We start from the raw sequence: 230686 nt of genomic DNA, 5'->3' as shown, positions 1-230686 counted from the left end.
CGTCGGTGTCGAGTTCCATCTCACGAAAGCTGGTGGTGCCGCTTGCCTGGATGTCCGAGGCCTTGCGGCCAAGCATGGAGGCCACCAGCTCCAGGCGTGGTGTCTCGCTGAGGGTACGCTGCTCCACCGTGGCGCCGTTGCGCATGATGGTGGCGCAGTCGCACACCGCGTAGAGCTCCTCGAGGAAGTGCGAGACGAACAGCACCGAGGTGCCCTGGGACTTGAGCAGCCGGATGACCTCGAACAGCCGCTGGACCTCGCGTTCGTCCAGCGAGCTGGTCGGCTCGTCCATGATCACCAGCCTGACCTGCTGGGACACCGCTCGGCCGATGGCCACCAGCTGCTGGATGGCGGTGGAGTACTCGCTGAGCGGACGGCGGACGTCGATGTCCAGCCCCAGCTCCTCGAGCACCGTGCGGGCCCGTCGATGGGCCTGGGGCCAGTCGATCCCGCCCCACCAGTGAAGCGGCTCGAAGCCCATCATCATGTTCTCGGTGACCGAGCGCAGCGGCACCAGGTTGAGCTCCTGGTAGATGGTGGCAACGCCAGCCTGCTGCGCCCGGCGCGGGCCGGAGAAGGCCACAGGCTTGCCGTCGAGCAGGATCTGGCCGCTGGTCGGTGTGTAGACCCCGGTCAGAACCTTGATCAGGGTGGACTTGCCCGCCCCGTTCTGGCCGATCAGGGCGTGCACCTCACCCGGCGCGATCGTGAGTGAGGCGCCGTCGAGGGCGACGGTACCTCCAAACCGCTTGTGGATGTCGCGCATGTCGATAAGCGCTGTCATGACGTGGTACCTGGTTGGAATGTCAGGTCGGGATCAACCGGCGTGGCTCAGCTCAATAGGCGTCGTCGATATGCTCGGCGGCGTTGTCTTGGGTGAAGACACGGTCCTCGACGCGCACCCAGGGCTCGATGGTCTCGCCGGCGGCGTAGCGGTTGAGCACGTCGCAGGCCATCGGACCAAAGCGCGGCGACGACTCGACGCTGACCCCGAGCTTGCCGTCGAGGATCGCCTGCAGGGCGTCGCGGGTGCCGTCGATGGAGACCAGCAGCACGTCCTCGCCTGGGGTGCGTCCGGCCAGTTCCAGCGCCTGGATGGCACCGATGATCATCTCGTCGTTGTGGGCGTAGACCACGTTGACCTCAGGATGGGCCTGAAGCAGCGTCTCCATCACCTGGCGGCCGGTATCGCGGGCGAAGTCGCCGGACTGGGAGGCGATGATCTCCATGTTGTCCTGTTCGGCGATGACCGCATCGAAGCCTTCCTTGCGGTCATTGGCCGAGGAGGCGCCGGTGGTGCCCTCGAGCTCGATGATGTGGGCCTGATCGCCTTCGAAGTTATCGACCAGCCACTGGGCGGCGATGCGCCCCTGCTCGATGAAGTCGGAGCCGAGGAAGCTGACATAGTGCTCACCGGCCTTGGCGACCTCGTCATCGACGATACGGTCGACCAGGAACACCGGGATGCCTGCCGCACGGGCCTTCATCACCGCCGGGATCAGCGCCTTTTCCTCGCGCGGGGGCAGGAAGATCGCATCGACGCCCTGGGCGATCATGCTGTCCACGTCGGCGACCTGCTTGGCGGCGGAACCGGCCGCGTCGGTCACTGTCAGCTGCCAGTTGCACTCGGGGGCAATATCCCGAAACGACTGGGTCTCGGCGATGCGCCAGGGGTTGTTGCTTTCCATCTGGGCGAAGCCCACCCGGTAGCTGTCCTTCTGTTCCAGCGGCGGCAACTGCTGGGCCCAGCCGGGCATGGCGGAAAGTCCCAGCAGGGCGGCGGTGGCAAGCCCCGCCAGGCGGCGGGCGCGGGGGTGACGGGCAGTCGGGGAGTGGTGGGTCGAAGGCATCGTGTTCTCCTGGGCTATTGTGCTTGTTGTCAAAAGAGCACCGCGTCGGCAGTGCTCCGTGCTGCAGGGAGGGGGCGTTCAATCGCCCCAGTTGACGTACATCGTCTGCTTCTTGAAGTAGGCGGAAAAACCGTACTTGCCGTCCTCGCCGCCGACGCCGGAGTGGCCCCAGCCCGAGTGATAGGCGTGGACCTGCTCGCCGTTGGCGCGATTGAAGTAGATCTCGCCGAAGCGCAGCTCCGAGGGCAGCCGCATCAGCCGCTTGAGGTCGCGGGTGAAGACATAGGCCGAAAGGCCGTAGGAGGTGTCGTTGGCGAAGGCCAGGGCCTGCTCGAAGTCGTCGACCCGCTGGATCGGCACCACCGGTCCGAACACCTCGTCGTCGATCAGCGGTGAGCGATTGTCCCGGGTCTCGACGATGGTCGGGGCGATCCAGTAGCCCTTGGCGTAGTCGCCTGAGTCGAGCGGGCCGCCTTCGAGCAGCACGCTGTCGCCCTGGGCGATACCGCGCTGGACCATGGCGGCGACCTTGTCGCGTTCGCCACGGCTGACCTTGGGGCCCATGTCGGGGTCATCCAGCGGATTGCCGATGCTCAGTGCGCGCGAGGCGGCGATGAACTTGTCGATGAACTCGTCGGCGATCTGGCGATGCAGGTAGATACGCTCGCTGCAGGTGCAGATCTGGCCGCAGTTGGTATAGCGCGCGGTGACGGCGGCCTTCACCGCGGCGTCGACGTCGGCGTCTTCCATCACGATGAAGGGCGCCTTGCCGCCGAGCTCCAGCCGCACGATCTTGAGTTCCTCGGCGGCGCTGCGAAAGATCTGGCGCCCCGCCCGGGTGCTGCCGGTCATGGTGATCAGGTCGGTGTCGGGGTGCTCCACCAGCGCCTGGCCCACCACCGGTCCCTGGCCGGTCACCACGTTGAAGACGCCGGGCGGAAACCCGGCGCGCTCGGACAGCGCCGCCAGATAAAGTCCGGCGAAGGGGGTGATCTCGTGACCCAGGAGGATAAAGGTGTTGCCCGCCACCAGGGCGGGGCCGGCCTTGCGCGTGGCCAGGGCCGCCGGATAGTTCCAGGCGGCCAGTCCGGCGACCACCCCGAGCGGCAGCGAGCGAATCTGAATTTCCTCGTGGCGATTGTCCGAGGGCAGAATGTCGCCTTCGATGCGTCTGGCCCACTGGGCGCTGTAGCGCAGAAATTCGCTGCAGGCGCCGACCTCGCCGCGAGCCTGGGACAGGGGTTTGCCCTGCTCCAGGGCAATCAGCCGGGCGAAGGGTTCGAGATGGCGATCGATCTCCTCGGCCCAGCGGGTCAGCAGCTTGCCACGCTCGTTGGCCGGTCGCCTGGCCCAGTCGGACTGAGCCCTGGTGGCCGCGGCGACGGCGGCGTCCACGGCGGCGGCGTCACCGGCGGGGACCTGGCCAAGCAGCGCCTCGCTGGCCGGGTTGTCCACCTCGATGGCGTGGGAGCCGGCATGCTCAAACCAGCTACCGTCGACCCACATGCGGCCTTCCAGGGGGGTGGCACCGAACTGTTGGAAATCCATGGGGCGTCCTCTGTTGGGTAAGGCCATAACGATGATTGGGTAACGCCAGAACAACGTTGGGGTGGTCAGAACGTCTGTTGGATAACGCTGAAATGACGTTTGGTACGACCATATACTGTTGATGGTCGAGGTGGCTGGCAAGCGTAAGGTACTACGACCATTGTCTATATTTTCTTCAAGTTTATGAAATATAGAGATTTTACGGGTTGTTATGGCGATATTGGCCATTGGTTGTAGTTGTTGGTCGAGAATTTAATGATTAGTTTGGTACGACGATAAACGAGGTGTTGTATGAGCGGACGCAGTGCGGACTCGATCACTCTGGATATTGAGCGCTCCATCGTTGCCGGCGAGCTGGAGGAAGGACGTCCGCTGCCCGCTGAGCGGGCGCTGATGGAGCAGTACGGCGCCAGTCGCACCGTGATTCGCGAGGCGATCACCGCGCTCACCGCCAAGGGATTCTTGAAGAGTCGTCCGCGCTATCGCCCGATCGTCTGTCGCCCGGATGCGAGTTCGGCGATGCAGGCGGCGGGAGGGGTGATCAAGCACCTGCTCGATAACTCCCGAGGCGTACATGACCTCTACCAGGTGCGGGTGTTGTTCGAGCGGGTGCTGGTGCGGGACGCCGCCACCGGGGCGGGCAAGGACGACCTCAAGCGGCTGAAGGATGCACTGGACGACAACCAGGCGGCGATCTGCGATTCCGAGCGCTTCTACGCCACCGACGTGGCCTTTCACCGGGTGCTCTACACCATCTCGGGCAACCCGGCCTATCCGGCCATTCACGCAGGCTTTGTCGAGTGGCTGGCGCCCCAGTGGAGCCGGATGCCACGCAGCGAGCAGCGCAATCACGACAACTTCCTGGCACACCAGGCGATCTACGAGGCCATCCTGATGCGTGATCCCGACGCGGCGGAGCGCGCCCTGGTCGATCACCTCGAGGCCTCATGGGAGTTTGTGCGCAGCACCTTCTTTGCAGGAGAGAACGAGTGAGCGACGTCGATCATATTGTTGTCGGGGGCGGGGCCGCCGGGTGCGTGGTAGCCGCCCGCCTGGTGCGCGAGCAGGGTGCCAGGGTGCTGCTTTTGGAGGCGGGCTCGTCCCACCACCACCCGCTGCTCGACATGCCCCCGGGCATCTTCAAGATGATCAATGGCTCGAAGTTCATGCGCTATCACCAGACCGAGCCGCAGGCTCATCTGGGGGGACGCGTCCACGACATTCCCCAGGGCCACGTGCTCGGCGGCGGCACCTCGGTCAATGCCCAGGTCTACATGCGCGGGCGGCCCGAGGACTACGACGACTGGGATCGGCGACTCGCCGGCAACGCGGCGAGGGCCGACTGGTCCTGGCAAGGGGTGCTCGAGCACTTTCGCCGGATGGAGGACAACGACCGCCTGGTCAATGATCGCCACGGGCGCGGCGGGCCACTCAAGGTCTCCGACCCCGGTCATGTGGATGTGGCCTCGCGCTGGTTTATCCAGGCCGCCCAGGCGGCGGGGCTGCCCTACAACGGCGACTTCAATGGCGAGCGTCAGACCGGGGTCGGCTTCTATCAGTTCATGAATCGGGCGGGCAAGCGCTGCTCTGCTGCCTACGCCTACGTGGAGCCGCTGCGCGAGCACCCGGGGCTCGAGGTCGCGCTCGACTGCGAGGTCCAGCAGGTACTGGTCGAAGACGGACGCGCCGTGGGCGTCGAGTACCGCGACCGCAAGGGCAAGGTGCACCGGGTGCGCGCGCAGGGCGAGGTGATCCTGGCGGCGGGTGCGCTGGTGACCCCGAAGCTTCTGATGCTCTCGGGTATCGGGCCGGCCGAGCAGTTGGCGCAACACGACATTGCGGTAAAGGCGGACCTGCCGGGGGTGGGGCAGAACCTGATCGACCATCCCGAGGTGCCGATCACCGCCTACGCCAGGACCCCGTGTGGCTACTATCGCCAGGGCGTCGGCTGGCGGATGCTGGCCAACGGGCTCCAGTTCAAGCTGTTCGGCAGTGGCCCGGTGACCTCGGCCGGGGTCGAGGCGGGCGCCTTCGTCAACCCCGTCGATCCTCAGGCGGCACCGACCATCCAGGCCTTCTGCGTACCCATCGTCTACCTGGACCGGGATACCCGGGACGCGCTCAAGGACGACTACGGCCTGACGGTGACCACCGTGGTGGTCAAGCCCAAGGCCAGAGGCAGCGTTCTTCTGCGCTCGGCCGACCCCGGCGACATGCCGCGGGTGTCGCCCAACCTGCTCGGCCATCCCGACGATATGCAGGCGATGGTGGAAGGGCAGAAGTTCTTTCTGCGTGCCTTCGAACAGTCACCGCTCAAGGAAAACCTGCACGGTGTGGCCTTGCCCTTCGCCGGAAGCGGCGCCAGCGACGATGAGCTGCTCGAACACTGCCGACGCTTCGTCAAGACCAACTACCACCCGGCCGGAACTGCGGCCATGGGTGCCGATGACGACCCCATGGCGGTGCTCGACGCACGACTGCAAGTTCGTGGGGTGCGCGGGCTGAGGGTCTGCGACATGTCCGCGGTGCCCGATATACCCGCCGGCAACACCACCGCCCCGGCGATGATGCTGGGCAGCCGCTGCGCCGACTTTATCGGCGAGGATGCGGGCCTGGGGCAGGACGCCCGGCGCGACGCTGCAGCGCCCGAGGCGAAGGCCACCGGGGCGGCGATGCATTGATCTACTGAACGGATTTTCAAGCACCGACAGCAACCGACAGCAACCAATAGCAACAATGAAAAAGGAGCATCCGATGACACGCCTGACTCTTCTGCCGCTGACCCTGAGCGTAGGTCTCGCCGCCGCCGCCAGTGCTGCCCAGGCTGCCGACACCGTCCAGTGGGCCCATGTGTACGAACCCTCCGAGGCCTACCATCACTGGGCCGAGTGGGGCGCCGAGCAGATCGCCGAGCGTACCGACGGTCGCTACGAAGTGGAGGTCTTCCCCGCCTCGACCCTAGGCAAGGAGGTCGAGATCAACCAGGGGCTGGTGCTCGGCACCGTCGACATCATCTACACCGGCCAGAGCTTCGCCGCCCAGACCTACGGGCCGCTGGCGCTGTCCGACGCCCCCTTCGTGTTCCGTGACTACGAACACTGGAAGGCCTACGCCGACAGCGAGCTGTTCGCAGAATTCGCCGACGGCTACCGCGATGCCTCCGGCGGCAACGTGATCCTGGGTGACTGCTACTACGGCCAGCGCCACGTGACCTCCAATACCCCCATCGTCGAACCCGCCGACATGGAAGGCCTCAAGATTCGGGTGCCCAATGCGCCCATCTACAGCCTGTTCCCCCGTGCGGTCGGCGCCCAGCCGACACCGGTGGCCTTCTCCGAGGTCTATCTGGCCCTGCAGCAGGGGGTGGTGGACGCCCAGGAGAACCCCTTGCCGACCATCCGCGCCAAGAAGTTCTACGAGGTCCAGGACTACATCAACCTGACCGGCCACGTGACCGGCTCCAACCTGATCGTTGCCGGCGGTCCCTTCTTCAACGGCCTGTCCGAGGAGGATCAGCAGATCTTCCGCGAGGTGCTCGGCGAGGTGGCCAGGAAGGTCTCCGACGATGTGCGCGAGCAGGAGCTGGCATCCATCGACTGGTTCAAGGAGCAGGGCGTGGAGGTGCTGGAGGTCGAGCGTGAGGCCTTCCGCGAGAAGACGTTGCCGGTGCTCAACGGCGACGAGGCGACCTGGACCCAGGAACAATTCGATCGCTTGCAGGCGCTGTAACGCCTCGGGAATAACGCTATGAACCACACTGACAGCGAGGCTCTGGGCCCCGCACGGGCATCCCGGGAGGATGCCCGTGAGGGGCCGCAAGGCCCGGATATCGACTTTGACGACGACGGCCCGACCTTCGCCTGGCGCGACATCGGGCTTGAGGACGCGCTCACCCTGGTGGTCTTCTGGACCATGGCAGCGGTGGTGTTCGCCCAGTTCTTCAGCCGCTACGTGCTTGGCTCGCCGCTGGGCTGGACCGAGGAGGTCGCCCGCTATCTACTGATCTGCGTCGGCTTTCTGGCGGCGACCGTGGGGGTGCGCAAGCGCAGCCACATCCGCCTCGAACTGCTGTATCGCTACCTTCCCCTGCGTGCCTCGGCGGCGATGATCTGGCTGGTCGACCTGGGCCAGCTCGTCTATTTTGTGCTGCTGGGGTGGGTCACCTGGAAGATCCTGCCGCTGATGAGCGCCCAGAAGATGACCTCGATGGCGGTCGGCATGGACACACTCTACAGCGTGGTGCTGTTGAGCATCGCCATCATGGCGCTGCGTCAGGCCTGGCAGCTGGTGCGGGCGAGCGGTCCGAAACAGTGGCTGGCGGCGCAGCGAGCTGACACCACCGGCGAGGAGGCATCATGACGCTACTGGTCCTGTTCGGAGGCCTGCTGCTGATGCTGGTGATGGGCTTTCCGGTGATGGTGGCGCTTGGCGCCTCGTCGCTGGCGGCGATCCTGGTCGATGGCAGCGTCCCCGACTTTATCGTGCTGCACCGTATGGTCGGTGGCATGGACAGCTTCCCGCTGCTGTCGATTCCCTTCTTTGTCCTGGCCGGTGCGCTGATGAACTCGGCCGGTATCACCAGTCGTATCTTCGATTTCGCCAGGGCCCTGGTGGGCTGGATGCCCGGGGGGCTCGGCCACGTCAACGTCGGCGCCTCGGTCATCTTTGCCGGCATGTCCGGTGCCGCAGTGGCCGACGCCGGTGGGCTCGGCGCGATCGAGATCAAGGCGATGCGCCGGGCGGGCTATGACCCTGGCTTTTCGGTGGGTATCACTGCTGCCTCGTCCACCATCGGGCCGATCATTCCGCCTAGCCTGCCGCTGGTGATCTACGGCGTGATGGCCTCGGCCTCGATCGGTCAGCTGTTCGCCGCCGGCCTGGTGCCGGGACTGTTGATGGCGCTTTCGCTGATGCTGATGGTGGCCTGGTACGCGGTGCGTTATCAGTATCCGCGTGACGTCGGCTTCGCCCTGGGCTGGATCGCCTTGACCTTCCGTCGTGCCTTTCTGTCGCTGCTGACCCCGGTGATCATCGTCGGCGGCATCGTGCTTGGCATCTTCACCGCGACCGAGGCCGCCATCGCCGCGGTGATCTACGCCATGCTGCTGGGGGCGGTGGTCTATCGCACCCTGACCTTCAAGAGACTGCTGGCGGTCACCATGGAGACCATCGAGACCACCGGGATCATCATGATGATCATCGCCGCCTCGTCGATCTTCTCCTGGCTGCTGACCAGTCATCATGTGGCCGAGAACTTCGCCAACTGGATGCTGGCGGTCACCTCCAACCCCACCATCATCCTGCTGTTGATGACGTTGATCCTGTTCGTGGTGGGCTGCTTCATGGAGACCATCGCGGCGATCACCATCCTGGTGCCGATCCTGCTGCCGATCGCGGTCAATCTGGGCGTCGACCCGGTGCAGTTCGGTATCGTCATGGTGCTGAACCTGATGATTGGCCTGCTGACGCCACCGGTGGGACTGGTGCTCTACGTGCTCTCGCAGGTGTCCAAGGTGCCCTTCGAACGCTGCGCCTCGGCGACCCTGCCGTTCCTGATCCCGCTGTTGATCGTGTTGATGCTGGTCACCTTCGTGCCCTCCATCTCGCTGTGGCTGCCGACCTTGATCTATCGCTAGGCGCTGTCCGAAAAGTCGACGAGCGAAGGTTAGACAAGGCAAAAATCGGTGAGAAAGCGCAGTTTACGGGGTGTAAATGAGCATTTTGATCCGATTTTTAACGCCGTATTACCGAGCGCAGGCACTTTTCAGACAAGCCCTAGCATCGAGCAGGCAAGGGGACACGTTGCGCCCCTGACAACCAACGCCCCCGACGTCTTCGTCGGGGGCGTTTGCTTGAGGGGGGCGCGATGGTGCGTCCTCCTGCCTATCGCCCCATCCAGCCGCCGTCCACGGTCATCACGCTGCCGTGCATATAGTCCGAGGCGCTGGAGGCCAGAAACACCACCGGTCCCTTGAAGTCAGCGGCGTCGCCCCAGCGACCGGCGGGGATGCGCGCGAGGATATCGCGAGAACGCTCGGGATCGTCGCGCAGTGCCTGGGTGTTGTCGGTGGCGATGTAGCCAGGAGCGACGGCGTTGACGTTGACCCCGTGGGCGGCCCATTCGTTGGCGAAGGCCTTGGTCAACTGGGCGATGCCGCCCTTGCTGGCGGCGTAGCCGGGCACGGTGATGCCGCCCTGAAACGACAGCAGCGAGGCGGTGAAGATCACCTTGCCGCTGCCTCGCGCGACCATCTGCCTGCCGATCTCTCGGGTCAGCACGAAGGGGGCGCTCAGATTGACGTCGATGACCCTGTCCCACAGCGCATCGGTGTGCTCGGTGGCGGGGGCGCGTTCGATGGTGCCGGCGTTGTTGACCAGGATATCGATACGCCGGTCGGCAAGCTGCTCGACCATCGCCATCAGCGCGCTGCGGTCCGACAGGTCGCAGGCGATCCCTGTGCAGTCTCGCCCCAGGGCGCGAACTCGCTCGCCCAGGTCGCCGCCGTCGGCGGTCATGCTGGTGCTGACGGCGATGATGTCGGCACCGGCTTCGGCCAGGCCCAGCGCCATGGCCGCGCCGATGCCGCGTCTCGCGCCTGTCACCAGGGCGGTCTTGCCGTCGAGTGCAAAGGTCGTCAGTACAGCCATCGAAAATCTCCTGAGTGATCGGACAGGCATGTATAGCAACGGGGGGTATCAGCCTAGTGGGCATCCCGGGCGCGGGAAAGGCCGGGGAGGGGCATCGTGCGGATGGCAGTGCTCCGTCTCGACCACATCTTGTACCTTTTAAAGACAAATTCTTTCTTATTAGACCTATGTCTAAGGAGCAGGCATATTGATCGATCCTGAGTGGAAGTTGTTTTTCAAATAATTGAAATTAAACGTTTAAATGGAATGTTTCGGGTTCTCGGTGTGGTCTCGAGTGCCGTGTTAAGGTCAAGGTGAAAGCCAAGTTGTAAAAAGTTGTTTGAAAAGCCTTCCGGCGCTTCCTATAGTGACTCCGTCAACGAACAACCCAGTTTGCCAGCGATAGGCGGAGCCCATGAGCATCATCAACGATTACCCCCACGCAGAGCTGTCCAACCTGACCCGCGAGCGACTGATGCGGGCTTCGACGGCGTCGCTGCACACCCTGCTGCACAAGCGGGGTCTGAAGAACACCTATATCCAGAACGTCGGTCGCATGAACAAGAGCCAGGTCAAGATGGTGGGGCAGGCCTACACCCTGCGCTATATCCCGGCCCGCGAAGACCTGGACGTGGTGGCTGCCTTCCGTGATCCGGAGCACCCCCAGCGTCTGGCGGTGGAAAGTGTGCCGCCTGGCCGCGTACTGGTGTCCGACTGCCGTCAGGACGCCAGCGCCGCGAGTGCCGGCAGCATCCTGTTGACCCGCCTGCAGGTGCGCGAATGCGCGGGCTTTGTGTCAGACGCCGGTGTGCGTGACTCGGAGTACGCCGAGAGCATGTCGATGCCGGTGTTCTGCACCAAGCCCAGCGCCCCGACCAACCTGACCAAGCACCACGCGGTGGATATCCAGCAGCCCATCGGCTGTGGCGGCGTGCCGGTCTATCCCGGCGACGTGCTGGTCGGCGACGGCGACGGCGTCATGGTGGTGCCGCTCGAGCTGGCCGACGAGATCGCCGAAGAAGCCAGTGGCATGGAGGCCTTCGAAGCCTACGTGCTGGACAAGGTCAACAACGGCGCGGCGGTCATCGGTCTTTATCCGCCGAACGAACAGGCCCAGGAGGAATACCAGGCCTACCTGCGCGAGCAGAAGTCTCGCGGCTGAAGCAGCAGTCGCGCGGCCAGACAAGCGCCGCCTCATCTATCCCCACACAATCACAAAATAATTCCAGGAGTCGCCATGTTTGCTCTCACTCCCCTCAACGCCACCCTCAGCACGACCCTGCGCAAGCGCCTGATCAAGGGGGCGACCGGCGCTACCCTGGCCGGTGTGGCGCTGGCCGCGGTCGTCGCCGTGCCCACGGCCCAGGCCGACTTCCCCCAGCGTGACATCCGCATGATCGTGCCCTGGCCCGCCGGCGGCGGCGCGGATGCGATCTCGCGCAAGATCAGCAATCTGGCCGAGCAGTCGCTGCCGACCTCGATCTACGTCGAGAACATCGGCGGGGCGGTGACCGCCACCGGCCTGATGCAGTTGGCCAAGGCGCGTCCCGACGGCCACACCATCGGTGTGCTGACCTACGACAGCGTCGTCACCCTGCCGCGGGGCAACATGGTGCCCGGCTACTCGCTGGACAAGCTCGAGCCGTTCGCCCGTGTGACCCAGGAAGCCGACGCCATCGTGGTATCCAAGCAGTCGGGCTTCACCTCCTACGAGGAGCTGATCGAGGCGGCCAGGGAAAATCCCGGCACGGTGCGCATCGGTGTGGCGCCCCAGGGCTCTGGTCCCTACCTGGCGGTACGTCGCCTGGAGGCGGCCACCGGGGTCACATTCAACGTGATCTCCTATCCGGGGTCGTCCACCGCCGAGGCCGAGGCGCTGCTGTCCGGCGAGATCGACGCCGCCATCTCGAGCCTGGGGGACTTCTCCGGAATCCTGTCCTCGGGTGATGCGCTTGGCGTGGTCGAGCTGTCCGGTTCGCAGAACCCGGCCTATCCCGAGGTGCCGCCGATCTCCGAATTCGACGTGGATCTCGAGACCGGCAGCTTCATCGTGCTGGCGGCGCCGGCCAATACCCCGGAAGACGCCATCGAGACCCTGGAGTCGACCTACCACGAGGCTTATCAGAGCGATGAGTTCCAGCAGTGGGTCACCAGTATCGGTGTCACCCCGGGCTGGCTCGGCAGCGAGGAAGTCAACGAGTGGATCGGCAGCTACCAGGAGCGGACCTTCGCCGCCATGGATGAGCTGGACCTGTAAGTCCGGGGTGCAAGGTCCGGGGCGGAAAGTCCGGTGAAAAGTCCGGTGAAACATGTCTGAGCTTCACGCAGCGACCTTCCGCTTCCTGCCTCCATCTGGAGCGGGCGGGTAGAGCACCTGCCTCTGCCGGCCCGCTTCACTTCCCTTCCAACGAACACTGTGTTGTCGGTCTCCCGTCATTGGGGGCCGAGAGAGGTTTCGCATGTCTCGTTCATCTTCATCTCTGCTGGCGCGTGCGCTTGGCCTTGGCCCTGGCTCCAGTGCTGGCGCGATCCGTTTCCACGGCGTGCTGGCGCTGCTGGCCCTGGGCTACCTGATCGGTGGCCTGGCGATGGGGCCTCCGCTGGAGGCCGGCAAGCTGACGCCATCCTTCTTTCCGTTGCTGATCGGTGTGCTGGCCACCGTGCTGTGCGTGCTGCAGTGGTGGTCGTCGGTGCGCAGCGCCGGTGCCCTGGATCGGGACAACGCGGCCGATGAAGGCGATAGGCCGAGGGCCCGTCGTCTTTCGCCGGAGCTGACCCTGATGCTGGCGACTCTGGTCTATGTCCTGGTGTTTCAGTCACTCGGCTATGTGCTGCCCACCCTGGTCTATGTACTGGGCGTGATGCTGTTGTTCTCGGGGCTCGACAAGTGGTTGAGCAAGGCCCTGATCGCGCTGGCCATTACCGCGGTGGGCTTCGTGCTGTTCAACCAGGTCTTCAACGTCCGTCTACCGACACTCTGGGGGTGAGCCATGACGACTGATGCAACCCGCTCGGCGCTCGCTGCCGGGCGACACGCCGGGGGTGACCCATGGACTTCCTGACCCAGGTGCTGGCGAGCTTCGGTTTGCTGCTCAATCCCACGGTGCTGTTCTATGTGGTGGCTGGCTTTCTGATCGGCACCGTGTTCTCGGCGATTCCTGGCCTGACCGCGACCCTGGCGCTGGCGCTGCTGCTGCCGCTGACCTACAGCCTGGACGTGACCACGGCGCTGATGGCCTGTGCCAGCATCTATATGGCCGGCATGTGTGGTGGCAGCATCACCGCTACCACCATCAATATTCCCGGTGCTCCCTCGTCGATGATGACGGCGCTGGAGGGCTACCCGATGCAGCAGCGCGGCGAAGGGCCTCTGGCGCTGGGCCATGCCTCCTTCGCCTCGATGATCGGCGGCGTGTTCGGGGCGGTACTGCTGGTGCTGCTGGCGCCCTTGATCGCCGACCTGTCGCTGCTGGTGCAGACCACCGGCAAGTGCGCGCTGATCCTGTTTGCGCTGATCGTCATCGTCATCGCCCAGCGGGGCAATGTCCGCCGTGCGGCTATCGCCGCCTGTCTGGGGCTGATGCTTGCCACCGTGGGGCTCGACGCCATGGTGCCGGTGGCCCGGTTCAGCTTCGGCATGGGTGACCTGGCGGCGGGAATCGACCTGATGCCGGTGATCATCGGTACCTTCGCCATCAGTGAGCTGTTGACCCAGCTTGCCGAGAACGACAAGGCCCAGGCCATTCGCGATAAGCTCAAGGGAGTGGCGAAGATTCGTCGCCGCGACTTCATCCCGTCGCGTTCGGCGATCCGTCGTATCGGCGCGGCCTGCTATCTGAAGTCTTCCACCATCGGCTATCTGGTAGGCACGCTGCCCGGAGCCGGGGGCTCCATGGGTGGCTTTCTGGCCTACGTGGAAGCGGTGCGTACCTCGCGCGAGCCGGACAGCTTCGGCAAGGGCAATCCCCAGGGGATCGCGGCGGCGGAAAGCGCCAACAACGCGGTCTGCGGCGGCGCCCTGGTGCCCATGTTGACCTTCGGTATCCCGGGCGACCCGATCACCGCCATCGTGCTCGGTGTGCTGGTCATCAACGGCATCCAGCCGGGGCCGCAGCTGATGGAATCCCAGGCCGGGCTGATCGCGCCCATGCTGGCGGCACTGATCTTCAGCGCGCTGATCCTGATTCCGCTGACCATGTACCTGCTCGGGCCTTACTTTATCCGCATCGTGCGCATTCGCCGTGATGTGCTGTTTGGCTCGATCGCCATGCTGGCGGTGGTGGGCAGCTACGTGGCCACCTACTCGACCTTCCAGATGATGATGACGCTGGTCATGGGGGTACTGGCCTTCTACCTGAGAAAGCACGGCTATCCGGTGGTAACGCTGCTGCTCGGCTTTATCCTCGGCCCGGGCCTCGAGGAGTACCTGCGCCGTTCCCTGACCCTGTCCAACGGTGACCTGACGGTCTTCGTGACCCAGCCAGACAGCCTGTTCTTCATCGTGCTGACCGGGGTTTTCGTGTACTTCCTGGCGATCCGCAAGCCGGTGCAGTTGAAGGGTAGCCAGAACACGACCTGAGGCCCGTACAGATTCCAGAGCAGGAAACTTCAGCGCCTGTCCGACGGCACATCGCCCGGGTCAGGCGCTTTTTTTGGTTCATGACGCCGAGCGGAAGGGGCGGGCGAGTGGCCTGGTTGCCCACGATCCTCCATGAAGTCTTCGCTCGCTCCCTCCGCGTCAAACCAGTCGTCCCAGGTCTTGTCGGCAGGAGTGCGAGCGCCTCTTTGAGCTGTGGAGACGAAAACAGCCCTGTTTACGTCCTCGGCAAGAGCGGCTGCCTCTGGTAGGCGTACCGCCTGGGAACGGTTGGATGGAAAGACGTAGCCTTTACTCATCGTGGCGAGCCTCTTGTATGTAAAGGATGTGCCTAGCCTAGGCGAGCTTGGTCCTTGAAGGGCATCTCCGGGGTGTCTCAGGGGCATCTTGGGGGCATTTCTGGGCAGACGCGACAAGTCGGGGCCCGCTGGAGCTCAGATCGACACCATCAAAAAAGGCCCTCGCCGGTGGCGAGGGCCTCGTTGATGGTGCGCCAGGGACGCCGGTGGGCTGGCGTCGCCTGTTGTAGAGAAGCAGAGAAGGAGAAAAAGAAAGAACGCTGAGTTAGCGCTTGCCGTTCACCTGGCGGGTCAGCCCCAGAGGGTTGTCGGCCTTGAGGCTGTCCGGGGCCAGGGCCTCGGGCATCGCCTGGTAGCACACCGGGCGCAGGAAGCGCTGGATCGCAGCGCTGCCCACCGAGGTGGTGCGCGAGTCGGAGGTCGAGGGCCAGGGGCCGCCATGGACCATGGAGTGGCACACCTCGACGCCGGTGGGCCAGCCGTTGAACAGGATGCGACCGGCGCGACGCTCAAGCAGCGGCAGCAACTGGTCGGCCAGCGCGTAGTCGGCTTCCTCGAGGTGGACCGTGGCGGTCAACTGGCCTTCCAGCGCGGTCAGCACCTGCTGCATCTGTGCTACCGAGTCGCACTCGACGATCAGCGCGCAGGCTCCAAAGACCTCGTCATGCAGAGCGGCGTTGCCGATGAAGTCACTGGCGCTGGTGCGCAGCAGGTGCGGCTGGCAGGGGCAGGCAAGATGGCCGGTGGCCTTGCCCTTGGCGACCAGGCTGACGCCCGGCTGGTCGACGAGTTGGGCGACTCCCTGCTCGTAGGCGGCGTGGATGCCGGGGGTCAGCATCAGCTGTGGGGCGGCTTCGCGTACCGCGGCACCGGCCTGCTCGACGAAGCGCTCAAGCGCGGCGCCGGACAGTGCCAAAATCAGCCCCGGGTTGGTGCAGAACTGACCGGCGCCCATGGTCAGCGACGCGACGAAGGCGTCGCCCAGGGCCTCGGCGTTGGCTTCCAGGTGTTGCGGCAGCAGCAGCACCGGATTGATGCTGCTCATCTCGGCGTAGACCGGGATCGGCTGGGGGCGCGCCTGGGCGGTGCGCAGCAAGGCGGTGCCGCCGTTACGCGAGCCAGTGAAGCCTACCGCCTGGATGCGTGGGTCCTTGACCAGGGCCTGGCCGAGCTCGCTGCCGCTGCCGTAGAGCAGCGAGAACACGCCCTCGGGCATGTTGCTGCTCTTGGCGGCCTGTTGCAAAGCGCGCCCGACCAGCTCCGAGGTGCCGGGGTGGGCGGAGTGGGCCTTGACGATCACCGGGCAGCCCGCGGCCAGCGCGGCGGCGGTATCGCCGCCGGCCACCGAGAACGCCAGCGGGAAGTTGCTGGCGCCAAACACCGCCACAGGACCCAGCGGCACCTGCTGCTGGGCGAGGGAGGGACGCGGCATGGGCGCGCGCTCGGGCAGGGCGTCCTCGATGCGCACGTCGAGATAGTCACCGCTGCGCAGGACCTCGGCGAACAGTCTGAGCTGTCCGCAGGTGCGGCCACGCTCGCCTTCAAGGCGTGCCCTGGGCAGGCCGGTCTCGGCCATGGCGCGCTCGGTCAGGGTGTCGCCGAGGGCATCGATATTGTCGGCTGCCGCCTCGAGAAAGGCCGCACGGTCGCCAAGCGGCAGGCGGCGGTAGGCCAGGAAGGCGTCCTCGGCCAGCTGACAGGCGCGCTCCACCTCGGCCCGGCCCGCCAGGGGGTAGGCCGGGGCAAGGGTCTCGCCGGAGGCGGGGTTGACCGCCGAGATGGTGCGTCCGTCGGTGGAACCGGCCACCGAGGAAAAGCCGATCAGATGATGACCTTCGATTGTCATGGGGACTCCTGTTATTGCGCAGTGAAGATGATGAAAGGTGGCAAGGGGCGGCCGCTGCCAAACCGGGGTCGACACGCACGAAACCTGCGATCGCAGTACGCACGAACGCCGAGTAGGGGAGTGGATAGCGAAGCGGCCGGAAGCATGTCCGGCCGCTCGGGGCTCAAGGGGTAGACGTCGACAGCGCCGCCACGCCGGTGGCCCGGGATGCTGCGATATGCCTCAGGGGCACATCTGGCCGCCGTTGACGTCGATCACCTGGCCGGTGATGTAGCCGCTGGCAGCGTGGGAGGCCAGGAACAGGAAGGACGGTGCAACCTCCTCGGAGGTGCCAAGGCGGCCCATGGCGATGGTGGAGGCGATCTTCTCTTTCACCTCAGCGCTCTTGTCGGCGTGGAAGGCGGTGTCGATGGTGCCCGGAGCGACGATGTTAAAGCGCACGTTGTCCTTGGTGAATTCCTTCACCCAGTTGCGATGCAGGTTGTGCAGCATGGCCTTGGAGCCGCCGTACAGAGAGGCGCCGAGGCCACCGCCTTCGCGACCGGCGATGGAACCGGTGCTGATGACGCTGGCGGTCTCACCGCGCTTCTCGGCGGAGGCCTTAAGGTGCGGCATGGCGAAGCGGGTGGTCATGATCACCGAGCGCAGGTTCAGGTCCATCACAAGGTTGAAGTCGTCGTCCTCGAGCGACTCGAGGCCCTTGCGAACGCCGAGGCCGCCGGCGTTGTTCACCAGCACGTCAAGGCTGCCGAACTGCTCGACAAATTCGTTGACCAGGGTCTCGCATTCGCCGCTCTTGGTCAGGTCGCGCTCATAGTAGGCGAAGCGCGCACCCTCGGACTCCAGCTGGGCAATCAACTCCTCGGCGGCGCTGTCCTTCTGGCTGCTGTTGATGCCGACGATGGCACCCTGGCGGGCGAAGGCCACCGCGGCGGCACGACCGATGCCCTTGGTGGAGCCGGTGATAAGGACGGTCTTGTCGTTGAGATCGGCGAACATGAAGTGCTCCTGAACGAATCGGGCCTGCAACAGGCCGCATCATGGATGTTGATAGGAGAAAGGAGGGCGCAGCGCGACCAGCCTGGGATTGTGGGATAAACCTTAGCCTAGCGCCTGATGGACTTCAAACAAATACTAACAAGTGGGCATGGTACTTTGGTCTTGTGGGCAGGGAGCTGCTGTCAAAGAGAACTTTGGAAAGCCCGGTGCTTACGACTGGTAAATTGTTTAGAGTGTTGTAATTACAAGGTTTTAATGAGATGCCGGCGATCGATTTTTCCTCTCGTCAGGTGGCGGTGACGGTTCGCCTACGGGGCCCGTTAGCATAAAGTATAAGTTGTAATAACTTGTCTAGTTGGCGTCGCGGCGGCACTCTTGCAAGCGTTCTTTCCGGTGGCGGGTCGCCACGACCTTGACCGGATCCCCAGACGCTCGACGACAAGAGAGATAACTCATGCGAACGCTCCCACGCCTGCTTTGCGCCTCCCTGCTGGTGGCCACCTCCACGGTTGCCGTCGGTGACGACTATCCCTCCAAGCCGATCACCCTGATCGTGCCCTGGTCCGCCGGTGGCGGCACCGACGCTGTCGGTCGTCAGTTTGCCGCCGGTCTGCAGGAAGAGCTGGGGCAGCCGGTCAACGTGGTCAACCGTACCGGTGGCTCCGGTGTGGTCGGCCACATGGCGATGAAGATGGCGCGTCCCGATGGCTATACCCTGGGCCTGGGCACCGCCGAGATCGCGACCTATCGCCATATCGGCACCGCCGACCTGTCCTACGAGGACTTTACCCCGATCGCGCTGCTCAACCTCGATTATGCGGCCTTCACTGTCAACGCCGAGTCGCCCTGGCAGAACCTGGAAGACGCCCTGTCCGACCTGGCCGAGTCACCCAACGAGTACACCGTATCGGGTTCTGCGCCAGGTGCTGCCTACCACCTGTCGTTCGCCGGCTTCCTCGATCAGCAGGGCATCGATCCGAATACCGTCAATCTGGTACCCAGCGAAGGCGCCGCGCCGGGCCTGCAGGAGCTGGCGGCGGGCGGTGTCGACATCGTCTTCTCGTCGCTGCCGGAGACCGAGTCCATGCGCGAATCCGACCGCGTCCGCACTCTGGCGGTGCTGTCCAGTGAACGCGAAGAAGCCTTCCCGGATATCCCGGCGGCCGGCGAGGTGACCGGTGATGACTGGTCTCACGGTTCCTGGCGTGGCCTGGTCGGCCCCGAGGGTCTGCCTGAAGACGTCTCCGAGCGCCTGTTGAGCGCCGCCGAGACGGTGTGGAACTCCGAGGACTTCCAGTCGTTCATGGACGGTCGTGGCTTCGGCGCCGTGTGGGAAGGCCCGGAAGGTTTCGAGGCATTCATGGCCGAACAGGATGCCAACAACGCCTCCATCATCGACAAGCTTGGCCTGGCCCAGTAACCGAGAGTCCAGAAACTGAACGCCCAGTAACTGAAGGCCCAGTAACCGAGGGCCCAGTGACAGATCGCTCGGTGACAGAAAGCTCACCGAGCGGTCGGCTGGCACAGTCTGCAATACACCCGATTGAGCGCCGCATCGGCGGCGCACTGACAAAGGTGCGGTAACGCCCGGGAGATCGTCATCATGCGTACCAGTGACGCGGTATCGGGAACCATGGCGGCGGCCCTCGGGGCCGCCCTCATCGTCGCTTCCGCGGACTTGAGTCCGCTGCCGCGCCAGGTCTATGGCGCCGGCACCTTCCCCAAGGTGGTGGGGGCCCTGCTGCTGTTGATGGGAGGGCTATTGGTGCTCAAGGGCCTGCGCCAACGCCAGCCCTGGGCGCGCTGGACCTCTAAGGTATCCGGCCGAGCGTTTGTGCTGGCGCTGGCGGCGGTGGTCGCCAGTGTCATCGCCTACGTGGTGCTCACGCCGCTGCTGGGTTTTCCGATCGTTGCGGTGGCGCTTCTGACGCTGTTGTTTCGCGCCTATCACCGTCGTGGTTGGGGGCGTGCGCTGTTGATCGCGGTGATTGCCACGACCGTGATCTGGATGCTGTTCGCACAGCTTCTGCACGTGCCGCTGGAGGCAGGACTGCTTGAACGGGTGCTCTACTGATGAATGAATTGATGCAAGCCGCTGCCATGGTGCTCGACGGCGAGGTGCTTTTGGTGATTGTCGCCGCCTCGTTGTTCGGACTCTTCATGGGGGCTATCCCTGGTCTCACCGCCACCATGGCAACCGCCTTGCTGGTGCCGGTGACCTTTTTCATGGAGCCGCTGCCGGCCATCGCCGCCATCGTCTCCGCCACCGCCATGGCGATCGTCGCCGGTGACATTCCCGGTGCCTTGCTGCGCATGCCGGGGACGCCCGCGTCGGCGGTCTACGCCGACGAAGCCTACCTGATGGGCAAGAAGGGCAAGCTTGGCCTGGCGCTTGGTATCAACGTCACCTGCTCGATGCTCGGTGGCATCATCGGGGTCGCGGTGCTGGCGCTGTTTGCCCCGCGGATCGCCGAATTTGCGCTGCAGTTCACCAGCGACGAGTACTTCTGGCTGGCGCTGCTGGGGCTGTCCTGCGCGATCCTGGTCGCCGGCGGTGATCCGCTCAAGGGCGCCATCTCGATGCTGATCGGCTTGTCGCTGGCGATGATCGGCATGGACAGTGTGTCCGGCCAGATGCGCTTCACCATGGGCAGCTATGACCTGCTCGCGGGGATCTCGTTGCTGCCGGTGCTGATCGGCCTGTTCGCCATTACCGAGCTGCTGCGCAGCCTGCCCAACGCCGGGCAGCGCGCCTCCAGGGTGGAAACGCCCAAGGGCAAGCTGCTCGACGGCGTGGCCCGTACCACCTGGCGCTACAAGGGCGGCGTCGCCCGTGGCGGGCTGCTCGGCACCATGATCGGTGCACTGCCGGGCGCCGGCGCCGACATCGCCTCCTGGATCAGCTACGCCATCAGTCGCAAGCTGTCGCGGGAGCCGCAGAAGTACGGCACCGGCCATCCGGAAGGGCTGGTCTCGGCCAGCGCCGCCAACAACGCGGCCCTGTCCGGCGCCTATATCCCGGCCCTGGTGTTCGGCATTCCGGGTGATACCGTCACCGCCATCATCATCGGTGTGCTGACCACCAAGGGCATCACCCCGGGCCCCGACGTCTTCACCGAGCAGGGGGCTCTGGTCAACGCCATCTTCATGGTGTTCGTGCTGGCCAACCTGTTGCTGCTGCCGCTGGGGCTGATGGCGATCAAGGGCGCCGGCAGGCTGCTGGCCGTGCCCACTGGCGTTCTCTACCCATTGATCCTGATGTTTTGTATCGTGGGGGCCTTCTCCGCCAACAACAGCATGTTCGATGTCTGGGTGATGCTCGGCCTGGGGCTGGTCGGCGTATTCCTGATGGAGAACGATTTCCCGCTGGGTCCGCTGATTCTGGCCTTTATTCTCGGCCCGATCATCGAGAGCAATTTCATGCGCTCGATCCTCAAGTCAGACGGCGACCTGATGGCCTTCGTCGACCGGCCCATCGCCATGGTGCTGGCGGGGCTGGCGATCCTGACCTGGACCCTGATCATCGCCAACGGCGTGTGGAAGGGCCGCAAGGCCGGCAAGGGCGGCGGAGTCACCACCGAGGCATCCTGACCAGCGAGTAGTGGTGATCCGCCCGGACAGGGCAGGAAGAGGTGAGAGGCGCCCTGTGTGGCCTAAAGGCCCAATGCGGGGCGCCTTTTGCAGTGGTAAAAGGGAGGTGGCGCCTGATGGTACAAGCCAGGCGGCTTCCAGGGAACAGAGAACCGGAGCAGGGCAAGATGGCACAAGACGAAAAATTTTCACTGGCTTCGGCGGTCTACGAGAAGATTCTGGAAGCGATCATCGAGGGCCAGTATCCGGTCAACAAGAAGCTGCCGACCGAAGCGCAACTGTGCCAGCGCTACGAAGTGTCCCGGCCGGTGCTGCGTGATGCCCTGGCGCGCCTCAAGGAAGACGAACTGGTGGTGTCCCGGCGGGGCTCCGGCAGTTTCGTGATCCGTCAGCCCGACAGTGCGGTGCTCAAGTTCGCCCCGATCTCGAGCATCGCCGATATCCAGCGCTGCTTCGAGTTTCGTACCAACGTCGAGGCGCGGGCGGCGCACCTGGCGGCGTTGCGACGCACCCAGGACCAGCTCGACCAGATCCGTCGCTGCTACGACATCATCGATGAGGCCAACGCCCGCCACGATCTGGCCACCGACGAGGACTATCGCTTCCACCTGGCGATCACCGAGGCGGCCAGCAACCACTACTACATCACCGTGCTGAAGTCGCTCAACGAGAGCATCAAGGAAGGCATGAACCTGACCCGGGGGCTGTCACTGATGGCCTCTCAGGAGCGCTTGAAGCTGGTCCAGGATGAGCACCTGGCGATCGTCGAGGCGATCAGCGACAAGGATGGCGAGCGCGCCGAAGCCGCCATGCGGGCTCATATCGACAACGCCCGGCATCGCATGTTCGAGGGGAGCCAATAAGGGCGCGGGGGACTGCTGACGTGCCTGAGCGCGGCCCTCCAGGATATTTTTCAAGTGGATCGCTGAGTGGCTCGGGACTCGGAAGAATGGAAGGTATTCCCGAGCGAGTGTTCTTTATCTGCGCTTGGACAGTCCAGCTGTCTGGCCTGGTGGCGTGCTTAGCTGTGTGTGCCCTGTTCTTCGCTTGCCTCTCCATGTGGCACGTCAGTACGCTGGCTTTTGGCATAGACAAACTCTGGGTCAAGATCGATTCCTGATTCCCATTCGATGGTGTCAAATGATACCCGAACGCGATCAAATGCCTTGCGATCCTTTAGCTTCTGAAACACTCCAAAATCCAGGTAGGGTTTCATATCCAGGACGCCATTCTCTCCGTTGTCAAAATGGATCGAGAGGCGATAGTCGTCAATCGGTGTAACCTTTTTCACAGATGGGTACATGATTTCCCCCTCACTGTAATGGCTGGATCTTGAAGGGTTCTTCGCCGTTCATGACCAGTCGCCAGTCTGCCATCAATTCGTCCTGATGAAGCTCGGCCCATGCCAGGACAAGCTTGGTTTGCTTCCTTGGCAGATCTCCTTGAATAATCTCACATGTACGGATATTGATCGTTCCCTTGTGTTCGCCGTAGTAGACATGAAAGTGCGGCGGCGGGTGCTCTTTTGGAGCATAGTACATCCGAATGATGATGCCATAAAACATTGAAATTGTAGGCATTCAACCTCTCCTGCCCGAGCATGCTGGTGCTGCTCTCGTGGCAATGGCGTGCAAGAGGCCTGACAGGAAGTAGTGTGAATAGCAGTTCCGAGCTCAGGCGACCTATTGTGAAGCTAGCCGGGGCGCGGTGGTCATGTCCAGATGGCACGCCCGACTCCAATCGTATCCACCAGGCGGCTGACAGTCAGTCGTTTTCCTAAGGCTCGTTGCCGCCAGAGGGGATCTTGCCGACGCTGGTGAATCTCGAGGTGGCTCAGGCCAAGTTCGTGGCACTCGCTGTGATCGGTCACCCGGCCAGCGAGCGACCCCCGTCGACGATGCTCGTCGACCTCGATGGTGTTCCCCTCACGCACGTCTTTACAGGATAAGCCCCGCCGAGGCGGGGCTTATCTCTTTACAACGGTGTACAGCGGTGGCTTTCGTACTCGCAGGGCTGCTGCGGGTCGCTGCGGGGGTCAGTAGAACAGCAGCGGGTCGAGGATGCCCTGGGGATAGGTCAGGGTCAGAAACTCTGCCATGGCCAGCAGGAATGCCAGTACCCCCAGCGCCATCAGCACCGCGACCCAGGGCTTGAGCTTGGCGATGGCCAGCAGGAACACCAGGGTGAACAGAGTGGCCGTGGTGATGAAGCCCAGCGTCAGCATGGCGGCGACGAGGGCAAAGAAGCCGACCAGCCAGATGGCTTCTCGGGCGAAGGTCTGACGCTCCCAGCGGGGGCGACGTACCACGCTGCGGACGATCTCGGCCAGGCAGGCGAGGGCCATGATGGCAATCGCGAGCCGTGGCATGATGCCGCCGATCAGTGACAACTCCGAGACGTTGACCCAGGCGCTGGCCGCCAGCGCCAGCAGGGCTCCCAGCAGCACGATATCGATGATCCCCAGACGATGGGATTCAGCGTCGGGCTTTGGCTCGGTGGCCGCGGCGCCCACCGACATCGGCTGACGCCGCTTCTTGATCTGCTTGCCGATCACCGGAATGAACATGGCGGCAAGAATCATGGCGCCGATGATCAGCACGCCGGGGCGCAGGAAGGCGTCGGTGCCCTGGAACTGGACCGCCTGGTAGAAGTAGGCCTCGGCGCCCGGTGCCAGCACAAAACCGATCAGGAAGGCCGGACGTGACCAGTTGGCCTGCTTGAACAGCACGCCCAGCACGCCGATGGCACCCAGTGCGAGCAGATCGCCGGTGGCGCGGGTGGCCTGGAAGGCGGCGAACATGATCAGCACCGTGATCAGTGGCGCCAGGGTGGCAAAGGGCACCCGGGTCAGGTTGGCCACGGGCCGGGCCAGGATCAGGCATAGCGCGGCGCCGAGGATATTGGCGAGGGCCAGCGACCAGATGATGGTGTAGGTCAGGTCCAGATGGGTCTCGATCATGCCGACCCCCGGCTGCAGGCCGAGCAGCAGCAGGCCGCCCAGGAACACCGCCGCAGTGCCTGAACCGGGCACCCCGAACAGCAAGGTCGGCACCATCGCGCCACAGGCGCAGGCGTTGTTGGCCGACTCCGGGGCGATGACGCCGCGAATATCCCCCTTGCCGAACTCGGAGCTGTCCTTGGCCGATTGCACCGCATGGCCGTAGGTCAGCCAGTCCACCACCGAGCCAGCGAGCCCCGGAATGGTGCCGACCAGGCTGCCGATGGCGGCGCAGCGTGCGACCAGCCCGCGCTGCTGGCCGACGTCCTGGATACCGCGACGCCAGCCTTCGCCCAGGCGGCAGGGCTTCTCGGCGATGGCGCCTCGCTTGACCAGCAGATCGATGATCTCCGGCAGGGCGAAGATGCCGAGGCCGACGACCACCAGCGGCAGGCCATCGAACAGGTAGTCGATGTCGAGGTTCAGACGAAATTCTCCGGTGGCCGGTGCCATGCCGATACCCCCCACCAGCAGACCCAGGCCACAGGCGGCCAGACCCTTGAACAGGTCGGCTCCCGACAGCACCGCCACCATGGAAAGCCCGAGCAGGGTCAGCATGAACAGTTCCGATGACGAGAACGACAGCACCAGCGGTCTTGCGATCAGGATAAAGCCGGTCAGTACCACGGCACCGATCAGGCCGCCGATCATCGATGACAGAAAGGCGCTGGACAGGGCCCGTGCGGCCTGGCCTTTCTTGGCCAGGGAGAAACCGTCGATGACGGTGGCCTGTGACGCGCTGGAGCCGGGAATGCCCAGCAGCACGGAGGCGAAGGTGTCGCCGGTGGGGATGACCGCCACCAGGCCCATCAGCATGCCGAGTGCGACCGTGGGCTCCATGCCGTAGAGAAAGGGCAGCAGCAGCGACATGCCGGCGATGCCGCCGAGGCCTGGAATGATGCCGACGACCAGGCCGACCAGCACCCCCAGCGTCATGAACAGCAGATGGGACAGGGTAAACAGCTGTCCCAGGCTGGAAAGAAGGATATCAAGCATGGCGTGTGGCTCTCGAGTTGTTGGTGACGCCCGAGGGCGTCTTGTTGAAGTCGTTGAGCCAGGAAGCGCCGGCCGTCGCGGCCGGCGCTTCCCGAACGGTGTCAGATCCTGGCGTTGTGCTTCTCCTCGAGCCACTTGGCCAGCCACTCACGGGTCGCCTCATCGATCGACATGGCGTCTTCCAGGTGGCGCTGGATGACGTCACCGATGACCGGGGTATAGGGACCGAGCTGGGCCTCTGCGTCCTGCTTGAACTCATCGGTGGCGACGAACTCGCGGGCTGCGTCACGGTAGGCGTCGACCAGCTCCTGAGGGGTGTCCCTGGGCACCATGATCAGCTTCTGCAGGGCGAAGCCAGAGGCGAAGAACTTACGAAACGCCTCATAGGCAGGCCCGGAGGGTGCCTCGCCGTGACGCGCCTGGTAGACCTCGTTGAAGGTCGGCAGGTCGGGGAAGGCCGGGTCGCGAACAATCTTGCCGTCGTCGTCGAGCAGGCCCAGCGAGAACAACGGCACTGCCTTGCCGGACTCGACCAGCGGGGTGACGTTGCTCAGGTAGGCCGAGCTGGTCTGGAAATCGATGTCCGCTTCGCCGCGTTCGAAGGCCAGTCGTCCCTCGCCGCGGCTGCGCATGCCGAACACCGCCTGGACGTCCGCTCCGAGCAGGTCGAGGGCGATCAGCACGGGCAGCTCGAGACCGGTGGGGTTCTGGGCGGCCAGCTTGACCGGCTGGCTGAGCAGGGCATCGATCGCCGCGTCGGCGGTGTCGCCAAGGCTCGGCTGGCCATAGACCACCCCGCCGGTGGGGGTTGCCAGGATCGGCGTCCATTCGCTGTAGTCATAGCGTACGCGGCGATCATCCAGCATCGCCGGGTACTGGGTGGAGGCCGAGGTGCCGAGCCAGTTTGAACCGTCGGCCTTGGCGCGCATGGCGAACAGGTTGGCGCCATTGATCGAGCCGCCTCCCGGGACGTTGTCGATCATGATGGTCGGCTCGCCGGGGATATAGTCGCTGAGCCAGGGCGAAAAGAAGCGCGCCCACACATCGGTGCCGCCGCCGACGCCGAACGGCACGGTCCACTTGATATTGGCGGGTACCTCGACATCTGCGGCCTGGGCATTGCCGGCGAGGCTGGCGCCTGCGATGGCGATGCCGAGTGCCGCGGCCCTGGTAACGCGGGACAAGGCGAGGCGTGATGCGGTGAACGAGGAAGGTTTACGGGTCATCATGGCGTGTCTCCTGACGGTCGTTGTGACGATTATTATGTCGGTTGGGGAGGTGGTGATTGTTATGGCGGTTGTGGTTGTCGGGCGCGGCGGCGCTCGGCGCAGCCGGCAGCGTCCTTGTCGGTGCAGATCAGTCCGGGCCGGGGCGGCTGGAAGGCGTGCCGGGCAGAGTAGGGTCGGGCAGGGCATAGAACAGGGTGCCGCTCATGATCTTTCTGGCGGTGCGGATCAATGAGGCCCGGGCGATATCGCCGGGGTCGCCGTCGCGGTGCTCCACCTGGAGGTCGATGAACCCTGACGGGTGCTCCAGGCTGACGGCCGCCTTGAGGTCACCGGCCTTGAGCTGCCCTGCATCGATGGCGATGCGATTGGCGACGGTGCCAGGGACGCTGACGGCGCTCGCCACAGCGATGGCACCGGTGACAGCGATCGCCTTGTGACAGCGATGGGGGACAAAGTAGCGGGTGCACAGGGTGCGCTCGGCATCCTCGGCGGGCGAGGCCAGTACGGGCTTCGGTAGCACGCTGTCGCTGACGTCACCAAGCCCCATCAGCTCTCCTGCATGACGACGGATCCTCTCCAGACGCTTGAGCAGGTCGCTGTCGGCGTCCAGCTCGAGCGGCGTCTCGCGGCCACTCAGTCCAAGCTCTCGCGCGTCGATCATGATGATCGGGGTGGCCGCATCCAGGCAGGATACGGTGACACCGTCGATGGTGTCGGCGGCCTGGCCGGTCGGGAGTAGTCCCGACGTCTTGGTTCCGACGATGTCGAGAAAGCTCAGTTGAATGGCGGCGGAACTGCCGGGGACACCGCTGATGCGAGTGTCGCCGTCGTAGCGGACCTGGCCGGCGTCGGTGGGTACGTGGCACTCGATCAGTCGCTGGGTGTTGAGGTTGCGTACCCGCACCAGGGTGTAGTCCGGTTGCGGCTCCACCAGGCCGGACTCGATGGCGTAGGGGCCGACGGCAGACAGCATGTTGCCGCAGTTGGGGTTGAAGTCGACACGGCGGTTGAGCACGTCCACCTGGGCGAACAGGTAGTCCACGTCGGCGTCCGGGTGGCTGGAGCGCTCGACGATGGCCACCTTGCTGGTCAGCGGGTCGCCGCCGCCGATCCCGTCGATCTGCAGGGCGTGGCCGGAGCCCATCAGGCTGATCAGGATTTCCGCCCTGGCGGGCTCGTCGTCGGGGAGGTCGCTCATGCGCAGGAAGGGCCCGCGGGAGGTGCCGCCGCGCATGATCATGCAGGGGATGCTGTTCATCATCGTGATGCCACGCCGTTGTTGGAGGTCGTGGTATCAGCTTGTCAGGCGTCTATTGATGCTTCAAATGCAAAGTTTGGCGTCTATCAATGCGAAATGAGGATTAATGCGCTATGGTTATTAGTCCAAAAGCCTTCATGCAAGAGTGACCCGATGCAGCACCGTCTTGAATTTCTCGATCTGCAGGCCTTCATCCAGGTCGCGGAGCTGGGCTCCTTCCATGAGGCGGCTCAGCGCCTGCACCTGTCGCAGCCTGCGCTGTCACGGCGAATCCAGAAGCTCGAAGAGTTGCTGGAGGTGGGCCTGCTCGAGCGCACCACCCGGCGTACCCGGCTGACGCCGATAGGCGCCGACTTTCTGCCTCGGGCGCGACGGATGATCGAAGAGTACGAGTCCTCGATCCTCGGTATCCGCGAGCTGGCCACCCACCAGACCGGCACCGTGACCATCGCCTGCCTGCCGACCGCTGCCTTCTACTTTCTGCCAAGCGTGATCAGGGGGTTCAGCGAGGCCTGGCCGGGCATCCGTATTCGTATTCTGGATGTCAGCGCCAACGAGGGTCTCGAGAAGGTCATCAGCGGCGAGGCCGACTTCGGCATCAACATGTTCAGCGCCCAGCGGCCCGAGGTGTCTTTCACCCAGTTGATGAGAGACCCCTTCGTCTTGGCGCTGCGCTCCGATCACCCGCTGGCGGCCAGGGAGCAGATCGAGTGGTCAGACCTCGAGCAGGTGCGGCTGATCACCGTCAGTCGCGACAGCGGCAATCGCACCCTGCTGGACAATGCGCTGTCCGCCGAGGGCATCCACCTCAACAGCTTCTACGAAGTACAGCATCTGTCGACCTCGCTGGGGCTGGTGGAGTCGGGCCTGGGAGTGGCGATTCTGCCGCGCATGACCATGCCGGGCCCGGATCACGAGATCCTGTGTTCGCGGGAGCTGCCGGAGCCACGCATCCAGCGCACCATCGGCCTGGTACGCAGCAACGTGCACAGTATCTCGGGCACCGCCCAGCTGTTTATCGATCTGCTGCTGGAACAGTGGAAGCATTCGTAGGCGCAGCGAACCGCATAGCCATCTATCGCCGATTCAGTATGGATTCAGGTTCTTGCGCTACAAACAGAGGGACACACCCAAAACGGAAGGATGACGTCATGCGCAGCACACTGATGGTGGTCGCTCTTGGCCTATTGTCGACCCAGGCATTGGCAGGTCCCGGCCACGCTCAATCGGACGCCATGGACCCCGATCAGGCGGATCGCACCATCGCCGTCGAGGCCGGCGATATCTGGTTCGGCCCGGAAAGCTTGAGCGTTGCCCCCGGGGAGGTGGTGGCCTTCGAGGTCACCAACAGCGGTCAGCTCGAGCATGAGTTCGTGATCGGCTCCGCCGAGGCTCAGAACGAACACCGCAAGATGATGCGTGAGATGGCCTCGGGAGGAGGGCATGGCATGCAAGGTGACGGCCACGACATGAGTCAGATGCAAGGCGCCATGGACATGCCGGCGGTGACTCTGGCGCCGGGAGAGACCAGGACGCTTGTCTGGCAGGCGCCGGAGCAGGGGGCATCGCTGACCTTCGCCTGCAATGTACCCGGACATTTTGAAGCGGGCATGCATGGCACCCTGAGTGTGGGAGAATAGGCGGCAAGCCTGGGACGGGGCCACCCCGTCCGGCTCGAGTGAGGCGTGGCATGCCTGGGCCCGCTGGCAGGGAGATGATGGTGATGAAGCTGTTGCTGGTCGAGGACGATGACCTGCTCTGCGAGAGTCTGAAGGATACGCTGGATGATCATGGCTATCGCGTCGACGTTGCCGAGCGACTGAGCGTGGCAAAGGCGCTGTTGCACAGCGAAGAGTATGCACTGATGATCCTGGATATCGGCCTGCCCGATGGTTCGGGGCTCGACTGGCTCGAATTCCAGCGTGAACACGGCCTAGGCCTCCCGGTGCTGATCCTGACGGCTCGCGATGCCTGGCAGGACAAGGTGGACGGCCTTCGTCGGGGGGCTGATGACTACCTCACCAAGCCCTTTCACGAACAGGAACTGCTGGCGCGGATACAGGCGTTGCTGCGGCGGCGTACCGAATTGACGGCGCGGCTGATCGTCAATGGCATCCGCCTTGACGAGGAGCAGCGCCAGGTCAGTTGCGCGGGAGGCCCATGGCAGACGCTTACCGCCACCGAGTTCTGCCTGCTGCGCTACCTGATGCACCACCCTGACCGGGTGCACTCCAAGACGAAGCTGCTCGATCAGCTCTACGCCCTGGAGCAGGATGCCCCGGCGCCCAACCTGGTGGAGGTCTATATCGCGCGCCTGAGGCGTCTGCTGGGCAAGCATGTCATCCAGACCCGCCGAGGCCAGGGGTACGTGCTTGTTTCGCATTAGACGCAATAGTCTCCGTCTGCGCCTGCTGGTCAGCCTCGGGGCGGTGTCCCTGCTGGTCATGGGATTGACCTGGTTCATGCATGGCCTGCTGCTGCGCGAGACCGCGCGGGACTTTCTGGGTGACCGACTGCGTCAGGAGGCGGAGTATCGCCTGGCGCAACTGCGTCAAGCCGCAGACCCGGTACCGGCCCCCACCTTGCCCTCGAGCCTGTCGGCCGAGGTCTTTCATCATCTTTACGTGCTCAAGCGCGGCGAGATCGTCACCACCTCCCATCCGACCTGGTTGTCGGCGCTGACGCCCCATCTGGATGGGCCTGACAGGTCGCTGCTGGATGTGCACCTGGAGGGGCGTCACCTGCTGGTGTTGAGGCGAACCTTTACGGTGGACGGCAGGCCTGGGGTGCTGCTCATCGGAGAATCCTTCGACAGCGTCGAGGAAGGCCTTGCGGCACTGCACTGGTGGATTGGCGCCATCGCAGGTCTGGTGCTGCTGGCTCTTTCGCTGCTTAACGGGTTGGCGGTCAATGCCGCCCTGCGGCCACTGGATCTGTTGCAGCGCCAGCTGGCCGAGCTGCGAAGTGGTCAGCGACAGCGTCTCAGAATGAAGGTGCCGCAGGAGTTCCGCCCTCTGGTCTCGCAGCTTAATCGTCTGATGGACAGCCAGGAGCGCCGATTGGTGCGTTCGCGTAACGCCGTTGCAGACCTGTCCCATGCGCTCAAGACCCCTCTGACCGCGGTGATGCAGGCGCTGCGCAGCAAGCGTGAGCTTGATCAATCCCGCCGTGAGCGTCTGCTGGAGCGGTTGACGCTGATGCAGGAGTTGATGGAGTCCCACCTGCGTCAGGCGCGTCTGGCGGGCCCCGGTGGCGGCCAGCACACCCGGGTCAAGCGGGAACTCGACCAGCTTTTCGACATGTTTCGAAGCCTCTACCCCGACAAGCGCTTCGTCATGGCCCTCGGGGACGCCGAGGATGCCTGCATCGAGATGGAGCGACAGGACTTCCTGGAAATGATCGGCATCGTGCTCGACAACGCGGGCAAGTGGGCCAACCAGTCGGTGTGGCTCGCGCTGACGTTGGGGCGATGTCTAGAGCTGAAGATCCAGGATGATGGCCCCGGAGTGGCGGCGGAGTTGCTGCCGTTGTTGGGCCGGCGAGGGCAGAGGCTGGATGAAGGGCGGCCAGGCAACGGCATTGGCCTGTCGATTCTGCTTGAACTGGTCGAGCAGTACCGGGGAGAGGTCGGCTTTCGGGCGGCGCCCAGCGGTGGACTCGAGGTGACCATCCGCTTGCCGTTGGCGCTGGCGTCAACCTCCGAGAGAGAGGCCGTGCGTTAAGGATTCAGCTGGCTTTCAGCTTGGCGATGGAAGATGGCAGAAGTTCATCGCACAGGAAGACAGCACCCATGTCGACGACACTTCTGCCGCCACATCGGCTATCACGACGAGGATTCATCAAGGGAAGCGCGGCCCTGGGAATCGGCACCGCCGCCCTCGGTCTGGCGCCTGCCTGGGCCAACCCCTGGGGGCAGACCTCGAGTTACCCCAAGGGAGTGGAAAGCGGTCCGGATATCTCGCTGGCCATTCGTCGCCAGAGCGTGCCCATCGCTGGCCAGTCTGCACGGCCGATTACCCTCAACGGCACCAGCCCTGGCCCCCTGATCCGGCTCAAGGAAGGGCAGGACGTGACGCTGCGGGTGACCAATCTGCTGGACGAGCCCACCTCGATTCACTGGCACGGCATTCTCCTGCCGCCTGAGATGGATGGCGTCCCCGGCGTGAGCTTTGCCGGCATCATGCCGGGCGAAACCTTTACCTACCGCTTTCCCCTCCGTCAAAGCGGCACCTACTGGTACCACAGCCACTCAGGACTGCAGGAGCAGATTGGCCATGTGGGCCCCCTGGTCATCGACGCCGAACAGCGCGAACCCTTTCGCTATGACCGCGAGCACGTGCTGCTGCTGACCGACTGGAGTTTCGAGGACCCCTCGACCATCTTCCACAACCTGAAGACCGGGGAGGGGTACTACAACTTCCAGGAGCGCACCCTGGGAGACTTCATCGCCGATGTGGACCGTCAGGGGCTCGCCTCCACCTGGGAAGCGCGTGCCATGTGGGGCCGGATGCGCATGAGCTCCCGTGATATCGCCGATGTTACCGGCGCCACCTACACCTATCTGCTCAACGGTCATTCACCCGATGACAATTGGACTGCCCTGTTTCGCCCCGGCGAGACGCAGCGGCTACGTGTCATCAATGGCTCCGCCATGAGCTACTTCGACGTGCGGATTCCGGGGCTCGAAATGACGGTGGTGGCGGCCGACGGCCAGCCGGTTCGGCCCGTGCCCGTCGAGGAGTTCCGCATCGGGGTGGCGGAAACCTATGACGTTCTGGTGACGCCGAAAGACGATGTGGCCTACACCATCTTTGCCGAGTCCATGGACCGAAGCGGCTTTGCCAGGGGGACCCTGGCGCCGCGTATGGGGATGGTGGCGCCGCTGCCGGAACGCCGACGTATTGCCGATCGAGGAATGGAGGCCATGGGAGCCCACGAGGGCATGGATCACGGCTCGATGGCCGGTATGGATCACTCGAGCATGGCGGGCATGGATCACGGCTCGATGGCCGGTATGGATCACTCGAGCATGACGGGCATGGATCATGGCTCGATGGCCGGTATGGATCACTCGAACATGGGCGGCATGGATCATGGCTCGATGACCGGTATGGACCACTCGAGCATGGCGGGAATGGATCACGCTCAGATGGACAGTACGGAGAGCGCCACTGGTACAGCCATGCTACCGGTGGGCGTGGCGCAGCCTGGCTCCCGCCTCGATCAGCCTGGAATCGGCCTGGATGCCCGCGAGCGTCGTGTGCTGGTGTATCAGGACTTGAAGGCCATCGCGCCATGGCCTGACCGTCGTCCTCCTGGTCGCGAACTCGAGCTTCATCTGACCGGTAACATGGAACGCTACATGTGGTCCTTCGACGGCAAGAAATTCAGTGAGGTCTCGGGGCCGATCCACTTCGACAAGGGCGAGCGTCTGCGCCTCATCCTGGTCAATCGCACCATGATGGAGCACCCGATCCACCTGCACGGCATGTGGATGGAGCTGGAGAATGGTGCCGGCGAGCTGATTCCGCGCAAGCACACCCTGAACGTCAAGCCTGGCGAGCGCCTTTCTGCACTGATCACGGCGGATGCCGAGGGCAGCTGGGCGTTCCACTGCCACCTTCTTTATCACATGGACGCCGGCATGTTCCGCGTCGTCAAGGTTGCCTGAGGAGAGATGACGCATGGAAATTCGTGTGGGCCGTATTTGCCTGGCAGCGCTATCGGGCCTTGGGTTGTCGTCGCTGGCGCTGGCTGAGGATGGCTACGACGCGCCAGATCACTGGCCGTCGCCGATGCAGGAACATCTGCGTGGCTCGGTGCTGGTCGACCGTCTGGAATACGTCTGGCCGTCTGAAGACAGCGAGGCAGTAACCTGGGATTTTCAGGCCTGGTACGGAGGCGACGTTCATCGCGTCTACCTGAAGGGGGAAGGGGATAACACCCAAGGGGATGGCGAAGATGCGGAATTTGAATCACTGGATCTGCTGTATAGCCGACTGATCGCCGACTTCTGGGAGCTACAGGGAGGGCTTGGCTACCAGGGCGGGCTTGGCAGCGATGACCATCCCGAGCGCTATTTCGGCGTGATCAGTCTGCAGGGGCTGGCGCCCTACCGGTTGGAAACCGAGCTGGATCTTCGTGTCAGTGACGATGGTGACACCTCCTTGAGTCTGGAGCAGGAATATGATCTGCGACTGACCCAGCGGCTTTATCTGCAGCCTCGCCTGGAAATGGAAGTGGCGTTCGATGATGCCGAGGAGTTCGGTGTAGGGGAGGGATTCAATTCCTTGCGCACCGGCCTGCGCCTTCGCTATGAGCTACATCGCAAGTTCGCGCCCTATATCGGCGCCTATTGGCAGAAACTTTATGGTGATACTGCCGATATGGCGCGTGATGAAGGCGATCAAGTGGAGGACACCGCAGTGGTTGCCGGGCTGCGCGTCTGGTTTTGATGCCTCTGCGCCTACGGTTGCCATTCAGGCCGCTGGCGGGATCTGCTTCACTACGCCGTTTTTCAATGTTTCAGCGTAGATTAAGCCAGATGACACATCATGAAGGTGCCAACATTCAAAGGAGGTAATCGTTATGAAATTGTGGCAACACATGATGGGTGTAGCTGTCCTCGTGGGCGTTTCTCTACCGGTATGGGCTGCGCAGGGCCATTCGCAGGAAGCCGAAATCTTGCGGCAAGGTGTGTCTGCCACCCAACAGCTTCGTGGTGCACCCGTGCGTTACCGGTTGCCGATCGAAGAGGAAGGAATGATCGTCGTCAGCAGTGAACATCTTGCCAGCGACTCGAGTCAGTCGATGAGTATCGAGGGAAGGCTGTATTCCCCCGCGGGGCAGCTGGTGGCCAGCGACGCGGACAACAACGGCCACTTCCTGCTGGAGGAGCCTGTCACTCCCGGAAACTATGAGCTTGAAGTGCGAGGCAGTGTGCTTGGCAGCGCCAATGAAAACAGTGGTCGCTACAGTCTGCATGTCGGCTTCGAATAAACGTTGCATCGTGCCAGAGAAAACCCGCCAGGCAATACCTGGCGGGTTTTTGCTACGCGTCTGGAACGGCCAGATCAGGCGCGCTCTACATCAGAAGTGCCTTGGCCGGCATCCACAGGCCCATCAGCAGCATGATCAGGTTCTCGCTCAGGGAAACGAAGCCCAGGGGAACGTTGCTGTTGCCGCCGACGCAGGCGCACTTGAGTTCGCGCTTGTCGATGTAGACCGCCTTGAACACCGAAATGGCCCCCACGGTACCGATGAACAGGGCCACAGGCGCGGCGATCCAGATCAGGCTGCCTGCCAGCATCAGTATGCCGGCCAGTGTTTCGGCGTAGGGGTAGATGTAGCCGTAGCGTACATCGCGTTGGGCCAGCAGGTCGTAGTTCAGGAACATGGTGCTGAAGCTTTCCACGTCCTGCAGTTTCTGCAGGCCCAGCAGAACCATGGCCGAGGCGACGGCGAACTCGATGGTGCGCACTGAGACCAGCGACTGGCCGGACACCCAGCCCACCGCCAGGCCGATCAGCAGGGCCGTGGCGAAGATGGCGATGACAGGACGGTAGCTGACTTCCTTGTCGCCGGGCACGCTCATGCCGAGGTAGCGGCGCAGTTCCTCGTAGCCGCCGATGCGCTCGTCGCCGATGTACACCTGGGGTGTGGTGTCCACGTCGGCTTCCTGCTTGAAGCGGTCGATGGCTTCACGTGATGTCAGGGTGTGGTCGTCGACCTGGTAGCCCTTGCGCTTGAGCAGCGACAAGGTCTTGAGGCCGAAGGGGCAGAGGTGCTCCGCGGTCTTCATACGATAGAGGCGGGCAGTGCTGGATGAGGCCCGCTGCGCCGGGCTTGCTGTGTTCGTGCTCATTTCCTCTCCCTGTGGTGGTTGAGAAAAGCCCAGACAGGCCAGGGTGGTGGCCCCTGAAGCTTCCGTCACTACTATGCAAGTTCGAGCATCTTCACCACAGACTAAAACCCTTGTGCAGCACAAGGGTCAAGGCGATAAGGACGTCTGCTGGTCAGTCCTGGACAACCTGCGCAGGGGGATCCAGTTGGCGGGATATATCGGCTCGGGACCGGGCGATAGCGCGATCGACGAGCGTGGGGGTGATGGCGTTGATCAGCGCGAACAGGCGCTCCTTGCCGCCGAGGACGGCGCGACGCTGGCCTCTTGTCAGCTGCTTGATGATGGCATCTGCCACGCGCTCGGGGCTGTCCACGGTATTGCCCAGGGCCTCGTTCATGGCCTCGGCGTCGGGGCCGTTCATGGCGGTCCGGGTGGCGCGGGGGGCCAGGTACTGCACCTGGACCGAGGTGTCTTCGAGTTCCCGGGACAGCGCTTCGGCGAAGCCCTTGAGGCCGGCCTTGCTGGCGCAGTAGGCGACATAGCCCGGGTGGCCGATATGCCCCAGCAGTGAGCCCACGAACAGCAGGTTAGCGCTGGGTTGGCCGAGAAACAAAGGCAGCAGGGCCTGGGTCAGCAGCAGGGTCGAGCTCAGATTGGTATCGAGCACCCGGATGACGTCGTCTGGCGAGGTTTCGCGAAACCAGCCGAGATGATTGATGCCGGCCAGGTGGACCAGCGTCGAAGGGCGCTGCTCGGGTGCTGCCTGACTTAGCTGGTCGAGTAGCCGCTGGCGGCCCATCGCGGTGGTCAGATCGACGCCAGCGACGAGGGTGTGTCTCGAGGCAGCCTTGCCAAGCTCGCCCGCCAGGGCGCTGAGCTTGCCCTCATCACGCCCTGCCAGCCACAGGCTGGCGCCTTCGGCGTCAAGCCGCTTCACCAGCGCCGAGCCGATGCCGCCAGTGGCGCCGGTCACCAGAATCCTGCGCTCGCTCAGTGATGGCATGAGTTTGCCTCCAGCGCTTCGTCCGTCCAGTGCTCGGCGTCTCGCAGGGCGGCGTCATGGACCGCGCCATAGAGGCGATAGAAGGCGCGGGCCGAATGGACGATCTGGGCCTGCTCCTCGGTGTCGGTGATGGTGTCCATCAGTTCGGCGAAGAAGGCCATATGGGAGATGTCCAGTTCGCCGTGGGAAAACAGGTAGTGGAAGGCGTCATCGGTCAGGCCCAGACTATCGCGGATGGCCCTGCCGGCGGCGCTGGCCGCCGAGGTGCTGGTACCCTCGAGCACCAGTACCATGCCGAACATGGCCAGCGGATGGCGCCGTCTGATGCTGTCGTAGGCGTAGGACACCATCCATTCCGTCTCGAACAGCGGTGGGCGTGAACGCGCGTGGTGCCGATCGACGCCGGTGGACTCGAGGTCATCGAGTATCCAATGTTCGTGGCCCTTTTCCTCGTCGATGTACTCGGCGATGGCCATGCGCAGGTTGTCGCGCAGCACGAAGTTCGGAGCGGACAACTCGGCGCCGCAGGCCATCATCAGTGAGACGGTGTGACGCACATGGTGATAGGCCTGGGCGAGAAAGGCGCGATATTCGGGCAGCGTGATCTTGCCGCCCTGGGCGCGCCCGATCAGTTCCCCTCCCATCAAGGCTTGGCGTTCGTCTTCGGTGGCAGCGAGCAGGTGGCGGTAGAAACCGTCGGGCTTGCCGTTGTCGACAGGTGGCGAGGTGACGATCGGGGTATCGGTCAGCGTGTTCATGGGGGTGGGGGTTCCTGTGGGTATGAAGGGAGGCCGTCGGCGGCGGAGGAAAGCGCTGCTGACACCTGCTCATGGCCGGGGAAGGTTCTGGCGACAAGCCGCTCGATGTCGCAGCGACGGCGGAGCTGAATGCTGGCCCGGCGCAGGCGTCCGTTGGCGGTCAGTTCGTTGCTGGCGATCGAAAGCGGCTCGGCGACGCCTGGCAGTTGCCGCATCAACGACTGCCAGCCGCGGACCCTGGCGTAGTCGGGCAGGCGCTGATTGAGCGCGGTGATGTGGGCTTCCAGGCGGGGGGGCTGGATAGCGGCTGAAGGACTAAGGAGCGCCAGCACCCCCGGCAAGCCTTCGCCGAAGACGAAGGCACGATCGATACCGTCGATGAGCTCGAGCTCCGCCTCGAGCCACTCGGGACAGAGATTGCGTCCGTTCGACAGGATGATGACGTTGCGCTGACGCCCGTCCAGGCGCCAATGACCGTCCGCCAGGCGGTGACCGAGATCTCCGCTGGGCCAGGGCATCTCGGGTGACGGAACCTGATGATCGGACGCCAGATAGCCCAGCATGCGACGACCGTGGACCAGCAGTTGCCCCTGCTCATCGGTGCTTAGGCGCAATCCCTTGAGGGGGCACCCGACACGGCCATCCTGGGGCTCGTCCGGGCGGCTTAGACAGACCACCGAGCCCATCTCGGACATGCCGTAGCCTTGGGCGACAGGGAGTCCCAACTGGGTTGCCTGTTCGAGCAGGCGGCGGGGCACCTGGCCCCCGCCCACGGCGACTAGCGACAACACCTGTTGCCAACCGTTTGCCGCAGAATGATGTGAGGCCAGGTGAGTTAGCGCCTTGAGCAGCGCCGGTACCAGAATCAGGCTGTCGGGTCGGCGCTTGGCCAGCCAGCGTTGCCACTGGTCGGGGTCTAGCGTACCGCTGCCATGGAGCCCGGCAAGATCGGGCGTATCGATAACGATCGCGGCTCCCCGCCAGAGCGCGAAGAGTGCGCCGGCCAGATGTTCGAGCAGCACCGCCATGGGCAGCACCACGCCGTGACGATGGAGGGGAACACCTGCAAGGCGCTGTTCCAGCCCTTCGATGACCGACTCGAGATGAGGCCCGGACAGGCAGACCCCCTTGGGGGTGCCGGTGGTACCGGAGGTAAAGGTGATCAGTCGCGTTCCGTCCGGCAGTGGTGCGGGTGTCGAGGGGCGCCGGAACAAGGCGATGGACAGGCCGGCCGGAGCGTCGAGTGGCTGGCGCTTGAAGTCGTTTGCGCAGTCGGAGGGCAGCCAGGCGTCCAGCGGGCTGTCCTGCGCGATCAGAAGCCCGTCCAGCCCGGTGGTATCGAGCAGGTGGTTGAGCTGTTGTTCGCTGAAAAATGCAGGTATCGGGGTGATCGGCAGGCCAGCCCGCCAGGCAGCGAGCTGGGCGACCAGCCAGCCAGGAGAGTTGTGACCCAGCAGGCCCAGGTGGGAAACGCCCGACTGCTCGAGTTGGTGCGCGACAGCGTCGGTGGCGGCCTCCAGTTGCCGGGCGGTAAGTCGGATGTCGGCGCCATCCGGGGATTGCCCGATCAGGCTCTCCGCATCCGGCGACAGCCTCGCCCTTTGGCGCAGGCGCTGGTGTAGCCTATCCATGGGGCATGTCCCCGGCCGCGGAGCAGGCGTGGACATGGGGTAGCCCCGGTACGGGATCTGCCGCCTCCGGGGCAAGCTGTGCTGCGCCGGCGAGAAGCAAAGCGCCGAGCGGGGTGGCGCGCATGCTGTTGGACACCTCGAGGGGGCGAATCACCACGACCCTGGGGTCCCGCTCGTAATACCGTCCCCAGTCCACAGGGTTGTCCAGGCAGTGGCGATGGGCGCGATCGATCGTGTGCATCTCGATGCCGAGCCGGGCGAGGCCGTTGCGCACGTCCCTGGACGCGGTCACCACCAGCCAGTCGATACCCAGTCGCTCGAGCACCACCACCAGCGACAGCATCAGCCGTCGGCCGGCGCCTGGCGATGCGCTGGCCAGGGCGCCGACCTCCATGACCTGGTGGCGCGGCGGCGCAAGGTCGCAGAGGCCACGAGTGGCGAGCACCATCTCGACAGGTGCCTCGAGGTAGTGTTCCACCATGAGAGGGCCTTCATCGGCACGCCTGAGCCCCGTGGTGGCGACCAGCGCGCCATGGGGGTCTCGCAGTGTCAGCAAGCGCTGGTAGGGGTTGCTGATGGAGGCATTGTGATGGAGACGATAGACGTCGGAGATGAAGGCGTTTGCCTCACCCAGCCGCTCCGGGGACGCCCAGCACAGGCCGGAGGGCATGTTCGGCTCGGGAGCATCCGTGTGGGCTGTCGTCTTCGAGGCCGATGCTGCGATTGCCGGGGCCATGTCATCGCGTCCTTGAAAGAGGAGTTGATGGCAAGGCTAGGCTGCCTAGCTTAGCGAAAACTTAACGTTCGCAGATGACTAACCTGTAGCGCGCACAGGTGGCCTGAGTGGACGCAAGAGATGGTGCTAGGCTGATCCTGCAGGGTCCGGTAAAGGAGGTATCCATGTGCGGCCGTTTCGCCTGTTACACACCTTTTGCTCAGCTGGCGGCGCTGATGCGCTTGCCGGTGGCGCCGCGCCTGCCCGAGCAGGAGCCGCCACCTCGCTACAATGTCGCGCCGGGCACCTGGATCACCTCGCTCGCCATGGACGGGGAGGGCGTACCTTCCTTTACCTCGATGTGGTGGGGCTATCGACCCCACTGGGCCCAGGCCGGGGCGCCGGAGCCGATCAACGCCACCGTGGAGAAGGTCGCCACCTCGCGCTATTTTCGTGGGGCCTTTGCTCGCCATCGCTGCCTGGTGCCGGCGGACGGCTGGTACGAGTGGCTGCCGGGCGAGGCCGGCAAGCAGCCCTATTTTTTATGTCGTGAAGATCGCGCGCCGCTGTGGCTGGCGGCAATCTTCAGTGAAAGGGCCGACGGCAGGCCGGGCCTTGCCATCCTTACCGAACCCGCCCGGGGCTGCGCGAGTCAGGTGCACGCTCGGATGCCGCTGGCGCTGGACGACGGCAGCCTTGAACCCTGGCTCGATCCTGCCCTGAGTGATCGCGACGTCATGCGCCAGACGGTGCGGCATCTACCCGCTGGCGCCTTCGAGGCATGGCCGGTCTCGACCAGGGTCAATCGGGCGGGAGAGGAAGGAAGTGACTTGATGCAAGCCGTCCAGGCACCGGGCTGACCGTCGGATCTGAAGCGCCCATCTGCATGCCCTGGCTGCGGTGATGTTCCAGGTGCTGCGCGGCTTGTCCGCCCCGCGCCGATGGGCTAAGGTCGAAGGCGCATGGCACGGGGTGTCCCGCACGATAGCGGGGCTGAGAAACACCCGTCGAACCTGATCCAGTTCATACCGGCGAAGGGATGTCAGCGCAGTCGTCAGTCCAGGGGTCGGCGTGCGTTCCTCGCCTCGACCAAGGACCCGCCAGATGACCCTTTCCGACGCCTCACGCGCTACCTCCGCAAGCCCGCCCGCGCTTCCTATTTCCCGCCAGCTGGTCGTCGTCACCGGCGCCGGACGTGGCCTCGGTGTCAGCCTGGCGCGCAGCTTCCTCGAGCAGGGCGCGCGGGTGGTGGTCAACTATCGACGCAGCGAAGAGGGCGCCAACGCGCTGGTAGCCGACTATCCCGAGCAAGCCTTGGCAGTGGCCGCCGACGTCTGTGATCGCAGCGCCGTCGATGCCATGTTCGCGCGTGCCCGCGAGCACTTCGGTGCGCCGGTCACCACCTTGATCAACAATGCGCTGCCGGACTTCGCCTTCAACGGCGACGCCCGCCCCGGTCCCGACGAGCTGACCTGGGAGCACCTCGATCATCAGCTTCAGGGCGTCGCCCGGGGGGCGCTGAACACGGTGCAGGCGGCGCTTGCCGGCATGCGTGAGGCCGGCTTTGGTCGCATCGTCAATATCGGTACCAACCTGTTCCAGAACCCGGTTGTGCCCTACCACGACTACACCGCCGCCAAGGCGGCGCTGCTGTCGCTGACGCGCACCCTGGCCCACGATCTGGGCCCGGACAGCATCACCGTGAACATGATCTCCGGGGGCCTGTTGCGCACCACCGATGCCTCCCGCGCCACGCCGGAGGCGGTGTTCGACCTGATCGCCGCCAGCACACCGCTGCGACGGGTGACCACGCCGCAAGAGTTTGCCGACGCTGCGCTACTGTTCGCCTCGCCCTGGTCGCGAGCGGTCACCGGCCAGAACCTGGTGGTCGACGGCGGACTGGTGAAGGACTGATGGCCAGCATGCACCTCAATCTGTTCATCATGGGCTGTGGCCACCACAAGGCGGCCTGGCGTCATCCCCGTTCCAGCGTCGAGCGCCTGGCCGATATCCGCTACTACGAGGAACTGGCGCGGCTCGCCGAGCGGGGTCGCTTCGATGCGGTGTTCTTCGCCGATGGTCACGCCGCGGGCAACGTCGCCGACGGTCCGCTGTGGACCCTGGAGCCCCTGACCATGCTGGCGGCCATGGCGCGGGCCACCGAACACATCGGGCTGATCTCGACCGTCTCCAGCACCTTCTATACGCCGTTTCACGCTGCGCGCATGCTGGCCTCGCTGGACCATATCTCCGGCGGACGCCTGGGCTGGAACCTGGTGACCTCGATGTTCGACAGCGAGGCGCGCAATCATGGGCTCGAGGCCATGCCGAGCCACGCCGAGCGCTATGCCCGGGCGGAGGAATTCGCCAATACCGTGCTGGCGCTGTGGGACTCCTGGTGTGACGACGCCCTGGTGAGGGATCGCCAGGGCGATTACGTCGACGCCAGCCGGGTCAGACCCGTTCACCATCACGGCGAGCACTTTCTGGTGGATGGCCCGCTGACGGTGCCGCGTCCGCCCCAGGGCCACCCGGTGCTGTTCCAGGCCGGCGCCTCGGATCAGGGCCGTGACCTGGCCGCGCGCTACGCCGAGGCCATCTACGCGGTGGCCTACGATCTGCCCTCCGCCCAGGCCTACTACAGCGATCTTCAGGCCAGGGTAAAGGCCGCCGGCAGACCGAAGGTCGCGATCATGCCGGGGCTCGTCACCTACGTCGGCTCCACCGAAGAGGAGGCCAGACGCAAGCAGAGGGAGCTCGACGAACTGTTGCCGGTGGACAGCTCCCGGCGCCAGTTGAGTCAGTTCATCGGTCAGGACGTGGGCGACTGGGAATTGGATGCCCCAGTACCCGAGCTGCCGCCACTGGAGGCCTTCAGCGGGCCCAAGGGGCGCTACGCCACGATTCTCCGGATCATCGAGAGCGAACGACCGACGCTGCGCCAGTTGCTGGGACGGCTCGCCGCCGGTGGCGGCCACTGCACCATGGTCGGCACCCCGGAGCGTATCGCCGACGAGATGCAGCGCTGGGTCGAGCAGGGCGGGGCGGACGGCTTCAACCTGATGCCGCCGTCGCTGCCGGACAGCATCGAGGACGTGGTCGAACAAGTGGTACCGGAACTGCAGCGCCGCGGGCTGTTTCGACGCGAGTACCAGGGCCGCACCCTGCGCGACCACCTGGGGCTGGCGCGTCCCGGGCGCTGATGAGCCGGAACTGCCAGGGCCCTTGATCGCCAGGCCTGGAAACGACAACAGCGGGACGCGTCAGCACGTCCCGCTGTTTTTTATCCCACCTTGCCAGGCTGTCAGCGTGGCGGTGTCAGCTCTGGAAACGCCGCACCAGACTGCCCATGCGGGTGAAGTCATAGTCCTGGCGGGATGGCAGCAGCTTCATCAGCACCAGCGAGACCAGCACCGGCACGAAGGCCGCCAGCAGGAAGGATTCCAGCAGGGTGGCGGTACCGCCGCTGGGAGACGGGAACATCGCCAGGCCGGCGACCAGGCCCGCAGCGGTGCTGAGGACCGCGTTGCGCCCGTCGTAGCGGCGATTGAATAGACCGAAGAACACCGGGAAGGCCGCCGCCGAGCACAGCAGGTCCGCCAGCAGGAACAGATAGAGCACGCTGTAGCCCTGGGCTGCCACCCAGGTCACCGGCACCGCTGCGGCGACGATCAGCCAGCGTGCCAGGCGCATCAGGGTGGCTTCGCTGGCCTGGGGCAGCAGCCGATGCATGTCGACGGCGATGATGCTGGAGGTGGCGTTGACGGTGGTATCGGCGCTGCTCATCACCAGGGCCAGACCCAGCGGAATCAAGGCCAGGGCGAACCACAGAGGCACCTCGGACAGCAGCACGCTGAACAGCGCCACCGAACCGTCTCCCTCGAGCCCGAGGCCGACGAAGGCCAGGCCGAACAGGCCCATCAGCACGATCACCGGAAAGTTGAACAGCCCTGCGATCCAGAAGCCCCGCCGCAGCACCTTGCTGTCCCGGGCGGCGTAGATGCGTTGCCAGGTACCCTGGTAGAACAGGCCGGTCAGCATCACTGCGATAAAGAACGTCAGACCGGCACGCAGGCCACCGGCATCGGTGACATCCAGCAACTGGGGCGCACGTTCCTGCAGGCCCTCGAGCGTCGGCGCGACGCCGCCGGCGGCCTGCCAGCCGAACACCAGCAGCAGCGCCAGCAACGGCAGGATCACCAGCATCTGTACCTTGTCGGTGAAGATGGTGGTGCGCAGGCCGCCATAGAAGGTGTAGAGCAGGGTCGCGATCATCACTACGCAGGCGGTCAGCCACAGCGGGATCGGCGCCAGCAGGGTGACCATATGGGCGATTGCGGTGAGGCCTGCCGCCAGCGAGATGAACAGATAGAACAGCATGATCGTCAGGGTGAAGGCGTACATGGTGCGCCCGTAGCGATGGATCACGAACTCGGTGAGGCCGTGGCCTTCGGGGATCAGCTCACGCATGCGTCGTCCCAGCGGGATCATCACCAGGCGCGGGACCATGGAACCCAGCGCATAGCCCAGTACCGCGCCGATGCCGCCCCAGGTGGCCGCCTGGGCGGGGCCGAACAGGATCCAGGTGCCCAGGGTGGTGGCCACCAGGGTCAACACCGTGGCGCGGGTGTTCTGGCTGTTGCGAGCCGAGATGTAGTCATCCAGGCCGCCCTGACGACGTCGGGCATAGATCAGGCCGGGGATGGCAAAGATGGCGGCGCACAGCAGAAGCCACAGCGCCGTCCAGGTGGGATCGAGCATCATCGAAAGAAGACCTCTTTCTTGTCGTTGTCCGCAGGGACCGGTGGACAGGCGGGACGAGCGGCGGACAGGAAGAAAGAGGAGATAACGCAACCATCCTTCCCTTCGCCGGCATGACCCGGATCAGGTTCAAAGGGTTACCGCGTGATGCGGAATCTCAGCCGTCAGGCTCCCCCAGGAATGCGCACAGCGTAGGACCGCCTCCGATGGCTGTCAATTGGCGCTTTGGCCGCAGCGACGGGGCGTCAGACGGTGGGCGAGGTGCGCAGGCTGTGCCAGCCATCGTAAAGCCAGTTCGCCGCCCGGCGTGGATCGATGTCAGCCATCGCCAGATAGCCATGACAGCAGGCCTCGCTGCTCGCTCGCGCAATGGTCGAGGCGTCGGTGGCGTCCATCACCAGGGTGCGTCGGTGCCCGCCGCCGCCGCGCAGGAAGGGAGCTGCGGGCGCGCGCTGGAACTCGACGCCTGCCGGCAGGGGCGCTGTCGAGTGATGCGTGTCGGGGTAGTCCGGGGCGCACAGGATGACTTCGAAGCCGAGCCGTTGTCCCTGGCGCGCCAGGTCGGCATTGACCGGGGAGTGGCCGGTCAGCACCAGACGCAAGGCCGGCTGGATCAGCACCTCGACGACGTCGTCGCCGATCTGGACCAGCGGACTGGTTGGCGTGGGTCGCTGCAGGTTCATGGACGTACTGCCCAGGCTGACGCGGCGAATCAGCGATGGCTGGCCGGCGAGCGTTGCATGGATGACCTCCAGGTGCACCAGGGTCTCGCTGCTCGGTGACAGGCGCTCGACCAGGCAGGGGGTGCCATCGTTGGCGTTGTTGTCGATATTGACCAGGCAGGCGCCGCCGTCCCGGGCCTGGGTCAGCAAGATGGGCTGTCCGGCGTACCTGGGGCCATCGGCATCGCTGGTGACGCTCAGGTGGGGGAAGGCGGGAGCAGGGGTGTCCAGGCGCGTGCACAGCCAGCTGGTATCCCCGCGATTGGCCAGCGTCAGGGCGTGTTCGATGGCGACAAGGTCCTGGTGGTTCATGGGCAGCTCCCGCGGCGGTGTCGGCGACGCCAGCATAACGTGGAAGCGGGCAAGCGAAATAATCCGGCATCTATAAGCATCTTTTCATAGGCTAGAGAAGACGGTATGCGAGCCGCCAGGGTATTGACCTGCTGCCGGTCCAGGGCAGGGCTTACGCAAGGAGATGTCCTCATGGAGCGTTTTGCCTGGGTGGAAGAGGCATTGGTGTCGTCCGGAACGGTGCTGGTACGCCTGACGCCGGAGTTGCAGGTGCACGACGTGGTCGGTGATGCCGTGCGCGTGCTGGGCGAGCCTGGAGACGTCTGGATCGGGCGGGGGCTGGCAGAACTGCCTGGCGAGGCTGCGGCGGTAGCTGAAGCCTGGGTCTCCCGGGGTGCCGCTCACGCTGCCAAGCCTTCGATGCCGCTGGAACTGGGCGATGGTAGCTGCTGTCGCCTGGCCGATGGTGGGCTGGTGCTGCGACTGTCGGCTCGGCAGAAGGCAAGCCGCGGTGTCATCGCGCGGATGGCCGACCACCTGCCGGTGATGGTGGCCTACGTCGACCGCGACTTCTGCTTCCGTTTCAACAATCGTGCCTACCTCGACTTCATCGGCCTGCCTGCCGAGGCGCTGATGGGGCAGCCGGTGTCTTCGGTGCTCGATGCAGACTCCTACGCCAAGATCCGGCCACGTTTCGATCTGGCGCTGGCGGGGCAGGAGGTCAGCTACGAGGATTCCCTGGTGCTCCAGGATGGTCGCCAGATCTACTTCAAGGTCCACTATCTGCCGGACCTGGTGGAAGATGAGGTGATGGGCTTCTACGCCATCATCCAGGACGTCTCCGAGTATCGCTCGATGATCAAGTTGTTACGGGATGTCCATACCGGGGTAAATCGCACCGATATCGGTGTATCAGAGATCGTCGACATGCTGCTGCGTGACGCCTTGAGCTACCTGAGGCTGGATATCGCGCTGGTCAGTCAGGTCGAGGGGGAGCGTTACACGGTGCGCTGGGCGGCCTCGGATACTGCGCCAGTAGGGGCCGGCGACAGCTTTGCACTGGGTGACACCTACTGTCGGCTGACCCTCGACGCCGATGACGTCTTCCATGCCCACCGCGCCGGTCAGGACGAGCGAGTCAAGGGCCACCCCTGCTACGAGAACTTTCAGCTGGAGACCTATATCGGTGCACCGCTGCGGATCCAGGGCAAGGTCTGGGGGACGCTGAACTTCTCCAGTCCGTCGGCGCGGCGGCACGCCTTCAGCGAGGTCGACATCGAGTTGGTCCGACTACTGGTCGGGGCCGTCGAACGTGTCATTTCCAACGAGATGGAGGTCGAGCGTATTCGCCTCGAACGTGATCAGCTGGAAGACCAGGCGATGACCGATGCCTTGACCGGACTCCCCAATCGAAGCCAGCTGGATCGCCACGTCACCCGCCTGATCGAGGAATGCGACAGTGGCGGGATGGTGTTCTCGCTGGCCGCGGTCGATATCGACTTCTTCAAGCAGGTCAATGATGGTTTCGGTCACGCGGCCGGTGACCAGGTGCTCACCTGGCTGGCGCAAACAGTAGCCAACTGCCTGCGTGATGGCGATCTGGTGGCGCGCACCGGCGGCGAAGAATTCGTGGTGGTCATGCGGCGCACCGCCTTGCCCGAGGCGATCAAGGCGGCCGAGCGGGTGCGTCGCGCGGTGGAAGGGGGGGAAATCACCCTGTCGGATGGACAGACGATTCGCATCACCATCAGCATAGGCGTCAGCCAGTATCGCAAGGGGGAGGGGTTTGCACCGCTGTTCGAGCGCGCCGACCGGCGCCTGTACAGCGCCAAGCGTAGTGGTCGCAACCGCATTGCCAGCCTGGATGAATAGCGCCCAGGTGTCGCCAGGTGCGGCGTTGTCATCGCTGACGTAGGACTTTGCTCGTTCTTTCGGTCTAGTCTTAAAGGATCAGTGTGGGTGGTTGGGTAATCTCAGGTGGCTGGGCTGAGGTGGCAGCGGCTGCCAGGCCTTGAAGCAACCTGCTTGGCGCATGACTGCCGCCGCTCCCGTGTACCTGAAGATGGTCTCTTGTCCCGCGTAATTTCGGAACTTTCCAGGTTTCAATGTGTTACCCGATTCCCTTCGGTGGCGGAATGCGATAGCGAGTATGAACTTTCTCATCTTTTGCGATGTGGTTTCCTACTGCGTCGATACTGCGTTGATCATGTTGCCTGCAAAAGAGTAGATAGGAGCTGTGTTCCTACAAAAGATGTGGGTAATATCGTACATCCGTTGTTAATAAAATATTACAAAGCAGTTGCGCAATGCCGGTGTTTGTCCCACCGGTGCGCAGGGGAAAAATCATCATGCATCTCAACAAGCTTGCGTTCGGCCTGGCGTTGGGCGGGTGGGCGTGCCTGCTTGCTCCGTCCGTGCTGGCAGAAAGTCTGCTGGAACTTCACGAGCTCGCGGTGGACAGCGATCCTCAGTTTCAGGCCGACTTTCATGGTAAGCAGGCCACCGATGAGCGTTACTATCAGGCGCGCTCAGCGCTGCTGCCGCAGATCAATGTCAATGTCGAGCGCAGCGAGATCTCCCAGGACATCGTCAGTACCGACAACGAGGTCTACGGCAGCGGCAGCACGTCCTACCCGACCACCGTCTACGGTGTCTCGCTCGAGCAGTCGATCTATGACTATTCGCGCTGGGCGGCCTTTGGCCAGGCCAAGCTGGAGATCCAGCAGGCCGCGTCCGAGCTCGAGGTCTCGCGCCAGGATCTCTACCTGCGGGTGGCCGAACGCTACTTTGCGGTACTCGCCCTGTCGGAAAACCTGAGTTTCCTGCAGGCCGAAAAGAAGCAGGTCCAGACCAATCTCGAGCAGGTCAGGGCGCGTTTCGAGGACGGTTTGATTCGCGAGATCGATCTGCTCGACGCCCAGGCGCGCTTTCTGCAGGTCGAGGCGCGCGAGCTGGACGTGGCCAACCGTCTGCGCGATGCCCTCAATGCCCTGGCCGAGGTCAGCGGCGTGCGTCCGGTGGAGCTTAGCCTGGTCGATGAGGACCTGACCCTGGCAAGCCCGGAACCGTCGTCAGTCGAGGCCTGGATCGAGCTGGCGATGCAGCGTAATCCTCGTCTATCAGCCGCACGGCTGGCGGTGAAAGTGGCCAATCAGCAGGTCAAGGTGAGTCGTGGTGGTCACTATCCGACCCTCGATCTGAGTCTCGACTACGACAACGACGAGACCGAGGGCTCATTGTTCGGCGGCGGCAGCGAGGTCGAGACCCAGACCATTCGGGTCGGCCTCGATGTGCCGGTCTACAGCGGTGGGCGAGTGTCGTCGGAGGTGCGCGAAGGAACCCGTCTGATCGAGGCAGGGCAGGCTCGACTCGAACAGGTGCGGCGCGAACTCGACCGCGAGATACGTGCGGCCTTCGAGGGTATCGTCACCGCCATGTCCCGGGTCAGGGCGCTCAGCGAGTCCTTGACCGCCAACCAGCGCATCGTCGAATACCGCCAGGTGGCCTATGAATCCGGTGTCATGCCGGTGCTCGAACTGCTCGACGCCGAGCGCGATCTGTTCTTCGCCCGCAGCGAACTTGCCAGTGCGCGCTACGACTACCTGATCAGCGTGCTGCGGCTGAAGCATGCCGCCGGCGTCATCAATGGCGAAGACCTGGCGGAGATCGACGCCCATATGAATGACCGGATGGACCTCCTTGCCTTCCAGCACTGAACCCCGGCCCTTCGCCGAGCGTCTGGCGTTGATCGAGTCCTGGCTCGATAGCCTCGCGCGTCCCTACAGTGCCGAGCGCTCGGTCAAGTGCTCTCCCGCCCGATGGGCGCATCAGCGCAGGCTCTACAGTGTGCCGCTTGAGGGCGTTGACGCCGACGATCTTGCGGTGCGCCTCGAGGGGTTGCTGGAGTCGCTGGCGCTGGCGCCTGGCGACCGGAGGGCCTTCGTCGCCGGACTGTCGACGCAGACGATGGCGCACTATCTGCATCTCGGGCTGGAGGCCGCGACCACCAAGGTGTACTGGGAAGCGCCGCTGCCGGACAAGGCCCTGCCGGGGCGTCGCTTCCCGCTGTACCAGGCGTGGAAGTGGCGCCCTGGCGTCGACGCCAGTGTCTCCGACTATGTCCTGCTCGAGAGCGCCGAGGCGGTGCGCCATGCATTGGCGAGCACGCTTGCGGCGATGCCCCCGCTCGTCGGTGACGTGATCGAACAGCTCGAGGTCAGCCACGCGCTGGCACGAAAGCCCTGGCCACCGTTGACCGTGAGGATCGAGGAACGGCGCCAGGGTCGCGATACCGGTCGTGATTCCCTCAATCTGCATCTACATCCGGCCGAGATACGTCTGGGCGAACTGGCGGGCCTTTTGTTGTCGCTGGCTCGCGAGTGGCGCTGTACGTCGCGCGCACAGGCGATCGAGTGGATCGCCGCCCACGGCGATAAGCCGCTGAGCAACCTTTCTCTGGGGTTCGATGCGAAAGGCGAACCCTTCGTGACCTTCTACCACGGGGTGACACTGGTCTCCCCGACTTCCACCGGCGCGCTGGCCGCGCAACGACGCTGACGTCCAGGCCCAGGGACGACACTCAAGTACAAGAGGACTCTTTCATGGCGACTCAACTTCTGATCTATCGCAACGTTCAGCCGATCACCCGCGACAAGCATGGCGAGCTGTCGCTCAAGGTCGGCAAGGACTTCGGCTTTGCCAGCGGGGTGAACTCGGTGCCGTTGATGGCGGCCGAATTTCCGACCGCCGCCACCGACCTGCCGATCGTCTTCACCAAGGCCGACGACGGGGTGCTGCCGGTCGCCGTGCTGGGACTCGAGCAGGACCAGAATCTGCTGGTGGACCGTGAAGGCCAGTGGCGCGGTGAGTACGTACCGGCCTTCTTCCGCCGCTATCCCTTCGTGTTTGCCTCCGCCGACAACGACAAGACTTTCACCCTGTGCATCGATGATGACTACGAAGGGCTCAACCGTGACGGTCGCGGCGAGCGCTTCTTCGACGCCGACGGTGAGCAGACCCAGTACCTGGGCAAGGTGCTGGACTTCCTGCAGGACTATCAGGCGCACTTCCAGCGCACCCGCGCCTTCTGCGCCCGCCTGGTCGAGCTCGACCTGCTCGAGTCGGTCGAGGCCCAGATTCGCTTGCCGGAAGGTGGTCAGCGCACCCTGACCGGCTTCCAGGCGGTCAACCGTCAGAAGCTCAAGGCGCTGCCCGAGGACAGCCTCAAGGCGCTGCTGGACAGTGACGAACTGGAGCTGCTCTACGTCCACCTGCAGTCGCTGCGCAATCTCAATCGACTGAGCCGTCAGGCGCAGGGTGGTTCGCGGCTGGGTGCTCTGGCCAAGGGCGACCCCGCCGAGGAGGCGGTCGCGTCCGACGCCGAACAGGACACTCCCGTTCACTGATCGACCGAGATCAGGGGGCGTATCGTCGCCGCGATGCGCCTCTTGACGTTTTTCGCCACCGGAGTCCCCCCATGAGTCGCCACCAGCGCAAGCCTCTGTCCGAATTGATCGCTCGTCTTCTCCGCCAGCCCAGGCGTGCTCGTCGTGCCCAGGCAGAGCCGTCCCGGTTCGTGTTCGAGGGACTCGAGCCACGCATGCTGATGTCGGCGGACCCGCTGACTGCCAGCGTGGCCGGTGGCGCCGAGATGACGTTGCGGGTGGTCGAGGAGAACCAGCAGCAGGTGCTGCAGGTGGTCGAACTCGACGAGCAAGGCGTCAGTCAGGTGGTGGCCTCACGCGGTCTCGATGAGGCCAAGGCCAGTGGCGGCGTGGTCATCCAGGGCAGCGACGCCCAGGACATCCTGCGCGTGGACCAGAGCCTGCTGGGCCAGGCGGATGGTCTGCTGGTGAGCTTCCAGGGCGGCGACGGCGACGACGTCCTGGCACTCGAGCATAGCCAGGGGCTGACCATCACCTTCGCGGGGGGCGAGGGCGATGATCGCATCGAGGGCATCCAGGGCAACACCGAGTGGCAGGTGAGCGCCGATGGGGCGGGCAGCGTGGACTGGTCGAGCACCACCACAGCGGCGCGCAACGATAGCTGGCTCAGCTTCACGGGCATCGAGACGGTGAACGCCGCCTCCTATCGCCAGGGCGACGACGGCGTGCTGTCAGCCACGGACGATGCCGCTCGGCACCGGCTCTCGAGCAGCCAGGACGGGGCGCGTTGGTCGCTTTACGACGAGGGCAGTCTGGGGCTTGGCAATATCGCGTTCAACGGCATCGACCGACTCGATGGTCGGGCCGGCCAGATCCTCGACTTCAGCGACTTCTCCACCTCGGTAGAGGTCGATCTGGGGACCGGCAAGGCCACCGGCTTCGTCGGTATCGACGGCTTCAATCACATCATTGGGACCGGCGGCGACGACCGCCTGATCGGTGATGTCACCTCGCAGATCGACACTATCCTCGACGGGGGTAATGGCAACAACCTGATCGTCGGGGGCGGCGGCGACGATACTCTGAAGGCCGGCGCCGGTCGCAGTACCCTGGTGTCGGTGAGCGGCAGCGATCGCTTCGAACAGAGCGAGCTGGGCAGTGAGTTCACCCCCGAGGAGGCCGAGCTGACCTATGTGGTGCAGCGCGCATCCGGGGACATCAACCTGACCAGCGCTGGCGCCACCGCGACGGTCACCACCGGCGACGGCAGCCTGAGCTTCCAGCGCCAGCCGGTGGAACTGGTGCTGTCCGCCGCGGGGACCGGCCAGACGCTGAACGCCAGCGGCTACTCGCTTTCTGGCGTGACCTTCCAGAGCCTGGATGGCGCCAGCAATAGCCAACTTGTCGGCGGCGCGCAGGATGACCGATTCGTGCTCAGCGCCGGGGGCGGCAGTGTCCAGGCCGGTGGCGGCAACGACCGCATCGAGGCCAGCGCCGACGCCGACATGACCCTGACCGATACCGCGCTGAGCGTGACCGGCTGGACCAACTGGGTATTGGGCGACGTCGAACTCGCCACCCTGGTGGGCGGTGCTTCTGCCAATATGCTGGACGCCTCTGCGTTCAGCGGTTCGGTTCAGCTGGAAGGCGTCGCCGGTGACAACACCCTCAAGGCCGGCGCCGGCGACGCGGTACTCCTGGGCGGCAGTGGCAACGACACCCTGGTCGGGGGTGTCGGCGACGACGTGCTGTTCGGCAATCGCGGCAGCAACAGCCTCGATGGTGGCAGCGGCAGCGACTCGGTGCTGGGCAGTACTTCCCACAGCTTGCGTCTGTTCGGCGGCAGCGGCAGCGCCACCCTGGTGCGCGGTGACGTCGCCGAGGAGCGCGAGCTGGTGTGGTCGCGCAGCGCCGGCGAGACGGTGGTCTTTCACTTCGCCGGCGAGCAGACAGACGCGTTGGCCTGGGACGCCGACGCCCTGGCGGTACAGCAGGCGCTCGAGGCGCTGTCTGCGGTGGGCGAAGGCAACCTGCAGGTGGCCCGCGAGCTGTTCGAGTCTGCTGGTGAGCAGCAGGTACGCTGGCGCATCAGCTTTATCGGCGACTTCATGGCCGTGGCCGACGATGGTGCCTTCGCCAAGGCGCTGGTCGGCAGTGGTCTGGCGCTGGGAGCTTCCGGGGCCAGCGCCACGGTGACCTCGACCCAGGTGCGCGCTCGGGAAGCGGGGCGTGACAGCCTGGCCGGCATCGAGCACGGCATGCTGCGTGCCGAGTTTGGCGACACCGTGCTCGACGCCAGCGGCTTTGCCGGCAGTGTCTATCTCCAGGGGGGCAGCGGCAACGACCTGATGATCGGTGGCGAGGCCACGACCCAGTTCGTGGCGGTAGCCGGGGATAACGTCATTCGTGCCGGGGCTGGGCAGAACGAGATCCGCGGCGGCGTCGGCCAGGATCGTCTGGAAATCGTCCTGGCCGATGGCCAGAACGCCGTCAATGTGAGTGGGGACAGCTTCAGCATCGATGGCGGGACCGCGTCGAGCTATCGCGATATCGAGGCGCTGACGCTGGTCGGCAACGCCGGCGCCAACACCCTCGATGCCAGCGGCTGGCACGGGGTCGGCGAACAGACCCGGGTCACTGCGCTGATGGCCGCTGGCGGCGCCTCCAACGCCGAGATCGAGACCTTCCTCTCGGCGCTGGGCGATGCGATTCCCGGTGCAGAAGACTTTGCCAGCCAGGCGGAGTACGAGTCCTACCTGGCGCGTTACGTCACCGGTAGCGAACTCGAGAACTCCGGCGCGCACCTGAGCTTCACCCTGCAGAATGGCGTGACGCGGGCGCTCAATGTGGCCGACGCCCGCACCCTCGGCGACCTGCTGGTGCTGCTCGGCAGTGTCGAGGGCCTGACCGCGAGCTTCGATGGTGCCAGCGGGCGTCTTGTGGTCACCGACACCACCACGGGAAGCGCGAGCTTCGCCGTCAGCGCCGACGCCACCGCGAAGATCCTGACCGATGCACTCGGCATGGGCGTCAGTGGCGACAAATGGCAGAGCACCGCCTTGAGCGGGGCCGGCGTGGTGCTGGACGCCAGTGCCGGCGGCAGCGATGCCCTGATCGGTAGCCGTGGCGATGACCGTATCGTCGTCGTGTCCGGCGCCGCCAGTGTCGACGGCGGCGCCGGCACCGACAGCCTGCTGGCGGCGGCGGGCGACTCCATGACGCTGACCGATGGCGGGTTGGTCGTTGGTTCGGCCACAACCACGCTGTCCGGGATCGAGGCGGCGCGCCTGAGCCTGACCGGAGGCGCCGACAAGACCCTGACGGCCACTGCCTTTACCGGCGCTTTGGCCATCGATATCGCCGAGGCGGCGACCGGAACAACCATCGTGAACGCCAAGCCTGGCGATCAGGTCGAGGTGGAACTGGCGGCGGGGAGCCTCGCCCGGCTCGACGACGTGACCGTCAGTGAGGGCGCCAGCCTGGTGGGCTACTGGGATGGCGACGCCTCCCTGTCCAACGTGACCAGAACGTTCTCCAGCAGTGTCGAGTTACGTGCCGACGGTGCCTTGACCCTGGACAACGTCGATCTGAGCATGAGTGATCCGACGCTGGGACACGATCTGTCGATCCTGGCGCGTGAGCTGACGATCGGTGGCGATAGTGTGATCGATGCCGGTAGCGGCGAGTTGCACCTTGGCGCGCAGTTGTTTCAACCCCTGCTGGCGCCTGCCAATGGCCTGGTCGACGTGGGCCTGTTCGACCTGTCGGTGGATATCGACAAGGCCACGCTCAAGGGCGGGGACGTAACCATCGATGCGCGTCTGGTGGATCCCGATCGCGACTGGTTCAACCTGCGCACCGGCGTGGCCTTCCTCGACCAGGGCATCGATACGGCGCTGGACTTCCTTCAGGGACTGTCGCTGTTTGGCAGTGTCTCGGTGATGGTGGCCGAGGTCGCCATCGATATCGGCTCCGACGCGGTCATCACCGCCACCAGCGGGGACATCACCGTCGCCTCCGAGCTCGACATCAGTACCGAGGTGGGCGCCAGCAAGGCCTGGGGCCTGGGTGTGTCGGTCAGCACCCTGATCACCCGCTCAAGTGTGCACGTCCACGGTACCCTGAGCGCCGCCAATGACATCAACCTGAGCAGCAGTGTCAGCACCGCCCAGAGCGTCTCTGCTGAACCGGATGGCCTCAAGGGCGTGGCCGGCGCGGTGGCGGTCAGCGTGCTGGTCAGCGATTCCCGGGTGATGGTGTGGGAAGACGCCAGCCTGAGTGCAGGCAATGATCTGGTGGTTGCGGCGACCAGCGTGGAGGAAAACGAGACCTCCGCCAGTTCCGCCCCTGACAAGGGCAAGGTCGGCATCGCCCTGGCGATCAACGTCGAGACCAGCAACACCGAGGCGCAACTGGCCGGTGACGTCAGTGTGGGCGGCGATCTGACACTGAGCGCCGAGACCTCCCAGGGCGAAGACCACGGCGGTACCAGCGCCAGCGCCGGTACCGCCCCCGGTGGTGGCCCCGATAGCCTTGTCGACGGGGCCACGGCCAGCGCCGAGGACCTGTCGCCGACATCGGTGATCGGCAACTTTCAGGAGGCGCTCAGCGGCGTCATCGGTGACAAGATCAAGGAAGGCATCGCCGACCGCGGGCCTGCCTCCATCGGCGAGCACTTCAAGGAATCCCAGGGCCAGCAGAAGAACGCCCTGGACGTGGCCGCCGCCCTGGCGGTCTCGGTGGACATCAATCGTGCCGAGGCCCGCCTTGGCACCAGCGTGACGCGACTGGGCGCCATCGCCTCCCAGCGCAGCGACATCGAGGTGGCCGGCGCGGTCAGTGTCAGCGCCACCAGCGCCCACCGCCCGGCGGTCAGTGCAGAGGGCTCCGCTACCGGCGTCGACCCCAACAAGAAGGAAAAGGAAGAGAGCTTCACCGACAAGGTGCTGGGCAACACCCTGATCGGCAAGCTGCGAGACGCCGCGGCGGAGTCCGAGGTCCAGGGCACCGACAGCGCCAAGGATCAGAAGGAAGACAGCCAGGTAGCCGATGTCGGTGTCGCCGGCGGCTTCGTCTTTGCGCTGCAGAACAACCATGCCGATGCGGTGGTCGAGGGCCTGGTGGACCTGGACGCCGGCGATGCCATCAGCGTCACCGCCGAGAGCCTCAACAGCGTCGATATGGATAGCCTGTGGGGGCGTCACCTGTATGTGGCGGGCAAGGCCCTGGGTGAACTCGATGGCACCTACGACCATGCAAGCGCGGAAGGTACGGCAGACCTGGCCAACGGCGACAAGGTGCTGGTGGCCGATGACCACCAGCGCGGGGGCGAGGCCGGCCTGATCTATCAGTTCGAGGGGGCCGACGTCAGCGGTGTGGATCTCGCCAGTGAAGACTTCAGCGACGACAGCCGCTGGACTGCCCTGAGCTCGCCGTTGCAGACCCGTATCGAGGAATTCGTCGAGGCGCTCAACGCCTTCACTACCGGCAATCTGGGGATCAGCGGCAGCTTCGACAGCTGGACCGTGGCCACCGCCGAGGGGGGCAAGCTGGCCATCGCCGGTGCCGCCAATGTCTTCCTGGTCAATCAGGACAGCGAGGCCCGCATCCGCGAGGGTGCCCGGATCAATCTGGGGGGCGCCACCGATGTGGCCAGCGTCACACCCAGCGACGAGCAGCAGGTCGAGGTCATCGCTCGCAGCGACAACCACCTGCTGTCGCTGGTCGGCAATCTCAGCTTGCCGACCTTTGCCGGCGCCGACGAGGCCAGCGCCGAGGCCTGGCGTGACGCCTTCAAGAGCGATATCGATACCATCAAGTCCGGGTTCGCCGGCATCCAGTCCGACGGCAGCGCCATCGGTGCTTCCATCGGCGTGCATCTGCTCGGCGCGGATACCCGTGCGGTCATCGAGACAGGTGTGGCGCTGGTCGCCAGCAGTCTGGACGTGCGCGCCGACAGCGACACCCTGCTGATCGGGGCGGCGGTGTCCGGTGGCAAGGCCGACAAGGTCGCCTTCAACGCCACCTCAGTGGCCAATATCGTCGACAACACCACCCTGGCGCAGATTCAGGACGGGGTATCGCTGAACATTGGTGCCGTCTCGGTGGACGGGGCCAGTGGGCCGGCGCTCAGGGTCGGCGCCAACGACGACACCTACGCCTTTGGTATCGGCGGCAGCGTCGCCTCCGGCAAAAGCGCTGGCGTCGGTGTGTCGGCGGTGGTCTCGGTGATGGAGCGCGACACCCGAGCGGTGATCGGTGGTGTGACCACGCCAGCCAGCGCCAGCGGCAACATCACCGTAGGAGGTGATCTGCTGGTCGAGGCCAATAACGGCGGGGTGGTAGCCAACCTCGCCCTGGCCGGAGCCAAGGCGGGCAGCAGCGGTACCAGCGGGCTGGATTCGGCCGGTGACGCCAGCGGCTCGGGCGCTGGTGGTGGTTCGGCTGGGGGCAGCGCCACCAAGGACGACCCCAACAAGTGGCCCAACAACCAGAGCAACTATGACAGCGTGCTCAAGGAGTTGAGTGGCAAGCTCGGCGGTGCCGCCAAGGCGTCTTCCGGCGGCAGCGGCGGCACGTCTTCCACCTCGTCCGGCGGTGACCAGAAGGGTAGCTTCGGCCTCGGTGTCTCGGGTTCGGTGGTGGTGAATATCGCCGACTATCGTACCGAAGCCCTGATCCAGGGGATCGAGACGCTGAAGATCACCGGCAAGACGTCGGTGGCCGCCAAGGACAGCAGCCATCTTGGCATGCTGGCCGGTGGCGCGGCGCTGTCGCTGGGCAGCAGTGGCACCCAGGTGGCGGTGGCCGGGGCCGCCGCCCTGGCCTTCGACAGCGGCATCACCCGGGCGCGGATCGATCGCGTCACCTCCTTTGATACGGGCGGTCTGGCACTCAGCGCGGCGCGTGAGGGCTGGACGGTGGTCGCTGCCGCCGGTGTCGCCGTCGCTTCGGGCGCCAAGGGCTTTGGTGTGGCCGGGGCGGCCAGTGTGCTGACCTCCGCTCGCACCGTCGATGCGGGGCTGTTGAACATCCAGTCCGGTGATCTCGGGGACGTCAGCGTGGTGGCGCGTGACGCCGCCAACGCGGTACTGATCGCCGGTGCGGTGGCCGGCGCCGGCAAGGCCGGTGTCGGCGGGGCGGCGGCCTTCGCCGATATCAGCCACGACGTCGACGCCCACGTCGAAGCGCTGGGCAGTGCCAGCGAGTCGCTGGTGATCGGCAGACTCTCGGTTCAGGCGCTCAGCGATTCCCTGATCATTAGCCTGGCCGGTTCGGCCGGCATCGGTACCGGACCCAAGGGGGTCGGCCTTGCGGGGACCGCCGCGGTCAACCTGATCGACAATGCCACCCAGGCGCGTGTGGTCGACAGTTTCTTGGCCAAGGGCACCGATACCCTTGCACCGACGCCGAACGTGTCGGTCAACGCCGAGGACAACAGCAGCGTCTGGACCCTGGCCGGCGCCGTCGGTGTCGGTGGCACCGCCGGCTTTGGTGCCGGGGTGTCGGTCAACAGTCTGTCCAATGAAACGCTGGCCCTGATCAGTGGCGGTCCCATCGCCAACGCCGGCGCGGTGTCGGTGGTAGCGGCCAACACCGGCCTGGTGCGATCGCTGACCCTGGGGGTCGGCGCCAGCACCAAGTTCGCTGGTTCCGGCAGCGTCTCGGTCAACCAGATCGCCAATACCCTGCGCAGCTCAATCAGCAACGCCAACGTCTCGACGGTCGGCCAGGTGCTGGTGGCCACCCGCGATCGCGCCGAGCTGGTGGCGATCAGCGGCGCAGGAGCCGGTGCAGGCAAGGTGGCCCTGGCCGGCAGTGTCTCGGTCAACCTGATCGACAACGACAGCCAGGCGCTGATCCAGAACGCTACCGTCTCGGCCGGCGGTGATGTGGTGGTGGACGCCGAGGCCAGCAGCCTGGTGGTCTCGGTCGCTCTTGGCGGTGCCGGGGCCGGCAAGGTGGGCCTCGCCGGTGCCGTCAGCGTCAATCTGATCAAGGGCAAGGTGGAGGCCCTGATCGACGGCGGTCGGGTCGAAAGTGGTAGCGGTGATATTCGTGTCCAGGCCACCGACAGTGCCCAGGTGGTAGTCGTGGCCATCGGCGCCGCGGGCGCCGGCACCGTGGCCGGCGGGGTCAGCAGCGGCACCGTTCAGGTCGACAACGCCATTGTGGCCCGGGTGACGGGGGCCACCTTGATCGCCGGTGGTGACGTAGCCGTCTGGGCGGGCCTGGCCGAGCGCAGCGGTCGCGCCGCGCTGGAATTGTCGGCACTGGGACTTGAGGTGGACCCGGCGACCCAGGGCACCGAGACCAATCCGAGCACGGGATCATCGGATATTGCCGCCCGGGACATGTCCAACATGGACTGGACCGCCGGGGTGATCAACCTGACCATTGCCGGTGCGGGCGCCGGCAGCGTGGCCGGCTCCGCTGCGGTGGGGCTCAACTGGCTGCGCTCCAGCGTGCTGGCCGAAGTCTCGGGCGGCGCCAGTATCACCGCCGCCGATAGTGTCAGCGTGCTGGCCCAGGACAAGAAGGGCCTGGTCAACTTCTCCTTCGGCGCCGCTGGTGCCGGCAATGCGGCGGGGGGCGCGGCGATCGCCTTCAACTATCTGGGAGGCGACCCCAGCGATCCCTCGCGCACCGTCGACAACACCAGCGACCAGAATGTCGACGCCAGCGAAGACGCCTTCATTCTCCAGGGCGAGCGCAGCGACCACGGCTACAGCGTGGGCCAGATCGCCGCCTTGATCGATGCCTCCAGTGTGACCGCCACCAGTGGCGACGTGCTGGTGGACGCCCGTTCCGAAGCCAGCATGCTCAACATTACCGCCGGCGGTGCGGGCGCCGGGGCGGTGGCCCTGGCCGGCTCCATCGGCATCAACTTCATGCAGAATGATGTACTGGCATCGATTGGCAATGGTGCCGTGGTCAGGGCCAGCGCCGGTGACGTCAGCGTGCATGCCTCGGTGGCGCCGATCATGATCAACGTGGCCGGCGCGGCGGCTGGTGCCGGCTCCGTCGGTCTTGCCGGCGCCTCGGCAACCAACGACATGGCGTCGGCGCTGAGCGCGAGCATCCTCGGGGCGAGCACCGAGGTAACGGCGGGTGGGCGCGTCGACGTCAAGGCCGAGCTGATTCGGATCACCGATGTGCCTTCGGTCAAGGTCGATGACAGCCTGATACCGCCAGAAGACTCAGACGAGAATCGCCCGGCGACGCCTGGGCAGGGCGACCAGGTCTGGAGCTTCGCGCTGGCCGGTGCCGGTGCCGGCAAGGTGGCGGTGGCCGGGGCGCTGTCGCTCAACTGGCTGCGCGGCAGCGTCACGGCGGTGATCGACCAGGCCACGGTCTCGGCGACGGGAGACATTGCCCTGTCGGCCAGCGATGATCTCGGCCTCAATGCCTTTACCGTGGCGGGGTCCGGTGCCGGGGCCTTCGCCCTGGCCGGTTACCTGGCCTACAACTATATCGGCGGTGATCCGGACGACCCCACCAGCGACAGCGCCAACCGTATCCACGCGCTGATCAAGGGCGGCGCCAGCGTGGCGTCCAGCGCCGGCAAGGTCAGCCTTTCAGCGGTCTCATCCTCGAGCATCAGCGCCTACTCCCTGGGTGGTGCCGTGGCCGGTTTCGCCGCACTCAGCGGTACCACCTCGCTCAATTTCACCCGCAAGGAGGTGGTTGCTGATATTCGCGACAGCGCCACCGAGGTGAGTGGCGCCGGCGGCATCGCGGTAAGCGCCAGCGACACCAGCGCGATCTCGGCGGCCAGTGCCCAGGTCAACGTGGCGGTCAAGGGTGGTGCGGCCGGTCTTTCGGTGGCCTACCTGGATATCGACAACAGCATCCTGGCCGGTAGCCAGGGCGCCACGCTCGACTCGAGCGGCGGCGATATCGCCATTGATGCCCGCTCGCGCTCCACCAACCTGATCGTGATAGCCGGTGTCAGCTATGGCACCTTCGGCGCAGGTGCCGGCAACGCCGGCAGCTCGTTGATCAACAACACCAGCGTCGCGCGCATCGACGGCGGCAGCGTCGATGCCGCCGGCAACGTCAGCGTGGTCAGCGACAGCAAGGACGTCAGCACTATTACCCTGGGCACCGTCAGTGTGGGTGCGGTGGCGCTGGGCGGTGGTGTCGGGGTCGACCTGCTGGGCAGCACCTCCGAAGCCTGGATCGGTGGTGGAGCGCGCGTCAGCGCCGGCGCCGGCGGTGCGGCCTTATCGGTGCGCGATGACTGGAACAATGGCTGGACGACAGACAGCCACAAGGGTGTGGTGGTGCTGGCCACCAGCGAGGTGTCCTTCACCAGCGTGGCGGTGACCGCGGCGGGAGCCGCCGGCAATGCCCTGGCGGCCAATGTGGTGGTGGATGGTGTCACCGGCGCGACCCGCGCCTACATCGACAAGGCGCGCATCGACAGCACCGCCGACGTGGTGGTGCGGGCCCTGCATCGTGGCGACGCCGACAGTGGCGGTGGCGCGGCGGCGGTCAGTGGCGGCAGCTCCGGCGCCGCTGGTGTCGATGTCACTCTTTTCCAGCACAAGACCGAGGCCTTCATCAGCGGTGACGGCTTCGACCACTCGGCTGAAAGCGACGGCCTGATGGTCAAGGCTGGCGGCGACGTGGCGGTGGAGGCCCGCGCCGACGTGAGCTTCCTGTCCACGGTGATGGGGGCGGCGGTGGGCCTCAACGGCGTCGCCGGAGCGGGATCGGCCAGCGTGGTCGATCTGTCGCTTGAGACCCTGGCCTATCTCAAGGACGTGGAGGTCGCCGGCACCAACGTGGCGGTACGTGCCGACAACGACGTGGACGGCCGCTTTATCGTCGGTGCGGTGGCCGGTGGCTCCGTCGGCTTTGGCGCCTCGCTGGCGCTGGGGTTGCTCAACCCCGAGGCACGAGTGTCGCTGGACAAGGCAATAGTGACTGCCAGCAATGATATCGCGGTGTCGGCAAGCCAGCGCCTGGATCTGGGGATCACCGTAGCCACCGCCGGTGGCGGTGCGGTCGGTGTGGCCGGCGCGGTATCGGTGATGACGGCGGATTCGGTGACGCAGGTGCTGGTGTCCGGCGATAGCGAACTGAACGCCGGCAATGACGTGCTGCTCGAGGCATCCACCACCACCCTGGTCAATGAGCGCAGTGGCCCGGCCGGCTATCTGCAGGGGGTCGGCGCTGCCGCCGTCGGCGCGGCGGGCTTCGGTGCTTCGGTGGACGTCATGGTGCTGCGCGAGCAGACCCGTGTCAGTGTGGCGGATGGTGCGCAGATCATCGCGGGGGGCGATGTGACCGCCGAGGCAAGGCTGTCGCGTACCCTCAACTCCACGGTGATCGCCTTTGCTGGCTCCGGCTCTTTGAGCCTCAGTGGCGCCATCTCGGTGATCAGTCTGGGCAAGGGGCTGAGTGAGGAGAGCTTCGAGCGGGTCGAGGACCTGCAAGACCTGGTGAGCGATACCTTCGCTGGCTTCCAGAGCGGCGAGTTCGCCATGAAGGCCGAGGCCGAAGACTCTGATTCCGGCACCGATACGCCGCTGGACAGCGACGAGCAGGCGGCGTTCGACGGCGACTTCGATCGTCCCGACGATGCCGGAAACCACAACCAGGCCAACCGCACCTCGACCAACAGCACCCTGAGCACCCTGACCGGTGGTCTCTCGGGTGACAAGCTGTTCGACGTCAAGTCGGCCATGAAGGTAGGTGACACCGCCGCGACCCTGGGACGTGGCGTGACAATCACCGCCGGCGGGGACGTCAGCGTCAAGGCCAGCGAAGCCCTCAAGGTGCAGACCCTGACCGGCTCCGGTGCGGTCAGCGGTGTTGCCAGTGTCGGCCTGTCGGTGGGGGTGGTCGAGCTCAACGGGGCGGTGACCGCCCAGGTGGGCCACGGCTCGACCCTGGATGCGGCGGCTGCCATCGAGGTGGCGAGCGACTACGACGGTGACGTGTCGATCGGGGCCTATGGCGGTTCGGCGGCGCCCAGCATCGCAGTGGGTGGCCAGGTGGCCATCCTGCTGGATCGCACCCAGCAGCTTGCCTCGCTGGAAGGCGCCACGAGCGCCGCTGGCGGCACCCTGATCAAGGCGGCGGATCGCGTCGATATTGTGGCCAGCGCCGATCGCGACTATTCACTGAGGGCTGCAGGTGGGGCCATCGGCCTGGTGGCCGCAGGCGTGTCGGTGGGCACCGTGGAGATCAGCGGTGCGACGAGGGCCTGGGTCGGCGAGCATACCAGCGTGGGCGAGAACCAGAGCGTCGGCTTGCTGAACGTCTCGGCCACGAGTATCGATCGGGTCGCGCTGGAGGTGGTGGCGGTGGCCGCCGGGATGGCCGGCGGCAGCGCCAACGTGGCCCTGGTGACCCTGTCCCAGGAGGTGCAGGCGTGGATCGGTGACGGCGCGCGGATCTCGTTGTCTGACGCCCTGAGCATCAATGCCAGCCTGACGCCTGCGGTACAGATCAAGACCCTGGGGGTCTCGGTGGCGGCGGGCGTCGGCATCGGCGTCTCGGTGGTCGAAGGCGAGCTCAAGGCCAAGGTGCTGGCGCGGGTCGGCACGCCTGGCTCCAGCGCGGCCCATGATATCCGCATCACCGCCGGGTCCATGGACGTTGCCGCGTCCCTGAATACCCTGGCGGGCGGCAACAGCCTGAGCGGTGAGGCCCTGGGTTCCGCCGGGGGGGCACTGTTGGGCGTCGATGCGACCCTGGTGACGCTCAAGGACAGCACCGAGGTGGTGGCAGAGATCGCCGACACCTCCCTGGAGGGCGGCAGCGGCAGTCCGCGCGAGAGCACCAATCTTGCCATCGCCGGGCGGCTGGACGTCACCAGCGACCTGATCTCGCGCCTCTCTGGCAAGTCCAGCAGTATCGTCGGCGGGCTGGTGGCGGCCGGTGCCGCCAAGGTTACCATCGAGCAGCGCACCGTCAGTCGCGCACGCCTCGGCAGTGGCAACGGCATCATTGCCGGAGACGCCAGCGTCCGTGCGAACGGGCAGCTGGAAGCGACCCTCGACGCCCTGGCCGGCAGTGGCGGTGTGGCCGCCGGCGCCGGCGCCGCCACCCACGTCACCCAGCATGCCACCACCGAGGCGCTGATCGGCGCCGCCGAACTACTGCTGGTGAAGGCTGCCGGCAACAGCGGCCTGCTGACCGTGCACGCCGATCAGAGCTTCGACGTCGACGCCCGCATCATGAGTGTCTCCGGGGGCGTGTTCGCCGGCAGCGGCGCCGAGTCGCGCTACTGGATTACCGCCCATACCCTGGCCGAGGTCGGTGACGAGGCGCTGGTCAAGGCTGCGGCGATTGACGTATTCAGCGATACCCGACTGGACAAGCAGCGTCTGGCAGGCACCGACGATGGCAATATCCGCGGGGTGGCCGGTGGTGCGGTGGCCGGCGCCGGCGCCTCCAGCGTCGCCCGTCTCGATCTGAATACCCGAGTGGTGGTCGGCGCGGGTGCCGACCTGGACACCAGTGACGGTGATCTGCGCCTGGCGGCGAAGAACCAGGTGGTGTTCAAGGAGAAGGTCAACCTGACCGCCGGCGGCCTGGCCTCCGGCGCCGGTATCACGGTGGACATCCTGACCACCAATCTGGCCGCCAGCGTCGAGATCAAGAGCAACGCCGAGCTGGACAGCCAGGGCGAACTGCTGATGTCGGCCCGTGGCGGCGGCGACCTGGCGGCGACCCTGCTGATGGATACCTATGGCGCGGCCACCGTCGGGGTGGGCAGCGCCAAGGTGGTGGTGACTCCGGACAACAGGGTCACCGTGCGCGGTGGTGCCAAGGTGTCCGCGCTTGGAAATATCGATATCGTGGCCGGTGGTAGTGCCCAGGGCGAGCGTGATCGCTACGCGGTCAGCGCGGTGCTCGACAGCTTCGCCGGCAGCATCATTCCAATCGATGACCTCAACGCCCTGGCCAAGATGGACCAGACCAACCGCATCGAGGTGGCAAGCGGGGCCGAGGTCATCGGTGCGCGGGATATCCTGCTGTTTACCGAGCGCTTTGGCTTCAGCGACATGGAGGCGCGGGCCAAGGGGGTCAACTGGCTGTCGGCGGTGGGCAGCGCCATCGACGCCGCCCTCGGCAGCGGCGGCGCTCAACTGGTGGACGGCGACGTCGAGACCGACGCCGATGCCGACGTGATCATCGACGGCCGGGTGGAAACCGGCCTGGGGCGCCACAAGACGCTGGTGCTCGGGGTGATCGATGTAACGCAGGAGCGGCAAGACATCGCGGATCTCAATTCGCGCATCAATGCCCTCGCAGAAGCGCTCAACAGCACCAGCCTGACCCCTGCCGAGCGCACCCAGAAAGAAGCCGAAATGGCAGCCCTCGAGGACCAGCTAGCGGCCAAGGTGGCCAATAGTGGCAACTATATCGTGGCTGAATCCGGCCATGACGATATTGGTTTCGCGGTGAGCGTCACTCCGGGTCAGAGCGGACTGGTCGACGAGCTTCAACGCATTCGCGAGGCATACAACGTCTATCGCAACTCCGGCAATACCCGGCTGGTCGACTTCTACCAGGGCGAGATCGCGCGCCTCGAGCAGGCCCTGGTCGATGAAGGCTACGGCGAGAAGGTCAACGGCCAGCTGATCGTCAGTCGGGTGGACGAATTGACCATCACCCTGGATGACGTCTGGGCCCAGGCGGGGGCGGTCTACGTCTACGCCGACGACTTGAGCGGCGGCGGCGAAGTCGAGGCGCCCACCGACGCCAGCATCACCATCCTCAACAAGGCGCCCTCGCGCATGGTACTGGGCGATATCGAGATTCCCCAGGTTACCGGGGGGCTCTACCTGAACCTGACCCAGGTGGCTTCCAGCGCCGAGATCGACGCCATCAACGCGAGCGAGAGCGCCGGCTTGAAGGTGGAGGGGGACCCTGGCGCCCAGAATGGCCAGCCGCGCATCACCGTGGTCAACAGCTACGGTGTTGCCTTCGATGAAAACGACGCCAATCAGAAGAAGATCCGCGACGTGCTGATGGGGGCGCTTGACTACAGCGAGGTGAAGTCGCTCTACGACCGACGAATCTTTGACACCGCTCCGCCCTCGAGCCTGGTGTTCGGCGGGCTGACCCGCAATATTTCCGGTGAGCTGATCGGCTACGCCAAGGGATCCATCTCGGTGGAAAACGAGATGCGCGCTGAAAGCATCCTGTTGAGCTCGCCGGGCGAGCTGACGATCAAGGGGCTGTCACAGTTCAACCCTGGGGGTAATGCGGATGCCGCCGCGGTGCGAGCCGATGGCGACGATGGCGCAGGGGCGCTGGACGCCGATGCGCTATCCGCGATCGCCAACAGCGCGAGCGCGAGCCCACAAGTGGAGGCGCGCAGCATCGTCATCGATGCCGAATACGTCAACCTCAACGGCTATATTCGTGCCGGCGTCGACGGCTACGACCTGACCATCGGCGCCGCCGATGCCCAGCGTATCGCCGACCACATCCGCAGCGGCTCCAGCGGTAACCTGACGCTGTCGGCGTCCTCCGGCGACGCCCTGGTGATCTTCAATGGCCATACTCGCCAGATCGAGGTCACCGGCCTTGCTATCAGCGGCGGCAAGCTGGATATCACCGGCCACATCGCCAATACCGGCAACGGCAGGCTTGAGGTGCTGGGGGGCTATGGTGCGATCAATATCACCAACAACACTTCCTACACCCTGGCGGTGGGGGATCTCGACGTCAGCCGTCATGGCGAGGGCTATCTACGGATCGCCGACAAGTACAAGGGCTCCAGTACCAATCCCCTGGTGACCGAGTATCGCTACGACTTCGCCGATCCTAGCAAGACCTACACCTATACGCCGGACAGTGATGTGCGCTACGGCTTCAGCGTGGTCCAGGACAGCTCCAAGCGGCGTTATGCTCAGACCGCCTCCAGCGCCTGGGCGGGAATCGACGCCTTTGCCGCCGACCCGGATACCCTGAACTGGGGCGAATCCGAGATATCGCCCGGACGCCTGCAGGACTCGCTGTCCTACTTCTATACCAGCAGCGAGACCGGTTATCAGTACAACAAGAGCGAGGTCAACGCCAGCGAGTGGACCGATCCGCAGCTCGTCGACAAGTGGTCGACCAGCACCTGGTATGGCAAGAAGACCCACTACGCCAAGTTCGTCCAGGAACAGTCGAGTCAGATCCTGCACACCCACTCGGTGGCCGCCAACAAGTCGGTGGATATCAGCTTCTTCGGCCAGGCTACGGGTTCGATCAATATCGATTCGGTGGGCGACGTGGTGGTGCTCGGGGATCTGGCCAACTACAACGGCGAGACACGCATCGACAGCGATGGCCAGATTCTTCACTACAATGACCCGACCCGTGATGTGCGGGTCTCCGGCGCCAGCGTGGTATTGCGCGCAGCGGACGGTATCGGTGATGGTTCGGCGTTGAAGCTCCTGTCCATCGAGGGCGCTGGCGGCGCTGCGGCGATGACCATGACGGTGGACGCCGTGACCGAGCGTGGTCCGCTGAATCTGGCGCACGAAAACGCTGACCTGATCGTGCTGCGCGCCCACAGCGGCTGGGGCGACGTCAGCCTGTCTGCCGAAGGCTCACTCAAGGCGGGCAGTGCCCTTGGCGGTGTCCACGTCAAGGGCAACAACCTGAGTCTGGCGGCCGACGATGCGATCGGCTCCTTGGCCGCCCCCCTGACCCTGGCCCAGCACGCCGATGGCCATCTCAATGCCGTGGCCGGTGGCGATATTGCCATCGATCAGCTCAGCGGGGACCTGGGGATCGAACGGGTCGAAAGCCGCCTGGGCGACGTCTGGGTGCGTGCCGCGGGGAATCTGCTCGACCGCAATGACGCCGCCACGGTCGATGAACGTACGGTCGAGCAATTGCGTGACGGCGTCTGGTCACAGCTCAATCTGGTCGGCAGCGCCGCCGAGCAGAAGATTCAGGACGCCCAGGACGACCTGGCAACCCGCAAGACCCAGGAGTACAACACCTACTGGAACTACCGCCAGGCAACCTCCGACGACTGGATCGGCGGCTTGGCCGATGGCACCAGCTACAGTGTGCTCAGCGTCGACAGCGGGGCCATCCTGCTCGGTCTTGTGCGTCAGATCAGCGATGGTAGCGGCGGCACCCTGGAAGTACGTGACGAGCTGCGCCTCAGCGCGCCGGACATCGCCGCCGGTGATGCCCGCGTCGAGCATCGTTTCTATCGGGCCGATGGCAGCTACTTCACCATCGACAGTCTGACCGACCTCAGCGCAGAAGGGTTGATCCTGGCCTCCGGGGCTGGCGTGGCCCAGGGCAACACCTTGACCTACCGGCGTGTGGCGTTCTACGCCAGCGATCAGGTGATCAGGCTGTCCCAGGCGGAGCGTGACGCCTATCGTCAGCGTTTCGCCGACCAGGGTCTCGACGACGCCCAGATCGAGGCTCGCCTCACGGGCATCGAGTCCGATCGCACCGATATCTACCACGAGCTGTATGACGTCTACGGCAGTGCGACCGAGTACCAGGACGCAAGCTTCAAGGTCACCCTTAGCGCGGCAGAGAAGGAGCAGGTGCGCGGCAGCATCAAGGTGTGGACCGAGCAGGAGCTGCTGTCGCTGATCGGCGCGGGCCTGTTGCAGGAAACCACCGATACTCGCACCGAGATTCAGGAACCCAACGTGATTGCCGGGGGCGATATCACCCTGATCGCCGGCGACAGTGTCGGTGTGGCCCGCGGACGCGAGCTGCTCGACATGTCAGGTGGGCTGACCGGGCTCTCCGACGAGCAGCGGGTACTGCTGTCCGCCGCCGAACGGGCCGATGTCACCTACCTCAAGCAGGCGCCACAGAGCGCCGTGGTGGACTTCCTTGATATCCAGCGCGACCAGGGCGTGACCACGGTCAAGCTGGTGCGCACCGACGGGCAGAGCTGGGATACCAGCGTGTTCAAGGTGGGCGAGGCCGTCGATCTTGCCGGCAAGTCGCTCAATGTGACCGAGAATGGACGTTACTACACCGTGACCGCGATAAGCGGCGGCACGCTGGAGCTGTCCACCGCGCTGGAGGTGGTCGGCGAGCTTGGTGCCCAGGTGGAGCTGGCAACGGTGTTGCTGGACCCCCAGACCCAGGTCAGTAGCGGTGAGCAGTTGATTCGCTACATCTCGATCAACCTGATCGATGACTTCGCCATCGAAAACGCAGGCGATACCTTTATCACCGCCGCCAACTCGGCCTACGTGGTGTCGGAGACCGATATTCGCCTGGCCAAGCTGGTGGCCGGACAGGACGCCAGGGTCAAGGTGTCCGGATCGATCCTGGCGGCCACGTCCTCCGGTGCCGACCTGGTCATACGCACCTCGGATCTGGTGCTGGAAGCGGCCAGCGGGCAGATCGGTTCCGGCGCCAGTGCACCGCTCAAGCTGGCCCTGACCGATGCCGCCACCCTGACCGCACGCGCTCAGGGCGATATCTCGCTGCACGAGATCGAGGGGGATCTGGCGATCTCGACCCTGTTCACCGAGCGCGGCGACCTGTGGCTGAAGGCCGCGGGCAGCATCATCGACGGGCTGAACCATGACCTGCTCAAGGTGTTGGCCAACAATGTCACCTTGATCGCCGGCGACAGCGTGGGCCAGGCGACCAACGCCATCGAGCTGGCCACGCGCGGCGATGGTGTCGTCACCGTCGATGCCGGCGAAGACGTCTACCTGGCGGCGGTGGATGGCAATCTCAGGGTCGGCCATATCAAGGGGGGGGAGCGGGTCGAACTCAGCGCGCTCAACTCCATCATCGCGACCCATGCCGATGAATTCCGCGGCGACATCGAGGCGAAAACGCTGCAGCTCGAGACCGGCTTCGGCGGAGTCGGCGCCGCCGATCGCCTGCTGGCGCTGGTCACCGATGACACCGCGGGGCGCGTCGATATCGATAGCGCCGATTCCGTGTTCGTGCGTGAGGTGAAGGGTGATCTGCGGCTGGGAACCGTGCAGGCGGGGCCGGCGGGCTCCACCGATGCACTGGCGTTCGTGTTCTCGCAGGGCGCCATCTACAGCGCCCTGGGTGCCAACGAGACGTTCAACCTGTTGACCGCCGGGGTACGTCTGATCGCGGTCAAGGACGTGGGTACCAAGAGCAAGGTGCTGACCTCCCGTATCGGTACCCTGGAAGGCCAGTCCCGCGACGGCAAGGTCTACCTCAACAACACCGGACATCTGACCATCCATGGTCTGGGACTGACGGCCACCGGCGATATCGAGATAACCGCCAACAGTCCGATCACGGTGACCGAGGATATCGTTTCGGCTGATGGCGATATCGTGCTGACGGCCAGGGAAAACACCTCTGACGCCAATGACAACGAAGACTACCTGCACATCGAGGCAGGGGTGACGCTGGATGCCGGTCGCGACATCCTGATGACCGCGGGCGACGATCTGCTATTCAAGGCCAACGACATCATCGTGAAGGCCGCGCGCCATGTGGTGATGAAGGTCGACACGCCAGATGAAGACCAGCCCGCCTTCCGGGACACGCCGGAGGCCAAGGTCGAATTGCGTGGTGACTGGACAGTGGCCGGTGATATCACTCTGGAAGGAGGTGACAAGCGCCAGACGGTACTGATCGCGGCGGGTGCAAGCCTGAAAGCCGACAGCATGAGCGTGGCGCTGGGCGCCGGCAATGATGCGCTGACCCAGCAGGGTAGCCTGGACATCGCCCAGCAACTCAACATTGCCGGCGGCGATGGTGACAATCACGTCATTGTCGAGGGCGACGTCAAGGCGGCGAGCCTGAGAATCGACGGCAACGCAGGCGTCGATACCGTCACCTTTGACGGCACCCATCAGGCGGACTCGCTGAGTCTGTCGCTGGGCGCCGGGAATAACGTGCTGTCCGTTAAAGACAGCCTGACGGTGACCAACGCCTTTGATGTGACGACCGAAGAGGGCGATGACCGCATCACCTTCGACGCCAGCGTCCAGGCCGGCTCGCTCTCCATCGCCATGGGCGATGGCGCCAACACCCTGGACGTGACCAAAGACCTCACCGTCGATGGTCTGGCTGAAGTCACCGCCGGATCGGGTGTGGATACCGTCACCTTCAACGGCACCCACCAGGCGGACTCGCTGAGTCTGGCGTTGGGCGCTGGCAATAACGTCCTGAGCGTCAACAACTCACTGGACGTGACCAATGCCTTTGATGTCACGGCCGAAGAGGGCGATGACCGCATCACCTTCGACGCCAGCATCCAGGCCGGCTCGCTCTCCATTGCCATGGGCGAGGGTGCCAACACCCTGGACGTGACTCGAGACCTTACCGTCACCGCAGCGGCCAGTGTCACCGCCGGCTCCGGCGTCGACACCGTCACCTTCAACGGCACCCATCAGGCCGGCTCGCTGAGCCTGGCGCTGGGCGCCGGGAATAACGTGCTGTCCGTCAAAGACAGCCTGACGGTAACCAACGCCTTCGATGTCGAAACCACGGGTGGCGATGACTCCCTGACCTTCGACGCCAGCATCCAGGCCGGCTCGCTCTCCATCGCCATGGGCGAGGGTGCCAACACCCTGGGCGTGACCGAAGACCTCACCGTCACCGGCCTGGGCAGTGTCACCGCCGGCGCTGGTGTGGACACCGTCACCTTTAACGGCACCCACCAGGCAGGCTCGCTGAGCCTGGCGCTGGGCGCCGGCGATAACGTGCTGTCCGTCAACAACTCACTGGGCGTGACCGACGCCTTTGATGTCGAAACCACGGGTGGTGATGACCGCATCACCTTCGATGGCAGCATCCAGGCAGGTTCTCTCTCCATCGCCATGGGCGATGGCGCCAACACCCTGGACGTGACTCGAGACCTTACCGTCGACGGCCTGGCCGAAGTCACCGCCGGCTCCGGCGTCGACACCGTTACCTTCAACGGCACCCATCAGGCGGGCTCGCTGAGCCTGGCGCTGGGCGCCGGGAATAACGTGCTGAGCGTCAAAGACAGCCTGACGGTAACCAACTCCTTTGATGTGACGACCGGAGAGGGCGATGACTCCCTGACCTTCGACGCCAGCATCCAGGCCGGTTCGCTCTCCATCGCCATGGGCGATGGCGCCAACACCCTGGGCGTGACCCAAGACCTCACCGTCGACGGTCTGGCCGAAGTCACCGCCGGCTCCGGCGTCGACACCGTCACCTTTAACGGCACCCACCAGGCGGGCGCGCTGAGTCTGGCGCTGGGCACCGGTGATAACGTGCTAAGCGTCAAAGACAGCTTGACGGTGACCAACGCCTTCGATGTCACGACCGAAGAGGGCGATGACTCCCTGATCTTCGACGCCAGCATCCAGGCCGGCTCGCTCTCCATCGCCATGGGCGAGGGCGCCAATGCCCTGGGCGTAACCGAAGACCTCACCGTCACCGCAGCGGCCAGTGTCACCGCCGGATCGGGTGTGGACAGCGTCACCTTTAACGGCACCCATCAGGCCGGCTCGCTGAGCCTGGCGCTGGGCGCCGGCGATAACGTCCTGAGCGTCAACAACTCACTGGGCGTGACCGACGCCTTCGATGTCGAAACCATGGGTGGCGATGACCGCATCACCTTCGACGCCAGCATCCAGGCCGGCTCGCTCTCCATCGCCATGGGCGAGGGCGCCAATACCCTGGACGTGACCCAAGCCCTTACCGTCACCGCAGCGGCCAGTGTCACCACCGGCTCCGGCATCGACACCGTTACCTTCAACGGCACCCATCAGGCGGACTCGCTGAGTCTGTCGCTGGGCGCCGGCGATAACGTCCTGAGCGTCAACAACTCACAGGGCGTGACCGACGCCTTTGATGTGACGACCGAAGAGGGCGATGACCGCATCACCTTCGACGCCAGCGTCAAGGCCGGCTCGCTCTCCATCGCCATGGGCGACGGCGCCAATACCCTGGAGGTGACCGAGGACCTCACCGTCACCGCAGCGGCCAGTGTCACCGCCGGCTCCGGCGTCGACACCGTCACCTTCAACGGCACCCACCAGGCGGGCTCGCTGAGTCTGTCGCTGGGCGCCGGGAATAACGTGCTGTCCGTCAACAACTCACTGGGCGTGGCCAACGCCTTCGATGTGACGACCGAAGAGGGCGATGACTCCCTGACCTTCGACGCCAGCGTCCAGGCCGGCTCGCTCTCCCTCGCCATGGGTGAGGGTGCCAACACCCTGGACGTGACTCGAGACCTCACCGTCACCGCAGCGGCCAGTGTCACCGCCGGCTCTGGCGTGGATATCGTCACCTTCAACGGCACCCACCAGGTGGGCTCGCTGAGTCTGTCGCTGGGCGCCGGCGATAACGTGCTGAGCGTCAACAACTCACTGGGCGTGACCAACGCCTTCGATGTGACGACCGAAGAGGGCGATGACTCCCTGACCTTCGACGCCAGCGTCCAGGCCGGCTCGCTCTCCATCGCCATGGGCGACGGCGCCAACACCCTGGACGTGACTCGAGACCTTACCGTCACCGCAGCGGCCAGTGTCACCGCCGGCTCCGACGTCGACACCGTCACCTTTAACGGCACCCACCAGGCCGGCGCGCTGAGTCTGGCGCTGGGCGCCGGCGATAACGTGCTGTCCGTCAAAGACAGCCTGACGGTAACCAACGCCTTCGATGTCACGACCGGAGAGGGCGATGACCGCTTCACCCTCGACGCCAGCGTCCAGGCCGGCTCGCTCTCCATCGCCATGGGCGAGGGCGCCAACACCCTGGGCGTGACCCAAGCCCTTACCGTCACCGCAGCGGCCAGTGTCACCACCGGCTCCGGCATCGACACCGTTACCTTCAACGGCACCCATCAGGCGGACTCGCTGAGTCTGTCGCTGGGCGCCGGCGATAACGTCCTGAGCGTCAACAACTCACTGGGCGTGACCGACGCCTTTGATGTGACGACCAGAGAGGGCGATGACCGCATCACCTTTGACGCCAGCATCCAGGCCGGCTCGCTCTCCCTCGTCATGGGCGAGGGTGCCAATACCCTGGGCGTGACTCGAGACCTCACCGTCACCGCAGCGGCCAGTGTCACCGCCGGCTCCGGCGTCGACACCGTTACCTTCAACGGCACCCATCAGGCGGACTCGCTGAGTCTGTCGCTGGGTGCCGGTGATAACGTGCTGAGCGTAAGCGACACACTCACCGTCACCAATGCCTTCGATGTCGAAACCACGGGTGGCGATGACCGCATCACCTTCGACGCCAGCATCCAGGCCGGCTCGCTCTCCATCGCCATGGGCGAGGGCGCCAACACCCTGGACGTGACTCGAGACCTTACCGTCACCGCAGCGGCCAGTGTCTCCGCCGGCTCCGGCGTCGACACCGTTGCCTTTAACGGCACCCATCAGGCCGGCTCGCTGAGCCTGGCGCTGGGCGCCGGCGATAACGTGCTGAGCGTCAACAACTCACTGGGCGTGACCGACGCCTTCGATGTGACGACCGGAGAGGGCGACGACCGCATCACCTTCGACGCCAGCATCCAGGCCGGCTCGCTTTCCCTCGCCATGGGCGAGGGCGCCAATACCCTGGGCGTGACCGAAGACCTGACCGTCACCGCAGCGGCCAAGGTCACCTCCGGTGCCGGTACCGATACTGTTACCTTCAACGGCGATCACCGAGCCGACACCTTGTCGGTAGACAGCGGGGATGGTGACGATCTGGTGTCCTTCCTGGGTCAATGGCAGTTTGCCGACAGCCTGACGGTGGTGACCCGGGCGGGAGACGATCGTCTGCTCTTCGATGGCCGGCATCGCGCAGGGGAAATCGCCGTCGATCTGGGCGACGACAACGATATTCTGCATGTGCACGGCGATATCGCGGTGACCAACAACATGAGCTTCCGGGGTGGCAGCGGCAACGACGACATGCTGATCCATGCCGATACCCTGGTGGGCGCCATGCTGGTGGCCGGCGACGGCGGCAAGGACCGTCTGACCGTGGTGGAGCTCAATGATCGCCAGGCGCTGTTGACCCTGGATGGTGGATCCGGCAGCGACGAGCACCGGATTGTCACGCGCCAGGCGGATCAGGGCGACTACCGCATTCGCGTTCTCGACAGCGGTGCCAGCAATGCCGGAGCGGACACCCTGTTCATCGAAGGTCGTGGCTACGACAACTATGACGGCAGTATGGTCCGGGCCCAGACGACGGCGTCTACCACGGGCGATCTGTTCCTGGTCCGCGACAACTTCGTTGCGCGCCTGGCCGAGGCTGGCAGCGCCGTGGAGCGTATCGATGTGGGGGCCAGCATCAATGCCCGGGTGACCATCAATGGCCACGACGGCGCCGACCGCTTCGTGGTCGATGGCTCATCGACCGTGATGACGCTGGACGGAGGTCGCGGCGACGATCGCTTCGAGATTGGCCAGCAGTACGGCGAGCATCCGAACCCTGTAGGCACGGCCAGCGCGGGCGTCTACGCCTCGGGCGTCGTCGTGGGCGATGAGATCGCGGTGACCCAGGCCGGCGACGGCTTTGTCAGTCGAGGCAACGGCCAGGCAATGAGCGTGCTGGGGGGCCAGGGCAACGATCAGTATCAGGTCTACGCCACCCAGGCGCCTCTGGCACTTGATGGCGAAGACGGCTACGACAGTCTGAGTGCCTTCGGCAGCAGCGCCGACGACAACTTCGTGATCACCGCGGGTGCCGTGTTTGGCGCTGGGCTCAATCTGTCCCATGACGATCTCGAGCGTGTGCGCGTCGAGGCCGGAGCGGGAGACGATCGGATTCAGGTGCTGAGCACCCGCGAAAGCGTACTGACTGAGGTCATCGGTGGTCTCGGCAGTGACCAGATCCAGGTGGCGGGGGACGTCAGCGGCGAGGTGAAGGCGATTGACGCCAGGGGTGCCAGCAGCCTGGTGGGCCATGGCACGGTGTCCGCTGACGAGGCCTACGCAAATCTTCTGGCCGAGGCGCTGACGGTGCAGGTGGCTAGCCCCGAGCACGGTGCCATCCTGGTCGAGCAGCCCGGTGGGGCGACGCGGGTGGTGGAAGGCGGCGACGCTGCCGCTTACTGGCTGTCGACGAACCTGCCGATCTCCGGTATCGCCGAGGGCAGCAGGGTGACGCTGACACTGTCGGCCAGCATGGCGTCGACTCAGGACCGTCACGCGGCGGGCGCGGCGTCGGCCGAGACGCTGCTTCTGTCATTCGACGCTTTGGGCGAGTTTACCCAGGCGATCACCGTGGACTTCGTGTTCACCGGGGGCAGCTGGTCACCGCGCCAGCAGATCTTCGTCAAGGCGCCGACCGATGGTCTGGTCGAAGGGACTCGACAGGTGGCGATCAGCTATCTGGCCCAGGTCGAGACGCCCTCGTCGTCTCCCTTGCCCCAGGCGTTGGCCTCGCTGCTGGATCAGCCCATCGCCGATACCGAGATCACGGTATTCGATGCGACGCGCGGAGATGTGGTGGTGTCCACGGCCCAGGATCGACTCCAGGTGATCGAAGGCGAGGGTGCGTCGGCTCAGTCCGGCAGCGTCGAAGTGCGCCTGTCGGTGGCGCCCCAGGCCGGTGAGGTGATCACGGTCAGCGTGGATCTGTCGGCCTTCGGCGGTCGTCTGGTGGCAAAGCACGGCGCCACCCTGAGCTTCGATGCCTCCAACTGGGACAAGCCCCAGACGCTGGTGCTGGAGGCGCTCGGCAACACCAGCATCGAAGACCGGATCGACGCCCAGCTGGGCTTCGATATCTCCAGCAATCTGGGGCAGGCCAGCTCGTTTGCCGAGCGCGCCACGAGCAAGGTCGACGTCAGCGTCCACGACGATGACAGCGCTGGGCTGGTGGTGGAGCAGTCGGATGGCGGTACCCGAGTCTCGACCCTGGGCGGCAGCGACAGCTACACCCTGAGGCTGACCAAGGCGCCGAGCGCTGAGGTCAGGGTCCATCTCAACAGCGATGGCCAGACCGAGTTCCCCCTGGGTGGGCGCATCGTGCTGGATACCCTGTTCGACGGTGAGCGCAGCGTGACGGTGCTGGCCGCGCAGGGAGCCGGGGCGATTCTGGTCCTGGAAGGTGGCGACTGGGCATCGCTGGGGGCCCAGACCGGGCGCTACCTGAGCCTGGAAGATGGCTCGGGATCGAGCATTGCCGGGCGTCTGCGGATCAACCACATCGATGCCCAGGGAAGGCTGCACCTGATGTCCGACGATACCCTGGGAAGCTGGGTCGGTGACAGCCTGACGCTGACCTCCGTCACCACACCTGCAGTGGTGTTCGACGCCAGCAATTGGGCCGACAAGGTGGCCGTCGAGGTGGTGGCGGAGACCCGATATCGGGCTCCGGTCGAGGCGGGCATGCAGTTTGTCACCGAACGGCGTCTGTCCGACATTCAGGGACCGCTGATCGTCGAAGGGGGCACTGTCGCCGATACGCCGGTGCCGTCTGTGCCGCTGATGCTGCCTTCTGAAGGTGTCAGCGCGCTGGCCGCCGAGACCTCCGGCACCGCGCATGAGGATAGCGACAGCCTGGTGCTGCACGTGGATGCCAGCGTGGCCGACCTGTCTGGTGTCATCGGTGCCGAGCGGGTCAGTGGGCTCGGCATGGGTGAAGGCGTGCTGTCCCAGGACAATGGTGTGGGCGGTACCATCGATACCGAGCGAGGGGTTCATTTCCACGGTGTCGGGGTCTTCGAGGCGCTGCTGGGGGCAGGCGATGATCAGCTTGCCATCGATGCCGATCCGGTGGCCTACGACGGCGACTGGCAGGCACAGACGGTGGCGGGTGTTTCCCAGCTGAATCGTAGTGCCGGCAGCTGGTACGCCGATGGCTTCCGCGCTGGTGACAGCGTACTGGTCGGCGAACAGCGTCTGTTGATTCGCGACATCACCAGCGCCGGGGCGCTGGTGCTCGACGGAGTGGTGAGTGCCAGCAGTGGCCGTGTCATTCGTGAAATGCCGCTTAGTGTGGTTCACGGTGGCGGCGGTGATGACCACATCCGGGTGAGCGGTGGCTATCAGTGGCAGATGCCGCTGGTGGTGTTCGGCGATACCTCTCGCAGTGGCGAGCGCTACAGCGCCGTCGGCGGCCGGCCGACGCTGCTGGCTCAGCCGTTCCTGGAGGCCGGTGATAATCTGCTGGACGCCAGTCAGGCCATCGGTGGCGTGGTGCTGGTGGGTGGCGCCGGCGCGGATACGCTGATTGGCGGCCTCGGTGATGACCAGCTGTTTGGTGGATCCGGCGATGACCGTCTGAGTGATGAAAAGGGCGGTAACAACCATCTGTACGGCGATGGTGGCATCGACGTGGATGTTTCCCGACGCCTCAGCCAGGCCGATACGGTGATGACGGTGCATGCCAGCGCCGCAGCGATTGCCCATCCGACCGGAGATAGCCTCATAGCCGGTGATGACATGCTGAGTACTGGAGGAGGCAACGACATCCTGCTGGGGGACCACGGCGTGATCCAGCTGGAGGCTCGCCCCGGAGAGGCGGGCCTGCGACTGCTCGATAGTCAGCGGGTGATCGCGGTGGAAGGCGTCGACATGGCGTCGGGCGGCGATGACAGCTTGAGCGTCAGCGGCGGCGACAACCTGTTGATCGGCGGCAGTGGCAACGACGTCCTGAGCGGAGGCGGTGCTTCCGACTGGCTGATCGGTGACAACGCCAAGGTTACCTTTAAGGTGGTGAACGATCTGTCCAGTGGTGCCACGCTGGTGCTCAAGGACAGTATCCACGACGGAGGCGACCGACTGTTCGGCGGCGAGGGCAATGACTTGCTGCTGGGGGGTGGCGGGTCTGACGTGCTTTACGGTGGCAGCTCGACCAGCGGCGGTCGCAGCGGTGATGACCTGCTGGTGGGCGACTACGCCCGGCTGGACGTGGTGGGCACCCAGGTGCGTGAACTGGTCACGCTGCCAAGCGCCAATGGGGCAGTGGATCGTCTTGACGGTGGTGATGGTCGCAACGTCCTGATCGGCGGAGAAGGCAGTGACAGCCTCAGCACCGGTGGCAATGACAGCGTGACTGTCGCCTCGCCTGAGCGCAGTGCCAGCGTGGCGATCGGTGACCATGGTCTGCTTGAGTGGAACGCCGCTGGTGTCCTGGTCAGTGCGACCTCCCGCCTGGCGTCCGATACTGCCGCCAGCGAGACGGCGGCTATGCTGAATACCCGCGGCGGGGACGACAGCATTCGCTTGAGCGGTGGCCACTCCGTGGTCATCGGTGGGGTGGGCAGTGACCTGATCGAGATCGTCAAGGCTGGCGACGGGGCGCGCCATGTGGTGCTGGCGGATCGCGGCACCCTGAGCTGGAGCGACGTCGGCGTTCTGGTCAACGGCGATAGTCTGACGCCCAACGTCGGCGGCGCCGATCGTGTGGCTGTCGAGTCGGGTTCGGTCACCGCTCTGGGCGGCGCCGGTGCGGACACCATCGAGATCAGCGCAGCATCGGTCGACGCTCGTCACCTGCTGTTTGGCGATAACGGTTCTCTGCGCCAGAGTGCCAGCGGAGTGTTGTTGAGCGCCGCCTCCAGTGCGACTGCCATCGGCGGCGACGACACCCTCGAGGTGAATGCCGGTTCGGTCACGGCCATCGGCGGCGCTGGCGATGATCGGCTTTCGATCACCGCCGCCTCGGCCACCAGTCGTCACCAGTTGATCGGTGACAATGGGCGACTCCAGTGGGACGACACCTCGGTGTTGAGGACGATGACCAGTACCGCATCGGCGGTGGCGGGACAGGATCGCATCGGCGTCAATGCCGGTCGCAATGAGATCGTCGGTGGTGCGGGCAGCGATGTCATCACCACGGGTGATCAGACCAGCACGGTGCTTGCCGACCTCGGTCGCCTGGAGTGGAACGCAGCGGGACATCTGGTGAGCGCGCGTTCGTTGGCGCACGGTCACGGCGCGGCGGATAGCGTCAGTGTCGGCAGCGGCGGCAACCTGGTGATCGGCGCCGAAGGCGACGATGTCATCACCTCCGCCGCTGGTGCTGACAAGGTAGCGGGTGATCACGCCGAGGTACTGTTCGACGCCAATGGCGTGGTGACGTCCTTTGCGTCCCTTCATTTCGCCATCGGCGGGGTAGATACCATCACTACCGGCAGAGGAGATGACTGGATCATCGGCGGGTTTGGTGGTGAACGCATCAGTGCCCTTGGCGGCGACAACGTGGTCATTGGGGACAATGGCTCGATCACCGCACAAGATGGTGTTCGCCAGGAGGTGAAGAGCCTCGATCGGCGCCAGGGCACCGGTGGGGATGACGTCATCCTGCTGGGAGTGGGCCGGGATCAGGCGATTGGCGGTGTCGGCGCCGATACCCTGGTCAACGCTGGCGGCGAGACCGTGGCCATCGCCGATGACGGCCGCATTCTCAGTGATACCACCGGCCGTTACCGCCTGGCGGAAACCGGCAATATTGCCCTGCGCAGCGACAATCACCTGATTGGCGGCATCGATCGCGATGTGCTGCTGGGTGGTGGTGGCCAGGACACGCTCGAGGGCGGTGCCGGTAACGATATTCTGATGGGCGATTTCGCTCGGGTGACTCGCGTGCCAGGGCTGATCACCATCGAGACCATCGACAACTTCGAAGGTAGCGACGACGTCATCTTGACCGGACTGGGCCACGATGTGGCGATGGGCGGTGCCGGCTTCGACGGCTTCGGTGGTGACTACGGCTTCGACATCCTGATCGGTGAATATGGCCGAGTACGGTTGAGTGTGGCCTCTGCCGGTTCGACGAGTGTGCCGGAGGTCGAGCGTGTCACCTCCATCGTGACCCTGGCTCAGGGCAAGCTGGATCTGGTGCGCGGTGCGCAGCAGAACCTCTACCGTGAGCAGGAGCCAGGCGGCCGCCTGGCCGCCTGGAGCTGGATGGATCGCACCGCGTTCGCCCTGGGCGAGGCGATGGTCTCGAACAACCGTCCGGCAGCGGTGGCTCCGAGTCAGGGACCCGAGGATCTACGTAGTGTTGTCGCTGGTTGGGCGGCCCACCATGACAGTCGCGGTGGCATGATCAGCGGCTTGCCGCTGTTCGCCGCTCCCCCGGCTGCCGGCAGCGTGCCAACGGCGCCAGACGCTGCGGAGGGTAGTGAGTCGCTCGAGGCGGTACCGTCGGTCGATGACGCAACCCTGGACCAGTCGCCACAGGCGGCAGGCTCACCGGCGTCGACCGAGGTATCGCCCAAGGTGTCGAGCGAAGCAGATGCGTCCGTCCCTGCTGAACAGCAAGGTGCCATGGGCAGTTCGGCCTTGGGTGGCCTGGCAGCGGCGCTGGCCGGCGCTGGCTGGGGTATCGCGCGAGCCATGTCGTCGTCTACCGAGCACACCGATAGACTCAAGACGCTTCGACGTGAACAGGCCGCCGAGCAATGGCGTCGGCTGCGCAAGGATGACGATGAGGAGACGTCTTGATTGACACCTTGATGAGGGGCCTGAACGGGCCAGCGGGAGCGGTATGCTGCTAGACGAGGCAAGGGGCGACGTTGAAGCGTCCATGCGTGAACGGATGCAGCACTGGCTGGCCCGGCACTGTGAGCGCAGCGGCGCTGTCGATGAGGTGCGGCTGGTCGAGGGATTGGTGGCGTGGCGTGGGCCATCCGGCATCGAGCCAGTGGCGCTGTGGCCGGGCTTCAGCGAGGGCGCCGGCGAGGCACTGCTGGCGCTGGCAAGTGAGGTCGCCGAGGTTGCCAGTGGCATGGTCAGCCAACTGGATGAGGCGCACCTGGGCATCGGCTATCCGGTGAGCATGGATGGCGAGGTGGCAGGCGCGGTAGCGCTGAGCCTGGCGATTCCGCCTGGCCTGCGCGACACCTCCGACGACGGTGTGGCGCGGGCACGTCAGTCCCTGGTGCCACTGATGCAGCGACTCGAGGAAGGTGTCGCTGCGCTGGAACGGGACCTGATGAGTGAGCGGCAAGAAGACATGCTGCGACACCAGGCGGTACTCGAGGACCGCCTGTCCCTGCTGGCCGGCGTGCTGTCCGAGGCTACCTTCGCCGCAGCCTCGGCACAGCTGGTGACCCGTCTGGCCGAGCAATTCGGTGCCGAACGCGTAAGCCTCGGCTGGCGCCGCGGTGCCAGTTGTCGCGTGTTGCAGATTTCCCACAGCGCCCAGTTCAATCGCAAGATGAATCGGGTGAAGGCCACGGCGGCGGCCATGGATGAGGCGCTCGACCAGTTGGCCAGCGTGGCCTGTCCTCCCGTGGAAGGTGCGGCAGGGCGGCACGATGGCGGTGTCCAGCTGGCCCATCAGGAGCTGGTCACCCTCGGCGGTGTTCCTTCGGTGGTCAGCGTACCCTGCCTCGACGATGGGGTGGCGCGTGGCGCCGTGACCCTGGAACGCGATCGACCCTTTACCCTCGACGAGATCGAGGCGCTGGAGAGTCTGCTGGCGCTATGCACCCGTGCGCTGGAGGAGAAAAGGCGCAACGACCGGCCGCTGGTGGTCAAGGCGCTGGCATCGGCTGGCGAGCAACTGGGGCGCCTGCTTGGACCGGGACATCTCGGGCTCAAGCTGGCGGTGCTGGCGCTGGTGGCTCTGCTGGTCGCCTCCACCCTGATCACCACGGTGGACGAGGTGGCGGCGGAGGTGACCGTCGAAAGTCGTGTGCAGCGGGTGATCTCGGCGCCGTTCCGGGGGTATCTCGAGGCAACCAGCGTGCGAGCCGGTGATCGTGTCGAGCGCGGGCAGGTGCTGGCGAGCATGGAAACCCGGGAGCTGCTGCTGGAACGGCTGCAATGGCAGAGCGAAATCGCCAAGCTGTCACGTCAGGAGCAGGAGTCCCGCGCGCGTGGTGATCGCGCCGGGCTCAACGTGCTGGCGGCTCAGCGAGAGCAGGCCGAGGCGCGGGTTGCACTGGTCGAGTCCAGGCTCAATCGGGCCACCCTGGTCGCGCCCTTCGATGGGGTGGTGGTCAGTGGCGACCTGACCCAGCGACTGGGCGCGGTGACCGAGCAAGGCGAGGAGCTGTTTCGCGTCTCTCCGCTGGACGGGTTTCGCCTGGACCTGGCCGTGCCCGAGGGCCGTATCGATGATCTGGCGCCGACCCAGCATGGCTCGATGGTGCTGGCCTCGATGACCGGCAAGCGTTGGCCGCTGGTGGTCGAGCGGATCACACCTCGGAGCACCAGCGGTGAAGGTCAGACCCGCTTTATCGTCGAGGCTCGCCTGGAGATGAACGCCGGCGAGGTTGACCCCCGGCAGGTGGAACGCTTGCTGCGCCCTGGGTTGTCGGGTATTGCGCGGGTCGAGGTCGGCGAAGGTCCGCTGATCGAGATCTGGACCCGCGGGCTGCGAGACTGGCTCAAGCTGACGCTGTGGCGCTGGTGGGGGTGAATCATGACCACTGCACTGTTCAGCCAGCACTGGCACCGAGTCGCCGATCTACGCCTGCGCCTGCGCCGGCATGCGCGTTTGTCACGCCACGAGTATCGCGGCGAACCGTGGTACGTGCTGCACGATTCCCTGACTGGACAGGTGCATCGTTTTACGCCGGAGTCCTATCAGATCATCGGGCGACTCGATGGACGACGCACCCTCGACGACATCTGGCATCAGGTCAGCCGGTCTTTGGGCGAAGCCATGCCGACACAGCAGGAACTGGTCACCCTGATCGGTCGCTTGCATCGTGCCAATCTGCTTTCGGGGCACGAAGACATCAATATCGAGGAACTGTCACGGCGTCAGACGCGGCAGCGTCGCAGCAAGTGGCTGCAGCTGATCAAGTCGCCGCTGGGCATCCGCATCCCGCTGCTGGATCCGGAGCGCTTCGTCGCCGCGAGCTACCCGCTGGTAAGGCCGCTGCTGGGCCCGCTGGGCGCGGTGCTGTGGCTGGCGACCGTGGTGCTGGCGCTGGTGGTCGCAGGCATCCACTGGACGCAGCTGAGCGACAACCTGGCCGATCGGGTGCTGGGGGTCGACAATCTGTTGCTGATGGCACTGGTCTACCCGTTGATCAAGACCCTGCACGAACTGGGGCACGCCTGGGCCACCCGCGACGCGGGCGGCGAGGTCCACGAGATCGGGGTGATGCTGCTGGTCTTTTTCCCGGTACCCTACGTCGACGCCAGCGCCGCTGCGGCCTGCCCGGACAAGGGCAAGCGCATGCTGGTCGGGGCCGCCGGGGTGCTGGTCGAACTCTGGCTGGCGGCGGCGGCCATGCTGGTGTGGGTCATGGCCGAGCCTGGCGTTGTTCGCTCGCTGGCCTTCAACGTCATGTTGATCGGCGGTGTCTCGACCCTGATGTTCAACGGCAACCCGCTGCTGCGCTTCGACGCCTACTACGTGCTGGCCGACTACCTGGAAATTCCGAATCTGTTTTCCCGCGCCAACCAGCAGCTCACCTACGTGGTCAAGCGCTACCTGCTGGGACGTCGCGATGTCAGCGGTCAGGCCGGTTCGCTCAAGGAGGCCTGGTGGCTGGTGGCCTATGCAGTGCTGTCCTTCGTCTACCGACTGATCATCATGGTGGTCATCGCCACCTTCGTCGCCACCCAGTACCTGTTCATCGGTATCCTGCTGGCGCTGTGGTCGGTGACCATGACGCTGCTGTTGCCCCTGTTCAAGCTGTTGAAGGCCATGTCCGTGGATAGCCAACTCGAAGGTTCTCGCACTCGCGCCTGGAGCTGGTTGCTCGGCGGCCTGGCGTTGCTGCTGGCGGGCCTGCTGCTGGTGCCCGCGCCTCACGCCACCACCCTAAAGGGGGTGATCGATTCTGCCGAGCCCGCGCGCCTGCGGTCCGGTGTCAGCGGTGAGCTGGTCGAACTGATGGCGATACAAGGGCAGCCACTTCGCACCGGCGACCCGATTGCCCGTATCGCGGCACCGGAACTCGACGCCGAGGTGAGGCTGCTCGAGGCCAGGGCACGGGAGGTTCAGCAGCAGCAGCAGGCCGATATTCGCGACCCGCAAGCGCTGTCGGTGCTGGCGGAGACGCAGCGCCTGGTCGAAGGTCAGCTGGTCGATGCCAGGCGCAGAGCGGCGGCGACATTGCTGACGAGCCCCCACGATGGACGCTGGATGATGCCCGAAGGGGCGCCCCTCCTGGGTAGCCATGTTCGCCGCGGCCAGGCCCTCGGGGTGCTGGTCAAATCTGGTGACCTGCGAGTGCGGACGCTGGTGCCGACCCACCAGGCGGAACTCGTGCGCGACGACCGGCGCAGCGTCAGCGTGCGTAGCGGCGGTGATGCAAAGGCCGCCGCCTCGCACCTGCTGCGGTTGTCCCCTGGCGCCAGTCATGAGGTGCCAAGCCTGAGTCTCACCCAGAAGGGCGGAGGCGATGTCGCCCTGGACCCCTCGGCGGCGTCGGGGGAAGGCGAGCCGCTGAGGGCCTTTCGTCGGCATCATCTGGCGGACTTCAGCGCCACCGGCCTGATCGAGAGCGGTGCAAGGGTGCGCCTGGGTCAAGGTGTCCAGGTGCGTATCGAGCACACACCGGAGCCGATTGGATTCCGCATGTGGCGGCAGGTCCGGCGTTCCTTCCTGCGCCTGTTCGAGCGCTGAGTCGATGCTGACACGAGTTCCCGCAGACGTCATCAGCCGCGCCGAGCGCCCGGTGTCAGCACCTGGTGCACTGGAACGGGCCTGGCACGGGTTGAGGGCAAGCCTCGGCGGGCCCTCCTCGGTCATACGATGGGTCTTGCGTTGCCGTCTTCCCGTCATTCACTGGCATGCGCGGCAGCTGTCACGGCTCGACGACACCGCGCTCGATGCGCAGGCTGGCCTTCTGCGCCAGGCGTTGCGCCGTCGCGGCGTGGTTGGGTGGCTATGGCCACGTGCCTTCGCCCTGGTCAGGGAAGTGGCACGACGTGAACTGGGCATGGCACACCACGACGTGCAGCTGTTGGGGGGCATGGTCCTGCTGAAGGGACAGGTAGCGGAAATGCAGACCGGCGAGGGCAAGACCCTGACGGCCACTTTGCCGGCTGCTACCGCCGCCCTGGCCGGCATCCCTGTGCACATCATCACGGTCAACGACTACCTGGCGTCAAGGGACGCCGACAAGATGGGCCCCGTCTACGCCCGCCTGGGTCTCTCGGTGGCCTCGGTGGTCCACGGCATGACGCCCGCCGAAAGGCGCAGGGCCTACTCGGCGGATGTGGTCTACTGCACCAACAAGGAACTGGTATTCGACTACCTGCGGGACACCCAGGAGCTCGGCACCAGACGTCACCCCTTGAGCGCCCACGCTGCACGACTGCAGGGGCGTCTCACCAGCCACAGGCTGCTGCTCAGAGGGCTGCACTTCGCCATCGTCGACGAGGCCGACAGCGTGCTGATGGACGAGGCGCGGACTCCCTTGATCCTGTCTGGCCCCGCCGGCGAGGGGGCACTGGATATTGCGCTTGTCGATGAGGCCATCGCCATGGCGAAGCGCTTTGTCGAGGACGAGCACTTCGTGCGGGAACAGGGGCAGCTGTTGTTGACCGACAGCGGCAAGCGTTATCTGGAATCGCAGGTCGAACGACTGTCCCGCCAGTCGATGGCCGGGCACTGGCAGGGACGTTCCCGTCAGCAGTGGTTGATCCAGCAGGCTCTGCTGGCGCAGCACCACTTTCAACGTGACGTCCACTACCTGGTACGGGATGGCAAGGTGCTGATCATTGACGAGCACACCGGCCGGGTGATGGAGGATCGGCGCTGGGAAAAGGGGCTGCAGCAGATGATCGAGCGCCGCGAAGGGTGCGAGCCCAGCGATCCCAACATTACCCTGGCGCGTCTGACCTACCAGCGTTTCTTTCGCCGCTATCGCCACCTGTCGGGTATGACCGGTACGGCGAGGGAGGTGCGGCGCGAACTCTGGACTACCTACCGTCAGAGGGTGGTGACGGTGCCCCCCCATCGGCCTGGCCGGCGGCGTCTCGGCAAGGTGATGCGTTGTGACACGAAGGCGGCCAAGTGGGAATGGATCTGCCAACGTCTTCCTTCTCTCGTCGCGCAAGGGCGTGCTGTGCTGGTGACCACCGTCAGCCTCGCTGATGCCGAAGCGCTTTCGGCGAGACTCAAGGCCAACGACATTGCACACCGAATACTGAGCGCTCGCCAGGACGCCGACGAAGCGGCGGTCGTCGCCGCAGCCGGGGCGCCAGGGGCGGTCACCCTTGCCACCAGCATGGCAGGACGCGGGACCGATATTCCGCTTGATCCGGTGACTCGTGGTGCGGGCGGCCTGCACGTGATCCTGGCGGGCCATCACGACGCTGCGCGGATAGATCGTCAGATCATGGGGCGCTGCGCTCGCCAGGGCGATCCGGGCAGCGTCGAGTGGGTGCTGTCCGAAGAGGATGAATTGCTGACGGAACTGGATGGCTGGCAACGCCGTCTTGGAAGGCTTGCCACACGACTGCGCCGCGCGCAGCAGACCAGGGAGCGTCGCCACGCCCGGGAGCGGGCACGTTTGCTCGAAGCCGACTGGCGTGAAGATGACCAACTGGGTTTCAGCGGAAGAGGGGAGTAGCGTGGCGCGAAGGTGGCATGGCGCGGAAAGAGGCGCGTTCATTTCTTTCATTCGCTCTATGGTTTTTCCCACTGGCAGATCTGTATGGCCATGGTCTGCGCTGATAGCCGATCGTTGTTTAACCCTTGTCTCCGTCATGGAAAGGAAGTGCGCATGAAAGCAGCGAGATCACTGATCGTTGCCCTGGGATGCATCGCCGCGCCGGCACTGGCGCAGGACACGGATCTGCAAGAACCGGGATTTGGTGAAATAAGCTGCCTGGTGGAGCCAGGTCGCCAGGCTGCTCTGTCGAGCCAGGTGCCGGGCGTCATCGAGCGAATCGACGTACAAGCGGGCGTGCGGGTGGCGGCTGGCGATCCGCTGTTTTCGCTGATGCGGGATGTCGAATCCGCCAGTGTCGAACTGGAGCGTTCTCGCGCCGCCTATGCGTCACGACGCATGCAGCGAAACCAGCGAATGATCGAGCGCAATATGCTCAGCGAGAGCGAACGTGACGAGATCGATACCGAGCTTCGCCTGGCCCGCCTGCAGGTCAATCTCGCCAATGCACGTCTGCAACAGCTCACGACGCGGGCTCCCTTCGATGGGTGGGTGAGCGAACGCCTGGCGGAGGAGGGTGAATTCGTTGACGCCACGCCGGTGCTTGAACTGGTTCAGCTCGATCCGCTACGCATCGAGGCCGCTTTGCCGCTGGCCGCTTACGGAAGAATCGCTGCAGGAGATGTCATCGAGGTAATGCTATCGAGCCCGGTGGGGCAACGCTATTCAGCGGAGGTCATCCATGTGGACCCGGTGATCGACGCTTCGAGCGGGACCTTCGCCTTGGCCATGCGGCTTGCCAACCCAGATGAGCAGATTCCGGCAGGGATCGCCTGTGAGCTCGGCGGCATCGTGGAAGGCGGCGACGCCTAGGCCGATTCGACACGTCAGTGGATGCTCCATGACGAGCCGGGTAAGCAGAGGCCGGGCAAGCAGAGAAAGCCCCGGCGGTTTGCTGCAATTTCTTGGCGCCTTCCTCGTCGCCTTGTCGGGGATGTCATGCAGATGACGGCGGTGTGAAATTTTTTTACACGAAGTGCTTGCCAAGGCCGGTCCCAATCCGTAGAGTACGCATCCGCTGCCGGCGACGAGCAAACGTCACAGGCGGTAAAGGGTGGTAAAAGTGATTGTTTTGAAAAGGCTTTTTCAAGTCTTCGAGAAATTCCCCACTTGACGGGCAACGAGAAATCGGTAAAATGCTCGCCACTCGATCGGAGTCGCCAGGACGGCATCGCAGAATGCGCGTCAGGCTCGCTTCGCTTTCTCTTGAGTCCTGCAGGCATCGCTTGCACGGCGAAAAAAGAAAGCCTTGACGAAACGCTTCGATTCTGTAGAATACGCCTTCCTCGCAGGGCGCTGCGCCAGCAGGCGCTGCAAAGCGAAAAGCTCTTTAAAAATTGATCAGGTAATTCATGTGGGCGCTTGCCGATGAGTCAGTGACACTGTCACTGAAATATCAAGGCAAGCGACTCGTCAAACGAGACGTTTGAACCTTGAGCCAAGTTTGGTCCGCTTAACGGGCTATCAGACTTTAAACTGAAGAGTTTGATCATGGCTCAGATTGAACGCTGGCGGCAGGCCTAACACATGCAAGTCGAGCGGAAACGATCCTAGCTTGCTAGGAGGCGTCGAGCGGCGGACGGGTGAGTAATGCATAGGAATCTGCCCGGTAGTGGGGGATAACCTGGGGAAACCCAGGCTAATACCGCATACGCCCTACGGGGGAAAGCAGGGGATCTTCGGACCTTGCGCTATCGGATGAGCCTATGTCGGATTAGCTAGTTGGTGAGGTAACGGCTCACCAAGGCTGCGATCCGTAGCTGGTCTGAGAGGATGATCAGCCACATCGGGACTGAGACACGGCCCGAACTCCTACGGGAGGCAGCAGTGGGGAATATTGGACAATGGGCGAAAGCCTGATCCAGCCATGCCGCGTGTGTGAAGAAGGCCTTCGGGTTGTAAAGCACTTTCAGTGAGGAAGAAAGCCTTGAGGTTAATACCCTCGAGGGAGGACATCACTCACAGAAGAAGCACCGGCTAACTCCGTGCCAGCAGCCGCGGTAATACGGAGGGTGCGAGCGTTAATCGGAATTACTGGGCGTAAAGCGCGCGTAGGCGGCTTGATAAGCCGGTTGTGAAAGCCCCGGGCTCAACCTGGGAACGGCATCCGGAACTGTCAGGCTAGAGTGCAGGAGAGGAAGGTAGAATTCCCGGTGTAGCGGTGAAATGCGTAGAGATCGGGAGGAATACCAGTGGCGAAGGCGGCCTTCTGGACTGACACTGACGCTGAGGTGCGAAAGCGTGGGTAGCAAACAGGATTAGATACCCTGGTAGTCCACGCCGTAAACGATGTCGACTAGCCGTTGGGCTCCTTGAGAGCTTTGTGGCGCAGTTAACGCGATAAGTCGACCGCCTGGGGAGTACGGCCGCAAGGTTAAAACTCAAATGAATTGACGGGGGCCCGCACAAGCGGTGGAGCATGTGGTTTAATTCGATGCAACGCGAAGAACCTTACCTACCCTTGACATCGAGAGAACTTTCCAGAGATGGATTGGTGCCTTCGGGAACTCTCAGACAGGTGCTGCATGGCTGTCGTCAGCTCGTGTTGTGAAATGTTGGGTTAAGTCCCGTAACGAGCGCAACCCTTGTCCCTATTTGCCAGCGATTCGGTCGGGAACTCTAGGGAGACTGCCGGTGACAAACCGGAGGAAGGTGGGGACGACGTCAAGTCATCATGGCCCTTACGGGTAGGGCTACACACGTGCTACAATGGCCGGTACAATGGGTTGCGAATCCGCGAGGTGGAGCTAATCCCATAAAGCCGGTCTCAGTCCGGATCGGAGTCTGCAACTCGACTCCGTGAAGTCGGAATCGCTAGTAATCGTGAATCAGAATGTCACGGTGAATACGTTCCCGGGCCTTGTACACACCGCCCGTCACACCATGGGAGTGGACTGCACCAGAAGTGGTTAGCCTAACTTCGGAGGGCGATCACCACGGTGTGGTTCATGACTGGGGTGAAGTCGTAACAAGGTAGCCGTAGGGGAACCTGCGGCTGGATCACCTCCTTAAACGACACGTCATCTGACTGTCGGTAAGTGCTCACAATGAATTACCTGATCGATAGAGCGGTTAACGGAACTTTAAGTTGGACGTTTGTGCTTCATTAGCAAGCCACAAGCCGCCAGCTTAGAGTTTTGTGCTCTAATGCTCTTTAACAATGTATATCATGCTGACAAAGTAAGATGCGTTTCAAGCGTATCCGGCAATTGTCGTGACATCATCGATTGACAGACCCTTTGGGGTTATATGGTCAAGCGATGAAGCGCATACGGTGGATGCCTAGGCAGTCAGAGGCGATGAAAGACGTGGAAGCCTGCGATAAGGTTCGGCGAGGTGGCAAACGACCTGCGACCCGGACATCTCTGAATGGGGAAACCCACCCAAGGTAACTTGGGTATCTCATGTTGAATATATAGACATGAGAGGCGAACCGGGGGAACTGAAACATCTAAGTACCCCGAGGAAAAGAAATCAACCGAGATTCCCCTAGTAGCGGCGAGCGAACGGGGACCAGCCCTTAAGCAACACAACTGGTAGGTGAACAGACTGGGAAGTCTGGCCATAGTGGGTGATAGCCCCGTAACCGAAACCTGAGTGTTGTGAAATCGAGTAGGTCGAGGCACGTGAAACCTTGACTGAAGACGGGGGGACCATCCTCCAAGGCTAAATACTCCTGACTGACCGATAGTGAACCAGTACCGTGAGGGAAAGGCGAAAAGAACCCCGGAGAGGGGAGTGAAATAGATCCTGAAACCGTATGCGTACAAGCAGTGGGAGCCAACTTGTTTGGTGACCGCGTACCTTTTGTATAATGGGTCAGCGACTTATTTTCAGTGGCGAGCTTAACCGTATAGGGGAGGCGTAGAGAAATCGAGTCTTAACTGGGCGACCAGTCGCTGGAAATAGACCCGAAACCGGGCGATCTATCCATGAGCAGGTTGAAGGTTGAGTAACATCAACTGGAGGACCGAACCAGGATCTGTTGAAAAAGATTTGGATGACTTGTGGATCGGAGTGAAAGGCTAATCAAGCCCGGAGATAGCTGGTTCTCCTCGAAAGCTATTTAGGTAGCGCCTCACGTATCACCGCCGGGGGTAGAGCACTGTTTCGGCTAGGGGGTCATCCCGACTTACCAACCCGAGGCAAACTCCGAATACCGGTGAGTGCAAGCGTGGGAGACACACAGCGGGTGCTAACGTCCGTTGTGAAAAGGGAAACAACCCAGACCGTCAGCTAAGGTCCCGAAATCCTGGTTAAGTGGGAAACGATGTGGGAAGGCTTAGACAGCTAGGAGGTTGGCTTAGAAGCAGCCATCCTTTAAAGAAAGCGTAATAGCTCACTAGTCGAGTCGGCCTGCGCGGAAGATGTAACGGGGCTCAAACCAGGTACCGAAGCTACGGGTTCGTCGAATGACGAGCGGTAGAGGAGCGTCGTGTAAGCCGATGAAGGTGTGTTGAGAAGCATGCTGGAGGTATCACGAGTGCGAATGCTGACATGAGTAACGACAAGGGGAGTGAAAAACTCCCCCGCCGGAAGACCAAGGGTTTCTGTTCGACGCTAATCGGAGCAGAGTGAGTCGGCCCCTAAGGCGAGGCCGAAAGGCGTAGTCGATGGGAAACGGGTCAATATTCCCGTACCTCACAGTATTGCGATGGGGGGACGAAGAAGGCTAGGTGAGCCAGGCGTTGGTTGTCCTGGTGAAAGCCGGTAGGCTGAGGATTCAGGTAAATCCGGATCCTCAAGGCCGAGAGGCGAGACGAACTGACTACGGTCAGGAAGTCATCGATGCCACGCTTCCAGGAAAAGCCTCTAAGCTTCAGATACTGTGAGACCGTACCCCAAACCGACACAGGTGGTCAGGTAGAGAATACCAAGGCGCTTGAGAGAACTCGGGTGAAGGAACTAGGCAAAATGGTGCCGTAACTTCGGGAGAAGGCACGCCGCATTAGGGTGAAGGTCCTCGCGACCGGAGCCTGACGCGGTCGAAGATACCAGGTGGCTGCAACTGTTTATTAAAAACACAGCACTCTGCAAACGCGCAAGCGGACGTATAGGGTGTGACGCCTGCCCGGTGCCGGAAGGTTAAGTGATGGTGTTAGCTCACGCGAAGCTCCTGATCGAAGCCCCGGTAAACGGCGGCCGTAACTATAACGGTCCTAAGGTAGCGAAATTCCTTGTCGGGTAAGTTCCGACCTGCACGAATGGCGTAATGATGGCCACGCTGTCTCCACCCGAGACTCAGTGAAATTGAAATCGCAGTGAAGATGCTGTGTACCCGCGGCTAGACGGAAAGACCCCGTGAACCTTTACTACAGCTTCACACTGGACGCTGATGTTGCTTGTGTAGGATAGCTGGGAGGCTTTGAAACCCTGTCGCCAGATGGGGTGGAGCCAACCTTGAAATACCAGCCTGGCATCATTGGCGTTCTAACTCAGGACCGTAATCCGGTTCGAGGACCGTGTGTGGTGGGTAGTTTGACTGGGGCGGTCTCCTCCCAAAGAGTAACGGAGGAGCACGAAGGTACCCTCAGCACGGTTGGAAATCGTGCAGTGAGTGCAAGAGCATAAGGGTGCTTAACTGCGAGACAGACACGTCGAGCAGATACGAAAGTAGGTTCTAGTGATCCGGTGGTTCTGTATGGAAGGGCCATCGCTCAACGGATAAAAGGTACTCCGGGGATAACAGGCTGATACCGCCCAAGAGTTCACATCGACGGCGGTGTTTGGCACCTCGATGTCGGCTCATCACATCCTGGGGCTGAAGTCGGTCCCAAGGGTATGGCTGTTCGCCATTTAAAGTGGTACGCGAGCTGGGTTTAGAACGTCGTGAGACAGTTCGGTCCCTATCTGCCGTGGGCGTTGGAGATTTGAGAAGCGCTGCTCCTAGTACGAGAGGACCGGAGTGGACGTACCTCTGGTGTTCCGGTTGTCACGCCAGTGGCATTGCCGGGTAGCTATGTACGGACGGGATAACCGCTGAAAGCATCTAAGCGGGAAGCCCCCTTCAAGATGAGATCTCCCTGAGGCCTTGAGCCTCCTAAAGGACCCAGCAAGACCAGCTGGTTGATAGGCCGGGTGTGGAAGCGCTGCAAGGCGTTGAGCTAACCGGTACTAATGGTCCGTGAGGCTTGACCATATAACACCCAAAGGGTTTTGGTCGATGATGTCTCGAATCAATTGACGGATACGATGAAGCGTATCGTCAGCATGATATACATTGCCTTTTTCCGCCTGACGACCATAGCGAGTGGGAACCACCTGATCCCTTGCCGAACTCAGAAGTGAAACCGCTCAGCGCCGATGGTAGTGTGGGGTCTCCCCATGCGAGAGTAGGTCATCGTCAGGCATTTATTCAGAAGAAGCCCGGTTATCGAGAGATAACCGGGCTTCTTCGCATGCATGGGAAGACCCCGCTTTTTATTTGTGGGGCCGCACTGCGTGCGGTCCGGCCGCTCGCAGGCTCGCGTCGTTCGTCCCCCCTTGCAGCTTCGCTGCAAACCTTGGGGTGACTCACCCCCATGCGAGCGACCTTGCTGTCTAAGCGTCATCGTCAGGCATTTATTCAGAAGTAGGCCCGATTATCGAGAGATAGTCGGGCCTTCTTTTTGTAAAGAGCGCATGCATGGGCTCTCTACAAGTTCAGTCGAATAAGGCGAGGCGACTCCCCCATGAGACTACCCCGTCGGGAACAGGGGAGAACCGCCGCAGGCGGGCCCTGAGGAACGAAGGGCGAGTCTCAGGGGTGAGACGAGTAGAGTAGCCGGCAGGCCGGCCCGTCCGTCAGGCATTTATTTAGAAGAAGCCCAATTCCAGGAGGAGTTGGGCTTCTTTCGTTTCTGCTTCCCATGCGGAATGCTGCTCTGGATGGAACAAAGGTGCTAAAGAAAGATCGAAATGGCATATTCATCGTACACAGAGCGAAGGAGGTGCCAGATGCAACGAATTCGTCATTCCGAGGGACGGCCACAGGTGACGGGGTTCTTCGATACCGCGACATCGAGCGTCCAGTACGTGGTCACGGACCCCGATACCAGACGGTGTGCCATCATCGATCCGGTGCTTGATTTCGATGCGGCCTCCGGTGCGACGTCTACTGCCAGCGCGGATGAACTGCTTGGCTACGTGAAGGAACACGGCCTCGAAGTGGAGTGGGTGCTGGATACCCATCCCCATGCCGATCATCTGTCGGCGGCGCAGTATCTCAAGCAGCAGACGGGGGCGCCGACGGCAATTGGGCAAAAGATTACCGAGGTACAGGCGCTGTGGAAGGATATCTATCATTGGCCGGAGCTCGCCTGCGACGGTAGTCAGTGGGACAGGCTGTGGGCCGAGGGGGATCGCTTCTCCATCGGTAGTCTCGAGGTCGAGGTGATGTTCTCTCCCGGGCATACCCTGGCGTCGGTGACCTACCGCGTCGGTGATGCTGCCTTCGTCCACGACACCCTGTTTCAGCCCGACTTCGGCACGGCCCGGGCAGACTTTCCCGGTGGCGACGCTCAGGCGTTGTGGCAGTCGATACAGGATCTGCTTGCCTTGCCGGAAGATACCCGCATATTTACCGGACACGACTATCGCCCCGGAGGCCGGGAGCCCCGGTGGGAGAGCACGGTGGCTGAGCAGCGCCGTGACAACATCCATCTCCAGGGTCAGCACGAGGCCGGTTACATCGCCATGCGCAATGGACGCGACCAGGACTTGCCGATGCCTGCGCTGATGCTGCCGTCACTCCAGGTGAATATTCTGGGAGGGCGTTTGCCCAAGGCAGAGTCCAACGGTCGTCGCTACCTCAAGATCCCGCTCAACGCCTTCTAAGCGCCGTGACGCCTGCTGAGAGCGGCCTCCGAGAGCGGAGTCCATGAATATTTCTGCGGCGGGCGCTTGCCGATAGGGTCCGGTGGATATCATCCAGTGATGGTTCCTCGGGCCTTGCCCTTTCGATAGCGACTTCGATATCGACGTCGTTAGCGAGCGCAGGCGCTTGGGCATGCGTTTCTGGTGAAGTGTCTGCTTTCACGCTAGGTTGGTCAGGCGGTTGTCGGCTCAGGTGGCATGAATGGCGCCTCTGCTTGATGGATAGTATTTCCACTTGGCCTGCGCGCGTCGGTGGTGACGCCGATCGTGTGACGGGCGCTTATGCCTTCGGCTCCAGGGCGGTTGATGGAGTCCAGTGTCAGGAGAAAGGGATGTTCGATACGCTTGGTCTTGCCCTGGTGATCGGTGTCGGGGGGACTGCCCTGCTGGATCTGTGGAATTGGCTGTTGAACAAGTCGATAGGGCAACCACTGCCACCCTGGCATCTGGTCGGCCGCTGGTTTTCGGGCTTGCCCAAGGGGAGACTGGTCCATCGGCAGGGGATCGCTTCCTCGCCTGCGATCGGCGGGGAGCTCGCCATCGGCTGGATCATGCACTACGTCGTGGGCGTGAGCTTTGCCTTGGCGCTGTTGTTGGTGTGGGGAGATGGCTGGGCGTTGGCACCGACCTTTGGCCCGGCCTTGATCGTGGGCCTGGTGACGGTAGGCGCGGGCTGGTTCATCCTGCAGCCTGGCATGGGAGTGGGGGTTGCCTGCTCGGGCGCTCCCAACCCGAGCCTCGCCCGCATGAACAACGTGGTGGGCCATATTGTCTTTGCCCTGGGCATGTATCTGACGGCGCGTCTGATCACGGCGGGCTGAGCAGATACCTCGGGGTGAAGCGAGGTTCCAGATAGACAGTCTGGGCCGTCAGAGCAATGCTCTCGAGTGCCTTGTTCAATCGCTCCGGTGTCAGATCGGCCCCTGCTGCAGCCAGGGCTTCTCCGAGCAGGGCGCCAAGGGCGTAGCCGCGCAGGGCTTCGGGCCCCTGATCGTGGAGGGCGGCCCAGCTCAGGGCATCCTGGTGCGGTATGGCGAGGATAACCTCATGGCCGGCTTCTGCCAGGGCAGCGGCGTGTTCGCCGAGATGATCCAGACAACCGACCAGGGTTCTGGGGGTGTCCAGCAGTTCACCATTTTCCAGTTCGTCGACAATATTGTCGCTGGCGACCAGGGTCACATCGGCTGCCGCCGAGAGCGGAAGACTCATGGTCATCAGCCGAAAGCGAAATTCATCGCCATGGCGGCCGAGCAGGCCCACGCGCTGTGCGCTGGTATTGCGCACTTCCTCGACGGCGGCCACCAGGCAGGCGGTCTGCAGGCGCTCTTCCAGCCGGTCATCGATCTCGGCCAGGGTCGTCAACACGTCAGGCCGCGTCGTCACCTCGATACGTCGACCAAAAGCGCCGCCCTGGCTATTGAAGGCAGCAATGGCCGCGCTGAAGCCGATATCCAGGTCCGAATTGCCTGAGATGCCCACCAGCACACGTGTGGGTTCGATGCCGGTGTCCGTCGCCGCCGAGAGCTGTTGCAAGTGGTCGATCAGCGAGTCCAGAACGTCGTCGTCCAGCACGTAACGTGGCATCTGCGCAGACAGTCGGCGTTGATCGGGAGCGATGCCCTGACTCAGTGCCTTCAGCAGACTCGTTCGATCATAGCCAGGCTGGTGGTCTTCGCTGGTCAATGCCGTCCAATGGACAGCAGGTGCAGTGCCATCGATCCCCAGGCCATCGACACCGTGGCAGCTTGCACAGGAGGTATGAGGCGACTCGCCGTGACTTCCCTGCTGGTAGAGGGTCTGTCCTGACGTCAGAGGAGGGGAGTCGGCGGCTCGGGCGGAAAGCACGATGCATGAGGCCATGACGGCAAGTCGAATGCTGGCTCTCAAGGCAGGGTGTCCTCCCGCTATTGCGTGTCCATGTACAGTAACGCAGCTTCCGAGTGGCTGGGCAAGCTACCATCGTCCATCCCCCCGGCTCCTTGCTGCCCACACACTGTAGCCGGGATTGCCGCCTCAGGGCGGCTGACGTCCGAGTTTGTAGTCAGTCGACGCAGCCTCTGTCGGATGCTAACCGACAACCTGTCGGTGCGACTCGAGGTGTTCCCGAAGCCGCACGATTTGGCACGTACCGAGCAAGAATTTGCCAATTGGGTCCGCCCGAAAATGACGTTCGTCCCATTGCTGGCGGTCGTTACCTGGCGCCTCCCGGACGAATCCGACCGGCTAGCGTCCTCAAGCGTTCGCAAAGCGCTCCCGCGGGTTCGCTGAGCAAGCTTTCTTCCCGTAGCCGTCTGGCCTGGGAGTAAAGGCCAGCAGGAGTGGAGAAGAATTGGGCAAAAGACTCGGTAGACTTAGGCGATCGTAGGCTTCGGGTTGCGGATCTTGAACAATAAAACCATCCTTGTATAAGTTTGGTATATGGAAGAGCCGTGACATCGCCATGGAACAGACGCCGTCGACGGCGCGATCCTGGCACCGCTTCTACAAGGAGGAAGAGATCCGTGACCATCTTTGAAGCCCTGCGTGAGAGCCACGACAAGCAGCGCCGCCTGCTGGAACTGCTGGTGGAGACCGAAGGCGACAGTGACGGGCGCGATGAGCTGTTCAAGCGCGTCAAGGAGGAGCTCGAGAACCACGCTGGCGCAGAAGAGCGGGCCCTGTACATGCCGATGATGGAGCATGACATGACCCAGGAGAAGGCGCGGCACAGCGTGGCCGAGCACCACGAGATCGATGAGCTGATCGAGGCGCTCGAGACGACCGACTACAGTTCACCGGGCTGGCTTGCCAGCGCCAAGAAGCTGCAGCATCTGGTCACTCACCACCTCGACGAGGAAGAGCAGGAGGTGTTTCAGCTCGCCGGACGCGCCTTTGACGATGCCACCAAGGCCAACCTCGCTGAAGAGTATCTGCAGGACATGCAGGATCGGGAAGCCGGCTGAAGGCAGACGTTTTTCAAGCCGCTTGCACAAAAGGCGCTGGAGGAAACTCCAGCGCCTTTTTCATGGAGAGCCATCAGACAGCCATATGGTCGCAGAATGGTCAGCTGTCTTGCTGCTCGTCGAGCAGGTGGCTCAGGGCGTCCTTGCGGTTCTCGTAGATGTGCGGTGCATCGGCACGGCGCTCCAGCGCGTCGCCGAGCTTGAGGCGCAGGAAGGCACTGGTGGTGTAGCGAGTGACGCGCTCGTAGAAGCGCTCGGACAGGCCGCAGATCATTTCGGTGTAGCGCTCGACAAGGTGCGGCGCGATGGTGAAGTTGTCGTAGTTGACGATGGCATAGACGGGACGGCCCACGGGCTCAAGCAGGCGTTCGACCTCCCTCTCGATGGTGGCGATGGTGTCATCGTCGTTGACCGCCAGTCCCTCGAAGTTGATGAAGAACTGGTAAGTGTCGAGATCGACGCTCAAGCGCTCGGCGATCGGCCGCTCCAGCAGGGTCTCGAGCAGGTCCATGGAGGCGCTGTCGAACAGGCGGGGATCCATGGTGGCAAGGGGCGCGTCGATGTGGGGCCGAAAGTCCATCAGCGCCAGGATGTCGCGCTCAAGTTCCATCCCCGGGGCGATCTCGATCAGCGTCAGCCCTTGCGCGCGCAGTTCGAACACGCAGCGCTCGGTGACGTAGAGCACCGGCTGGCCGCGCTTCGCCGCCAGGGGGCCACTGAAGGTGCGGTGCTCGACGCGCTCGACAAACTTGCGCTGGCTGCCGTCGGCGTCGATCTTTAGTCTTCCCGAGTCGATGGACAGCTGGGCACCGGCGGTGAAGGTACCGACGAACACTAACCGTTTGGCGTTCTGGCTGATGTTGATAAAGCCGCCGGCGCCGGCAAGCCTGGGGCCGAAGCGGCTGACGTTGACGCTGCCCTCCTGGTCGACCTGGGCGAGACCGAGAAAGGCGATGTCCAGGCCGCCGCCATCGTAGAAGTCGAACTGGCTTGGCTGGTCGATGATCGCCTGGGTATTGATGGCGGCGCCGAAGTCGAGCCCGCCCGCCGGCAGGCCGCCGATGACGCCGGGCTCGGCGGTCAGCGTCAGGTACTCGAGCAGCCCTTCCTCATTGGCTACGTTGGCGATGCCCTCGGGCATGCCGATGCCCAGGTTGACGATGCTGTTGGGCCGAAGCTCGAAGGCGGCGCGGCGGGCGATGACCTTGCGCTCGGTCAGCGAGAGGCTGGCGATGTCATTCATCGGCGCCTTCAGTTCGCCGGCGAAGGCGCGACTGAACTGGGTGGCGAAGGTCTGCCAGTGATACTCGGGCTGTGCCAGCACCACGGCGTCGACCAGCACGCCGGGGATCTTCACGTCCTTGGCCTTGAGGGTGCCTCGTTCGGCCAGACTCTCGACCTGGACGATGACGATGCCCCCGGAATTGTGCACCGCCATGGCAATGGCCTGCATCTCCAGAAATAGCGCCTCACGCTCCATCGTCACGTTGCCGTCGGCGTCGGCGGTGGTCCCGCGCAATAGCGCGACCTGAATCGGCTGAGCCTGGTAGAACAGGTACTCCTCGCCATCGATGGGCATCAGCCGCACGCGATCCTCGGTGGTGCGCTCGTTGATCTTGCCGCCCCCCTGACGTGGGTCGACAAAGGTATCGAGCCCCACCTTGGTCAGGGTGCCCGGCTTGCCGGCGGCGGTGTCGCGAAACAGATGGGAGATCACGCCCTGTGGCAGGTTGTAGGCCTCGATCTGGTTGTCGATGGCCAGCTTCTGCAAGCGCGGTACCAGCCCCCAGTGGCCTCCGATGACGCGCTTTAGTAGTCCAGGGCGACCGAAGTGATCGACGCCACGGCCCTTGCCGTCGCCCTGGCCAGCGGCGTAGATCAGCGTCAGATCACGAGGATGGCCGGACTCCACGAAGCGTTGCTCCAGCGCTACCGCCAGTGCCTCGGGAAAGGCCACCCCGACGAAGCCGCCGGTGGCAAGGCTGTCGCCGTCACGGATCAGCTGTACCGACTCCTCGGCACTGACCACCTTGTTGCGTTGGCGACTGACGCTGGGAGGAGTGCGATGGGGCATGGGTGTTCCTTTTCAAGCCATGGGGATAGGAGGCACGTCGGCACGCAGAGCCTATTGACCAGTGTGAGCGACATGAAGGCGGCGAGAGGTCGAGATGCTTGACGGTGCAAAGTCGTTGCTTGCCCCTTGAAGTCAGTCGCTGACTGTCCCACTCTGTACAAAAGTGGTACACAACCTTCACGTCACGTGCAGAAAAGGGCTTCTGCCGCAGACGCCTGTTGCGTACCGCCGGCCCCCAGGGATGCCCGTGGTGGCGGGGGCCATGACGTTCGCCATGTCGATGAGCCGAAGGAGTGGATCCATGTCTACACAGCAACCCCCTCAGCAACAGCATCGTCAGCCCGGCAGCGAGTCGGCCATGCAGCCCGAGCCGGAGGTGATCCGTGACAGCTACCGTGGCAGCGACAAGCTGGACGGCAAGGTGGCGCTGATCAGCGGCGGCGACAGCGGTATCGGTCGCTCCGTGGCGGTGCACTATGCCCGTGAGGGCGCGCACTGCGCCATCGTGCATCTGGAAGAAGATCAGGATGCCGAGACCACCCGCCAGATGGTCGAGAAGGAAGGCGGTGAGTGCCTGGTGCTCAAGGGGGACGTCGGTGATGCCGACTTCTGTCGTCAGGCCGTGGCCAGCACCATCGAGCGCTTTGGACGGCTCAATATCCTGGTCAACAACGCCGCCGAACAGTATGACTGGTCCGATATTACCGAGGTGGATGATGCGCAGCTGGAGCGGACCTTCCGCACCAATGTCTACAGCCACTTCTATCTGTCCAAGGCGGCGGTGCCCCATCTCGACGCCGGCGATACCATCATCGCTACCTCCTCGATCAATGCCTTCAAGGGCAATGACACCCTGCTCGACTACACCGCGACCAAGGGGGCGGTGCAGGCACTGGTACGTTCGCTGGCGGCGACCCTGATGGATCGCGAGATTCGCGTCAACGCAGTGGCCCCGGGGCCGGTATGGACGCCGTTGATCCCGGCGAGCTTCGACGAACAAAAGGTCGCCGAGTTCGGTGGTCAGGTGCCGATGAATCGGGCAGGCCAGCCCAGCGAGATGGGGCCCGCCTATGTCTATCTGGCCAGCGAAGAGTCGTCCTACATGAGTGGCCAGACGCTGCACCTCAACGGTGGCGTGGTGCTCAATACCTGAGATGCCGCAGGAGGCTGCGCGACTCGCCTCTCCAGCGGCAGCGATGAAAGGCGGGATCGAAATGACAGGCGAGCCGGCACGGGCCGGCTCGCCTGTTGACCGTCTGGGCGACGTTACTGGTTGAGTTCCTGCTCGGTGAACAGGTCGGCGAACAGCGCCGAGCTCAAATAGCGCTCAGCGCTGTCTGGCAGTACCACCACGATATTCTTGCCGGCGAACTCGGGCAGCTTGCTGACACGCACCGCAGCCTCGACCGCTGCCCCGCAGGAAATGCCGCAGAGGATGCCTTCTTCACGCATCAGTCGATGGGCCATGGCCATGGCGTCCTCGTTGGTGACCGTCTCGACGCGATCGACCAGATCCATGTCCAGATTGTCCGGCACGAAGCCGGCACCGATGCCCTGGATCTTGTGGGGAGCGGGCTTGAGTTCCTTGCCTTCCCTGGCCTGGGTCAGGATAGGGGAGTCGGTGGGCTCCACCGCCACGGTGGTGATCGCCTTGCCCTGGGTCTTCTTGATGTAGCGCGAGACCCCGGTCAGGGTGCCCCCGGTGCCGACGCCGGCTACGAAGACATCGACCTCGCCGTCGGTATCGTTCCAGATCTCGGGGCCGGTGGTGGTCTCGTGGATGCGCGGGTTGGCCGGGTTGGAGAACTGCTGGGGCAGGAAGTAGGTCGACGGATCGGACTTGGCCATCTCTTCGGCCTTGGCGATGGCGCCGGGCATGCCCTTGGCCGGTTCGGTCAGCACCAGTTCGGCGCCCAGGGCCTTCAGTACCTTGCGCCGCTCCAGGCTCATGGAGGCCGGCATGGTCAGGGTCAGCGGGTAGCCCTTGGCGGCGGCAACGAAGGCGAGGGCGATGCCGGTATTGCCGCTGGTTGGCTCGATGATGGTCATGCCCGGCTTGAGCACGCCGCGTTCCTCGGCATCCCAGATCATCGCCGCACCGATCCGGCACTTGACGCTGTAGGCCGGATTGCGCCCCTCGATCTTGGCCCAGATCGTGGCGCCTTCATTGACCCGGTTCAGCCGCACCAGCGGGGTGTTGCCGATTGCCTGGGCATTGTCGTCGTGGATGCGAACCATGTCTGACCTCCGTTGCAGGGCCCCGGGTAGCCAGTACAGGCGAGTCGACCAGGGGCAAATGATGGATGCGAAAGAAATCTATCGAGCGTCCACTATGCCTCAGGTTGGCGCCCGCCACGAGAGAGCGAGGGCTCGCTTACCGCCAGGGGAATTAAAGCGGCTGGCGAAACAGCACGCGCCCGCATCAAGCGGGCGCGTGATCGGCATGGTGAACGCCGTCGCCGTTCAGGACCCAAGGTCGGGTCTCCCGGCGAGCAGCGCTGACAAGGGCGGAACCTCCTACTGCTGGTCCCACGCAACGAAGGCGTCGACCACCTCCTGGGGGCGCTCCAGCGGATAGAAGTGGCTGGCGTCCAGATATTCCCAGGTGGCGTGGGGCATGATGCGGGCCAGTGCCACGCCGGAGACGTAGGGCGGCTGGAAGGGGTCATGCACGCCCCACAGCAGCATCGCAGGCTTGTTCCACATCACCATCCGAGGTGAGGCCTCAAGGGTAAGGCGGTTATCCATGGCCTTGAGGTACTCGATGAAATGGTTGCGGGTCGACTCGTTCTCGGCATAGTTGCCGTAGAGGTCCTCGAGGATCTCGTCGGTCAGGGTCTCCTCCGGCTGCATGAGACCTGCCGAGGCGAAGTTCTTGACGATCTCGCGGACGTTGTCGGCACTGAAGATCTGGCTGGCCTCGGCGGACTTGGCCTTGGCGATGGCGGCGTTGGCCTCAGGGACCGGCCACATGTCGAGCACGGCGGAGTTGCCGATCACGATCTTGCGGACCTGGTTCTGCTCCTTGAGCTCGGGATCGGTCACCATGATCTGGGCGATGCCGCCCCCCAGGTCGTGGCCGAACAGGATGTAGGGGCCGGGCATGACCTGATTGGCGAAGTCGGTCATGATTTCGGCCTGGCCCTTGAGCGAGTGGTCGGCGTCCATGGGGCCGTCGGTGTAGCTGAGCCCGAGTTGGCCGGGCGCGAAGACGTGATAGCCCTGTTCCGCCAGCAGCGGGCCCACCCGGGAGAACAGCACGCTGTTGAGCGGAATGCCATGGATCAGCATGACCGCCGGGTCACCAGGCTCGCCCCATTCGCGATAGGCGACGCGAAAGTCTCCTACATCAGCAAACTGACGGCCGGGCATCTCGTCGGCAAAGGCCGCAAGTGGTGTGACGGCAAGCGGCGCGATGGCAAGGGCGAGCGACAGGGCAAGGGCGTTGATCGTGCGGATGGGCATGGCGGCTCCTGGGACGGTTATCGATAGCGCTGGCGCCGATGAACACGGTCGTGATGGCGGTGGTACAGGCACGAGTGTCAACGGCGGTGCTTACATGGGAGACGGTGGCCGGCCGAGGGCCGAGGCCAGTCGCTTCAAAGGCACTTCATACTCTAGATCAGCGTTACCCGATAAGAAGCCCCCCTGGATTGTCCAAGCATGTTTGAGCATAACGTGATGAAAGCTCGAGTCTGTGCCTTCTCTCCGAGGCCTGTGCCTCTTCACCATGGTCGGGGCTAAAAGAGCACAAGATCGAGCACCTACCTCGAAAGGTGAGTGCCATCTTCGAATTCAAACGCGCTAGCGTGGTAACCGAATCCATGAAATTGGGAGCTTGGCCGTTGAACCATCAAGGGACTGAAAGGTGCGTGCTGGTGACAGGGGCGTCGTCAGGGATCGGCGAGGCGATCGTCACCGCGCTGCTCGAGCAGGGGTTTATCGTCTACGCAGGCGCTCGGCGGGTCGAGCGCATGAGCCACCTGGCTGATAAGGGCGCCCGGGTGCTGGCGCTGGATATCACCGACGCCGACAGCATTGCCGCGGTGCTGACACGTATCGAGCGCGACGGCGTCGAGCTCGATGGGTTGGTCAACAACGCCGGCTACGGCAGCTATGGCGTGCTGGAGGAAGTCCCGATCGAGGAGGCCAGGCGTCAGTTCGAGGTCAACGTGTTCGGGCTGATGGCGTTGACTCGGGAGGTCTTGCCCGGCATGCGACGTCGACGGCGCGGTCGCATCGTCAATATTGGCTCCATGGCCGGCCGTATCTGGTTTCCGGTGGGTGGCTGGTACCACGCCACCAAGTACGCGTTGGAAGCGCTGAGTGATGCCCTGAGGGTCGAGATGCGCCCCTTTGGCCTGTCCGTCAGCCTGATCCAGCCCGGGGTGATTCGCAGCGAATGGGCGGCGATTGCCCGCAAGCCCTTGTGCGAGAACCCTCCCGAGGCGCCCTATGCGCGGATCAAGCGCGGCATGGCCGCCATCCTTGCCGATCACTCCCGGGCCGGCACCCCCGAGATGATCGCCGAGGCGGTGGTCCATGCCCTGACCGCCAGTCGCCCACGTCGACGCTACGCGCGGCCTCGGGACGCCAGGATATTGATCTTCCTGCACTGGCTTTTACCCACCTGGGCGTGGGAGAGAGGCGTCAGGTGGTTGCTGGCACGCTATGCCCGCAGAGCGAGTGACGACAACGGCGGCGGTGCTAGTGTCGACGGAGACGAGGCCGGCCCTGACAGCGGCCCGGAAAACAGCAACGAAAGCGGTAATAAAAGCGACGGCGAAAAGCGGGGTGAGGCGGAAAGCTGAGCCGACGCCGGTCAGAACAACGTGGGATGCATCGAGGGAAGCATCAAGGGAAGCTACAGGGGAAACCACGAAGGAAACGACAAGGGCCCGCTATGCTCAGGCGGGCCCTTGTGCTTGCCATGCTGGTTACAGGCGGCTGGCGGGGCGCAGATCGTAGTCGAAGTACTGCTCCATCAGGCGCTGGAAGGTGCCGTCGGCGTAGACCTCGTTTAGAGCCTGGTTGAAGGTCTCGGCCAGGGCCTCGTCCCGGGGGCGCACGGCGATGGCGTTGCCGCGCCCGAAGATCGATTCTGGCGAATTGATACGCTCCCCGACCTGGGTGAAGTCGCCATCCTCGGCCTTGATATCCAGCGCCTCGATGGCCACCGGGTAGTTGATGAAGGCCAGGTCCAGACGCCCGCTTTCCATGTCGAGGGCGACCTCGTCGGCGGTGGCGTAGCGACGGATATCGAGGGTGTCGCGATAGCGCCCGGTGATGTAGGTGTCCTGGGTGGTGCCGCGCTGGACGCCGACGGTCATGCCCTCGAGGCTTGCCAGGTCTTCCGGGTCGACGGCCTCGCCGCGACGGGCCACCCAGACCTTGGGCGACATGGCGTAGGGCTCGCTGAAGCGAACCTGGCGTTCACGCGCTTCGGTGATGCGCATCGACGACAGGATGGCGTCGTACTTGCGTGCCAACAGGCCGGGGATGATGCCGTCCCAGCCCTGGACGATCCACTCGCAGTCCAGTTCGGCGCGTTTGCACAACTCGTTGCCCAGATCGATCTCGAAGCCCGCGAGTTCGCCGTTGGCGTCGCGGTATTCGAACGGTGGATAAGGCACATCGACGGCGATACGCACCTGGCGAGCCTCGTCGGCGAAGGCGGCGGGCATCGTCAGCATCGTCGCGCAGGCGATGGCCAGGGGGGACAGCAGACGCTGGGAGAAAGAGCGCATGGGGAACCTTATCGTCAGGGAAGAAGGGGGAGGGGCTATCGTTATGGTGACCCTCGACGGGGCCAGCCGGGCCCCGCCGAGGGTCTGTCGGGTGAGTTGCACCCAGGCCGTCAGGCCGCCTGCAGGCGCTTGGCGCGACGGTGGTGGCGTACCGCCAGCACGATCGACAGTGCCGCCAGCAACAGCAGGCCCAGCGATATCGGACGGGTGAAGAACAGCATCCAGTTCTCGTCGGACATCAGCGCGCGGCGCAGGTTGGTCTCGGCGATGGGGCCGAGAATCACGCCCAGTACCAGCGGTGCCAGCGGGTAGTCCAGCTTGCTGAGCACATAGCCGAAGACGCCGACACCGAGCAGCAGGTAGACGTCGGTGACCCGGTTGTTCAGCGCGAAGGCACCGATCACGCAGCACACCAGGACCACCGGCACGATGATCGACTTGGGCACCTCGGTGACACGCAGAAACCAGCGCATGCTGAACAGACACACCACCAGTACCATCAAGGCGGCCACCAGCATCGCCATGAACATGCCGTAGACCAGATCACCGTGATCCATGATCAGGCGCGGACCGACGCCGATGCCGTGGACCATCAGCGAGGCCATCAACACCGCGTCCACCGCGCTGCCGGGGATACCGAGGGCGATCATCGGAATCAGGCCGCCACCGGAGGTGGCCGAGTTGCCGGACTCCGAGGCGATCACCCCTTCCGGCGTCCCGGTGCCGAAGGCCTCCGGGGTCTTCGAGGCGCGCTTGGCCTGGTCATAGGCCAGCAGGTTGGCAATGCTGCCGCCGGCGCCGGGCACCGCACCGATGAACACCCCGACCAGTGAAGAGCGCACCAGGTTGACCGGATAGCTTAAGGTTTCCTTCAGCGCCGCCATGGGGTTGAAGTTGACGTCGTCGGGCATCAGCGCCTTGCCGTGCTTGACGCCCTCGGCGTCTTCCACCTCGGACAGCAGCTGGCTGACGGCGAAGATACCGATCAGCACCACCAGAAAGGGGAAACCGTTGGCGAGCAGGTCCGAGTCGAAGGTGAAGCGTGCCACTCCCATCATCGGGTCGGAGCCGACGGTGGCAATGAACAGTCCCAGCAGGCCGGTCATCAGGCCCTTGAGCATGGACTTGCCGACCAGGCTTGCGACCACCGTCATGGCGAAGATGATCAGCGAGAAGTACTCCCAGGCGCCCAGCTTGACGGCGATCAGCGCCAGTGGTGGGGCGGCGATGATCAACACCACCACGCTGACCAGGGCGCCGAAAAAGGAAGCCCAGATACCCAGCGCCAGGGCGCGGCCAGGCTCGCCCTTGCGCGCCATCGGGAAGGCGTCGAAGGTGGTCGCCACCGACGACGGCGTGCCGGGGATGCCGAGCAGCGCGGCGGAGATCAGGCCGCCGGTATAACCGCCGACATAGACCGCCAGCATGGTGGCCACGCCCTGCAGCGGGTCCATGGTGAAGGTCAGCGGCAGGGTCAGCACGATGGCCATGGTGATGGTGAAGCCAGGAATCGCCGAGGCGATGACTCCGGCGATCACACCCAGCAGCATGGCGAACATGGTCGAGAGCGTAAACAGTTGGTCCATGCCGGACAGCAGCGCATCCATCATGAGCAATTTCCTCGAGGAGTCGTTGCCGCCTCAGCTGAACAGGCCGCGGGGCAGGCTGATGACGAAGACGTCGCGGAACAGGGTGTCGACCCCGAGCGAGAACACCAGGGCGACCACCACAGCGATGGCCAGGGCCTTGAGCGAGCGCGCGCCCAGAAGCCATTGACCCGCCAGCAGGAAGGCCAGTGAGGCCAGGCTGAAACCCAGCCAGGGCAGGGCGATGATGTACACCGCAAACAGCGCCAGCACAGCGAAGGCCAGCCGGTGACGCCAGATCCAGGCGCCGACCTGGCCGCGCTCACCGGGGCTCTGGCGCAGGAAGGCACGCGCCTCCTTGAAGGCGATGGCCAGGTTCAATGCCACCAGCGCCGCCAGCACCAGCCGCGGGAAGCTGCCCGAACCCAGTGGTTCCCACATCGACGATGGCAGCGCCTGGGCCCTGACAAAGAGCGCGGTGAACAGCGCCGCCAGGGCGATGTTCAACAGCACATGGGCCAGGGGACCACCCCGGCCCGGGGCGTGCCGCTCCCCGGAAGGGGAGCGGTCGGTGGTGCTCTGGCTCATCGTGCAAGCTTCCCTGACAGACGCTCGATGGTGGCGTTGCTGGTCTCGAGGTACTCGGCGAACGCCTCGGGGCCTTCGAACACCACACTGGCGCCGGCGTTGTGTACCGACTGGGCGAAGGCCTCGTCCTGGCTCATGGCCTCGAAGGCCTCGGCCAGGGTGTCGATGCGTTCTTCCGGGGTGCCCTTGGGTGCCAGAATGCCGCGAATGATGTTCAGCTTGAGCTCAGGATGGCCGAGCTCGGTGAAGGTCGGTACGTCCGGCGCTTCGGGCTGGCGCTCCTCGCTGCCCACCGCCAGGAATCGCAGGTCACCGTTCTTGACGAACTCGCCGCTGGAAGAAATATCGCCGATGGCGGCGTCGATGTGGCCGCCGACCAGGGCGCGGATGCGCGAGCCGGTGCCCTCGAAGCCGACGTAGCGGAATTGCAGGTCTTCGGCTTCCTCCATCATGGCGGCGTGGATATGCGGCACGCCGCCCAGGGTCACGCCGAAGCGGACCTCACCCGGATTGGCCTTGGCGTACTCGACGAACTCCTCGAAGGTGGTGTAGGGCGCGCCGGCAGGAACCGTCAGGTACTGGGGTGACTGGGTGACACCCGCCACCGGCTCGAAGTCGTCGTAGTTGAGCTGAGTCAGGCCGGTGTGGTGGGCCACCATCAGGCCTTCATGGACCTGACCGATGGTGTAGCCGTCGGCGTCACGCCGGGACAGTTCCTTTAGGCCAGTGGTGCCGCTGACCCCGGGCATGTTGATCACCGGGATCGGCTGACCAAGCTGGGATTCAGCGTGGTTGGCGACCAGGCGCATCAGGGTGTCGCTGCCGCCGCCCGGCGACCAGGGCACGATGAATTCCACCGGCTTGTCAGGGTAGGCGTCCTGGGCCACGGCCACACTGGCGGCGGCCAGGGCGGAGGCAGAGACCATCAGGGCCAGCGCGGTCCGGGTGCAAGAGCGGCGGGAAAGAGCGGTCCTGGAAGGGGTACGGTGCAGGGTCATGGGATTGTCCTGTGCGTTGAGGGCTTTTGTCTGTGATTGTTGGGATGGATGGTCGGGTTGATTGTTATGGGTGGATCGAAGGTCACGCGTAGTTGTTGTGGATGGATCGGTGGTGCTGTGTCGTCTCTCAGCCTAGCAGCAGGGCGCCGTAGCCCAGCCCGAAGCACACCACCAGGGCCGGATGTACGCGGGTCTTGAGCAGCAGCAGTGCCGCCACAGCGGCGATGATCAGGGTGTGCACCAGGCCCGAGGTCGCCATGCCCTCCTTGAAGAAACTGACGGTCAGGTAGGCCATCAGCACCATCACCACCGGACGGACCCACTGGCTCATGGACTTGACCTTGATCGAGTCACGGTAGCGATAGAGGGTGCCCAGGGCCGCCAGCATCAACAGCAGCGAGGGGCCGACGGTTGCCAGCACCGCCACCATGGCACCGCCGGCGCCGGCTACCTCATAGCCGATGTAGCCGGCCATCTTGGTGGCGATGGGGCTCGGCAGGGCATTGCCCAGCGCCAGCGTCTCGGCGAAGCCCTGATGGGTCATCCAGCCATAGGTGCCGACCACCTCGTTCTCGATCAGCGGAATGATCGCGGGCCCACCGCCGTAGCCGACGATATTGGGGATGAAAAAGGCCAGAAACAGCTGCCAGTAGATCATCACAAGCGACCTCCTTCAGGGGCGTTGCGGGGCTTCTCGGGCCTGAGCAGAGCGGCGATCAGAATGGCACCGATGATCAGCCCAGGGTGTACGCCAAGACCATAGATCAGGCCACCGGCGGCCACTCCCATGACCAGGGTGGCGACCACGCCGAGCCCGGCCCGGGACTTCTGGAAGAAGTCGAAGGTCAGCTGGGCCATCATCACCATCACCACCGGCACCACGCCCAGCCCCATGCCCTGCACCCAGCGTTGGTCGCCATAGCGACTGTAAAGGCCGAGCAGCGCGATCATGGCGAAGATTACCGGCACGATCACGGCCACCACCGCATTGATGGCGCCGAACACCCCGCCGACCCGATAGCCGATGTAGCCGGCCATCTTGGTGGCGATGGGCCCCGGCAGGGTATTGCCGATGGCCAGGACATCGGCGAAGGCGTCGTCGTCCATCCAGGCGTGGCGCTTGACCACCTCCTGGTGGACCAGCGGAATCATCGACGGACCGCCGCCGAAGCCGAAGATGCCGATGCGAAAGAAGGCGGCAAATAGCGAAGCTTGTACGCTCATGGGTCAGAGCACCGCGATGGTGGCGTCGGTGCGGGGCTCGGTGCCGCCACAGTAGATGCCGGTCTCGGGGTCACGCAGGATCACCTGGCCACGGCCGTAGCTGCGGCTGTCGGTATCTACTTGCATGCGATGACCACGTGCGGCCATGGCACGTACCAGCGGTGCCGGATAGCCGTGCTCGATACCGATGGTGCGACCGCCCATCCACTGCCAGCGCGGTGCGTCCAGGGCCGACTGGGGGTTGAGGCCGAAGTCGACCAGGTTCATCACCACCTGGACGTGGCCCTGGGGCTGCATGAAGCCGCCCATCACGCCAAAGGGCCCTAACGCCTTGCCGTTTCGGGTCAGGAAGCCCGGGATAATGGTGTGGAAGGTCTTCTTGCCGGGCTTGAGCACATTGTCGTGGCTCTCGTCGAGGCTGAAGTCGTGACCGCGGTTCTGCAAGGCGATGCCGGTTCCCGGCACCACGATGCCGGAGCCGAAGCCGTGATAGTTGCTCTGGATGAAGGACACCATGTTGCCGTCCGCATCAGCAGTGGCCAGATAGACGGTGCCACCGGCCCTGGGCTTGCCCGGCTGCGGGTCGATGGCCGCGTCCTGGATCAGCTCGCGACGGGCCTCGGTGTAGGCGTCGGACAACAGCTCCTCGACCGTGTAGGTCATGGCCTGTGGCTCGCTGATATGGGTCTTGCCGTCGGTGTAGGCGAGCTTCATCGCCTCAAGCTGACGATGCAGCAGTTCCGGGTCGTCGCGGTGGGACGCCGGATAGCCATCGAGCAGGCGCAGCGCCATCAGCGCGACCAGGCCCTGGCCATTGGGCGGGATTTCCCAGACGTCGACGTCGCGGTAGCGGGCCGAGATCGGGGTGACCCACTCGGGCTGATAGGCCGCCAGGTCGTCCTTGCGCAGATAGCCGCCGGTGCGACGCGAGAAGACGTCGATGGCCTCGGCCAGCTCGCCCCGGTAGAAGCTCTCCGCCTGACTCTCGGCGATGGCCTCCAGGGTCCTGGCCTGGTCTTCATTGCGAAACCACTCACCGGCGTCGGGAGCGCGGCCATCGAAGGTAAAGGTGTCGAACCAGGGCTGGGTGGCTTCGCCTTCGAGGTGCTTGTGGAAGGTCGCGGTGTCGCGCTGCCACAGGCTGGCGATGACCGGTGACACCGGAAAACCGTCGCGGGCCAGGCGAATGGCGGGTTCGAGCAGGGTCTTGAAGTCCAGCTTGCCGAAGCGGCGCGACAGTTCGGCCCAGGCGGATGGCGTACCGGGTACCGTCACCGGGGTCCAGCCGTAGAGCGGGACCTTGTCGTGGCCGGCCTCGACCAGCGCTTCCCGGTTCAGCGCCTGGGGCGCCACGCCGCTGGCGTTGAGCCCGTGCAGCTCGCCGTTGCCCTGATCATCGTTGGCGATCCACACCAGCGCGAAGGCGTCGCCGCCGATGCCGCAGCCGGTGGGCTCGACCACCGTCAGCGCGGCGGCGGTGGCGATGGCGGCGTCTACCGCGTTGCCGCCGCGGGCGAGCACGTCACGGCCGATCTGCGAGGCCTGGGGCTGGGACGCCGCCACCATGCCATCGCGAGAATAGGTCGGGCTGCGCCGGGACGGGTAGGGCGTGGCATCGGGGTAGGGAGTGGACAGGGAGCTGGGGTTCGCGCGCTGGGAAGACATGGCGTCTCTCTTCAAGGTGGCTGACTCGAGGTCGCTGATCCAAGCTGGATCGGGTCAATCGTTATTGGTGTTAAAAATCGATTTTATGATCCGACTATGCCGCGCCCTCGAAAGGCCGTCAATCCCCTGAAGAGCGATCCAACGGTTCGGGGCCCGGCAAGGCGGGCCCCGAGAATGATGGCGGGTTTGATGTTCATCGTGGCCGCGATCCAGCGGTGACGCAGGCCCTGGCGGAATATCAGGCCCCGGAGGCGGAGCCGGCCGGCTGGCGCTCGTCGCTGCCATGACCCAGGGTCAGGCCGGTGAGCACATAGAGCAACGAGAAGGCGATGGCGCCGTAGCAGAGGATGGCGTAGACGAAGAAGTCGGCGGTGGCGACCCCCAGGGTGGCGGCGGTGAAGGCGCCGGTGACGCCCCAGGGCACCAGTGGCGACAGGGTCGTGCCGGTGTCCTCGAGGATACGTGACAGGTTCTTGGTCGGGCTGCCACTGCTGGCGACCAGCGGGCGCAGCAGCGGGCCAAGCAGCGAGAAGGTCACGTAGTAGCTGCCGGTCAGCAGAAAGGCCAGGCTATGCAGCGCCATGGAGCCACCGAGCACCTGGCGCCGGCCGGCGTGGCGTCGGGCCAGGTAGGCGATGGCGGCGTCCAGGGTGCCGGCACTCTTGAACGGGGCCCCCAATACGGCGGCGGCGATCAGCACCGCCACGGTGGACATCATGCCCTGCAGGCCACCCCGGGACAGCATCTTGTCGACCATGGCGACCCCGGTATCGGCGACGAAGCCTGCGTTCATGGCAGAACCGATCTCGGAAAGGCTCGCGCCCTGGAGCACCACCGCGATCAGCGCCGCGCTGACGATGCCGAGCATGAAGGCGGGCAGCACCGGCTTCTTGGCCAGGATGCAGCCGAACACCACCAGAGGCGGCAACAGGGTCAGCAGATTGTCGCTGAAGGTGGCGGCCAGGGTGTCGATGATCGCCTGGGTCTGGGTCGACATGCCGTCACCGGCGAGGGTCGCCCCGGAGGTGGCGACGTCGCTGCCGAGCCAGGCGTAGACCACCAGGGCGATCAGGTAGGCCGGCAGGGTCGAATACAGCATATGGCGGATGTGAGTGATGATATTGACCTCGCATACCGCCGAGGCCATCACCGTGGTATCCGACAGCGGCGACAGCTTGTCGCCGAAGAAGGTACCGGTGACGATGGCGCCGGCGGCGTAGGCCGGGGGAATGCCGAGCCCCAGCGCGACCCCCATCAGCGCCACGCCAATGGTGCTGAGGGTGCCCCAGGAGGTCCCGGCCATGACCGACATCAGCGAGCATGACAGGCAGGCCACGACCAGAAAGAGCCCCGGCGTCAGCGACTCGAGGCCCAGGGTGACCATGGCAGGAATGGTGCCGGAGAGCATCCACACCCCCACCATCATGCCGACGCTCATCAGGATCAGGATGGGTACCAGCATGGCCTGGATGCCCTTGAGCAGATCACTTTCCAGACGGGACCAGGCGATACCCCAGGCAAGGCATAGCGTCATGGCGATGGCGCCGGCAACGATCAGCGCCACCGCGGTGGGAATGCCAAGACCCATGATGCCGACCAGCAGGCTGCCGATGGCGGCGATGAGCAGAATCAGATGGCGAGGGCCAGACAGCGAGACAGCGGGCGCTGTCGAAGGGGATGCGTCTTGGGACATGGGCGTGTTCCGAAGCTGTTGTTGTGGTGAAGGGGACAGGCTCCGCCCTGTTGGGTCAGGGCTTTCTGTGTCGGGGCATTCTGTGTCAGGGCCTGTTTTGTGAGAGATATCGACCCTTGTGGAAGAAATATCTCGATCGTTGTAAGAAATATCGTCTACTGTAATTAATATCGATATTTTCTAAAAACTATGGCCCAGCGCTTGGCGAACGTCAATTGCCGACGTACTCTGCAAGCCTGTTATTTGCGAGTGTTGTCATGATCAATTCCCAACCAGCCGAGGTGGCGGCGAGCGGCGAGACGGCGGCGAGCCAGGTATTCAGTGCGCTGAAGCAGGACCTGATCCGTGGGCGTTTTGCGGCGGGGGAGAAGCTCGCCATCAGCGCGCTGAAAGAGCGCTACGAGGTGGGGCTGAGCCCGCTGCGGGAGGCGCTCAACCGGTTGGCCGCCTACGGCCTGCTGGAGCAGCACAATCAGCGCGGCTTCCGGGTGCCGCCGCTGTCGGCGGAAGAACTCGAGGATATCTCTCGGCTACGTATGCAGCTGGAGTGCATGGCGCTGACCCAGGCCTTCCAGGAGGGTGACGCCGAGTGGGAGTCGCAGTTGCTGGCCGCCAGCCATCGTCTGTCGCGGGCCAACAAGGCCCAGGGCGAGATCGAACAGTGGGAGCAGGCCCACCAGCGTTTTCACCGCACCCTGTTGGCGCCCTGTGGTTCGCACTGGCTGTTGCGCTTCATTGAGCAGTTGCACGATCAGTTCGATCGCTATCGTCGTCTGGCACCGGGCAACCCGGAGATTCGTGACCGCCTCGATGCCCAGCACGGCGAGCTGGTCGAGCTGGCGCTGGACCGGCGTATTCACGATGCCCGCTACCTTCTCGAAGATCATATCCGTCAGTCCTGGGAGGTCGCCAAGGGCGCCTGCGAGCAAGGATGAGGTGACGCCGCCGACTTGCCATACCGGCTTGCGGGGCTTTTGCCTGCCCGTCCTGGGAGGTTGCCAAGGGCGCCTGCGATGGATGTCAGCGCCTAGCGATTGGAAGGATGCAGCTCGAGGTAGCGATTCTTGGAGGGCAGCAGGTGCTGACGGCATAGCTCGCGCAGTGCGTGGCGGTCCTGTTGGCGGATCGCCTCGATCATCGCCTGATGCTCGTGGCGCGCGAGGGACAGGCTGTGGCTGTCGGCGATGGCGATAAAACGAATGCCGTGGGCCTTCTGGGCGAACTCGTTGATGGTTTCGTAGAGGTAGGGATTGCCGGTCGCCGCGAACAGGGTGCGGTGAAAGGCGATATTGAGATGGAATACCCGTCGCAGATCATGGGCGTCCACGGCAGCGCTGTAGCGCTGATGGATGTCCTCCAGTTCGCTCAGCCACTGCTCCGGCGCCGGTAGTGGCAGGGCGTCGACACCGGCGAGTTCGAGGATCTCACGCATGGCGTAGAGCTGCTCGACCTCTTCGGGCGTGTAGGCCTTGACGAAGGCGCCGCGGTTTCTGATGCGTTCGACCAGGCCGATGCTCTCGAGCTGGAACAGCGCCTGACGCACCACGTGGCGCTTGCAGTCGAAGCGCTCGATCAGGTCCTCCTCGACCAGCCGCTCCCTGGGGTGCAGACGCCCCAGCACGATGTCCTCCTCGACACTGCCGACGATGTCCTCCGCCACGCTGGTGGCGCTGGGACGACGGGTGCTGTTTGAAGGGTCCTGCACGCTGACCTGGCTCATCTCGCATCCTCTGCGATCACGGTGGTGAAGCGGCGACGAGACGGTCCCGTCGCCGACTCCAGTCTATCAATAGCGCTCACCGCCTTCATCGGCTCGAATGACTTTCCTCACTCCTGGGTCGGCACGCGACAGTGGGACTCGGGGCGGCACACCTTGAAGTCACAGCCCTGGTCGGCCTGCAGGATCTGCTCCATGAACAGCCGACGATAGCCGAGCATCGGTGGCTGCTCACGCGGCGGGGCCGTGGTCTCCTGGCGGCGGCTCTCCAGGGTCTGCTCGTCCACTTCCAGCGAGATACGGTTGGCAGAGACGTCGAGTTCGATGATGTCGCCGTCGCGCACCAGGCCCAGCGTTCCTCCTTCGGCTGCCTCCGGCGATACGTGCAGCACGATGGTGCCGGCGGCGGTGCCGCTCATGCGTCCGTCCGAGATGCGCACCATGTCCTTGACGCCCTGGGTGGCGAGCTTCTTCGGGATCGGAATGTATCCTGCCTCGGGCATGCCCGGGGCGCCCTTGGGGCCGATGTTGGCCAGCACCAGGACGTCGTCGGCGTTGACGTCCAGGTCCGGATCGTCGATGCGCGTCGCCAGATCCTCCAGCGAATGAAAGACCACCGCCCGTCCGCGATGCTGCATCAGCTCCGCAGACGCCGCCGACTGCTTGATGATGGCGCCGGCCGGGGCCAGGTTGCCGCGCAGCACGGCGATACCGCCTTGTGCGTAGACAGGACGGGAGCGTGGGCGCACCACCGGCTGCTCGACCAGATGCACCGCCGCGTCGATGTTCTCGCCCAGGGTGCGACCATTGATCGTCATGGTGTCCAGGTGCAGCAGGGGCTTCAGCTCTCGCAGCAGCGTCGGCAGGCCGCCGGCGCGATGCAGATCCTCCATGTAGCCCTCGCCGGAGGGCTTGAGGTCGACCAGCACCGGCGTCTCGCGGCTCATGCGATCGAAGGCGTCCAGGTCGATGTCGATGCCCAGCCGACCGGCGATGGCGGTCAGGTGGATCAAACCGTTGGTCGACCCACCCAGTGACAGCAGCACCCGCAGGGCATTTTCGAAGGCCTTGGGGGTCAGGATCTGGGAGGGCGTGACCCCGTCACGGGCCAGCCGTACCGCCTCGGTCCCGGACTGCTCGGCGATGCGCTGGCGGTCGGCGTAGACCGCCGGCGCGGTGGCGCTGTTGGGCAGCATGATGCCCAGGGTCTCGGCCAGGCAGGCCATGGTGCTGGCGGTGCCCATCACCGAACAGGTACCCACGGTAGGCACCAGCTTGTCGTTGACCTCGCTGATCTCGGCGTCGTCGATGTCCTGGCCGCGGTAGGCCGCCCAGTAGCGACGGCAGTCGGTACAGGCGCCGACCCGGGTGCCGCGATGGGAGCCCGACAGCATGGGCCCGGTGACCAGCTGGACGGTGGGTATATCGGCGCTGGCCGCCGCCATCAGCTGGGCCGGTACCGTCTTGTCACAGCCGCCGATCACTACCACCGCATCCATCGGCTGGGCGCGGATCATCTCCTCGGTGTCCAGCGCCATCAGGTTTCTCAGGTACATGCTGGTGGGGTGGGCGAAGGACTCGTGCAGGGTGATGGTGGGGAACTCCACCGGCAGCCCGCCGGCCAGCATCACCCCTCGCTTCACGCTCTCGACCAGCCCCGGCACGTTGCCGTGACAGGCGTTGTAGCCGCTGTAGGTGTTGGCGATGCCGATCACCGGCCGCGACAGCGCATCGTCGGTATAGCCCATGCCCTTGATGAACGCCTTGCGCAGAAACAGCGAAAAGTCGGCGTCACCGTAGTTGGTCAGGCGGTTGGACATGCCCCGGGTGGCGTTGTTGTGGTTGTTGTCTGAGTCCTGGCTCATCGATCGGTCCTCGTATCTTTATCGCTGGCGCCGAACAGCCCCTTCGCAGGAGGGCGTTGCGTCGTGGTTCGCTAGCTAGGTTAGGACGAGAAAAGATGGTTAACAAGATTATTGACAATTTTATTGGCGACCGTCTACGTTGAATCTGGCAGTCACGACGTGCCCGGCGCCTTCGCCCCCGACTCAGCGCCCCAAGACAGCGCCCCAGCGTCCTGAGACAGGGCCCAGCGCTCGGAGACAGCGCCTGAGCAGGTGCGCGATGACCGCGCCCGTCGCACGTACCAGTGCAAGACAACGATAAAGACAACGACAACCGCACAAGAGGTGCAGCCATGAAACATCGTGGAGCTTACGCCGCCATCCTTCTGTCGACCCTGCTTTTGCCCGGCGCCGCCATGGCGGAGTACTCCGCCGGCGACGAGATCAAGGTGTTGCAGGGGTTCAAGGCCGGCGGGGGCAGTGACGCCCTGGCCCAGCTGACCCAGCCGTTCCTGCGCGAGTCGCTGGGAGTGGACTTCGTCAACGAGTACCTGCCGGGGGCTACCGGTGCCATCGCCTGGACCCGCCTGGCCAAGCAGACCGAGGCCGACGGCACCACCATCAGCATCACCAATACGCCGATGCTGATGACCAACTACATCATGAACGACACCATCACCTACTCGGTGGACGAGCTGACCCCGATCGCCAATGTGGTGACCGACCCGGGCATCATCGTGGTACCGGCGGAGAGCCCCTACGAGACGGTGGAGGAGTTCCTGGCCGCCGCCGAAGAGAACCCGGGCACCATCACCGTGGGCAACTCCGGCGTGGGCGGTGACGACTTCTTCTCCACCATCCTGATCGAGCAGGCCTCGGGGATCAGCTTCCAGAAGGTGCCGTTCCAGGGTGACGGACCTTCGGCCACCGCCGCCATGGGCGGGCAGATCGACGCCAGCTTCAACAACCTGGGCAACGTCTACGGGCACATTCAGTCCGGCAGCCTGAGGCCGCTGGCGGTGTTTGCCCGCGAGCGCCTGTCGATGCTGCCCGACGTGCCGACCCTGAGCGAGAAGGGCATCGAGGTGGTGGCCGGCTCCTCACGTGGCTACAGCGCACCGGCCGGCATCCCCGATGAGGCGCGCCAGCAGCTGATCGACGCCTTCGAGGCACTCAAGACCAACGAGGAGTTCAAGAAGGTCGCCGAGGAGCGGGCCATGAACCTCGATATCCAGACCGGCGACGACTATCGCCAGATGATCGAGGACATGGAAGGCCAGTTCGAGGAGATCTGGGCCAGCGTGAAGGACGAGATCAACGGTTGATCGGTGCGCTTGCCGACGGGCCTGGCCCGTCGGCAAGTGACCTAGGGAGTCATACTGATGAAACTCAGTCGCCTGCTGTTTGGCCTTTTCGCCCTGGGGGTGGCCACGCTGTTCGGGGTCACCTCGCTGGGCTATCCCGACGCCGCGGCGCGGATGCCGCTGATCTACGCGGTGGTGGTGGGACTGTTCGCCATCGCCATGATCGTGCAGGAGTTGACCGCGCATTCCCGCGCGCGGGCCCAGGCCTCGTCGAGCGCCGCGCCCACCCTCGAGGGCAGTCAGCTGGCCGAGGGCGAACTCACCGAAGGCGATAGCGCGCCCGCGCCGCCCGCCAGGCCGCTCAAGGCGATGGCGGTGTTCGTGTTCGCCGCCGTCTACATCTACAGCATCTCCTGGCTCGGTTATGTGGTCGCCACGGCGGCCTTCATGGGCCTGTCGCTGTGGCTGGTGCGCCATGTGTCGCTGCGCTTCAGTCTGATCGGCATCGCCGGTCTGATCACCGTGGTCTGCCTGGTGTTCATCGGCTTTCTGGGCCTGCCCGTGCCGCTGTTGCCACCGCTGTTTTAAGTCCTGTCGTGCGCTTCGCCACACCGATCGGCTTCGCTGAGGTCGTCATTGCCCCCGCGCGAACCTGGAGCCTGACCCTATGAACGACTCGCTTGTGATGGTGGGGCTGAGCAACGTGCTCACCTTCACCAATATTGCGCTGATCCTCGGCGGCACCCTGCTGGGGCTGTTCGTCGGCGCCATGCCGGGGCTGTCCGCCACCATGGCGCTGGCGTTGCTGTTGCCGCTGACCTTTACCATGGACCCGGCGACGGGGCTCAGCATGCTGGCCTCGCTGTACGTCGGCGCCTCCTACGGCGGCTCCATCGCCGCCATCCTGCTGCGGACCCCAGGCACGCCCTCGGCGGCGGCCACCGTGCTCGACGGCTTTCCGCTGTCCCAGCAGGGGCAGGCGGGCAAGGCGCTGGGGGTGTCGCTGTTCGCCTCCTTCTTTGGCGGCCTGATGAGCGGTATCGCCCTGCTGACCGCCGCACCGTTGCTGGGGGTGCTGGTGTTGAAGTTCGGCCCGGTGGAGCTGTTCGCCATCGCCGTGCTGGGCATCACCATCATCGGCTCGCTGTCCCAGGGCTCCATCGTCAGCGGGTTGCTGTCCGGCATCATGGGTCTGTTGCTCAGCACCGTGGGCATGGACCTTATCACCGGCACACCGCGCATGACCTTCGGCAACATCAACCTGTTTTCCGGCATCGAATTCACGGTGGCGCTGATCGGGCTGTTCTCGATTCCCCAGGCGTTGATCCTGATCGAAAACGCCCACGACAGCGACAAGGTGGCCAGCAAGATCACCGATCGGCTGGTACCGCGGCTGAAAGAGCTGCGCACGTTGATGCCCAACATCCTGCGCTCCGGCGGCATCGGTATCGTCACCGGCCTGATCCCCGGCACCGGCGGCGACACCGCGAGCTGGTTTGCCTACAACGAGGCCAAGCGCTTTGCCAAGGACAAGAGCCGCTTCGGCAAGGGCGACATCGCCGGCGTCGCCGCCCCCGAGGCCGCCAACAACGCGGTGGTCGGCGGCGCGCTGATTCCGACCATCGCCCTCGGTATCCCCGGCAGTTCGTCCACCGCCATCCTGCTGGGGGCGCTGATGGTCCAGGGCATCCTGCCAGGCCCCAACCTGCTCACCGACTATGGAGATGTCACCTACACCCTGATCTGGGCGGTGATCTTCGCCAATGTCGGCCTGCTGGCGGTGGGGCTGATGTTCACCCGGCTGTGCGTCGGGGTGACCAAGGTGCCGGACAGCTTCGTCGCCTGCGCCATCATCACCCTGTGCGTGATCGGCGCCTTCGCCATCAACAACAGTCTGTTCGAGGTGGGGCTGATGCTCGGCTTCGGCCTGTTCGGCTACTGGATGAACAAGGCCGGCATCTCACCGGCGCCGATGGTCATCGGTCTGATCCTGGGGCCGGTGATGGAAACCAGCTTCCAGCAGTCGATGCTGATCGGCCAGAACAGCCCGATGATCTTCGTCGAAAGCCCCATCGCCATGGTGCTGCTCGGCATCGCGGTGCTGTCGATCCTCCAGGCCACGCCGGTCTTCCGCTGGCTGCGAAGCTCGTTGCGGCGCGGGGCACGCACCGGCTGATCGTGGCGCTGTCACCGCTTCGGTAGCGGCGACAGCGCTTCATCAACGCCAGCAACCATGCTAGCGACAACCACAACAATGTCTCGAAAGGAGCCCACCATGACGCGTATCAGCGACGTCCGTGCCCGCACCATCAGTGTTCCGCTGGACCATCCCACCAGCTTCTCCAATCGTCAGGTGTTCAAGCGCGACTACGCCCTGGTGGAGGTCGAAGGCGACGACGGCGTGGTCGGGATCGGCTTCTGCTACGGCGGCAACAATGCCGGTCTGCTGGTATCACAGGCGGTTCGTGAGCTGCTGAGGCCAGTACTGCTGGGGGCCGACGCCCACGCCACCGAAGGCCTGTGGCAGGCCATGTATCAGGAGTCTCTGCTGCATGGTCGCTGCGGCTCGGTGATGCGGGCCATCAGCATTCTCGACACCGCCCTGTGGGATCGCAACGCCCGGGCGGCGGGGCTGCCGCTGTACAAGTACCTGGGGGCGAGTGACAGCGACAGCGTCCCGGCCTACGCCAGCGGCGGCTACTACCTCGACGGCAAGACGCCGGAGATGCTGGGCGAGGAAATGGCCGGCTACGTGGCGCAGGGCTTCAAGGCGGTGAAGCTGAAGGTGGGACGCGAGGATCTGGCCGGGGAAGAGGCGCGACTGGCGGCGGTGCGCGAGGCGGTTGGCCCCCACGTGGCGGTGATGATGGATGCCAACAACGCCTGGCGCGACCTGCCATCTGCGCTTGCGTTCATGCGCATGGCCGAAGCGTACTCGCCGTTCTGGATCGAGGAGCCGTTCAGCCCCGACGACATCGACAACCACCGCCGTCTGGCCGAGCGTACCCCGGTGCCGGTCGCCACCGGCGAGATCGAGGCCGGACGCTGGCGCTTCAAGGAGCTGCTGGACAAGGAGGCGGCGATGATCCTGCAGACCGACGCCGCCGTGTGCGGCGGCATCACCGAGTTTCGCCGCATCACCGCCACGGCGGCGAGCTACGGGGTCGAGGTCTATCCCCACTGGTTCCATGACCTGCACGTGCACCTGGTGGCCTCGGCGCCCAACGCGCGCATGGTGGAGTTCTTCGCCGATGATCAGGTCCTCAACTTCCGCCGGCTGATCGACACCCAGCTTCAGTTCTCCGACGGCAACCTGCTGCTGCCGAGCGCCCCGGGCCTTGGCTTCAACTTCGACAGCGAGGCGCTGGAGCGCTACGCCAGCGAGCCATGGTCGTGACCCGTCGTCATCGGACGCTGGTCGGGCGGGGCCCGACCTCGATCGAGCGCTCCACCCCATTTAAGGAAATCGCACCATGACAGCCACCAACCTGGCCCATGCCGGCGACGCCTGGTCGCCGGTGATCACCCCCTTCACGTCGGATCTCGCCGTCGATACCGAGCGCTTCATTTCCCACTGCCGCTGGCTTGACTCCCACGGGGTCGGACTTGCGGTGTTCGGCACCAACTCCGAGGCCAACTCGCTGACCCTTGGCGAGAAGCGCGAGCTGCTCTCACAACTGGGGCAGGCGGGCATCGATCCCTCCCGGCTGATGCCGGGCACCGGCCACTGCGCCATCGACGATACGGTCACGCTGACCCGCGACGCGGTGGCCATGGGTGCGGCCGGAGTGCTGATGCTGCCGCCGTTCTACTATAAGGGCGTCAGCGACGAGGGGCTCTATCGCTACTATTCCGAGGTCATCGAGCGGGTAGGCGATGCGCGCCTGCGGCTGTATCTCTACCATATTCCGCCGGTGGCCCAGGTGCCGCTGTCGATCGAGCTGATCGCACGGCTGCGCGAGGCCTTCCCCGAGATGGTCGCGGGGATCAAGGACAGCGGTGGCGACTTCGCCAACACCCAGGCACTGATCGACGCCTTCGGCGCCGACGGCTTTGCGGTGTACGCCGGCAGCGAGCGGTTTCTGCTGGATACGCTGCGCGGCGGGGGAGCGGGCTGCATCAGTGCCACCGCCAACGTCAATCCGGCGGCCATCGCCGGGCTCGCCGCCGACTGGCAGACAGCCGAGGCCGATGTACGCCAGGCAGGGCTGAACGCCATGCGTGATCTGTTCGAGCGCTATCCGCTGATACCGGCGATGAAGGTGGCTACCGCACACTTTTCGGGACAGGCGTCCTGGGCGACGCTACGCCCGCCCTTGATTGAACTGGCGTCAGGGCGTCGCCAGGAGCTGATCGCGGCGCTGGAAGAGCGAGACTTCGCCATGCCGGGACTCAAGGAGGAACAACATGGATAAAGCACCCGCTGCCCGCGATCGTGGTAAGGCGCCTCGTATCGTCGCCCTGAGGCGGCTGGGCGAGGAGGAACTCGCGGCCTTGAACGAGGTGGGGCAGGTGGACTATTTCGAGGATCTGAACGAGGGCAATCGCGAGGCCTTCGAGGCAGCGATGGCCAGCGCCCACGGTCTGATCGGCGGCAAGCTCGAACTCGATGAGGCGATGCTCGAGCGCTCGCCTCATCTCGAGGTGGTGTCGACCATCTCGGTAGGCTATGACCAACTGCCGCTCGAGGCGATGAATCGTCGGGGCATCCTGCTGTGCAATACCCCGGACGTGCTCACCGAGACCACCGCAGATACCGCCTTTGCCCTGATCATGGCGACTCAGCGGCGGCTGGTGGAGCTGTCCTGCATGGTGCGGGAAGGACGCTGGACATCCCATGTCGGGCCCGACCAGTTTGGTCACGACGTGCACGGCAAGGCACTGGGCATCGTCGGCGCCGGGCGTATCGGCGCGGCGATCGCCAGGCGCGGCGCGCTGGGCTTCGGCATGTCGGTGCTGTACACCGCGCGGGCACCGAAGCCTGAGCTCGAGCAACACCTCGGCGCCGAACACTGCTCCCTGGACGAGCTGCTCGGGCGTGCCGACATCGTCTGTCTGGCGGTGCCCTACAGCGATGACACCCATCACCTGATCGACGCCGCGGCCCTTGCCCGGATGAAGCCCTCCGCCGCGCTGATCAACATCGCCCGGGGCAAGGTCGTCGACGAGAAGGCACTGATCGAGGCGCTGGAACAGGGCACCATCCGCGCCGCCGGGCTCGACGTCTTCACCCGGGAGCCGCTGGACGCCGACTCGCCGCTCGCGCGCATGGACAATGTGGTGGTGCTGCCGCATATCGGTTCGGCCACCCACGAGACCCGTGCTGCCATGGCACGGCGCGCGGTGGACAACCTGATCGGTGCGCTGGTCGGAGAAGGCCCGGTCAACGCCGTCAACCAGGCGTCCTGGCGAGCAGGGAGGGCATCATGAAGCGACGTCTCGAGCGCATCCTGAGCCTGGACGACTTCGAGCGGGCGGCGCGTCGCCACCTGCCGCGGCCCCTGTTCGGCTATGTCGCCAGCGTGGCCGAGGAGGGCGAGACGGCAAGGGCTGGTCGCGAGGCCTTCAATGAAGTGCACTGGCTGCCCAGGGCGCTGGTCAATGTGTCGTCGATTTCCACCGAGGTGGAGCTGTTGGGGCAGCGATTCTCGCAGCCCTTCGGTATCGCCCCCATGGGTATCAGCGCGCTGACCGCCTACCGGGGTGACATGGTGCTGGCCGAACAGGCCCAGCGTGCCGAGATCCCGATGATCGTCAGCGCCTCCTCGTTGATACCCATGGAGGAACTCGCCGAGGCCACCGGTGCGGACTGGTTCCAGGCCTACCTGCCCGGCACCCTGGAGGGCATCGACGCCCTGCTTGAGCGGGTCATCCAGGCCGGTTACAAGCGTCTGGTCATCACCGTCGACTACCCGGTGCCGCCCAACCCGGAAAACCATCGTCGCTCGGGCTTTTCGAGCCCCTTGAAGCCGAGCGCGCGGCTGGCCTGGGATGGTCTGACACGTCCGCGCTGGCTCACCGGCACCTTCCTGCGCACCCTGCTGCGTCATGGCGTTCCCCACTTCGAGAACAACGCGGCGACGCGCGGGGTGCCGGTGCTGGCGAAGCACGCCGCCCGCGACTTCGCCGGCCGGCGTCATCTTGACTGGTCGACCCTCGAGCACGTGCGCTCGCGCTTTCCCGGCCAGCTGGTGGTCAAGGGGATCCTGCATCCCGACGATGCGCGCCGGGCCTGCCAGGCGGGCGCCGACGGTCTGATCGTGTCCAACCACGGCGGTCGCCAGCTCGACGCTACGGTGGCGCCTATGACTATGCTGCCCGAGGTGGTGAAGGCGGTGGAGGGCAAGGTTCCGGTGATGATCGATGGCGGCTTTCGCCGCGGCGGCCAGGTGCTCAAGGCGCTGGCGCTGGGGGCCGACTTCGTGTTTGTCGGCCGGCCCTTCAACTATGCGGCGAGCGTCGCCGGAGGGGCAGGGGTCGCCCACGCCATTCGTCTGATGAGCGAGGAGATCGAGCGCAACATGGCGCTGCTCGGGGTAACCGCCATCGACCAGCTCGGCCCCCACCTGCTGCGCCGCAGCGATGGTGGCACGGCGGGTGCCACGACAGCCGCCGATACGGGTGTCGGGGCAGGCGTCGAGACCGGCGACAAGGCATCCGACTGAGCCGCTCGCGCCTGATGTGCGTCAGGCCCCGTGGTAGCCCTTTTGCTCGGGCTCTTCATCGGCGTCATCGGTGGCTGCTTCGGGCAGTTCGGCCACCCACTCCATGGCCGCGCTGTGCTCCTTGTGGGAGAAGGTGCGGATCTCGATCTTCCTGACCAGCTTGTCCTCGAGATGGGCGATGTGCTTGATCCACTCCTTGTCGGTGATCACCGCGGCGCGATGGTAGTGGTCAAGCTCGCCGATCTGGGTCAGGCCATAGCCCAGGTCACGTAGCAGCGCGGTCAGGGTCATCCATCGCAGGTTATCGAGTTCCGCCACCAGGCTGACCTTGGGGCAGCGCTTCTTGGTCATTTCGATCAGATCGATGGCTTGCTGGAGTTCCTGCGCGGTCACGGTACCGCCGGCGCGGATGGCGACCACGTGTTCGGCCGGGTGGGGAATCTGCTCGAGCATCTTGAATCTCCTTGTCGGGGACGGCGGGACTCACGTCGCGATGCAGCGTGACGGGATTTTCTCAGCATAGTCGCTGTGGCATCCATGGCGGCCGATCTTCCGTGTTCGACGCCAACGCTTTGCCGTCCTTGCACTCGGTCGTAAGGCCTGACGTAACGATAGCGACAACGACAGGTAGGCCCCGACCTTGCTTCTAACGTAGCGATAGATACAGGTGTGAACACAGCAATGTCGGCGCCATGACCAGACCAGGCATCATCATGCAAAGGAGGGTGGCGAACATGCAAGCGGATGGAGAGAAAGGCCAGACGGTGGGGTGGGCGAGCTGGGCCCTGGCCTTCGGCCTGGTGGGGGCACTGGGCTGGGTCGCGCCGGCCCATTCACAGCAAGCCCAGGCAGCCGACACGTCCTCCGGTCAGGCAACCGTCATCGAGTTGACCCAGGTCGGCTGTCAGTTCCTGGAAAGCGAGAACGGCACCGATCACGGCATTCACCCGCAGAGCAAGGCCGACTGCGAGGCCTTCAACGACGACACCGGTGAGGCGCGGCTGGCAGAGGCCAGGGGGCTGAAAGTGCCCGCCGGAGACTATGTGTTCCGGGTCAAGAACGAGGGCGTGCCCTATGACCTGGGTTTCTGGCTGCGTGGCGACGGCCTGCTCAACCGCGCTCGGCTACCCAGCGTATCCGGCGGTGGCCTCGGCACCGGCCAGACCGGGGATTTCGCCGTCAGCCTGGAGCCCGGTGAATACGTCTACTCCTGCCCGCTGAATCCGACCCTGGACTATAAGCTGGTTGTCGAAGGCCAAGGATAAAGCGGAAGGCTTGCGCGAAAAGTGCCGGTGCTCGCCGACCTTCCGAAGAAAGCCCGAGGCTTGTCTGAAAGGTGACTGCGATTGTCGACGGCGGGTGCGAGGCGAGGCGAGGCCAGGTCAAATCTAGTCAGGCTAGACTAGACCCCGGTCAGTGCGCGCGTGCCTCAGACCCATAGGATCGCGACACCTGACGATCGCCTACGCCGCCGACGAAAAAGCTTAACCACCTTGATACCCGCTGTGTCGTTTCGACACGGCGGGTTTTTTGTATCTCCAGCATCAGAGTTTTCCCGTCTAGGCTCTCAGCAATAGCTGTCGTACGCCAAAGCGTCAGGAGGGCCAGATGGCAAAGGTCGAACCCCGCGCGCCCAAGCCGCGTATCGGAATGATCACCCTCGGTGTTCACTCGCTCGAACGGGCCATCGACTTCTATCAACAGGGGCTTGGCTGGCCACGCCTGGAGGACAGCGCCCCCAGGATCGCCTTCTTTTCGCTGCAGGGTACCTGGCTTGCCTTGTACGGCTGGCACGATCTGGCCGATGACCTGATGGTCAACGCCGGTGGCGAGGGCTTTCGCGGCGTGACCCTGGCCTACATGGCCGAGGACCCCGAAGAAGTGGACGCGGTGCTGATCCAGGCCAGACGAGCGGGCGGGAACCTGCTCAAGCCTGGGCAGAAGGCCTTCTGGGGCGGCTACTCCGGCTACTTTGCCGACCCTGACGGGCACCTCTGGGAGGTGGCCCACAATCCCTTCTTCTGGCCTGGACCGGGCGAACCCCAGGCCAGATCCAGCAACGATAGTTGATCTCGGTCCACATTCTGGCGGATATCCAGGATGCTGTTTTTCCAATAAAAACAAAGCTGTTAAGCAGGGGGTAGGACGTCGAGGAGAGCCTGGTGGCTACGGGTGCTGTGCTTTCAGGAAGGGACCCTCGACGCAAGGCCGTTACCAATAACCTGCCGCAAGGGAGTCGCTCATGAGTGCAGTCATCGTGTTGGTCCTGGGGTTGGCCGCTATGGCCCTCGGGTACTTCATCTACTCGAAGTTTATCGCCGAGAAGGTGTTGAAGCTGTCCAAGGACTTCGTCACCCCCGCCCACGAGTTCGAAGATGGCGTCGACTTCGTGCCGACCAACCGCTACGTGCTGTGGGGCCACCACTTCACCTCGGTGGCCGGAGCGGCACCCATCGTCGGCCCGGCCATCGCGGTCATCTGGGGCTGGGTACCGGCCTTCTTGTGGGTCATCTTCGGCACCATCTTCTTCGCCGGGGTCCATGACGCCGGCGCGATCTGGGCCAGCGTGCGCAACAAGGCCAAGTCGGTGGGCGCGCTCACCGGGGAAGTGGTCGGCACCCGTGCCCGCAGCATCTTCATGATCGTGATCTTCCTGCTGCTGCTGATGGTCAACGCGGTCTTTGCCGTGGTCATCGCCGGCCTGATGATGAAGTTCCCCTCGGCGGTCATCCCGGTGTGGGGCGCCATCCTGGTGGCGCTGGTCATCGGTCAGTTGATCTATCGCCGGATCATCGGCCTTGGCCTGGTATCGGTGATCGGTGTGGTGGCGCTCTACGCCCTGATCGGCATCGGACCGGCGGTGCCGATCCAGATGCCCACCGAGGTCGGCGTGCTGTCCGGCCAGGCGGTGTGGATCCTTTTGCTGTTCGGCTATGCCGCCATCGCCTCGCTGCTGCCGGTGTGGATGCTGCTGCAGCCGCGCGACTACATCAACGGCCTGCAGCTGTTCATCGGCCTGATCATCCTTTACGGCGCCCTGGCGCTGTTGAACCCGGACATTGTTGCGCCTGGCTTCAACAGCGATGTACCCGAGGGCACGCCGTCGCTGTTCCCGCTGTTGTTCGTGACCATCGCCTGCGGCGCGATTTCCGGTTTCCATGGTCTGGTGTCTTCCGGCACCACCTCCAAGCAGCTGGATCGCGAGACCGACGTGCGCTTCGTCGGCTACTTCGGCGCGGTGGGCGAGGGCATGCTGGCGCTGGGGTCGATCCTGGCGGCCACCGCAGGCTTCGCCACCCTCGGCGACTGGCAGGCCATGTACGACGCCTTCGGCAAGGGTGGGGTCAACGCCTTCGTCGAGGGCGGTGCCTTCATCATCCACAACGGCATCGGCCTGCCCCAGGCCACCGCCGCGACCCTGCTCACGGTGATGGCGGCACTGTTCGCCGGCACCACCATGGATACCGGCCTGCGCCTGCAGCGCTACATCTTCCAGGAGTGGGGTGAGATCTACGACCAGCCGTGGATGAAGAAGCCGGCGGTGGCGACCCTGCTGGCGGTGCTGTCGTGCCTGGTGCTGGCCTTCGGCGCCGGGGCAGACGGTTCCGGTGGCCTGATCATCTGGCCGCTGTTCGGCACCACCAACCAGCTGCTGGCCGGCCTGACCCTGCTGGTGGTCACGGTGATGCTGATGCGCAACCATCGCCCGGTCTATTACACCCTGATTCCCCTGGTGTTCCTGCTGATCGTCACGGTGCTGGCGCTGCTGGCCCAGCTCAAGAGCTTCTTCGTCGCAGGCAACTACTTCCTGCTGGCGCTCGATATCGTGGTGCTGATCGCCTCGGTGCTGGTGGCGATGGAGTGCGCCTCGGCGCTCAAGCGGCTGCGTCATGAAGTGCGCGGGGAGGCGCCGTGAGCGATCACGACGAGGGTCTGGCCAAGTGGCGTCGCTGGTTGTCGTCGGCGCGCCACTTCGCCGAGGAGTCCTACTCGGCGCCGTATCGCGGTGCCATCGCCCGCGCCCGGCGCGACGAGGATGACCTGTTCATGCTGCTGGTGTTCTCGGAGCTGATGGGCATGCCCAACCCGGTGGGCTACTACACCCTGGAGCTGCAGCCGCTGTTGATGGAACGGTTCCACGACTGGCATCAGCGCATGGGCATGGAGCGCTCACCGCTGGACGACTTCCGCTGCTGCTGAACCGGCGGCGGAGGACCATCACGACACCCTTTAGCAACAATCGCCGGGACAGTGTGTGCCCAGGACAAGAGGTAACGCTGTGCCGGGCTGACAAGGGCAGGGCTGACAAGGGTTGGGTTGACAAGGGCAGGGCTGACAAGGGGCCAGAATGGACAAGGGAAGACCATGAAGGAACTGCTGGATCGTCGCCGGCTGTGGGTCGGTGGCAAGGGCGGCGTCGGCAAGACCTCGATGTCGGCGGCGCTGGGCGTGCTGGCGGCACGCCGAGGCAAGCGCGTGCTGGTGGCCTCCACCGACCCCGCCCATAGCCTGGGCGACGTCTTTGCCAGTGAACTCGGGGATACCCCGCGGCGGCTATTGCCCGGGCTGGACGCCATGGAGATCGATCCTGATCGCGAGGTCGAGGCACATCTGGCGCGGGTGACCGCCCAGATGCGGCGCTATGCGGCGCCGGCCATGATGGACGAGCTGGAACGTCAGATGCGCCTGTCGCGGCAGTCGCCGGGGACCCAGGAGGCGGCGCTGCTGGAGCGGCTGTCGCGGCTGATGACCGACGACAGCCTGCCCTACGATCTGGTGCTGTTCGACACCGCGCCCACCGGTCATACGCTGCGCTTGTTGAGCCTGCCCGAGGCCATGGCCGCCTGGACCGACGGCTTGCTCGCCCACAGCCGCAAGTCCGAGCATCTGGGCAAGGTGCTGGCCCATCTGACCCCGGGATCACGGCGCGACGTGGCCTCGCCGTTCGAGTCGGACGACGAGGCAGCGTCCCGGGATCAGGACCCGCGCATCCGGGATATCGCCGAGACCCTGCTGGCGCGACGGCGGCTGTTTCACCAGGCCCGCCGGCGCATCCAGGACGCAAGTCACAATGGCTTCCTATTCGTGCTGACGCCGGAGCGCCTGCCGATCCTCGAGACCGCCCGTGCCGTGGCGTCACTGGAAGAGGCGGGGGTTCCCGTTGCCGCCACCCTGGTCAACCGCGTACTGCCGGTAGAGGCGGACGGCGACTTTCTTGCCGCCCGTCGCGTGCAGGAAGAGACCTACCTTGCGCGTATCGATGCGACCTTCGCCCACCTGCCGCGTCCGCGGGTGCCCTGGCTCGCCACCGACGTCCAGGGTCTCCCGGCGCTGGAGACCCTGGCCGACTGCCTGGAGAACGCAGGTTTTTAAGACGCTGGTTTCCAGGACAACGGTTCAGTGGGCGTCCGGCGACTGTTCCATCTCTCGCTCCAGCTTGCGCGCCACGTCGCCGGGCGAGCCGGTGCGCCGGGCCATCAGATCGTAGGCCACCGGTACCACGAACAGCGTAAAGAAGGTGGCGGCGGCGACGCCGGTGAAGATCACGGTGCCGATGACGATGCGCGTCTCGGCGCCGGCGCCGCTGGACAGGATCAAGGGCACGCTGCCGGCGATGGTGGTGACCGAGGTCATCACGATGGGACGCAGGCGGGTCATGGCCGCACGCATCAGCGCCTCGCGGAACTCGGTGCCTTCGTCTCTTAGCTGGTTGGCGAACTCCACGATCAGGATGCCGTTCTTGGCGGCGAGCCCCACCAGCATGACCAGGCCCACCTGGCTATAGATATTCAGCGACTGACCGGTCAACCACAGGCCGAGCAGGGCCCCGCCGATGGCCAGGGGCACCGTCAGCATGATCACCAGCGGATGGACGAAGCTCTCGAACTGGGCCGCCAGCACCAGGAAGACCACCAGGGTGCCGAGTACCAGCAGGAAGGTGGTGGCGCCGGTGGACTCGCGATAGTCCCGGGCCGCGCCCTTGACGTCGGTCTGCACGCCCGCCGGCAACACCTCACTGACGGCGTTCTCGAGGTAGTCCAGCGCTTCGCCCATGGAGTAGCCGTCGGCCAGATCGGCCTGCAGGGTGATCGCGCGCAGGCGGTTGTAGCGGTTGAGCTGGCTGGGCCCGGCGAAGGCCTCGACGGTGACCAGGCTAGACAGCGGGATCAGCTCGCCGGTGCGGTCCGAGCGCACCCGCACGTTGTCCAGGGAACTCGGCGTGGGGGTGGAGCCGCGCTCACCCTCGAGGATGACGTCGTATTCTTCGCCCTGGTCGGTGAAGCGGGTCACGGTACGGCCACCCAGCAGTGTCTCCAGGGTGCGGCCGATCTCGCTGACGGTGACGCCGAGATCCGCGGCGCGGGTGTAGTCGATATTGACGTTGAGCTGGGGCTGGTTTTCCTCGTAGTCGCTCTCGAGGTTCAACAGTCTCGGATTGGTCTGGCGAATATGGTCCATCAGGGCGTCGCGCCAGGTCACCAGCTGCTCGTAGCTGCCCCCGCCAAGCACGAACTGCACGCCCTGTTCGGTGCCGCCGCCGAAGCCCTGGCGCATCACCGGGAAGGCGCGGATGCCGGGCAGGTCGGCCAGTGACTGGCGCACCTCGTTCATGATCGGCCAGGCGGGTCGACGCTCGGCCCAGTCCGACAGGCCGACGATGGTGAAACCGGAGTTGAAGTTCTCGGTGTTGCCGCGCCCCTGGGGAGCGATGATCAGCACCCGTTCGACCTCGCCGGTCTCGCGCAGGGGCAACAGCCGTGCCTCGACCTCGTCCATGTAGTCCTCCATATAGGAGAAGGTGGCGCCGGGCGGGCCGCTGATGATGACGAAGAAGGTGCCGCGGTCTTCCCGCGGGGTGTACTCGGCCGGCAGTTGAGGATACAGCCAGGCGATCCCGGCCAGCATCGCCACAAAGCAGGCTACCACCAGCCAGCGCGCCTTGAGCACGACCTCCAGGCAAGCCCGGTAGACGCCCTGGGCCCAGTTCAGCCCCTGGTCGACCCAGTGCGCCAGGCGTCCCTCGTGAAGGCTCGGCGACAGGATCTTGGAAGCCATCATCGGTGTCAGGGTCAGCGCCAGCAGGGTGGAGATGGCCACCGCCGCCGACAGGGTCAGGGCAAACTCGGTGAACAGCTTGCCGACGTCGCCCTGGATAAAGCTCAGGGGCACGAACACCGCGATCAGCACAAGGCTGGTGGCGATGACCGCGAAGGCCAGCTGGCGGGCGCCGCGGAAGGCCGCCACCAGCGGCGTCTCGCCGTACAGGTGCATGCGTCGATGGATGTTTTCCAGTACCACGATGGCGTCGTCCACCACCAGGCCGATGGCCAGCACCAGCGCCAGCAGGGTCAGCAGGTTGATGGTGAAGCCCATGGCCGCCAGGGCGGCGAAGGTGCCGATCAGGGTGACCGGTACGGTGACCGCCGGCACCAGGGTGGTGCGCAGGTTACCGAGGAACACGAAGATCGCCACCACCACCAGGCCGATGGCGATCAACAGGGTGCTGACCACCTCGCGAATGGCGCCGGACACGAAGGTGGAGGCGTCGTAGTTGAGTGACAGGCTCATGCCGTCCGGCAGGCGAGGGGACAGCCGTTGCATTTCGGCGCGCACCGCCTTGGACAGCGCCATGACGTTGGCGGTGGACTGCTTGACCATGCCAAGGCCCACCACCGTCTGGCCGTTGCCGCGAAACAGCGAGCGCTCCTCCACGGTGCCGAGTTCCACCCGGGCCACGTCGGCCAGCCGGACCAGATAGCCGCCGTCGCCGCGATCGAGCACCAGGGCGCGGAAGTCCTCGGGGGTCGAGAAGCTTCGTGGCAGGCGCACCATGAACTGACGATCCTGTGACTCCACCGCGCCGCCGGGCAGCTCGACGTTTTCAGCCCTGAGTGCGGACTCCACGTCGCTGACGGTCAGGCCGCGGGCGGCCAGGGCGTCATTGTCGAGCCACACCCGCATGGCGTATTCCTTGGCGCCGCCGACGAACACCCCGGAAACGCCTTCCTGCACCGAGAAGCTGTCCACCAGGTAGCGCTCGGCGTAGTCGGTCAGCTCCGCCGTGGTATAGCCCTCGCCGGACAGCATCAGCCACATCACCACCTCGGAGCTGGTGTCCTCCTTGCGCACCTCCGGCGGGTCGGCTTCGTCCGGCAGATTGTCGGCGGCGCCGGAAATACGGTCGCGCATGTCATTGGCGGCGGCGTCGATGTCGGTGGACAGGCTGAACTCGACGTTGATATTGGAGCTGCCGTCGGTGGAGGTGGAGGAGATCACCTCGATGCCGGCGATGCCGGCGATGCGCTCTTCCAGTACTTGGGTGATACGGGTCTCGACCACGTCGGCGGACGCCCCGGGGTAAGCGGTGCGGATGCTGACGATGGGCGGATCGATGGTCGGGTATTCCTGCAGCGGCAGACGGGTCAGCGCCAGCAGGCCGAAGGCGACGATCAGGGCGGCGAGCACGGTGGCCAGCACCGGGCGCTGGACGGAAACGTCGGACAGGCGCATCAGGTGTCTTCTCCCTGGCGCTGCTCGAGCAGGATGTCGCTGACGCTGGTGGTCTCGTCCTCGATGCCGATCAGCGTGATCCGGGAGGCTTCATGCAGGCGGTCATTGCCGTGGGTGACCACCAGCTCGCCGGCCTCGAGTCCCTTGACGACTTCCACGTCGCCTTCGCGCCGCGAGCCTACCTCGATATCCCGGCGGACCACCTCACCGGCCTCGGTCGACGTCGGCTCACGCGTGGTCAGTACCCAGACCCGCTGGCGCTGGCCTTCCGGGACCAGCGCGGACTCGGGAATCACCAGCGCCTGACGCGGGCTTCTGGCGATGGTCACCCGCATCAGCATGCCGGGACGCAGCAGCCTTTCTTCGTTGTCGAGCAGGGCACGCACCGAGATGCTGCGGCTGATCGGGTCGATGCGCGAGTCGATGGTGGCGATCTCTCCCTCGAACACCCGGTCCGGGTAGGCCGCGGTGGTGGCGGTAAGCGTGAGCCCCCGTGACAGCGAACCGAGCTGGACCTCGGGCACGTCGAAGTCGAGCTTCATGTGGGAGACGTCGTCCAGGGTGGTCAGCTCGGTGCCCGGGGTGACCAGGGTGCCGACGCTGATATCGCGTACCCCGACCACGCCGTCGAAGGGCGCCTTGACCCTGTAGTTCTCGAGCATCGCCTCGAGCCCGGCGATGGTCGCGTCCACCTGCTGAAGCTGGGCACGGCTGTCCTCGACGTCGGCGCGGGGCGCCAGATTGCGGCTTTCGAGCTGAGCGAAGCGATTGACCGCGTTCTGTCGCTCGGTGCGCAGTGCCTGGGCCTCGCGCAGGGCGGCGCGTTCCTCGATGTCGGACAGCTCCACCAGCACATCGCCTTGGCTGACCTCTTCCCCGCCCTCGAAGTTGAGCGCCGAGACGGTGTCGGTCACCGTGGCCGACAGGGTCACGCTCTCGTTGGCCGACAGCGTCCCCAGCGACTCCAGCGGATCGGACCAGGCCTCCTGGGTCACCTCGGCGGCGATCACCGGGGTGGGGGGAGGCCCCTGGGTGCCGGCACCGCGCTGCTGCGCCAGGCTGGGCGACACCACACCCGCCAGCACCGGGGCCAACACCAGAGCCAGGGCCAGGCGAACCCCCATCCTCCCTGGTCTCGACGTGCGATGCGATAGGGTCCTGGGGCAACGAACTGACGGCATGGCAAGCTTCCTGCGTTGGGCATTCTACGGTGGACGGCGCTCAAGGCGTGGCCGACGCACAGCGTAAACGATCGGATACGATGGTCGTACACAAGTGTCCGAGGATAGCGACAGCATGCCTGAGACATGGCCTCGCTGGCTTGAGCAAGGTGCGGGTTGCACAATCTTTTCGCAAGTCGTTCGCCGAGTAACAACAGGCCGTTGCATGCCACGGTGTTTCAGGGCGAATCGAGTGGACGGCTCTGCTAGTATGGCGGGCTTTTGTTGCGCCAAGGGTTTCGGCAGCGCGCTTGCACATGGCGACCAGCCCAGGGTGAGGCGCGGCCGACGAGGGCGCCAGGGCGTGATGCGAACAACGGGCGGTGAGGGGAATGATCCATGAAGGTTGACGTGGTAGTGATTGGTGCCGGAGCCGCCGGTCTGATGTGTGCGCTGACGGCGGGCTACGCCGGACGCTCGGTGCTGGTGATCGATCACGCCAACAAGCCGGGCAAGAAGATCCTGATGTCCGGCGGGGGGCGCTGCAACTTCACCAATATGGCGACGACCCCGGCCAACTTCTTCTCCGCCAATCCCCACTTCTGCATCTCGGCGCTCAAGCGCTATCGCCCCGAGCACTTCGTCGAGCTGGTCGAACGCCACGGCCTCGAGTACGTCGAGAAGGCGCCGGGACAGTTGTTCTGCGCCGACTCCGCCAAGGACCTGCTCCAGGTGCTGCTGACCGAATGCGACTGGGCCGGCGTCGAGCTACGCCTGAAGACCAGTGTCGAGCGCATCGAACGCCAGGGCGAGGGCATGCGCCTGGCCACCTCCGCCGGGCGCATCGATGCCGGTGCAGTGGTCGTCGCCACCGGTGGGCTGTCGATCCCCAGCATGGGCGCCACCGGCTTTGGCTACGATATCGCCCGTCAGTTCGGCCTGGAGGTCACCGATACCCGGGCGGCGCTAGTGCCCTTTACCCTCACTTCGCAGTGGAAGGAGCGGGCGGCGGCGCTTGCCGGGGTGTCCACCGACGTCGTCGCCCGCTGTCGCGGGGGCGAGTATCGTGAACCCTTGCTGTTTACCCACCGTGGGCTGTCCGGTCCCGCCATGCTGCAGATCTCCAGCTACTGGCAGCCCGGCGACGACCTCGAGATCGACCTGATGCCCGGCAAGGACGCCTTCGAGGCGCTGTGTCAGGCCCGCCGCGATACCCCCAAGCGTCGCCTGTCCACCTGGCTGTCCGAGCACTACCCCAAGCGCCTGGCGCAGTCCCTGGTGGAGTGGCAGGGCGATGACGGCGTACTCGCCGAGCGCTCCAACGCAAGCCTTGCGGCCTGGGCGGACTTCCTCAACCGCTTTCGCATCAAGCCCTCCGGCACCGAAGGCTGGCGCACCGCCGAGGTGACCATGGGCGGCGTCTGCGTCGACGCCATCTCGTCGAAGACCTTCGAAGTCCAGGGCCTGCCCCAGCTTCGCTTTATCGGCGAGGTGCTCGATGTCACCGGCGAACTCGGCGGCTACAACTTCCAGTGGGCCTGGGCGTCGGCCGTGGCCTGCGGCCAGTCGGTGTAGACGCTTCGTCCCCCCCTGCCTACTCGTGCGACGGCAAGGCCTCCATCTCGCTGACCAGATGGTCGATAAAGCGGCGGATGCGGATCGGCAGGTGATCGGCGTAGGGGTAGACCGCGTAGATGTCGGCGTTGGGTAGCTGGTAGTCCGGCAGCACCCGTACCAGGCGTCCCTGCTCCAGATGTTCGTGCACGTCCCACTCGGCGCGCACGGCGATGCCGTGGCCGCGAATGGCCCAGGTCAGCACGCTCTCGCCGTCGTTGGCCGACAGGTTGCCACGGACCTTGACCTGATGGTGACGCTCTCCCCGGGTGAAGCGCCAGTTGCCGTAGGTGTCCTCGTTCTGTCTGAGCACGATGCAGTTGTGTTCGCTCAATGCTTCCGGGGTGTCGGGATGCCCGTGGTTCTTCAGATATTCGGGTGATGCACAAAGCAGACGTCGGTGGGAGGCGATCTTTCTGGCATGCAGTCCCGAGTCGGGAAGGGTGCCGAATCGGATACCGATATCGAAGGCATTTGCCACCAGATTAAGCGGGTGATCCGAGAGGTGAAGCTGACAGTCGATATCGGGGAATTGTTCGACGAAAGATGCGACGAAAGGAGCAATATGACGTCGACCGAATCCGAAGGGGGCGTTGATTCTTATCTGTCCCGAGGCTTCGTCGGCGTTCACCTTTAGTGCATGGTGAAGCGCTTCCATGTCGGCCAGCATGCGCTTCGCGTAGCGCAACATGACGACCCCGTCCGGGGTCAGACTCATGGCTCTCGGGGTGCGGTAAAAAAGCTGGGTGTCCAGGGATTTTTCCAGATTTGCCAAGCGCTTGCTGGCAGCAGCCGGGGTGATGTCGAGATCCTTTGCGGTGCGCGACAGGCTGCCCGCTTCACACAGGATGACAAAGAATTCGAGGTCGGCAAGCGATTTCATGGTTAACCCAGGCGTCATGGTAGCTTCAACCGCCAGTCTATTGCCGCCAATTGTCCCTGTCACCTAGCCTTCGTGAACCCGGCAAGACCTCCGGTTTACAGAATCTTCAGTGAGGTGACAGCAGATGAGAACGCATAAGGTGGCGGTGATTCCCGGTGACGGTATCGGCCTTGAGGTCATCGAGGCAGGCAAGCAGGTCATCGAGGCGCTGGCCAAGAAGAGCGGCGACTTCAACTTCGAATTCGAGGACTTCGACTGGAGCTCGAAGCGCTATCTGGAACAGGGCGAGTATATCCCCGAGGGTGGCCTCGCGAAGCTCGCGAAGTTCGACGCCATCTACTTTGGCGCCGTGGGCAGCCAGGACGTGCCCGACCACGTGTCGCTGTGGGATCTGCGCCTGGCCATCTGCCAGGGCTTCGATCAGTACGCCAATGTGCGCCCCGCTCGGGTGCTGCCGGGCGTGAAGAGTCGTCTCGAGGGCGCCGACAAGATCGACTGGGTGATCATCCGCGAGAACAGCGAGGGTGAGTACTCCGGCAACGGCGGGCGCGTTCACCAGGGGCTGCCCGACGAGATCGGCACCGAGCTTTCCATCTTCTCGCGCAAGGGCATCGAGCGGATTCATCGCTTTGCCTTCGAGATGGCCCAGAGCCGCCCGCGCAAGAAGCTGACTCTGGTGACCAAGTCCAACGCCCAGCGTCACGGCATGGTGCTGTGGGACGAGGTGTTCTTCGAGGTGGCCAAGGACTTCCCCGAGGTCGAGATCGATCGTGAGCTGGTAGATGCGGTGACCACCCGCATGGTGCTCAAGCCCGAGACCCTGGATGTGGTGGTCGCCACCAACCTGCACGCCGACATCCTCTCGGATCTTGCGGCAGCGCTTTCCGGCAGCCTGGGTATTGCGCCTACCGCCAACCTCAACCCCGAGCGCAGCTTCCCCTCCATGTTCGAGCCGATCCATGGCTCTGCCTTCGATATCGCGGGCCAGGGGATCGCCAATCCGGTGGGCTCGTTCTGGACCGCAGCGATGATGCTCGAATACCTCGGCGAGAATACCGCCGCCGAGCGCCTGATGGCGGCCATCGAGCGCCTGACCGAGTCCGGCATGCAGACCAAGGACCTGGGCGGCGACGCCATGACCCGCGACGTGACGGCGGCCATCTGCGCCGACATCGAGGCCCAGGGCTGAGTCTGAGATCCCCGTCGTTTCCTGCCCCCTGCGGGCAGGAGGCGATGACCTTGTCCCCGTCGGATGGCATCGATGCCGAAACACCGACGCGGGATTCGGGGAGGCTCGGCTTCCGAGCAGAGACTCCCCGCTCCACGAGCCCATCGAGAGGCTTGGCAGTAACAATCACAACGCCAAGGAGCAACGCCATGAAATCCCAAACCCTTCTTTTCAGTGCAGTGATCGCCGCGGTGGCGGCGAGTCCGAGCATGGCCGCCGACGACCAGAGTGACTGGCCCCAGAGTGTCACCATCGGCACCGGTAGCCAGGGCGCTACCTACTACATCTACGGCAGCGGCTGGGGCAACCTGGTCGGTGAGCGCACCGGCATCTCGTTCGGCGCCGAGGTCACCGGTGGCCCGGTACAGAACGTCACCATGGTGCAGATGGGCGAGCACGAGTTCGGCATGGTCACCATGGGACCGGCCTATCAGGCCTGGCAGGGTAACAGCCAGCTGGCACCGGGGGTCGAGCACACCGACGTGCGCGCGGTCTTCCCGATGTACCAGACGGCGCTGCAGGTGATCGCGCTCAAGGACTCGGGCATCGATTCCATCGATGACCTCGACGGCAAGACCGTCGGTATCGGGCCGGCCGGTGGTACCGGTGATCTGTATTTCCCGCAGATCTTCGACAAGCTCGGGATCGAGGCAGATACCCGCAACGGCGGCGCTGCCGACCAGGCCGGTCAGGTCCAGGATGGCCTGCTCGATGCGTTCGCCTTCGCCTCGGGGATTCCGGTATCGGCGTTCAGTCAGCTGGAAGCCCAGGCCGACGTCAACATCTTCTCGTTCTCGCCGGAGGAGAGTGAGCAGTTCCTTGAGGACTTCCCGGCACTCAGCGCCTCGTCGATCCCGGCCAGCGCCTATCAGTCGCTGGACGAGCCGACACCGGCGGTGTCGATCTGGAACTTCGCCATCACCCACAAGGACATGCCGGAGGGGCTGGTCTACGAGGTGACCAAGGCCGTGATGGAAGAGCATGAGCGCATGCTCAAGGTCCATGGCTCGGCGAAGGAAACGCTGCCGGAAAACTTCTCCCAGAACAGTTTCATGCCTTGGCATCCGGGCGCCGTGCGCTGGTTCGAGGAGAACGGCTACGACATTCCGGACGATCTGGAAGGCTGAAGTGCTATGGCGCCGGCCGTCTGAGACGGTCGGCCCTTAAAGCTCGTGAGCCGGGGTCCGCCAGGGCCTCGGCCCTCGTGACCTGAGGTACAGCGAGATGACAACGACAAGACAACCGGAGCCCGCCGACGAGGTGGCTCCGCTTCAGACGGTGGTGGCGGATGGCGCCGACGAGCTGCCCCGTGCCCACAACGAGCGCGTCCTCGGCGGGCTGGTCGGCAGGACAGTGATGCTCGGCTGCGTGCTGTTTACCGCGATGCACCTCTACGCGCTGAATATCGCGCCGATCGAGACCTGGACCTTTCGCATTCTGCACATCGCCGGTGGACTGATGGTCGGCTTTGCCATCACCGCAGCGATGTCGGTGGACCCTGAAGGCGGGGCCGGCAAGGGCTCAAGGCCAGCAGGACTCGAACGTCTCGCTGCGCTGATCACGGCACTCGCCAGTGGCTACGCGGGTGCCTGCGCGCTGGCCCTGTGGGGGCTGAGTGAAGGCCCTGGTGTGGCGGTGACCAACTGGCTGCCGCTGCATCTGGCGGTGGCGCTGGCGATCGCCAGCGTGGCGGGGGTGGTATCGAGCTGGTGCTTTCCCAGTCGTGGTGATCGCATTCACTGGCCGGATTTGGCGCTGATGGTATCGGCGCTGGTGGTGGCGGCCTTTCTGATCTTCGTACTGGGACGCTGGCGCATGGCGGCGGGCACTCCGCTGGTGGGCACGCCTGAACTGCTGGTCTCGGCCAGTGGGGTGCTGTTGATCATGGAGCTGACCCGGCGTATCGCCGGTCTGGCGCTGATCGCCATCACCAGTGTCTTCCTGCTCTACGCCTTTGCCGGGCCCTACCTGCCGGGCATCCTCGAACATGACGGCTACACGGCCAAGCGCTTCTTCACCTACTTGTACACCGACAGCGGGGTGCTGGGGCCGACCACCGCGGTGTCGTCCACCTACATCATCCTGTTCATCACCTTCGCCGCCTTTCTGCAGGCCTCCAAGGTCGGGGACTACTTCGTCAACTTCGCCTTCGCCGTGGCCGGGCGTTCGCGCGGTGGCCCGGCCAAGGTGGCGGTGTTCGCCTCGGGGCTGATGGGCATGATCAACGGCACCTCGGCGGGCAATGTGGTGGCCACAGGCTCGCTGACCATCCCGTTGATGAAGCGGGTGGGCTACCATCCGCTCAGCGCGGGCGGCATCGAAGCGGCAGCTTCCACCGGTGGCCAGATCGTGCCGCCGATCATGGGCGCCGGCGCCTTTATCATGGCCGAGATCACCGGCATCCCCTATACCGAGATCGCCTTCGCCGCGCTGATACCGGCGGCGCTGTACTTCCTCGCCATCTATCTGATGGTGGACCTGGAAGCCCGCCGCGACGGCATGCAGGGTCTGCCCAAGGACCAGTTGCCGCTGGTCACCGAGATGCTCAAGCGGGTCTATCTGTTCCTGCCGATCATCATCCTGATCACCACCCTGTTCATGGGCTATTCGGTGATCCGTGCCGGCACCCTGGCGATGGCCAGCGCCGCCGTGGTGTCCTGGCTGACGCCGCACTGGATGGGGCCCAAGGCCTTGCTGCGGGCGCTGGAACTGGGGGCCCGAATGTCGGTGCCCTTGATCGCAGTGTGCGCCTGTGCCGGCATCATCGTCGGCGTGATCTCGCTGACAGGCGTCGGTGCGCGCTTTGCCTCCATGCTGCTGGGGCTGGCCGACACCAGCCACTTCCTGGCGCTGTTCTTCGCCATGTGCATCTCGATTCTGCTTGGCATGGGCATGCCGACCACGGCGGCCTACGCGGTGGCGGCGTCGGTGGTGGCGCCGGGGCTTCAGCAGATCGGCATCTCGCCGCTGGTGTCACACTTCTTCGTGTTCTACTACGCGGTTCTGTCGGCGATCACGCCACCGGTGGCGCTGGCCGGCTACGCGGCGGCGGCGATCTCCAACACCAATGCGCTGAAGACCGCGGCCACTTCGTTCAAGTTCGGCCTGGCGGCGTTCATCGTGCCCTTCATGTTCTTCTACAGCCCCGAGCTTCTGATGCAGGGGACCTGGTGGGCGATCCTGAGGGTGGCGATCACCGCCGGTATCGGCATCTATCTGCTGGCGGCGGCGCTTCAGGGCTATTTCCTGGCGGCTCCGGCGAATCTGCTCCAGCGTGTGGTGCTGGGGGCAGCCGCTCTGGCGATGATCTCCGGTGGCCTTGTCACCGATCTGATCGGCCTGGGACTGGGCGCGGCGATCTGGGGCGTGCAACGCTGGCGCCACAAGAGCGCCGGTACGCTGCCCTCCTGAGGAGCGCAAGGCAGCAAAGCCAGGACGCCGCGGTACCTGGCGTCCTGGACCTGAGCGCAAGCCCAGGTGGTAAATCGCGGGGAGGCGGCCTACGGGCCGCCTCTTTTTGTGCTACTACCGTTTGCAGACGTGGAGGCTTCCTGTTCAAGCGATCCCTGTCCGCCACTTTTTTTCTCAGCCGCCCAAGGAATCGGCTACCAGCGACGTCTTTACATGTAGATGCCCCCCTGTGGGCTGATGTGTATTTCCGAGAGCCCGACCGCGAGGAGCGGCCACTTGTCGATTCAAGAGCCCGAAACCCGGGCGCCAACGGATGTAGAACTGGTGAAGGGCGCCGCCGGAGGCGAGCGTGAGGCCTTTGCGTGCCTGCTGTCTCGCCACTACGACCGGCTTTATGCGCTGGCCTGGCGGCTGACCGGCAGCCGCGCCGAGGCCGAGGATCTGACCCAGGACATCTGTCTTGCGTTGCCCGACAAGCTAATCCGCTTCGATGGGCGCGCCGCCTTTACTACCTGGCTCTATCGGGTCGCGGTCAACGCCGCCCACGATCGTCGCCGGCAGCAAGCCACGCGGCGCAAGGCTGCCGAGGGCTGGGAGGCCTGGGAGCGTGGCCGACACCAGCGCAATCGACAGCGCGACGATGAACAGCGCTGGCTCGCCAGGGCGATGGCGACGCTATCGACTGACCTGCGTGACACCGTGGCGCTGTCGCTGGGCGAAGGCATGACCCAGGCGCAGGTGGCCGAGGTGCTGGAGGTTTCAGAAGGTACCGTGGCCTGGCGCATGAGCGAGGTGAAACGACAATTGAGCGCGCTGGCCCAGGCGGAGGAGGAAAGATGAGTGATGAGCTGAAGCGCCTCGAACGGGCCTTGTCATCGGCACCCGCGCCGGAGGCGGAGGTGAAGTCCGGGCATCTAAAGGCGGCGCTTGACCGGTTCGATCAACGTCAGGCCGCCGACCAAGAGTCCAACGCCGAGCCACGTCTCTCGGGGGAAGGTCGCGATGACATCAGGTCGCGGCCGCGTTCACCCCGGAGGGATGCCAGCATGAACCGATCGCTTAGCCACAGCCCGTCACACCGTCGCCCATTGCATCGTCGACCATCAGTGGCTGCCGCCGCCTCGCTGGCGGCGTTGTCACTGGGGCTTTACCTGCTGTGGCCCCAGGCCCAGGACTTCGACGCCATGACAGGGCCCGAGCCGAGCCAGGATGCCGAGATGGCCGTCTCGCCACCTCGAACTGCCAGCAAGCCCGAGTCTGCCCCTGAGTCGACCGAGGGCGAACGTCTGGCGATTGTGGCGAGCAAGACAGGACCGGTGGCAGACCAGATGGCCGGTGACATGCCCCTTGATACGGCCGTCGTGACGGCTGTCGAGACGGCTATCGAGACGGAAAGCAAGTCTGCGGGGCAGGTCACTCAGTTGGCCGAGGCTCCCAGGCTCTCTGTATCGCAATCTCCCGCGCTCTCTTCTTCACCATCGACGTCGCTCTCTCCTTCGACATCGATGGAGATGCGCGGCCTGATGCCGAGTCAGGAGGTCGCACGGATAGCGCCCTTGCCGAGCCCGGGACCTTCGGTCCAGGTGCCCACCGCCACCTCGGAAGCCTATCCCGAGTTCGACGCCTCGAGTGTCAGGGTGACCGCCGAGACGCCGGTGTCGACCTTCTCGGTGGACGTGGACACGGCAAGCTACGCAGTGGTGCGTTCTTCGCTGATGCAGGGGCAGTTGCCGCCGCCCCAGGCGGTGCGTATCGAGGAGATGATCAACTACTTCGGCTACGACTACCCCCAGCCGGACGCCGAGGCCTTTCGCCCGATGGTCGACGTCTTTGCCTCGCCGTGGAATCCCGAGCGTCAGCTGGTGCGCGTGGCGCTGCAGGGCAGGGCGGCCACGCCTGGCCCCCGCTCGCCGGTCAACCTGGTGCTGCTGATCGACACCTCCGGCTCGATGCGCTCGCCAGACAAGCTGACCTTGCTCAAGCGCTCCATGGCGCTGTTGCTGGGTGAGCTGAATGACGACGACGAGGTCGCCATCGTCACCTACGCCGGCAGCGCCGGGGTGGCACTGGCACCGACTGAGGCATCGAACACAGAGGAGATCATGCAAGCGCTCGAGAGCCTGGCGCCCAGCGGCGGTACCGCCGGCGAAGCCGGCCTGAGCCAGGCCTATCGGCTGGCGGGGCAGATGAACGGCGAGGACGAGACGACCCGGGTGCTGCTGGCCACCGACGGCGATTTCAATCTTGGCCTGAGTGATCCCGAGGCGCTCGAGCGCTTTATCGCCGACCGGCGTGAGGGCGGCGTGTATCTGTCGGTGCTGGGCTTTGGCCGAGGTAATCTCGACGACGCCGTGATGCAGTCGCTGGCCCACCATGGCAACGGCCAGGCCGCCTATATCGACAGCCTGGCCGAGGCGCAGAAGGTGCTGGTGGACCAACTGGCGGCGTCGCTGGAGCCCATCGCCAACGACGTCAAGGTGCAGGTCGAATTCAATCCGGCGCGGGTGCAGGAGTACCGCTTGATCGGCTACGAGACCCGCGCGCTCAGGCGAGAGGACTTCCGCAACGACCGCGTCGATGCCGGCGATATCGGCGCGGGTCATCAGGTGACGGCGCTCTACGAGATTGCCCCGGTGGGCTCGAGCGCTGCCCTGACCCGGCCATCCCGCTATCAGCAGGGACAGCAAGTGACGGGGGGCCAGCATGACGAGCTGGGGCATGTGGCGCTGCGCTACAAGGTGCCGGGGGAGTCGCAAAGCCGCCTGATCGAGACGCCGATCTCGCCAGGCCTGACGACAGCCGACAGCGAGGCGTCCTTCGCCGCCGCCATCGCAGGCTTCGGCCAGCTGCTGGGTGACGATCGCTACCTGGGCGACTGGGGGTGGGATGAGGCTATCGCGCTGGCCGAGGCCAGCAAGGGCAAGGATCGCTACGGCTATCGCGCCGAGGCGGTACGCCTGATGCGCCTGGCCGGCGGACTGTCGGATCGCTGAGTTTCTGCGCTACGCTTGAATGCATCATCTATTTCTTGTGCAGGAGAGAGTGTATGGCCAAGGCGCTGGGACAACGGCGGCTGGGGACGGTGCTTGAAGCCGTCATCCTTGAGATGCTCGATGAGGCTCGTCAGGCCTATCCGCGCATCCAGGACCCCGAGGACAGCGAAGGGCTGCACGATTTTCGGGTGGCCTTGAGGCGCCTGCGCAGCACCATCAAGGAGTTTGGCGATCAGCCGGGGTTTGCGATCGACAAGGCGCTGTTGCGCCAGTTGACGGCGCTGGCGCGAGCCACCAACGACGCTCGTGACGGTGAGGTGATGCTGGCCTGGCTCGATAGTGTGGCCGAGACGACGGGAGCGCCGGAGCGTGGCGCCATCGGCTGGTGGCGGGAGCGCCTGGCGGCGCAGGTGGAACAGGAGTACGCCTCCATCGACGCCAGTGTGGCGGGGTTTCCGCTGCTCGACACCCGCCTGCGCGAGGCTGCCGGCAAGGCCGCTCTCAAGGACAAGGGCAAAGACAAGGACAGCAAGAAGAAGGACAAGAACAAGGACAAGAAAAAAGGCAGCAACAAGGCCGGCAAGGAGCCTCGGTTTGGTGACGCCTCGGCCCAGGTGCTGGCCCGGCTTGGTGAGGGCTGGCTTGAGGAGCTCGCAGTGGTAAAAGGGCGCGAGGAAGAAGAGACGCTGCACCGGCCGCGTATCACCGGCAAGCGGCTGCGCTACCTGCTGCGTCCCTGGCGGGAGCAGGGCGAGGTCTTCGCCGAGCTCGAGGAAGAGCTGAAGACCTTTCAGGATGCCTTTGGCGATCTCCACGACGACCTGGTGAGGGGCGACGTGCTGACCACGGCGGCGCTCTTGCATACCGAGGAAGAAACCCTGGATCGCCTGGAGGCAGCGCTCGAGCAGGCCTCACCCAGGGCCACCGCGCCTCGCCATCTACGCGGCTTCATGCTGCTGCACGCGCACCACGAGGCGCAGACAGAGCAGAACCTCAAGCGGGTGCAGGCGCTATGTCGCAAGCCGCGCCTGGAGCGTCTCGAGGCCCGGATCAATGAGGCCGTGACACTGATGAAGGCTCCGCAATAGCGCTGAAAAAGACCCAGGGCGGCCCTGAGGGCGCGCCCGAGAACAAGCCTCGGGCCGTTCAGTCAGGCCAGGCGCTGTTCGATCTCTTTCCACAGGCTGGCGTAGGCGCGGCACGCTGGGGTATAGGGGGCAAAGTGGCGTACTGGGGCGCGCTCAAGCCCCATGCGCTCCACCGCACTGGCCGCCGGGATGACGCTGGACAGCCGCAGCGGCCAGCGCTTGCCGAAGCTTTCCATCACCTCGCGATGCATGGTGCGGCGACGATCGGCCAGGGTGATGAAGGGCCACAGCGGGCAGACCAGATCCTGGTCGTCGAGGAAGGTCTCGAGTTGCTCCAGGGTGCGTAGCGAAAGGGTGGAAGGCACCACCGGCACCAGCAGGGCGTCGACGCTGGTGAACATGTTCTCGGACATGTGGGATAGCGTCGGTGGGCAGTCGAGGATGACCAGATCGTACTCGTCGCGTACCTTGCCGAGGATCTGACGCAGATGACTGGAGCCATGATGCTCGAGCAGCTGGTCCATCTCGCGGGAGTCCAGCGAGGCCGGCAGCACATCGAGGCCATCCACGTTGGTCGAGCGGATGACCTTGTTGAAGGCCGCCTTGCCTTTGACCAGCTTCTCGACGCCACCGCGGATCTTGGGCTTGATCTTCAGATAGAACGTCGTTGCCGCCTGGGGATCCAGGTCCCACAGCAGCACCCTGTGGCCACAGGCGGCGGCTTCGCAGGCTAGATTGACCGCCGACGCCGTCTTGCCCACGCCCCCCTTGATGCTGTAAAGCGACAACATCCGCATCGCAATTCGCCCCGTGAATTTGATGAACTAGAACAACGACTTTAGCACAGCTTTGTGCAGTGAATGGCGTTGTTCGCCAGGGGATATTGACGTTGTTTTGTATACGGTCTTGGTAGTCGCTGCAACAACAACCTTTCTTGATTGAAGTTCTGGGCGCTGAAGGTCTGGGCGCAGAGGGGCCGGACAGTGAGGGGGCGGTGTCCTGTCAGCGCTTGACCAGGCGCCTGACGCGCTGGATGGCGAGACCGGTCACCACCAGCTTGCGACCCCAGCGAGCCAGTCGGCCGGGGTGGCGCAGCACGGGAATCAGCGCCGTGCCGGCGGCAAGCAGGGCCGGCGTGCGATAGCGACTAAGCGCCTGCCAGCCGGCGTCGATGCGCTCTCCGGCAAGATGGAAACGGCGCGAGGCCAGCAGGATGTCCAGCCGCTGCTGTTCGATGGTGGCCTCGAGTTCGGCCTTGCGCTCGGCGCGAGAGGGGCTCGCACGGCGGTCATCGCGGCTCATGGCATTGCTCCCTGACGTGTCGGCAGAAAGATGGCGGCTCATCGACGATGTGGCTCATCGACGTCGGGCCGCATCGATTCTTCGGCAAGCTCTCGATCCAGGGCCAGGTGCTTCAAGGTGCTGACCAGCAGCGTGCGACGACGTGCCAGGCGCATCGCCGCCAGGGCCAGCCCGACGCCTCCTGCCAGAAGCACCGCCGCGCATACGGCGATGGCGGTAAGCCGGAAGGAGTTCCAGAACAGGACCACGACGAAGGCCGTCAGGGTGGCGATGCCGAGCATCAACAGCACCATGCTCAGCCCCAGCAAAAGGGCCAGGGTTACCAGTCGAGCGCGTTCTTCCTCGAGTTCCAGAACGGCGAGACGCAGGCGCGTCTCGCCGGTGGCGATCAGGGTCGAGAGGACCCGCTTGCCCGCCCCGAATAGCCGTTGTGCCGGTCCTTGGCTGTCTGCCATCAGCGCCGCCCGATCAGCATACCGACGATGCAGCCGACGGCAGCACCGATGCCGATGCTCTTCCAGGGGTTGTCGTGGACGTAGCGATCACAGGCATCGACCTGGTCGGTGACGCTGTCGCGGGTCTGACGGTAGACGCGCTCTCCAGTGGCTTCGAGGCGAGCACGGGTATCCTTCAGTCGTGCCTCTGCCTTGCTGCGCCATTCCTTGACGGTCTCGCTGGAGTCGTCGGCGGTGGCGCTCAGCAGGTCTTCGAGGGTGCTCGACAGCTGCTTGAGGTCGTCCCTGAGTTGCTCGGTGGAGGCGCTGGAGCTGCTGGTGTCCGCGTCGCTTGCAGCGCTCTTGGCGTTGGACTTGCTGGCGGTGGTGCTGGAGCTTCGTGTAGCCATCGTGTCTTCCTTTGACGCAGGTGGATTAACGGTACCAAAGATGAATCTTTACCCGTTCATGCTCGCATCAGAATAGCAGTCACGGCAATGGCCGGCGGCCGACCGTGCAAAGAAGCACAATTGGCCGCCGCCGGCATCACGGATTGAAGCCGCCCGCCGAGAACAGCGGGTTCATGCTGAAGCCGATACCCAGGCGATTGACGCGCTCGTCGTAGTCGATAAGGCTCTCGCCGTAGCCATAGTAGTACTGCACGTGGCCACGCACCTTGCCGAACAGCGGCCAGGAGTAGTCGAGCTGGGTGCCGTAGTTGCCTTCGTCGGGGTTGCCGCGCATCAGCAGGCTGGCTTCGTGGGTATCGAACATCTGCCGGGCCACGGTGACGTCGGCATAACCCACGTAGTCCTCGATGTCGGGGTTGTCGTCATCACTATCGTCTTCCGGGATGCGCCAGAACGGCGAGACTGCCAGCGCCCACTCGTCGTTGATCCAGGAAGTGGTGCCGATGACCCGGTTCCAGCTGCGAGACAGCGGGTCCGAGCGGCCATTGGACTGGTGATTGAGCGAGATGCGGTTGTTGACGTTGGTCCAGCCCCACAGGGTGGTGTCGTTCTGGAAGTCGATGAAGAACTCAGGCTCGTAGTTGGTCTCGCGAAACGGCGAGGACTCGTCGCTGTTGTAGGCCTGCCACCAGCTCTTCTGGGTGTAGGCGAAGTAGAGGTCGGCGTTGTCGAACAGCACGTCCTCGGCGATGTTGAACTTGGCACTGAACTGAAACTTGAGTTCGGTGTTGTCCATGTCAGCATCGTCTTCACCGGCACGAAAGGCGCCGGAATTCGGGTTGGTGTTGTAGCTGATCGGCAGGATGTAGTTGCGCCGGTGGGTGGTGATCGAGAACGGGTTGCTCTCGGACTCCTGCTCTAGCTGACGACGCTCCTCGACGGTCTCCTCGATGGGCTTGCCCGAGGCACGTGCAACGATCTCCTCGGAGGCGGGCAGACCGGTGGTGTCGGGGGCTTCGGCGTTGACCGTCGATGAAGTGCCGGCGCTACTGACGGCCACGGCCTGTGCACCCTCGCGCTGGGCCTCGTCATCGTCGAGTTCATTTTCCAGCTTGGCGAGCTCAGCCTTCAGGGCCTCGATACGCGCCTCCTTGGCCGCGCGCTCGGCGTCGGTCAGGCCGCCGTCGGCGACGGCCTGTCCACTGATGGCAAGCGCCAGCAGGGAAGGGAACAGGGAGGAACGGACGGCGGGGCGGGTCATAGGGTGAATCCATTCGACAGGTGGAGGCGTTGTTCTACCATGGCGGCGCAGCGAGTCAACTTCGTGGAAGAATCTTGCACTGGATTGCCATACTGACACACTGGGTTGAGAATCTCGCCTCCTCCACGCTGCGACAGGAAGTTCTCTTAAGATGCCCAGCTCGCCTTCTTCGTTGTTCCGAATACTCCCCCTCTTGCTGGTGTTGCTGCTGTCTCTGCTGTCGGTATCTGCGGTGGTGGCCCAGGAAGCGCCCGAGAAGAGGCTGCCGGACAAGCAAGAGCTGCAGTCGCGCCTTGACGAGCGCGTCGCCAATGCCAGCGATCCGCCAAGCGCCACGGCGCAGGAAGAGATCGATGCGCTGTCAGAGGCGATCGATGCGGTGGAGAAATTGGCCGAGGTCGAGCGTGACCTGGAGAGTCTAGAGCGGCGTATCGAGGAGGCACCCGAACGGCTGGCGGCGCTTGAGGAAGCGCTGCGCCAGAGTGAAGAAGGCGAGTCGCACAATCTAGCTGAGCTCGAGGGGCTGAAGATGCCGGCCGTCGAGCAGCGCCTGAGCGACGCCACCCGAGTGCTGCAGTCGACCCAGGATACCCTGACCAGTGTGCAGAGCCAGTTGCTGGGGGCCCAGACGCTGCCGGAGCGGGCGCAACAGGCCATCACCGAGGCCAATCGGGAGATGGATGAGGCGAGGGTCAAGCTCGAAGACCTCAATCGTCGTGACGTGCCGGAAGATGCCCCCTTGCGGGTGGCGGCGCGGGCGCGCCAGGCTCTGGCCGAGGCTCAGCTCGAGCTGCACCAGCGTCAGCTCAATACCAATACACGTATGCGTGAGGTGCTGCAGCAGCGCCTCGCGCTGTTGAAACTGGAGGCGGCAAGCGAGGAGGCCTGGGTCTCCGCGCTGCAGGGTCGGCTCGATCGACTGCGCCGCGAGCAGACCGAGCGGGCCATCGCCGAGGCGGTACGCGATGAGCCAGAGGCCATCTCACGGCATCCGGTGATTCAGGCGGCCCAGACCACCAACCGTCAGCTCTCCAAGGACTTGCTCAACGCCACCTCGCGAGCCAACGATCTGGTGCGTGACGGACTCGAAGTGCGTCGCCAGCTCGAACGGGTGCGTCGCCTGCAGCAGGGGCTGACCCAGAACATCGAGGCGGTGCGCGGCAGTGTACTGTTGTCGCGCATCCTGCGTGAGCAGCGAGGATCGCTGCCCGAAGTGCAGCCACGGCCGGGCCTGCGTGACGAGATCGCCGATGTACGCCTGGCGCAGTTCGAACTCGACAGCGAACGCGACGCCTTGCGCTCCCCGGAGGCACTGGCAAGGGAGGTGTTGGCGCAGGCCGAGGTGGACGAGCCCGAGCCCCTGGTGGAGCCGCTGGTGCAGCTGTTCAATTCTCGGCGTGAGCTGATCAGCCAGCTAGAGCCCACCTACGGTCAGATCCTCACGGCTGCCATCGATATGCAGCTCAACCAGCAGCAGTTGCTCGACATCAGTGCGCAGTTGCGCACCAGCATCGACGAACAGCTGTTCTGGGTGGCTAACGCCAGGCCCATCGATCTCGGCTGGCTGATGAAGATCCCCCAGAACCTGATGATGGAGTGGCGGGAAGGCGAGTGGCGCCAGATCCTGCCTCACAACTGGCGCTGGCCGGGGCCTGGTGCCTGGGTAGCGGTCCCGGTACTGCTGGTGGTGTTGCTGCTGCTGGCGCTCAGGCGCGCGATCATGCGTCGCCTGGTCACCCTGCACGACCAGATCGGTCGACTTCGCTACGATTCTCAGCTGCATACGCCCAAGGCGGTGGCATTGAACGCCCTGGTGGCCGCACCGGGACCGCTGTGCCTGGTGGCCTTCGGCCTGCTGTTGACCCTCGGTGGCTCCGAGGTGGCAGCGGATGTCGGCTACTCGGTACTGCAGCTTTCACTGGCCTGGGGCGTGGTCGCCTGGTCGCGTCGCCTGCTGGTCAGCGACGGCGTGGCGACACGTCATTTCCACTGGCCGGTCAAGTACGTGGGCAAACTGCGCTGGTGGCTCTTGTGGCTTGGCGTCAGCATGGCGCCGGTGCTGCTGATCGCGCCGCTTGCCAGGGACGCTGCGGTGACCTTCAACCAGCGCCCGCTGGGGCTCGGACTGTTGCTGCTGGGTCTGATTGGGATGAGCGTGGCGCTCAGCAAGCTGATCATGGCCCACACCCCCTTCTTCGGGGTGAAGCTCTTTCGTCTGGTGCTGGGGCTGGCGCTGGCGATGGTGCCGGTGGTGCTGGGTGGTGCCGTGCTTTATGGCTACGTCTACTCGGCGTTGAGTCTGGTCAGCCGCTTCGTGATCTCGTTGTACCTGCTGGGCGTGTGGATCCTGGTCGAGGCAGCGGTGGTCCGCGGATTGGCGGTGGCTGCCCGACGCCTGGCCTATCGTCGTGCGCTGGCTCGCCGGCGAGCCCTGGCCCAGGACGACAACGACCGTGGCCTCGATATCGTCGAAGAGCCGCCGCTGGATATGGAGCAGGTCAACCAGCAGTCGCTGAGGCTGTCCAAGCTGCTGCTGACCATCGGCTTCGCCGCCTTGCTGTATCTGGTCTGGACCGATTTCCTCGGGGTCATCGGCTACCTCGACAACGTCACCCTGGTGGAAGGCGCCACCGGAGAGGGTGGCGAGGCGCTTGAGGACAACCTGAGTGTCGGCGACGTGCTGGTGGCCTTGTTCATCGCCGGGGTGACCATGATGCTGGCGCGCAACCTGCCGGGTCTGCTCGAGGTGATGGTGCTGTCGCGCCTGGAGCTCAAGCAGGGCAGCGCCTACGCCATCAGTTCGCTGTTGTCCTACACCATCGTCGGCACCGGTACGGTGATGACCCTGGGCGCACTCGGGGTGTCATGGGCCAAGTTGCAGTGGCTGGTAGCGGCTCTTGGTGTGGGTCTCGGTTTCGGTCTTCAGGAGATCTTTGCCAACTTCATCTCGGGTCTGATCATCCTGTTCGAGCGGCCTGTACGCATCGGCGACACCATTACCCTGGGCAACCTCACCGGCACGGTGAGCCGGATTCGTATCCGCGCGACCACGGTCACCGACTTCGATCGCAAGGAGATCATCATCCCCAACAAGACCTTCGTCACCGACCAGCTGATCAACTGGTCACTGTCGGACAGCGTGACGCGGGTGACGTTGAAGTACGGGGTCAGCCACGACGCCGATCGCAGCCTGGTGCATCGCCTGCTAGAGCAGGCCGCCGAGGAGAACGAGCGGGTACTGTCCGATCCGCCCCCGGAGATCTACTTCATGGCCTACACCGCCAGCACCATGGAGTACGAACTGCGCATCTACGTGAATGCCCTGGGGGATCGACTGCTGGCCACCGACGAGCTCAATGGCCGCATCGGCGACATGTTCTCCGAGCATGGCATCCGTATCGCCTTTGACCAGCTCGATGTGCACATCCGCCGCTCGGGGCAGCGCGACGTGTGGAAGGGCGTGCATCAGGTCAAGGGCGACCCCCAGGAAGGCCACCCGCCCCCCGGGGCCAAGGGTGACCCGGGTGACGTCAGTATCGGGGATGGCGGCGGCAGCGATGGGGGCGGAGACGCAGGCGGGCGCTGACGGCGGCCGACCGCGGTCGCTGGCGAAAGGCTACATGGTCTGCTGCATGGCCCGTTGCATAGCCTGCTGCATGGCATGTCGCACAGCCTATCGCTAGCGCCGGCAGGCCTGTAGCAGAAATTCGCGGTTGCCGTCGCCGCCGAGGATCGGACTTTCCTGCCAGTGCAGGATCTCGAAGCCGACCGAGGCGCAGCAGTCGCGGATGTGCTGCTCGACCTCCGCGTAGCGGCGGGGGTCGCTGACCACGCCCCGTTGATCCACCGCACCAGGCCCCAGCTCAAACTGGGGCTTCACCAGCGACAGCAGTAGGGCGTCCTGTGCCAGCAGCGTCGCCAGCTCCGGCAGAATCAGCGTCTGCGAGATAAAGGACACATCCATTACCGCCACCTCCGGCCGACCGATTTTCTCCATCAGCGTCTTGAGTTCGCGGCTTTCACTCAGGTGGCGTGCGTTGAGCCCCTCCAGGCAACTGACGCGAGCGTCGCCCCGCAGGCTATCGTCGAGCTGCCCGTGTCCCACCTCGATGCCGATGACGTGGCGCGCACCGGCGGCCAGGGCGCAGTCGGTGAAGCCCCCGGTGGACTGGCCCACGTCCAGCACCAGGCGACCATCCAGTGACAGTTCCAACGCCGAGAGCACCGCCTCCAGCTTGAGTCCGGCGCGGGAAACGTAGCGCTCCTCCGGGTCCTCGGCGACCACCAGAGCGAGGTCGTCGGGGCACTTCTCCCCGGGGCGTGTCAAAACCTTGCCGTCATCCCGGCGGGAGACGCGGCCGTGGCGGATCAACCGCTGGGCGCGGGTGCGAGAGCGAACCAGGCCCTGGCTGACGAGGAGTTGGTCGAGACGTGGCATGGGGTGTTCCTGTGGCGCCTTGGTCGGGCCGTCTGGAGTTCAGGCAGAAAATGCCGGCGCATTATGCCACGGCGAGGCCCCCGTGGGGGGCGCACACCAGTCTCCAGCGCTTTGAGCAGGCCTCCACAGCCTCCCACCAAAGCCTGTCAGTATCTACTCGCTAACCGGTTGTTCGCCTCTGGCTGGCACTCGTCTCCTTTCGACACCGACTAGTTTCGACACCGCCTAGGCTCTCACTACGTCGGGGACTAACCATTTTTAGCGCCACCTTCCGGTCGAAATGTCCAAGATCGCAGGCTATGCTGAAAATCAGCAAGTTTAATTAGGATCGCACAAGGCGACAGGTTCTGTGCGGAGTTGCGACAAGTGGCGGCGAGACAAGCAGTACGGCGAGGGAATGCTGTTCGAAAGGCATCATCGGGTGACAAGACAAAGCCATAACCTTGGCTTCTAGTACGTCATGTCACACCACGCGCAGCACCCAGTTCCAGCCTACGAAACTTGTGATATTTCCCCGCCAGAGAGTGATGACGTCGCCACCGTGATGTTCAGGGAAGGGACTTGCACGGATGGCATGTCCCCCCGGTAGGGTGCCCGAACGGTTTGTGTCGCCGCTCCCCACCGCTATCTCTCCGCCACCTGATCAATAACGATTGACTGCACTATGGGGAGGCCAGCAAGGGCCTCCTGACTGGTGCCGTAGTGCTCGCATCGAATCGTGGATCAAGTCTGTATATAAATACAGTTCATCAGTCTGCGCGCGGAACGCATGCATGGAATGACGAAAGTGAGTGCTCACTTTTTCGGCAGAGTCTCAAGATTCCGGCTTGAAAAGCAAGATGATAGAGAAAATGGCGATGCGATATTCTGCATGGTTACCGGGAAAAATGAGCATGCACACTTTTTGATTTCAAGACCTGATGGGTCCATAAATCGAACCGTGAGTTTTCAAGTGGATAAACAAAGATTTTGCGGGATCAGTCGCGGGAAACTCGAGCATGCATACGATTAAAAATGTTATGTATTTAAAGCGCTCGCGCTGCATTACGACACCCTGAGCACCATGGAGCAATGCTAATGGCGTATGAAATTCTGGTCGGACTCAATGTGACAGATGACGTCCAATACCAAGAATATCGTCGAGCTATGACGCCTATCCTAGAATCTTATGGTGCTAACTTCGGATACGATTTCAAAATTGCCGAGGTCTTAATCTCGCAAACCGACGAACCAATCAACCGGGTATTTACCATTCGATTCCCTAATGAAGAAAAGAAAGATAGATTCTTTTCCGATCCGGCATACACGGAAGTCAAAAGTGAATATTTTCAACGAGCTGTTGAATCAACTAATATTATTGCATCCTATGAAATTTAATACATAACAAATCGTTGGAGAGGGACTCTTGCTACGCAGGCTGCGCCTGCTCCGCAAAAGCCCCTCAACTCAGGCGTTAGCCAGCGGTATAGATAGGTGGCGTAATGAAATCAGCTGAAAAAATTCCTACAGTCAAAAATATTCCTGATCTTTCCGGGAATATTGAAGGCTTGAAGCGTCATTCATTTATGTGCGTCTTCGTTCCTGAGCCATCATTATCGCAAGATGACAGAAGGATTCGGGCTTGGCTTCTTCATACAATAGCTAGTGCTTCAAGGCATTACACAAGAGCTAGAGAGCTAGTCGAGCTCCAAGATAACGCGGATCAGTCACGAGACGGTGGCGCAATATTTCACATTCTTGATGTGTCTGAGCAGATTGAGGATTGCATAACTGCGGCGTATCGAGCTTGTATGGCAATCAGAAGGTTAGAGTCCTGCCAGGAGGCACAGAAATTCTCTAGCAACTATAAAACGTCGATTGAAGAGCTTCGCTTAATAAGAAATCAATTTGAACACATGCATTCTCAGGTTACCGCAGCTGAGACAGGCGGTGGGCCAATATCTATTGTCTTCGGTGATGAAGGGAAAACTATCAGATTTAGAAAGTTAAGCATGGATACTCTCAGCTTGCATGCTCTGATTGATGGAGCATATCGAGTTGTAGCCAGTTTGTATCCAGCCTTTAATGGGGATTCGAAAAAGGAAGCGGGAGGTCCAATCAAACTGACTATGACCGCATCGGTTACAGTCACTGATGCGGATGGCAATACGAGATGAATTGGCTAACAATGCCATGCACGCGACGAGCGCGTGATGGCGGCGTTAAGCAAAAGGAGAGCTTCATGAAATATTATACTTTTTTATTTATTTTGGCTGTTGTTCCATTTGTTCAGGTAAATGCAGGTGACTTTTATGGCTCTGATGGTAGCTACCAAGGGAGCATTGAAGATGATGGTTCGATATACGGAAGCGACGGTAGTTATCAAGGCCAAGTCGAGAGTGACGGTTCTCAGTACGGAAGTGACGGTAGTTATCAAGGGCAAATAGAAAGCGATGGCTCTATGTATGGTGGTGATAGTAGTTACCGAGGACGAATAGAAAGTGATGGTTCTATTTATGGTAGTGACGGTAGTTATCGAGGAAAAATAGAAAGCGATGGTTCTATCTATGGCAGTGACGGTAGCTATCGCGGTCATTACGGGCAGTAATGCTTAACAAGTCAAAGCACTCGGACTTGGTAAAGCTGTCACCTTTTTTCCAAAAAATTCGCCAACTTCACCAAGCCGGTGTTTGAGGCGTTAAATGTACACGGAGTCGATCATGAGCGAGCAGGTATACCATGAGAGATCATTGGAAGCGGAGGTATACCCTCATCTAAGGATGGCCATAGATCTAGTTGACCCCTTGCTGCCAAAGGTAGCGGTGGATGTAGGTTGCGGTGCTGGGCGTGATGCATTGTTTTTGGTTGATTGTGGCTTCACGGTATACGCCTTTGACAAAAGTGAAGCAGCGATAGCCAGGTTAAGCGAGCAGGGGCGAACTCAGTCCGGCGATAGGCTATTTTCTCAGGCTTGCAGTTTTGAGGATTTTGAATATCCGAAATCATCACTAATAACTGCGTGCTCCAGTTTATTTTTTTGTCGGCCGGAGCTTTTTCCTCGGGCCTGGAGAAATATCTCACACTCGCTTTTGCCGGGAGGCGTGTTTTGTGGCCATTTTATGGGGCCGGACGATTCATGGGCAAAGCTGGAGCGCGGCGACCTGACGATCCACACGCAGGATGATTTGGAAGAGCTGTTTAATTGCTACTATAAAATCATAGACATTTATGAAAATAATTTTGAAGGAATGACCTTAGTTGGACGGAAAAAGCACTGGCACACTTACTCCGTGGTTGCACAGAAATCCATTTAACAAGGCCATCAATTTGACAATTTTTCCGTTACTCCTTTTGTGCTTTAAAATAGCACAAAAGCATTCACTCCAAAACTGCAAATTATGGCAGCGTTAGTCATATGGAAGCAACTCTGCGAATCCCACAGAAAACCGATTATGAGGCTATTGCTTCCTGGGTAGTCGATGAAAAGGCTTGTGTTCGCTGGGCTGGTCCATTGGTGCCGTTTCCGTTTGCACCGGAGAGATTACCTGAACTACTCAAGACGGAGGAATGCTTTAGCTACTGCTTGTCCGCTAGCAACCGCAAGTGTATTGGTTTTGGTCAGTTTTGGGTGGCGGAGCAAGGTGCGGTGCACATAGGCAGAATAATTATTTCACCCGAAGCTCGGGGAATAGGTGCTGGTCGTCTGCTGTGCGAGAAATTGATCGAAAAGGCGGTTCGGTCAACTGGTGCCGCATACGTTACTCTTCGTGTATATCGGGATAACAATACTGCACGTACTCTATACGAGAGCCTTGGCTTCTTTATTGTGGAATCAGAATCTACGGGCGACCTGTTGTTCATGCGTGCAGTGACTAACAAGACACGGAAGGCGGACGCGTGAGACGCGCCGCTTCGTTTTTGCGTTATGCCTTCTAAATATGAAATTCGATAAACGACCAGCAACTATTCAAGATAGGGAATGGCTTGAACCTTTTTATGAGTCAGTGATGAGGCCATATGTAGAGCTGACTCATACTTGGGATACGAAACTATTTGGCAAGCATTTTGACCCAAACAAGGTCTCTATCCTTCAGGTTGAAGGTCGTGATATCGGTATGCTAAACGTTGAATACACCGTAGACTTTATCTACCTAGGCGACATACAAATTATCCCTGAGTACCAACGGAAAGGAATTGGCACAAAAATATTGCTCTCGCTCATAGAAGAGGCACGGAAAAAGTGCTGTCCGATACAGCTAAAAGTTTTAAATGGAAATCCAGCTCGGAAATTATGCGAGAGGCATGGGTTTAAGTTGTTCGAGGAGTTAGAGCATAGTGTTAAACTTGAATTCAAGGCATAACAAGGCAAAGCAGCAGGGACAAGCTAACGCTTGCCCCTGTTTGCGGCGTTATGCGTAAAAAGGAACTAAGTGCAAAATGAATATAGGAAAGTGTGTTTGCGGAGATGTTTCATACGAAGTAAACGAAAAAAATTGAAACCTTATATCAGTGTCATTGCACAATCTGCCAGCTACAAACTGGCTCATCGTCCCAAACGGGCACATTTGTGAGTACACCGAATTTCAAATGGCTTTCTGGTCAAGATAGGATAAAAACTTATAGCAAATCATCTGGCTACAGCTGCTAATTTTGTAGTTGTTGCGGTGCAACTGTTCCAAACATGTTCCGCTCAGGTGATAAATATTGGGTTCCTGCTGGCGCTTTATTGGGGTTAGAGGGCGCTCAAATTAAAAATCACATTTTTGTCGCAGACAAAGCGGAATGGGATCATATAGGCGGCAATGGTGCGCAGCATTCGGGCTTCTATGCAGTATCGCATAACAAGCCGCTCAAATTCGTTCCGGCCACAAAATGCGTGGCCTCCACCGGACTCGCTAACGCTCGCCGTTTAGCGGAGCGTTATATGCTTAGAAGAGTCTGTAAGGAAGTAGGTGTTCAATGGTGGATAAAATTACATTTTTCACAAGGCTAGAGCGCCAGCTTCTTTCTGGTAAAAAGACTGCAACGATTAGGGATAAATCTGAAAGCCATTATTACCCAAGGCAGGTTGTTGAAGCGCTTACTCACGAAGATGGGCGGAAAATCTGTAGACTAGAAATTGTCGGTGTTGAGCATGTGAACTTTGATAAACTCAACAGAAAGCATGCAAAAGCAGAAAATCTTCCATTTGTCTTTATGCTAAAATGGACTTTGCGAAAGATATACCCAGCAGAAAAGAGCTTTTTTTATAATCTTCAAAGTCGTTGATTAACAAGTCTGCAAGTTATGAAACCCCTTGAGCCACGCATATAACAAACTGTTCAAGAGGGATTCGCAACGCGTGGCATTTTTACTGTGTGTTGGTTTTAGTGATTAAGGTGGTTTGCGGCGGATTCGGTATTGCGTTGCTCACCCCTTAACAGGGCGTTAGGCCGCACGGATGCGTGCGGCTCACTGGAGGCAATGAATGGCCACATACAACGGTGGTTGCCTATGTGGTGCCGTTCGAATTACGGCATCAGGCCAGCCTTATCGCGTCGGCCTGTGCCATTGTCTTGACTGCCGCAAGCACCATGGTGCCCTCTTTCACGCTTCCGCCGTTTTTCCCAGAGACGCAGTCATGATCGATGGCGAGACCAGAAACTATGAGGAGCGTCATTTCTGCCCACAATGCGGCTCATCGGTCTATTCGTGCAGCGCAGATGAAATCGAGGTCAATCTAGGTTCGCTGGACTTTCCTGATCAACTAACCCCGACCTACGAACTCTGGACGAGCCGTCGAGAGTCTTGGTTGCCGGCGTTTCCATCTGTCCGGCACTACACCCAAGATCGTGACGCCACGAGCCGTGTTGAAGAATAGGCCGCCGATGAATCGTCGCGCTTCTTTTCACAATTATCAAAGGTTGAGCCAGTGTGGCCTAACCAGTTGCTGCAGGGGACGTTTGACCCGTCACCCGCTTTGCTACCGCAAAGCGGCTGTCGCCTCAAATGCCCCTGAGTTCAGGCGTTAGGCTCCATGAGCCACGGAGGAATTGAGTGGAAATCAAGTGTATTGCAGGTTTTGCATCAATTACCAAAGACCCTGCGGCAAGTACGTCTTTGTATGAGGATGCGCTAGGTCTGCCGCTAGAAAAGATGGACGATTATCGTTTCATGGATAAATTCCCGGGAGCGAATCATTTCGGGGTATGGCCCCTCGCGATGGCGGCCCAATCTTGTTTTGGGCAGGAGGAATGGCCTGACCATGTTCCTGAGCCGACAGCTACAATTGAATTTGAGTTGGCGGACGCAGCTGCAGTGGAAGCGGCAGTGAAAGAATTGAAGGAAAGGGGGCAGGGGTTCGTTCATGAATCCCGGACTGAACCCTGGGGGCAGACAGTTGCAAGGTTTATGAGCCCCGAGGGAGTGTTGGTAGGTCTGAGTTATGCGCCATGGCTTCATGAATAAGAGCCTAACCATAGCATCAACGCGGACTGGCTTTTCCGCTGACGCTGCAAAGCCAACCGGTTACGCTGGGCGTTATGTGTAAGAGGAGAGATTGTGCCCACTCCCTATAATATGGCATTTGCTTGTTTGAATTGCAGGAAGTCTTTCAAACGTAAGTTTGATTTGTCTGCACAATGTCCAAGTGAACTCACTTGTCCTGATTGTGGTGGAGAAGCACACAATTTCGGTCGGCATTTCAAATCACCAAAAAAATCTGATCTCAAACAATGGGAAAAAGTAGCCTTTCTATTTGATCATGGCTTCAGGTTTCAAAAAATAAGAATTGGCCCGGGGCATCATGATGTAATTCCTTACCCAGACACTTTGGATCAGGCAAAAGAATTCGTGGTCAAATACAAAGAGTATGCGTATAAGTCAGGAAAAAACACATAACCAGGCCATGCACACGACCTTTGGTAACTCACACCTTTTATGCATTCACAGAAATGCTGAAAGTTGCCTCGGCCTGTGATGGCGGCGTTAGGTTTCTCGGAGTCTTCGATGAACGAACTTCAGATACATAAAGGAAACGTATTCAGGGATCTGCATACTTCCGATGACATCTTTGTCATGCCGAATGCCTGGAATGCTGGAAGTGCTTGTATGTTAGAGGAGGCTGGTTTTTATGCAATTGGGACAACGAGTGCAGGAATTGCATTTGGTATGGGCCTTCCTGACTACGAGGGAACACTCTCAAGAGACGCTGCACTAGAGGAGACGCAAAGAATTTCTACTTCGGTAAAAGTGCCAGTAAGTGCTGACGCTGAAAATGGATACGGCCACGAGGCTGCCGAAGTCGCAGAAACAATACAACTTTTTGCTGATGCTGGCGCAGTAGGGGCAAGCATTGAAGACTACGCAGCCAGTTTTGGGGGGGGGCTTTATATGAACGAGCACTCGCTGAAGAACGAATCAGAGCCGCTCGTGAGTCGGCTGACTCACTAAAGTTTCCCTTTACTTAACGGCACGGGCAGAATGTTATTTAATCGATCATCCTGATCCTTTCAAGGAGGCGGTAGAGCGAGCTAACTTGTATCGTGAAGCAGGTGCCAATTGTTTGTTCCCGGAGTCAAGGATGCCGATACTATCGGGGCATTAGTTCGAGAAATTGATGGGCCAGTTAACGTGGTGATGGGACTAACTGGTAATCTACTGACCTTAAGAGAACTTGAAGCACTAGGTGTGAAAAGGGTGAGTATCGGGGGATCATTAGCAAGAGCGACTTTCGGTTTAATACAGCGTGCGGCAACGGAAATTAGGGAACAGGGTACGTTTACCTATTCCGAGGGTCAGGTTCCTGATGAAAGCCTGTGTCGCTTCTTTTCGGAACGACTTAGAAAACATAGTGAAGATGACGCCTAACAAGCGTATGCAGTCAGACCGTTCCACTCGCTACGCGAGTGAATCGGCCGCTGATGCGGCGTGTCATGTTCTAAGAGAAAAACCATGATCAGGGAAATCACTAAAGCCGATTTCGAGTCGTTTTGGCCAACATTTTCAGCGGTTATTCAGGCTCAAGAAACCTATGCCTTCGACCCCGATATGACATTGGAACAGGCATTTGATCTTTGGTGCGAATCTCCGTTGAAAGCTTTTGTTTTTGTAGAAAATGACGTCGTTTTGGGCTCTTACTACATTAAGCCAAATGCAATGGGGCCGAGTAGTCATATATGTAACTGTGGATACATGGTCTCAAGCGAAGCGAGAGGTAAGGGCATTGCACGACTTATGTGTGAACATTCGCAGGAAACGGCGCTAAGTCTCGGTTTTGACGCAATGCAATTTAACAGCGTTGTTTCTACCAATGAAGTTGCGGTGAAGCTTTGGGAGAAGTTAGGGTTTCATATCATAGGTAAAATCCCTAAGGCATATAAGCATGCTCATCTAGGGTTAGTTGATAGCTACGTCATGTACAAATGGCTACGAACATGACAAAGCGTTCAAGGCAGATTTCCAGCGATCGGCATTTTGGTTTTATTTTAGTTTGGTGTTTTCGGAATAATGGTTAAAGTATGTTGGCGTCGTTGAGCGATATTTAACTCAGCGCTGTGTTTAAATCATCGTTTATAAGGAGAATCATGCAATTAGAAATAGATGGTTATTACTTGCGCTCATTGGATGTAGGAGATGCTGAAGCATTTTACAAGTGGTCCCTAGACCGTGAAGTGACTCTCTATGGTCTTTCTTTGTACGCGTATCCTCAGTCAAGGTCAGATATAGAGAAGTGGCTTTCGGCTATAAACTCTAATGCTAAGAATGTATCTTTCGGGATATGCGGTAAAGATAATAATCGGCTAATTGGCTATGCTGGTCTATCCTCAATAAGCGCTCTAAATCGAAGTTGCGAGTACTTTATTCTGATAGGCGAAAAAGATTATTGGGGTAAGGGTGTCGGCACATCAATAACAAAAGTAGTCACAGACTATGCTATACGAACTCTAGGCTTGCATAGGGTACAACTCACGGCGAGTTCTCTTAACCAATTTGCGATCAGAGCTTATGCCAACGCAGGTTACCAACACGAAGGTGTGATGCGACAGTCAGGTTTTCGTAATGGTAAGTTCGTAGATAAAGTATTAATGTCAGTTTTATCTACGGAGTGGGAAGGCATATAACAATGTCGTTGAAGATGGATTCAAAACTTGGCGATTCGACTATTTAGTATAACCAAGATTTATAGCCAATATTTTGTCACCGCTTAAGGGCGGCGTTAGGACTCGTCGTGGTGTCCAGCAATGGCGAAGTTGTAAGTTGATTTATCGTTGGGTCGATATAGCAAACGACCTTTCTGTGAAATCCATTTTGACCAGAGATAAGAAAGACTGTGTTTCAGCGGTGCAGGTTTCCCCAAGCCGGAAGAGGCAGCGTCAGATCCAAGCATTTCTTTGAGCAGTTTGCATAAGGCTTGTGAAGTCGCTTGTCTTTTTCACGCATAGCCTCATATGCTTCCCATGTATTGCCCTCAAATATCACAGATCCCATCCATTTACTCGTCAGTCGGTCTGTAACCTTGGCTGCGGGTATGAGTCTCGAGGGAAGCGGCAATTTATGGCTAGCTGAGAATTGCACGTGGCAAGCGCATGATGGCGACGTTAATGAGCTAGACGACCTTGAATCCAGACATTCATGCACCGGCAGGCCCGGCAAGCCGAGTCGGGTGGCGGCGAGGGTAGCAGGTCCTCTGACACCGTGTGTTCGGTGTCTGTTGTGTCTGGACGACGATTCAAAAAGGTTTACACAGGTAGAGGGAAGGGCACTGGCCCGGACTTGGCGGAAGGAAGCACTCTTCCGCCAAGCCCGGGCCAGTGGCGTTTTAGACGCCCTCGTCGGCCTGTAGGCCACCTGCCGGGATGCGGTCGGCGCCCCAGCTTTCCTGAATCATGGCGACGACGCGGTCGAGTTCCTGCTGGTCGACCTGGGCCAGTTCGCCGTGCTCCAGCGGGTCGTAGTGGTAGATATACAGACGCGAGGCGAACTGCTCGAAGGGCAGAGAGGCCTCGCCAAAGCGCTCGCCGTGGCTGGAGGTACTGACCTTCACGCCCATGCCCCAGTCCTGGCCGCTATCGTTGTTGGGGTTGAAGAAGTAGATGCGCATCTGTCCAGACGGGTCCAGCGAGGCCCGCAACACGGTGATGGCATGCCAGCCGATGAAGCGCCCGGCGCTGTCGGTGACGGCGATGCCGGCGGGCTGGGGGTGAATCAGCGGCTGGTTACCGTTGTAGTAGGGGTGGTAGCTCGCATAGAAATGGCGCAGGAAGGTGTCCAGGTCGGTGAGCTGGCCGGTGGCCACGTCGACATTGATACGAAACCCGCGTCCTGCCCACCAGCCATGGAATTCCGGGTTGACCCAGCGGTGGGGGTCTCCCTCACGGCCCAGGCAGCGACGCCCCATCTCCGCGTAGATACGGTCCAGATGCGGCACGACCAGCAGCGACACTGGATCAAGGTCCAGCGGCAGGGTCTGTGCGACGCCGGAGAGGCTCTCCTGAGACGAGATCGGCTGGCCTTCGAAGTGCATCAGGATCTCATCGTCGCGGGCGGCCCAGGCTACCATCTGCAGCAGATAGTCCGGGTCGTTGTAGGCCCACATGGACAGCGCCCGCGCCGACTGGCAGGTCGGGTTGTTGCCCTGGCCGACCCCCAATGGAAGGCCCAGCATGCACAGCACACCTTCCATCAGGCGGGCCCGATAGGACACGCCATCACCGAAGGCGGCGTGGAGTCGCGCCTCGGACCAGTCGGATAGCTTGAGGCCAAGCTGCCGCCACAGTGCCGGCGCCACCGGTGGCTGGTAAAGGATGCCACGTTCCAGGGTCAGTGCCAGCCCATAGACGGCCTGTGCGGTCTCTGGATAGATGGCGGTGCGCACCATGGTGTGGACCAGATCGCAGTAGCACAGCAGGCAATCGCGGCCGGTGGACGAAAGCCCCAGCGCCTCGGACAGCAGGTTGTCGCCAAAGTCGAGCAGGTGGCGCAGCAGCACCGGGTGATAGGGCGACACCAGGCCGGTGTCGTGCATCGCCCTGGCAAAACCGCTGGCTTCGTACTGCAGGCCTCTCGCGTCCATGCTGGCTAGCCGTTCGCGGTAGACTTCGATGCCCGGGTCCTCACGGCAGCCCTGGGTCGGGCCAAACAGCGAGCTGACCAGGCGGTCCGCGCCCTGGCCACTGGCGCCCAGGTCGATCTCGGGGTTGGCCTGACACAGGGCGATCTGGGTGATCATCTGCTTGACCGGATCGACCTGGATCGGGCGCTGCTGCAGGATCCGCCAGATCTCGCTGATCAGCTCGTCGATGACGTGTTCGTAGCCGATGCGCTCGGCCAGGTACTGAAACAGCTGGCGGGGAATCTCGGCCAGACGGCCCTGGGTCTCACGCTCTGCCTCCGACGGGGCGGAAAACAGCAGCGGCAGATTGATCGCCATGACCTGGGTGAGGTAGTGGTGGGCCCCCTCATCGGAAATGAGGTGGTGGCGATAGCGTCCCTTGGCGACTGCCAGCATGCGCAACTCGCTCAAGGCCTCGATAACCACCAGCGAACTGTCGGCGCTCTTGAGCGACTGGGTGGTCAGGGAGGGGATCAGAATATGCGGGCTGGCCCAGTCCGATCCCAGAAACAGGCCAGCCTGTTCGAGGGTTTCGGCGCGCTGTTCGATTTCCGCGCAGCCTCCCGGCTGCATCAGCACCCGGCGACAGGTATCGATGACCCGAGGCAGCTTGGCCGGTTTGGCGAACTCCCGGGACTCGCCAAGGCTGGCGATCGCGTCGTCCAGCTTGGTCAGCAGGCCCCGAAGCTTGTCGTTATCCGCGGGGGATGGAGTGTCTGGGTTGGTCACACCGGCTCCTTGTCGTCCTGAAGTTGGCTCCCGGAGGAGTTCCGGCAGCAGTCCCTACATCAGGGGGTCGAGTCGTGTCACGTCGAGCGGACGACGCCAGTATACGCATGCTCGGGCGGCGGCGTCGCCAATCCGGCGGCGCTGCCCCGACGGGGCAGCGCTTAACAGGCAGGCCTAGATGTAGTAGTCCTCGTCTTCCTGTGCCTTCAACAGGTCGCGCAAGGTATGGGCGTCGTCGCCCTTGAAGTAGACCAGGCCCCAGTGGGTACCGAAGGCGGTACGCTTGGTGACGGTCTCTTCCAGCGGCGCGGTCAGCTCGTGTGACTCGAAGTAGGGGTGGTCTTCCACCGACTCCGGGATTTCCAGACGGCTGACCACACGGCGGCGCGGATAGACCCCGAAACAGCCGGCGAAGCCGTTGGCGTCGACCACTTCGCGCGGGAAGAACTCGGCGACTTCCTCGGGCGTGGTCTTGGGGTCGAACACCAGCATGCTGGCCTGGTAGGCGTTGAAGCCATAGACCCGCTCGAGCAGCTCGAACACCTTGAAGCCGGGCGGACGATAGGCCACTTCGCCGAAGTACATCTCGCCATCGCTGGTGACGAAGTACTCGGGGTGGATCAGGCCGAAATCGATGTCGAAGGCCTTGATCAGCTTCTCGATCTGCACGCGGATCTGCTCGCGGTAGCGCTCAAGCTCCGGCGAGGCCGGCACGAACACCGAATAACCCAGGGTCACGTACTCGGAGATATTGAGAAAGGCGATCTTGCCATCATGGATCCAGGCCTCCACCGCGAACTCCCAGCCGTCCAGGTGGGATTCCATCAGCACCGGAAATTCCTCTTCCGGGATGGTGTCGACCTCGTCGGGTGTACGGATCACCCGGTGTCCAAGGCAGCCAGCCTTGTCGAAGGCCTTGAGGTGGATCGGGTCGTTGGGGTCACCGTCGAGCTTGAGCAGGGTCTGGTTGACCCGCTTGAGGAAGCGGATGACGTCCTGGTGGTCGTGGGCTTCCTCGAAGATGCCGACGCGAATACCGCCGAGCTGCGCACGCCGCTTCATCAGGGCCTTGTCACGCAGCAGCAGCGACTGGCCGTAGAGGCGCGGGTTGTCGAGTAGCACTGAGTTGATCGCTCCGGCCCACTCCACGGTTTCCTCGAACAGTGGAATGGACACGTCCACGCCCATGTCGCGCAGGGTCTCGGCGATTTCCAGCGAGCGGTCGTTGAGCCGTTCGAAGTTCCAGGAGACGTAGGGGATATCGTGCTGCTTGCAGTAGTCCTCGGCCCAGTCTGGGGCCACCACAACGTAGCGACGGTCGAAATTCTCGGCGGCCTCGATAGCGTTCAGGCTCCAGCCGAGTAGTGCGATGTAGCCTTTGTTGGGATCCTTGTTCATGCAGCGCCTCCTTGGAATGGGCGTTGGTGGGCGTAATGGTGCTGGTTGTTCGTGGTCGTCATCCTCAAAAAGTGACGCCTGGTGAGTATGAGCTCCCAGGCGTTAAGGTGCTTCCACCATACAGCTTCAGTGTAGAAGTCTCACATTTCGAGCGCTGCATGACTGTTGAGGCAAAGTCTACTGGGTTTGCCCTTGTGGCCCGGGCATGACCTTGGTATAGTGCCCGCGTCCTGAGCAAGAGGCTGATTTTTCAGGCCTTGCCCGGTGACGTTTTCAGGCAGTCGACATTTCCTTGTTGTCGAGCTCGCCTTGCTGTGGTGGCCCTGTCGGTCCTCCCGCAACGCTAGACCGCAAACCCCGCCAGGCCCGGAAGGGAGCAACGGTAGTGGTGGACGCGTGTGCCGGGATGTGGCTGTCGGGGCCGCCTCCATTTCAGGCCATGCCTTTGATCCTGCAGGACCTTCTGCCTCATTGATCCCCAGTGGTACAAAGAGGTGGTACAAAGATGCCTGGATCAGTGCGTCCCGTGGCCCGCAAGACCCTCCCTTCGTGCAATATCTGCACACCCTCCAAGCGTTCCAGCGCCAGGCGTCCCAGCGCTCCCTATCTGTTCAGATCCCGTCACGGCATCTGGTACTTTCGCGTTGTTGTGCCGGAAAGGGCGCGGCAAGCCATAGGCAAGACCGAGATACGCCGTTCGCTAGGGACTCGCTGTCGGCGAGAAGCCATGGTCGCGGCGGCTGCACTACTGCTGGAGAGCCATGAACTGCTGACCCGGCACGCCGCCAACGAGGGCGATGACAAGGCTTGTGGTGGCGTGGTGCCTCTGGCGGCAATGACCAAGCCGACACCGATTCGCAGCGCAGGACCAGCAGCGCCAGCCGATCCGGGCTTATCAGAGCTTCTCGAGAGTTACCGCCGGCATCAGCAACGAGAAGGCGTCAGCTTCAAGACGCTGGAGGTGTTGTCCGGCTATTAAATGAGGCCTCATCTGGGACTAGTTAGAGCCTAGCGCCTGGTCGGATATCCAGGGGCCGCGTCGTCGTCCGGCGGGTATAAACTGCAGGCACTTGACGAAGGTAATAAATGCAAAGTGTCCGCGTGATTGTGGCGTTCGCTTTTTCTTTAATTTAGGAACGTTTCTGCAGGTTGGTTCTGCATATAATCAGCCATCATGTTGTTGCTGCCGGCAGTACTATGATCCCTTGTCTGAGCGATGGCGCAGGGAGCGCTGCATATGTTCAATCCAGGGGATGGAGCAATTTTCGTTGGAGACTACAGCTCGCACGGTGGAAGAGTGGTCTCCGGTCAAGCGAATTACATCGTCCACGGAAAGCAGGTTGCTGTTGTTGGTGATATGGTCGCATGCCCGGTCAAGGGGCATGGTGTCTGCCCTATTGTCGAGGGGCACCCTACCATCACGGTCAATGGTAAATCTGTTGCCTTTGATGGCTGTCACACGGCCTGTGGGGCGACCCTGATTTCTTCCATGAATGGCGTGCATGCACTGGGGGATGATCGTCAGCCTTCCGCACAAGCCCATTACGACTCAGTGGTGTCACAACGACGACAGTACCCTGGTGCTGGAATCCGGCAGTCCTTCGCCAATACGGAACCGGCTGAGGCTCCCTGTAACCATCCTGACCAAGCACTGGACCTGGCTGCGTACATCGTAGACGAGATTCAGCGAAATACCGTGTCCCGGCCAGGCCGGATGATGTCAATCTGGAACGGGCAGAGCAGAGTGCTTTTCGTTGAAGGGTTCACCAAAGAGCTGAATGGCATGAGCGGCGAGTATCCCTCGCTGGCGAATATCCGTAACTTCCTGATGCCAAAAGTTCCTAGTAGGGCATTCGCTCTTGCCCTGTGGACGTTGATGGTGAGGGAAAGGGCTGATTGGGATCATAAAAGCAGGATCAGCAATAATGAAGATGGTGATTTCTCATCACTCGGTAAGTCCTCCTACCGATGGCGCCACAAATACGGTGAATATGAGTACTACTACGATATCTGGGCGAATATCCACTACGGCTACGTCAGCCTGTACTGTGGCTTTTCTGAAGGGCTGATGCTGGAAGGTGCAGGACTTGAGCAGGTGGGATCCGACACTCTGCATGATGACCAGGACGTCACTTATAGATCGGAGATTCCTGGTTGGTGGCTCAGTCTGCGTAAGTTTGACGATGTGACAGATAACCTCTCAGTACGTTTAGGGTTCGAGCTATACCATGAATATCCTGAACCTTCCTCACTCACGGCTGACATCGTGATGCAGAAAGTAACCTCAGCGCCTTACCCAATAAGGGTGGCTTCAAAAGTACGTCACGACTGTGCATTAGCCAGAAGCCGGAGAATATAAACAATGAAGAAGAGAGTCATCGGGGGTGTTGCATTACTGCTTGTTAGTAGCCTGTTAGTGCATCTATGGCCAAGACAACCTCCCGATGACGTCTTGGACAGGATGCAGGGGATACTTGGTAAGCTTGAGGAGATGTATGAAGGTGAGACAATTTTTATATGGCCATATACTGTAGAACCCGATGGTCTTGATAGCGAAAGAGTGAAGTGGATTCAAAGAGAAATGCGGAGATCGTGGCTTGCTCGCGTATCATTAAGTTGCTATAGGAGTAGTTGCCTATCAGTCCATTATGTTGGCAATGGATTTGTTGGTTTTGGGAACTCAAAGTATTATAAATATGTTCCCGATGACCTGCTGTACCTGATTGAAGAAGTAATGGTAGAGAGCGTTGAGAAGGCAATAGAAGAGAACACCGAAATTATTTACGGCTTCTGCGAGATAACCGAAGTCGAACACTGGTTCTACTGTGAGAACAATCATTGATTGTAGGGATGTAACAAGACAAGGAAACACCTAATATATTGACAGCACTCACCTACGACATCGAGGACATGCTCTCGCTCAAGAAGGTATTGAGCAAGTGGAAGATCCATAAGATCAGGTATCACACCCAAATAGCTGATCTTACCCAGCTTTGGTGTCCACCAAAGCTGGGTAAGGTCAAGTAGCCTCAGCGCCTTATCCAATCAGGGTGGCTTCAAAAGTGCGTCACGACTGTGCATGAGCCAGAAGCCGGAGAATATAAACAATGAGAAAGAGAGTCATCGGGGGTGTCGTACTGCTGCTTGTTAGTAGTCTGTTGGCGTATCTATGGCCAAGACAACCCCCCGATGACGTCTTGGACAGGATGCAGGGGATACTTGGTAAGCTTGAGGAGATGTATGAAGGTGAGACAATTTTTATATGGCCATATACTGTAGAACCCGATGGTCTTGATAGCGAAAGAGTGAAGTGGATTCAAAGAGAAATGCGGAGATCGTGGCTTGCTCGCGTATCATTAAGTTGCTATAGGAGTAGTTGCCTATCAGTCCATTATGTTGGCAATGGATTTGTTGGTTTTGGGAACTCAAAGTATTATAAATATGTTCCCGATGACCTGCTGTACCTGATTGAAGAAGTAATGGTAGAGAGCGTTGAGAAGGCAATAGAAGAGAACACCGAAATTATTTACGGCTTCTGCGAGATAACCGAAGTCGAACACTGGTTCTACTGTGAGAACAATCATTGATTGTAGGGATGTAACAAGACAAGGAAACACCTAATATATTGACAGCACTCACCTACGACATCGAGGACATGCTCTCGCTCAAGAAGGTATTGAGCAAGTGGAAGATCCATAAGATCAGGTATCACACCCAAATAGCTGATCTTACCCAGCTTTGGTGTCCACCAAAGCTGGGTAAGGTCAAGTAGCCTCAGCGCCTTATCCAATCAGGGTGGCTTCAAAAGTGCGTCACGACTGTGCATGAGCCAGAAGCCGGAGAATATAAACAATGAGAAAGAGAGTCATCGGGGGTGTCGTACTGCTGCTTGTTAGTAGTCTGTTGGCGTATCTATGGCCAAGACAACCCCCCGATGACGTCTTGGACAGGATGCAGGGGATACTTGGTAAGCTTGAGGAGATGTATGAAGGTGAGACAATTTTTATATGGCCATATACTGTAGAACCCGATGGTCTTGATAGCGAAAGAGTGAAGTGGATTCAAAGAGAAATGCGGAGATCGTGGCTTGCTCGCGTATCATTAAGTTGCTATAGGAGTAGTTGCCTATCAGTCCATTATGTTGGCAATGGATTTGTTGGTTTTGGGAACTCAAAGTATTATAAATATGTTCCCGATGACCTGCTGTACCTGATTGAAGAAGTAATGGTAGAGAGCGTTGAGAAGGCAATAGAAGAGAACACCGAAATTATTTACGGCTTCTGCGAGATAACCGAAGTCGAACACTGGTTCTACTGTGAGAACAATCACTGATTGTGCCGATGTAACAAGACAAGGAAGCAACTGATATATTGACAGCACTCACCTACGACATCGAGGACATGCCCTCCCTCAAGAAGACATTGGGCAAGTGGAAGATCCATAAGATTGGGTATCACACCTAAAGAGTTGATCTTCCCCTGCGTTGGTATCCGCCAATGCTGGATAAGATCAAGTAGCCTCAGCGCCTTGTCCAATCAGGGTGGCTTCAAAAGTACGCCATGACTGTGCGTTGGCCAGAAGCCGGAGAATATAAACAATGAAGAAGAGAGTCATCGGGGGTGTTGCATTACTGCTTGTTAGTAGCCTGTTAGTGCATCTATGGCCAAGACAACCTCCCGATGACGTCTTGGACAGGATGCAGGGGATACTTGGTAAGCTTGAGGAGATGTATGAAGGTGAGACGATTTTTATATGGCCATATACAGCGGAACCCGATGGCCTAGATAGTGAAAGGGTTAAATGGATTCGGAGAGAAATGCGAGAGACAGGGTTTAGCCGGGTATCCTTAAGCTGTTCAGAGCATGGCTGTTCATCATCCTATTTTATTGCTAAAGGCTTAGATATTTTTCGTTATCCTATGTACTATAGATATGATTCTGTCGACATACTCGAAGAAATAATAGTAGATAACGTTGAGAAGGCCATAGAAGAAAGCATTGAGAAGGCAAAAGAAGAGAACATTTCGGTTCTTTACGCCTTCTGCGAGAGAACCGAAGTCGAACACTGGTTCTACTGTGAGAACAATCATTGATTGTAGGAATTTAACAAGACAAGGAAACAACTGATATATTGACAGCGCTCACCTATGACATCGAGGACATGCCCTCCCCTCAAGAAGACATTGGGCAAGTGGAAGATCCATAAGATTAGGTATCACACCCAAATAGTTGATCTTACCCAGCATTGGTATCCAGCAATGCTGGGTAAGATCAAGTAGCCTCAGCGCCTTGTCCAATCAGGGTGGCTTCAAAAGTACGCCATGACTGTGCGTTGGCCAGAAGCCGGAGAATATAAACAATGAAGAAGAGAGTCATCGGGGGTGTCGCACTACTACTTGCTAGTAGCATGTTGGTGTATCTATGGCCGAAGCACCCCCCCGATGACGTCTTGGATAGGATGGGTGAGATACTGGGTAAGCTTGAAGAGATGTATGAAGGTGATGACATTTTTATACGTCCCTTTTCCACAAAACCCGATGATCTTGATGGTGAAAAGGTGCAGTGGATTCGTAGTAGAATGCGGGAAGCAGGGCTTGATCGGGTATCATTAAGTTGCTATAAGAATAGTTGCTTGTCAGTCTACTATATTGGCAACGGGTTTTTTAATTTTGGGAACTCTATGTATTACAAATATGATTCTGACGACCTGTTTGAAGAAATAATAGTGGATAGCGTGGAGAAGGCGATAGAGGAAAATACTGAGGTTAATTATGCCTTCTGCGAAAGAACCGAGGCCGAACACTGGTTCTACTGTGAGAACAATCATTGATTGCAGGGATGTAACAAGACAAGGAAACAACTGATATATTGACAGCACTCACCTACGACATCGAGGACATGCCCTCCCTCAAGATGACATCGGGCAAGTCGAAGATCCATAAGATTAGGTAGCACCTAAAGAGTTGATCTTACCCAGCATTGGTATCCACCAATGCTGGGTAAGATCAAGTAGCCTCAGCGCCTTATCCAATCAGGGTGGCTTCAAAAGTACGTCATGACTGTGCGTTGGCCAGAAGCCGGAGAGTATAAACAATGAAGAAGAGAGTCATCGGGGGTGTCGCACTACTACTTGCTAGTAGCATGTTGGTGTATCTATGGCCGAAGCACCCCCCCGATGACGTCTTGGATAGGATGGGTGAGATACTGGGTAAGCTTGAAGAGATGTATGAAGGTGATGACATTTTTATACGTCCCTTTTCCACAAAACCTGATGGCCTTGATGCGGAAAAGGTGAAGTGGGTTCGTAGTAGAATGCAGGAGGCAGGGTTTAGCCGGGCATCCTTAAGCTGTTCATAATATAGCTGTTCATCTGCCTATTCAATTTCTAGAGGCTTTGATATTTTTCGTAATTACATGTATTATAAATATGATTCTGACGATCTGTTTGAAGAAATAATAGTGGATAGCGTGGAGAAGGCGATAGAGGAAAATACTGAGGTTAATTACGCCTTCTGCGAAAGAACCGAGGCCGAACACTGGTTCTACTGTGAGAACAATCATTGATTGCAGGGATGTAATAAGAGAAGGAAACAACTGATATATTGACAGCACTCACCTACGATATCGAGGACATGCCCTCCCTCAAGAAGACATTGGGCAAGTGAAAAATCAGCAACATCAAGTACTGCACACAAGTAGTACAGTCGAACATACCATGATCTTCCAAGGTCGTGACCCTATACGTCAACGTAGTTGTCTGTGGCGACCATCTCGCCTGTCCCTGGTTCCCTTCCCGTCTTGGGTGGTCGGGGAGGTGATCTATCTTGTCTTTGATCTGGTGAAAGAGTTTTGGCGTCGCCTCGGGGTTGTCCCTGAAGATATATTCAACAATCCAGGATGCGTCTTCACGCGCCAAGACTGACTACTCAATCTTCACCATTGCGCTTGCTCTGTATCATGGCCTGGATATGGCTCATTTCATCATCGTGTGGGACGCCTTGGCGTGTATCAGCCGGCGCTTGATTGCCTTTGCAATACTTCGCCCAGCATGGTCTCGAACACCCGTGGCTCAAGTGTCTCATTGGCTGATATGGAAGGCACCGTGACGCTTCGCCTGAGCGGGAATGAGGCAATCAGGTTCTGTTGGGGGGCGAGGATGTCAGACCTGGGAGCGGAGGAGTAGGGGGCTATCGCAAGATAGACCGGGATCCAAGGGTGGTTGGCCGCAGCAACGGCGGCAAGCAGTGTGTCGTCCGTCAGATGCGCCGCCTGCGCTGCGATACCAGGAACTTCCTGTTTACACAGCGGAGCGCCTTGCTCGGCGCCCCTACCTGTCTTTCTCGTCTCGGCTCTTCCTCGCCCAGGCGGATACTGCCTTGCCTAGCGGATCTCGCGATCCAGGGCAAAGTAGTCATCGGACTTGAGTTTGGCGATTTCCGCCGAGAGGGTGGATTCTTCGTTGCGCGACAGCAGCACGCTGGCGACGGCGCTCAGCGAACACAGCACCTCCTTGCATTCGGTGCGGGTGCGCTGGATCGACTGGCGTGCCAGCAGCAGGCACATGGCCTGAGCGCGGGCAGGGCGCTTGATCAGGGTGCCGTAAAGGTTACCGATGACCACGCCGCTCAGCTCCTGGTCCTGGATCTCCCGATTGTCGTACTCACGGTAGAAGGCCTCTTCCTGACCGTCGGGGATGAAGTAGTGGATGAACTCCTTGTAGTCGGGGTCGTAGGCGATGCTACTGACGGCGTTGACCAGCTTCTTTTTCAGGGTGGCGTGCTCGGGATCCTGCTCGTCGACCTTGGAGAGCCGGCCGGCAATCTTGACCGCGCCTTCGAGCTCACGCAGCAGGTGGGCGTAGCCTGAGTTGATCTCGTCATGGCAGCGGGCGATATCATCGAAGTCGCTCTTGATGCTGGCGACCATGCCGTCGCCTTCGGGCAGGCTGCCGAGGACAGGGAACAGCAGGTACTTGTGGACGTGGCAGCTCTCGTAGTAGCGCGAGACCTCGTCCTTGAACGCCTGCAGGTATTCGCCGACCTCTTCCAGGTAGTCGTCGTTCTGCTCGATATGCCGCTGGACCGCATCCACACCATCCTGTTTCCACAGCCGGTTGAGGCGTCGTTCGATCTTGCCGGCGTTGGTGATCATGCTGTTGAAGTCTTTTGACAGCTGTATGGTGGTTTCCTGGACCTTGGTCACGGCGATGGCGCGGGCCTGGTCATTGATGCCGACCTCGCGAGCCATGCGCCGCTGACGGTGATTGTCCAGCGTCCAGGACACGAAGGCACCGAGGATCGCCAGACTGGTGGCGATGTCCACGCCAATCGATAGGTTGTCCACTGCGTTGTCTATCCTTTTTAGGGGTTATCGTTATGTGCTGGGAATCGCTTCCGGGGTTACCAGAAGCGATGGCCGTCTCGCGGGCATACTGGTGTAGCCTTAAACAGGTATGCTGAATCGGGCTAATACGATAGTAGTGGTTGTCGATGACGCTTAGAAGCGGAAATCCCGTCGTTTCGATGTGGGTTGTCAGTTTTTTATCAACATGATCGGGAGATTGCATGTCAGACGTCCTTCGTCGGCTCGAGCGGTTGCGGGCGCCAGCCATCGGCCTTGGCTGCATGAACGTGTCCCACGCCTATGGCAGTCCGTTGCCGGAAGCCGAGGCGGTCAGGGTGTTGCAGCACGCTTTCGAGGTGGGCTACCGCCACTTCGATACCGCCACCCTCTACGGCAAGACGGCCAATGAGCGAGTCGTGGGGCAAGCGCTTGCCGGTCGCCGTGAAGAGGTCTTCCTGGCCAGCAAGTGTGGCATGGCCTTCGACCCGGAGATCGGTGCCAAGCGCATCGACGGGCGGCCTGAGACGCTGCGCCGCCAATGCGAGCAAAGCCTTTCGCGACTGAAGACCGATCATCTGGATCTCTACTACCTGCATCGACGGGATCGTCAGGTGCCGATCGAGGAGAGCGTGGGAGAACTTGGACGACTCGAGCAGGAAGGCAAGATCGGCGGGGTCGGGCTGTCCGAGGTGTCGGCGGCGACGCTCAGGCAGGCCCGGCAGGAGCATCCCATCGCGGCGGTGCAGTCGGAGTACTCGGTGTGGACGCGCAACCCCGAGATCGCGCTGCTCGACGCCTGCCGTGAGTCGAATACCGTGCTGGTGGCGTTCAGCCCGCTGGGGCGCGCCTTTCTGACCGGTACCCTGCGTGACCCCGCCAGGCTCGACGAGGCCGACATGCGCCGAGGCATGCCGCGCTTTAGTGCCGACAACTACCCGCGCAATCTCGCCCTGCTGGCCGAGTTCGAGGCGCTGGCGCACCAGCGCGAGTGCACCCCCGCCCAGTTGGCGCTGGCCTGGCTGAGAGGGCAGGGGGCGGACGTGATACCGATCCCCGGATCGCGTACCGCTGCCCACCAGGAAGAGAACCTGGCTGCCGAGGCGCTGACGCTGGATGCTGGCACGCTTGCGCTGATCAACGCCATGATGACGCCGGATCAGGTGGTCGGTGCGCGTTACAGCGAGGCCCAGCAGGCGGATATCGATACCGAGGAGTTTGCAACGGCGCGTGGCGACGGGGATCACTGAAGCGTCGACAGGCCTCGGGGGAGAAATTTGTTCGGCAGCCACGCCGAACTCTGGTCGAATCCTCCTGTCCACCGTGGCGGGCCGGCGCTATGCTGTTTAGCCCCTGAATCTGCCGAGAGCCTTCGCCATGCGAAGGCTGGTCGCACAGCCATGCCGCAAGGAGAGACTGCCATGAGCCATTACAAGGTTACCAACCCGGCGACCGGAGAGGTCGAAGCCACCTACCCCGACGCCAGCGACGGCGAGATTCTGAAGGCCGTGGAGTCGGCGTACCAGGCGTATCTGGCCTGGCGTGACGTTACCCCCGCCGAGCGTGCGGCGCTGCTGCACCGGGTCGCCGACCTGCACGAACAGCGCCGTGACCAGCTCGCCGATATCATCGTGCGCGAGATGGGCAAGCCGAAGTCCCAGGCCTTGGGCGAAATGTCGGTGGTCGTGGACATCTACCGCTACTACGCCGACAACGGCCCGGCCTGGCTGGAGCCGGAGCCCATCGTCACCGGCGGCGCCAAGGCCGAGGTGCGCAAGCAGGGGCTCGGGGTGCTGCTGGGGATCATGCCCTGGAACTTCCCCTACTATCAGGTGGCGCGCTTTGCCGGCCCCAATGTGCTCAACGGCAACACCATCCTGCTCAAGCACGCTCCCCAGTGTCCGGAGTCGGCCAAGGCCATCGAGGACATCTTCACCGAGGCGGGGGCGCCCAAGGGGCTTTACACCAACCTCTACGCCAGCAACGAGCAGGTGGGCGAGCTGATCGCCGACCCGCGGGTGCAGGGCGTGTCGCTGACCGGTTCAGAGCGTGCCGGCGCGGCGGTGGCCGAGCAGGCCGGTCGCCAGCTCAAGAAGGTGGTGCTGGAGCTGGGTGGCTCCGATCCCTTCCTGGTGCTGCCCGACGCCGATCTGGAGCAGGCCGTCAAGCAGGCGGTGCAGGGACGTTTCGGCAACTGCGGTCAGGCCTGCAACGCGGCCAAGCGGATCATTGTCGACGACGCCGTCTACGATGACTTCCTGGCGGCCTTCCGCGAGGCGGTGGAGCAGATCAAGGTCGGTGATCCCATGGCGGACGATACCGTGATGGGACCGATGTCCTCGGAGCAGGCGCTGACCAACCTGGATGCTCAGGTCCAGGACGCGATCCGCCAGGGCGCGACCCTGGTCACCGGCGGCAAGCGCCTGGATCGCGCTGGCGCCTGGTACGCCCCGACCCTGCTGACCGGCGTGACCCGCGACATGCGGATCTTCCAGGAGGAGCTGTTCGGACCGGTGGCCGTGGTCTACCGTGCCGCCGATCTGGAGGACGCGATCGACCTGGCCAACGACACGCCCTATGGCCTGGGCGCGGTGATCCAGACCTCCAACCCGGAGGGAGCGCTCGAGCTGGCTAATCGTCTCGAGGTGGGCATGGTCCACATCAACGAGCCGCCCGGCAGTGAAGCCGAGCTGCCCTTCGGTGGCGTCAAGCGCTCCGGCTTCGGCCGCGAGCTTGGCAAGGATGGCATGGATGAGTTCGTCAACCGCCAGATGGTGAAGATGGCACGCTGACCCCGGGCCGACATTTGAGCCGACAGCGGGGTGCGCCGCTGAACCAGGACCCGCCAAGTTCGCTTGGCGGGTTCTTGCGTTCAGGAGGGCTCGATCCGCGAGGATAAATCAGGATGCCAAGGCTAGTGCCAGTGTCTATGGTGACGCCATGGGCCCTTGTCCGCGGTTGAATCGAGACGGCGGCTCGTATCCAGGGAACCTCGCCGTCGTCGAGCTTTCCAATGACCATCGACCAAGGAGGAGTGCGATATGAATGCCAAGTACCTGCTCGACCAACTGATGAAACAGGCCGGCGGTTCGTCTTCCGGCGGTTCGTCTTCCGGCAAGGGCGGCTTCGACGTGCAGGGGCTGATCAACAGCGTCTCGTCCCAGCTTTCCGGGGGATCGTCGTCGTCCAGCGGTGGCGGCGGCATGGACATGAAGAGCCTGCTCGGGGGCGGCGCGCTGGGCATGCTGATGGGATCCAAGCGCGGCCGCAGCATGGGCGGCAAGGCGATCAAGTATGGCGCCATCGCCGGCGTCGGCATGCTGGCCTGGAAGGCCTGGCAGAAGTCCCGTGGCGGTGATGAGGCCACCCCCGCGTCTCAGGGGGCTCAATCCGGTGAAGGAGCTCCGCTGGAGGAGCTCGGCGGCGAGGCCCAGGAACGGCGTAGCCTGGAGGTATTGCAGGCGGTGATCATGGCGGCCCGGGCCGACGGCCACATCGACGCCCAGGAGCGCGCCCTGATCAGCGAGCAGATTCAGCAGCTCGGGGCCGATGATGAGTTGCATGCCTGGGTCGAGCGTCAGCTCCAGGCGCCGCTGGACGCCCATGCCCTTGCCAGTCAGGCCGACTCGCCCCAGGCGGCGCGGGAGATGTACCTGGCAAGCGCCGCCGTGATCGACGACCAGAATGCCATGGAGCGTGCCTGGCTGGACGAGCTGGGCACTGCGCTGTCGCTGGACGAGAACGTGCGTCGCGAACTGGAACGCCAGCTGGAGGGGCAGGGCTAGGCTAGGGCCACGCACGACTGCTTGAGAAGCCCTCGGACAAGCAAGCCCTGACAAGAGCCCTGACAGAAAAGCCTCTTGATGATGAAGCCCGGCGCCGGTCGCCGGGCTTCCCTTGTTGACGGGCCTGGCGGCACAATGCGTACGCCCGATTTGCGCTGAAGGCGTTGTCGGTCACCCCGTCGCCGGTCAACAAAAGGAATAATGCAAGCATGCAGGTGTACCACAGTGAAGCGACCAAGCTGCGTCGTGCCAGGACCGAACTCCACGATGGCCAGCTGATGACCCCCTTCGAGTGCCCCGAGCGGGTCGACCTGGTGCTCGCACAGCTCCGTGACAGCGGTGTCGGACCGGTCGCCGCACCGAGGGAGCACGGCCTGGCGCCGGTGCTGGCGGTGCATGATGCAGCCTACGTCGAGTTTCTCTCGACCTGCTGGGATGAATGGCAGGCAGCCGGTCACGGCGGCGAGGCCATCCCTACCATCTGGCCGACGCGTACCATGCGCGAGGATCGTATTCCCGGCCATGTCGGTGGCAAGCTTGGTTACTATGCGCTCGGTGGCGACACCTCGATTTCCCCCGGTACCTTCGAGGCGGCGATGGCCAGCAAGGACGTGGCGCTGTCGGCCTACGAGCACACCGCTTCCAGCGGCCAGCCGAGCTTTGGCCTGTGCCGCCCGCCGGGTCATCACGCCGCCAGTGATCAGTTCGGCGGCTACTGCTTTTTCAACAATGCGGCCATCGTGGCCCAGCGTGCGCTCGACGATGGTCACGCTCGGGTGGCGATCCTCGACGTCGACTTCCACCACGGCAACGGCACCCAGCAGGTCTTCTATGGCCGTGACGATGTCCTGACCCAGTCGATCCACGGCGACCCGGACCAGTGCTTTCCCTACTATCTCGGCCACGCCGACGAGAAGGGCGAGGGGCCGGGGCTTGGCTACAACGTCAACTATCCGTTGCCGCCGGGTACCGACTATGCCACCTGGCGCGAGCGCCTGGAGCTTGCCCTGGCCGAGATCAGCGACAAGCAGGCAAGCCTTCTGGTGGTGTCGCTGGGTGTCGATACCTTCGAAGGCGACCCCATCTCGAGCTTCCGCCTCAAGAGCGATGACTTCCTCGACATGGGGCGGCGCCTGGCAAGCCTGGGCCTACCCACCGTCATCCTGATGGAGGGCGGCTACGCGGTGGAAGAGATCGGCGTCAATGTGGCCAAGGTGCTTCAGGGCTTCCAGGGCGCCTAGGCTTTCAGAGGGCGGCGTTCAGTCTCGCGACTCGACGTCTGCCTGGGGCGGCGGATGGATCACCCGCTCCGGTGCGGGTGGTGGTAGGCGAAGGGATGCCCCGGGCCGCGAATACAGCCCCTTGAACAGCTTCAGCCCAAGCCACAGAAACAGCAGCGGAATCACTAGGGTGCGCATCACAAACAGCGCCATCAACTGGAGGATGGCGTTGGTGCCCGATTCGATCCGGCTCTGAATGGCGCTGATGCTGAGGCCGTCGGTGAGGGCTCCGATGCGCTCGGCCAGGCCGTCGAACAGACCTTCGTCCGGGTCCTCGCCCGCCAGGCGGCGGCGCAGGGTATCGCGTTCGCGGTCCACTGCGGCGAGCTCGGCGAGCTGGCCCTCGCGCTCGTCGGTGAGCCCGGCCAGGCGCTGTCGCCGTTGGCCAAGCTGCTGTTCGAGGCGCTCGATCTCGGGGTTGTCGTGGAAGGGGTTGAGGCGCTCGGTCAGACTCAGCCGGGCGGTCAACAGCGACAGCCGACCGCGACTCTGTTCCACCGCGTCCTCGGCCTTGCCGATCTGTCGATTGGTCTCGATCAGCGATTCGCGCAGTTGCTGGCGCCGCTGGTCGGTATCGGACATCTCGGCCTCAAGCCGCTCGCGCTGCTGTGGCGTCAGGGCATCGCCGGCCTCTGCCAGGCCGGTGGCCTGGACCTCTTCGGACAGGCCCTGGACCTCGGCCATGCTGGCGCTGGTGCGCTCATCGAGAAAGGCCTGATCCACCAGGGTGCTGGCCACCAGTGTCATCAGCAGCAGAAACCGGCCGAGTCCGATCAGTGCGAAGGCCTTCCACGCCAGTGGCGTCAGCCGCCAGTCTCGCCACAGGCACAGGATCAGCAAGGCCCCGGCCAGGCTCAGGGCAATCTTGAACATCAGAGAGCCGGTGATTTCCAGCAGCAGGGTCTGGCCGATCAGTGAGCCGATGGCCAGCTTCATCACGCTGGCGTAGTCCTCCACCAGGTCGTTGAAGGGGTCCAGCGCCTCGAAGGGATGGGTCGACACGCCAACGCCCATCTCGGTCGACTGCAGCACCGAGATGCCCGCATTGAGCCCCCGGGCCGCAGCGAAGGCGAGCAGCGCCTGGGTAGTGGCGCCCTCGACCTGACGCTGGGTCGCACGATCGAGCACATCGAGCCAGGACAGTGCCATCACCGCGACGATGGCCAGCGTCAGCAGTACCTTCAGTCGCCGTGAGGGCGAAAGCCGTCGCTTCGCGGTGGGGGGCGTCTCATAGGAGGTGGGCGCGGAGTCAGACATGAAGGGTCCTGTGGCAATGGAAGGCGGGACGCTACCGTCGGTTGGCTGCGGGTACCTCTCACCAGTGGCGGATGCGAGCAACGCCAGACGGGCGCACAGGTGTGACGTGCCGCTTCAACGGCGTGAACCCCCTTGGCCTTTGCGCCCAAGGCCCCACCCGGTAGAATGCCACGACCATCGGGCGGGAAACACCGTCGCGTGACCGCCACGCCGCCTCGCTCCCGCCGCGTTGTCTCAGCGGGTCGCCTGGCCCAAAGCCCAGCCGCAGGAAAGAACGTTCAATGAGCTATCAGGTACTGGCCCGCAAATGGCGGCCTCGCACCTTCCATGAACTGGTGGGGCAGGAGCATGTCCAGCGGGCGTTGGTCAATGCCCTGGACCAGGGCCGCCTGCACCATGCCTACCTGTTCACCGGGACCCGAGGTGTCGGCAAGACGACCCTGGCGCGTATCCTGGCCAAGTGCCTCAATTGCACCGACAAGGGAGAAGGTGACGACGGCGTGACCTCGACCCCCTGTGGCCGTTGCGATAGCTGTCAGTCCATCGACCAGGGCCGCTTCGTCGACCTGATCGAGGTCGACGCCGCCTCTCGGACCAAGGTCGAAGACACCCGCGAGCTGCTCGACAATGTTCAGTACGCGCCGACCCAGGGTCGCTACAAGGTGTACCTCATCGATGAGGTGCACATGCTCTCCACCAGCAGTTTCAATGCGCTGCTGAAGACCCTGGAAGAGCCGCCGCCCCATGTGAAGTTCCTGCTGGCGACCACCGATCCGCAGAAGCTGCCGCCGACGGTGCTGTCGCGCTGCCTGCAGTTTACCCTCAAGCATATGCCGCCGGAGCGTATCGTCGGCCACCTGTCCAAGGTGCTGGAAGCCGAGCAGGTACCCTTCGAGGAGTCTGCACTGTGGCTGCTGGGCAAGGCCGCCGCCGGCTCCATGCGCGATGCCATGAGTCTGACCGACCAGTCGATCGCCTTCGGCCAGGGTGAGGTACGCCACGCCGACGTCGCCGCCATGCTCGGTACCCTCGACCATCGCCACGTGCTGGCGCTGATCGAGGCGCTGGCCGAGGTGGACGCCGCGCGGCTGCTCCAGGAGGTGGCGAGCCTGGCCGAGCAGGGCCCGGACTTCGGCGCGGTGCTCGACGATCTGACGGCGGTGCTGCACCGCCTGGCGATCGGTCAGATGGTGCCGTCGGCGCTGGACAACGGCCACGGCGACCGTCAGGCGCTGCTTGAGCTGGCCGGACGCTTCGCCGCCGAGGACGTGCAGCTCTACTATCAGATCGGAGTGCAGGGGCGTGCCGACATGGCCCACGCCCCAGACCTGCGTACCGCCCTGGAAATGACCCTGCTGCGGATGCTGGCGTTTCGTCCCCAGGGCGTGCCCAGGCCCGCCCGGACGCCGCTGCCGATGCGCGGCGAGGCAGCGCCGCAGGCGGGTTCAGCGTCTACCGCGCAGCCTGACTCTAGGAGCGAACCGCAGCCCGAAGTTAAGACACAAGTTCAGAGCCAAGCCCAGAACCAAGCCCAGAACCGAGCTCAGCCTCACGGCCAGGTTCAGACTCAGCCCGAGGCTCAACCTCACGTTCAGCCCGCACCGCAGCCTGAACCACAGCCCGAGCCTGGTGCGCCATTCCCGTCCGAGACCCAGGCGCAGACGGCGGCGCCGGTCGAGGCCAGTGTCGATGCCGCGCCGGCGCCCGTCGATGGGCCTGCGCCCATGCCGGGTGAGGCGCCAGACAGTCGCGATGATAGTGGTGGCGAAGCCGACTATCGTGCGAACAACCACGCCAGTGACGTGCCGCCGCCCTGGGAGGGCGGTGCTCCCGAGGACCCTACGCCGGGCGCTGACGCGCCCACCGCCGTCGCCAGCGAGCCGGTCGGCCTGGCCGAGACGCCGTCCGCCGAGGCCCAGGCCGGGCAAGCGATGGCGTCCACACAGGACCAGCCGCTCCCGACCGAACCGCACCCGGTTGAACCGCACCTGGCCGAAACGCCTGCGGTCGCCGGGAGCGAAGCGAGTAGCGAAGAGCCCAGCCCTGAGCCAAGCTTTGGGCCAAGCGCAGAGCCCAGCCCCGAGCCAAGCCTTGAGCCCGACGCCGAGGTCGAGGAGAGGGCGGCCGAGGCGATGGTCGACGAGGCCTCGCAGCACCAGCAGCACGCCGCAGAGCTCGCCGCCGGCGAGACTACCGCGACGTCGACAGGGGCGCTGACTCACAGCGCTTGGCTGGCCCACTTCGATGATCTTGGCGTGTCGGGCCTGACCCGTAACCTTGCCGCCCACTGCGTGGTGGCCGCCGACGACGGTGAACGGCTACATCTGCATCTGGACCCGTCGCAATCGGCGATGAACGCCGAGGTTCACCAGAACCGGATTCGCGATGCCCTCGAGGCTCTGGGGTATCCCCGTCGACTCGAGATCGAGGTGCGTCAGCTCGACACCAGCGTCGAGACCCCGCGGCAGATGGCCGAACGCCTGGCAGCGGAACGCCACGCCGAAGCGGTTGAGGCCTTGAAGCGTGATCCCCATATTCAACAATTGCAGCAGACATTCGGCGCCAGGCTGGTGGAGTCCACCGTGACCCCCGCCGGCGAGACCCGCAAGGCCAGACGCTGAGCGTCTGCGCCTGACAGTTTAAAACGAGAGGATCGGACCATGATGAAAGGTGGAATGGGTAACCTGATGAAGCAGGCCCAGGAAATGCAGGACAAGATGCAGCGGGTCCAGGAAGAAATCGCCAAGGCCGAGGTGCTGGGTGAAGCCGGCGCCGGCATGGTCAAGGTGACCATGAACGGCCGCCATGACGTCAGCAAGGTCGAGATCGACCCGTCGGTGATGGAAGAGGACAAGGAACTGCTCGAGGACTTGCTGGCCGCTGCGGTCAACGATGCCGTGCGCAAGGTCGAGACCAGCTCCAAGGCCAAGATGGAAGAGGTGACCTCGGGCCTCAACCTGCCGCCCGGCTTCAAGATGCCGTTCTAAGCCGACCCTGACGCGACTCGGGCCAGCGACTGGCCCGGGCGAGAGTGTATCCGCCGGACGCAGTGTTTGCCCGGCGCTGGACGAGTTTGCCCATGAGTTTTTCTCCCCTGGTCGAGCAATTGATGGACGCACTGCGCGTGCTGCCGGGCGTCGGGCCCAAGACCGCCCAGCGCATGGCCATGCACCTGCTGGAGCGCCAGCGTGAAGGCGGCCAGCGTCTGGCCGAGGTGATGCGTGAGGCGGTCGAAAGGGTAGGCTACTGCCAGCGCTGCCGGACCCTGACCGAAGAGCCGCTGTGCGGGCTTTGTCAGAGCGCGCGTCGGGACGACAGCCTGCTGTGTGTGGTCGAGTCGCCGGCGGATATGCTGGCCATCGAGGAGGCCGGCGGCTTTCAGGGACGTTACTTCGTGTTGCACGGCCACCTGTCGCCGCTGGACGGTATCGGGCCCGAGGACATCGGTCTCGATCAGCTCGAGACCCTGATGGAAGAAGGTCTGATCGAGGAGGTGGTGCTGGCGACCAATCCCACCGTGGAAGGCGAAGCCACCGCCCACTATATCGCCACCCAGATCCAGCGCCACGGTGCACGTCTGTCGCGTCTGGCCTATGGTGTTCCCATGGGGGGTGAGCTCGAGTACGTCGACGGCGGGACCTTGAGCCGCGCCTTTTCCGGTCGCCTGCCCTTCGACAGTGAATAAGTCGGGCGAACGTTGTTGCCTCAAATGGATGCTTGAATGCCTGTAATCCCTGATATTCGATGGATCGATAGCGCCGACGCTCTCGACGACGCCTGCCAGGCGCTGTCCCAGGCACCGGTACTGGCGCTGGACACGGAGTTCTTTCGCGAGAAGACCTTTCACCCGGTTCCCGCACTGATCCAGATCTACGGTGGCGACGCCACCTATCTGATCGACCCGCTGGAGGTCGCCTGCACCGAGCGTTGCCGGCAACTGCTGACCAATGACGCCTTGAAGCTGCTGCACGCCAGCAGCGAGGACCTCGAGGTATTCGGCCACTGGGCCGGGGTCGCGCCGACGCCGCTGGTCGACACCCAGGTGGCCCAGGGGCTCCTGGGCGAAGACGCCGCCATGGGCTACCAGCGGCTGGTGGAGTTCTGGGTGGGCGAGACGCTGCCCAAGGAAGAGACCCGTTCGAACTGGCTGGAGCGCCCCCTGAGCGATTCCCAGCTGAGCTACGCGGCGCTGGACGTGGTCTACCTGCTGATGGTGTGGCAGCACCAGCGTGAGTCGCTGGAGCGCCACGGTCGACTCGAGTGGGTGCTGGAGGACTGCACCGACCTGGTGGCCCAGTCGCAGCGCTCCAGCGAAAGCGACGGCCAGTGGTACCTGCGCCAGCGTCAGCTATGGCGGCTGGCCCCGCGTCAGGTCGAGGCCTACCGTCTGATGACCACCTGGCGCGAGGGCGAGGCCCGGGCCAGGGACCTGCCGCGCAACTGGGTGATCCAGGATCGTGTGCTCTACGCCATCGCCGAGAAGATGCCGGCCAACCGTCATGACCTGGCGGCGGTGGAGGGCGTCAAGCCGACCCTGATCAAGCGAGAGGGCGACAACCTCTTGGCGATGGTCAAGCAGGCCGCTCACCGAGAGGCCTCGGAGCTTGCGCCTGCGCCGCTGGCACCGACCTTGCCGCCGTTCAAGTCGCGCATGAAGGCGCTCAAGAAGGTGGTCAATCTCGACGCCGAGTCGCTGGGCGTCGCCCCCGAGGTGCTGCTGCGCCGGCGTGAGCTGGAAGCCCTGGTCACCGCCAGCCTGCGCAACCAGCCGCTGCCGCTGCCCGGTGGCTGGCGTGGCGAGCGGCTCAATGAGCGCCTTGAAGGAGCCCTGGGGGAGTTGGCCCAAGCCGGCTAGAAAGAAGGACTCGACCAGGCTGACGAAACACTAACAGCAACGACGAGGCGTCCGATAAATCGAAAGGACGCCCACCAGACCGACAGGGCAGCCCAGGTGGCGCCCGATGAGACCGACATGACGACGATGCAGGGCAAGATGCTGTGCGAGATTTTCAAGAGCTCGCGCAAGGACGAGATGTATCTCTACGTGGACAAGCGCGAGGGGCTCAAGCGGGTCCCCGAAGCGCTGATGGAACGCTTCGGCACGCCGGTATCGGTGATGACCATGATCCTCACCGCCGACAAGGCGCTGGCGCGCGCCAGCGGCGCCGAGGTGATGGCGGCGATCGAGGAAAAGGGGTTCTATTTTCAGATGCCGCCGGCCAAGGACGAGTATCTGCTGGACCTGTATCGCACCCCCACCGAAGCCCGCTACTGACGTGATGGCCGAGCTGAGAGAACGTTTCTGGGAGCGCTACGCGCTCGATGAGCTGACCCAGCAGGAATGGGAGGCGCTGTGCGATGGCTGCGGCCAGTGCTGCCTGCGCAAGCTCGAGGACGAGGACACCGGCGATCTGGCGGTGCTGGGCCTGTCCTGCCGGCTGCTCGATACCCACAGCTGCCGCTGCAGCGACTATGACAATCGCCTCGCCAAGGTGCCGGACTGCACCCAACTGACGCCCGAGCTCGCCCACCAGTTCAAGTGGTTGCCGCACTCCTGCGCCTACCGACGGCTGGCCGAGGGGCGCAAGCTCGCCGGCTGGCACCATCTGATCTGCGGTGATCCCGAACGGGTCCACCGCAAGGGTATCAGCGTGCGCAGCTTCGCCATCCCCGAGACCGAGGTGGACGAGGCCGACCTCGAAGACCATATCATCGCGGTGATCCCGGTCGAGGGCTGAACGCCTCTTGTGGCAACGCCACCTGCAATCTCTGATAGCGACCTCCTTCGGGAGGTCGCTTGCGTTGTGGCATGCCCTCGGCACCTGGCGTGCCGTCAGCCCGCCGCCATGGCCTCGATCAGGGCGTCGCGAAACGCTTGGGCTGGCGGCGACAGCGCTCGCTTGCGGTCCCAGGCGAAGCCCACGTCCATGGTCGGGATGGGGTCGGCCAGGTCGATGTGCTCGATGCGTCGGCCCTCCAGCGACCAGGGCCGATAGACCATGTCCGACAGGATGCTGACGCCCGAGCCGCTGGCGACAAGGGAGCGCACCGCTTCCACCGAGGATGTGCTGAACAGGGTCTGTGGACCGAGTCCCGATGGTGCCCAGTAGCGCAGTGCGGTCTGCTCGGCCTCGTCGACGTTGAGCATGATATAGGGCTCGCGGGCGACGTCGGCCAGGCCAACGTCGCGCCTGCCGTGAAGAGGGTGGTGGCTGGCGACCCACAGGCGGCGGGGCGATCGGATCAGCAGGTGCTGGGCCAGCGGGGCACCCGGTTCAAGGTTGGAGATCAGCATGATGGCCAGATCGAAGCGGCCGCCGAGCAGGCCGGCCTGGATCGTCGGCCTCGAGGCCTCGTGCAGGCGTACCGTCACACCGGGATAGCGACGTTGAAACTGTGCCAGCAGCGGCGGAAGAAAGTAACCCGCCACGGTATAGCTCATGGCCAGATCGAGGCGTCCCTCCAGCGTCGGCGAGTGCACCCGGGTCGAGTCGAAGGCCTCGTCCACCGCCTGGAAGACGTGTCTGACCCGGTCGAGAAAGCGGGTGCCTTCGCGGGTCAGCACCATGCCCTGGGCCTGTCGGTCGAACAGCTTGACGCCCAGCTCGTCCTCGATTTCCCGCACCCCGGTGGTGATCGACGACTGGGACACGTTCAGGTCCACCGCGGCCTGGGTCACCTTGCCGCTTTCCGCCACCGCCACGAAGTAGCGCAGCTTGCGAAGGGAAGGACTGCGCGCCATGTGACATCTCCCTCAAGTTCTGTTGTTCGAGCCTGTTGTTCGGATTTTTTGATAATGCCAAACAAGAATTGGTATTTCCAATCAGTGGCGTCTCTCATATACAACGATGGAACACCCGCGAGGAGACCCACAATGACAACACTGGACCTCAATGCCGACATGGGGGAAGGCTTCGGCGCCTGGCGCATCGGCGGAGACATCGACGATCGCATCATGGCCGGCATCAGTTCCGCCAATATCGCGACCGGCTTTCACGCCGGCGACCCCACCATCATGACCCATAGCCTGCGTCAGGCGGCGAAGCACGGGGTCGCGGTGGGGGCCCACCCCGGATTTCGCGATCTGGTCGGCTTTGGTCGCCGGCATATTCACGCCGCCGCCGATGAACTGGTCAACGACGTCATCTATCAGCTCGGCGCCCTGCGCGAACTGGCCGCCCGAGAGGGCCTAGGCCTTCATCACCTGAAGCTTCACGGGGCCCTGTTCATGCACGCGGCCAGGGACGAGGGCTTCGCCACGGCGCTATGCCGCGCACTGATGACCATCGACGCCAATCTGCCGATCTACTGCCTGGCCGGGTCGGTGATCGATCGGGTCGCCGAGGCCGAGGGCATTCATCGCGTCCACGAGTTCTACGCCGACCGTGACTACGACGATCAGGGTTCCATCGTCTTTGTCCGGCAGGTGCAGCGCCTCGACCCCGAAACGGTAGCCGAGAAGGTGCTGCTGGCGGCCCGCGAGGGCGTGGTCGAGACCGCCAGCGGCAAGCGTGTACCGGTCAGCTTTCAGTCGGTGTGCCTGCACAGCGATTCTCCCGGGGCGCTGGAGATGCTCGACGCCATCCGTCGCCGACTGACCGATGCCGGCATCGAGCTCAAGGCTCCCTGAGCCTGCGGCCGCCTGGCCACAGCCATCTTCGCCTTGACCGTGTTCAGCGCAATCCAATTCCAATGACAAGCGAGAGACCTCATGTCCCAGCAAACACAGCAAGCCCCCTTTCCCGGCGTCTTCTATCGCCGTCCCTCGCCCGAGGCCGAGGCCTTCGTGTCCCCGGGTGATAGCGTCCAGGCCGGCGACACCATCGGCCTGCTCGAAGTGATGAAGCAGTTCTGCGAACTCAAGGCCGAGGTGACAGGCCAGATCGTGTCCATCGAGGTGGACGACGGCGATGTGCTGGAAGCCGGTCAGGACATTCTGGTCATCGACGATTCGGAGGGCGAGGCATGAACGCGACCCGACTGTTGATCGTCAATCGTGGTGAGATCGCCGTGCGGGTGGTACGCGCCGCCCGCGAGCTCGGTCTGACCAGCATCGTCACCCACAGTGAGGCCGACGCCGACAGCCTGGCGGTCAAACTGGCCGATGAGGCGGTCTGTATCGGCCCGGCCCAGGCCGCCAAGAGCTATCTGAACATCGAGGCGATCCTGGCGGCAGCCCGGGAAGTCGGTGCCGAGGCGGTCCATCCCGGCTACGGCTTCCTGTCGGAGAGCGCCGACTTCGCGCGCCGTGTGGTCGAGGCCGGCATGATCTTCGTCGGCCCCGACGCCGAATTGATCGAGCGCATGGGCAACAAGGCCGAGGCCAGGCGCACCGCACTGGCCGCAGGTGTTCCGGTGGTGCCGGGGTCGCCGTCGGCGGTGGCCGACGTGGAGGAGGCGGTGAAGGTCGCACTCGAGGTCGGCTATCCACTGCTGATCAAGGCCGCCGCCGGCGGTGGCGGGCGCGGCATTCGCACCGCTGCCGACGAGGCGGAACTCCGTGCCCAGCTGCCGCTGGCCCAGAGCGAGGCGCGAGCCGCCTTCGGTGATGACAGCGTCTATCTCGAGCGCTTTATCGAGCGTGCACGGCATATCGAGGTGCAGATCCTGGCCGACGGCGAGCGCGCGGTGCACCTGTACGAGCGGGAGTGCTCGTTGCAGCGACGGCGCCAGAAGGTGTTCGAGGAAAGCCCATCGCCGGCGCTGGACGAGGCCGCCCGCGAGCGCCTCTGCGCCTCCGCGGTGGCGCTCGCCGAGCACGTCGGCTACAAGGCCGCCGGGACGCTTGAGTACCTGTACGACGATGACAGCGGTGAGTTCTTCTTTATCGAGATGAATACCCGCATCCAGGTGGAGCATCCGGTCACCGAGATGATCACCGGTGTCGATCTGGTGCGGGCGATGCTCAGGGTATGCCTGGGTGAGCCGCTGGGGGTGGCCCAAGACGATATCGCGATACGTGGCTGGGCCGTGGAGATGCGTATCAACGCGGAAGACCCGGACAATGGCTTCTTTCCGTCGCTGGGGCAGGTCGAGCGACTGACCTGGCCCACCGGCCCGGGGGTGCGCGTCGACAGCGCCCTGTACGAGGGCTACAGGATGCCGCCGTTCTATGACTCGCTGGTGGCCAAACTGGTCGTCTGGGACGAGGATCGCGCCTCGGCGCTGGTCCGTGCCGGTCGTGCCCTCGACGAATTCACGCTGGAGGGCTTCACCACCACGGCGGGGCTGCATCGTCGGCTGGTGGAAGACCAGGCAGTACGTCGCGGCGACTTCCATACCGGCACCCTTGAGCTCTGGCTGGACACAGCATCGGCGGCGTCAGCGCCATCAGTACAGGAGAAAGCGTCATGAAGCCATCCACCCAGCGTGACCCCGGGCAGGCCAAGCCCGCACGCTACAGCGCCGCTGGAGACGAGTTCCTGTTCGTCGAACTGTCCGAGGCGATGAACCTGGAAGCCTTCTTTCGCGGGGTGTCGATCACCAGTCGGCTTGCCGAGCGCAAGATCCCCGGGGTGACCGAGATCTGTCCCGCCAACGCCTCCTATCAGGTGCGCTACGATCCCGACCGGCTGCCGCTGTCACGCTTGATCGAGACTCTGGAGCAGATCGATGCCGAGGTGCTCGGCCAGCAGGTGCAGCGCCTGGAGACCCGGGTGGTGGAGGTGCCGGTGCTCTACAACGACCCCTGGACCCACGAGACGCTGATGCGCTTTCGCGATCGCCACCAGGACCCGTCAGGCACCGACCTGGAGTACGCCGCCAGGATCAACGGCTTTGCCAGCGTCGATGGCTTTATCGAGGCCCACAGCGCCAGTCCCTGGTTCGTGTCCATGGTGGGCTTCGTCGCCGGCCTGCCGTTCATGTACCAGATGGTGCCCCGTGAGCGGCAGATCGAGGTGCCCAAGTACGTGCGGCCTCGTACCGATACGCCCAAGCAGACCGTCGGCTATGGCGGCTGCTTCAGCTGTATCTACTCGGTGCGCGGCGCCGGGGGCTATCAGATGTTCGGGGTGACCCCCATGCCGATCTACGATCCCAGCGGCAGCCAGCCCCACATCGACGACTCGATGATCTATTTTCGTCCCGGTGACATCGTCAAGCATCGACCCGTCGATCGCAGCGAGTACGACGCCATGGTGGCCGCTGCCGAGGCCGGGCGCTTCCGACCGAAAACCGCGCCATTCGTGTTCGACCTGGATGAATATCGCGAGGCCCCGGAAACCGTGGCTCGTCGCGTCGAGGAGGTGCTCAATGAGCATTGAAGTGATCAAGCCGGGGCTTGCGACCTCGGTCCAGGATGCCGGACGCGCCGGTCATTACCACCTGGGCATTCCGCCGTCTGGCGCCATGGACCAGTTCGCCATGCGCTCGGCCAACCTGCTGCTGGGCAACGCCGAGGACGCCGCGGTGCTCGAGTGCGCCCTGATGGGACCGGAGCTGCGCTTTACCCAGGCCTGCCGTATCGCCACCGGCGGCGCCGAGATGGTGCCGAAGATCGATGGCCAGCCCCATCCCAACTTCGAGGTGCTTGAGGTGCCCGCCGGCAGCGTGCTGAGTTTCGACTTCGTGCGTGCCGGGGCGCGGCTCTACCTGGCGGTGGAAGGCGGCATCGATGTGCCCGAGCGTCTGGGTAGCCGCTGCACCTACGCGCTCGGCGCCCTCGGTGGCTACGAGGGGCGTCCGCTCAAGGCTGGCGATGTGCTGCCCCTCGGTCAATCGAACGCCGCAAGCCGCGCGGCAGTCGGTCGGCGTCTTCCCGAGGCCTTTGTGCCGCGCTTTGCCAAGCACTATGAGTTGCGCGTTGTGCCTGGGCTTTACGACCACCTGCTCGAGGAAGAGGCGAGGGAGCGCTTCTATCAGGAGGACTGGAGCGTGGCCTCGGAGGCCGATCGCATCGGCTATCGCTTCAAGGGCGGTACACCGCTTCGGTTCATCGAGCGAGAGCCGCCCTTCGGTGCCGGTGACGACCCGTCCAACATCGTCGATGCCTGCTATCCCATCGGTTCGATCCAGGTGCCCGCCGGCAGCGAGCCGATCATCCTCCACCGAGACGCCGTGTCCGGCGGTGGCTACGCCATGGTTGGCACGGTGATCAGCGCCGACATGGATCTGGTGGGCCAGATTCAGCCCCATCAGAAGGTGCGCTTCGTACAGGTGTCCCTCGAACAGGCGCTGGAGGCGCGCAAGGCCTACGCCGAGCGCCTGGAGGCGCTGCGCATCGCCCTGGGCCAGGCCCAGGGTCAGGCGCTCGACTAGCCGGCTGAAAAGGATCGAAGGCAAGAGCCTGAGTGCTTCGATCCCGTCTCACTTATTCCCGCAATTGCCACTTTGCCCGGCGGAGCCAGACGCCTCCGCCCGGGCTCCCCTTGCCCGGAATGTCACTCGAGCCCTGTCACCGAGGTATGGGCTGGCTTTTCGGTCCAAGGGCTTCGTCCAACCACAACAACAGCACGAGGCAACAACCATGAACGACACGACATCCCGCGAGAAGGGTGGGCAAGGCGCCGGCGACTTCGCCGACCGCCCCATGCCCCTGGACCAACGCATGCCCAGGGGCAATCTGATGATGGCCTGGTGGGCGGTATGCAGCGCCATCTTCTACATGGTGGTGGCCGCCGCCATGGCCCGCAGTTACGGCACCACCAACGCGCTGATCGGGATCGCCCTGACGGTGGTCTGCTACGGCGTCATCAATGCGGTGATCAGCCGCTATGCGATACGTACCGGGCTGACCGTGGCGCTGTTTTCCCGGGTCCTGTTCGGTCATCTGGGAGCGATGATCGCGACCCTGATCTTTTTTGCCACCGCGCTCTACTACGCGGTGTTCGAGGGCTACGTGATGGCGCTGGTGCTGTCCGAGTGGTCGCCCTCGCTCGGCATGGCCAGCGCTACCCTGATCGTGGTGGTGGTCGGAGTCTCGCTGATCTTCGGCAGCGTCCAGCACTGGCTCGACAAGTTCAATGGCGTGCTGCTGCCGGTGTACATCGTCGGCATGCTGATCGCCGTGGGCATGGCGATGGCCGAGTTCGGCTATCCCTCCGGCTGGCTCTCCCGGGTGCCCGAAGGAGGCGCCAGTCCCTTCGGCTGGCTGTCCACCTTTGCCTACTACATGGGGGTCTGGGTGCTGATGATGTTTACCTTCGACTACGCCCGCTTCGGTCGCGTCGAGGATAGCCGCTTCCATGCCCGCGTTACCTTCGGCATTCCCTTTTATCTGATGACCTTCGTGTTCAGCGGAGTGGTGGGGATCCTGCTCGACGCCTGCCTGCCTACCGACGGCCTGTCGGAGGCGTCCATCGTGCTGGGGCTGCTCGAGTTGATGGGGCTCGGCGGGCTGGCGCTGGTGTGGGTGACCCAGAGCCGCATCAATACCGCCAATTTCTACCTGGCGACGGTCAATCTCGAGGCCTTCGTCGGCAAGCTCACGGGCCTCAAGCTCAACAAGATCCTGGCCGGCTGTCTGGTGGGCGGGCTTGCCTACCTGCTGATGCGGGCGGACGTGTTCAGCTACCTGCTGGCGGCCCTGGCCTATCAAGGCGTGTTCGTGGTGGCCTGGGTGGGGGTGGCACTGGCCCATATCCTGTCGCCGGAGGGGCGTCTCGAGGTCGATCTGGACGCTGACATCAGCGCCTTCAACCCTGTGGGGCTGGCGGCCTGGGCCCTGGCAGCGATTGTCGGCATCGCGCTGATGCTGTCGCCGAGTCTGGCCGGAGCCTCGGCACCGCTGACCTTCGTGGTGGCCTGGGGGAGCTACGCCCTGGGCCGTGGTCTGGCCCGGCATGGAGCCACCGCCGCCTGACCGGCTATGACCGGCTAGGTAGGGAAACGACAGCGCCGGGCCTCGTGAAGAGGCCCGGCGCCTTGTCGGCAAAGAAGGCTTCGCCGAGTGTTGGCGATCAATTGCCGCTGTGGCTAGCGTCCGTTTGCCGGTCGTCGCCTTCTTCTTTGCCTTCTCCTTCGTTGTCAGCCTGGTCGTCATCGCTACCTTGCGGTGCGGCAGCCGTAGCGGCTGCGTCGGGGTCGACCGCTGGCTCTGAACGCTCGCTTTCCATCGCTTCTTCCATCTCGCCTTCCATGTCACCTTCCATGTCACCTTCAAGAGACCCCGACATGGCCCCCTCACCGGTGAACAGCGGACGGGCGTCATCGAGGCTGTTGAAGTCTTCGATCAGGACGGTGGCGTTCTCGGCCTCGCCTTCGTTGCCTTCGGCTTCGACGTAGCTGCTGCCGTCGAAGCGCAGGTGCAGGGCCTGAGCCGGCTGATCGGCGGCCAGGTGGCGCTTGACCACCAGGTCTCGCCAGCCCTCGTGAGATGCTTCGCCAAGCTGGATCGGAGGCTGGGTGGTGGGCTGGGCGCTGATGACGCGGTAGGCGTCGTCCTGGGCTTCGAGGATCAGGGTATCGCAACCACCGGTGCCGCAGACCATCGGGCCGACCACGTGGACCACGGCCTCGTCCTGACCATCGTCGTTCAGGTCACTCCAGCCGACCAGGTAGCGAATCTCGCCGAGCTGGGGATCAAAGTTGGCGCGCAGGGACTGCTCCAGTGCCTCGCGGCGATCCGCCTGGCTCATCTCCGAGATGTCGTCGCCTTGTTCGTCGCTGGTGTCGTCTTCACTGGCTGAGTCTGCGCTCTCGTTGCTGCCGCCACCATTACCGGAGGTGACGTTTTCGCTCTGCTGTGACGCGCCTTCGGACGTCTCGGAATCGCTGTCGTCGGAGCAGCCGGCGAGGGAGGTGCCGAGCCATAGCGCAGCGGTGAGGGCGAGCATCGGTTTGGCGTTCATGAAATTCCTTATTCTGAAAGTGGCCGCTAAAGCGGCCAAGGGCGTCCAAAGGTGCGGTCAGGCCTGCGGGCTCTCGTCGGTGGAGCAGGGATGGGGCCTTGGTGATTCGACCGGAGAGTTGTCCATCAGGTCCGCATTCACCAGGTCTGCATCCAGCAAGTCCAGGGCCCAGAGCACGAAGGCATCCTGGCGTGCCCCTTCGCGCCAGGCCTTGAAACGACCCGAGGCGCCGCCGTGACCGGACGTCATGTCGGTCTTCAATAGGGTTGTCCGGTTGGACAGTGCCGCCTGCTCGGCGTTCGCCAGGCTCAGGCGTGCGTAGAGCTTGGCCGGCTCCCAGTAGGGCACACGGCTATCGTGCCAGCCACCCTGGAGGAATACTGGCGGCCAGGCCTCGGCATCGAGGTTGTCCAGCGGTGAATAGCTGCCGATGCGTCGGGCGTCGGCAGCGTGGCTGGGATTGCCCCATTCGGTGTACTCCGCCGTGGTCAGCGGCAGGTCCGGGTTTTCCATGGTACGCAGGACGTCCACAAAGGGCACGTCGAGTACCGCCGCGCAGAATGCCTGTGGCGCGCGATTGAGGCTGGCGCCCACCAGCAGACCGCCGGCGCTGGCCCCGTAGGCGACGATACGCTGGGGATTCGATACACCCGCGTCGACCAGGGCGTCACGTGCGGCCAGGAAGTCCTCGAAGCTGTTGGGCTTGTGCTCGAGCTTTCCGGCCAGGTACCAGGGTTCGCCGCGCTCACCGCCGCCTCGCACGTGGGCCACCGCGAAGGCTGCGCCACGCTGGAGCAGTTCCAGGCGGGATACCGAGAACCATGGGTCCAGCGCCTCGCCGTAGGCGCCGTAGCCATACAGCAGCGTCGGCAGCGGCTGGTTCGCCAGGTCCTTGCGGCAGACCACGGACACCGGTACCCGCTCGCCGTCGTGGGACTCGGCCCACAGCCGTTGGCAGTGCAGGTCTTCCGGTGCCAGATCGCCGTGCAGAGGCTGCCGCTTGAGCAGTCGGCGCTCGCCGCTATCAAGATCCAGCGACCACCAGCTTGGCGGGGTGCAGAAGGATTCCTCGCGCAGGCGCAGTACCCGGTCGTCGAAGTGTGGGCTGTCGCCGAGCCCCAGGCTAAGCGGTGCGGGCGAGCAGGGCAGGGGGGCGTCGAGGGTGACGCTGTGGTCGCTGTCGAACTCGAGGCGACGCAGGCGCACCTGGGCTTCGAGGTGGTCGCGCTCGGCGATCACCAGGCCCCAGGCGTAGGCATCGACACCCTCCAGGGTGGTCTCCTGGCGATGGGCCACCAGTACTCGCCGCTGACCGGAGCGGTCCTCGTTCTCCACTTCCAGCTGAAAGTGCACCAGCCCTTCGTTGTGCAACACATAGAAGTGACCGGGGCGATGATCGAGGGCGTACTCAACGCCCGGGCGACGGGGCTGAAAGCAGAGCGGGGGAGTCGCTGGCGCGTGGGCCGGAACCAGATGGGTCTCGCTGGTGTCCTTGGAGGCCGACTCGATGGTCAGCCAGGCCCGCGATCGGGTCTTGCCCAAGCCGATCCAGAACTCGGCGTCGTCCTCGCGCAGGACCAGCTCGTCGGTCTCGACCCTGGCGTCTGCGCTGGCCGTATCCAGCGACAGGCTGAGCCGCCAGGCGCTGTCGGGTCGCTGGGTGGCGTCGTAGCGGGTGAACAGCAGGGTCTGGCCGTCCTCGGCCCAGCACAGCTCAGGGCCGATGTCGTCCAGCAGTCGATGCTCGGCGCCATCGGGCAGACGCTTGATGAACAGGCGATAGGTCTCGTCACCCTGGGTGTCCTCGGTCCAGGCCAGCCACTGCTCGTCCGGGGACAGCGCCATGTCACCGAGTTCGAGGAAGGTGTGCTCCTGCGCTCTGGCCTCGAGGTCGAAGAACACCTCGCGCGACTGCGGGGCATCGTTGGGATGGCGCCACCACACCGGATAGTCGGCGTCGGCGGCGGTCTCGCTCCACAGGGTGAAGTGGTCCAGGCGACTGGGCAGCCCCTTGACGGCCAGCTCTCGCCGCGCCAGGTGGCCCTGGTAGAGTCGCTCGATCAAGGATTCCAGAGGGGCAAACCAGGTGTCGGCCTGGCGGTTGGCGGCCTCGAGAAAGTCACTCACGGCGGGATCGTCGCGATTCTCGAGCCAGTGCCAGGCGTTATCGTCCTGACGCGTGAAGTCCAGGGCGGGGCCCCGAGTTGCTGCGGCCGGTGCATTTGGCGGCTGTGCTTTCATGGTGCGAGATGTACCATACTCAAGAGAAATTTCATCTGTGCGCGGCGCGCACGTCAGGTTGGAGCATGCAATGTTGATTTCGGATTCCATGTCCACGCTGTGGTTGATCTATGGCGCATTGTCGCTGGTCGTACTGTTGGCTGGCTACCTTGGACTGGCTTTTTTACCGCGCCTGCCACGCCTGGTGCTGACCTGGGCAGTGGCCGGCGTGATGTGGATGCCGTCGATGTTCGAACTGCCGCTGATCGAGGAAGGCCAGGTCTACAGCGGTCAGGCGCCGGCCATCATGGTGGCAGCGGTCGCCTTCATGGACGGCAACAATGGCGTGCTGGTGCCGGCGGCCACGCGCGTCATCGTCGGCGCGGCGATCGGTGCGCTGTTCGGACTGGCACTGTGGTGGAGTGGCCGTCGCCGCCGTCTGCGCAAGGCCGAGGCCGCTGCAGCGGCGCGTGACCAGGACGCAGAGGCTCATGGGACGTCGCGTGAAGAAGGGCGGGAGCGTCAGGAGCCGGTGCTCGGCTAGAAACTGTTCGGCTAGAAACTGCCGGCGACGTCGCTCTGGTCACCGTGAACGGTGGACCATCGATGAACACGTCGAAGGGGGATGTAAAAGACGTCCACCGCCCACGGCCTGGAGATTCCGGGCGAGTTCCAAGGAGGACACATGGCCAAGCGGGGCCAGCAACGCTGCGGGAAAGGGGTAATGATGGCGACAATCGTGGCGTTGTGCCTGTCGCCGCTGACGGCGCTTGCCCAGTCGGCGACTGGGCAAGCGGGCTCGGATGAGCCACCGGACGTTCGCGTCGTGGTGGACGTGTCCGGCAGCATGAAGACCAATGACCCCAATCGCCTGGCAGGCAGTGCGCTGGACATGCTGGTGGCGCTGTTGCCGAGTGGTGTCAGCGCCGGCATCTGGACCTTCGGCGAGTCGATCGACAATCCGTTGCCTCTGGGGCAGGTCGACGCCCAGTGGCGCGAGCGGGCCTTGGCGCTGCCGCCGGCGCTGGAACAGTATCAGCAGCATACCGATATCGAGGCGGCGCTGCGCACCGCGGCGGCAGCCGAGGGTGACGGCTGGCGCCACCTGGTGTTGCTGACCGACGGGGTGATCGACCTGTCGCCGGGCCGGGGTGCCAAGCCCGACGTGGACCTTGCCTCTCGCCAACGCCTGGTCGAGGCGATGGTGCCGGACCTGGCCAACCAGGGGGTGGCCATCCACGCCATCGCCTTTTCGCCAGGCGCCGACGTTGCCCTGGTCGAGCGACTGGCGCAGCGCACCGGGGGGCTGGCGGCGGTGGTCGAGACACCGGACGCCCTGTTGGGCGCCTTTCTCGATATCGTCGAGCGCATCTTCCCGGTGGATCAGGTGCCGCTTGAGGACCGTCGTTTCACCGTCGATGCCGGCGTCGACGATTTTTCCGCGTTGATCTTCCATGACCCCGGCCAGGGAGAGGTGACCCTGGTGGCGCCGGACGGCACCCGTTACACCCGCGACACCGCACCCGCAGAGGTGCGCTGGCAGCGGGAACCACGCTTCGACCTGATCCGCGTACCCGACCCCGCCCAGGGGGAGTGGCGGATCGAAGGTCCTCTGGCGGCGGACTCGCGGATTACCGTCAACAGCGATCGCCACCTGGTGACGGAGACGCTGCCCGCGACGCTGTATTCCGGCTTCGAGGTGCCGTTGGCGGTGCGTGTCGAAAGTGACGGCGAGGTGACGGTGCCCGAGGGGCTCAAGGTGACGGCGGAGCTGTCCGGCGAGGCGGTGGACGGCCTGCAGATCCTGGCGCTTGGCAACGATGATGGCGTGTTTCGCGGGCGGCTGCCGTCGCCGTCGGGCACCGGCGCGGCTGAGCTGGTGATCACAGCCGAGGGCGAGGACTTCCATCGCCGACGGGTGCAGGCTGTCAATGTGCTGCCGGCCGTCGGCGCGGCACTGGACGAATCCGGGCGTCGGGTGACGCTGGTGGCCGAACATCCGCGCCTTGGCCACGACAACACCCGCTTCGAGGCCGATCTGCTGGGCCAGTCGCTGGAGGTGGCCCCGGCAGACGCCAGGCGCTGGAGCCTGGAAATTCCGCCCCAGGAGGATGAGGTCAGCCGTCCGCTGCGGATCTCGGCGGTGGCGACGATCGACGGCAGCGAGACCCGCTGGAACCTGCCGCCGCTGTGGATCAATCGCGATGGCGAGGTGGCCCTGGATCGGGCGCTGGCCGGCCCCACCCTCTCTGGTGAACGCTTCGCCGAAGCCAGTGAGCGACAGGCCGAGGAGGAGGCTGGCGAGGCGCTGGCCGACCAGTTTGTGGCGTTGGTGAATGAAGGCCCCGAGCGGCTGGTGCAGTGGTGGCGCGAGGGAAGGCCTGGTCTTGAGCCCGCCCTCGAGCGTGCTCGAGATGATCCGCGCAGCTGGCTGGTGGCCGCTATCCTGGCGGTGGTGGTGATCGCCTGGCTGTTGTGGCGTCGCCGGCGCACTCGCCTGGCGGCGGCCGGGTCAACGAGAGAGGAACCCCATGTGTGATGGTGGCGTCTGGTTCATCGCCAGATATAGCAATGTGCTATAGTTGCTTTGTGCAGTGACAGGGAACGCCAGCATGCACGTCATCACCAGGAAGCGCCTGCGGGAAGCCGCGATCAGGTGGCCCCATGCCGCCACCGCGCTGGACGTGTGGTATCGGCTCATGAAGGTCAGCGAGCCTGGCGACTTCGCGTCGATGAAGGCGATCTTCCCGGCGGTCGACAAGGTCGGCAAGCACCACGTCTTTGACATCGGCGGAAACAAGATAAGGTTGATCGCGATCGTTCACTACCGCGCCAGACGTGTCTATATCAGAGCCATTCTGGATCACCACCAGTACGACAAGGGTAAATGGAAGGAGTGACTCATGAATGCTGTGCTTGATGAAGCGGCTCGTCACTGGGCGTACATCGCTCCCTTGCTCTCCGAACCCGTCGACGAGGCGGACTACGATGCCAAGGTCGAGGCACTCGATGAGCTGCTTGATGTCGTCGGGGACGATGAAGACCATCCTCTGGCGGTGCTGGCCGCACGACTGGGCGACGTGATCGACGCCTACGACACCGCGCATCGTCCCATGCCTGATATTTCGGGGACAGAGGTGCTGCGGTACCTGATGGCGGAGCATGGCGTCAGCCAGAGCGAGCTACCTGAAGTGGGTGCTCAGTCGGTGGTCTCCGCCATCCTTGCAGGAAAGCGCTCCTTGAACTGGCGTCAGATCTGCGCTCTCTCCATGCGATTTGGTGTCGCGACGGACGCCTTCAAACCATCGCTGCGCTGAACAGGTCCATCCATCATTCACTGGTTTTCCTGCGCTGATATTGGGTGCGGCAGACAATGCAACTGCCTGGATAGTGGAAAGGTGTGGTAGTCCGGTATTCGTGGCACAGTGCGGTGTGCCGACGGCGGTATCTCAAACCAAGACGGAGAGGCGGTAACCCATGTGTGAGCTTCTGGGCATGAGTGCCAATGTGCCCACGGATATCTGTTTCAGCTTTACCGGCTTTCTGCATCGTGGCGGCGGCACCGGCCCCCACCGTGACGGCTGGGGCATCGCTTTTTACGAAGAGGGGGGCTATCGCGAATTTCGCGACCCTCATCCTTCGGTGCACTCGCGAATCGCCCGGCTGATCTGTGAATACCCGATCAAGTCGAATATCGTCATCAGCCACATCCGCCAGGCCAATGTGGGCGGAGTGAAGCTGGCCAATACCCATCCGTTCGTGCGCGAGATGTGGGGGCAGCCCTGGTGCTATGCCCACAACGGCCAGTTGTCCGGCTGGGAGACGCTGGACCTCGCCAGCTATCGACCGGTGGGGTCCACCGACAGCGAGCACGCCTTCTGCCACCTGCTGGGTGAGCTCCGGCGGCGCTATCCAGACCCGCCGGAGGATCGTCGCGGTCTGTGGTCTTCGCTGCACGAGCTGTGCGAGAAGCTCAGAGGTCTGGGCGTCTTCAACCTGCTGCTGGCCGACGGCGAGTACCTGTACACCTATTGTTCCACCAAGCTCGCCCATATCACCCGCCGCGCGCCCTTTGGCGAGGCCAACCTGTCGGACGCCGAGATGGTGGTCAACTTTGTCGAGCACACCACCCCCGACGATGTGGTCTCGGTGCTGGCCACCGAACCGCTCACCGACAACGAAGAGTGGGTGCGCATGCAGCCGGGTGAGCTGCTGGTGTGGCGGGAAGGCGAGATCGTGGCCCGTTATCTAAGCGATGAATAGCGGGTTTTAAACGAAAGTTTGAATCAAGCGTATTACAGTCGCTGCGGGACTGGGCTATGGTAGCCAGTGTCGACACCACAATTTGATAATAAGAGGGGACCTGGTCCCCCGAATGGAGAACGCCCATGAGTGAGAACGCCGCTGCATCGATCGTTCGGGGGGAGGCCCTGGAAGGGCTCGATGACTATCATTCGGTGATGGATATCTTCCACCGCTCCGTCAAGCGCTACGACGAAAAGGTGGCCTTCTCGTGCATGGGCAAGTCCCTGACCTACGCCGAGCTTGACCGGCTGTCCGGTGATTTCGCCGCCTGGCTGCAGCACGAGACCAACCTTGAGCCCGGTGATCGGGTGGCGATCCAGTTGCCGAATCTGCTGCAGTTCCCGGTAGCGGTGTTCGGTGCCATTCGCGCCGGCATGGTGGTGGTCAACACCAATCCGCTGTACACCGAGCGCGAGATGACCCACCAGTTCAAGGATTCCGGCGCCAAGGCGATCCTGATCCTGGCCAACATGGCAGACAAGCTCGAGCGGGTGCTGGACAAGACCGACATCGAGCATGTGGTGATCACCGAGATCGGTGACCTGCACGACTTCCCCAAACGACCGCTGATCAACTTTGTGGTCAAGTACGTCAAGAAGATGGTGCCGCGCTACTCGATCCCCAAGGCGGTCGGGTTGCGTCAGGTGCTCAAGCAAGGCGCCTCCCTCGAGCACCGTGAGGTAGAACGCGAGCTCGACGATATCGCCGCGCTACAGTACACCGGGGGGACCACCGGGCTTGCCAAGGGCACGATGCTGACCCACCGCAATCTGGTGGCCAACATGCTGCAGGCCAAGCAGATCATCGGGGGTGGCTTGAGCGAGGGTAGCGAGGTGGTGGTCGCGCCGCTGCCGGTCTATCACATCTATACCTTTACGGTGAACTGCCTGTTCATGCTGGAAGGCGGCAACCATTCGCTGCTGATCACCAATCCGCGGGACCTCGATACCTTTATCAAGGAGCTCTCGAAGACGCGTTTCACCGGCTTCGTCGGGCTCAATACGCTGTTCAATGCGCTATGCAATCGTGACGACTTCAAGGCGCTGGACTTCTCCCACCTGCACCTGACCATCTCCGGCGGCATGGCGCTGACCAAGGCCGCGGCCAAGCGTTGGGAAGAGGTGACGGGCTGCCCCATCGCCGAGGGTTACGGCCTGACCGAGACCTCGCCGATCGTCAGCTTCAACCCGGTGGAGGCGATCCAGCTCGGCACCATCGGCCGCCCCGTCGCCGGCACCGAGCTCAAGCTGTGCAACCCTGACGGTGGCGACCCCGAGCCGGGTGAGCCGGGCGAGCTGTGCGTGCGCGGCCCCCAGGTGATGAAGGGATACTGGAACCGCGATGACGAGACGGCCAAGGTCATCGATGCCGATGGCTTCTTCCATACCGGTGACATCGCGGTCATCCAGGACGATGGCTACGTACGTATCGTCGATCGCAAGAAGGACATGATTCTGGTGTCCGGCTTCAACGTCTATCCCAATGAGATCGAGGACGTGGTCGCGGCCCATCCCAAGGTGGTCGAGTCCTGCGCCGTCGGGGTGCCCGACGAGACCAGCGGCGAAGTCATCAAGCTGTTCGTGGTGGCCAAGGACAGCTCCTTGACCAGTGACGAGCTGCGCGCCTGGTGCAAGCAGGAGTTGGCCGGCTACAAGGTGCCCAAGCTGGTGGAGTTTCGTGACGAACTGCCCAAGACCAACGTCGGCAAGGTGCTCCGGCGCCAGTTGCGTGACGAAGGCAGCACCGAAACCGGGACCGGCACCGACGGCTGACGCCCGCCGACAAGGTCCGGGGAAGGGCAGGGGCCGGCGATTGGCCCTTGCCTTGGCTGCGGCGTTACAATAGCGCCCTTTGCGTTGCGGGAGCCTTCCCGCCCCGCGTCCGTGCGACGCGGCGCCCATGACCCACCCGGAGCCTTCGACCCCAACGTGAGTAGTTCTACGCCCACCGCCCAGCAAAACGCCGACGACGCCTCTCGCCTGAAGTCTCTGACCGAAGGACTGGAACAGGTGATGCTTCGCGATCGCCCGACGCTGGCCAAGCGTCTGGCCGGTCTCGAGCGTCGTCGACGCGACGGCAAGCCCATCGACCGGGGACTCAAAGAGGTCGAGCACCACTGGCAGCGCTCCCGTCAGACCCTGGCCTCGCGCCAGGCGCGCCCGGTCACGCTCGACTATCCCGAGCAGCTCCCGGTGGCGGCGCGGCGTGCCGATATCCTCAAGGCACTGGAGTCCCATCAGGTGGTGGTGGTGGCCGGCGAAACCGGCTCCGGCAAGACCACCCAGCTGCCCAAGCTTTGTCTGGAGCTGGGGCTTGGCCGTCGCGGGCTGATCGGCCACACCCAGCCGCGGCGCCTGGCGGCGCGCTCGGTGGCGACCCGCCTGGCAGAAGAACTGCAGGTGCCGCTGGGCGAGCAGGTGGGTTATCAGGTCCGCTTCACCGACCAGACCAACGACGACACCCTGGTCAAGCTGATGACCGACGGCATCCTGCTGGCGGAGACCCGCCAGGATCCGGACCTGCGCCGCTATGACACCCTGATCATCGACGAGGCCCACGAACGCAGCCTCAATATCGATTTCCTGCTCGGTTACCTCAAGCGCCTGCTCGATCGCCGCCCCGACCTCAAGGTCATCATCACCTCCGCCACCATCGATGTGGAACGCTTCAGTCAGCACTTTGCCAGCCGAGACCAGGACGGTGTCGTGCGCCCTGCTCCGGTGGTGGAGGTCTCGGGTCGTACCTACCCGGTGGAGGTGCGTTATCGTCCGCTGATCCGCGACGAAGATGACGAGGAAGACCGCACCCTCAGCGAGGGTATCCTTCACGCGGTGGAGGAAATCGAGACCATCGAGCGCGAAAAGCGCTGGTTCCATGGTCCCCGCGATATTCTGGTGTTTTTGCCCGGTGAGCGTGAGATCCGCGAGACCGCCGACGTGCTCCGGCGTGCCGATCTCAAGAGCACAGAGATACTGCCGCTTTACGCCAGGCTGTCGAACGCCGAGCAGAACCGCGTGTTTGCTCCCCACAGTGGGCGGCGCATCGTGCTCGCCACCAACGTGGCCGAGACCTCGCTGACGGTGCCGGGTATCCGCTACGTGATCGACCCGGGGCTGGTGCGCATCAGTCGCTACAGCTATCGCGCCAAGATTCAGCGCCTGCCGGTGGAGGCGGTGAGCCAGGCCAGCGCCAATCAGCGCAAGGGCCGCTGCGGCCGGGTGGCGGAAGGCGTGTGCATCCGTCTGTATGACGAAGACGACTTCCTGGCGCGCCCTGAGTTTACCGATCCGGAGATCCGGCGCACCAACCTGGCCTCGGTGATCCTGTCGATGCTGTCGCTGAAACTGGGCGACATCCAGGACTTTCCCTTCGTCGATCCACCTGACTCGCGCTTCGTCACCGATGGCTTCAAGTTGCTCTATGAGCTGGGTGCGGTCGACGACAACAGCCGCCTGACGACATTGGGGCGACGGCTGGCGCGACTACCCATCGATCCGCGCCTGGCCCGCATGGTGCTGGCCGGGGTCGAGCAGCAGAGCCTGCGCGAGGTGCTGATCGTGGTCTCGGCGCTGGCGGTGCAGGACCCGCGTGATCGACCCTCCGACAAGCGCGAAGCCGCCGATCAGGCCCACCGCCGCTGGCAGGATCCGGATTCCGACTTCGTGGCCCTGCTCAATCTGTGGCACGGCTTCGAAGCCGCCCGAGAGGAACTCTCGGGCAACCGGCTGCGTCGCTGGTGCCGCGATAATTTCCTGAATTACCTGCGCCTGCGCGAGTGGCACGATACCTTCCGCCAGTTGCGTCAGCTGCTCAAGGACATGGATATCCAGGTGCCGTCGGCCAGGCCCGCCATCGCCGCCGAGGGTGAAGATGACGACGGTCAGGCCAAGGAGCGAAAGCGTCAGCAGACGGTGGCCATGCACAAGGCGCTGTTGACCGGCCTGCTTAGCCACCTGGGCACCCTGACCGAGAACCGCGAGTACCTGGGGGCGCGCAATCGCAAGTTCATGATTCATCCGGCATCGGGGCTTTCGAAGAAGTCTCCGAAGTGGGTGATGGCGATGGAGCTGGTCGAGACCTCGAAGCTGTTCGCGCGCAGCGTGGCCAAGGTCGAGCCTCAGTGGATCGAGCCTCTGGCGGGCCATCTGGTCAAGCGCAGCTACAGTGAGCCCCATTGGGAGATGAAGCGGGCCCAGGTGGTGGCCTTCGAACAGGTCACCCTGTTCGGGCTGCCGATCGTGGCCCGGCGCAAGGTCCACTATGGCCCCATCGCCCCGGTCGAAAGCCGTGAGCTGTTTATCCGCCGGGCGCTGGTGGAAGGCGAGTTTCGCACCAAGGGCGAGTTCTTCGCCCACAACCGGGCGCTGATCGACGAGGTCGAGGACCTCGAGGATCGCGCACGGCGGCGCGACATTCTGGTGGACGAGGAGCAGCTGTTCGACTTCTACGACGCTCGCCTGCCTGAGGATATCGTCAACGGCAAGGGCTTCGAGGCCTGGCGCCGCAAAGCCGAGCGCAGTGACCCTGAGCTGCTCAAGTTCGACCGTCAGGCGCTGCTGGCACGGGAGGCGGATGACGTCACCGGTGACGCCTATCCTGACGAGCTGTCGATCGACGGTGTGCGCTATCCGCTGGCCTATCACTTCGCGCCGGGGGCCGAGGATGACGGTGTGACCATGACGGTGCCGGCGGCGATGCTGTCTCAGCTGTCGTCGTCTCGCCTCGAGTGGCTGGTACCGGGATTGCTCAGGGACAAGTGCATCGCCCTGTTGAAGTCGCTGCCCAAGTCGATACGCCGACAGGTGGTGCCGATACCCGACTGGGTCGACGCAGCGCTGGAGGCACTGGTGCCCGGGGACGGCAGCCTGACCGAGGCGCTCGGTGAATTTCTGCGGGTCAAGACCGGGTTGCGCCTTTCGCCGGACGACTGGCGCCTCGATCAGCTCGAGCCCCATCTGGTGATGAACCTCAAGGTGGTCGACCACAGTGGCAAGGTGCTGGGCCAGGGCCGCGACCTGAGGGCGCTGGAGCGGCGCTTCGAGGCTGCCGCCAGTCAGGGTGCCCGGGCGCTGGCCAAGAGCGTGGAGAGCCAGTCCGAGCTGTCGGGCTTCCCCGAGCAGGCATTGCCGGAGTCGCGGGTGACCTCCCAGGCCGGGATTCGTGTCGAGGCATTCCCGGCGCTGGTGCCTTCGTCGAGCGGGCTCAGCCTCGAGCTGTTCGATCATCCGGCCAAGGCCCATGAAGCGCATCGCCGCGGGGTGGTCAAGGCGGCGATGGAACGGCTGCCAGATCAAGTGAAGGCCATCGAGCGTACCCAGGGACTGTCGACCTGTGCTCTATTGTTCGCCAAGGTAGGCAGCAAGCGTGCACTGACCGAAGATGTGGTGACAGCCGTCTTCCGGCAGGTCGTGGCGGTGGACCCGCTGCCGCGCAGTGCCGAGGCCCTGGAACAACGCATTCAGGCGGTTCGCCAGGATATCGTTCCCCATGCCGACAAGCTGGTGGCGGTGCTCAAGCCGGCACTGGAGGGCCACCTGGCGGTGACAAAGGCGTTGAAGGGTAACCTGAGCCTGTCGCTGGCGCTGGTATACAGTGACCTCAAGGCACAGATGCAGCGGCTGGTGTACCCGGGGTTCGTGACCGACGCCGGTGCCTGGCTCGAGGCTTATCCGCGCTACATGGAGGCCGCCCAGGTGCGCCTGGAGAAGGCCCCGCGCGAGCGCATGCGCGACCAGATGCTGATGCAGACGGTGCAGGACTTCGAGACGCGCCTCGAGACGCGTCGACAGGCCGAGCACCGAGGAGGCGTCGAAGATCCATCGCTGGTGGAGTTTCGCTGGTGGATCGAGGAGTTGCGGGTATCGCTGTTTGCGCAGCAGCTGGGTACCGCCATGCCGGTATCGGAGAAGCGCCTGGAGAAACGCTGGGCGGAATTGACTGGGCGGGGGTAAGGCCCCCGCGCCAAAGATGACGAAAGTGAGTGGCCGCCCCGGGCGGTCGCGATCGACCGGCGGCACCGAGGTGCCGCATGAAGGAGAAGGGCATGACCCCAGCGAAGGTGCTTATTACCGGCAGCGGCCTGTATACCCCGGCCAACGCCATCGACAACGACGCCCTGGTGGCGTCGTACAACGCCTGGGTGGATGCCGAGAATGCCCGCCACCGCGAGGCGATCGAGACCGGGGAACGTGACGCCCTGGCGCATTCCAGCAGTGAATTCATCGTCAAGGCCTCGGGTATCCACAGCCGCTACGTGCTGGACGCCGAGGGTATCCTTGATCCTGAGCGCATGCGCCCGAAGCTCGACGAGCGCGACAACGACAGCCCCGGCATCCAGTGTGAGATGGCGCTGGCCGCCTCGCACGAGGCGCTGGCCGCAGCGGGGGTCGAGGCCGCCGACATCGACCTGGTGATCGTGGCCTGCTCGAATCTGGAGCGCCCCTATCCGGCGGTGGCGGTGGAGTTGCAGCGTGCGCTGGGCACCGGGGGCTACGCCTTCGACATGAACGTGGCCTGTTCCTCGGCCACCTTCGCCATCGACAACGCCGCCAATGCCATCCGCTCCGGCGGCGTGCGCCGCGCCCTGTTGGTCAACCCCGAGGTGTGTTCGGCACACCTGAACTTCCGCGACCGCGACAGCCACTTCATCTTTGGCGACGCCTGTACCGCCCTGGTGCTGGAAAGCGGCCAGGTGGCGAAAGCCGAGACACGGTTCGAGGTGCTCGGGACCCGACTGGTGACGCAGTTTTCCAACGCCATTCGCAACAATGCGGGCTTTCTCAACCGCGTCACCGACGCCGACCCCCAGGCAGCCGACAAGCTGTTCGTGCAGGAAGGCCGCAGGGTCTTCAAGGAAGTCTGCCCGATGGTGGCACAGTTGATCCGTGACCACCTGGAGAGCCTGGATATCGCGCCTGGTACGCTGTCGCGGCTATGGCTGCATCAGGCCAATCGACACATGAACGATCTTATCGCACGACGGGTGCTGGGCCAGGAGCCTGCTCCGGATCAAGCGCCGATTATTCTTGACCGTTACGCTAATACAAGTTCTGCCGGTTCGATCATCGCGTTCCATCTGCATCATCAAGACCTGGAACCGGGCGCTACCGGGGTGGTGTGTTCCTTCGGCGCGGGCTACAGTGCGGGCTGCGTGGTGATTCGCAGGGACTGAGGCCGACCCTCCGGGGAACCGACAGCTGACTCGTCGGCGGAACCAGACGACTGCCGTACGCAGAGGCGTCGTCGCTGACGCTACCCGGAGTCCAACCCCGGACAACAGCGCCGATAGATTGACGATCGTGACAAGGACAGGCAAGGGAGGCAGTCGAACGATGAACGCGAACTACAGCGGTGCCCTGGGCAAGGGCATGCAGAGGGGTGTCCTGGTCATGGCCGTCGCCCTGGCGGCAAGTGGCTGCGCCAGCAGCGGCGTATCCAGCGAGCCCAATCCAGCGGACCCCTGGGAGGGCTTCAATCGCAGGGTCTTCGCCTTCAACGATGTGCTGGATCGCTATGCACTCAAGCCTGCCGCCCAGGGTTATCGCTACGTGACCCCGGACCCGCTCGAGCGCGGTGTCAGCAACTTCTTCGACAACCTCGGCGAAGTGCGCACGGTGTTCAACAGCCTGTTGCAGGGCAAGGGTGCCAATGCGGGCAACTCGAGCATGCGCTTTTTGATGAACACCACCTTCGGTCTGGGTGGTCTTCTGGATCCGGCGACCCATGCCGGCTTTATCGCCGACGAGGAAGACTTTGGCCAGACCCTGGCTGCCTGGGGCGTGGGCGAGGGGCCCTTCGTGGTGCTGCCGTTCCTCGGCCCCAGCACGGTGCGTGACACCAGCGCCTTGCCGGTCGACTGGTACACCTACCCGCTGACCTACGTCGAGGACGACACCGTGCGCTACTCGCTGCGTGGTCTCGAGCTGCTCGACGCGCGTGCCAGCCTTCTCGATCAGGAGGATCTGATTCGCGGTGATCGCTACAGCTTCATTCGTGACGCCTGGCTACAGCGTCGTCGTTTCGAGGTCACCGATGGTGAGCTTGGTGACGACAGCTTTATCGACGATGGCTTTGACTACGACGAAGATGCCTTCGCCGAGTAAGGTGGCATCTGCATGCAAGCAGCCAAACCTCTGATCGGGGTAATCGACCACCCGGGCGAGCATCGCGACGCCCTGGTGGACGCGATTGCTCGCGACGGACTTGCGGTCTTTGCCGCCGCCAGCGCCGATGAGCTTCCCGGCTCCACGGCGCTTGTGGTGGCACATTCGCTGGCGGTACCGAGTCGCGAGTGGATGGTGCTGGCCGAGCGCTGGCCCACTCTGGTGGTCAGCGAGGACCGGCGAGACGACGATCTGCTCAAGGCCGTTGACGCGGGCCTTGTCGACTACGTGATCGACCCCTTGCGCCATGCCCATCTGCTCAGGCGGATGATCCGGCGTGTGGTGGACGTCAATCGTCTGGCCCGGGAGCGCGAAGAGGATCGAGCGCGACTGGAAGAGCTCAACGAGAGCCTGGAGACCCACCTGGCGATGCTCCGGCTCGACCAGCAGGCCGGCGGTCAGATCCAGCGTCGCATGCTGCCGCCGAGGCCGCAGCAGCTGGGGGCAATCGGCTGTGACTACTGGCTTGCGCCCTCGTTGTATCTGTCAGGCGACTTTCTCGATATCCAGGCGTACAATGAGCGCTATACATTATTCTATTTCGCTGATGTGTCGGGCCACGGAGCCTCGTCCGCCTTCGTGACGGTGCTGCTCAAGTATCTGTTCAATCGCTGGCAAGGCGAGTGGGACGGTGAGGCACCCGAGGCATTGCCGCCGCGCTGGCTGTCCCAGTTGAACCGGGAGCTGCTAGACACGGGGATCGGCAAGCACGCCACCCTGTTCGTCGGCGTGATCGACCAGCAGAAGCGCTATCTGCACTATTCTCTCGGCGCGCAGCTGCCGATGCCGCTATTGAAGTCCGACGAGGGCGTCACCACGCTGGCGGGAGAGGGCATGCCGGTAGGCTTGTTTCCGGAGGTCAGTTATCCGGCACTGGGATGTGACTTGCCCGATGACTTTTCGCTCTGGCTCTGCTCCGATGGGGTGCTGGAGTGCTTGCCGGGGGACAGTCTCGAGGCGCGCCTTGACGATCTCAGGCAGCGGGTCGAAGACAGCGATTCCCTGGATACGATGCGTCGGGGGCTGGCCCTGGGGGCGCTCTCCAGCGATGAAGAAGCGCTGGAGGATCCCACCTCGGGGCGCGAAGAGCTGCCCGACGACTTGACGATCATGTTGGTGAGCGGGTTTGGCGATGAAAGTGCATGAAGGTCGACTGAAGGCGGCATTCGAGGCCGGTGTGTTCGTCCTGAAGCTATGTGGCGACGTGCGCCTGACCCTGTGTGCCACCCTGGATCTCCAGGCCCAGCAACTGGCCGACACGCCGGGACTCAAGGCGGTGATGATCGACCTGCGCGAGGCCAGCAACGTCGATTCCACGGCGCTTGGCTTCCTGGCCAAGGTGGCCATGGCGCTGCGCGGCAAGCTCGAGCAGGCGCCGACCATCGTGGCCGACAATCCCGACGTCAAGCGGATGCTCGAGGTGATGGGCTTTGGCGCTTTCTTTACCTTGCTGGAGCGTCCCATCGCCGAGGTCGACGACTTCGAGGAGCTCCCCGAAGTGCCCGCCGATGAAGAGGGGCTGCGGGAGCGCATCCTCGAAGCGCATCGTATCCTGATGCGCATGAACGAGCATAACCACGAACAGTTCCAGCCGCTGGTCGAGATGCTCGAGGCCCAGAACGACGCTTCGCACAAGGCCTGATCCTGCCCTTGCCGGGCCTGACGTCGACGCGCCGAAGGCGTGTTCAGCAGAAGGCGCCGAAGGCGTAGAAAATGGCGAACTCCGAAAGCGGAAAGCGGTGTCAGATCGCCGCAAGCTGGCAACCGCATAATGCAAGAGGGCGATCCATGGATCGCCCTCTTGATCATCTGCAGCCAGGCCCAGCAAGGCTTGCCGGTGGTGCGCTCGTTATCATCCCTGGCGCAGTTCGGTCAGCAGGGTTTCCAGCTTGCGCTGATCGGCCATGAACTTGCGGATGCCTTCGGCCAGTTTTTCGGTGGCCATGGCGTCTTCGTTCATGGCCCAGCGGAAGTCGTCTTCGGTCTGGGGCTCCGGTGCGCTGGTCTCGGCGTCGCTGCGCACGAGGCGGCGTTCGAGAGCGCCTTGCTGACCGTGCAATTCCTCGAGCAGTGCCGGCGAGATGGTCAGACGGTCGCAGCCGGCCAGCGCCTTGACCTCGTCGGTGTTGCGGAAGCTCGCGCCCATCACGATGGTCGAGTAGCCGTGGCCCTTGTAGTGGTCGTAGATGCGCTTGACCGATTGCACGCCGGGATCGTTGTCGCCGCTGAAGTCGGCCTCCGGCTGCTGGGCCTTGTGCCAGTCGAGGATGCGGCCGACGAAGGGCGAGATCAGCGTGACCCCGGCATCGGCGCAGGCCTGGGCCTGGGCGAAGCTGAACAGCAGCGTCAGATTGGTGCGGATGCCTTCTCGCTCCAGCGTCTTGGCGGCACGAATGCCTTCCCAGGTGGACGCCACCTTGATCAGGATGCGCTCGGCGCCGACGCCTTTGCGGGCATAGCGCTCGATCAGTGAATGGGCGCGGGCCAGGGTACCTTCGGTATCGAACGATAGCCGTGCGCTGACCTCGGTCGACACATAGCCAGGCACCAGCTCGCTGATCTCGCTGCCGATGTCCACCGCCACGGCATCGAGGGCGTCATCGATGTCGTTGGCCTCCTTGGCAATGGCGGCCAGGCGGGCGCGACGATCGGCGTGGCTGGCGGCCTGCAGGATCAGCGACGGGTTGGTGGTGGCGTCGGTGGGCTGGAAGCGACGAATGGCGTCCAGGTCGCCGGTGTCGGCGACCACCGTGGTCATCGCCTTCAGTTGGGTCAGCAGATCGTCTGCCATGTGGCAATCTCCGTAGTTGGGCGGTGGTGAGCTGGACCTACTGTACCAAGGCGTCGATGTGGACAACAGCCGCAGCGGCGTCACGATCAACCCGATGACAATTTTTCAAACCTTGTTCTTCATGGAGCGCCTGTGTCCCTGAATGCCCGGCGTGTCGCCCTGCTGGTGGCCGCCAATACCGCCCTTGCCCCCTTCGCCATCGACGCCTATCTGCCGGCCATGCCGGCGCTGGCCGAGTCGGTGGGGGCCAGTGTTCATCACACCGAGCTTTCACTCAGCGTGTTCATGGTCGGCTTTGCCGTGGGCCAGCTCACTTGCGGGCCGCTTTCCGACCGCATCGGACGCAAGCCGGTGCTGCTGGCCGGGCAGATCCTGTTCTTGATCGCCAGCCTGGTGATCGTCAGCGTCGATTCGTTGACGGAGCTTCTGGTCTGGCGCTTTGTCCAGGCGCTGGGCGGCGGCGCCTGCGTGGTCAATTCCGCAGCCATCGTGCGCGACTGTTTCAGTGGTCGCGAGGCGGCCAAGGTCATGTCGACCATGGCGATGATCCTGATGCTGGCGCCGCTGGTGGCGCCGATGGTCGGCAGCCTGCTGCTGTACCTGGCCGACTGGTGGCTGATCTTCGTCTTCCTGGCGGTCTATGCCGCCTTCCTGATGTGGCTGCTCGGGGCCTTTCTGCCGGAGACCCGGCCTGCAGGGGCACCGGTGGCCTCGCCCCGTCAGGTGCTGCGCAACTACGCAAGTGTGCTGACCGACCGTCAGGCCATGGGCTACATCCTGGCGGTGGCGGCTTCCTTCGCCGGCATCTTTGCCTTCGTCACCTCGTCGCCGTTTCTCTACATGCAGCACTACGGGCTGTCGCCGGCAGCCTATCCCTTCGTCTTTGGTGCCAATGTGGTGGTGATGGCGCTGTCCAACCGGGTCAATATTCGCCTGCTGCGTCGGCGTACACCCCAGCAGAACCTGCGCCTTGGTCTCGCCATTCAGCTGGTCGCCGCCGGCGGCCTGCTGGTGGTAGTGGCCACGGGGACGGACTCGCTGTTCACGGTGGTGCCTCTGGTGATGGCGTTTCTGGGCGTGGTGGGTCTGATCTCGCCCAACGCCATTTCATCGCTGCTGGAGCGGTTTAGTCATATGAGCGCTACCGCCACGGCGCTGCTCGGCAGTATCCAGTTCAGCAGTGCAGCACTGTCCGGTGCCCTGGTCACCGCCTTTGAAATCGACTCTGCCTGGCCCATGGTGATCGCCATGGTCACGGTGGCGTTGATCGGCAACGTCGGCCTGCGCGTGCTCGCCGGACGTCCGCCTCGGGTCGAGGAGGCAGCGTCATGATGGCGTCGTTGCTGGCCGCAGTGCAGGACTGCGCAAGGGAGTGGTGGGTGCTCAGCGAGCTGACCCTCGGCTCGTGGCTGTGGGTGGGGGCAGTACTGGCGTTGGGGACCTTCGTCCAGCGTACCACCGGCTTCGGCATGGCGGTGGTGGGGGCGCCACTGATCCTGTTGAAGGCGCCGTCCCTGGTGCCGGTGGTGCTGGTGGTCTACGGCTTTCTGGTGTCCTGTCTGGTGGTACGCCGCTATCGCCGGGAAGTCGCCATGACCGATATCTCCATGGCGTTGGTGGGCAAGGTGCCGGGAACCCTGCTCGGGGTCTGGCTGTTGCTGGTGGCACCCATGGCGACGCTGGAGGTGATGATCGCCAGCATCGTGCTGTTCGCGGTGGTGGTGACGCTGTTCAAGCTGCGCCTGCCGGTCAATCGCTCGTCACTGTTCGGTGCTGGTTTCCTGTCGGGAGTGTTCGGTGCCGTGGCAGCGATCGGCGGACCACCCATCGTGCTGCTGATGCACGGCATGCCGATGGACCGCCTGCGGGGCAATCTGGCGGCGTTCTTTCTTATCTCGTCGTTGATGACCCTGGCGAGCCTGGCCGCCGTGGGCAGGGTGCCGCTGTGGCTGTTGGGCGTGAGCCTCAGCTTCATGCCCATGGTGGTGGCGGGCCACGCCCTGGGGGCGGTGCTGGCGCCGAAGTTGCCTCGGCGACTGTTGCAGGCGGCGTCCTTGACCCTGTGCGCCGCGGCGGCGTTGGGGCTATTGATCAGCTGACCCGGTTGTTTCATGTCGTCGCTATCGAAGCGATACTAGATTGGCCGTCCGGCACAAAGCCGGGCGGCTTTAATGAGATGGTCAGCCTGACCTCGAAGCCCAGCAGGCTATGCTTGCTGGGCTTCTTCTTTTCAGAGGACCACGCTCATGACCGCTCCCGCCATCATCGGTATCGACCTGGGCAAACGCAGCTTCCATCTGCATGCTCAAACTCGCCACGGCAAACCCTTGTTCCGCAAGGCGCTGTCACGCCAGAAACTGCTGTCGCAATTGGCCCAGCAGCCTGCCTGTCGGGTGGTCATGGAATCCTGTGCCGGAAGCCATTACTGGGCCCGCCAGATCCAGGCGTTAGGGCACGACGTACGGCTGATTCCGCCCCAGTACGTCAAGCCCTTCGTCAAGACCAACAAGAACGATTTCGTGGATGCCGAGGCGATCTGCGAAGCGGCCTCACGTCCGGCCATGCGCTTCGCAGCGATCAAGAGCGAAGACCAGCAGATCCTCTGTGCGCTACACCGTACTCGCCAAGGGCTGGTCGCCGAACGCACCGCGATCATGAATCGCCTGCACGGCTTCCTGCTCGAATTCGGGGTGGCCTTGCCGGTCGGGCATGCGGCGATCCGTCGTCTCACGAGCTATCTGGAAGGCTTGCCACCCGCTTTCGTGGCGTTGGCTCAACGCCTCCAAGGGCACTATACCTGGCTAAGTGACGAGATCGCGGTTCTCGAGAAAACGCTCGAGCAGCATACCCGCTGTAACGATGGTGCCCGCCGCTTGATGACGGTGCCAGGAATCGGACCCATCACGGCCAGCGCCATCGTCGGCGCGGTAGGTGATGCCTCGCACTACCGTTCGGGGCGTGAGTTCGCCGCCGCCCTGGGGCTAGTGCCTCGCCAGTACGCAACCGGCGGAAAGCCGCGACTCCTGGGTATCAGCAAACGCGGCGATGGCCATCTACGACGCTTGCTGGTGCAGGGTGCCCGCGCGGTGATGCAGCGCCAGGATCAGCGTAACGATCAATTAGGTGACTGGCTGAGAGCACTGGGTTGCCGACGGCATTCGAATGTTGTGGCCTGTGCCTTGGCTAACAAGATGGCCAGAATCGCCTGGGCGATCCTGGCCAAAGGGGGTGAGTTCCGTCCATCGCCGGGGGCGACACTCGCCTGAGAGGAGATACCCTGTCACGGGTTTTGCGGCGTAGGATCACGATGACGACAAACGGCTCACTGCCTGTCCGAGAACCTGACAACAAAAACAGCACATTGATGCTGAGGCTTTTTTGAGGTCGGACAGGCGCGGCTTCTCATCGAGGGCCGGGCGCCAGTGATGCGTGCCCATCGAGAGCCCGAATACATTGGCGCAAGCCCACTTTGTCAATGTCGTAGATCCACGTTGCAAAAGCCAGGCTGACCATACATTTTTGCGGCAGTTTCTTTTGTGTCCGCTCAGGTTGCCGTCGGCTGTAAAAGCGTGGCAATGACCGGGGTCGCGGTGACAGGGCCGTGACGCCGTCATGACATGGCCGGGCAGGAGGAGGGGAAGGGGGGAAGCGTAAGAGGTATCGGGAAGGCGTCAACCGGAGTGTGCTGTCATGAAGCTGTCATTTTTCTGCGGCATTGTGTGTTTCGCGAAGGTTGACCATCTCATCATCAGGAGCTTTCTCCATGAACCGCATCCTCAAGACCACCGCTATCGCCGCCGCCGTCATGGGCGTGGTGGGTGTCGCTCAAGCCCGCGATCAAGTCCGTATCGTTGGTTCCAGCACCGTCTACCCGTTCTCGAGCTACGTGGCCGAAGAGTTCGGTGCCACCACCGACTTCCCGACGCCGGTCATCGAGTCCACCGGTTCCGGTGGCGGCATGAAGCTGTTCTGCTCCGGTCTGGGTGACGATACCCCGGACATCACCAACGCCTCGCGTCGCATGAAGACTTCCGAGTTCGAGACCTGTGAAGCCAACGGCGTGACCGACATCACCGAAGCCTTCATCGGCTATGACGGCATCGCCTTCGCCCAGTCCGGCGACAACGAGGCGATGGACGTCACCCGCGAGCAGATCTTCCTGGCGCTGGCCGCCAAGGTGCCGGTCGATGGTGAGCTGGTCGACAACCCCTACACCAAGTGGAGCGACATCGATTCCTCGCTGCCGGATCGCGAGATCGCCGTCTATGGACCGCCCACCACCTCCGGTACCCGTGATGCCTTCGCTGAGCTCGTGATGGAAGCCGTTTCCGAGGACATGGAGGCCTACGGCGGTGAAGGTTACACCGACGTGCGCGCCGACGGTGCCTTCATCGACGCCGGCGAGAACGACAACCTGATCGTTCAGCGCCTGGCCGAGAACACCGATGCCTTCGGCATCTTCGGCTACTCCTTCCTGGAAGAGAACTCCGACACCCTGATCGGCTCCAGCATCGACGGCGTCGAGCCGACTCCGGACGCCATCGGCAGCGGTGAGTACCCGGTGTCTCGCTCCATGTTCTTCTACGTGAAGAACCAGCACGCCGAAGACGTGCCGGCCATGTACGAGTACGCCAACATGTTTATGAGCGAGCAGATGGTCGGTGACCTCGGCTACCTCAAGGGCATCGGCCTGATCCCGGCGCCGGAAGACGAGCGCGCCGAGGCTCGTAGTGCCGTCGAGAACCACGAGACCCTCGAGCTGGCCGACCTGAAGTAAGGGACACGGTCCTGATCACGCCGGCCGGCATCCTGCAACGGGTGTCGGCCGGTACACGTTCCGGCAAGCCCATGCTTGCTTGAGCACAGAACCCCGAGAGACACCCATGCAGACCAATCAACTCCTGGCGATGTTCAGCGGCTCGCTGCTTCTGCTCGGTCTGATCGCCTTCTTCCTGGCCCGCGGCAAGGCCGCCAGAGTCCGAGCCTCCGGCACCTCCATGTACGCTCAGCCTGATCAGTACGGCTGGTTCACCGTCATGTCCACGGCGGGTCCGGCACTGGTGGTCGGTGCCGTGGGTAGCTTCATCATGCTGCTCGTGGGTGCCGAGATTCCGCCGCTGCTGCTGCTGGCCAGTTGCCTGGTCATCGCCTGCATCGGCCTGGTGCTGGGCGTGGCGATGGTGCGTCCCGACTTCCACGCGCGTCAGGCGATCGAGCGGGTCATCCGCTTCTTTCTCGCCGGCGCGGCCCTGATCTCCATCTTCACCACCCTGGGGATCCTGCTGTCCATCGTCTTCGAGGCGATCCGTTTCTTCCAGATGCAGAGCTTCTGGGACTTTATCACCGGCACCACCTGGAACCCGGGTGCCAGCTTCCTCGAGGCCGCCGGTCGCGCCGAGGAAGGGGCCAGTGCCGCCAAGTTCGGTTCGGTGCCGCTGTTCGCCGGTACCTTCATGATCACCTTCATCGCCATGCTGGTGGCGATTCCGATCGGTCTGCTGGCGGCCATCTACATGGCCGAGTTCGCGCCGCCCAAGGTGCGCACCATCGCCAAGCCGGTACTCGAGGTGCTGGCCGGCATTCCGACCGTGGTCTACGGCTTCTTCGCCGCCATCACGGTGGCGCCGATCATCGTTGCCGTGGCCGGGTTCTTCGGTCTCGAGGCCTCGTTCAACAACGCCCTGGCCCCGGGCATCGTCATGGGCATCATGATCATTCCGTTCATCTCCTCGCTGTCCGATGACGTCATCAACTCGGTGCCCAACAGCATGCGCGAAGGCTCGCTGGCGCTGGGCCTGACCAAGGGCGAGATGATTCGCGACATCGTGGTGCCGGCAGCCCTGCCGGGCATCATCTCGGCCTCGCTGCTGGCGGTATCCCGGGCGCTGGGCGAGACCATGATCGTTGTGATGGCGGCAGGCATGCGCCCCAACCTGACCTTCAATCCGCTGGAAGACATGACCACCGTGACCGTGCGCATCGTCGCCGCGCTGACCGGTGACCAGGAATTCGCCAGTGCCGAGACGCTGTCGGCGTTCGCACTTGGACTGATGCTGTTCGTGGTAACCCTGAGCCTGAATCTGGTGTCGGTGATCATGATCCGTCGCTTCCGCGAAAAGTATCGCGTCAACAACCTGTAAGCCGTGGAGCCAAAGCCAATGAGACAATCCTTCGATGACATCAGCGCCCAGCTCCGCGCTCGCCACCGCAGGTCGGCCCGACTGAAGTGGGCGTCCATGGGAGCGCTCGGTCTTGCCGGCCTGTTCCTGGTGCTGTTCTTTGCCGACATGCTGGTCAAGGGGCTGCCGGCCTTCCAGCAGGCCCAGATCCAGGTCGAGGTGGACTACTCCGAGCAGGCCAGCCAGATTCCCCTGGCGGCGGTTCAGGAGGACGTCCGCCCGCTGGTCAGTCGCGGCTATCTGCGCCTGATTCCGGGTCGCATGGAAGACAACCCGGACCTGCTCGGTACCTCCCGCATGGAGTGGGTGCTGGCCGACGGCCAGGTGGACCAGTACCTCAAGGGCCACCACGCCAAGCTCAGCAACAAGGAAATGGCGGTGGTCGATCGGCTGAAAGAGGATGGGCGGGCCGAGCTGCGTTTCAACTCGACCTTCTTCTCCAGCGGTGACTCCAAGATGCCCGAGCTCGCCGGTATCGCTTCGGCGGCCATGGGCACCGTGCTGACCCTGCTGGTGACCCTGGCGGTAGCCTTTCCCATCGGCGTGATGACGGCGGTCTACCTGGAGGAGTTCGCGCCGGACAACCGCTTTACCCAGTTGATCGAGATCAACATCAACAACCTGGCGGCGATTCCCTCGATCCTGTTCGGTCTGCTGGGCCTGGCGATCTTCATCAACTTCTTCGGCGTGCCGCGCTCTTCCCCGGTGGTCGGTGGCCTGACCCTGGCGCTGATGACCCTGCCGGTGATCATCATCGCCACCCGGACCGCGCTTCGCAGCGTGCCGGACTCCATCCGTCATGCCGCCTTCGGCGTCGGCTGCTCACGCTGGCAGATGGTGCGCGATCACGTCCTGCCGGTGGCGCTGCCGGGTATCATGACCGGTTCGATCATCGGCCTGGCTCAGGCCATGGGCGAGACCGCTCCGTTGATCATCGTCGGCATGGTGGCCTTCATCCCCGATGTGACCAACTCCTTTACCGAGGCGGCCACCGTGCTGCCGGCACAGATATTCACCTGGGCGGGCGAGCCTGACCGGGCCTTCATCGAGAAGACGTCGGGCGGCATTCTGGTGCTGCTGTCGATCCTTATCACGCTCAACGCCACCGCGGTGGTGCTGCGCAAGAAATTCGAGCGGCGCTGGTAAACCGGCCCCCAAACAGGATACGTTGCCATGAACATGAAAGTTGCCCAGCGCGGAGATAGCGTGATGAAGCAGGACCAGCCCGGCCAGCCGGTCACTCGCAACGAGGATGCCAACCACGAGTTGAGCATTCGAGTGAACGACCTGAATCTGTGGTACGGAGACTTCCACGCGCTGAAGTCGATCGACATGGATCTGTACCAGAAGAACGTGACCGCCCTGATCGGCCCGTCCGGTTGCGGCAAGTCGACCTTCCTGCGTTGCCTGAATCGCATGAACGATCTGATCCCGAGCGTACGCGTCAAGGGCCTGATCGAGATGGACGGCCGCGACGTCTACGAGCCCAAGATGGACGAGGTCGCGCTGCGGCGTCGGGTCGGCATGGTGTTCCAGAAGCCGAACCCCTTCCCCAAGTCGATCTACGACAACATCGTCTATGCCCCGAAGATGCATGACCTGGTCAGCCGCAAGGCCGACCAGGACGAGCTGGTCGAGCGCGCCCTGCGTGACGCCGGCCTGTGGGAAGAGGTCAAGGACAAGCTGCACCAGCCCGGCACCTCGCTGTCCGGTGGCCAGCAGCAGCGTCTATGCATCGCCCGTGCCATCGCGGTCCAGCCGGACGTGATCCTGATGGATGAGCCGACCTCGGCGCTGGACCCGATCTCCACCGCCACCATCGAAGACCTGATGGACAAGCTCAAGCAGCAGTACACCATCATCACGGTGACGCACAATATGCAGCAGGCGGCTCGTGTCGCCGACTACACGGCGTTCTTCCACCTGGGAGAGGTCATCGAGTACAACGACACCAAGACCATGTTCTCGACCCCGCATACCAAGAAGGCCGAGGACTACATCACCGGTCGTTACGGCTAGGCCGAAAAGCGTCGGTCAGCGTGGTAGCGTTCACCGCGGTAGCAAAGGGAGGCCTTCGGGCCTCCCTTTTTACTACCTGTGAACCGGGGCCAGTAGCCGTGGTGGCCCGCTCTGGTGGCAGGATTGGTGTCTGCATCTGATGTCAGGGTCTGGTGCAGGGGTCTGGTGTCAGGGGGCTGGCATCAGGAACTGGCGGGCTGGCGGCGGACGTAGGCGGCGACACCACGCATCGACCACAGTCCCAGCACCGGTCCGGGCAACAGTAGCCACAGCACGCTCAGTTCGTGCTCCTGCCACAGGCTGGCACCGAGCCAGATACCGGGCAGGGTAAGGGTGAAGCCGATGGCGTTCATCACTGCCAGGGTCGCGCCGATGTGTGCCCTGGGGGCGGTGGCCGAGGCCAGTGACGAGAACTGGGCCGAGTCGGCGATGACGCTGAAGCCCCAGAGGTACAGCAGGCCCAGCAGCAGCAGGGGGCTGGCCTGACCAAGCCAGGGGTAGATCAGGCACAGGGCGCCGGAGGTGGCGAGCGCCAGGTTGGCGGCGCTGGCGCTGCCGTGGCGTCGACTGAGGGCGCCGGCCAGGATGCAGCCCAGCGCCCCCACGGCGATGACCGAAAAGCTTAGCCAGGGCGCCCAGTCGGCTGGCGCCTGAAGGCGCGTGACCTCACGGCCGACCAGGAAGGGCACCAGCAGCCAGAAGGCGTAGAGTTCCCAGCAGTGGCCGAAGTAGCCGCCGGCGACGCTGAGAAAGTGGCGATCACGAAAGGCGGCAAGGCCATCCTTCAGCCTGGCGCGAGACGCGTTTGCTGGTAGGTGCGGGCCGTCGCCCAATATCGCCACGGCGATACCGCCGGCCACCGCCAGGGCCGAGGACAGGATCAGGGTCCAGGCCCAGGGGAGGTCCAGGGTGGCGCCGCGCAGCAGATGGGGCATGGCCGTGCCGAGTGTCAGCATGCCCACCAGCCAGGCCAGGGCGGCCCCGGTGTGACGCGGGGTCCAGCCGATCACCAGCTTCATGCCCAACGGGTAAATGCCGGCCAGGCAGAGCCCGGTGGCGAAGCGCAGCAGCAGGGCGAGGGCGTGGTGCTCGGCAACCGTGATAAAGGCGAGATTGACCAGAGCGCCTGCCAGGCTTGCGCTTAGAAAGATGCGACTGGCACGGTAGCGATCGGCGAGTCCGCTGGCGGCGATCGTCAGGGTGCCGACGATAAAGCCGAGTTGCACTGCCAGCGTCAGGTGACCGATTTCGGCCTCGCGAATGCCGAGGTCGCTTCCCAGCGAGGCGGCAACGCCGTTGATGCTGAACCACAGCGATGTACCGCACCACTGAGCCAGCACGATCAGCGGCAGGGCCAGACGAGAGCGCTCCATGCGTGAGTCCTGTTGTGGATCCAGACCTGAGGTCAAAAAAATGGCCGGGAGCGCCTGTGAGCGCCCCCGGCCATGCTGACCGCTTATCGGCGTGGAAGGCAAGCATCGCGCCTGCCTTTCAGACTACGACGTTGGCTAACCAGGTCTCGACGTCAGTCGATCAGCTCTCGGCCTCAGTCGATCAGTTCCACCGCCACGGCGGTGGCTTCACCGCCGCCGATGCACAAACTGGCGATCCCTCGTTTTCCGCCCTTGGTGCGCAGGGCGTGGATCAGGGTGGCGATGATCCGCGAGCCAGTGGAGCCGACCGGGTGACCCTGGGCGCAGGCGCCGCCGAAGACGTTGACCTTGTCGTGGGGCAGTCCCAGATCGTCCATGGCCATCAGGGTGACCACGGCGAAGGCCTCGTTGATCTCGAACAGATCCACATCGTCCACCGACCAGTCGAGTTTCTTCATCAGTGACTCGATGGCGCCCACCGGGGCAATGGTGAACTCGCTGGGATGACGCGAGTGGGTGCTGTGGCCAAGCATGCGGGCCAGCGGGGTGGCGCCGAGGCGATCCGCCGCTGCCTGGGTGGACAGGATCAGGGCAGAGGCGCCATCGGAGATGGAGCTGGCGTTGGCCGCCGTGATGGTACCGTCCTTGGCAAAGGCCGGCCTCAGGGTGCGAATCTTGTCCAGGCGAGCCTGGAAGGGTTGCTCGTCATGCTCGACCAGGGTGTCGCCCTGACGGCTGGAGACCGTGACGGGGGCCATCTCGGCGGCCAGGTGGCCGGCCTCGGTGGCCTGCATCGCCCGCTCCAGTGAAGCGATGGCGAAGTCGTCCATGCGCTCGCGTTCGTAGCCGCGCTCACTGGCGACCTCCTGGGCGAAGCCACCCATCAGCTTGCCGGTCTCGGCGTCCTCCAGGCCATCGAGGAACATATGGTCCTTGAGCTCGCCATGGCCCAGGCGGTAGCCGCCACGGGCCTTGGTCAACACATGGGGGGCGTTGGACATGGACTCCATGCCGCCGGCCAGCATGACCTCGGCGGTGCCGGCCTTGATCAGGTCGTGGGCCAGCATGGTGGCCTTCATGCCCGAACCACAGAGCTTGTTGATGGTGGTGGCGCCGCGGTGGTCGGGAATGCCGGCCTGGCGCATGGCCTGACGGGCCGGCCCCTGCTTGACCCCGGCCGGCAGCACGCAGCCGAAGATCCCTTCTTCGATGGCGTCTGCCGGAATCCTGGCGCGCTCGATGGCGGCACGAATGGCGCAGGCGGCCAGTTCGGGGGCGGTCTGACTGGACAGGGAGCCCAGCATGCCGCCCATGGGGGTGCGGGCAGCGGCAAGAAAGACGATATCGGACTGACTCATGGCGTGACTCCTGAAACTCTTGCATGTCGATTCTGCGATCGAGCGGCAAGGTGTTGTGTTTGTGTGGGCCGTGGACACGGCGCTGTGATGTCAGTGTGGTTCAGTCCCCGGGGTTTCGCTCGCGACGCGAATCGCGTACGACAAGGTCAGCAAACGACGTTGACCCCGAGGGTGGGCTATGCTTTTCTCAACGAAACCAAGCAAGCGCTAGTGTAACTGTCGATGAATGTAATGAATGACTCGCCCCGTCGCAAGGAGCTGACCCGGCTCGCCGCTCAGCTGTTTGTCCAGGAAGGCTTCGATCGCACCACCGTGCGCATGCTGGCACAGGAAATGGGGATCAAGTCAGGAAGCCTCTTTCACCACTTTCGTGACAAGCAGGAGATTCTTGCTGCGGTCATCGAAGAGGGCACCCAGAACGCCTTGACGCTGGCTCGAGCCGCGCTCAAGGACAGTGCGCCCGACCCCTTGTCCAGGCTGCATGCCATGGCGCGGGCCCATCTGGATACGCTGTTGACCGACCGCAACGCCCACGTGGTAGCGCTGTATGAGTGGCGGCGCCTCGACGATGGCGCTCGGGACCACCTGACCCACCTGCGTGACGCCTACGAGGCGCTGTGGAACGAGGTGCTGGATGACGCCATCGCAGCGGATCTGGTCACCGGCGATCGCGCCCTGGTTTCGCGCTTTGTGCTGGGCGCCCTGAACTGGACGGTGCGCTGGTACGACCCGGACGGGCCGCGTGACCCCGAACAGCTGGCCCACGAACTGGTCGTGATGATCACCCGCCGTCCTTGATCTGCCGAGGGGATAGTAGCGGGCGGCCCCCTGTGATGGACAGCTGGGGCGCGCCGTGTGCCTGGTATTTGGTTCTGCTCGTCTTTTCTCTTTTCTCTTTTTCTGCTGTTCTCCTCTTCCCATTCCCGCGTTGTCGTTGCCTCGATGAGGTTCATCCTTTCGCCGAGGGCGCGGGCATGTCCGTCGTGCTCGGTCGGTGCGGTACTTCGAGGTATTCCTAGACGATGGTCTAGCGCACTCTTGCTTGTGTCATGACGTTGAAGCCTCTAGCTTCAACCCTAGCGCTTGCTAGGTTGACGCTTACGTCAACGGAATATTGCTGCCGGGGTCACCCTGGAGAGCTTCATCAACAATCACAACGCAAGAGGCCCGTCATGAGCCACGTCACGCCCGTCGATGCCGAGAGCTATCGCGAGACCTTCGACATCCAGCAGGTGATCGATCGTCTGGACTACCACCAGGATGGATATCTCAACGCCTATCATGCCTGCTGTGGTCGACATCTAGGGCAGGGCAGAGGCGACGTCCTGGCGCTGGTGCATGAGGACACCGCCGGTCAGGTGAGCCGGTTGACCTATCGTGAGCTCGACCAGCAAAGCGCGCGTCTGGCGGGCTGGATGGCGGCTCGGGGGCTGGGTGTCGGTGACCGTATCGCCTGCATGCTGCCGCGTTCGCCGCAACTGCTGGTCGCAGTGGTGGCGACCTGGCGTCTGGGTGCGGTGTACCAGCCGCTGTTTACCGCCTTCGGGCCGGATGCGGTGGACTACCGCCTGGGACGCGCCGACACCCGCCTGGTCATCACCGACGCGGCCAATCGTCACAAGTTCGACGGCCTGGAAAGCTGTCCCCCGGTGCTGGCGCTGGGTGGGGCCAGCGAGGCGCACCCGCAGGACCTGTCCTGGGATGAGGCGCTGGCCAGCGAAGCGCTTCAGGACTCGCCGCCGCGGCTGTCGCCAGACGCCCCCTTTCTGCAGATGTTTACCTCCGGCACCGTCGGCAAGCCCAAGGGGGTGGCGGTACCGCTGTCGGCCATGCCGGCCTTTGCGCTGTATATGGAACTTGCCGTGGACCTGCGGCCAGAAGACCGCTTCTGGAACATGGCCGATCCAGGCTGGGCCTATGGCCTCTACTACGCCATCGCCGGGCCGCTGCTGCTGGGCGTCACCACCCACTTCTGCGAGGCGGGGTTCAGCGCCGAGGGAGCGCTTGCCTTCATGCAGCGCCATGACATCACCAATTTTGCCGCGGCGCCCACCGCCTATCGCCTGATGAAGGCCTCGGGTCTGTTCGACAATGCCCATGAGACGCTGTCGCTGCGCGCGGCGAGTTCAGCGGGCGAGCCGCTCAATACAGAAGTGGTGAGCTGGGTGGAGTCGGCGCTGGGCTGTCCGGTGATGGATCACTACGGCCAGACCGAGACCGGCATGACCTGCAACAACCACCACCGGCTCGAGCACCCGAAGCACATCGGCGGCATGGGCGTACCCATGCCCGGCTACCGCCTGGTGATCCTCGATGCCGAGTACCAGGAGTTGCCCCCCGGTGAGCCCGGCGTGCTGGCGGTGGATATCGAACGCTCGCCGGCGCACTTCTTCCCGGGCTATACCTGGCAGGAGAAGCATCCCTTCGCCGAGGGTTACTACCTGACCGGAGACGTGGTGGTGCGCAACGAGGACGGCAGCTTCCAGTTCGCCGGGCGCGACGACGACATCATCACCACCGCCGGCTATCGGGTCGGCCCCACCGACGTCGAAAACTCGGTACTGACCCACCCCGCGGTGGCGGAATCTGCGGCAGTGGGGCAGCCGGACGAGATCCGCGGCGAGATCATCAAGTCTTATGTGGTGTTGCGTGACGGCTTCGAGGCCAGCGATGGCCTGGCCGACGAAATTCGTCAGCAGGTGCGAGAGCGCCTGTCGACCCACGCCTTCCCTCGGGTGATCGAGTTTGTCGATGAGTTGCCGAAGACCCCGAGCGGCAAGATTCAGCGCTTCAAGCTGCGAGCCGATGCCGCCGAAAAGGCCTGAACGAGCCGTCGGTATGGTGTCGGGCCAGGCATCCAGATAGACGTTTTTACCTTACGCCCCGAGCGAGTGCTCGGGGCTTGTTGCATGATTGATCAGGAGAATTCGCATGCGTATCGAGAACGCGACCTTTGTCATCACCGGTGCCGGCTCCGGCCTTGGCTCCGCCTGTGCCGAACGCCTGGTGGCCGCCGGTGGTCGAGTCGTGCTGTGCGACTTGAGCGAGGGCGTGCAGGACCAGGCCAGTCGTCTGGGCGACGCTGCCATCGCCGTGCAGGGCGATGTCACCTCGGCGGATGACATCCAGGCGGTGATCGACGCGGCCCAGGCCCACGGTGACGGCCTTGCCGGAGTGATCCACTGCGCCGGTGTGGTCAGTGTGGCCAAGCTGGTGGATCGCCACGGCAACCCGGCCGACCTCGACGCCTATGCACGCACCGTGCAGATCAACCTGGTCGGGACCTTCAACGTCATGCGCCTGGCGGCGGCGGCCATGAGCCAGAACCCGCCGGGAGACGACGGTGAGCGTGGTGTCATCATCAATACCGCCTCGGTCGCCGCCTTCGATGGCCAGGTGGGGCAGTGCGCCTACAGCGCCTCCAAGGCGGGGGTGGTAGGCATGAGCCTGCCGGCCGCCAGGGAACTGTCGCGTCACGGCATCCGGGTGATGGCGATCGCGCCGGGCGTGTTCGAGACGCCGATGATGGCGGACATCCCCGAGGATGCCGTCGCCGCGCTGTCCCAGGCGGTGCCTTTCCCCAAGCGGCTGGGCAAGCCCGATGAATTTGCCCGCCTGGCGGAGCAGATCATCACCAATAGCATGCTCAATGGCGAAGTCATTCGCCTGGATGGCGGTATTCGCATGCAGTGAATCCTGCCCTGAAACGAACGCTTGACTTAGAGGGCGGTCGTCGCTACTTTCAAACACATGTTTGAAAGTGCGTCCTGGCGAAGTCCATCGCAGGCGCAGCCACCGAATCCAGGAGTGCCCCATGCCCGACTATCAGGCCCCGCTGCGCGACATGCGCTTCGTGATGGACGAACTGTTCGACTACCCGAGCCATTATGCTCGTCTTCCTGCCGGGGATGATGTCTCGCCCGACGTGGTGGCGGCGATTCTCGAGGAGGGCGCGCGCTTCGCCCGCGAGGTGCTGCTGCCCCTCAACCAGAGCGGTGATCGCGAGGGCTGTCGTCTCGAAGGTGGCGAGGTCAAGGCGCCGAGCGGTTTTCGCGAGGCCTATCGACAGTACGTGGAGGGTGGCTGGCCGAGCCTTGCCGCAGAGCCCGAGCACGGCGGCCAGGGCCTGCCGCCGTCACTGTCGATGCTGCTGTCGGAGATGATCTGTGGCTCGAACCTGGCCTGGGGCATGTATCCGGGTCTGTCCCACGGGGCGGCAGACGCGCTGCGTCACCACGGCACCGAAGAGCAGCAGCGTGTCTACCTGACCAAGCTGGTGGAGGGGAGCTGGACCGGCACCATGTGCCTGACGGAGCCCCACTGCGGTACCGACCTCGGGCTGATCAAGACCCGCGCGCTGCCCCAGGATGACGGCAGCTATAGCATCAGCGGGACCAAGATCTTCATCTCCGCCGGTGAGCATGATCTGGCCGACAACATCCTTCACCTGGTGCTCGCCAAGCTGCCGGATGCACCCGAGGGATCCAAGGGCATCTCGCTGTTTCTGGTGCCGAAATTTATGCCTGACGGCCAGGGCGAAGCGGGGGAGCGCAACGGCGTGGTGTGCGGCTCTCTCGAACACAAGATGGGCATCCACGGTAACGCTACCTGCGTGATGAACTTCGACGGCGCCACCGGCTACCTGATCGGTGCGCCGAACAAGGGTCTGGCGTGCATGTTCACCATGATGAACGCCGCGCGTATCGGGGTCGGTATCCAGGGCCTGGGGCTCGCCGAGGCGAGCTTCCAGAACGCCCTGGCTTACGCCCGGGATCGACTGCAGATGCGCGCGTTGTCGGGCCCCAAGGCACCCGAAAAAGCCGCGGACCCGATCATCGTTCATCCGGACGTGCGGCGCATGCTGCTGACCCAGAAGGCCATCGCCGAAGGCGGCCGGATGCTGGTGCTGTATACCGCCCAGTTGGTGGACGTGGTCGAGCAGTGTTCGGCCGGCGAGGAGCGCGAGCGGGCCGAGACCCTGCTGGGCCTGTTGACCCCGGTCGTCAAGGCGTTCCTGACCGAGCTTGGCTTCGAGGCCACCAATGAAGGGGTACAGGTGTTCGGCGGCCACGGCTTTATCCAGGAATGGGGCATGGAGCAGATGGTGCGTGATGCACGCATCACACGGCTGTACGAAGGCACCACAGGGATCCAGGCGCTGGACCTGCTGGGACGCAAGGTGCTGATGAACCAGGGCGAGAGCCTGAAGGTCTTCACAAAGGAGATCCACAAGTTCTGCCAGGCCAACGCCGACGACGAGGCCATGGCGCCCTTTGTTGGCCCGCTGGCCAAGCTCAACAGTCAATGGGGCGAGCTGACCATGGGCATCGGCATGAAGGCCATGAGCGATCGTGAAGAAGTGGGGGCAGCCTCGGTGGACTACCTGATGTACTCGGGCTACGTGACCCTGGCCTATCTGTTCGCCCGGTCGGTCAAGTGCGCCCGGGAAGCGCTGGCGGACTCGCCCAGCGACGCCAGCTTCTACCAGGCCAAGATCCACACCGCGCGCTTCTACTTCGAACGGCTGTTGCCGCGCACCCGTACCCACGCCGCCCAGATGCAGGCAGGGGCCGAGGGCCTGATGGCGATGGACGCGGAAAGTTTCGGCCTTGGTTTCGAGGTGTAGACGGGACTGCCTGTCGACACGATGTTTTGCTGAGCTCTCTCGATCGGGTGACTGATCGTTGATGGGCGGCGAGCCTGGCTCGCCGCCCTTTTTTTATCGAGGCGAAGCGAGCCCGGGGGATGCGTCTGTCGGAGCAGAAGACTGAGACACTTCATTAGCCGCCATACGGGTTTCATGGCATGATGCGCCGATACGCATATTCTTATAGTGAAGGTGATGCAAGACTCTCTCCATCTGTCGATTCTCGCCAAGGAGGCATCATGAGCCGCCACCTGGGATTGGGGGTCAAGTCGTTACTTATCCCGTTGTTGTCCTTTCTGGTCGCACTGGTGCCGGTGCTGTGGATCGGCAGCCACGCGCTTCAGGACGTCGAGCGCCACTTCGGACAACGCTTCGCCGAGCAGTACAGCCAACTGCATACCCAGCGCATGCTGACGCCGCTTTCCACCGAGCTGGCCCTGGCCAGGCGCTTCGGCGATCTGACGGTCACCCGCGACTGGCTCTCGGATATCGACAACGAGGAACTCAAGGCCCGTTTCTTCGCCGAGTCCGAGGGATTTCGCCAGCAGTTCGACGGTGACGACTACTTTGTGGTGCATCACGACAGCCGCCAGTTCTACTTCAACGACGGCAAGATGAGTCCGAGCCGTGCCCCCCGCAACCAGCTGTCACGCAGTGACAGCGAAGACAGCTGGTACTTCCGCATGATGGACAGTGGGGCGCCTACCCGGGTTCAGGTCGCCTATAGTCCGGCGCTGGACATCACCCGGGTGTGGATCAATGTTCGCGTCGACGGCGAGAACGGGCCCCTTGGCATGGTCGGTGGCGGCCTCAATTTCAACCGCCTACTGGCCAGCAGCTTCGACGATCAACCGTTGGGTGTGGCTTCCTTCCTGCTCGGCCGCGAGGGTCGGGTGCTGGCGATGGCAGAGGACGGAGAGCTCCAGGCGAC

General features: G+C 63.4%; 172 protein-coding genes, 3 rRNA genes, 1 other RNA gene, 1 pseudogene and 2 riboswitches (2 of these 179 running past the window's edge). Of the genes and pseudogenes, 123 read left to right on the top strand and 54 right to left on the bottom strand.

Annotated features, from left to right (window positions below; all coding sequences use genetic code 11):
* From NFI08_RS10720 to NFI08_RS10710, 3 genes are all read right to left on the bottom strand, one after another.
* Positions 1 to 784, bottom strand: the start of a protein-coding gene (locus NFI08_RS10720; RefSeq protein ID WP_221621124.1) for a sugar ABC transporter ATP-binding protein. Its footprint begins 803 nt before the window's first position; only the first 784 of its 1587 coding nucleotides appear in the window; its start codon is at positions 782 to 784; the stop codon falls past the left edge of the window.
* A gap of 52 nt (positions 785 to 836) precedes the next feature.
* A complete protein-coding gene (locus NFI08_RS10715; RefSeq protein ID WP_124802272.1) occupies positions 837 to 1850 on the bottom strand; it encodes an ABC transporter substrate-binding protein in 1014 nt (337 codons plus the stop codon).
* Between the two features lie 78 nt (positions 1851 to 1928).
* Complete coding sequence (locus NFI08_RS10710; protein WP_349589256.1) at positions 1929 to 3398, bottom strand: aldehyde dehydrogenase family protein; 1470 nt, start codon at positions 3396 to 3398, stop codon at positions 1929 to 1931.
* Positions 3399 to 3689: 291 nt separating this feature from the next.
* On the opposite strand from NFI08_RS10710, the gene NFI08_RS10705 reads away from it, so the two are divergent.
* The 5 genes from NFI08_RS10705 to NFI08_RS10685 all read left to right on the top strand — a co-directional run bounded on the left by NFI08_RS10705 (position 3690) and on the right by NFI08_RS10685 (position 9034).
* Entirely contained in the window at positions 3690 to 4391 is a 702-nt protein-coding gene (locus tag NFI08_RS10705; RefSeq protein ID WP_108131711.1) for an FCD domain-containing protein, read from the top strand.
* Positions 4388 to 6079 (top strand): GMC family oxidoreductase, encoded by a 1692-nt coding sequence (locus NFI08_RS10700; RefSeq protein WP_349589253.1) that lies wholly within the window; start codon positions 4388 to 4390, stop codon positions 6077 to 6079. Before NFI08_RS10705 ends, NFI08_RS10700 begins: the two co-directional genes overlap by 4 nt.
* Before the next feature lie 73 nt (positions 6080 to 6152).
* A complete protein-coding gene (locus NFI08_RS10695) occupies positions 6153 to 7127 on the top strand; it encodes a sialic acid TRAP transporter substrate-binding protein SiaP (protein WP_231498535.1) in 975 nt (324 codons plus the stop codon).
* An 18-nt stretch (positions 7128 to 7145) separates the two neighbouring features.
* Positions 7146 to 7757 (top strand): TRAP transporter small permease, encoded by a 612-nt coding sequence (locus NFI08_RS10690; protein WP_124802268.1) that lies wholly within the window; start codon positions 7146 to 7148, stop codon positions 7755 to 7757.
* Positions 7754 to 9034: a TRAP transporter large permease gene (locus NFI08_RS10685; protein ID WP_108131714.1), complete on the top strand. Its 1281-nt coding sequence runs from the start codon at positions 7754 to 7756 to the stop codon at positions 9032 to 9034. The genes NFI08_RS10690 and NFI08_RS10685 overlap by 4 nt, the downstream gene beginning before the upstream one ends.
* 247 nt (positions 9035 to 9281) lie before the next feature.
* Here the strand turns inward: NFI08_RS10685 and NFI08_RS10680 are convergent, their stop codons facing one another.
* Complete coding sequence (locus NFI08_RS10680) at positions 9282 to 10046, bottom strand: SDR family NAD(P)-dependent oxidoreductase (RefSeq protein ID WP_045994113.1); 765 nt, start codon at positions 10044 to 10046, stop codon at positions 9282 to 9284.
* A gap of 394 nt (positions 10047 to 10440) precedes the next feature.
* On the opposite strand from NFI08_RS10680, the gene NFI08_RS10675 reads away from it, so the two are divergent.
* The 4 genes from NFI08_RS10675 to NFI08_RS10660 all read left to right on the top strand — a co-directional run bounded on the left by NFI08_RS10675 (position 10441) and on the right by NFI08_RS10660 (position 14604).
* Entirely contained in the window at positions 10441 to 11187 is a 747-nt protein-coding gene (locus tag NFI08_RS10675; protein WP_045994114.1) for a ribonuclease activity regulator RraA, read from the top strand.
* Positions 11188 to 11262: 75 nt separating this feature from the next.
* Entirely contained in the window at positions 11263 to 12282 is a 1020-nt protein-coding gene (locus tag NFI08_RS10670; RefSeq protein ID WP_083970552.1) for a Bug family tripartite tricarboxylate transporter substrate binding protein, read from the top strand.
* 202 nt (positions 12283 to 12484) lie between these two features.
* A complete protein-coding gene (locus tag NFI08_RS10665; protein ID WP_349589246.1) occupies positions 12485 to 13012 on the top strand; it encodes a tripartite tricarboxylate transporter TctB family protein in 528 nt (175 codons plus the stop codon).
* 62 nt (positions 13013 to 13074) lie between these two features.
* Positions 13075 to 14604 carry a tripartite tricarboxylate transporter permease gene (locus tag NFI08_RS10660; RefSeq protein ID WP_108449895.1) on the top strand — a complete coding sequence of 510 codons (1530 nt, stop codon included), beginning with the start codon at positions 13075 to 13077 and terminating at the stop codon, positions 14602 to 14604.
* A gap of 29 nt (positions 14605 to 14633) precedes the next feature.
* Here NFI08_RS10660 and vapB read toward each other — a convergent pair whose 3' ends face one another.
* The 3 genes from vapB to NFI08_RS10645 form a co-directional block, all read right to left on the bottom strand.
* Complete coding sequence (vapB, locus tag NFI08_RS10655) at positions 14634 to 14921, bottom strand: type II toxin-antitoxin system VapB family antitoxin (RefSeq protein WP_349589243.1); 288 nt, start codon at positions 14919 to 14921, stop codon at positions 14634 to 14636.
* Positions 14922 to 15186: 265 nt separating this feature from the next.
* The gene (locus tag NFI08_RS10650) at positions 15187 to 16767 is read right to left on the bottom strand and encodes an aldehyde dehydrogenase (NADP(+)) (RefSeq protein ID WP_349589240.1); all 1581 of its coding nucleotides are present in this window, start codon (positions 16765 to 16767) and stop codon (positions 15187 to 15189) included.
* Positions 16768 to 16989: 222 nt separating this feature from the next.
* On the bottom strand, positions 16990 to 17766 hold the full coding sequence (locus NFI08_RS10645; protein WP_222515339.1) for an SDR family NAD(P)-dependent oxidoreductase: 777 nt from the start codon (positions 17764 to 17766) through the stop codon (positions 16990 to 16992).
* A gap of 454 nt (positions 17767 to 18220) precedes the next feature.
* On the opposite strand from NFI08_RS10645, the gene NFI08_RS10640 reads away from it, so the two are divergent.
* From NFI08_RS10640 to NFI08_RS10625, 4 genes are all read left to right on the top strand, one after another.
* Positions 18221 to 19186, top strand: coding sequence for a Bug family tripartite tricarboxylate transporter substrate binding protein (locus NFI08_RS10640; RefSeq protein WP_286985186.1), 966 nt, complete (start codon positions 18221 to 18223; stop codon positions 19184 to 19186).
* Positions 19187 to 19369: 183 nt separating this feature from the next.
* Positions 19370 to 19840, top strand: a complete 471-nt coding sequence (locus NFI08_RS10635; protein ID WP_222515337.1) for a tripartite tricarboxylate transporter TctB family protein — start codon at positions 19370 to 19372, stop codon at positions 19838 to 19840.
* Complete coding sequence (locus NFI08_RS10630) at positions 19840 to 21357, top strand: tripartite tricarboxylate transporter permease (protein WP_231498536.1); 1518 nt, start codon at positions 19840 to 19842, stop codon at positions 21355 to 21357. The genes NFI08_RS10635 and NFI08_RS10630 overlap by 1 nt, the downstream gene beginning before the upstream one ends.
* 167 nt (positions 21358 to 21524) lie before the next feature.
* Entirely contained in the window at positions 21525 to 22220 is a 696-nt protein-coding gene (locus NFI08_RS10625) for a FadR/GntR family transcriptional regulator (protein ID WP_108131721.1), read from the top strand.
* A gap of 158 nt (positions 22221 to 22378) precedes the next feature.
* Here NFI08_RS10625 and NFI08_RS10620 read toward each other — a convergent pair whose 3' ends face one another.
* From NFI08_RS10620 to NFI08_RS10600, 5 genes are all read right to left on the bottom strand, one after another.
* A complete protein-coding gene (locus NFI08_RS10620; RefSeq protein ID WP_286985187.1) occupies positions 22379 to 22660 on the bottom strand; it encodes a DUF2442 domain-containing protein in 282 nt (93 codons plus the stop codon).
* Positions 22661 to 22670: 10 nt separating this feature from the next.
* Complete coding sequence (locus NFI08_RS10615; RefSeq protein WP_108449899.1) at positions 22671 to 22937, bottom strand: DUF4160 domain-containing protein; 267 nt, start codon at positions 22935 to 22937, stop codon at positions 22671 to 22673.
* 455 nt (positions 22938 to 23392) lie between these two features.
* Positions 23393 to 25351 (bottom strand): tripartite tricarboxylate transporter permease, encoded by a 1959-nt coding sequence (locus NFI08_RS10610; protein ID WP_045994123.1) that lies wholly within the window; start codon positions 25349 to 25351, stop codon positions 23393 to 23395.
* Positions 25352 to 25452: 101 nt separating this feature from the next.
* The gene (locus NFI08_RS10605; protein WP_045994124.1) at positions 25453 to 26580 is read right to left on the bottom strand and encodes a Bug family tripartite tricarboxylate transporter substrate binding protein; all 1128 of its coding nucleotides are present in this window, start codon (positions 26578 to 26580) and stop codon (positions 25453 to 25455) included.
* 127 nt (positions 26581 to 26707) lie between these two features.
* Positions 26708 to 27841 carry a 4-oxalomesaconate tautomerase gene (locus NFI08_RS10600; RefSeq protein ID WP_045994125.1) on the bottom strand — a complete coding sequence of 378 codons (1134 nt, stop codon included), beginning with the start codon at positions 27839 to 27841 and terminating at the stop codon, positions 26708 to 26710.
* A gap of 150 nt (positions 27842 to 27991) precedes the next feature.
* On the opposite strand from NFI08_RS10600, the gene NFI08_RS10595 reads away from it, so the two are divergent.
* From NFI08_RS10595 to NFI08_RS10565, 7 genes are all read left to right on the top strand, one after another.
* Entirely contained in the window at positions 27992 to 28891 is a 900-nt protein-coding gene (locus NFI08_RS10595) for a LysR family transcriptional regulator (RefSeq protein WP_045994126.1), read from the top strand.
* A gap of 98 nt (positions 28892 to 28989) precedes the next feature.
* Positions 28990 to 29478, top strand: coding sequence for a cupredoxin domain-containing protein (locus NFI08_RS10590; RefSeq protein ID WP_349589230.1), 489 nt, complete (start codon positions 28990 to 28992; stop codon positions 29476 to 29478).
* 50 nt (positions 29479 to 29528) lie between these two features.
* A complete protein-coding gene (locus NFI08_RS10585) occupies positions 29529 to 30224 on the top strand; it encodes a response regulator transcription factor (protein ID WP_240184300.1) in 696 nt (231 codons plus the stop codon).
* Positions 30211 to 31560 (top strand): ATP-binding protein, encoded by a 1350-nt coding sequence (locus tag NFI08_RS10580; RefSeq protein ID WP_239452590.1) that lies wholly within the window; start codon positions 30211 to 30213, stop codon positions 31558 to 31560. The genes NFI08_RS10585 and NFI08_RS10580 overlap by 14 nt, the downstream gene beginning before the upstream one ends.
* A gap of 68 nt (positions 31561 to 31628) precedes the next feature.
* On the top strand, positions 31629 to 33509 hold the full coding sequence (locus tag NFI08_RS10575) for a copper resistance system multicopper oxidase (RefSeq protein WP_108449901.1): 1881 nt from the start codon (positions 31629 to 31631) through the stop codon (positions 33507 to 33509).
* A gap of 13 nt (positions 33510 to 33522) precedes the next feature.
* Complete coding sequence (locus NFI08_RS10570) at positions 33523 to 34293, top strand: copper resistance protein B (RefSeq protein ID WP_108449902.1); 771 nt, start codon at positions 33523 to 33525, stop codon at positions 34291 to 34293.
* Positions 34294 to 34426: 133 nt separating this feature from the next.
* Positions 34427 to 34837 carry a hypothetical protein gene (locus NFI08_RS10565; protein ID WP_124802262.1) on the top strand — a complete coding sequence of 137 codons (411 nt, stop codon included), beginning with the start codon at positions 34427 to 34429 and terminating at the stop codon, positions 34835 to 34837.
* Between the two features lie 85 nt (positions 34838 to 34922).
* Here the strand turns inward: NFI08_RS10565 and NFI08_RS10560 are convergent, their stop codons facing one another.
* From NFI08_RS10560 to NFI08_RS10540, 5 genes are all read right to left on the bottom strand, one after another.
* Positions 34923 to 35702, bottom strand: coding sequence for a glutaredoxin family protein (locus NFI08_RS10560; RefSeq protein ID WP_205254735.1), 780 nt, complete (start codon positions 35700 to 35702; stop codon positions 34923 to 34925).
* 151 nt (positions 35703 to 35853) lie between these two features.
* Positions 35854 to 36684 carry an SDR family oxidoreductase gene (locus NFI08_RS10555; protein ID WP_108449903.1) on the bottom strand — a complete coding sequence of 277 codons (831 nt, stop codon included), beginning with the start codon at positions 36682 to 36684 and terminating at the stop codon, positions 35854 to 35856.
* Entirely contained in the window at positions 36672 to 37442 is a 771-nt protein-coding gene (locus NFI08_RS10550) for an iron-containing redox enzyme family protein (RefSeq protein ID WP_108131729.1), read from the bottom strand. The genes NFI08_RS10555 and NFI08_RS10550 overlap by 13 nt, the downstream gene beginning before the upstream one ends.
* Positions 37439 to 39073 (bottom strand): AMP-binding protein, encoded by a 1635-nt coding sequence (locus NFI08_RS10545; RefSeq protein WP_162816534.1) that lies wholly within the window; start codon positions 39071 to 39073, stop codon positions 37439 to 37441. The genes NFI08_RS10550 and NFI08_RS10545 overlap by 4 nt, the downstream gene beginning before the upstream one ends.
* Positions 39066 to 39809, bottom strand: a complete 744-nt coding sequence (locus NFI08_RS10540) for a thermostable hemolysin (protein WP_349589221.1) — start codon at positions 39807 to 39809, stop codon at positions 39066 to 39068. The genes NFI08_RS10545 and NFI08_RS10540 overlap by 8 nt, the downstream gene beginning before the upstream one ends.
* 164 nt (positions 39810 to 39973) lie before the next feature.
* On the opposite strand from NFI08_RS10540, the gene NFI08_RS10535 reads away from it, so the two are divergent.
* The 3 genes from NFI08_RS10535 (at position 39974) to NFI08_RS10525 (ending at position 42991) form a co-directional block, all read left to right on the top strand.
* Positions 39974 to 40648, top strand: a complete 675-nt coding sequence (locus tag NFI08_RS10535) for an SOS response-associated peptidase (protein WP_108449906.1) — start codon at positions 39974 to 39976, stop codon at positions 40646 to 40648.
* Between the two features lie 98 nt (positions 40649 to 40746).
* Positions 40747 to 40845, top strand: a riboswitch (TPP riboswitch).
* A gap of 47 nt (positions 40846 to 40892) precedes the next feature.
* Positions 40893 to 41702, top strand: a complete 810-nt coding sequence (locus NFI08_RS10530) for a 3-oxoacyl-ACP reductase (RefSeq protein WP_349589218.1) — start codon at positions 40893 to 40895, stop codon at positions 41700 to 41702.
* Positions 41702 to 42991 carry an LLM class flavin-dependent oxidoreductase gene (locus NFI08_RS10525; RefSeq protein ID WP_349589215.1) on the top strand — a complete coding sequence of 430 codons (1290 nt, stop codon included), beginning with the start codon at positions 41702 to 41704 and terminating at the stop codon, positions 42989 to 42991. Before NFI08_RS10530 ends, NFI08_RS10525 begins: the two co-directional genes overlap by 1 nt.
* A 115-nt stretch (positions 42992 to 43106) precedes the next feature.
* Here NFI08_RS10525 and NFI08_RS10520 read toward each other — a convergent pair whose 3' ends face one another.
* Positions 43107 to 44552 (bottom strand): sodium:solute symporter family protein, encoded by a 1446-nt coding sequence (locus NFI08_RS10520; protein ID WP_108449909.1) that lies wholly within the window; start codon positions 44550 to 44552, stop codon positions 43107 to 43109.
* Between the two features lie 80 nt (positions 44553 to 44632).
* Positions 44633 to 44735, bottom strand: a riboswitch (TPP riboswitch).
* A 59-nt stretch (positions 44736 to 44794) separates the two neighbouring features.
* Positions 44795 to 45583: a hypothetical protein gene (locus NFI08_RS10515; RefSeq protein ID WP_349589213.1), complete on the bottom strand. Its 789-nt coding sequence runs from the start codon at positions 45581 to 45583 to the stop codon at positions 44795 to 44797.
* Between the two features lie 171 nt (positions 45584 to 45754).
* Between NFI08_RS10515 and NFI08_RS10510 the strand changes: the two genes are divergently transcribed.
* The 14 genes from NFI08_RS10510 to NFI08_RS10445 all read left to right on the top strand — a co-directional run bounded on the left by NFI08_RS10510 (position 45755) and on the right by NFI08_RS10445 (position 96093).
* Positions 45755 to 47434 (top strand): sensor domain-containing diguanylate cyclase, encoded by a 1680-nt coding sequence (locus tag NFI08_RS10510; protein WP_349589211.1) that lies wholly within the window; start codon positions 45755 to 45757, stop codon positions 47432 to 47434.
* A 476-nt stretch (positions 47435 to 47910) separates the two neighbouring features.
* On the top strand, positions 47911 to 49278 hold the full coding sequence (locus NFI08_RS10505) for a TolC family outer membrane protein (RefSeq protein ID WP_349589209.1): 1368 nt from the start codon (positions 47911 to 47913) through the stop codon (positions 49276 to 49278).
* A complete protein-coding gene (locus NFI08_RS10500; protein ID WP_349589207.1) occupies positions 49262 to 50119 on the top strand; it encodes a hypothetical protein in 858 nt (285 codons plus the stop codon). The genes NFI08_RS10505 and NFI08_RS10500 overlap by 17 nt, the downstream gene beginning before the upstream one ends.
* A 44-nt stretch (positions 50120 to 50163) precedes the next feature.
* Positions 50164 to 50967, top strand: a complete 804-nt coding sequence (locus NFI08_RS10495) for a SapC family protein (RefSeq protein WP_045994636.1) — start codon at positions 50164 to 50166, stop codon at positions 50965 to 50967.
* Between the two features lie 71 nt (positions 50968 to 51038).
* Positions 51039 to 81275: an LEPR-XLL domain-containing protein gene (locus NFI08_RS10490; protein ID WP_349589204.1), complete on the top strand. Its 30237-nt coding sequence runs from the start codon at positions 51039 to 51041 to the stop codon at positions 81273 to 81275.
* Positions 81276 to 81318: 43 nt separating this feature from the next.
* The gene (locus NFI08_RS10485) at positions 81319 to 83199 is read left to right on the top strand and encodes an efflux RND transporter periplasmic adaptor subunit (protein ID WP_349589201.1); all 1881 of its coding nucleotides are present in this window, start codon (positions 81319 to 81321) and stop codon (positions 83197 to 83199) included.
* A gap of 3 nt (positions 83200 to 83202) precedes the next feature.
* Positions 83203 to 85365: a peptidase M50 gene (locus NFI08_RS10480; protein WP_349589198.1), complete on the top strand. Its 2163-nt coding sequence runs from the start codon at positions 83203 to 83205 to the stop codon at positions 85363 to 85365.
* A gap of 136 nt (positions 85366 to 85501) precedes the next feature.
* Positions 85502 to 87319 (top strand): preprotein translocase subunit SecA, encoded by a 1818-nt coding sequence (locus NFI08_RS10475; protein ID WP_240184302.1) that lies wholly within the window; start codon positions 85502 to 85504, stop codon positions 87317 to 87319.
* Positions 87320 to 87331: 12 nt separating this feature from the next.
* Complete coding sequence (locus tag NFI08_RS10470) at positions 87332 to 88231, top strand: efflux RND transporter periplasmic adaptor subunit (RefSeq protein WP_240184303.1); 900 nt, start codon at positions 87332 to 87334, stop codon at positions 88229 to 88231.
* 660 nt (positions 88232 to 88891) lie between these two features.
* Positions 88892 to 90429, top strand: a 16S ribosomal RNA gene (locus tag NFI08_RS10465).
* 240 nt (positions 90430 to 90669) lie between these two features.
* Positions 90670 to 93557: ribosomal RNA gene (locus NFI08_RS10460) — 23S ribosomal RNA — on the top strand.
* Positions 93558 to 93651: 94 nt separating this feature from the next.
* Positions 93652 to 93767: ribosomal RNA gene (gene rrf, locus NFI08_RS10455) — 5S ribosomal RNA — on the top strand.
* The 16S, 23S and 5S rRNA genes sit together here, the layout of an rRNA operon.
* A 587-nt stretch (positions 93768 to 94354) precedes the next feature.
* Positions 94355 to 95233 carry an MBL fold metallo-hydrolase gene (locus tag NFI08_RS10450; RefSeq protein WP_108447577.1) on the top strand — a complete coding sequence of 293 codons (879 nt, stop codon included), beginning with the start codon at positions 94355 to 94357 and terminating at the stop codon, positions 95231 to 95233.
* Between the two features lie 371 nt (positions 95234 to 95604).
* Entirely contained in the window at positions 95605 to 96093 is a 489-nt protein-coding gene (locus NFI08_RS10445; protein WP_108447578.1) for a DUF2938 family protein, read from the top strand.
* Here the strand turns inward: NFI08_RS10445 and NFI08_RS10440 are convergent.
* A complete protein-coding gene (locus tag NFI08_RS10440) occupies positions 96080 to 97159 on the bottom strand; it encodes a c-type cytochrome (protein WP_349589193.1) in 1080 nt (359 codons plus the stop codon). The genes NFI08_RS10445 and NFI08_RS10440 overlap by 14 nt on opposite strands.
* A 614-nt stretch (positions 97160 to 97773) precedes the next feature.
* Between NFI08_RS10440 and NFI08_RS10435 the strand changes: the two genes are divergently transcribed.
* Positions 97774 to 98214, top strand: a complete 441-nt coding sequence (locus NFI08_RS10435) for a hemerythrin domain-containing protein (RefSeq protein ID WP_108447580.1) — start codon at positions 97774 to 97776, stop codon at positions 98212 to 98214.
* A gap of 100 nt (positions 98215 to 98314) precedes the next feature.
* On the opposite strand, the gene NFI08_RS10430 is transcribed toward NFI08_RS10435, so the two are convergent.
* Positions 98315 to 100288 carry an acyl CoA:acetate/3-ketoacid CoA transferase gene (locus tag NFI08_RS10430; protein WP_349589190.1) on the bottom strand — a complete coding sequence of 658 codons (1974 nt, stop codon included), beginning with the start codon at positions 100286 to 100288 and terminating at the stop codon, positions 98315 to 98317.
* Between the two features lie 301 nt (positions 100289 to 100589).
* On the opposite strand from NFI08_RS10430, the gene NFI08_RS10425 reads away from it, so the two are divergent.
* Positions 100590 to 101441: an SDR family oxidoreductase gene (locus NFI08_RS10425; RefSeq protein WP_349589187.1), complete on the top strand. Its 852-nt coding sequence runs from the start codon at positions 100590 to 100592 to the stop codon at positions 101439 to 101441.
* Between the two features lie 113 nt (positions 101442 to 101554).
* Here the strand turns inward: NFI08_RS10425 and cysK are convergent, their stop codons facing one another.
* Positions 101555 to 102526, bottom strand: a complete 972-nt coding sequence (gene cysK, locus NFI08_RS10420; protein WP_253029355.1) for a cysteine synthase A — start codon at positions 102524 to 102526, stop codon at positions 101555 to 101557.
* Positions 102527 to 102805: 279 nt separating this feature from the next.
* Positions 102806 to 103753, bottom strand: a complete 948-nt coding sequence (locus NFI08_RS10415) for an alpha/beta fold hydrolase (RefSeq protein ID WP_349589184.1) — start codon at positions 103751 to 103753, stop codon at positions 102806 to 102808.
* 407 nt (positions 103754 to 104160) lie between these two features.
* Here NFI08_RS10415 and NFI08_RS10410 point away from each other — a divergent pair, with 407 nt between their 5' ends.
* Positions 104161 to 105099: an oxidoreductase gene (locus tag NFI08_RS10410; RefSeq protein WP_349589181.1), complete on the top strand. Its 939-nt coding sequence runs from the start codon at positions 104161 to 104163 to the stop codon at positions 105097 to 105099.
* Between the two features lie 126 nt (positions 105100 to 105225).
* Here the strand turns inward: NFI08_RS10410 and NFI08_RS10405 are convergent, their stop codons facing one another.
* From NFI08_RS10405 to NFI08_RS10370, 8 genes are all read right to left on the bottom strand, one after another.
* On the bottom strand, positions 105226 to 106035 hold the full coding sequence (locus tag NFI08_RS10405) for a transporter substrate-binding domain-containing protein (RefSeq protein ID WP_124804274.1): 810 nt from the start codon (positions 106033 to 106035) through the stop codon (positions 105226 to 105228).
* Positions 106036 to 106145: 110 nt separating this feature from the next.
* A complete protein-coding gene (locus tag NFI08_RS10400; protein ID WP_349589177.1) occupies positions 106146 to 107645 on the bottom strand; it encodes a tripartite tricarboxylate transporter permease in 1500 nt (499 codons plus the stop codon).
* A 30-nt stretch (positions 107646 to 107675) separates the two neighbouring features.
* Entirely contained in the window at positions 107676 to 108209 is a 534-nt protein-coding gene (locus NFI08_RS10395) for a tripartite tricarboxylate transporter TctB family protein (RefSeq protein ID WP_349589174.1), read from the bottom strand.
* Positions 108206 to 109207 carry a Bug family tripartite tricarboxylate transporter substrate binding protein gene (locus tag NFI08_RS10390; RefSeq protein WP_349589171.1) on the bottom strand — a complete coding sequence of 334 codons (1002 nt, stop codon included), beginning with the start codon at positions 109205 to 109207 and terminating at the stop codon, positions 108206 to 108208. Before NFI08_RS10390 ends, NFI08_RS10395 begins: the two co-directional genes overlap by 4 nt.
* A 127-nt stretch (positions 109208 to 109334) precedes the next feature.
* On the bottom strand, positions 109335 to 109865 hold the full coding sequence (locus NFI08_RS10385) for a chromate transporter (protein WP_287164739.1): 531 nt from the start codon (positions 109863 to 109865) through the stop codon (positions 109335 to 109337).
* Positions 109865 to 110431 carry a chromate transporter gene (locus NFI08_RS10380; protein WP_222569256.1) on the bottom strand — a complete coding sequence of 189 codons (567 nt, stop codon included), beginning with the start codon at positions 110429 to 110431 and terminating at the stop codon, positions 109865 to 109867. Before NFI08_RS10380 ends, NFI08_RS10385 begins: the two co-directional genes overlap by 1 nt.
* A 3-nt stretch (positions 110432 to 110434) precedes the next feature.
* On the bottom strand, positions 110435 to 112096 hold the full coding sequence (locus tag NFI08_RS10375; protein WP_349589167.1) for a gamma-glutamyltransferase family protein: 1662 nt from the start codon (positions 112094 to 112096) through the stop codon (positions 110435 to 110437).
* 238 nt (positions 112097 to 112334) lie between these two features.
* A complete protein-coding gene (locus NFI08_RS10370) occupies positions 112335 to 113789 on the bottom strand; it encodes a Na+/H+ antiporter NhaC family protein (RefSeq protein ID WP_124804284.1) in 1455 nt (484 codons plus the stop codon).
* Positions 113790 to 114046: 257 nt separating this feature from the next.
* Here NFI08_RS10370 and NFI08_RS10365 point away from each other — a divergent pair, with 257 nt between their 5' ends.
* The gene (locus tag NFI08_RS10365) at positions 114047 to 114724 is read left to right on the top strand and encodes a GntR family transcriptional regulator (protein WP_045993333.1); all 678 of its coding nucleotides are present in this window, start codon (positions 114047 to 114049) and stop codon (positions 114722 to 114724) included.
* A 92-nt stretch (positions 114725 to 114816) separates the two neighbouring features.
* Here the strand turns inward: NFI08_RS10365 and NFI08_RS10360 are convergent, their stop codons facing one another.
* Positions 114817 to 115509, bottom strand: a complete 693-nt coding sequence (locus tag NFI08_RS10360; protein ID WP_287164746.1) for a GntR family transcriptional regulator — start codon at positions 115507 to 115509, stop codon at positions 114817 to 114819.
* A 107-nt stretch (positions 115510 to 115616) separates the two neighbouring features.
* The gene (locus NFI08_RS10355) at positions 115617 to 117371 is read right to left on the bottom strand and encodes an IlvD/Edd family dehydratase (RefSeq protein WP_348815754.1); all 1755 of its coding nucleotides are present in this window, start codon (positions 117369 to 117371) and stop codon (positions 115617 to 115619) included.
* 332 nt (positions 117372 to 117703) lie between these two features.
* Here NFI08_RS10355 and NFI08_RS10350 point away from each other — a divergent pair, with 332 nt between their 5' ends.
* The 7 genes from NFI08_RS10350 (at position 117704) to NFI08_RS10320 (ending at position 125319) form a co-directional block, all read left to right on the top strand.
* Entirely contained in the window at positions 117704 to 118675 is a 972-nt protein-coding gene (locus NFI08_RS10350; RefSeq protein WP_045993331.1) for a tripartite tricarboxylate transporter substrate binding protein, read from the top strand.
* 57 nt (positions 118676 to 118732) lie between these two features.
* The gene (locus NFI08_RS10345; protein ID WP_045993330.1) at positions 118733 to 119242 is read left to right on the top strand and encodes a tripartite tricarboxylate transporter TctB family protein; all 510 of its coding nucleotides are present in this window, start codon (positions 118733 to 118735) and stop codon (positions 119240 to 119242) included.
* A 79-nt stretch (positions 119243 to 119321) separates the two neighbouring features.
* Positions 119322 to 120830, top strand: coding sequence for a tripartite tricarboxylate transporter permease (locus NFI08_RS10340; RefSeq protein WP_045993329.1), 1509 nt, complete (start codon positions 119322 to 119324; stop codon positions 120828 to 120830).
* A 99-nt stretch (positions 120831 to 120929) separates the two neighbouring features.
* Positions 120930 to 122051 carry a mandelate racemase/muconate lactonizing enzyme family protein gene (locus tag NFI08_RS10335; protein ID WP_108447595.1) on the top strand — a complete coding sequence of 374 codons (1122 nt, stop codon included), beginning with the start codon at positions 120930 to 120932 and terminating at the stop codon, positions 122049 to 122051.
* Between the two features lie 76 nt (positions 122052 to 122127).
* The gene (locus NFI08_RS10330) at positions 122128 to 123069 is read left to right on the top strand and encodes a dihydrodipicolinate synthase family protein (protein ID WP_287164750.1); all 942 of its coding nucleotides are present in this window, start codon (positions 122128 to 122130) and stop codon (positions 123067 to 123069) included.
* The gene (locus tag NFI08_RS10325; protein ID WP_287164752.1) at positions 123062 to 124084 is read left to right on the top strand and encodes a 2-hydroxyacid dehydrogenase; all 1023 of its coding nucleotides are present in this window, start codon (positions 123062 to 123064) and stop codon (positions 124082 to 124084) included. The genes NFI08_RS10330 and NFI08_RS10325 overlap by 8 nt, the downstream gene beginning before the upstream one ends.
* Positions 124081 to 125319 (top strand): alpha-hydroxy acid oxidase, encoded by a 1239-nt coding sequence (locus NFI08_RS10320; protein ID WP_349589158.1) that lies wholly within the window; start codon positions 124081 to 124083, stop codon positions 125317 to 125319. The genes NFI08_RS10325 and NFI08_RS10320 overlap by 4 nt, the downstream gene beginning before the upstream one ends.
* A 21-nt stretch (positions 125320 to 125340) precedes the next feature.
* Here the strand turns inward: NFI08_RS10320 and NFI08_RS10315 are convergent, their stop codons facing one another.
* Positions 125341 to 125772: a SpoIIAA family protein gene (locus NFI08_RS10315; protein ID WP_045993324.1), complete on the bottom strand. Its 432-nt coding sequence runs from the start codon at positions 125770 to 125772 to the stop codon at positions 125341 to 125343.
* A gap of 281 nt (positions 125773 to 126053) precedes the next feature.
* Between NFI08_RS10315 and NFI08_RS10310 the strand changes: the two genes are divergently transcribed.
* From NFI08_RS10310 to NFI08_RS10290, 5 genes are all read left to right on the top strand, one after another.
* The gene (locus NFI08_RS10310) at positions 126054 to 126584 is read left to right on the top strand and encodes a hypothetical protein (RefSeq protein WP_349589154.1); all 531 of its coding nucleotides are present in this window, start codon (positions 126054 to 126056) and stop codon (positions 126582 to 126584) included.
* Between the two features lie 343 nt (positions 126585 to 126927).
* Positions 126928 to 127389 carry a VOC family protein gene (locus NFI08_RS10305; RefSeq protein ID WP_287164759.1) on the top strand — a complete coding sequence of 154 codons (462 nt, stop codon included), beginning with the start codon at positions 126928 to 126930 and terminating at the stop codon, positions 127387 to 127389.
* Positions 127390 to 127561: 172 nt separating this feature from the next.
* Positions 127562 to 129235 (top strand): carbon starvation CstA family protein, encoded by a 1674-nt coding sequence (locus NFI08_RS10300; protein WP_349589151.1) that lies wholly within the window; start codon positions 127562 to 127564, stop codon positions 129233 to 129235.
* Positions 129236 to 129252: 17 nt separating this feature from the next.
* Positions 129253 to 129519 carry a cory-CC-star protein gene (locus NFI08_RS10295; protein WP_045993347.1) on the top strand — a complete coding sequence of 89 codons (267 nt, stop codon included), beginning with the start codon at positions 129253 to 129255 and terminating at the stop codon, positions 129517 to 129519.
* 165 nt (positions 129520 to 129684) lie between these two features.
* Positions 129685 to 130692, top strand: coding sequence for an ArsA family ATPase (locus NFI08_RS10290; protein WP_349589148.1), 1008 nt, complete (start codon positions 129685 to 129687; stop codon positions 130690 to 130692).
* Positions 130693 to 130716: 24 nt separating this feature from the next.
* Here the strand turns inward: NFI08_RS10290 and NFI08_RS10285 are convergent, their stop codons facing one another.
* Together NFI08_RS10285 and NFI08_RS10280 are read right to left on the bottom strand one after the other, a co-directional pair.
* Positions 130717 to 133830, bottom strand: a complete 3114-nt coding sequence (locus NFI08_RS10285) for an efflux RND transporter permease subunit (RefSeq protein ID WP_222516916.1) — start codon at positions 133828 to 133830, stop codon at positions 130717 to 130719.
* Positions 133830 to 134954: an efflux RND transporter periplasmic adaptor subunit gene (locus NFI08_RS10280; RefSeq protein ID WP_349589144.1), complete on the bottom strand. Its 1125-nt coding sequence runs from the start codon at positions 134952 to 134954 to the stop codon at positions 133830 to 133832. Before NFI08_RS10280 ends, NFI08_RS10285 begins: the two co-directional genes overlap by 1 nt.
* 435 nt (positions 134955 to 135389) lie before the next feature.
* Here NFI08_RS10280 and NFI08_RS10275 point away from each other — a divergent pair, with 435 nt between their 5' ends.
* On the top strand, positions 135390 to 136565 hold the full coding sequence (locus NFI08_RS10275) for a BaiN/RdsA family NAD(P)/FAD-dependent oxidoreductase (protein WP_222516917.1): 1176 nt from the start codon (positions 135390 to 135392) through the stop codon (positions 136563 to 136565).
* A gap of 19 nt (positions 136566 to 136584) precedes the next feature.
* On the opposite strand, the gene NFI08_RS10270 is transcribed toward NFI08_RS10275, so the two are convergent.
* Positions 136585 to 137487: a LysR family transcriptional regulator gene (locus NFI08_RS10270; protein WP_045993317.1), complete on the bottom strand. Its 903-nt coding sequence runs from the start codon at positions 137485 to 137487 to the stop codon at positions 136585 to 136587.
* A gap of 124 nt (positions 137488 to 137611) precedes the next feature.
* Between NFI08_RS10270 and NFI08_RS10265 the strand changes: the two genes are divergently transcribed.
* From NFI08_RS10265 to NFI08_RS10240, 6 genes are all read left to right on the top strand, one after another.
* Complete coding sequence (locus NFI08_RS10265; protein ID WP_045993316.1) at positions 137612 to 138676, top strand: tartrate dehydrogenase; 1065 nt, start codon at positions 137612 to 137614, stop codon at positions 138674 to 138676.
* A 188-nt stretch (positions 138677 to 138864) separates the two neighbouring features.
* Positions 138865 to 139842 (top strand): TAXI family TRAP transporter solute-binding subunit, encoded by a 978-nt coding sequence (locus tag NFI08_RS10260; protein ID WP_287164769.1) that lies wholly within the window; start codon positions 138865 to 138867, stop codon positions 139840 to 139842.
* A gap of 97 nt (positions 139843 to 139939) precedes the next feature.
* Positions 139940 to 142126 (top strand): TRAP transporter permease, encoded by a 2187-nt coding sequence (locus NFI08_RS10255; protein WP_045993314.1) that lies wholly within the window; start codon positions 139940 to 139942, stop codon positions 142124 to 142126.
* Positions 142127 to 142402: 276 nt separating this feature from the next.
* Positions 142403 to 142966, top strand: a complete 564-nt coding sequence (locus tag NFI08_RS10250; protein ID WP_197037111.1) for an RNA polymerase sigma factor — start codon at positions 142403 to 142405, stop codon at positions 142964 to 142966.
* Positions 142967 to 143172: 206 nt separating this feature from the next.
* Complete coding sequence (locus tag NFI08_RS10245; RefSeq protein WP_349589138.1) at positions 143173 to 145119, top strand: vWA domain-containing protein; 1947 nt, start codon at positions 143173 to 143175, stop codon at positions 145117 to 145119.
* A gap of 53 nt (positions 145120 to 145172) precedes the next feature.
* Entirely contained in the window at positions 145173 to 146207 is a 1035-nt protein-coding gene (locus tag NFI08_RS10240; RefSeq protein WP_349589135.1) for a CHAD domain-containing protein, read from the top strand.
* Positions 146208 to 146269: 62 nt separating this feature from the next.
* Here the strand turns inward: NFI08_RS10240 and NFI08_RS10235 are convergent, their stop codons facing one another.
* The 5 genes from NFI08_RS10235 to NFI08_RS10215 all read right to left on the bottom strand — a co-directional run bounded on the left by NFI08_RS10235 (position 146270) and on the right by NFI08_RS10215 (position 149614).
* On the bottom strand, positions 146270 to 147004 hold the full coding sequence (locus NFI08_RS10235; protein WP_124804312.1) for a ParA family protein: 735 nt from the start codon (positions 147002 to 147004) through the stop codon (positions 146270 to 146272).
* A 205-nt stretch (positions 147005 to 147209) separates the two neighbouring features.
* Positions 147210 to 147509 (bottom strand): YqjK-like family protein, encoded by a 300-nt coding sequence (locus NFI08_RS10230; protein ID WP_045993311.1) that lies wholly within the window; start codon positions 147507 to 147509, stop codon positions 147210 to 147212.
* A gap of 38 nt (positions 147510 to 147547) precedes the next feature.
* Positions 147548 to 147964: a phage holin family protein gene (locus NFI08_RS10225; RefSeq protein ID WP_045993310.1), complete on the bottom strand. Its 417-nt coding sequence runs from the start codon at positions 147962 to 147964 to the stop codon at positions 147548 to 147550.
* A complete protein-coding gene (locus NFI08_RS10220; RefSeq protein ID WP_045993309.1) occupies positions 147964 to 148353 on the bottom strand; it encodes an ElaB/YgaM/YqjD family protein in 390 nt (129 codons plus the stop codon). Before NFI08_RS10220 ends, NFI08_RS10225 begins: the two co-directional genes overlap by 1 nt.
* A 136-nt stretch (positions 148354 to 148489) precedes the next feature.
* Positions 148490 to 149614: a phospholipase A gene (locus tag NFI08_RS10215; RefSeq protein WP_108132605.1), complete on the bottom strand. Its 1125-nt coding sequence runs from the start codon at positions 149612 to 149614 to the stop codon at positions 148490 to 148492.
* Positions 149615 to 149765: 151 nt separating this feature from the next.
* Between NFI08_RS10215 and mscK the strand changes: the two genes are divergently transcribed.
* The gene (gene mscK / locus NFI08_RS10210; RefSeq protein ID WP_349589129.1) at positions 149766 to 153200 is read left to right on the top strand and encodes a mechanosensitive channel MscK; all 3435 of its coding nucleotides are present in this window, start codon (positions 149766 to 149768) and stop codon (positions 153198 to 153200) included.
* A 93-nt stretch (positions 153201 to 153293) separates the two neighbouring features.
* On the opposite strand, the gene NFI08_RS10205 is transcribed toward mscK, so the two are convergent.
* Positions 153294 to 154052, bottom strand: a complete 759-nt coding sequence (locus NFI08_RS10205; protein ID WP_349589126.1) for a TlyA family RNA methyltransferase — start codon at positions 154050 to 154052, stop codon at positions 153294 to 153296.
* 1077 nt (positions 154053 to 155129) lie between these two features.
* Here NFI08_RS10205 and NFI08_RS10200 point away from each other — a divergent pair.
* The 15 genes and pseudogenes from NFI08_RS10200 to NFI08_RS10145 all read left to right on the top strand — a co-directional run bounded on the left by NFI08_RS10200 (position 155130) and on the right by NFI08_RS10145 (position 163132).
* A complete protein-coding gene (locus NFI08_RS10200; RefSeq protein ID WP_349589123.1) occupies positions 155130 to 155429 on the top strand; it encodes a DUF1330 domain-containing protein in 300 nt (99 codons plus the stop codon).
* Positions 155430 to 155533: 104 nt separating this feature from the next.
* Positions 155534 to 156208, top strand: a complete 675-nt coding sequence (locus NFI08_RS10195) for a hypothetical protein (protein ID WP_349589120.1) — start codon at positions 155534 to 155536, stop codon at positions 156206 to 156208.
* Positions 156209 to 156273: 65 nt separating this feature from the next.
* Positions 156274 to 156639 (top strand): hypothetical protein, encoded by a 366-nt coding sequence (locus NFI08_RS10190; protein WP_349589117.1) that lies wholly within the window; start codon positions 156274 to 156276, stop codon positions 156637 to 156639.
* 112 nt (positions 156640 to 156751) lie between these two features.
* A complete protein-coding gene (locus tag NFI08_RS10185; RefSeq protein WP_349589115.1) occupies positions 156752 to 157345 on the top strand; it encodes a class I SAM-dependent methyltransferase in 594 nt (197 codons plus the stop codon).
* A 101-nt stretch (positions 157346 to 157446) separates the two neighbouring features.
* Positions 157447 to 157932 carry a GNAT family N-acetyltransferase gene (locus tag NFI08_RS10180; RefSeq protein WP_349589111.1) on the top strand — a complete coding sequence of 162 codons (486 nt, stop codon included), beginning with the start codon at positions 157447 to 157449 and terminating at the stop codon, positions 157930 to 157932.
* 37 nt (positions 157933 to 157969) lie between these two features.
* Complete coding sequence (locus NFI08_RS22875) at positions 157970 to 158392, top strand: GNAT family N-acetyltransferase (protein WP_502881062.1); 423 nt, start codon at positions 157970 to 157972, stop codon at positions 158390 to 158392.
* Positions 158393 to 158523: 131 nt separating this feature from the next.
* A complete protein-coding gene (locus NFI08_RS22870) occupies positions 158524 to 158679 on the top strand; it encodes a GFA family protein (RefSeq protein ID WP_502881094.1) in 156 nt (51 codons plus the stop codon).
* Positions 158680 to 158990: 311 nt separating this feature from the next.
* On the top strand, positions 158991 to 159299 hold the full coding sequence (gene yqfB, locus NFI08_RS10175; RefSeq protein WP_349589108.1) for a N(4)-acetylcytidine aminohydrolase: 309 nt from the start codon (positions 158991 to 158993) through the stop codon (positions 159297 to 159299).
* A gap of 199 nt (positions 159300 to 159498) precedes the next feature.
* On the top strand, positions 159499 to 159891 hold the full coding sequence (locus tag NFI08_RS10170; protein WP_349589105.1) for a GFA family protein: 393 nt from the start codon (positions 159499 to 159501) through the stop codon (positions 159889 to 159891).
* 176 nt (positions 159892 to 160067) lie between these two features.
* Positions 160068 to 160478, top strand: a complete 411-nt coding sequence (locus NFI08_RS10165; RefSeq protein WP_349589102.1) for a VOC family protein — start codon at positions 160068 to 160070, stop codon at positions 160476 to 160478.
* A gap of 93 nt (positions 160479 to 160571) precedes the next feature.
* A complete protein-coding gene (locus NFI08_RS10160; protein WP_349589099.1) occupies positions 160572 to 160910 on the top strand; it encodes a hypothetical protein in 339 nt (112 codons plus the stop codon).
* 108 nt (positions 160911 to 161018) lie between these two features.
* Positions 161019 to 161462: an isocitrate lyase/phosphoenolpyruvate mutase family protein gene (locus NFI08_RS10155; RefSeq protein WP_349589096.1), complete on the top strand. Its 444-nt coding sequence runs from the start codon at positions 161019 to 161021 to the stop codon at positions 161460 to 161462.
* A gap of 10 nt (positions 161463 to 161472) precedes the next feature.
* Positions 161473 to 161879: pseudogene (locus NFI08_RS22865) on the top strand (isocitrate lyase/phosphoenolpyruvate mutase family protein); the annotation flags it as partial.
* A gap of 84 nt (positions 161880 to 161963) precedes the next feature.
* Complete coding sequence (locus tag NFI08_RS10150; RefSeq protein WP_349589093.1) at positions 161964 to 162449, top strand: GNAT family N-acetyltransferase; 486 nt, start codon at positions 161964 to 161966, stop codon at positions 162447 to 162449.
* 146 nt (positions 162450 to 162595) lie between these two features.
* Positions 162596 to 163132: a GNAT family N-acetyltransferase gene (locus NFI08_RS10145; protein ID WP_349589090.1), complete on the top strand. Its 537-nt coding sequence runs from the start codon at positions 162596 to 162598 to the stop codon at positions 163130 to 163132.
* A gap of 95 nt (positions 163133 to 163227) precedes the next feature.
* Here NFI08_RS10145 and NFI08_RS10140 read toward each other — a convergent pair whose 3' ends face one another.
* The 3 genes from NFI08_RS10140 to NFI08_RS10130 form a co-directional block, all read right to left on the bottom strand.
* The gene (locus NFI08_RS10140; RefSeq protein ID WP_349589087.1) at positions 163228 to 163398 is read right to left on the bottom strand and encodes a type II toxin-antitoxin system YoeB family toxin; all 171 of its coding nucleotides are present in this window, start codon (positions 163396 to 163398) and stop codon (positions 163228 to 163230) included.
* 432 nt (positions 163399 to 163830) lie between these two features.
* Entirely contained in the window at positions 163831 to 165852 is a 2022-nt protein-coding gene (locus tag NFI08_RS10135; protein WP_124804319.1) for a hypothetical protein, read from the bottom strand.
* Positions 165853 to 166026: 174 nt separating this feature from the next.
* Positions 166027 to 167250 carry an ATP-grasp domain-containing protein gene (locus NFI08_RS10130; RefSeq protein ID WP_045993197.1) on the bottom strand — a complete coding sequence of 408 codons (1224 nt, stop codon included), beginning with the start codon at positions 167248 to 167250 and terminating at the stop codon, positions 166027 to 166029.
* A 324-nt stretch (positions 167251 to 167574) separates the two neighbouring features.
* Here NFI08_RS10130 and ffs point away from each other — a divergent pair.
* The 8 genes from ffs (at position 167575) to NFI08_RS10090 (ending at position 173079) form a co-directional block, all read left to right on the top strand.
* Positions 167575 to 167671: signal recognition particle sRNA small type (gene ffs / locus NFI08_RS10125), an RNA gene on the top strand.
* Positions 167672 to 167755: 84 nt separating this feature from the next.
* Positions 167756 to 168229 (top strand): DUF6538 domain-containing protein, encoded by a 474-nt coding sequence (locus NFI08_RS10120; RefSeq protein ID WP_349589083.1) that lies wholly within the window; start codon positions 167756 to 167758, stop codon positions 168227 to 168229.
* 258 nt (positions 168230 to 168487) lie between these two features.
* A complete protein-coding gene (locus NFI08_RS10115; protein WP_349589080.1) occupies positions 168488 to 169609 on the top strand; it encodes a polymorphic toxin type 44 domain-containing protein in 1122 nt (373 codons plus the stop codon).
* A 3-nt stretch (positions 169610 to 169612) separates the two neighbouring features.
* Positions 169613 to 170092, top strand: coding sequence for a hypothetical protein (locus NFI08_RS10110; protein WP_349589077.1), 480 nt, complete (start codon positions 169613 to 169615; stop codon positions 170090 to 170092).
* Between the two features lie 265 nt (positions 170093 to 170357).
* Positions 170358 to 170837 carry a hypothetical protein gene (locus NFI08_RS10105; protein ID WP_349589074.1) on the top strand — a complete coding sequence of 160 codons (480 nt, stop codon included), beginning with the start codon at positions 170358 to 170360 and terminating at the stop codon, positions 170835 to 170837.
* Between the two features lie 265 nt (positions 170838 to 171102).
* Positions 171103 to 171582, top strand: a complete 480-nt coding sequence (locus NFI08_RS10100) for a hypothetical protein (RefSeq protein ID WP_349589074.1) — start codon at positions 171103 to 171105, stop codon at positions 171580 to 171582.
* Between the two features lie 265 nt (positions 171583 to 171847).
* Positions 171848 to 172342, top strand: a complete 495-nt coding sequence (locus tag NFI08_RS10095) for a hypothetical protein (RefSeq protein WP_349589071.1) — start codon at positions 171848 to 171850, stop codon at positions 172340 to 172342.
* 266 nt (positions 172343 to 172608) lie between these two features.
* A complete protein-coding gene (locus NFI08_RS10090) occupies positions 172609 to 173079 on the top strand; it encodes a hypothetical protein (RefSeq protein WP_349589068.1) in 471 nt (156 codons plus the stop codon).
* A 1550-nt stretch (positions 173080 to 174629) separates the two neighbouring features.
* Here the strand turns inward: NFI08_RS10090 and NFI08_RS10085 are convergent.
* Complete coding sequence (locus NFI08_RS10085) at positions 174630 to 175592, bottom strand: hypothetical protein (RefSeq protein WP_108447619.1); 963 nt, start codon at positions 175590 to 175592, stop codon at positions 174630 to 174632.
* A gap of 221 nt (positions 175593 to 175813) precedes the next feature.
* Here NFI08_RS10085 and NFI08_RS10080 point away from each other — a divergent pair, with 221 nt between their 5' ends.
* The 4 genes from NFI08_RS10080 (at position 175814) to NFI08_RS10065 (ending at position 180615) form a co-directional block, all read left to right on the top strand.
* Positions 175814 to 176839, top strand: coding sequence for an aldo/keto reductase (locus NFI08_RS10080; protein WP_108447620.1), 1026 nt, complete (start codon positions 175814 to 175816; stop codon positions 176837 to 176839).
* A gap of 171 nt (positions 176840 to 177010) precedes the next feature.
* Positions 177011 to 178381: an NAD-dependent succinate-semialdehyde dehydrogenase gene (locus NFI08_RS10075; RefSeq protein WP_349589063.1), complete on the top strand. Its 1371-nt coding sequence runs from the start codon at positions 177011 to 177013 to the stop codon at positions 178379 to 178381.
* Between the two features lie 249 nt (positions 178382 to 178630).
* Positions 178631 to 179374: a tellurite resistance TerB family protein gene (locus tag NFI08_RS10070; RefSeq protein WP_108447621.1), complete on the top strand. Its 744-nt coding sequence runs from the start codon at positions 178631 to 178633 to the stop codon at positions 179372 to 179374.
* A 209-nt stretch (positions 179375 to 179583) separates the two neighbouring features.
* Positions 179584 to 180615 carry a histone deacetylase family protein gene (locus tag NFI08_RS10065; protein WP_108447622.1) on the top strand — a complete coding sequence of 344 codons (1032 nt, stop codon included), beginning with the start codon at positions 179584 to 179586 and terminating at the stop codon, positions 180613 to 180615.
* 18 nt (positions 180616 to 180633) lie between these two features.
* Here the strand turns inward: NFI08_RS10065 and NFI08_RS10060 are convergent, their stop codons facing one another.
* Complete coding sequence (locus NFI08_RS10060) at positions 180634 to 181911, bottom strand: hypothetical protein (protein ID WP_108447623.1); 1278 nt, start codon at positions 181909 to 181911, stop codon at positions 180634 to 180636.
* Positions 181912 to 182192: 281 nt separating this feature from the next.
* Between NFI08_RS10060 and dnaX the strand changes: the two genes are divergently transcribed.
* From dnaX to NFI08_RS10030, 6 genes are all read left to right on the top strand, one after another.
* Positions 182193 to 184532 carry a DNA polymerase III subunit gamma/tau gene (dnaX, locus tag NFI08_RS10055; RefSeq protein WP_108447624.1) on the top strand — a complete coding sequence of 780 codons (2340 nt, stop codon included), beginning with the start codon at positions 182193 to 182195 and terminating at the stop codon, positions 184530 to 184532.
* Positions 184533 to 184571: 39 nt separating this feature from the next.
* Positions 184572 to 184898, top strand: coding sequence for a YbaB/EbfC family nucleoid-associated protein (locus NFI08_RS10050; protein WP_045993209.1), 327 nt, complete (start codon positions 184572 to 184574; stop codon positions 184896 to 184898).
* 92 nt (positions 184899 to 184990) lie between these two features.
* The gene (gene recR / locus NFI08_RS10045; protein WP_045993210.1) at positions 184991 to 185596 is read left to right on the top strand and encodes a recombination mediator RecR; all 606 of its coding nucleotides are present in this window, start codon (positions 184991 to 184993) and stop codon (positions 185594 to 185596) included.
* 36 nt (positions 185597 to 185632) lie between these two features.
* Positions 185633 to 186766 (top strand): ribonuclease D, encoded by a 1134-nt coding sequence (gene rnd / locus NFI08_RS10040; protein WP_108447625.1) that lies wholly within the window; start codon positions 185633 to 185635, stop codon positions 186764 to 186766.
* Between the two features lie 117 nt (positions 186767 to 186883).
* Positions 186884 to 187186: a YcgL domain-containing protein gene (locus tag NFI08_RS10035; RefSeq protein WP_083970450.1), complete on the top strand. Its 303-nt coding sequence runs from the start codon at positions 186884 to 186886 to the stop codon at positions 187184 to 187186.
* Positions 187187 to 187190: 4 nt separating this feature from the next.
* A complete protein-coding gene (locus NFI08_RS10030) occupies positions 187191 to 187649 on the top strand; it encodes a YcgN family cysteine cluster protein (protein WP_045993212.1) in 459 nt (152 codons plus the stop codon).
* Between the two features lie 95 nt (positions 187650 to 187744).
* On the opposite strand, the gene NFI08_RS10025 is transcribed toward NFI08_RS10030, so the two are convergent.
* Positions 187745 to 188653, bottom strand: coding sequence for a LysR substrate-binding domain-containing protein (locus NFI08_RS10025; protein ID WP_045993213.1), 909 nt, complete (start codon positions 188651 to 188653; stop codon positions 187745 to 187747).
* A gap of 132 nt (positions 188654 to 188785) precedes the next feature.
* Between NFI08_RS10025 and NFI08_RS10020 the strand changes: the two genes are divergently transcribed.
* The 6 genes from NFI08_RS10020 (at position 188786) to NFI08_RS09995 (ending at position 194713) form a co-directional block, all read left to right on the top strand.
* On the top strand, positions 188786 to 189541 hold the full coding sequence (locus tag NFI08_RS10020; protein ID WP_349589054.1) for a 5-oxoprolinase subunit PxpA: 756 nt from the start codon (positions 188786 to 188788) through the stop codon (positions 189539 to 189541).
* An 81-nt stretch (positions 189542 to 189622) separates the two neighbouring features.
* On the top strand, positions 189623 to 189880 hold the full coding sequence (locus NFI08_RS10015; RefSeq protein WP_108447642.1) for an acetyl-CoA carboxylase: 258 nt from the start codon (positions 189623 to 189625) through the stop codon (positions 189878 to 189880).
* A complete protein-coding gene (locus tag NFI08_RS10010) occupies positions 189877 to 191265 on the top strand; it encodes an acetyl-CoA carboxylase biotin carboxylase subunit (protein ID WP_108447643.1) in 1389 nt (462 codons plus the stop codon). Before NFI08_RS10015 ends, NFI08_RS10010 begins: the two co-directional genes overlap by 4 nt.
* The gene (locus tag NFI08_RS10005) at positions 191262 to 192176 is read left to right on the top strand and encodes a 5-oxoprolinase subunit B family protein (RefSeq protein ID WP_349589051.1); all 915 of its coding nucleotides are present in this window, start codon (positions 191262 to 191264) and stop codon (positions 192174 to 192176) included. Before NFI08_RS10010 ends, NFI08_RS10005 begins: the two co-directional genes overlap by 4 nt.
* On the top strand, positions 192166 to 193170 hold the full coding sequence (locus tag NFI08_RS10000; protein ID WP_349589048.1) for a 5-oxoprolinase subunit C family protein: 1005 nt from the start codon (positions 192166 to 192168) through the stop codon (positions 193168 to 193170). The genes NFI08_RS10005 and NFI08_RS10000 overlap by 11 nt, the downstream gene beginning before the upstream one ends.
* A gap of 208 nt (positions 193171 to 193378) precedes the next feature.
* A complete protein-coding gene (locus NFI08_RS09995; protein ID WP_349589045.1) occupies positions 193379 to 194713 on the top strand; it encodes a purine-cytosine permease family protein in 1335 nt (444 codons plus the stop codon).
* A gap of 97 nt (positions 194714 to 194810) precedes the next feature.
* On the opposite strand, the gene NFI08_RS09990 is transcribed toward NFI08_RS09995, so the two are convergent.
* Both NFI08_RS09990 and NFI08_RS09985 read right to left on the bottom strand, forming a co-directional pair.
* Complete coding sequence (locus tag NFI08_RS09990; protein WP_349589042.1) at positions 194811 to 195701, bottom strand: COG3650 family protein; 891 nt, start codon at positions 195699 to 195701, stop codon at positions 194811 to 194813.
* A 57-nt stretch (positions 195702 to 195758) separates the two neighbouring features.
* The gene (locus NFI08_RS09985) at positions 195759 to 197942 is read right to left on the bottom strand and encodes a S9 family peptidase (protein WP_349589039.1); all 2184 of its coding nucleotides are present in this window, start codon (positions 197940 to 197942) and stop codon (positions 195759 to 195761) included.
* 70 nt (positions 197943 to 198012) lie between these two features.
* Here NFI08_RS09985 and NFI08_RS09980 point away from each other — a divergent pair, with 70 nt between their 5' ends.
* The 11 genes from NFI08_RS09980 to NFI08_RS09930 all read left to right on the top strand — a co-directional run bounded on the left by NFI08_RS09980 (position 198013) and on the right by NFI08_RS09930 (position 212030).
* A complete protein-coding gene (locus tag NFI08_RS09980) occupies positions 198013 to 198465 on the top strand; it encodes a hypothetical protein (RefSeq protein ID WP_045993220.1) in 453 nt (150 codons plus the stop codon).
* Positions 198466 to 198645: 180 nt separating this feature from the next.
* Positions 198646 to 200460: a VWA domain-containing protein gene (locus tag NFI08_RS09975; protein ID WP_349589035.1), complete on the top strand. Its 1815-nt coding sequence runs from the start codon at positions 198646 to 198648 to the stop codon at positions 200458 to 200460.
* Positions 200461 to 200533: 73 nt separating this feature from the next.
* Positions 200534 to 200821, top strand: a complete 288-nt coding sequence (locus tag NFI08_RS09970; RefSeq protein WP_213228726.1) for a type II toxin-antitoxin system HigB family toxin — start codon at positions 200534 to 200536, stop codon at positions 200819 to 200821.
* Positions 200822 to 200824: 3 nt separating this feature from the next.
* Complete coding sequence (locus NFI08_RS09965; protein WP_213228724.1) at positions 200825 to 201238, top strand: helix-turn-helix domain-containing protein; 414 nt, start codon at positions 200825 to 200827, stop codon at positions 201236 to 201238.
* A 160-nt stretch (positions 201239 to 201398) separates the two neighbouring features.
* A complete protein-coding gene (locus NFI08_RS09960) occupies positions 201399 to 202184 on the top strand; it encodes a class II glutamine amidotransferase (protein ID WP_108132628.1) in 786 nt (261 codons plus the stop codon).
* Positions 202185 to 202309: 125 nt separating this feature from the next.
* The gene (locus tag NFI08_RS09955) at positions 202310 to 203998 is read left to right on the top strand and encodes an AMP-binding protein (protein WP_349589030.1); all 1689 of its coding nucleotides are present in this window, start codon (positions 202310 to 202312) and stop codon (positions 203996 to 203998) included.
* Between the two features lie 240 nt (positions 203999 to 204238).
* On the top strand, positions 204239 to 208177 hold the full coding sequence (gene hrpA / locus NFI08_RS09950; protein WP_483234153.1) for an ATP-dependent RNA helicase HrpA: 3939 nt from the start codon (positions 204239 to 204241) through the stop codon (positions 208175 to 208177).
* A 92-nt stretch (positions 208178 to 208269) separates the two neighbouring features.
* On the top strand, positions 208270 to 209397 hold the full coding sequence (locus tag NFI08_RS09945) for a beta-ketoacyl-ACP synthase III (RefSeq protein ID WP_349589024.1): 1128 nt from the start codon (positions 208270 to 208272) through the stop codon (positions 209395 to 209397).
* A 160-nt stretch (positions 209398 to 209557) separates the two neighbouring features.
* Positions 209558 to 210328, top strand: a complete 771-nt coding sequence (locus NFI08_RS09940) for an MlaA family lipoprotein (protein ID WP_045993225.1) — start codon at positions 209558 to 209560, stop codon at positions 210326 to 210328.
* 12 nt (positions 210329 to 210340) lie between these two features.
* Positions 210341 to 211534 carry a PP2C family protein-serine/threonine phosphatase gene (locus NFI08_RS09935; protein ID WP_045993226.1) on the top strand — a complete coding sequence of 398 codons (1194 nt, stop codon included), beginning with the start codon at positions 210341 to 210343 and terminating at the stop codon, positions 211532 to 211534.
* A complete protein-coding gene (locus NFI08_RS09930) occupies positions 211521 to 212030 on the top strand; it encodes an STAS domain-containing protein (RefSeq protein WP_045993227.1) in 510 nt (169 codons plus the stop codon). The genes NFI08_RS09935 and NFI08_RS09930 overlap by 14 nt, the downstream gene beginning before the upstream one ends.
* A gap of 210 nt (positions 212031 to 212240) precedes the next feature.
* On the opposite strand, the gene tal is transcribed toward NFI08_RS09930, so the two are convergent.
* Positions 212241 to 213179 (bottom strand): transaldolase, encoded by a 939-nt coding sequence (gene tal, locus NFI08_RS09925; protein ID WP_045993228.1) that lies wholly within the window; start codon positions 213177 to 213179, stop codon positions 212241 to 212243.
* 132 nt (positions 213180 to 213311) lie between these two features.
* Here tal and NFI08_RS09920 point away from each other — a divergent pair, with 132 nt between their 5' ends.
* The 7 genes from NFI08_RS09920 (at position 213312) to pstB (ending at position 221377) form a co-directional block, all read left to right on the top strand.
* Positions 213312 to 214511 carry a Bcr/CflA family multidrug efflux MFS transporter gene (locus NFI08_RS09920; RefSeq protein WP_045993229.1) on the top strand — a complete coding sequence of 400 codons (1200 nt, stop codon included), beginning with the start codon at positions 213312 to 213314 and terminating at the stop codon, positions 214509 to 214511.
* Entirely contained in the window at positions 214508 to 215278 is a 771-nt protein-coding gene (locus NFI08_RS09915) for a TSUP family transporter (RefSeq protein ID WP_308812435.1), read from the top strand. The genes NFI08_RS09920 and NFI08_RS09915 overlap by 4 nt, the downstream gene beginning before the upstream one ends.
* A 147-nt stretch (positions 215279 to 215425) precedes the next feature.
* Positions 215426 to 216445 (top strand): IS110 family RNA-guided transposase, encoded by a 1020-nt coding sequence (locus NFI08_RS09910; RefSeq protein WP_108450237.1) that lies wholly within the window; start codon positions 215426 to 215428, stop codon positions 216443 to 216445.
* Positions 216446 to 216942: 497 nt separating this feature from the next.
* Positions 216943 to 217956: a substrate-binding domain-containing protein gene (locus tag NFI08_RS09905; protein ID WP_108132630.1), complete on the top strand. Its 1014-nt coding sequence runs from the start codon at positions 216943 to 216945 to the stop codon at positions 217954 to 217956.
* A 106-nt stretch (positions 217957 to 218062) separates the two neighbouring features.
* Complete coding sequence (gene pstC / locus NFI08_RS09900; protein WP_108132631.1) at positions 218063 to 219319, top strand: phosphate ABC transporter permease subunit PstC; 1257 nt, start codon at positions 218063 to 218065, stop codon at positions 219317 to 219319.
* A gap of 18 nt (positions 219320 to 219337) precedes the next feature.
* Positions 219338 to 220504 (top strand): phosphate ABC transporter permease PstA, encoded by a 1167-nt coding sequence (pstA, locus tag NFI08_RS09895; protein WP_108132632.1) that lies wholly within the window; start codon positions 219338 to 219340, stop codon positions 220502 to 220504.
* Positions 220505 to 220567: 63 nt separating this feature from the next.
* Positions 220568 to 221377, top strand: a complete 810-nt coding sequence (gene pstB, locus NFI08_RS09890; protein WP_045993272.1) for a phosphate ABC transporter ATP-binding protein PstB — start codon at positions 220568 to 220570, stop codon at positions 221375 to 221377.
* 182 nt (positions 221378 to 221559) lie between these two features.
* Here the strand turns inward: pstB and NFI08_RS09885 are convergent, their stop codons facing one another.
* Complete coding sequence (locus NFI08_RS09885; protein WP_349589015.1) at positions 221560 to 222750, bottom strand: MFS transporter; 1191 nt, start codon at positions 222748 to 222750, stop codon at positions 221560 to 221562.
* Positions 222751 to 222923: 173 nt separating this feature from the next.
* A complete protein-coding gene (locus tag NFI08_RS09880; protein WP_286985212.1) occupies positions 222924 to 224108 on the bottom strand; it encodes an acetyl-CoA C-acyltransferase in 1185 nt (394 codons plus the stop codon).
* 231 nt (positions 224109 to 224339) lie between these two features.
* On the opposite strand from NFI08_RS09880, the gene NFI08_RS09875 reads away from it, so the two are divergent.
* From NFI08_RS09875 to siaA, 5 genes are all read left to right on the top strand, one after another.
* Positions 224340 to 224906: a TetR/AcrR family transcriptional regulator gene (locus tag NFI08_RS09875; protein WP_045993235.1), complete on the top strand. Its 567-nt coding sequence runs from the start codon at positions 224340 to 224342 to the stop codon at positions 224904 to 224906.
* Positions 224907 to 225280: 374 nt separating this feature from the next.
* Positions 225281 to 226933, top strand: coding sequence for an AMP-binding protein (locus NFI08_RS09870; protein ID WP_349589011.1), 1653 nt, complete (start codon positions 225281 to 225283; stop codon positions 226931 to 226933).
* Positions 226934 to 227039: 106 nt separating this feature from the next.
* Positions 227040 to 227801 carry an SDR family NAD(P)-dependent oxidoreductase gene (locus NFI08_RS09865; RefSeq protein WP_213228710.1) on the top strand — a complete coding sequence of 254 codons (762 nt, stop codon included), beginning with the start codon at positions 227040 to 227042 and terminating at the stop codon, positions 227799 to 227801.
* Between the two features lie 121 nt (positions 227802 to 227922).
* Positions 227923 to 229734, top strand: coding sequence for an acyl-CoA dehydrogenase C-terminal domain-containing protein (locus NFI08_RS09860; RefSeq protein ID WP_349589008.1), 1812 nt, complete (start codon positions 227923 to 227925; stop codon positions 229732 to 229734).
* 260 nt (positions 229735 to 229994) lie between these two features.
* Positions 229995 to 230686, top strand: the 5' portion of a protein-coding gene (gene siaA / locus NFI08_RS09855) for a biofilm regulation protein phosphatase SiaA (protein WP_349589005.1). 1378 nt of this gene lie beyond the right edge of the window; 692 of the gene's 2070 nt are visible here — the first part of the coding sequence; its start codon is at positions 229995 to 229997; its stop codon lies off the right edge, out of view.

Source organism: Halomonas sp. EF61 (assembly GCF_040147045.1).
Taxonomy (GTDB): domain Bacteria; phylum Pseudomonadota; class Gammaproteobacteria; order Pseudomonadales; family Halomonadaceae; genus Halomonas; species Halomonas litopenaei.
Note: the sequence above shows the minus strand (reverse complement) of the source record. Positions and strands in the feature narration are given on the sequence as shown.

Excerpts from the sequence above, each read along its gene's own strand:
- NFI08_RS10115 (WP_349589080.1), top strand. The coding sequence starts at position 168,488 with ATGTTCAATCCAGGGGATGGAGCAATTTTCGTTGGAGACTACAGCTCG.
- NFI08_RS10675 (WP_045994114.1), top strand. The coding sequence starts at position 10,441 with ATGAGCATCATCAACGATTACCCCCACGCAGAGCTGTCCAACCTGACC.
- NFI08_RS10235 (WP_124804312.1), bottom strand. The coding sequence starts at position 147,004 with ATGCGGATGTTGTCGCTTTACAGCATCAAGGGGGGCGTGGGCAAGACG.
- NFI08_RS10330 (WP_287164750.1), top strand. The coding sequence starts at position 122,128 with ATGACAGCCACCAACCTGGCCCATGCCGGCGACGCCTGGTCGCCGGTG.
- NFI08_RS10280 (WP_349589144.1), bottom strand. The coding sequence starts at position 134,954 with ATGGGGGTTCGCCTGGCCCTGGCTCTGGTGTTGGCCCCGGTGCTGGCG.
- NFI08_RS10105 (WP_349589074.1), top strand. The coding sequence starts at position 170,358 with ATGAGAAAGAGAGTCATCGGGGGTGTCGTACTGCTGCTTGTTAGTAGT.
- NFI08_RS10640 (WP_286985186.1), top strand. The coding sequence starts at position 18,221 with ATGCGAACGCTCCCACGCCTGCTTTGCGCCTCCCTGCTGGTGGCCACC.
- NFI08_RS10430 (WP_349589190.1), bottom strand. The coding sequence starts at position 100,288 with ATGCCCCATCGCACTCCTCCCAGCGTCAGTCGCCAACGCAACAAGGTG.
- NFI08_RS09930 (WP_045993227.1), top strand. The coding sequence starts at position 211,521 with ATGAAAGTGCATGAAGGTCGACTGAAGGCGGCATTCGAGGCCGGTGTG.
- NFI08_RS10705 (WP_108131711.1), top strand. The coding sequence starts at position 3,690 with ATGAGCGGACGCAGTGCGGACTCGATCACTCTGGATATTGAGCGCTCC.
- tal (WP_045993228.1), bottom strand. The coding sequence starts at position 213,179 with ATGGCAGACGATCTGCTGACCCAACTGAAGGCGATGACCACGGTGGTC.
- NFI08_RS10130 (WP_045993197.1), bottom strand. The coding sequence starts at position 167,250 with ATGAACAAGGATCCCAACAAAGGCTACATCGCACTACTCGGCTGGAGC.
- NFI08_RS10170 (WP_349589105.1), top strand. The coding sequence starts at position 159,499 with ATGGCCACATACAACGGTGGTTGCCTATGTGGTGCCGTTCGAATTACG.
- mscK (WP_349589129.1), top strand. The coding sequence starts at position 149,766 with ATGCCCAGCTCGCCTTCTTCGTTGTTCCGAATACTCCCCCTCTTGCTG.
- NFI08_RS09905 (WP_108132630.1), top strand. The coding sequence starts at position 216,943 with ATGAACCGCATCCTCAAGACCACCGCTATCGCCGCCGCCGTCATGGGC.
- NFI08_RS10610 (WP_045994123.1), bottom strand. The coding sequence starts at position 25,351 with ATGCTTGATATCCTTCTTTCCAGCCTGGGACAGCTGTTTACCCTGTCC.
- NFI08_RS10190 (WP_349589117.1), top strand. The coding sequence starts at position 156,274 with ATGAAATATTATACTTTTTTATTTATTTTGGCTGTTGTTCCATTTGTT.
- NFI08_RS10340 (WP_045993329.1), top strand. The coding sequence starts at position 119,322 with ATGAACGACTCGCTTGTGATGGTGGGGCTGAGCAACGTGCTCACCTTC.
- NFI08_RS10405 (WP_124804274.1), bottom strand. The coding sequence starts at position 106,035 with ATGCGCTCTTTCTCCCAGCGTCTGCTGTCCCCCCTGGCCATCGCCTGC.
- NFI08_RS10240 (WP_349589135.1), top strand. The coding sequence starts at position 145,173 with ATGGCCAAGGCGCTGGGACAACGGCGGCTGGGGACGGTGCTTGAAGCC.
- NFI08_RS10005 (WP_349589051.1), top strand. The coding sequence starts at position 191,262 with ATGAAGCCATCCACCCAGCGTGACCCCGGGCAGGCCAAGCCCGCACGC.
- NFI08_RS10450 (WP_108447577.1), top strand. The coding sequence starts at position 94,355 with ATGCAACGAATTCGTCATTCCGAGGGACGGCCACAGGTGACGGGGTTC.
- NFI08_RS09980 (WP_045993220.1), top strand. The coding sequence starts at position 198,013 with ATGTTGATTTCGGATTCCATGTCCACGCTGTGGTTGATCTATGGCGCA.
- NFI08_RS09995 (WP_349589045.1), top strand. The coding sequence starts at position 193,379 with ATGAACGACACGACATCCCGCGAGAAGGGTGGGCAAGGCGCCGGCGAC.
- NFI08_RS10445 (WP_108447578.1), top strand. The coding sequence starts at position 95,605 with ATGTTCGATACGCTTGGTCTTGCCCTGGTGATCGGTGTCGGGGGGACT.
- NFI08_RS10300 (WP_349589151.1), top strand. The coding sequence starts at position 127,562 with ATGAGTGCAGTCATCGTGTTGGTCCTGGGGTTGGCCGCTATGGCCCTC.
- NFI08_RS10120 (WP_349589083.1), top strand. The coding sequence starts at position 167,756 with ATGCCTGGATCAGTGCGTCCCGTGGCCCGCAAGACCCTCCCTTCGTGC.
- NFI08_RS10370 (WP_124804284.1), bottom strand. The coding sequence starts at position 113,789 with ATGTCCCAAGACGCATCCCCTTCGACAGCGCCCGCTGTCTCGCTGTCT.
- NFI08_RS10510 (WP_349589211.1), top strand. The coding sequence starts at position 45,755 with ATGGAGCGTTTTGCCTGGGTGGAAGAGGCATTGGTGTCGTCCGGAACG.
- NFI08_RS10525 (WP_349589215.1), top strand. The coding sequence starts at position 41,702 with ATGGCCAGCATGCACCTCAATCTGTTCATCATGGGCTGTGGCCACCAC.
- NFI08_RS10195 (WP_349589120.1), top strand. The coding sequence starts at position 155,534 with ATGAAATCAGCTGAAAAAATTCCTACAGTCAAAAATATTCCTGATCTT.
- NFI08_RS10560 (WP_205254735.1), bottom strand. The coding sequence starts at position 35,702 with ATGAGCACGAACACAGCAAGCCCGGCGCAGCGGGCCTCATCCAGCACT.
- NFI08_RS10070 (WP_108447621.1), top strand. The coding sequence starts at position 178,631 with ATGAATGCCAAGTACCTGCTCGACCAACTGATGAAACAGGCCGGCGGT.
- NFI08_RS10540 (WP_349589221.1), bottom strand. The coding sequence starts at position 39,809 with ATGGCCCCGGCAATCGCAGCATCGGCCTCGAAGACGACAGCCCACACG.
- NFI08_RS09910 (WP_108450237.1), top strand. The coding sequence starts at position 215,426 with ATGACCGCTCCCGCCATCATCGGTATCGACCTGGGCAAACGCAGCTTC.
- NFI08_RS10285 (WP_222516916.1), bottom strand. The coding sequence starts at position 133,830 with ATGCGCCTGTCCGACGTTTCCGTCCAGCGCCCGGTGCTGGCCACCGTG.
- NFI08_RS10335 (WP_108447595.1), top strand. The coding sequence starts at position 120,930 with ATGACGCGTATCAGCGACGTCCGTGCCCGCACCATCAGTGTTCCGCTG.
- NFI08_RS10000 (WP_349589048.1), top strand. The coding sequence starts at position 192,166 with ATGAGCATTGAAGTGATCAAGCCGGGGCTTGCGACCTCGGTCCAGGAT.
- NFI08_RS10570 (WP_108449902.1), top strand. The coding sequence starts at position 33,523 with ATGGAAATTCGTGTGGGCCGTATTTGCCTGGCAGCGCTATCGGGCCTT.
- NFI08_RS09965 (WP_213228724.1), top strand. The coding sequence starts at position 200,825 with ATGAATGCTGTGCTTGATGAAGCGGCTCGTCACTGGGCGTACATCGCT.
- NFI08_RS09955 (WP_349589030.1), top strand. The coding sequence starts at position 202,310 with ATGAGTGAGAACGCCGCTGCATCGATCGTTCGGGGGGAGGCCCTGGAA.
- NFI08_RS10575 (WP_108449901.1), top strand. The coding sequence starts at position 31,629 with ATGTCGACGACACTTCTGCCGCCACATCGGCTATCACGACGAGGATTC.
- NFI08_RS10075 (WP_349589063.1), top strand. The coding sequence starts at position 177,011 with ATGAGCCATTACAAGGTTACCAACCCGGCGACCGGAGAGGTCGAAGCC.
- NFI08_RS10605 (WP_045994124.1), bottom strand. The coding sequence starts at position 26,580 with ATGATGACCCGTAAACCTTCCTCGTTCACCGCATCACGCCTCGCCTTG.
- NFI08_RS10660 (WP_108449895.1), top strand. The coding sequence starts at position 13,075 with ATGGACTTCCTGACCCAGGTGCTGGCGAGCTTCGGTTTGCTGCTCAAT.
- NFI08_RS10350 (WP_045993331.1), top strand. The coding sequence starts at position 117,704 with ATGAAACATCGTGGAGCTTACGCCGCCATCCTTCTGTCGACCCTGCTT.
- NFI08_RS10060 (WP_108447623.1), bottom strand. The coding sequence starts at position 181,911 with ATGTCTGACTCCGCGCCCACCTCCTATGAGACGCCCCCCACCGCGAAG.
- NFI08_RS10020 (WP_349589054.1), top strand. The coding sequence starts at position 188,786 with ATGACAACACTGGACCTCAATGCCGACATGGGGGAAGGCTTCGGCGCC.
- NFI08_RS10385 (WP_287164739.1), bottom strand. The coding sequence starts at position 109,865 with ATGATCTACTGGCAGCTGTTTCTGGCCTTTTTCATCCCCAATATCGTC.
- NFI08_RS10715 (WP_124802272.1), bottom strand. The coding sequence starts at position 1,850 with ATGCCTTCGACCCACCACTCCCCGACTGCCCGTCACCCCCGCGCCCGC.
- NFI08_RS09865 (WP_213228710.1), top strand. The coding sequence starts at position 227,040 with ATGCGTATCGAGAACGCGACCTTTGTCATCACCGGTGCCGGCTCCGGC.
- NFI08_RS10535 (WP_108449906.1), top strand. The coding sequence starts at position 39,974 with ATGTGCGGCCGTTTCGCCTGTTACACACCTTTTGCTCAGCTGGCGGCG.
- NFI08_RS09940 (WP_045993225.1), top strand. The coding sequence starts at position 209,558 with ATGAACGCGAACTACAGCGGTGCCCTGGGCAAGGGCATGCAGAGGGGT.
- NFI08_RS10315 (WP_045993324.1), bottom strand. The coding sequence starts at position 125,772 with ATGCTCGAGCAGATTCCCCACCCGGCCGAACACGTGGTCGCCATCCGC.
- NFI08_RS10530 (WP_349589218.1), top strand. The coding sequence starts at position 40,893 with ATGACCCTTTCCGACGCCTCACGCGCTACCTCCGCAAGCCCGCCCGCG.
- NFI08_RS09875 (WP_045993235.1), top strand. The coding sequence starts at position 224,340 with ATGAATGACTCGCCCCGTCGCAAGGAGCTGACCCGGCTCGCCGCTCAG.
- NFI08_RS10145 (WP_349589090.1), top strand. The coding sequence starts at position 162,596 with ATGCAATTAGAAATAGATGGTTATTACTTGCGCTCATTGGATGTAGGA.
- NFI08_RS10635 (WP_222515337.1), top strand. The coding sequence starts at position 19,370 with ATGCGTACCAGTGACGCGGTATCGGGAACCATGGCGGCGGCCCTCGGG.
- NFI08_RS10305 (WP_287164759.1), top strand. The coding sequence starts at position 126,928 with ATGGCAAAGGTCGAACCCCGCGCGCCCAAGCCGCGTATCGGAATGATC.
- NFI08_RS10180 (WP_349589111.1), top strand. The coding sequence starts at position 157,447 with ATGGAAGCAACTCTGCGAATCCCACAGAAAACCGATTATGAGGCTATT.
- NFI08_RS10615 (WP_108449899.1), bottom strand. The coding sequence starts at position 22,937 with ATGCCTACAATTTCAATGTTTTATGGCATCATCATTCGGATGTACTAT.
- pstB (WP_045993272.1), top strand. The coding sequence starts at position 220,568 with ATGAAGCAGGACCAGCCCGGCCAGCCGGTCACTCGCAACGAGGATGCC.
- NFI08_RS10290 (WP_349589148.1), top strand. The coding sequence starts at position 129,685 with ATGAAGGAACTGCTGGATCGTCGCCGGCTGTGGGTCGGTGGCAAGGGC.
- NFI08_RS10650 (WP_349589240.1), bottom strand. The coding sequence starts at position 16,767 with ATGACAATCGAAGGTCATCATCTGATCGGCTTTTCCTCGGTGGCCGGT.
- NFI08_RS09990 (WP_349589042.1), bottom strand. The coding sequence starts at position 195,701 with ATGAACGCCAAACCGATGCTCGCCCTCACCGCTGCGCTATGGCTCGGC.
- NFI08_RS10690 (WP_124802268.1), top strand. The coding sequence starts at position 7,146 with ATGAACCACACTGACAGCGAGGCTCTGGGCCCCGCACGGGCATCCCGG.
- NFI08_RS09860 (WP_349589008.1), top strand. The coding sequence starts at position 227,923 with ATGCCCGACTATCAGGCCCCGCTGCGCGACATGCGCTTCGTGATGGAC.
- NFI08_RS10265 (WP_045993316.1), top strand. The coding sequence starts at position 137,612 with ATGAGAACGCATAAGGTGGCGGTGATTCCCGGTGACGGTATCGGCCTT.
- NFI08_RS10230 (WP_045993311.1), bottom strand. The coding sequence starts at position 147,509 with ATGAGCCGCGATGACCGCCGTGCGAGCCCCTCTCGCGCCGAGCGCAAG.
- NFI08_RS10400 (WP_349589177.1), bottom strand. The coding sequence starts at position 107,645 with ATGATGGATGCGCTGCTGTCCGGCATGGACCAACTGTTTACGCTCTCG.
- NFI08_RS10050 (WP_045993209.1), top strand. The coding sequence starts at position 184,572 with ATGATGAAAGGTGGAATGGGTAACCTGATGAAGCAGGCCCAGGAAATG.
- NFI08_RS10035 (WP_083970450.1), top strand. The coding sequence starts at position 186,884 with ATGACGACGATGCAGGGCAAGATGCTGTGCGAGATTTTCAAGAGCTCG.
- NFI08_RS10375 (WP_349589167.1), bottom strand. The coding sequence starts at position 112,096 with ATGTCTTCCCAGCGCGCGAACCCCAGCTCCCTGTCCACTCCCTACCCC.
- yqfB (WP_349589108.1), top strand. The coding sequence starts at position 158,991 with ATGGTGGATAAAATTACATTTTTCACAAGGCTAGAGCGCCAGCTTCTT.
- NFI08_RS10545 (WP_162816534.1), bottom strand. The coding sequence starts at position 39,073 with ATGGATAGGCTACACCAGCGCCTGCGCCAAAGGGCGAGGCTGTCGCCG.
- NFI08_RS10555 (WP_108449903.1), bottom strand. The coding sequence starts at position 36,684 with ATGCCATCACTGAGCGAGCGCAGGATTCTGGTGACCGGCGCCACTGGC.
- NFI08_RS10220 (WP_045993309.1), bottom strand. The coding sequence starts at position 148,353 with ATGGCTACACGAAGCTCCAGCACCACCGCCAGCAAGTCCAACGCCAAG.
- NFI08_RS10110 (WP_349589077.1), top strand. The coding sequence starts at position 169,613 with ATGAAGAAGAGAGTCATCGGGGGTGTTGCATTACTGCTTGTTAGTAGC.
- NFI08_RS10030 (WP_045993212.1), top strand. The coding sequence starts at position 187,191 with ATGGCCGAGCTGAGAGAACGTTTCTGGGAGCGCTACGCGCTCGATGAG.
- cysK (WP_253029355.1), bottom strand. The coding sequence starts at position 102,526 with ATGGTTCGCATCCACGACGACAATGCCCAGGCAATCGGCAACACCCCG.
- NFI08_RS10205 (WP_349589126.1), bottom strand. The coding sequence starts at position 154,052 with ATGCCACGTCTCGACCAACTCCTCGTCAGCCAGGGCCTGGTTCGCTCT.
- rnd (WP_108447625.1), top strand. The coding sequence starts at position 185,633 with ATGCCTGTAATCCCTGATATTCGATGGATCGATAGCGCCGACGCTCTC.
- NFI08_RS10015 (WP_108447642.1), top strand. The coding sequence starts at position 189,623 with ATGTCCCAGCAAACACAGCAAGCCCCCTTTCCCGGCGTCTTCTATCGC.
- recR (WP_045993210.1), top strand. The coding sequence starts at position 184,991 with ATGAGTTTTTCTCCCCTGGTCGAGCAATTGATGGACGCACTGCGCGTG.
- NFI08_RS10630 (WP_231498536.1), top strand. The coding sequence starts at position 19,840 with ATGAATGAATTGATGCAAGCCGCTGCCATGGTGCTCGACGGCGAGGTG.
- NFI08_RS09970 (WP_213228726.1), top strand. The coding sequence starts at position 200,534 with ATGCACGTCATCACCAGGAAGCGCCTGCGGGAAGCCGCGATCAGGTGG.
- NFI08_RS10645 (WP_222515339.1), bottom strand. The coding sequence starts at position 17,766 with ATGTTCGCCGATCTCAACGACAAGACCGTCCTTATCACCGGCTCCACC.
- NFI08_RS10485 (WP_349589201.1), top strand. The coding sequence starts at position 81,319 with ATGCTGCTAGACGAGGCAAGGGGCGACGTTGAAGCGTCCATGCGTGAA.
- NFI08_RS10215 (WP_108132605.1), bottom strand. The coding sequence starts at position 149,614 with ATGACCCGCCCCGCCGTCCGTTCCTCCCTGTTCCCTTCCCTGCTGGCG.
- NFI08_RS10155 (WP_349589096.1), top strand. The coding sequence starts at position 161,019 with ATGAACGAACTTCAGATACATAAAGGAAACGTATTCAGGGATCTGCAT.
- NFI08_RS10140 (WP_349589087.1), bottom strand. The coding sequence starts at position 163,398 with ATGCTTGGATCTGACGCTGCCTCTTCCGGCTTGGGGAAACCTGCACCG.
- NFI08_RS10415 (WP_349589184.1), bottom strand. The coding sequence starts at position 103,753 with ATGCCCATCCGCACGATCAACGCCCTTGCCCTGTCGCTCGCCCTTGCC.
- pstC (WP_108132631.1), top strand. The coding sequence starts at position 218,063 with ATGCAGACCAATCAACTCCTGGCGATGTTCAGCGGCTCGCTGCTTCTG.
- NFI08_RS10185 (WP_349589115.1), top strand. The coding sequence starts at position 156,752 with ATGAGCGAGCAGGTATACCATGAGAGATCATTGGAAGCGGAGGTATAC.
- NFI08_RS10150 (WP_349589093.1), top strand. The coding sequence starts at position 161,964 with ATGATCAGGGAAATCACTAAAGCCGATTTCGAGTCGTTTTGGCCAACA.
- NFI08_RS10090 (WP_349589068.1), top strand. The coding sequence starts at position 172,609 with ATGAAGAAGAGAGTCATCGGGGGTGTCGCACTACTACTTGCTAGTAGC.
- NFI08_RS10695 (WP_231498535.1), top strand. The coding sequence starts at position 6,153 with ATGACACGCCTGACTCTTCTGCCGCTGACCCTGAGCGTAGGTCTCGCC.
- NFI08_RS10380 (WP_222569256.1), bottom strand. The coding sequence starts at position 110,431 with ATGAGCGTACAAGCTTCGCTATTTGCCGCCTTCTTTCGCATCGGCATC.
- NFI08_RS09985 (WP_349589039.1), bottom strand. The coding sequence starts at position 197,942 with ATGAAAGCACAGCCGCCAAATGCACCGGCCGCAGCAACTCGGGGCCCC.
- NFI08_RS10595 (WP_045994126.1), top strand. The coding sequence starts at position 27,992 with ATGCAGCACCGTCTTGAATTTCTCGATCTGCAGGCCTTCATCCAGGTC.
- NFI08_RS10600 (WP_045994125.1), bottom strand. The coding sequence starts at position 27,841 with ATGATGAACAGCATCCCCTGCATGATCATGCGCGGCGGCACCTCCCGC.
- NFI08_RS10515 (WP_349589213.1), bottom strand. The coding sequence starts at position 45,583 with ATGAACCACCAGGACCTTGTCGCCATCGAACACGCCCTGACGCTGGCC.
- NFI08_RS10225 (WP_045993310.1), bottom strand. The coding sequence starts at position 147,964 with ATGGCAGACAGCCAAGGACCGGCACAACGGCTATTCGGGGCGGGCAAG.
- NFI08_RS10590 (WP_349589230.1), top strand. The coding sequence starts at position 28,990 with ATGCGCAGCACACTGATGGTGGTCGCTCTTGGCCTATTGTCGACCCAG.
- NFI08_RS10390 (WP_349589171.1), bottom strand. The coding sequence starts at position 109,207 with ATGACCCTGCACCGTACCCCTTCCAGGACCGCTCTTTCCCGCCGCTCT.
- NFI08_RS09880 (WP_286985212.1), bottom strand. The coding sequence starts at position 224,108 with ATGAGTCAGTCCGATATCGTCTTTCTTGCCGCTGCCCGCACCCCCATG.
- NFI08_RS09915 (WP_308812435.1), top strand. The coding sequence starts at position 214,508 with ATGATGGCGTCGTTGCTGGCCGCAGTGCAGGACTGCGCAAGGGAGTGG.
- NFI08_RS10200 (WP_349589123.1), top strand. The coding sequence starts at position 155,130 with ATGGCGTATGAAATTCTGGTCGGACTCAATGTGACAGATGACGTCCAA.
- pstA (WP_108132632.1), top strand. The coding sequence starts at position 219,338 with ATGAGACAATCCTTCGATGACATCAGCGCCCAGCTCCGCGCTCGCCAC.
- vapB (WP_349589243.1), bottom strand. The coding sequence starts at position 14,921 with ATGAGTAAAGGCTACGTCTTTCCATCCAACCGTTCCCAGGCGGTACGC.
- NFI08_RS10680 (WP_045994113.1), bottom strand. The coding sequence starts at position 10,046 with ATGGCTGTACTGACGACCTTTGCACTCGACGGCAAGACCGCCCTGGTG.
- NFI08_RS10275 (WP_222516917.1), top strand. The coding sequence starts at position 135,390 with ATGAAGGTTGACGTGGTAGTGATTGGTGCCGGAGCCGCCGGTCTGATG.
- NFI08_RS10100 (WP_349589074.1), top strand. The coding sequence starts at position 171,103 with ATGAGAAAGAGAGTCATCGGGGGTGTCGTACTGCTGCTTGTTAGTAGT.
- NFI08_RS09960 (WP_108132628.1), top strand. The coding sequence starts at position 201,399 with ATGTGTGAGCTTCTGGGCATGAGTGCCAATGTGCCCACGGATATCTGT.
- hrpA (WP_483234153.1), top strand. The coding sequence starts at position 204,239 with ATGCTTCGCGATCGCCCGACGCTGGCCAAGCGTCTGGCCGGTCTCGAG.
- NFI08_RS10325 (WP_287164752.1), top strand. The coding sequence starts at position 123,062 with ATGGATAAAGCACCCGCTGCCCGCGATCGTGGTAAGGCGCCTCGTATC.
- NFI08_RS10365 (WP_045993333.1), top strand. The coding sequence starts at position 114,047 with ATGATCAATTCCCAACCAGCCGAGGTGGCGGCGAGCGGCGAGACGGCG.
- NFI08_RS10495 (WP_045994636.1), top strand. The coding sequence starts at position 50,164 with ATGGCGACTCAACTTCTGATCTATCGCAACGTTCAGCCGATCACCCGC.
- NFI08_RS10095 (WP_349589071.1), top strand. The coding sequence starts at position 171,848 with ATGAAGAAGAGAGTCATCGGGGGTGTTGCATTACTGCTTGTTAGTAGC.
- NFI08_RS10625 (WP_108131721.1), top strand. The coding sequence starts at position 21,525 with ATGGCACAAGACGAAAAATTTTCACTGGCTTCGGCGGTCTACGAGAAG.
- NFI08_RS10710 (WP_349589256.1), bottom strand. The coding sequence starts at position 3,398 with ATGGATTTCCAACAGTTCGGTGCCACCCCCCTGGAAGGCCGCATGTGG.
- NFI08_RS10270 (WP_045993317.1), bottom strand. The coding sequence starts at position 137,487 with ATGAAATCGCTTGCCGACCTCGAATTCTTTGTCATCCTGTGTGAAGCG.
- NFI08_RS10255 (WP_045993314.1), top strand. The coding sequence starts at position 139,940 with ATGACAACGACAAGACAACCGGAGCCCGCCGACGAGGTGGCTCCGCTT.
- NFI08_RS10355 (WP_348815754.1), bottom strand. The coding sequence starts at position 117,371 with ATGAGCCAGGACTCAGACAACAACCACAACAACGCCACCCGGGGCATG.
- NFI08_RS10260 (WP_287164769.1), top strand. The coding sequence starts at position 138,865 with ATGAAATCCCAAACCCTTCTTTTCAGTGCAGTGATCGCCGCGGTGGCG.
- NFI08_RS09870 (WP_349589011.1), top strand. The coding sequence starts at position 225,281 with ATGAGCCACGTCACGCCCGTCGATGCCGAGAGCTATCGCGAGACCTTC.
- NFI08_RS10620 (WP_286985187.1), bottom strand. The coding sequence starts at position 22,660 with ATGTACCCATCTGTGAAAAAGGTTACACCGATTGACGACTATCGCCTC.
- NFI08_RS10505 (WP_349589209.1), top strand. The coding sequence starts at position 47,911 with ATGCATCTCAACAAGCTTGCGTTCGGCCTGGCGTTGGGCGGGTGGGCG.
- NFI08_RS09935 (WP_045993226.1), top strand. The coding sequence starts at position 210,341 with ATGCAAGCAGCCAAACCTCTGATCGGGGTAATCGACCACCCGGGCGAG.
- NFI08_RS09975 (WP_349589035.1), top strand. The coding sequence starts at position 198,646 with ATGATGGCGACAATCGTGGCGTTGTGCCTGTCGCCGCTGACGGCGCTT.
- NFI08_RS10490 (WP_349589204.1), top strand. The coding sequence starts at position 51,039 with ATGAGTCGCCACCAGCGCAAGCCTCTGTCCGAATTGATCGCTCGTCTT.
- NFI08_RS10395 (WP_349589174.1), bottom strand. The coding sequence starts at position 108,209 with ATGAGCCAGAGCACCACCGACCGCTCCCCTTCCGGGGAGCGGCACGCC.
- NFI08_RS10565 (WP_124802262.1), top strand. The coding sequence starts at position 34,427 with ATGAAATTGTGGCAACACATGATGGGTGTAGCTGTCCTCGTGGGCGTT.
- NFI08_RS10010 (WP_108447643.1), top strand. The coding sequence starts at position 189,877 with ATGAACGCGACCCGACTGTTGATCGTCAATCGTGGTGAGATCGCCGTG.
- NFI08_RS10065 (WP_108447622.1), top strand. The coding sequence starts at position 179,584 with ATGCAGGTGTACCACAGTGAAGCGACCAAGCTGCGTCGTGCCAGGACC.
- NFI08_RS22875 (WP_502881062.1), top strand. The coding sequence starts at position 157,970 with ATGAAATTCGATAAACGACCAGCAACTATTCAAGATAGGGAATGGCTT.
- NFI08_RS10025 (WP_045993213.1), bottom strand. The coding sequence starts at position 188,653 with ATGGCGCGCAGTCCTTCCCTTCGCAAGCTGCGCTACTTCGTGGCGGTG.
- NFI08_RS09945 (WP_349589024.1), top strand. The coding sequence starts at position 208,270 with ATGACCCCAGCGAAGGTGCTTATTACCGGCAGCGGCCTGTATACCCCG.
- NFI08_RS10345 (WP_045993330.1), top strand. The coding sequence starts at position 118,733 with ATGAAACTCAGTCGCCTGCTGTTTGGCCTTTTCGCCCTGGGGGTGGCC.
- NFI08_RS10585 (WP_240184300.1), top strand. The coding sequence starts at position 29,529 with ATGCCTGGGCCCGCTGGCAGGGAGATGATGGTGATGAAGCTGTTGCTG.
- NFI08_RS09885 (WP_349589015.1), bottom strand. The coding sequence starts at position 222,750 with ATGGAGCGCTCTCGTCTGGCCCTGCCGCTGATCGTGCTGGCTCAGTGG.
- NFI08_RS10480 (WP_349589198.1), top strand. The coding sequence starts at position 83,203 with ATGACCACTGCACTGTTCAGCCAGCACTGGCACCGAGTCGCCGATCTA.
- NFI08_RS10425 (WP_349589187.1), top strand. The coding sequence starts at position 100,590 with ATGTCTACACAGCAACCCCCTCAGCAACAGCATCGTCAGCCCGGCAGC.
- NFI08_RS10550 (WP_108131729.1), bottom strand. The coding sequence starts at position 37,442 with ATGAACACGCTGACCGATACCCCGATCGTCACCTCGCCACCTGTCGAC.
- NFI08_RS10310 (WP_349589154.1), top strand. The coding sequence starts at position 126,054 with ATGCAAGCGGATGGAGAGAAAGGCCAGACGGTGGGGTGGGCGAGCTGG.
- NFI08_RS10245 (WP_349589138.1), top strand. The coding sequence starts at position 143,173 with ATGAACCGATCGCTTAGCCACAGCCCGTCACACCGTCGCCCATTGCAT.
- NFI08_RS10670 (WP_083970552.1), top strand. The coding sequence starts at position 11,263 with ATGTTTGCTCTCACTCCCCTCAACGCCACCCTCAGCACGACCCTGCGC.
- NFI08_RS10360 (WP_287164746.1), bottom strand. The coding sequence starts at position 115,509 with ATGAGCCAGGTCAGCGTGCAGGACCCTTCAAACAGCACCCGTCGTCCC.
- NFI08_RS10320 (WP_349589158.1), top strand. The coding sequence starts at position 124,081 with ATGAAGCGACGTCTCGAGCGCATCCTGAGCCTGGACGACTTCGAGCGG.
- NFI08_RS10685 (WP_108131714.1), top strand. The coding sequence starts at position 7,754 with ATGACGCTACTGGTCCTGTTCGGAGGCCTGCTGCTGATGCTGGTGATG.
- NFI08_RS10665 (WP_349589246.1), top strand. The coding sequence starts at position 12,485 with ATGTCTCGTTCATCTTCATCTCTGCTGGCGCGTGCGCTTGGCCTTGGC.
- NFI08_RS10080 (WP_108447620.1), top strand. The coding sequence starts at position 175,814 with ATGTCAGACGTCCTTCGTCGGCTCGAGCGGTTGCGGGCGCCAGCCATC.
- NFI08_RS10520 (WP_108449909.1), bottom strand. The coding sequence starts at position 44,552 with ATGATGCTCGATCCCACCTGGACGGCGCTGTGGCTTCTGCTGTGCGCC.
- dnaX (WP_108447624.1), top strand. The coding sequence starts at position 182,193 with ATGAGCTATCAGGTACTGGCCCGCAAATGGCGGCCTCGCACCTTCCAT.